207 protein-coding genes, 2 tRNA genes, 1 pseudogene and 1 riboswitch (1 of these 211 running past the window's edge) are annotated in these 226,502 nt (G+C 65.2%); of the genes and pseudogenes, 106 read left to right on the forward strand and 104 right to left on the reverse strand.

The window, feature by feature from the left end; genetic code table 11:
* Window positions 1-365 precede the first annotated feature (365 nt).
* The 10 genes from E2K76_RS02160 to E2K76_RS02205 all read right to left on the reverse strand — a co-directional run bounded on the left by E2K76_RS02160 (window position 366) and on the right by E2K76_RS02205 (window position 9,019).
* Entirely contained in the window at window positions 366-1,001 is a 636-nt protein-coding gene (locus E2K76_RS02160; protein WP_246032863.1) for a TerC family protein, read from the reverse strand.
* 237 nt (window positions 1,002-1,238) lie between these two features.
* Complete coding sequence (locus E2K76_RS02165) at window positions 1,239-2,396, reverse strand: patatin-like phospholipase family protein (protein ID WP_220432161.1); 1,158 nt, start codon at window positions 2,394-2,396, stop codon at window positions 1,239-1,241.
* Window positions 2,393-3,136: an acetoacetate decarboxylase gene (locus E2K76_RS02170; protein ID WP_136682633.1), complete on the reverse strand. Its 744-nt coding sequence runs from the start codon at window positions 3,134-3,136 to the stop codon at window positions 2,393-2,395. Before E2K76_RS02170 ends, E2K76_RS02165 begins: the two co-directional genes overlap by 4 nt.
* Before the next feature lie 10 nt (window positions 3,137-3,146).
* Window positions 3,147-3,932, reverse strand: a complete 786-nt coding sequence (locus E2K76_RS02175; RefSeq protein WP_136682634.1) for a 3-hydroxybutyrate dehydrogenase — start codon at window positions 3,930-3,932, stop codon at window positions 3,147-3,149.
* Window positions 3,933-3,999: 67 nt separating this feature from the next.
* Window positions 4,000-4,725, reverse strand: coding sequence for a precorrin-6A synthase (deacetylating) (gene cobF / locus E2K76_RS02180; protein WP_136682635.1), 726 nt, complete (start codon window positions 4,723-4,725; stop codon window positions 4,000-4,002).
* Window positions 4,722-5,432: a uroporphyrinogen-III C-methyltransferase gene (gene cobA, locus E2K76_RS02185; RefSeq protein ID WP_136682636.1), complete on the reverse strand. Its 711-nt coding sequence runs from the start codon at window positions 5,430-5,432 to the stop codon at window positions 4,722-4,724. The genes cobF and cobA overlap by 4 nt, the downstream gene beginning before the upstream one ends.
* Entirely contained in the window at window positions 5,429-6,733 is a 1,305-nt protein-coding gene (locus tag E2K76_RS02190) for a cobyrinate a,c-diamide synthase (RefSeq protein WP_136682637.1), read from the reverse strand. The genes cobA and E2K76_RS02190 overlap by 4 nt, the downstream gene beginning before the upstream one ends.
* The gene (cobM, locus tag E2K76_RS02195) at window positions 6,730-7,512 is read right to left on the reverse strand and encodes a precorrin-4 C(11)-methyltransferase (protein WP_136682638.1); all 783 of its coding nucleotides are present in this window, start codon (window positions 7,510-7,512) and stop codon (window positions 6,730-6,732) included. Before cobM ends, E2K76_RS02190 begins: the two co-directional genes overlap by 4 nt.
* A complete protein-coding gene (locus E2K76_RS02200; RefSeq protein ID WP_169053184.1) occupies window positions 7,509-7,856 on the reverse strand; it encodes a cobalamin biosynthesis protein in 348 nt (115 codons plus the stop codon). The genes cobM and E2K76_RS02200 overlap by 4 nt, the downstream gene beginning before the upstream one ends.
* Window positions 7,853-9,019 carry a bifunctional cobalt-precorrin-7 (C(5))-methyltransferase/cobalt-precorrin-6B (C(15))-methyltransferase gene (locus E2K76_RS02205; RefSeq protein WP_136682640.1) on the reverse strand — a complete coding sequence of 389 codons (1,167 nt, stop codon included), beginning with the start codon at window positions 9,017-9,019 and terminating at the stop codon, window positions 7,853-7,855. The genes E2K76_RS02200 and E2K76_RS02205 overlap by 4 nt, the downstream gene beginning before the upstream one ends.
* Between E2K76_RS02205 and E2K76_RS02210 the strand changes: the two genes are divergently transcribed.
* Window positions 9,018-9,734: a cobalt-precorrin-6A reductase gene (locus tag E2K76_RS02210; protein ID WP_136682641.1), complete on the forward strand. Its 717-nt coding sequence runs from the start codon at window positions 9,018-9,020 to the stop codon at window positions 9,732-9,734. The genes E2K76_RS02205 and E2K76_RS02210 overlap by 2 nt on opposite strands.
* Here E2K76_RS02210 and cobJ read toward each other — a convergent pair.
* From cobJ to E2K76_RS02240, 7 genes and pseudogenes are all read right to left on the reverse strand, one after another.
* Entirely contained in the window at window positions 9,710-10,441 is a 732-nt protein-coding gene (gene cobJ / locus E2K76_RS02215; protein ID WP_136682642.1) for a precorrin-3B C(17)-methyltransferase, read from the reverse strand. The genes E2K76_RS02210 and cobJ overlap by 25 nt on opposite strands.
* Window positions 10,438-11,151 carry a precorrin-2 C(20)-methyltransferase gene (locus E2K76_RS02220; protein WP_136682643.1) on the reverse strand — a complete coding sequence of 238 codons (714 nt, stop codon included), beginning with the start codon at window positions 11,149-11,151 and terminating at the stop codon, window positions 10,438-10,440. The genes cobJ and E2K76_RS02220 overlap by 4 nt, the downstream gene beginning before the upstream one ends.
* A gap of 1 nt (window position 11,152) precedes the next feature.
* On the reverse strand, window positions 11,153-11,782 hold the full coding sequence (locus E2K76_RS20730) for a precorrin-8X methylmutase (protein ID WP_246032879.1): 630 nt from the start codon (window positions 11,780-11,782) through the stop codon (window positions 11,153-11,155).
* Between the two features lie 831 nt (window positions 11,783-12,613).
* Window positions 12,614-12,811, reverse strand: a pseudogene (locus E2K76_RS20735) (precorrin-3B synthase); the annotation flags it as partial.
* The gene (cobN, locus tag E2K76_RS02230) at window positions 12,808-15,882 is read right to left on the reverse strand and encodes a cobaltochelatase subunit CobN (protein WP_136682645.1); all 3,075 of its coding nucleotides are present in this window, start codon (window positions 15,880-15,882) and stop codon (window positions 12,808-12,810) included. The gene cobN and the pseudogene E2K76_RS20735, both read right to left, overlap by 4 nt.
* Window positions 15,882-16,874 (reverse strand): cobalamin biosynthesis protein CobW, encoded by a 993-nt coding sequence (gene cobW / locus E2K76_RS02235; protein WP_136682646.1) that lies wholly within the window; start codon window positions 16,872-16,874, stop codon window positions 15,882-15,884. The genes cobN and cobW overlap by 1 nt, the downstream gene beginning before the upstream one ends.
* Window positions 16,871-17,218, reverse strand: coding sequence for a DUF1636 family protein (locus E2K76_RS02240; RefSeq protein ID WP_220432162.1), 348 nt, complete (start codon window positions 17,216-17,218; stop codon window positions 16,871-16,873). Before E2K76_RS02240 ends, cobW begins: the two co-directional genes overlap by 4 nt.
* An 85-nt stretch (window positions 17,219-17,303) precedes the next feature.
* Window positions 17,304-17,488, reverse strand: a riboswitch (cobalamin riboswitch).
* On the opposite strand from E2K76_RS02240, the gene cobO reads away from it, so the two are divergent.
* The gene (gene cobO, locus E2K76_RS02245; protein WP_136682648.1) at window positions 17,487-18,122 is read left to right on the forward strand and encodes a cob(I)yrinic acid a,c-diamide adenosyltransferase; all 636 of its coding nucleotides are present in this window, start codon (window positions 17,487-17,489) and stop codon (window positions 18,120-18,122) included. (Overlaps the previous riboswitch by 2 nt.)
* A gap of 1 nt (window position 18,123) precedes the next feature.
* Window positions 18,124-19,563: a cobyric acid synthase gene (locus tag E2K76_RS02250; RefSeq protein ID WP_136682649.1), complete on the forward strand. Its 1,440-nt coding sequence runs from the start codon at window positions 18,124-18,126 to the stop codon at window positions 19,561-19,563.
* Here the strand turns inward: E2K76_RS02250 and cobD are convergent.
* From cobD to E2K76_RS02270, 4 genes are read right to left on the reverse strand one after another with little or no spacing between them, the layout of a single operon-like run.
* Window positions 19,543-20,499: a threonine-phosphate decarboxylase CobD gene (gene cobD / locus E2K76_RS02255; protein WP_136682650.1), complete on the reverse strand. Its 957-nt coding sequence runs from the start codon at window positions 20,497-20,499 to the stop codon at window positions 19,543-19,545. The two genes, E2K76_RS02250 and cobD, sit on opposite strands and share 21 nt — an antisense overlap.
* Window positions 20,496-21,422, reverse strand: a complete 927-nt coding sequence (gene cbiB / locus E2K76_RS02260; protein WP_220432163.1) for an adenosylcobinamide-phosphate synthase CbiB — start codon at window positions 21,420-21,422, stop codon at window positions 20,496-20,498. Before cbiB ends, cobD begins: the two co-directional genes overlap by 4 nt.
* Window positions 21,413-22,207 carry a propanediol utilization protein gene (locus tag E2K76_RS02265; RefSeq protein WP_136682651.1) on the reverse strand — a complete coding sequence of 265 codons (795 nt, stop codon included), beginning with the start codon at window positions 22,205-22,207 and terminating at the stop codon, window positions 21,413-21,415. The genes cbiB and E2K76_RS02265 overlap by 10 nt, the downstream gene beginning before the upstream one ends.
* A complete protein-coding gene (locus E2K76_RS02270) occupies window positions 22,183-22,746 on the reverse strand; it encodes a histidine phosphatase family protein (RefSeq protein WP_136682652.1) in 564 nt (187 codons plus the stop codon). Before E2K76_RS02270 ends, E2K76_RS02265 begins: the two co-directional genes overlap by 25 nt.
* Before the next feature lie 79 nt (window positions 22,747-22,825).
* Here E2K76_RS02270 and cobU point away from each other — a divergent pair, with 79 nt between their 5' ends.
* The 4 genes from cobU to E2K76_RS02290 are packed head-to-tail and all read left to right on the forward strand — an operon-like array spanning window position 22,826 to window position 27,356.
* Window positions 22,826-23,329 carry a bifunctional adenosylcobinamide kinase/adenosylcobinamide-phosphate guanylyltransferase gene (gene cobU / locus E2K76_RS02275; protein WP_136682653.1) on the forward strand — a complete coding sequence of 168 codons (504 nt, stop codon included), beginning with the start codon at window positions 22,826-22,828 and terminating at the stop codon, window positions 23,327-23,329.
* Window positions 23,326-24,282, forward strand: coding sequence for a nicotinate-nucleotide--dimethylbenzimidazole phosphoribosyltransferase (gene cobT, locus E2K76_RS02280; protein ID WP_136682654.1), 957 nt, complete (start codon window positions 23,326-23,328; stop codon window positions 24,280-24,282). The genes cobU and cobT overlap by 4 nt, the downstream gene beginning before the upstream one ends.
* Window positions 24,279-25,013 carry an adenosylcobinamide-GDP ribazoletransferase gene (locus E2K76_RS02285; protein ID WP_136682655.1) on the forward strand — a complete coding sequence of 245 codons (735 nt, stop codon included), beginning with the start codon at window positions 24,279-24,281 and terminating at the stop codon, window positions 25,011-25,013. The genes cobT and E2K76_RS02285 overlap by 4 nt, the downstream gene beginning before the upstream one ends.
* A 60-nt stretch (window positions 25,014-25,073) precedes the next feature.
* Window positions 25,074-27,356, forward strand: a complete 2,283-nt coding sequence (locus E2K76_RS02290; protein WP_136682656.1) for a Tex family protein — start codon at window positions 25,074-25,076, stop codon at window positions 27,354-27,356.
* A gap of 29 nt (window positions 27,357-27,385) precedes the next feature.
* Here E2K76_RS02290 and ssb read toward each other — a convergent pair whose 3' ends face one another.
* Window positions 27,386-27,907, reverse strand: a complete 522-nt coding sequence (gene ssb, locus E2K76_RS02295; protein WP_136682657.1) for a single-stranded DNA-binding protein — start codon at window positions 27,905-27,907, stop codon at window positions 27,386-27,388.
* Between the two features lie 129 nt (window positions 27,908-28,036).
* On the opposite strand from ssb, the gene E2K76_RS02300 reads away from it, so the two are divergent.
* Window positions 28,037-28,627: a lytic transglycosylase domain-containing protein gene (locus E2K76_RS02300; RefSeq protein WP_136682658.1), complete on the forward strand. Its 591-nt coding sequence runs from the start codon at window positions 28,037-28,039 to the stop codon at window positions 28,625-28,627.
* Window positions 28,628-28,631: 4 nt separating this feature from the next.
* On the opposite strand, the gene serS is transcribed toward E2K76_RS02300, so the two are convergent.
* Window positions 28,632-29,921, reverse strand: coding sequence for a serine--tRNA ligase (gene serS, locus E2K76_RS02305; protein WP_136682659.1), 1,290 nt, complete (start codon window positions 29,919-29,921; stop codon window positions 28,632-28,634).
* Window positions 29,922-30,126: 205 nt separating this feature from the next.
* On the opposite strand from serS, the gene yajC reads away from it, so the two are divergent.
* From yajC to E2K76_RS02340, 7 genes are all read left to right on the forward strand, one after another.
* On the forward strand, window positions 30,127-30,450 hold the full coding sequence (gene yajC, locus E2K76_RS02310; RefSeq protein ID WP_136682660.1) for a preprotein translocase subunit YajC: 324 nt from the start codon (window positions 30,127-30,129) through the stop codon (window positions 30,448-30,450).
* A 22-nt stretch (window positions 30,451-30,472) separates the two neighbouring features.
* Window positions 30,473-32,140: a protein translocase subunit SecD gene (gene secD, locus E2K76_RS02315; protein WP_136682661.1), complete on the forward strand. Its 1,668-nt coding sequence runs from the start codon at window positions 30,473-30,475 to the stop codon at window positions 32,138-32,140.
* Window positions 32,141-32,149: 9 nt separating this feature from the next.
* Window positions 32,150-33,121: a protein translocase subunit SecF gene (gene secF, locus E2K76_RS02320; RefSeq protein ID WP_136682662.1), complete on the forward strand. Its 972-nt coding sequence runs from the start codon at window positions 32,150-32,152 to the stop codon at window positions 33,119-33,121.
* A complete protein-coding gene (locus E2K76_RS02325; protein WP_136682663.1) occupies window positions 33,121-33,480 on the forward strand; it encodes an Mth938-like domain-containing protein in 360 nt (119 codons plus the stop codon). Before secF ends, E2K76_RS02325 begins: the two co-directional genes overlap by 1 nt.
* A gap of 1 nt (window position 33,481) precedes the next feature.
* The gene (gene prfA / locus E2K76_RS02330; protein WP_136682664.1) at window positions 33,482-34,537 is read left to right on the forward strand and encodes a peptide chain release factor 1; all 1,056 of its coding nucleotides are present in this window, start codon (window positions 33,482-33,484) and stop codon (window positions 34,535-34,537) included.
* Window positions 34,534-35,343, forward strand: a complete 810-nt coding sequence (prmC, locus tag E2K76_RS02335) for a peptide chain release factor N(5)-glutamine methyltransferase (protein WP_136682665.1) — start codon at window positions 34,534-34,536, stop codon at window positions 35,341-35,343. The genes prfA and prmC overlap by 4 nt, the downstream gene beginning before the upstream one ends.
* A gap of 225 nt (window positions 35,344-35,568) precedes the next feature.
* Window positions 35,569-36,222: a DUF4167 domain-containing protein gene (locus tag E2K76_RS02340; RefSeq protein WP_136682666.1), complete on the forward strand. Its 654-nt coding sequence runs from the start codon at window positions 35,569-35,571 to the stop codon at window positions 36,220-36,222.
* Between the two features lie 28 nt (window positions 36,223-36,250).
* On the opposite strand, the gene rsmA is transcribed toward E2K76_RS02340, so the two are convergent.
* Genes rsmA through lptF form a run of 6 tightly spaced genes read right to left on the reverse strand, consistent with a single transcriptional unit; the run spans window position 36,251 to window position 43,554 of the window.
* Window positions 36,251-37,090: a 16S rRNA (adenine(1518)-N(6)/adenine(1519)-N(6))-dimethyltransferase RsmA gene (gene rsmA, locus E2K76_RS02345; RefSeq protein ID WP_136682667.1), complete on the reverse strand. Its 840-nt coding sequence runs from the start codon at window positions 37,088-37,090 to the stop codon at window positions 36,251-36,253.
* Window positions 37,077-38,036, reverse strand: coding sequence for a 4-hydroxythreonine-4-phosphate dehydrogenase PdxA (gene pdxA / locus E2K76_RS02350; RefSeq protein ID WP_136682668.1), 960 nt, complete (start codon window positions 38,034-38,036; stop codon window positions 37,077-37,079). The genes rsmA and pdxA overlap by 14 nt, the downstream gene beginning before the upstream one ends.
* Window positions 38,033-39,211, reverse strand: coding sequence for a peptidylprolyl isomerase (locus tag E2K76_RS02355; protein ID WP_136682669.1), 1,179 nt, complete (start codon window positions 39,209-39,211; stop codon window positions 38,033-38,035). Before E2K76_RS02355 ends, pdxA begins: the two co-directional genes overlap by 4 nt.
* A gap of 28 nt (window positions 39,212-39,239) precedes the next feature.
* A complete protein-coding gene (locus E2K76_RS02360; RefSeq protein WP_136682670.1) occupies window positions 39,240-41,369 on the reverse strand; it encodes an LPS-assembly protein LptD in 2,130 nt (709 codons plus the stop codon).
* A complete protein-coding gene (gene lptG / locus E2K76_RS02365) occupies window positions 41,369-42,460 on the reverse strand; it encodes an LPS export ABC transporter permease LptG (RefSeq protein ID WP_136682671.1) in 1,092 nt (363 codons plus the stop codon). Before lptG ends, E2K76_RS02360 begins: the two co-directional genes overlap by 1 nt.
* The gene (lptF, locus tag E2K76_RS02370; protein ID WP_136682672.1) at window positions 42,457-43,554 is read right to left on the reverse strand and encodes an LPS export ABC transporter permease LptF; all 1,098 of its coding nucleotides are present in this window, start codon (window positions 43,552-43,554) and stop codon (window positions 42,457-42,459) included. Before lptF ends, lptG begins: the two co-directional genes overlap by 4 nt.
* Before the next feature lie 131 nt (window positions 43,555-43,685).
* On the opposite strand from lptF, the gene E2K76_RS02375 reads away from it, so the two are divergent.
* From E2K76_RS02375 to E2K76_RS02385, 3 genes are read left to right on the forward strand one after another with little or no spacing between them, the layout of a single operon-like run.
* Complete coding sequence (locus E2K76_RS02375) at window positions 43,686-45,152, forward strand: leucyl aminopeptidase (RefSeq protein WP_136682673.1); 1,467 nt, start codon at window positions 43,686-43,688, stop codon at window positions 45,150-45,152.
* 13 nt (window positions 45,153-45,165) lie between these two features.
* Window positions 45,166-45,600 (forward strand): DNA polymerase III subunit chi, encoded by a 435-nt coding sequence (locus tag E2K76_RS02380; protein ID WP_136682987.1) that lies wholly within the window; start codon window positions 45,166-45,168, stop codon window positions 45,598-45,600.
* The gene (locus E2K76_RS02385; RefSeq protein WP_220432164.1) at window positions 45,582-46,055 is read left to right on the forward strand and encodes a GNAT family N-acetyltransferase; all 474 of its coding nucleotides are present in this window, start codon (window positions 45,582-45,584) and stop codon (window positions 46,053-46,055) included. The genes E2K76_RS02380 and E2K76_RS02385 overlap by 19 nt, the downstream gene beginning before the upstream one ends.
* Here E2K76_RS02385 and E2K76_RS02390 read toward each other — a convergent pair.
* Genes E2K76_RS02390 through E2K76_RS02400 form a run of 3 tightly spaced genes read right to left on the reverse strand, consistent with a single transcriptional unit; the run spans window position 46,044 to window position 49,501 of the window.
* A complete protein-coding gene (locus E2K76_RS02390) occupies window positions 46,044-46,619 on the reverse strand; it encodes a retropepsin-like aspartic protease family protein (RefSeq protein WP_136682674.1) in 576 nt (191 codons plus the stop codon). The two genes, E2K76_RS02385 and E2K76_RS02390, sit on opposite strands and share 12 nt — an antisense overlap.
* A 19-nt stretch (window positions 46,620-46,638) precedes the next feature.
* Complete coding sequence (locus E2K76_RS02395; RefSeq protein ID WP_136682675.1) at window positions 46,639-48,477, reverse strand: ABC-F family ATP-binding cassette domain-containing protein; 1,839 nt, start codon at window positions 48,475-48,477, stop codon at window positions 46,639-46,641.
* A 31-nt stretch (window positions 48,478-48,508) separates the two neighbouring features.
* A complete protein-coding gene (locus tag E2K76_RS02400; RefSeq protein WP_136682676.1) occupies window positions 48,509-49,501 on the reverse strand; it encodes a GlxA family transcriptional regulator in 993 nt (330 codons plus the stop codon).
* A 147-nt stretch (window positions 49,502-49,648) separates the two neighbouring features.
* Between E2K76_RS02400 and E2K76_RS02405 the strand changes: the two genes are divergently transcribed.
* Entirely contained in the window at window positions 49,649-51,019 is a 1,371-nt protein-coding gene (locus tag E2K76_RS02405; RefSeq protein ID WP_136682677.1) for a class II 3-deoxy-7-phosphoheptulonate synthase, read from the forward strand.
* 55 nt (window positions 51,020-51,074) lie between these two features.
* Window positions 51,075-51,380 (forward strand): DUF4177 domain-containing protein, encoded by a 306-nt coding sequence (locus E2K76_RS02410; protein WP_246032864.1) that lies wholly within the window; start codon window positions 51,075-51,077, stop codon window positions 51,378-51,380.
* Here the strand turns inward: E2K76_RS02410 and E2K76_RS02415 are convergent.
* Window positions 51,377-52,465 (reverse strand): pyridoxal phosphate-dependent aminotransferase, encoded by a 1,089-nt coding sequence (locus E2K76_RS02415; protein ID WP_136682679.1) that lies wholly within the window; start codon window positions 52,463-52,465, stop codon window positions 51,377-51,379. The two genes, E2K76_RS02410 and E2K76_RS02415, sit on opposite strands and share 4 nt — an antisense overlap.
* Window positions 52,465-55,422, reverse strand: coding sequence for a valine--tRNA ligase (locus tag E2K76_RS02420; RefSeq protein WP_136682680.1), 2,958 nt, complete (start codon window positions 55,420-55,422; stop codon window positions 52,465-52,467). The genes E2K76_RS02415 and E2K76_RS02420 overlap by 1 nt, the downstream gene beginning before the upstream one ends.
* 199 nt (window positions 55,423-55,621) lie before the next feature.
* On the opposite strand from E2K76_RS02420, the gene E2K76_RS02425 reads away from it, so the two are divergent.
* The 7 genes from E2K76_RS02425 to E2K76_RS02455 all read left to right on the forward strand — a co-directional run bounded on the left by E2K76_RS02425 (window position 55,622) and on the right by E2K76_RS02455 (window position 62,151).
* Window positions 55,622-56,767, forward strand: coding sequence for a type III PLP-dependent enzyme (locus E2K76_RS02425; RefSeq protein ID WP_136682681.1), 1,146 nt, complete (start codon window positions 55,622-55,624; stop codon window positions 56,765-56,767).
* A gap of 61 nt (window positions 56,768-56,828) precedes the next feature.
* Window positions 56,829-58,562 carry an arginine--tRNA ligase gene (gene argS / locus E2K76_RS02430; protein WP_136682682.1) on the forward strand — a complete coding sequence of 578 codons (1,734 nt, stop codon included), beginning with the start codon at window positions 56,829-56,831 and terminating at the stop codon, window positions 58,560-58,562.
* A 63-nt stretch (window positions 58,563-58,625) separates the two neighbouring features.
* Entirely contained in the window at window positions 58,626-59,588 is a 963-nt protein-coding gene (locus E2K76_RS02435; protein WP_136682683.1) for an SPOR domain-containing protein, read from the forward strand.
* A complete protein-coding gene (nagZ, locus tag E2K76_RS02440; RefSeq protein ID WP_136682684.1) occupies window positions 59,585-60,568 on the forward strand; it encodes a beta-N-acetylhexosaminidase in 984 nt (327 codons plus the stop codon). Before E2K76_RS02435 ends, nagZ begins: the two co-directional genes overlap by 4 nt.
* 3 nt (window positions 60,569-60,571) lie before the next feature.
* Window positions 60,572-61,336 carry a segregation and condensation protein A gene (locus E2K76_RS02445; protein WP_136682685.1) on the forward strand — a complete coding sequence of 255 codons (765 nt, stop codon included), beginning with the start codon at window positions 60,572-60,574 and terminating at the stop codon, window positions 61,334-61,336.
* Entirely contained in the window at window positions 61,333-61,953 is a 621-nt protein-coding gene (gene scpB, locus E2K76_RS02450; protein ID WP_136682686.1) for an SMC-Scp complex subunit ScpB, read from the forward strand. Before E2K76_RS02445 ends, scpB begins: the two co-directional genes overlap by 4 nt.
* A gap of 3 nt (window positions 61,954-61,956) precedes the next feature.
* Complete coding sequence (locus E2K76_RS02455) at window positions 61,957-62,151, forward strand: hypothetical protein (protein WP_136682687.1); 195 nt, start codon at window positions 61,957-61,959, stop codon at window positions 62,149-62,151.
* Here E2K76_RS02455 and E2K76_RS02460 read toward each other — a convergent pair.
* The 8 genes from E2K76_RS02460 to E2K76_RS02495 all read right to left on the reverse strand — a co-directional run bounded on the left by E2K76_RS02460 (window position 62,148) and on the right by E2K76_RS02495 (window position 67,375).
* On the reverse strand, window positions 62,148-63,203 hold the full coding sequence (locus E2K76_RS02460; RefSeq protein WP_136682688.1) for a 2'-deoxycytidine 5'-triphosphate deaminase: 1,056 nt from the start codon (window positions 63,201-63,203) through the stop codon (window positions 62,148-62,150). The two genes, E2K76_RS02455 and E2K76_RS02460, sit on opposite strands and share 4 nt — an antisense overlap.
* Window positions 63,204-63,257: 54 nt before the next feature.
* Window positions 63,258-63,335, reverse strand: a tRNA-Pro gene (locus E2K76_RS02465).
* A gap of 63 nt (window positions 63,336-63,398) precedes the next feature.
* Window positions 63,399-64,010 carry a MerR family transcriptional regulator gene (locus E2K76_RS20740; protein ID WP_246032865.1) on the reverse strand — a complete coding sequence of 204 codons (612 nt, stop codon included), beginning with the start codon at window positions 64,008-64,010 and terminating at the stop codon, window positions 63,399-63,401.
* Window positions 64,011-64,022: 12 nt separating this feature from the next.
* Window positions 64,023-64,325, reverse strand: a complete 303-nt coding sequence (gene ihfA / locus E2K76_RS02475) for an integration host factor subunit alpha (RefSeq protein ID WP_136682689.1) — start codon at window positions 64,323-64,325, stop codon at window positions 64,023-64,025.
* Between the two features lie 80 nt (window positions 64,326-64,405).
* A complete protein-coding gene (locus E2K76_RS02480; protein ID WP_136682690.1) occupies window positions 64,406-65,362 on the reverse strand; it encodes a beta-ketoacyl-ACP synthase III in 957 nt (318 codons plus the stop codon).
* Entirely contained in the window at window positions 65,359-66,459 is a 1,101-nt protein-coding gene (gene plsX, locus E2K76_RS02485; RefSeq protein WP_136682988.1) for a phosphate acyltransferase PlsX, read from the reverse strand. The genes E2K76_RS02480 and plsX overlap by 4 nt, the downstream gene beginning before the upstream one ends.
* Before the next feature lie 25 nt (window positions 66,460-66,484).
* Entirely contained in the window at window positions 66,485-66,691 is a 207-nt protein-coding gene (rpmF, locus tag E2K76_RS02490; RefSeq protein ID WP_136682691.1) for a 50S ribosomal protein L32, read from the reverse strand.
* A gap of 141 nt (window positions 66,692-66,832) precedes the next feature.
* Complete coding sequence (locus E2K76_RS02495; RefSeq protein WP_136682692.1) at window positions 66,833-67,375, reverse strand: YceD family protein; 543 nt, start codon at window positions 67,373-67,375, stop codon at window positions 66,833-66,835.
* 117 nt (window positions 67,376-67,492) lie between these two features.
* On the opposite strand from E2K76_RS02495, the gene E2K76_RS02500 reads away from it, so the two are divergent.
* Entirely contained in the window at window positions 67,493-67,960 is a 468-nt protein-coding gene (locus E2K76_RS02500) for an outer membrane protein assembly factor BamE (protein ID WP_394343924.1), read from the forward strand.
* On the opposite strand, the gene msrB is transcribed toward E2K76_RS02500, so the two are convergent.
* On the reverse strand, window positions 67,957-68,349 hold the full coding sequence (msrB, locus tag E2K76_RS02505; protein ID WP_136682693.1) for a peptide-methionine (R)-S-oxide reductase MsrB: 393 nt from the start codon (window positions 68,347-68,349) through the stop codon (window positions 67,957-67,959). The genes E2K76_RS02500 and msrB overlap by 4 nt on opposite strands.
* An 83-nt stretch (window positions 68,350-68,432) precedes the next feature.
* On the opposite strand from msrB, the gene E2K76_RS02510 reads away from it, so the two are divergent.
* Window positions 68,433-69,149 (forward strand): GNAT family N-acetyltransferase, encoded by a 717-nt coding sequence (locus E2K76_RS02510; RefSeq protein ID WP_136682694.1) that lies wholly within the window; start codon window positions 68,433-68,435, stop codon window positions 69,147-69,149.
* Here the strand turns inward: E2K76_RS02510 and gluQRS are convergent.
* From gluQRS to gyrA, 3 genes are read right to left on the reverse strand one after another with little or no spacing between them, the layout of a single operon-like run.
* Window positions 69,141-69,956, reverse strand: a complete 816-nt coding sequence (gluQRS, locus tag E2K76_RS02515; protein ID WP_136682695.1) for a tRNA glutamyl-Q(34) synthetase GluQRS — start codon at window positions 69,954-69,956, stop codon at window positions 69,141-69,143. The two genes, E2K76_RS02510 and gluQRS, sit on opposite strands and share 9 nt — an antisense overlap.
* On the reverse strand, window positions 69,941-71,275 hold the full coding sequence (gene trmFO, locus E2K76_RS02520; RefSeq protein ID WP_136682696.1) for a methylenetetrahydrofolate--tRNA-(uracil(54)-C(5))-methyltransferase (FADH(2)-oxidizing) TrmFO: 1,335 nt from the start codon (window positions 71,273-71,275) through the stop codon (window positions 69,941-69,943). Before trmFO ends, gluQRS begins: the two co-directional genes overlap by 16 nt.
* 39 nt (window positions 71,276-71,314) lie before the next feature.
* Window positions 71,315-74,029 carry a DNA gyrase subunit A gene (gene gyrA / locus E2K76_RS02525; protein WP_136682697.1) on the reverse strand — a complete coding sequence of 905 codons (2,715 nt, stop codon included), beginning with the start codon at window positions 74,027-74,029 and terminating at the stop codon, window positions 71,315-71,317.
* 149 nt (window positions 74,030-74,178) lie between these two features.
* On the opposite strand from gyrA, the gene E2K76_RS02530 reads away from it, so the two are divergent.
* On the forward strand, window positions 74,179-74,442 hold the full coding sequence (locus E2K76_RS02530; protein WP_136682698.1) for an usg protein: 264 nt from the start codon (window positions 74,179-74,181) through the stop codon (window positions 74,440-74,442).
* On the opposite strand, the gene E2K76_RS02535 is transcribed toward E2K76_RS02530, so the two are convergent.
* Both E2K76_RS02535 and rocF read right to left on the reverse strand, forming a co-directional pair.
* Window positions 74,439-74,987, reverse strand: a complete 549-nt coding sequence (locus tag E2K76_RS02535) for a L,D-transpeptidase (RefSeq protein ID WP_136682699.1) — start codon at window positions 74,985-74,987, stop codon at window positions 74,439-74,441. The two genes, E2K76_RS02530 and E2K76_RS02535, sit on opposite strands and share 4 nt — an antisense overlap.
* Window positions 74,988-75,062: 75 nt before the next feature.
* Window positions 75,063-75,986, reverse strand: a complete 924-nt coding sequence (gene rocF / locus E2K76_RS02540) for an arginase (RefSeq protein WP_136682700.1) — start codon at window positions 75,984-75,986, stop codon at window positions 75,063-75,065.
* 110 nt (window positions 75,987-76,096) lie between these two features.
* On the opposite strand from rocF, the gene E2K76_RS02545 reads away from it, so the two are divergent.
* Both E2K76_RS02545 and E2K76_RS02550 read left to right on the forward strand, forming a co-directional pair.
* Complete coding sequence (locus tag E2K76_RS02545) at window positions 76,097-78,064, forward strand: heme lyase CcmF/NrfE family subunit (RefSeq protein WP_136682701.1); 1,968 nt, start codon at window positions 76,097-76,099, stop codon at window positions 78,062-78,064.
* A complete protein-coding gene (locus tag E2K76_RS02550; protein ID WP_136682702.1) occupies window positions 78,061-78,504 on the forward strand; it encodes a cytochrome c-type biogenesis protein in 444 nt (147 codons plus the stop codon). The genes E2K76_RS02545 and E2K76_RS02550 overlap by 4 nt, the downstream gene beginning before the upstream one ends.
* Here E2K76_RS02550 and nhaA read toward each other — a convergent pair.
* The 4 genes from nhaA to E2K76_RS02570 form a co-directional block, all read right to left on the reverse strand.
* Window positions 78,501-79,682: a Na+/H+ antiporter NhaA gene (gene nhaA, locus E2K76_RS02555; protein ID WP_136682703.1), complete on the reverse strand. Its 1,182-nt coding sequence runs from the start codon at window positions 79,680-79,682 to the stop codon at window positions 78,501-78,503. The genes E2K76_RS02550 and nhaA overlap by 4 nt on opposite strands.
* 61 nt (window positions 79,683-79,743) lie before the next feature.
* Window positions 79,744-80,298, reverse strand: a complete 555-nt coding sequence (gene ilvN / locus E2K76_RS02560; protein WP_136682704.1) for an acetolactate synthase small subunit — start codon at window positions 80,296-80,298, stop codon at window positions 79,744-79,746.
* Window positions 80,299-80,308: 10 nt separating this feature from the next.
* Window positions 80,309-82,060, reverse strand: a complete 1,752-nt coding sequence (locus tag E2K76_RS02565; protein WP_136682705.1) for an acetolactate synthase 3 large subunit — start codon at window positions 82,058-82,060, stop codon at window positions 80,309-80,311.
* Between the two features lie 260 nt (window positions 82,061-82,320).
* Window positions 82,321-82,902 (reverse strand): PAS domain-containing protein, encoded by a 582-nt coding sequence (locus E2K76_RS02570; RefSeq protein ID WP_246032867.1) that lies wholly within the window; start codon window positions 82,900-82,902, stop codon window positions 82,321-82,323.
* Window positions 82,903-83,145: 243 nt separating this feature from the next.
* On the opposite strand from E2K76_RS02570, the gene gmk reads away from it, so the two are divergent.
* Together gmk and E2K76_RS02580 are read left to right on the forward strand one after the other, a co-directional pair.
* Window positions 83,146-83,778, forward strand: a complete 633-nt coding sequence (gene gmk, locus E2K76_RS02575) for a guanylate kinase (protein ID WP_136682990.1) — start codon at window positions 83,146-83,148, stop codon at window positions 83,776-83,778.
* On the forward strand, window positions 83,775-84,329 hold the full coding sequence (locus E2K76_RS02580; protein ID WP_136682707.1) for a gamma carbonic anhydrase family protein: 555 nt from the start codon (window positions 83,775-83,777) through the stop codon (window positions 84,327-84,329). The genes gmk and E2K76_RS02580 overlap by 4 nt, the downstream gene beginning before the upstream one ends.
* Here E2K76_RS02580 and E2K76_RS02585 read toward each other — a convergent pair.
* Window positions 84,304-84,732, reverse strand: a complete 429-nt coding sequence (locus tag E2K76_RS02585) for a hypothetical protein (protein WP_136682708.1) — start codon at window positions 84,730-84,732, stop codon at window positions 84,304-84,306. The two genes, E2K76_RS02580 and E2K76_RS02585, sit on opposite strands and share 26 nt — an antisense overlap.
* A gap of 209 nt (window positions 84,733-84,941) precedes the next feature.
* Between E2K76_RS02585 and E2K76_RS02590 the strand changes: the two genes are divergently transcribed.
* Window positions 84,942-85,967: a sensor histidine kinase gene (locus E2K76_RS02590; RefSeq protein ID WP_136682709.1), complete on the forward strand. Its 1,026-nt coding sequence runs from the start codon at window positions 84,942-84,944 to the stop codon at window positions 85,965-85,967.
* On the opposite strand, the gene E2K76_RS02595 is transcribed toward E2K76_RS02590, so the two are convergent.
* Entirely contained in the window at window positions 85,964-86,908 is a 945-nt protein-coding gene (locus tag E2K76_RS02595; protein ID WP_136682710.1) for a nucleoside hydrolase, read from the reverse strand. The two genes, E2K76_RS02590 and E2K76_RS02595, sit on opposite strands and share 4 nt — an antisense overlap.
* 29 nt (window positions 86,909-86,937) lie before the next feature.
* The gene (gene mazG, locus E2K76_RS02600) at window positions 86,938-87,756 is read right to left on the reverse strand and encodes a nucleoside triphosphate pyrophosphohydrolase (protein WP_136682711.1); all 819 of its coding nucleotides are present in this window, start codon (window positions 87,754-87,756) and stop codon (window positions 86,938-86,940) included.
* A gap of 60 nt (window positions 87,757-87,816) precedes the next feature.
* Between mazG and E2K76_RS02605 the strand changes: the two genes are divergently transcribed.
* From E2K76_RS02605 to E2K76_RS02620, 4 genes are all read left to right on the forward strand, one after another.
* Window positions 87,817-88,971, forward strand: coding sequence for a M20 aminoacylase family protein (locus E2K76_RS02605; protein WP_136682712.1), 1,155 nt, complete (start codon window positions 87,817-87,819; stop codon window positions 88,969-88,971).
* 118 nt (window positions 88,972-89,089) lie between these two features.
* Window positions 89,090-90,307 carry an NAD-dependent epimerase/dehydratase family protein gene (locus E2K76_RS02610; RefSeq protein WP_136682713.1) on the forward strand — a complete coding sequence of 406 codons (1,218 nt, stop codon included), beginning with the start codon at window positions 89,090-89,092 and terminating at the stop codon, window positions 90,305-90,307.
* Between the two features lies 1 nt (window position 90,308).
* A complete protein-coding gene (locus E2K76_RS02615) occupies window positions 90,309-91,091 on the forward strand; it encodes a glycosyltransferase (protein ID WP_136682714.1) in 783 nt (260 codons plus the stop codon).
* Window positions 91,088-91,840 (forward strand): NAD-dependent epimerase/dehydratase family protein, encoded by a 753-nt coding sequence (locus E2K76_RS02620; protein ID WP_136682715.1) that lies wholly within the window; start codon window positions 91,088-91,090, stop codon window positions 91,838-91,840. Before E2K76_RS02615 ends, E2K76_RS02620 begins: the two co-directional genes overlap by 4 nt.
* Here the strand turns inward: E2K76_RS02620 and E2K76_RS02625 are convergent.
* The 9 genes from E2K76_RS02625 to E2K76_RS20245 form a co-directional block, all read right to left on the reverse strand.
* Window positions 91,819-93,288: a mannitol dehydrogenase family protein gene (locus E2K76_RS02625; RefSeq protein WP_169053185.1), complete on the reverse strand. Its 1,470-nt coding sequence runs from the start codon at window positions 93,286-93,288 to the stop codon at window positions 91,819-91,821. The two genes, E2K76_RS02620 and E2K76_RS02625, sit on opposite strands and share 22 nt — an antisense overlap.
* Before the next feature lies 1 nt (window position 93,289).
* Window positions 93,290-94,051 carry an L-iditol 2-dehydrogenase gene (locus tag E2K76_RS02630; RefSeq protein ID WP_136682716.1) on the reverse strand — a complete coding sequence of 254 codons (762 nt, stop codon included), beginning with the start codon at window positions 94,049-94,051 and terminating at the stop codon, window positions 93,290-93,292.
* On the reverse strand, window positions 94,048-95,040 hold the full coding sequence (locus E2K76_RS02635; RefSeq protein ID WP_136682717.1) for an ABC transporter ATP-binding protein: 993 nt from the start codon (window positions 95,038-95,040) through the stop codon (window positions 94,048-94,050). Before E2K76_RS02635 ends, E2K76_RS02630 begins: the two co-directional genes overlap by 4 nt.
* 12 nt (window positions 95,041-95,052) lie before the next feature.
* Window positions 95,053-95,883 carry a carbohydrate ABC transporter permease gene (locus E2K76_RS02640; RefSeq protein ID WP_136682718.1) on the reverse strand — a complete coding sequence of 277 codons (831 nt, stop codon included), beginning with the start codon at window positions 95,881-95,883 and terminating at the stop codon, window positions 95,053-95,055.
* A 1-nt stretch (window position 95,884) separates the two neighbouring features.
* Window positions 95,885-96,757, reverse strand: a complete 873-nt coding sequence (locus E2K76_RS02645) for a carbohydrate ABC transporter permease (RefSeq protein WP_136682719.1) — start codon at window positions 96,755-96,757, stop codon at window positions 95,885-95,887.
* A 120-nt stretch (window positions 96,758-96,877) separates the two neighbouring features.
* Complete coding sequence (locus tag E2K76_RS02650; RefSeq protein ID WP_136682720.1) at window positions 96,878-98,194, reverse strand: ABC transporter substrate-binding protein; 1,317 nt, start codon at window positions 98,192-98,194, stop codon at window positions 96,878-96,880.
* Between the two features lie 155 nt (window positions 98,195-98,349).
* Entirely contained in the window at window positions 98,350-99,285 is a 936-nt protein-coding gene (locus E2K76_RS02655; protein WP_136682721.1) for a sugar-binding transcriptional regulator, read from the reverse strand.
* The gene (locus E2K76_RS02660) at window positions 99,282-99,938 is read right to left on the reverse strand and encodes an HAD family hydrolase (RefSeq protein ID WP_136682722.1); all 657 of its coding nucleotides are present in this window, start codon (window positions 99,936-99,938) and stop codon (window positions 99,282-99,284) included. Before E2K76_RS02660 ends, E2K76_RS02655 begins: the two co-directional genes overlap by 4 nt.
* An 82-nt stretch (window positions 99,939-100,020) precedes the next feature.
* On the reverse strand, window positions 100,021-100,164 hold the full coding sequence (locus E2K76_RS20245; RefSeq protein ID WP_169053186.1) for a hypothetical protein: 144 nt from the start codon (window positions 100,162-100,164) through the stop codon (window positions 100,021-100,023).
* Window positions 100,165-100,393: 229 nt separating this feature from the next.
* Here E2K76_RS20245 and E2K76_RS02665 point away from each other — a divergent pair, with 229 nt between their 5' ends.
* The 7 genes from E2K76_RS02665 to E2K76_RS02695 all read left to right on the forward strand — a co-directional run bounded on the left by E2K76_RS02665 (window position 100,394) and on the right by E2K76_RS02695 (window position 112,408).
* On the forward strand, window positions 100,394-101,461 hold the full coding sequence (locus E2K76_RS02665; protein WP_136682723.1) for a dipeptidase: 1,068 nt from the start codon (window positions 100,394-100,396) through the stop codon (window positions 101,459-101,461).
* Window positions 101,462-101,514: 53 nt separating this feature from the next.
* Window positions 101,515-103,893: a glycogen/starch/alpha-glucan phosphorylase gene (locus tag E2K76_RS02670; RefSeq protein ID WP_169053198.1), complete on the forward strand. Its 2,379-nt coding sequence runs from the start codon at window positions 101,515-101,517 to the stop codon at window positions 103,891-103,893.
* Between the two features lie 27 nt (window positions 103,894-103,920).
* The gene (gene glgB, locus E2K76_RS02675; protein ID WP_136682725.1) at window positions 103,921-106,080 is read left to right on the forward strand and encodes a 1,4-alpha-glucan branching protein GlgB; all 2,160 of its coding nucleotides are present in this window, start codon (window positions 103,921-103,923) and stop codon (window positions 106,078-106,080) included.
* A 21-nt stretch (window positions 106,081-106,101) separates the two neighbouring features.
* Entirely contained in the window at window positions 106,102-107,373 is a 1,272-nt protein-coding gene (gene glgC / locus E2K76_RS02680) for a glucose-1-phosphate adenylyltransferase (RefSeq protein WP_136682726.1), read from the forward strand.
* A gap of 111 nt (window positions 107,374-107,484) precedes the next feature.
* Entirely contained in the window at window positions 107,485-108,918 is a 1,434-nt protein-coding gene (gene glgA / locus E2K76_RS02685) for a glycogen synthase GlgA (protein ID WP_136682727.1), read from the forward strand.
* Window positions 108,918-110,792, forward strand: coding sequence for a glycogen debranching protein GlgX (gene glgX, locus E2K76_RS02690; RefSeq protein WP_136682728.1), 1,875 nt, complete (start codon window positions 108,918-108,920; stop codon window positions 110,790-110,792). Before glgA ends, glgX begins: the two co-directional genes overlap by 1 nt.
* Entirely contained in the window at window positions 110,789-112,408 is a 1,620-nt protein-coding gene (locus E2K76_RS02695; protein ID WP_136682729.1) for an alpha-D-glucose phosphate-specific phosphoglucomutase, read from the forward strand. The genes glgX and E2K76_RS02695 overlap by 4 nt, the downstream gene beginning before the upstream one ends.
* Here E2K76_RS02695 and E2K76_RS02700 read toward each other — a convergent pair.
* Genes E2K76_RS02700 through hpt form a run of 4 tightly spaced genes read right to left on the reverse strand, consistent with a single transcriptional unit; the run spans window position 112,401 to window position 114,969 of the window.
* Window positions 112,401-113,306, reverse strand: a complete 906-nt coding sequence (locus E2K76_RS02700; protein WP_246032868.1) for a glucokinase — start codon at window positions 113,304-113,306, stop codon at window positions 112,401-112,403. The two genes, E2K76_RS02695 and E2K76_RS02700, sit on opposite strands and share 8 nt — an antisense overlap.
* Window positions 113,307-113,364: 58 nt before the next feature.
* Entirely contained in the window at window positions 113,365-114,204 is an 840-nt protein-coding gene (locus E2K76_RS02705) for a c-type cytochrome (protein WP_136682731.1), read from the reverse strand.
* A gap of 43 nt (window positions 114,205-114,247) precedes the next feature.
* Window positions 114,248-114,433, reverse strand: a complete 186-nt coding sequence (locus E2K76_RS02710) for a hypothetical protein (protein WP_136682732.1) — start codon at window positions 114,431-114,433, stop codon at window positions 114,248-114,250.
* Entirely contained in the window at window positions 114,430-114,969 is a 540-nt protein-coding gene (gene hpt / locus E2K76_RS02715) for a hypoxanthine phosphoribosyltransferase (RefSeq protein WP_136682733.1), read from the reverse strand. Before hpt ends, E2K76_RS02710 begins: the two co-directional genes overlap by 4 nt.
* 66 nt (window positions 114,970-115,035) lie before the next feature.
* Between hpt and E2K76_RS02720 the strand changes: the two genes are divergently transcribed.
* Window positions 115,036-115,491 (forward strand): type II toxin-antitoxin system RatA family toxin, encoded by a 456-nt coding sequence (locus E2K76_RS02720; protein ID WP_136682734.1) that lies wholly within the window; start codon window positions 115,036-115,038, stop codon window positions 115,489-115,491.
* Here E2K76_RS02720 and E2K76_RS02725 read toward each other — a convergent pair.
* Genes E2K76_RS02725 through E2K76_RS02735 form a run of 3 tightly spaced genes read right to left on the reverse strand, consistent with a single transcriptional unit; the run spans window position 115,473 to window position 117,528 of the window.
* On the reverse strand, window positions 115,473-115,940 hold the full coding sequence (locus E2K76_RS02725; protein ID WP_136682735.1) for a CinA family protein: 468 nt from the start codon (window positions 115,938-115,940) through the stop codon (window positions 115,473-115,475). The two genes, E2K76_RS02720 and E2K76_RS02725, sit on opposite strands and share 19 nt — an antisense overlap.
* Window positions 115,937-116,422: a phosphatidylglycerophosphatase A family protein gene (locus E2K76_RS02730; RefSeq protein ID WP_136682736.1), complete on the reverse strand. Its 486-nt coding sequence runs from the start codon at window positions 116,420-116,422 to the stop codon at window positions 115,937-115,939. The genes E2K76_RS02725 and E2K76_RS02730 overlap by 4 nt, the downstream gene beginning before the upstream one ends.
* Window positions 116,413-117,528: a bifunctional 2-C-methyl-D-erythritol 4-phosphate cytidylyltransferase/2-C-methyl-D-erythritol 2,4-cyclodiphosphate synthase gene (locus E2K76_RS02735; RefSeq protein ID WP_136682737.1), complete on the reverse strand. Its 1,116-nt coding sequence runs from the start codon at window positions 117,526-117,528 to the stop codon at window positions 116,413-116,415. The genes E2K76_RS02730 and E2K76_RS02735 overlap by 10 nt, the downstream gene beginning before the upstream one ends.
* Before the next feature lie 176 nt (window positions 117,529-117,704).
* Here E2K76_RS02735 and dusB point away from each other — a divergent pair, with 176 nt between their 5' ends.
* From dusB to hflX, 9 genes are all read left to right on the forward strand, one after another.
* Window positions 117,705-118,691, forward strand: a complete 987-nt coding sequence (gene dusB / locus E2K76_RS02740; protein WP_136682738.1) for a tRNA dihydrouridine synthase DusB — start codon at window positions 117,705-117,707, stop codon at window positions 118,689-118,691.
* Entirely contained in the window at window positions 118,688-119,806 is a 1,119-nt protein-coding gene (locus E2K76_RS02745; protein ID WP_136682739.1) for a two-component system sensor histidine kinase NtrB, read from the forward strand. The genes dusB and E2K76_RS02745 overlap by 4 nt, the downstream gene beginning before the upstream one ends.
* Window positions 119,807-121,171, forward strand: a complete 1,365-nt coding sequence (locus tag E2K76_RS02750; protein WP_136682740.1) for a response regulator — start codon at window positions 119,807-119,809, stop codon at window positions 121,169-121,171.
* Between the two features lie 72 nt (window positions 121,172-121,243).
* Window positions 121,244-123,460 (forward strand): sensor histidine kinase NtrY-like, encoded by a 2,217-nt coding sequence (locus tag E2K76_RS02755; protein WP_136682741.1) that lies wholly within the window; start codon window positions 121,244-121,246, stop codon window positions 123,458-123,460.
* On the forward strand, window positions 123,457-124,842 hold the full coding sequence (ntrX, locus tag E2K76_RS02760) for a nitrogen assimilation response regulator NtrX (protein ID WP_136682742.1): 1,386 nt from the start codon (window positions 123,457-123,459) through the stop codon (window positions 124,840-124,842). The genes E2K76_RS02755 and ntrX overlap by 4 nt, the downstream gene beginning before the upstream one ends.
* On the forward strand, window positions 124,839-126,215 hold the full coding sequence (trkA, locus tag E2K76_RS02765) for a Trk system potassium transporter TrkA (RefSeq protein WP_136682743.1): 1,377 nt from the start codon (window positions 124,839-124,841) through the stop codon (window positions 126,213-126,215). The genes ntrX and trkA overlap by 4 nt, the downstream gene beginning before the upstream one ends.
* Window positions 126,215-127,714 carry a potassium transporter TrkG gene (locus E2K76_RS02770; protein ID WP_136682744.1) on the forward strand — a complete coding sequence of 500 codons (1,500 nt, stop codon included), beginning with the start codon at window positions 126,215-126,217 and terminating at the stop codon, window positions 127,712-127,714. The genes trkA and E2K76_RS02770 overlap by 1 nt, the downstream gene beginning before the upstream one ends.
* A gap of 119 nt (window positions 127,715-127,833) precedes the next feature.
* Window positions 127,834-128,067: an RNA chaperone Hfq gene (hfq, locus tag E2K76_RS02775; protein ID WP_054303569.1), complete on the forward strand. Its 234-nt coding sequence runs from the start codon at window positions 127,834-127,836 to the stop codon at window positions 128,065-128,067.
* An 8-nt stretch (window positions 128,068-128,075) separates the two neighbouring features.
* The gene (gene hflX, locus E2K76_RS02780) at window positions 128,076-129,365 is read left to right on the forward strand and encodes a GTPase HflX (RefSeq protein ID WP_246032869.1); all 1,290 of its coding nucleotides are present in this window, start codon (window positions 128,076-128,078) and stop codon (window positions 129,363-129,365) included.
* Window positions 129,366-129,417: 52 nt separating this feature from the next.
* On the opposite strand, the gene E2K76_RS02785 is transcribed toward hflX, so the two are convergent.
* The gene (locus tag E2K76_RS02785) at window positions 129,418-131,877 is read right to left on the reverse strand and encodes a penicillin acylase family protein (RefSeq protein ID WP_136682745.1); all 2,460 of its coding nucleotides are present in this window, start codon (window positions 131,875-131,877) and stop codon (window positions 129,418-129,420) included.
* A gap of 77 nt (window positions 131,878-131,954) precedes the next feature.
* Here E2K76_RS02785 and E2K76_RS02790 point away from each other — a divergent pair, with 77 nt between their 5' ends.
* Window positions 131,955-132,818 carry an NAD(P)-dependent oxidoreductase gene (locus E2K76_RS02790; RefSeq protein WP_136682746.1) on the forward strand — a complete coding sequence of 288 codons (864 nt, stop codon included), beginning with the start codon at window positions 131,955-131,957 and terminating at the stop codon, window positions 132,816-132,818.
* Here the strand turns inward: E2K76_RS02790 and E2K76_RS02795 are convergent.
* Complete coding sequence (locus tag E2K76_RS02795; RefSeq protein ID WP_394343923.1) at window positions 132,808-133,356, reverse strand: lipid-binding SYLF domain-containing protein; 549 nt, start codon at window positions 133,354-133,356, stop codon at window positions 132,808-132,810. The two genes, E2K76_RS02790 and E2K76_RS02795, sit on opposite strands and share 11 nt — an antisense overlap.
* A gap of 108 nt (window positions 133,357-133,464) precedes the next feature.
* Window positions 133,465-134,457 carry a porphobilinogen synthase gene (gene hemB / locus E2K76_RS02800; protein ID WP_136682748.1) on the reverse strand — a complete coding sequence of 331 codons (993 nt, stop codon included), beginning with the start codon at window positions 134,455-134,457 and terminating at the stop codon, window positions 133,465-133,467.
* A gap of 184 nt (window positions 134,458-134,641) precedes the next feature.
* Here hemB and E2K76_RS02805 point away from each other — a divergent pair, with 184 nt between their 5' ends.
* Together E2K76_RS02805 and mfd are read left to right on the forward strand one after the other, a co-directional pair.
* Window positions 134,642-135,067, forward strand: a complete 426-nt coding sequence (locus E2K76_RS02805; protein ID WP_136682749.1) for a component of SufBCD complex — start codon at window positions 134,642-134,644, stop codon at window positions 135,065-135,067.
* 12 nt (window positions 135,068-135,079) lie between these two features.
* Entirely contained in the window at window positions 135,080-138,532 is a 3,453-nt protein-coding gene (gene mfd, locus E2K76_RS02810; RefSeq protein ID WP_136682750.1) for a transcription-repair coupling factor, read from the forward strand.
* Here the strand turns inward: mfd and E2K76_RS02815 are convergent.
* From E2K76_RS02815 to E2K76_RS02830, 4 genes are all read right to left on the reverse strand, one after another.
* Window positions 138,529-139,737, reverse strand: coding sequence for a multidrug effflux MFS transporter (locus E2K76_RS02815; protein ID WP_136682751.1), 1,209 nt, complete (start codon window positions 139,735-139,737; stop codon window positions 138,529-138,531). The genes mfd and E2K76_RS02815 overlap by 4 nt on opposite strands.
* A complete protein-coding gene (locus tag E2K76_RS02820; protein WP_136682752.1) occupies window positions 139,734-140,381 on the reverse strand; it encodes a DsbA family oxidoreductase in 648 nt (215 codons plus the stop codon). Before E2K76_RS02820 ends, E2K76_RS02815 begins: the two co-directional genes overlap by 4 nt.
* A gap of 142 nt (window positions 140,382-140,523) precedes the next feature.
* Window positions 140,524-140,865, reverse strand: coding sequence for a hypothetical protein (locus E2K76_RS02825; protein WP_136682753.1), 342 nt, complete (start codon window positions 140,863-140,865; stop codon window positions 140,524-140,526).
* A 39-nt stretch (window positions 140,866-140,904) separates the two neighbouring features.
* Window positions 140,905-142,614 carry an extracellular solute-binding protein gene (locus tag E2K76_RS02830; RefSeq protein WP_136682993.1) on the reverse strand — a complete coding sequence of 570 codons (1,710 nt, stop codon included), beginning with the start codon at window positions 142,612-142,614 and terminating at the stop codon, window positions 140,905-140,907.
* Window positions 142,615-142,963: 349 nt separating this feature from the next.
* Here E2K76_RS02830 and E2K76_RS02835 point away from each other — a divergent pair, with 349 nt between their 5' ends.
* The gene (locus tag E2K76_RS02835; protein WP_136682754.1) at window positions 142,964-143,734 is read left to right on the forward strand and encodes a 3-hydroxybutyrate dehydrogenase; all 771 of its coding nucleotides are present in this window, start codon (window positions 142,964-142,966) and stop codon (window positions 143,732-143,734) included.
* Here E2K76_RS02835 and E2K76_RS02840 read toward each other — a convergent pair.
* Complete coding sequence (locus E2K76_RS02840) at window positions 143,729-144,643, reverse strand: pseudouridine-5'-phosphate glycosidase (protein WP_136682755.1); 915 nt, start codon at window positions 144,641-144,643, stop codon at window positions 143,729-143,731. The genes E2K76_RS02835 and E2K76_RS02840 overlap by 6 nt on opposite strands.
* Window positions 144,640-145,506: a PfkB family carbohydrate kinase gene (locus E2K76_RS02845; RefSeq protein WP_181952882.1), complete on the reverse strand. Its 867-nt coding sequence runs from the start codon at window positions 145,504-145,506 to the stop codon at window positions 144,640-144,642. Before E2K76_RS02845 ends, E2K76_RS02840 begins: the two co-directional genes overlap by 4 nt.
* Before the next feature lie 185 nt (window positions 145,507-145,691).
* On the opposite strand from E2K76_RS02845, the gene rpsB reads away from it, so the two are divergent.
* The 4 genes from rpsB (at window position 145,692) to E2K76_RS02865 (ending at window position 148,731) form a co-directional block, all read left to right on the forward strand.
* Window positions 145,692-146,447 (forward strand): 30S ribosomal protein S2, encoded by a 756-nt coding sequence (gene rpsB, locus E2K76_RS02850; RefSeq protein WP_169053187.1) that lies wholly within the window; start codon window positions 145,692-145,694, stop codon window positions 146,445-146,447.
* Between the two features lie 73 nt (window positions 146,448-146,520).
* Complete coding sequence (gene tsf, locus E2K76_RS02855; protein ID WP_136682758.1) at window positions 146,521-147,396, forward strand: translation elongation factor Ts; 876 nt, start codon at window positions 146,521-146,523, stop codon at window positions 147,394-147,396.
* A 186-nt stretch (window positions 147,397-147,582) separates the two neighbouring features.
* The gene (locus E2K76_RS02860) at window positions 147,583-148,182 is read left to right on the forward strand and encodes a superoxide dismutase (protein ID WP_136682759.1); all 600 of its coding nucleotides are present in this window, start codon (window positions 147,583-147,585) and stop codon (window positions 148,180-148,182) included.
* A 99-nt stretch (window positions 148,183-148,281) separates the two neighbouring features.
* Complete coding sequence (locus E2K76_RS02865) at window positions 148,282-148,731, forward strand: host attachment family protein (RefSeq protein ID WP_136682760.1); 450 nt, start codon at window positions 148,282-148,284, stop codon at window positions 148,729-148,731.
* Here the strand turns inward: E2K76_RS02865 and E2K76_RS02870 are convergent.
* Window positions 148,728-149,264 (reverse strand): LOG family protein, encoded by a 537-nt coding sequence (locus E2K76_RS02870; RefSeq protein WP_136682761.1) that lies wholly within the window; start codon window positions 149,262-149,264, stop codon window positions 148,728-148,730. The two genes, E2K76_RS02865 and E2K76_RS02870, sit on opposite strands and share 4 nt — an antisense overlap.
* A 118-nt stretch (window positions 149,265-149,382) precedes the next feature.
* Here E2K76_RS02870 and E2K76_RS02875 point away from each other — a divergent pair, with 118 nt between their 5' ends.
* The 4 genes from E2K76_RS02875 (at window position 149,383) to der (ending at window position 154,740) form a co-directional block, all read left to right on the forward strand.
* The gene (locus E2K76_RS02875; protein WP_136682762.1) at window positions 149,383-151,173 is read left to right on the forward strand and encodes an ABCB family ABC transporter ATP-binding protein/permease; all 1,791 of its coding nucleotides are present in this window, start codon (window positions 149,383-149,385) and stop codon (window positions 151,171-151,173) included.
* A gap of 61 nt (window positions 151,174-151,234) precedes the next feature.
* Window positions 151,235-151,882, forward strand: a complete 648-nt coding sequence (locus tag E2K76_RS02880) for a hypothetical protein (RefSeq protein ID WP_136682763.1) — start codon at window positions 151,235-151,237, stop codon at window positions 151,880-151,882.
* 8 nt (window positions 151,883-151,890) lie between these two features.
* Window positions 151,891-153,234, forward strand: a complete 1,344-nt coding sequence (locus tag E2K76_RS02885) for an outer membrane protein assembly factor BamB family protein (protein WP_136682764.1) — start codon at window positions 151,891-151,893, stop codon at window positions 153,232-153,234.
* 42 nt (window positions 153,235-153,276) lie between these two features.
* The gene (der, locus tag E2K76_RS02890; protein ID WP_136682765.1) at window positions 153,277-154,740 is read left to right on the forward strand and encodes a ribosome biogenesis GTPase Der; all 1,464 of its coding nucleotides are present in this window, start codon (window positions 153,277-153,279) and stop codon (window positions 154,738-154,740) included.
* Here the strand turns inward: der and E2K76_RS02895 are convergent.
* The 3 genes from E2K76_RS02895 to miaA all read right to left on the reverse strand — a co-directional run bounded on the left by E2K76_RS02895 (window position 154,737) and on the right by miaA (window position 158,193).
* Window positions 154,737-156,392 carry an ABC transporter substrate-binding protein gene (locus E2K76_RS02895; protein WP_136682766.1) on the reverse strand — a complete coding sequence of 552 codons (1,656 nt, stop codon included), beginning with the start codon at window positions 156,390-156,392 and terminating at the stop codon, window positions 154,737-154,739. The genes der and E2K76_RS02895 overlap by 4 nt on opposite strands.
* Window positions 156,393-156,451: 59 nt before the next feature.
* Window positions 156,452-157,243 (reverse strand): AraC family transcriptional regulator, encoded by a 792-nt coding sequence (locus tag E2K76_RS02900; protein ID WP_136682767.1) that lies wholly within the window; start codon window positions 157,241-157,243, stop codon window positions 156,452-156,454.
* Between the two features lie 92 nt (window positions 157,244-157,335).
* Window positions 157,336-158,193 carry a tRNA (adenosine(37)-N6)-dimethylallyltransferase MiaA gene (gene miaA, locus E2K76_RS02905; protein ID WP_136682768.1) on the reverse strand — a complete coding sequence of 286 codons (858 nt, stop codon included), beginning with the start codon at window positions 158,191-158,193 and terminating at the stop codon, window positions 157,336-157,338.
* A gap of 91 nt (window positions 158,194-158,284) precedes the next feature.
* On the opposite strand from miaA, the gene pyrH reads away from it, so the two are divergent.
* From pyrH to lpxB, 12 genes are all read left to right on the forward strand, one after another.
* Window positions 158,285-159,016, forward strand: coding sequence for a UMP kinase (gene pyrH / locus E2K76_RS02910; RefSeq protein WP_136682769.1), 732 nt, complete (start codon window positions 158,285-158,287; stop codon window positions 159,014-159,016).
* A gap of 67 nt (window positions 159,017-159,083) precedes the next feature.
* Window positions 159,084-159,647, forward strand: a complete 564-nt coding sequence (gene frr / locus E2K76_RS02915; RefSeq protein WP_136682770.1) for a ribosome recycling factor — start codon at window positions 159,084-159,086, stop codon at window positions 159,645-159,647.
* Window positions 159,648-159,671: 24 nt separating this feature from the next.
* On the forward strand, window positions 159,672-160,397 hold the full coding sequence (uppS, locus tag E2K76_RS02920; RefSeq protein ID WP_281280681.1) for a polyprenyl diphosphate synthase: 726 nt from the start codon (window positions 159,672-159,674) through the stop codon (window positions 160,395-160,397).
* Window positions 160,394-161,197: a phosphatidate cytidylyltransferase gene (locus E2K76_RS02925; RefSeq protein ID WP_136682771.1), complete on the forward strand. Its 804-nt coding sequence runs from the start codon at window positions 160,394-160,396 to the stop codon at window positions 161,195-161,197. The genes uppS and E2K76_RS02925 overlap by 4 nt, the downstream gene beginning before the upstream one ends.
* A 1-nt stretch (window position 161,198) precedes the next feature.
* The gene (gene dxr / locus E2K76_RS02930; RefSeq protein WP_136682772.1) at window positions 161,199-162,356 is read left to right on the forward strand and encodes a 1-deoxy-D-xylulose-5-phosphate reductoisomerase; all 1,158 of its coding nucleotides are present in this window, start codon (window positions 161,199-161,201) and stop codon (window positions 162,354-162,356) included.
* Complete coding sequence (gene rseP, locus E2K76_RS02935) at window positions 162,357-163,694, forward strand: RIP metalloprotease RseP (protein WP_136682773.1); 1,338 nt, start codon at window positions 162,357-162,359, stop codon at window positions 163,692-163,694.
* Between the two features lie 69 nt (window positions 163,695-163,763).
* On the forward strand, window positions 163,764-166,136 hold the full coding sequence (gene bamA, locus E2K76_RS02940) for an outer membrane protein assembly factor BamA (RefSeq protein WP_136682774.1): 2,373 nt from the start codon (window positions 163,764-163,766) through the stop codon (window positions 166,134-166,136).
* Window positions 166,136-166,699 (forward strand): OmpH family outer membrane protein, encoded by a 564-nt coding sequence (locus E2K76_RS02945; protein ID WP_136682775.1) that lies wholly within the window; start codon window positions 166,136-166,138, stop codon window positions 166,697-166,699. The genes bamA and E2K76_RS02945 overlap by 1 nt, the downstream gene beginning before the upstream one ends.
* 64 nt (window positions 166,700-166,763) lie before the next feature.
* Window positions 166,764-167,228, forward strand: coding sequence for a 3-hydroxyacyl-ACP dehydratase FabZ (gene fabZ / locus E2K76_RS02950; RefSeq protein WP_136682776.1), 465 nt, complete (start codon window positions 166,764-166,766; stop codon window positions 167,226-167,228).
* A 4-nt stretch (window positions 167,229-167,232) separates the two neighbouring features.
* Window positions 167,233-168,012: an acyl-ACP--UDP-N-acetylglucosamine O-acyltransferase gene (gene lpxA / locus E2K76_RS02955; protein ID WP_136682777.1), complete on the forward strand. Its 780-nt coding sequence runs from the start codon at window positions 167,233-167,235 to the stop codon at window positions 168,010-168,012.
* On the forward strand, window positions 168,009-168,791 hold the full coding sequence (locus tag E2K76_RS02960; protein ID WP_136682778.1) for an LpxI family protein: 783 nt from the start codon (window positions 168,009-168,011) through the stop codon (window positions 168,789-168,791). Before lpxA ends, E2K76_RS02960 begins: the two co-directional genes overlap by 4 nt.
* Entirely contained in the window at window positions 168,788-169,915 is a 1,128-nt protein-coding gene (gene lpxB / locus E2K76_RS02965) for a lipid-A-disaccharide synthase (RefSeq protein WP_136682995.1), read from the forward strand. Before E2K76_RS02960 ends, lpxB begins: the two co-directional genes overlap by 4 nt.
* Here lpxB and mnmA read toward each other — a convergent pair.
* The gene (gene mnmA, locus E2K76_RS02970; protein ID WP_136682779.1) at window positions 169,912-171,048 is read right to left on the reverse strand and encodes a tRNA 2-thiouridine(34) synthase MnmA; all 1,137 of its coding nucleotides are present in this window, start codon (window positions 171,046-171,048) and stop codon (window positions 169,912-169,914) included. The genes lpxB and mnmA overlap by 4 nt on opposite strands.
* A 123-nt stretch (window positions 171,049-171,171) precedes the next feature.
* Between mnmA and sciP the strand changes: the two genes are divergently transcribed.
* The 4 genes from sciP (at window position 171,172) to recG (ending at window position 176,503) form a co-directional block, all read left to right on the forward strand.
* On the forward strand, window positions 171,172-171,450 hold the full coding sequence (gene sciP, locus E2K76_RS02975) for a CtrA inhibitor SciP (RefSeq protein ID WP_136682780.1): 279 nt from the start codon (window positions 171,172-171,174) through the stop codon (window positions 171,448-171,450).
* A gap of 93 nt (window positions 171,451-171,543) precedes the next feature.
* On the forward strand, window positions 171,544-172,251 hold the full coding sequence (gene ctrA / locus E2K76_RS02980) for a response regulator transcription factor CtrA (RefSeq protein ID WP_136682781.1): 708 nt from the start codon (window positions 171,544-171,546) through the stop codon (window positions 172,249-172,251).
* A 65-nt stretch (window positions 172,252-172,316) separates the two neighbouring features.
* The gene (ligA, locus tag E2K76_RS02985; RefSeq protein WP_246032870.1) at window positions 172,317-174,422 is read left to right on the forward strand and encodes an NAD-dependent DNA ligase LigA; all 2,106 of its coding nucleotides are present in this window, start codon (window positions 172,317-172,319) and stop codon (window positions 174,420-174,422) included.
* A complete protein-coding gene (recG, locus tag E2K76_RS02990) occupies window positions 174,419-176,503 on the forward strand; it encodes an ATP-dependent DNA helicase RecG (protein ID WP_136682782.1) in 2,085 nt (694 codons plus the stop codon). Before ligA ends, recG begins: the two co-directional genes overlap by 4 nt.
* 261 nt (window positions 176,504-176,764) lie before the next feature.
* Here recG and E2K76_RS02995 read toward each other — a convergent pair whose 3' ends face one another.
* Complete coding sequence (locus E2K76_RS02995) at window positions 176,765-177,181, reverse strand: iron-sulfur cluster assembly scaffold protein (RefSeq protein WP_136682783.1); 417 nt, start codon at window positions 177,179-177,181, stop codon at window positions 176,765-176,767.
* Between the two features lie 56 nt (window positions 177,182-177,237).
* On the opposite strand from E2K76_RS02995, the gene hisI reads away from it, so the two are divergent.
* The 8 genes from hisI to E2K76_RS03035 all read left to right on the forward strand — a co-directional run bounded on the left by hisI (window position 177,238) and on the right by E2K76_RS03035 (window position 184,437).
* A complete protein-coding gene (hisI, locus tag E2K76_RS03000; RefSeq protein WP_136682784.1) occupies window positions 177,238-177,597 on the forward strand; it encodes a phosphoribosyl-AMP cyclohydrolase in 360 nt (119 codons plus the stop codon).
* Window positions 177,597-179,408, forward strand: a complete 1,812-nt coding sequence (locus E2K76_RS03005; RefSeq protein WP_136682785.1) for an ABC-F family ATP-binding cassette domain-containing protein — start codon at window positions 177,597-177,599, stop codon at window positions 179,406-179,408. The genes hisI and E2K76_RS03005 overlap by 1 nt, the downstream gene beginning before the upstream one ends.
* A gap of 111 nt (window positions 179,409-179,519) precedes the next feature.
* Window positions 179,520-180,110, forward strand: coding sequence for an outer membrane protein (locus E2K76_RS03010; protein ID WP_136682786.1), 591 nt, complete (start codon window positions 179,520-179,522; stop codon window positions 180,108-180,110).
* A gap of 100 nt (window positions 180,111-180,210) precedes the next feature.
* Window positions 180,211-181,584, forward strand: coding sequence for a cysteine--tRNA ligase (gene cysS, locus E2K76_RS03015; protein WP_136682787.1), 1,374 nt, complete (start codon window positions 180,211-180,213; stop codon window positions 181,582-181,584).
* The gene (locus E2K76_RS03020) at window positions 181,581-182,333 is read left to right on the forward strand and encodes a phytoene/squalene synthase family protein (protein ID WP_136682788.1); all 753 of its coding nucleotides are present in this window, start codon (window positions 181,581-181,583) and stop codon (window positions 182,331-182,333) included. The genes cysS and E2K76_RS03020 overlap by 4 nt, the downstream gene beginning before the upstream one ends.
* A gap of 84 nt (window positions 182,334-182,417) precedes the next feature.
* The gene (locus E2K76_RS03025) at window positions 182,418-183,035 is read left to right on the forward strand and encodes a DNA-3-methyladenine glycosylase family protein (RefSeq protein WP_136682789.1); all 618 of its coding nucleotides are present in this window, start codon (window positions 182,418-182,420) and stop codon (window positions 183,033-183,035) included.
* Window positions 183,032-183,691 carry an alpha/beta hydrolase gene (locus E2K76_RS03030; RefSeq protein WP_136682790.1) on the forward strand — a complete coding sequence of 220 codons (660 nt, stop codon included), beginning with the start codon at window positions 183,032-183,034 and terminating at the stop codon, window positions 183,689-183,691. Before E2K76_RS03025 ends, E2K76_RS03030 begins: the two co-directional genes overlap by 4 nt.
* A 161-nt stretch (window positions 183,692-183,852) precedes the next feature.
* The gene (locus E2K76_RS03035; RefSeq protein WP_136682791.1) at window positions 183,853-184,437 is read left to right on the forward strand and encodes an HNH endonuclease; all 585 of its coding nucleotides are present in this window, start codon (window positions 183,853-183,855) and stop codon (window positions 184,435-184,437) included.
* Window positions 184,438-184,468: 31 nt separating this feature from the next.
* On the opposite strand, the gene ruvX is transcribed toward E2K76_RS03035, so the two are convergent.
* Both ruvX and ccmI read right to left on the reverse strand, forming a co-directional pair.
* Entirely contained in the window at window positions 184,469-184,924 is a 456-nt protein-coding gene (ruvX, locus tag E2K76_RS03040; protein WP_136682792.1) for a Holliday junction resolvase RuvX, read from the reverse strand.
* Entirely contained in the window at window positions 184,921-186,102 is a 1,182-nt protein-coding gene (gene ccmI / locus E2K76_RS03045) for a c-type cytochrome biogenesis protein CcmI (protein WP_136682793.1), read from the reverse strand. Before ccmI ends, ruvX begins: the two co-directional genes overlap by 4 nt.
* A gap of 161 nt (window positions 186,103-186,263) precedes the next feature.
* Between ccmI and E2K76_RS03050 the strand changes: the two genes are divergently transcribed.
* The 4 genes from E2K76_RS03050 to E2K76_RS03065 are packed head-to-tail and all read left to right on the forward strand — an operon-like array spanning window position 186,264 to window position 191,313.
* Window positions 186,264-187,511, forward strand: a complete 1,248-nt coding sequence (locus E2K76_RS03050) for a sarcosine oxidase subunit beta family protein (protein ID WP_136682794.1) — start codon at window positions 186,264-186,266, stop codon at window positions 187,509-187,511.
* Between the two features lie 13 nt (window positions 187,512-187,524).
* Window positions 187,525-187,848, forward strand: coding sequence for a sarcosine oxidase subunit delta (locus E2K76_RS03055; protein ID WP_136682795.1), 324 nt, complete (start codon window positions 187,525-187,527; stop codon window positions 187,846-187,848).
* Window positions 187,845-190,823: a sarcosine oxidase subunit alpha family protein gene (locus tag E2K76_RS03060; protein ID WP_136682796.1), complete on the forward strand. Its 2,979-nt coding sequence runs from the start codon at window positions 187,845-187,847 to the stop codon at window positions 190,821-190,823. Before E2K76_RS03055 ends, E2K76_RS03060 begins: the two co-directional genes overlap by 4 nt.
* Complete coding sequence (locus tag E2K76_RS03065; protein ID WP_136682797.1) at window positions 190,816-191,313, forward strand: sarcosine oxidase subunit gamma; 498 nt, start codon at window positions 190,816-190,818, stop codon at window positions 191,311-191,313. The genes E2K76_RS03060 and E2K76_RS03065 overlap by 8 nt, the downstream gene beginning before the upstream one ends.
* On the opposite strand, the gene rpe is transcribed toward E2K76_RS03065, so the two are convergent.
* Window positions 191,310-191,987: a ribulose-phosphate 3-epimerase gene (gene rpe, locus E2K76_RS03070; protein ID WP_136682798.1), complete on the reverse strand. Its 678-nt coding sequence runs from the start codon at window positions 191,985-191,987 to the stop codon at window positions 191,310-191,312. The two genes, E2K76_RS03065 and rpe, sit on opposite strands and share 4 nt — an antisense overlap.
* 264 nt (window positions 191,988-192,251) lie before the next feature.
* Between rpe and E2K76_RS03075 the strand changes: the two genes are divergently transcribed.
* Genes E2K76_RS03075 through E2K76_RS03095 form a run of 5 tightly spaced genes read left to right on the forward strand, consistent with a single transcriptional unit; the run spans window position 192,252 to window position 198,837 of the window.
* The gene (locus E2K76_RS03075) at window positions 192,252-193,877 is read left to right on the forward strand and encodes an ABC transporter substrate-binding protein (protein ID WP_136682799.1); all 1,626 of its coding nucleotides are present in this window, start codon (window positions 192,252-192,254) and stop codon (window positions 193,875-193,877) included.
* Window positions 193,874-194,803, forward strand: coding sequence for an ABC transporter permease (locus E2K76_RS03080; RefSeq protein ID WP_136682800.1), 930 nt, complete (start codon window positions 193,874-193,876; stop codon window positions 194,801-194,803). Before E2K76_RS03075 ends, E2K76_RS03080 begins: the two co-directional genes overlap by 4 nt.
* Window positions 194,804-195,676, forward strand: a complete 873-nt coding sequence (locus tag E2K76_RS03085; protein ID WP_136682801.1) for an ABC transporter permease — start codon at window positions 194,804-194,806, stop codon at window positions 195,674-195,676.
* Window positions 195,673-197,223 (forward strand): dipeptide ABC transporter ATP-binding protein, encoded by a 1,551-nt coding sequence (locus E2K76_RS03090; protein WP_136682802.1) that lies wholly within the window; start codon window positions 195,673-195,675, stop codon window positions 197,221-197,223. Before E2K76_RS03085 ends, E2K76_RS03090 begins: the two co-directional genes overlap by 4 nt.
* 9 nt (window positions 197,224-197,232) lie before the next feature.
* Window positions 197,233-198,837, forward strand: a complete 1,605-nt coding sequence (locus tag E2K76_RS03095) for an ABC transporter substrate-binding protein (RefSeq protein WP_136682803.1) — start codon at window positions 197,233-197,235, stop codon at window positions 198,835-198,837.
* Here the strand turns inward: E2K76_RS03095 and E2K76_RS03100 are convergent.
* The 11 genes from E2K76_RS03100 to E2K76_RS03150 form a co-directional block, all read right to left on the reverse strand.
* The gene (locus tag E2K76_RS03100) at window positions 198,834-200,111 is read right to left on the reverse strand and encodes an LLM class flavin-dependent oxidoreductase (protein WP_136682804.1); all 1,278 of its coding nucleotides are present in this window, start codon (window positions 200,109-200,111) and stop codon (window positions 198,834-198,836) included. The two genes, E2K76_RS03095 and E2K76_RS03100, sit on opposite strands and share 4 nt — an antisense overlap.
* A 7-nt stretch (window positions 200,112-200,118) precedes the next feature.
* Complete coding sequence (locus tag E2K76_RS03105; protein WP_136682805.1) at window positions 200,119-200,913, reverse strand: LLM class flavin-dependent oxidoreductase; 795 nt, start codon at window positions 200,911-200,913, stop codon at window positions 200,119-200,121.
* 3 nt (window positions 200,914-200,916) lie between these two features.
* The gene (locus tag E2K76_RS03110) at window positions 200,917-202,215 is read right to left on the reverse strand and encodes an LLM class flavin-dependent oxidoreductase (RefSeq protein ID WP_169053188.1); all 1,299 of its coding nucleotides are present in this window, start codon (window positions 202,213-202,215) and stop codon (window positions 200,917-200,919) included.
* Window positions 202,208-203,503: an NtaA/DmoA family FMN-dependent monooxygenase gene (locus E2K76_RS03115; RefSeq protein ID WP_220432165.1), complete on the reverse strand. Its 1,296-nt coding sequence runs from the start codon at window positions 203,501-203,503 to the stop codon at window positions 202,208-202,210. The genes E2K76_RS03110 and E2K76_RS03115 overlap by 8 nt, the downstream gene beginning before the upstream one ends.
* Entirely contained in the window at window positions 203,478-204,446 is a 969-nt protein-coding gene (locus E2K76_RS03120) for an MsnO8 family LLM class oxidoreductase (protein WP_136682807.1), read from the reverse strand. The genes E2K76_RS03115 and E2K76_RS03120 overlap by 26 nt, the downstream gene beginning before the upstream one ends.
* Window positions 204,443-204,745 (reverse strand): rhodanese-like domain-containing protein, encoded by a 303-nt coding sequence (locus E2K76_RS03125; protein WP_136682808.1) that lies wholly within the window; start codon window positions 204,743-204,745, stop codon window positions 204,443-204,445. Before E2K76_RS03125 ends, E2K76_RS03120 begins: the two co-directional genes overlap by 4 nt.
* A gap of 1 nt (window position 204,746) precedes the next feature.
* The gene (locus tag E2K76_RS03130) at window positions 204,747-205,748 is read right to left on the reverse strand and encodes an LLM class flavin-dependent oxidoreductase (RefSeq protein WP_136682809.1); all 1,002 of its coding nucleotides are present in this window, start codon (window positions 205,746-205,748) and stop codon (window positions 204,747-204,749) included.
* A complete protein-coding gene (locus tag E2K76_RS03135) occupies window positions 205,745-206,368 on the reverse strand; it encodes a GNAT family N-acetyltransferase (protein WP_136682810.1) in 624 nt (207 codons plus the stop codon). Before E2K76_RS03135 ends, E2K76_RS03130 begins: the two co-directional genes overlap by 4 nt.
* Window positions 206,365-207,978: an ABC transporter substrate-binding protein gene (locus tag E2K76_RS03140; RefSeq protein ID WP_136682811.1), complete on the reverse strand. Its 1,614-nt coding sequence runs from the start codon at window positions 207,976-207,978 to the stop codon at window positions 206,365-206,367. The genes E2K76_RS03135 and E2K76_RS03140 overlap by 4 nt, the downstream gene beginning before the upstream one ends.
* Window positions 207,979-208,150: 172 nt before the next feature.
* The gene (locus tag E2K76_RS03145; protein ID WP_136682812.1) at window positions 208,151-209,293 is read right to left on the reverse strand and encodes an amidohydrolase; all 1,143 of its coding nucleotides are present in this window, start codon (window positions 209,291-209,293) and stop codon (window positions 208,151-208,153) included.
* 3 nt (window positions 209,294-209,296) lie between these two features.
* The gene (locus E2K76_RS03150; RefSeq protein ID WP_136682813.1) at window positions 209,297-210,628 is read right to left on the reverse strand and encodes an LLM class flavin-dependent oxidoreductase; all 1,332 of its coding nucleotides are present in this window, start codon (window positions 210,626-210,628) and stop codon (window positions 209,297-209,299) included.
* 349 nt (window positions 210,629-210,977) lie between these two features.
* Between E2K76_RS03150 and E2K76_RS03155 the strand changes: the two genes are divergently transcribed.
* Window positions 210,978-211,613 (forward strand): TorF family putative porin, encoded by a 636-nt coding sequence (locus tag E2K76_RS03155; protein WP_136682814.1) that lies wholly within the window; start codon window positions 210,978-210,980, stop codon window positions 211,611-211,613.
* Complete coding sequence (locus E2K76_RS03160; RefSeq protein WP_136682815.1) at window positions 211,582-212,175, forward strand: 4'-phosphopantetheinyl transferase family protein; 594 nt, start codon at window positions 211,582-211,584, stop codon at window positions 212,173-212,175. The genes E2K76_RS03155 and E2K76_RS03160 overlap by 32 nt, the downstream gene beginning before the upstream one ends.
* On the opposite strand, the gene E2K76_RS03165 is transcribed toward E2K76_RS03160, so the two are convergent.
* A complete protein-coding gene (locus E2K76_RS03165; protein WP_136682816.1) occupies window positions 212,083-216,153 on the reverse strand; it encodes a Pls/PosA family non-ribosomal peptide synthetase in 4,071 nt (1,356 codons plus the stop codon). The two genes, E2K76_RS03160 and E2K76_RS03165, sit on opposite strands and share 93 nt — an antisense overlap.
* A 15-nt stretch (window positions 216,154-216,168) precedes the next feature.
* Window positions 216,169-217,425, reverse strand: coding sequence for a diaminobutyrate--2-oxoglutarate transaminase (gene ectB, locus E2K76_RS03170; RefSeq protein ID WP_136682998.1), 1,257 nt, complete (start codon window positions 217,423-217,425; stop codon window positions 216,169-216,171).
* Between the two features lie 772 nt (window positions 217,426-218,197).
* On the opposite strand from ectB, the gene E2K76_RS03175 reads away from it, so the two are divergent.
* Together E2K76_RS03175 and E2K76_RS03180 are read left to right on the forward strand one after the other, a co-directional pair.
* A complete protein-coding gene (locus E2K76_RS03175; RefSeq protein ID WP_136682817.1) occupies window positions 218,198-223,936 on the forward strand; it encodes a CBM35 domain-containing protein in 5,739 nt (1,912 codons plus the stop codon).
* A 257-nt stretch (window positions 223,937-224,193) separates the two neighbouring features.
* Window positions 224,194-225,033 carry a hypothetical protein gene (locus tag E2K76_RS03180; RefSeq protein WP_136682818.1) on the forward strand — a complete coding sequence of 280 codons (840 nt, stop codon included), beginning with the start codon at window positions 224,194-224,196 and terminating at the stop codon, window positions 225,031-225,033.
* Window positions 225,034-225,132: 99 nt separating this feature from the next.
* Here the strand turns inward: E2K76_RS03180 and E2K76_RS03185 are convergent.
* Together E2K76_RS03185 and E2K76_RS03190 are read right to left on the reverse strand one after the other, a co-directional pair.
* A tRNA-Gly gene (locus E2K76_RS03185) sits at window positions 225,133-225,206 on the reverse strand.
* A gap of 34 nt (window positions 225,207-225,240) precedes the next feature.
* Window positions 225,241-225,711 (reverse strand): fasciclin domain-containing protein, encoded by a 471-nt coding sequence (locus E2K76_RS03190; RefSeq protein ID WP_136682819.1) that lies wholly within the window; start codon window positions 225,709-225,711, stop codon window positions 225,241-225,243.
* 118 nt (window positions 225,712-225,829) lie between these two features.
* Between E2K76_RS03190 and E2K76_RS03195 the strand changes: the two genes are divergently transcribed.
* Window positions 225,830-226,502 carry the 5' portion of a Ppx/GppA phosphatase family protein gene (locus E2K76_RS03195; RefSeq protein ID WP_136682820.1) on the forward strand. The gene runs 440 nt beyond the window's last position, so 673 of the gene's 1,113 nt are visible here — the first part of the coding sequence; it begins with the start codon at window positions 225,830-225,832; its stop codon lies beyond the right edge, outside the window.

Below are 226,502 nucleotides of genomic sequence, written 5' to 3' on the forward strand. Positions count from 1 at the left end.
AGAGGCCTGAAATCAATGGGTCTGGAGCCTAGCCTGCTGACGGCAGTCGCCAGTTACTCATATACGAAGCACTGAACCTTAGCTTCCTCGCCACGATGTTCCCGCCGATCATCGGAACCCTCGCGTCGGCCTCTGCGAATGGCGTCGCATTCCGCATTCGCAGAGGGCAGTTATCCAAATGCTTGACGACGATGCGACTCCCGCTGGCCCCGGCCGCTCGTCGGAACGCGAGACCTGTCTTGCGCTATTCGCAGCAATGGTGCCATTGGTCTGGGTTCTCGCTTCCGAGGTCGTCGGGGATGTCAGACCGGTGGGGCCAGCGATCAGCAATCACAGTCGAGATAGTTAGATTGTCTATGCCGGCATCAGTCGCCAAGGCAAAGCACGGGAAGGATACCGGCGCAGGCGACTTCTTCGGTGCCCTCATAAATCATCCGAAACGCGACGAACAGGATCACGGCAAGACCGATCCACGCGATGAAGCGATACTTGTGAAGCAGCCGCGCGATCAGCGTCGCCGCCGCGCCCATCAGCACGACCGAGATGATCAGCCCGATGACCAGCACTTCGGCATGCTCGCGGGCGGCCCCGGCAACCGCCAGCACGTTGTCCACAGACATGGACAGGTCAGCGATGATGATCTGGATCATCGCCTGCCGGAAGCCCTTCTTCGGCCCCTGCGCGGCGGCGTCCATGGTCTCCGAATCGTCGCCGCCCTCGCGAATCTCGCGATACATCTTCCAGCAGACCCAAAGCAGCAGGATACCACCCGCAAGGGTCAGGCCGACGATGGCCAGAAGCTGAACGGCGACAAGCGCAAGAAGAATGCGCAGGACCACAGCCCCGCCGATGCCCCAGAAGATGACACGGCGCCGAATGGATGGATCGACCCCCGCCGCCGCCATCCCAACGACGACCGCGTTGTCGCCAGCAAGGACCACGTCGATGAAAAGCACCTGCAAAAGCGCATAGAATTCCGTTGTCAGAAAGTCTTGGGTCAAATCGGGCACCCGCGGTGGTTCTTGGTGAATGTCGTCTCACTCTGACCCGATGTCGCAGGCATTGTCGAGCGAATACTGCGACAGTCTGACGCAGCAAGGTACTGGGGACTGGAGTATTATCATTATGAATCAGCTGGATGGGCATATACTTGCTGCATGCCCGAGGCTCTGGCCGAAGAAAAGTTCCACTGAAGATCGTCGCTGCCCGGATCGCGGTGCGGTCCGGGCAGGTGCAGGTCAGGTCGGGTCGTCGCGGTGAATGTCGTGCACCGTCATGCCCACGCATTCGGGCGGCTTTTCCAGCCAAGGGCGATGCTGCAATGTGCGGACCGTGTCGCGGTAGCCCGAGGCCCAATGCTCGCGCATCGACATCCCCGAGAACTCGTAGTCTTTGGCATCGCTTTCATAGATGCGCGGCTGATAGATCAGATGGACGATGTTGATCTGCGGCACATCTTCCATCTGGTGCAGAAACGCCTTCTCCTCGACGCTGCGATCCGCCTCGGGGACCTTTAGAAGCGCGTCGTGCAGGCGGAGGTTCAGGTTGTGCAGACGGCGGAACGTGTCGGTGTTGTTCCGCGTGCGACTGGAATACATGATGTCCTTGTGGCGTGTCATCACCGCGCCCATGTCGCGCGGCAGGGCGCCCCGCGCGCTGAACAGGTCGATCTGGAATGCCAGCGTGTCGCGCAACGTGTCCTGTTCCAGCAGATATTGCAGCGGCGTGTTCGACACGATGCCGCCATCCCAATAAAAGTCGTTGTCGATCTCCACCGGGGGGAAGGCGGGCGGTAGCGCGCCCGAGGCCATGACGTGCCGGGCGTCCAATTCCTCCAGCGCGCTGTCGAAATAGCGGAAGTTGCCGGTCGCCACGTTCACCGCCCCGACGCTGAGCCTGCGTTCGCCATTGTTAACGATGCGCCAGTCCACAAGACGGTTCAGCGTGATCTCAAGCTCGGCCGTGTCATAGAAGCTGGTCGCGCCCGCCGCGCCTGCCATTGCGAACCACGGATTTGTCTGGCGGGGGGCGAAGAAGCCGGGCAGGCCAGCCGTCATGGTCATCAAGGCGCTGTGCTGGTTGCGCCAGCGGCGGAAAATGTCGCCTTCGGGGGTGAAGGCCCAGACCTTGCGTTTCGATACGGTTTCCCAGAAATCGCGCAGGCGGTCCACCTGATCGCCCGGCTTGTTGCCCGCGATGATGGCGGCGTTGATGGCGCCGATGGACACGCCGGACAGCCAGCTTGCGCTGATCCCGGCCTCGTGCAGCGCCTCGAACACGCCGGCCTGATAGGCGCCCAGCGCGCCGCCACCCTGAAGCACCAGCGCGATGGTGTGATAGGGTTTCAGGATCTCCGCGATATGCTGCGACCGTCCTGCCTCGGGGATATCCTTCACTTCGCATCCTCCAGGTAATCATGGACGACCTCGCCCATCGCGAGGGTCAGGTCGGCGGTGAAATGCAGGGCCGAGACGACCTCCAGCACCGGAAGGCGCGCGACGTCCGCGATGACATGGCGGAACAGTTGCAGATCGGCAGGCCCGCTCCAAGCCTCTTTCACCGTGATGTCGGTCAGGTGATAGCGGACAAGTTCGCAGATGCGGGGGGTCGCATCGACATGCGGGATGATCTTCACAAGGAAGTTCGGCTTCTCCATCGCGTGGCGAACCTCGTCCGTGCTGACGGCGACGTGCTTGTAACCCATCGTCGCAGTTGCACAAAGGACCGAGCCGTAATGCAGCGTGCCCAGCAGCACCTCGCCTTCATGCGACAGCTTGGGCGAGGCGAGCTTCTTCGGGAAGCCCCAGATCTCGCGCCCGCCGGCGATCGGGGCGTCGTCGTCCAGATACATGGCGTGGACATAGACGCCGTCCTGCCCATCGTGGCGCACCGGGATCACCTGACCGGATTCGGTGTAATCGCCGAACCCCGTCGAATCCGGCATGCGGATGAACTCGTATTTCACCAGCGGTTCTGTCACCTCCAACGGTTCGGGAACCACGGCGCGCAGGGCGTCCATATCGGTGCGATAGGTGATGATGACGTATTCGCGGTTGAAGAACCGATACGGCCCCTTGGGATAGGCCGGATTGGTCAGCGACATCGCATAGGCGTCGCGGATGGCTTGCGGTTTCATCTCCGGCTCCTCAATGCGCGGTCCAGCCGCCTTCGATCGGAAGCACGGCCCCGGTGATCGAGGCTGCGCCGTCCGAACACAAAAAGCCCGCAAAGGCCGCGACCTCGTCGATCTGCACGAATTTCTTGGTCGGCTGGGCGGCCAGCAGCACATCGCCGATGACCTGTTCGCGCGTCAGCCCACGTGCCGCCATCGTGTCCGGGATCTGGCTTTCGACCAGCGGCGTCCAGACATAGCCGGGGCAGATCGCGTTGACGGTGATGCCCTGCGCTGCCACCTCCAGCGCCACGGATTTCGTCAGGCCCGCGACGCCATGCTTGCTGGCGACATAGGCGGATTTGAAGGGCGAGGCGACCAGCGCATGGGCCGAGGCGATGTTGATGATCCGCCCCCATCCCGCCGCCTTCATGTGCGGCAGGGCGGCCTTGATCGCGTGGAAGGGCGCGACGAGGTTGATTGCGATGATCGCGTTGAACCGATCCTCCGGAAATTCATCCACCGGAGAGACGAACTGGATACCCGCGTTGTTGACGAGGATGTCGCAGCCGCCCGCGGTTTCGATCATGCCCCGGATCTCTTGAGGGTTCAGCATGTTCGCGGGCGAGTAGTGGCAGCGCGTGCCGAAATCGGTTTCGATCTGCGCGCGGATCGTCTCGATCTCGGTTGCGTCGCCAAGGCCGTTGATGACCACAGCCGCGCCGCGCTCTGCCAGCATGCGCGCAACTCCCAGTCCGATGCCGCTGGTCGATCCCGTCACCACGGCGACTTTTCCAGCAAGAGTTTTCGAGGAGATCATGACGGTCCCTATGCCCATGAACGATGTTCACCGGGACCTGACCACCACGTTGTAACAGGCGCGCAAACTAGGGCGCTCGGCGCATCAGATAGATGTCCATGATCCAGCCATGCACCGCCCGCGCCTGTTCCCGCGCCACCACGATCCGTGGGGCAACATCCGCCAGCGCGCCCGACAGCGAAACCTGCTGCGGCATCCCGGCATAGGCCGACCACCAGATGTCGATCGCCGCGGGATCAAGCGTTCGAAAGCTGCATTCCCCGTCCAGCATGACGACGACGCTGTCCGCCCCCGCGGGCCAGCCGAAATCGCGCAGTCGCCGCCCCGTGGTCAGAAGCACCGGACCCGCCACGTCGTTCAGCGGAATCGCATGGGCCGCGCACAGCGCCTGCACCGAAGTGATCCCCGGCACCACCCGCACCGTCACCGCAAGCCGCGCCGCGATCCGCAGCGTGGAATCGTAAAGCGACGGATCGCCCCAGATCATCATCGCCGCCCGACCGCCATTGGGAAGAACCCCCGCCCAGACCTGCGCGATGGCGTCGTGCCATGCCGCCACCCGCGCGGCATAGTCCGCAATCGCCGGATCGCGCTTCGGCAGATCGAACTCGACCAGGGGAACGGGACGCTCCAGCACCTCGGCCAGCATCGCGCGACGCAGGGTGGCAAGGTCCGTCGCGTCTTCCTTGCGGGGGATGAGGATGACATCCGCGCCGTTCAGCGCGCGGATCGCCTCTCGGGTCAGATGGTCGGGATTGCCGGTGCCGATGCCGACAAGGATAAGCTCCGTCATGCCAGCGGCCCATAGAGGATCAGCGCGGGAAGATCGCTGGACCGCGCCGCGATATCGTCCGCAAGACCCGCTACCGTGCCGCGATGGATATGCTGCCCCGGCTGGCCGACTCCTTCGGCCAAGATCGCGGGGGTGTCCGGCGGCAGCCCCTCGGCGATCAGCCGCGCCGCCATGCGGGCGAAGGTGCGCTTGCCCATGAACACCACCGTCGTCGCGGCGGGATCAGCCAGCGCAGGCCAGTTGAGGTCTGGCATGTCGCCCGTCACATCCGCGCCGGTGACGAATTGCACCCGCCGCGCCGTCAGCCGCCGCGTCAGGGGAATGGCCGCCGCCGCAGCAGCAGCGCAGGCCGAAGGCACGCCGGGGATGATCTCGAACCCGATGCCCGCGGCGCGCAGGGCATCCATCTCCTCCTCCAGCCGCCCGAAGATGCCGCAATCACCGGATTTCAACCGCACGACCCGCTGGCCCGTCAGGGCGTGCTCCACCAGAAGGCGGCTCACGTGATCCTGTTTGGGGCTGACACGCCCCGCACGCTTGCCGACGCCGATCAGGTCGGCTCCGCTTCGTGCATGGGACAGGACTGGCCCGGCGGCCAGATCGTCGAACAGCACCGCATCGGCCGCCTGAAGCCGCGCCACCGCCTTCAGCGTCAAAAGCTCGGGGTCGCCCGGACCCGCCGAGACGAAGGAGACGAAGCCGTTCATGACGCACCTTCGATCAGGTGAAAGAACGTCCCCGTCGCATGGCCCCGGCGCGAGCCCGTCTCGGCCACCGAAGCGCCGGCAGCATCGCATACCGTCGCAAGCGGCGCATCCGGCTGGTGCAGAATGGAGGCATAGTGGAACTCGTGCCCCGCAAGCACCGCGCCCGCCTCATGCCCCGGAATGCCTGCGCCCAGCACGGCGCGGCGATACCCCAGATGCATGCGGCGCTTGGCAAAGGACGTCTCCAGCCCCAGAAGCCCCACCATCGCATGACGCGAGCCATCGGCAGCCTCCAGCCCCGCGCCCATGACCATATAGCCGCCGCATTCGCCATGGACGGGCCGTGTCGCGGCAAACCTCCGCAACGCCTCCGCGAACCCACCCGCCGCCGCGATCCGTCCGGCATGAAGCTCGGGGTATCCCCCCGGCAGCCAGCACACATCCGCCGTGCTGTCCGGCCCCTGATCGGCAAGGGGCGAAAAGGGAAGGATCTCCGCCCCCGCCGCCCGCCAACCATCCAGAAGATGCGGATAGGTGAAGGTGAAGGCCGCATCCTGCGCCAATGCGATCCGCTGCCCCGGGGGGGTGATCGGCTCGCCCTCGCCTCGCAGGGGCGTCGAGCCTGCCGCTGCCACCATGCCGGCGACATCCAGATGCGCCGTGATCAAATTCGCCGCCCGGTCCAGAAAACGGGGCAGCTCCGAATGCTCGCCCGCCTGCACGAGACCGAGGTGCCGTTCGGGCAGGCCGATCCCGGCGTCGCGGGGCAGGGCACCAAAGACCGCGATCCCCGCCGGCTCCATCCCCGCGCGCAGAAGCGCCTCGTGCCGGGGGGAGGCGACCTTGTTCAGAACCACGCCCGCAACCCGGATACCGGGGCGATAGGCCGCCATGCCCATCGCAACCGCCCCCGCCGTCTGGGCCTGCCCCGAGGCGTCGATCACCAGAACCACCGGCCAGCCCGCCAGAAGCGCGACATCGGCACTGGCCCCGGTCCCCAGGGCGCCCGGCACCGCCACCCCGTCATGCAGCCCCATCGACCCTTCGGCGAGCGCAATATCCGCATCCGCCCCCTTGGCCAGCAATTCGCCGATACGCCCTGCGCCCATGGCCCAGCTGTCCAGATTGAACGAGGCACGACCCGTGGCTGCCCGGTGAAACGCCGGGTCGATGTAATCCGGTCCGGATTTGAAACATTGCACCCGTTGCCCGCTGCGGCACAGTGCCCGTGCAAGCCCCAGCATCACCGTCGTCTTCCCGCTGCCCGAAGCCGGGGCTGCGATCATCAGCCCCTGCGTCATTCGCTGCACTCCGGAAACCGAGGCTCCGTGCCCACCGGGCGAAAGCGTCGGTCATAGTCGCCCGCATAAAGACGGCTTTCGGCAAAGCTTTCATGATCCAGCGTTCGCCCCACCAGGATCAGCGCCGTCCTGTCCACCCCGTCGCAAAGCCTTGCAATGGTCCCAAGCGTTCCACGGATCACCCGCTCGTCCGGCCAGCTTGCCCGCCAGACGACCGCAACCGGGCAGTCCGTGCTGTAGTGGGGCAGCAGATCGGTCACGACACGCTCCAGCACATGGATCGACAGGTGGATCGCCAGAACGGCGCCCGTCCGTGCAAAGGCCTCCAGCGTCTCGCCGTTCGGCATGGCCGTGGCGCGCCCCGATGTGCGGGTCAACACCACCGACTGCGCAACGCCGGGCAAGGTCAACTCCGCGCCCAGCGCCGCCGAAGCCGCGGCAAAGGACGGCACCCCCGGCGTCACGTCGTAGGGGATGCCAAGGGCGCGCAGGCGGCGAAGCTGCTCTCCCATCGCGGACCAGACGGACAGATCGCCGGAATGCAGCCGCGCGACGTCGTGACCCTCGGCATGGGCGGCTGCTATCTCCGCCACGATCGCATCGAGGCTGAGCGGCGCTGTGTTCACGATCCGGCAGCCGGGGGGGCAATGGGCAAGGACACCCTCTGGCACGAGCGATCCTGCATAGAGGCAGACGGGCGATGCCGCGATCAGATCGCGCCCACGCAGAGTCAGAAGATCCGGCGCTCCGGGTCCGGCACCGATGAAATGGATGGTCATAAAGGGGCCTTTCGGGCCGCAGCCCATGTGGTGCCGCCAAGGGCAAGACGGGGTTGAACGATGACCGATCCGGGCCCGGCCGCTACGAGGGCGCAAGCCTCGGCCACCGATCCGCAGCGATAGAGCGCCATGATCCGGTCCGACGCGCTGGGGGTGGGAACGTTCGCCAGATCGCCCGGTGCGATAACCACGAGCGGCAGGCCAAGACGCATCGCCAGCGGCCCCAGCACCTCTGCACGCGGTTTGATCGTCGCAAGGGCAGCGACGGGCTGGCCGCGCAGGGCATCCTCCAGCAAAGAGAGATCCGCGCCCGTGCGCATGCCTATGCCGATCACGACGCTCATGTCGCACGCACCCATTGCACCAGCGGGCGCTGGGGTGCCCATGCCTGCGACCGGCCCAGCGGCTCCGCCCGCGCGATGTCGATGCGCATCAGCGTGCCGCCATGCGCCGCATGAAGTCGCTCCAGCAGCGCGCTCGTCTCCAGCGTCACAGCGTTGACGACCAGCCGCGCCGGGGGAAGCCGCGCGAACAGGTCCGCCGAAAAGCCGCCGCCGACGAAGATGGCATCTGGCCGCGGAAGCGAGGATAGCGCGTCGAGGCTTGCCGCCACCGTCACCGCCAGCCGGTCGTCCACGCCGAACTGAAGGGCATTGGCGCGGATGTTCGCCGCGCGGTCCTCGCACAGTTCGACCGCTGCTGCACGACCGCCCGCCAGTGCCCATTCCACCGAGACGGAGCCGGACCCAGCGCCAAGATCCCAGAGCATCTGGCCCGCATGGGGCGCAAGTGCGGCAAGCGTCATGGCACGGATGAGGGATTTGGTGATCTGGCCGTCATGGTGAAACAGGTTTTCGTCACGCCCCGGAACGGCGGCAAGCGCATCGCCCCCCAGTGCCACCAGCGAAACGGCGACGGGGGCGGCGATACCCTCCAGCGTGAAGCCATGCGCCTGCGCGTTCCGGAGGCGTTCCAGCGGGCCGCCCAGCCGCTCCATCACTGTCATGGTGCTTCGGCCCCAATCGGCGCCGTCCAGCCACGCGGCCAGATCGCGCACCGCCGCCGCGTCGCGCAGCAGCAGGATTGCCTGCAACCCTTGGCGCAGATGCGGGCGCAGCCGTGTGAAGGGCGCGGCGTGCAGGCCGAGGCAAAGCGTCGCCTCGATCCGCCAGCCCATCCGCGCGGCGGCAAGCGAAAAAGTCCCCGGCACCGGATAGGCTGCCCATTCGCCGGGGCGCAGCGCCTCGGCAATGGGGCTGCCCGCGCCGTGCCAGAACGGATCGCCCGAGACCAGCGCCGCCACGGGGCGTCCGCGCATCGCCAGCAGCGGGGCCAGATCGAACGGCACCGGCCAGGTCCGGCCACGATCCCCGACACCTGCCAGCTCAAGGTGGCGGGGCGCGCCGAAGACCAACTCGGCCCGCGCCAGTGCTTGCAGGCTTGCACCCGGCAGGCCGGACAGGCCATCTTCGCCCAAACCGATCACCGAAAGCCACGGATCAGCCATGACGCGCATCCTTCTTCTGGGCGGCACGACCGAGGCGAGCCGCATGGCGACCGCGTTGGCGGGTGCTGGCATCCCCGCGATCTTCTCTTATGCCGGACGGACGGCGGCCCCGGTGGCCCAGCCCCTGCCGATGCGGATCGGCGGCTTCGGCGGCGCGGCGGGGCTGGCGGCGTTCCTGCGGGCCGAGGGGATCACGGGCGTCATCGACGCGACCCATCCCTTCGCCGCGCAGATCAGCCGCAACGCCATCGACGCCTGCCACGATGCAGACATCCCGCTGGTCGCGCTGGAGCGTCCGGCTTGGCTTGGCGACTGGCAGCGTGTGCCAGATATCGCCAGCGCCGCCCTTGCACTGCCAAAAGCTCCGTCGCGCGTCTTTCTTGCGATCGGGCGGCAAAACCTTGGCGCGTTCGCGGGGCTGCCCCACGCCTATCTTCTGCGGCTGGTCGATCCACCCAAGGACCTGCCGCTGCGGGCCGATCATGTGGTCGCGCGCGGACCGTTCACGGTCGATGGCGATCGTGCGCTGCTGCAAGACTGGCGCACGCAGATCGTCGTCGCCAAGAATTCCGGCGGGGCGGGTGCCGAGGCGAAGATCATCGCCGCCGGGCAGCTTGGCCTGCGCGTCATCATGATCGACCGGCCCGTGCTGCCCCCGCGCCGCGTCGTGCGCACGGTCGAGGAAGCCCTTCATGCCATCCCCCTTGGGGTATAGACCCACCGTCCGACCGTCCGCGTGGCGGAATTTCCGACGATCACCACCGTCCGCATGTCGGCCATCTTCGGCTCCGCCTGTCCCAGCGTCGTCGTGACGATCCGCTGATCGGGGGTCGATACCGCGCGGGCGAAGATGATCGGGCGATCCGGCCCGCAGCATTCCAGAAGGATCGACAGCACCCGCGCAAAGCCGTCGGGCCGGGCGTTGGAGCGGGGGTTGTAGAAGGCCATCGCCAGATCCGCCTCTGCCGCCAGCCGCAACCGCTTTTCGATCAGCGCGAAGGGCTTGAGGTTGTCCGAGAGGTTGATCGCGCAGAAATCATGGCCCAGCGGTGCGCCCGCCGCCGCCGCCGCCGCCAGCATCGCGGTGATGCCGGGCAGGATGCGGATGTCCGGTGGCGGCCCGTCCCAGGCCTCCAGCGCCTCGAACAGTGCCGAAGCCATGGCGAAGACGCCCGGATCGCCGGATGACACGATGACCACGCGCCGTCCCGACGCGGCCATGTCCAGCGCATGACGGGCACGCTGAAGTTCCTCGCGGTTGTCGGTCGGGTGCAGGGTCAGGCCGGGGCGCGGGGCAATGCGGGCGACATAGGGGGTGTAGCCGACGATGTCGGTCGCCTCGTCCAGCGCCGCCGTGACGTCGGGCGTCACCATCCCTTCGGCACCGGGGCCGAGGCCCGCGACGATGACCCAGCCGCTCATGGTCTGCGCCCCTGTCCCGGAACCAGAACGATGGCGAAATAGGGGCAGTCCTCTGCCTTTGCATCGGCCAGACGGATGACGCGCTGGCCGGGCATGGTGCCGCGTTCCACCAGCCATGCGGCCTCCAGCCGTCCGGCCGCCGCCAGCGCGCGCCGCACCTTGGGCAGATTGCGCCCCGTCTTCATCACCACCAGCGCATCGGCATCCGCCGCGCGGCGGGCCAGATCGGATTCGGGCAAGGTGCCGGGCAGCACGGTCATCACGTCGTCGCCCCAGGTGATCGGCACGCCCGAGACGTTCCAGCACCCCGCCATGCCGGGGATGCCGGGGATCACCTCCACCTCCGCCCGGCCCTGAAGGCGGGAATGCAGATGCATGAACGAGCCATAGAAGAACGGATCGCCCTCGCACAGCACGACGACCTCGCCCTCCATCGCGGCAAGGCGGTCGGTCCAGTCGTCATAGAACCGCGCCATCATCGCGCCATACCGCGGATCGGAAACCGGGATTTCGGTCGTGACCGGGTATTCCATCGCCAGTTCCTCGGCATCCGGGCGCAGCATGCCTTCGACGATGCGGCGGGCCTGTCCGGGGCGACCCTTCTTGCGGAAATAGGCGATGCGGGCCGCCCCGCGAATGATGCGGTCGGCCTTCACGCTCAGAAGCTCGGGATCGCCGGGGCCGAGACCGGCGCAGATCACCTTTGCCATGTCATTCGCTCCGACTGGCAAGGGCGTTGACGGCGGCGACGGTGATGGCCGACCCGCCCAGCCGCCCGCGCACGATCAGCGAAGGTGCCGGGGGTGCCTGGATCAGCGCATCCTTCGATTCCGCCGCGCCGACGAAGCCGACCGGGCAGCCGATGATCGCGGCGGGGCGGGGACAGGCGGGGTCCATCAGCATGTTCAGAAGGTGGAACAGCGCGGTCGGCGCATTGCCGATGGCGACGACGGCACCGGCCAGATGCGGGCGCCACAGCTCCAGTGCGGCGGCGGAACGGGTGGTGCCCATACGCGCGGCAAGATCCGGCACGCCTGGGGCGCGCAGGGTGCAGATTACCTCGTTCCCAGCGGGCAGGCGCGGGCGGGTGATCCCCTCGCTGACCATATGCGCGTCGCACAGGATCGGCGCGCCTGCTGCCAAGGCTGCGCGCGCGGCGGTCGCCATGCCCGGGGTGAAGGCCACGTCCCGCTCCAGCCCCACCAGCCCCGCCGCGTGGATCATGCGGACGACGACGGGTTCCTCGTCGGGGGTGAAGCGGGAAAGGTCGGCCTCGGCGCGGATGGTGGCGAAGGATTGGCGATAGATCGCGGCCCCGTCGGTTTCGAAGATATGCGGCATGGAACCTCGGGGGTGAAGGATGTGTGCGGGATCGCGGGCCGTGCCGTCATGTCTGAGGGCAAGACCCGAAGCGTGGGCGGTCAGCGTAAGCCAGGCAGGGGCAGGATGCGCGCAGCCCTTGGGGCAGCCGGAAACGTGCAGCAGCCGCCCCGGCGGCACTTTGGGGGCAAGCGTGCGCGCGATCGTTTGCGTCGGTGCCATGGCTTGCGCGCAACCCGGCGCGCCCCGGCAGGCGACGACGCGCAGGCGCGGGTCCAGCGCATCGGTGACGAGCCCGGGAACCTCCGGCACCGCGCGCGCCCCTTCGATCAGCAGCATACGCCACGGGGTCAGGCGAAGGGGGCCAAGACCTGCGAGCGTCTCTGCCTCGATCTGCCCGAATTCCGGCGCGACCAGAACGCCCTCGGGGCGGATGCCGGGGGGTGGCGCATCGGCCTCTGGTCCGGGCGGCTCGGTGCCTCGCAACGTGTCGGGCAAAGGCACGCGCGCCAGATGCGCCGCCATCCGCCCTGTGCCGCCCGCGGCAAGGAACCATCGCACCATCGCCTCGATCATGCCGTCTTGCAGCGGAATGCCCAGCGGTGCGCCATCCGCGCGCAGGATCGGACCCGAGGGCCCAAGTTCCACACGGATGTCGGCGGAACTGCGTGACAGCCAACGCTGCGGCCCGAAATCCAGCGCGAAGCCGAACTTGGCGGGCAGGGGTGGCAACGCGGGCATCTGCATCGAAGGACCGAAGGGCGAGGCGATGACGTTCGGGCGCGCCTCCTCGTCTTCGGTCACGAGGTGCAGGTCCCGCAGCGCGCCGATCAGTGCCGCATGATCCGTGACGCCCCGGACCTGCAGGTTCGCCCGCGCCGTCAGGTCGATCCGTCCGTTCCCGAACCGCCGCGCCGCCGATGCCAGCCCCGCGACCTGTGCGGCGTCCAGCCGACCGGATGGCGGACGCACGCGCACCAGCCAGCCATCGCCGGATTCCATCGGGCGCAGCGCAGTCGGGCACCAGCCCCTGACCGCAAAACCGCTCATAGCGCCGCCGCGATGGAGTTGCGGCGGGTTTGCCAAAGCCCCTCAAGCGCCATCTGTCGGAACAGATCGCGCAGGGCGGCCAATGCGCCCGGGTTGTGCTGGCCCATGAAATCCACGACGGCATCCGTGCCGAGGGTCGCATCGTGGCACAGATCGAACAGATGCGGCGGTACGTTGCGGGTCAGGCGGGCGAAGGCGGCAAGGTGTTCGACCGTCGCCGCGATCTCTGCCGCGCCGCGAAAGCCGTGGCGCATCATGCCCGCGGCCCATGCGGGGTTCGCGGCACGGGCCCGGACGATGCGGGCGATCTCCTCGGTCAGGATGCGGGCGCGCGGAGTGCTGCCGGTCGCGTCCAGATGGTAAAGCGTGGGCGCGGCCCCAAGCGCGGCGGCGGCGGCGGCAAACCCGCCTTGATGCGCGGCATAGTCGGCGGCCAGCAGCAGATCGCTTTCGGCAAGGTCCTGCGAATGGACGAAGGCATCCGCCCCGCGCACCCGATCCGCGATCGCACCCGGATCGTGGCGGATCTCTCCATCCGCGCCGATGGCCCATGACGAAGCGGCGAGCCATGCGCGCGCCGCAGCCGCGCGGTCGGTTTCGTCCAGCCCCAGCCCGTATTGTCCCGGCTGCGGGCCGAAAACGCGGGGGCCGCGCGCGGCATAGGGGTTACCGGCCTCGTCCCGCGCCGACAGTGCGGCAGCGCCCATTTCGAACATCTGCGCCAGACCGGGAAAGATGTCGCGGAACAGGCCCGACACGCGCAACGTCACGTCGATGCGGGGGCGGTCCAGCAGCGCGGGCAGGATGATCGCAACCCCGGTCACGCGGCCCGTCGCCTCGTCCCAGACCGGCTCCAGCCCTGCAAGATGCAGGGCCATCGAAAAATCCTCGCCCGCCGTGCGCATCGTCGCGCTGGCCCAAAGATCGACCACCAACCCGCGCGGCCAATCGCCGTGATCCTGAAGGTGACGGCGCAGAAGCTCCTCCGCCAGACGGATGCCCTGTGCGTGGGCGGCCCCGTTGGGGACGGCGCGCGGGTCGACCGAGAACATGTTGCGCCCCGTCGGGAGCACGTCGCTGCGCCCCCGCGCGGGCGATCCGGCTGGCCCCGCCGCGACCCGCAGGCCGGACAGCGCGGCCATCAGCCCCTCGCGCTCTCCATCCGCCTGGCCATAGACATGCAGCCCGTCGCCGAAACGGCTCTCCTTCAGATCGCAGACGAAACGGTCGATGCGTGGGATCGCATCCAAGGCGTCCGGCGGCAGGGCAAGGTCGTCCTCGATCCCGCGCGCCCGCGCTTCGTCGCGGATCGCGTCCACCAGCCGGTCGCGGCGCGCGGGGTCGAGCCCGTCTGCAGTCGAATACTCGTCCAGCAGCCGCTCCAACCGCGCGAGGGCTTCGGGCAGTGCAGCGGGTGCAAGAGGTGGTGGCAGGTGGCCCAGCGTGACCGCGCCGATGCGGCGTTTGGCCTGCGCCGCCTCGCCCGGATCGTTGACGATGAAAGGATAGATGACGGGCATCGCGCCGACCAACACCTCGGGCCAGCATTCCTCCGACAGCGCGACGGATTTGCCCGGCAGCCATTCCAACGTTCCATGCGCGCCCATATGGACCATCGCATCCATCCCCTGCGCCCGCAGCCAAAGATAAAAAGCGACATAGCGATGACGCGGCATGCGGGACAGATCGTGATACCCGTCGGCGGCACCGCCGCGTTCGGGCTGCAAGGCCACCAGCACATCGCCGCAGCGGATCGCCACGAAACGGAACGCGCCGCCCGCGCAATCCTCGGCGGGATCGCCGTCCAGCCGATCGCGCAAGGCGGGAGGCAGCGCCGCAAGATACTCCGCCAGCGGCCATGAAATTTCGCCCAAGGTGTCGAAGGAGGGCGCGCCCAGATCGGACAGCAGCGCCCGCGCCGACGCCAGCGCATCCAGCCCGATGGCATGGGCCATCTGGTGCGGACGTCCGGGATAAGTCGAAAGCACCACCGCGATCCGGCGCTTGGAAGTCTCGCGCAGCTTGATCCACGCGATGACCCGTGCGACCGCCGCGTCGATCCGGGATGGGTCGGGGCGATGGACGAAGCGCGAATACTGCAGGTCGGGATCGCGGGGCGAGGGGGCCTTGAAGCTGATCACCCCCGCGAAGATGCGCCCGTCCACCTCTGGCAGCACGACGTTCATGGCAAGATCCGGCGGCGACATGCCGCGGTCCGATGCCGCCCAATCCTTGCGCCGGGCCGAGGACAACGCCACCTGAAACACCGGGCCGTCCATCCCGTCGAAAGGCGTCCTGCCAGTGGCGTCCTGTGCCGAAAAGGCGGTTGCGTTGACCACGGCCTTCACCGCAAACCCCGCCAGCCAATCCGCCACCCCTTCGGCCTTCAGCGATGGAACGAATGCGCCAACCGCCGCGATGCCTTGTTCCCGGAACGCCTCTATCAGCGCGTCGATGGGCGCGGTGTCGGCCGCGACGAGCCAGCTGCGATAGAAGACCACCAGCAGGTCCGGCGTCTCGATGCCTTTGGCCCGCCACAGGCCCATCGGCGGCACCGTCTTGGTCCCCGCAACCGGCCCGGCATAGAAACCCGCCGCCAGCGCAAGCTGCGCCAGCGCGGCATGGGCCGCAATCTCGCCCCCCGCCTCGCACAGCGACGACAGCCGCCGCAGGGTCGATACCGGCAGCGTCGAGAGCGCGTCGAGCCGCGCATCCTCGCGCCCGTCGCCCGGGATGACCGCCAGCGCGATCCCCCGGCGGCGCGCGACGTCCTGCACCACCGCCAGCCCGTGTGGCCAATAGGGTTCGCCACCGATCACCCGGATAAGGATCGCCCGCGCATGGGTCAGAACCGTCTCGGCATAGGCATCGACCGATACCGGATGCCGCAGCGCCGACAGGTTGCACAGCCGCAATGACGGCAGATCCCCCGCCCGGTGCCAGCCCGCCGCGAAAGCGCCAAGGTCGCTGTCGGAAAAGGACAGCACCACCAGATCGCCCGGCGTCTGCCCGGGATCATAGGGGGTGGCCGTTTCCTCCAGCCCATGGCTTTCGCGGAAGACGACGTGCATCAGAGGGCAGCCAGAAGGTCCGCGCGGATGGCATCGGCGTCGATGTGATCATGTTCGGCGATGACCACCAGCCGCGACTGGCGCGCGCCCTGCCACGGGCGGTCGAACTGGTGGCGCACACGCTCGCCCACCGCCTGCACCAGAAGGCGCATCGGCTTGCCCGCCACGGCGACATGGCCCTTCACACGCAGGATGTGACGGTCGCGGGCCAGGGTGCGGATCGCCTCGGCCAGCCGTTCGGGGTCGGCGATCTCGGGCAACTCGATCACGGCGCTGTCGAAATCCTCGTGCTCGTGATCGTCCGCGCCGTCATGGTGGCTGGGGCGGGCGGCAAGGTCATCTTCGGCGGCGGCGTTCAGGCCGAGGATCACGCGCGGGTCGATCACGCCGTCGGTCATCGGCAGCACGGGACGGGCCGTGTCGATGGCAGCGCGGGCGGCGGCGATCCCGGCATCGCCGGCAAGGTCGGCCTTGGACAGAAGCACGATGTCGGCGCAGGCGATCTGATCCTCGAACACCTCTGCCAGCGGGGTGTCGTGTTCCGCCTCGGTCTCGGGGACGAAACGGCCAGCGGCGACGGCCTCGGCATCGGCCAATGCGATGACGCCGTCCACCGTGATGCGCGAACGGATCGCGGGCCAGTCGAACGCCTTCAGAAGCGGCTTCGGCAGCGCCAGTCCCGAGGTCTCGATCAGGATGTGGTCGGGCCGGACGGGCAGGGCCATCAGCGCCTCGATCGTGGGGATGAAATCGTCGGCGACGGTGCAGCAGATGCAGCCATTGGCCAGTTCCACGATGTTCTCGGCCGGGCAGTTTTCATCGGCGCAGGATTTCAGGATGTCGCCATCCACACCCACCGTGCCGAATTCGTTCACCAGCACCGCAAGCCGCTTGCCCTGCGGGTTCTGGATCAGATGGCGGATCAGCGTCGTCTTGCCCGCGCCCAGAAAGCCGGTGATCACGGTGACGGGGATCTTGGTCAGGTCGGTCATTCGGCAGGCTCCATTGGGGGAATGCGGGCAAGCGTCTGCTTGCGGAAGATCGTGGGACGCTCGCGCCACGGCACGATCCCGTCGGCGCTGCCCGCATAAAGCGCGGCACCTTCAAGGATCGCGGGCACGTCGTCTTCGGTCAGGCGGCCATAGACATAGGTCCATTTGCCGGGGCCGGTCAGCGCGATGGCGCAGCCGGAACTGCAGGCCGAGAGGCATTCGACGGGAACGACGCGCAGACCTTCGGCCCCTGCCAGCAGGGCATGAAGCCGCGCGCCCGCACAGGGGCCGTCATCCAGCGGTTTGCCAGCGCGGCAGGTGGTGCAGACATGCAGCGTCGCCATGGCCGTTCCTTTCATCAGGAGGGGCATGGCCGGACGCGAGGCGGAACCGCCCCGTTCTGGACCTGCACGGCACACCCCGTCCGCTTGTCAACTTTCCACGCAGGCAGGTCTCCCGGCTCACGGATTCGAGGGGGTCCTCGCGGTCCTCCCTCCTTCCCGGCGGATGCCAGTGGATCGGGCGAACCTTTCCGTTCACGGTCGCGGGGGCGGCTGCTTTCGCATTCCCTTTTCACCTGCCATAAGGCAGGCACCGGCGCGGCGCCAAGTGATGCCGAACGCCCCCCAATGTCAAGGAGGCCCCTTGGAAGACGCCGCACGCCACGCCGCCAAGATGGCGAAGATCAAGGCTGCCCGCGACCGCATGATGGAAACGAAGGAGGGCGAGAAGGGCCTGATCATCGTCCATACCGGGGCGGGCAAGGGCAAAAGCTCGTCCGGGTTCGGGATGATCCTGCGCTGCATCGCCCACGGGATGCCCTGCGCGGTGGTCCAGTTCATCAAGGGCGCGTGGGACACTGGCGAGCGGCGCTTGCTGACCACGCATTTCGCCGAACTGTGCCAGTTTCACGCCATGGGCGAGGGTTTTACATGGGAGACGCAGGACAAAGACCGCGACATCGCCGCCGCCCGCGCAGGGTGGGAAAAGGCGAAGGAGCTGATCCTTGATCCCGAAGTGCGGATGGTCCTGCTGGACGAAATCAACATCGCGCTGCGCTATGACTATCTGGACGTGGCCGAGGTGGTGGCGGTGCTGCGGGACAAGCCGCCGATGACGCATGTGGTGCTGACCGGCCGCAATGCGAAGCCGGAACTGATCGAGATGGCCGATCTGGTGACCGAGATGACGCTGGTGAAGCACCCGTTCCGCGGCGGCATCAAGGCGCAGCCGGGGGTGGAGTTCTGACATGCCGGCGCTGATGATCCAGGGCGCCGGATCGAATGTGGGCAAGTCGATGCTGGTGGCGGGTCTGTGCCGCGCGGCCAGACTGCGCGGGTTGCGCGTGCTGCCGTTCAAGCCGCAGAACATGTCCAACAACGCGGCCGTGACGGTGGATGGTGGCGAGATCGGGCGCGCGCAGGCACTTCAGGCGCTGGCTTGCGGCGTGGACCCGGTCGTCGACATGAACCCGGTGCTGCTGAAGCCCGAGACGGATACCGGATCGCAGGTGATCGTTCAGGGGCGGCGGGTGGCGACGGTGCGTGCCCGCGACTATGCCGCGATGAAGCCATCCTTGATGACCCCGGTGCTGGAAAGCTTTCGACGGCTGGAGGCGCAGGCGGATATCGTCATCGTCGAAGGCGCGGGCAGCCCGGCCGAGGTGAACCTGCGCGCGAACGACATTGCCAATATGGGTTTCGCCAATGCTGCGGGCGTTCCGGTCGTGCTGGTGGGCGATATCGACCGGGGCGGCGTCATCGCGCAGATGGTGGGGACCAAGGCCGTCCTGCCGTCCGGTGATCGTGTTTCCGGGTTCATCGTCAACAAGTTCCGCGGTGATCTTCGCCTGTTCGATGAAGGCTATGCCCTGATCGCGGATAGCACGGGCTGGCGGGGATACGGCACGCTGCCATGGTTCCCCGAGGCGCATCGTCTGCCCGCCGAGGATGCGCTGGACCTGACGCGCCCCTCCGGCACGGGCGTGAAGATCGCGTGGCTCTGCCTGTCGCGTGTCGCCAATTTCGACGATCTGGACCCGCTGGCGTCGGAACCGGGTGTGCAGCTGATCATGGTCCGTCCGGGCGAGGCGGTTCCGGGCGATGCGGCCATGGTGATCGTGCCGGGAACGAAATCGACGCGCGGCGATCTGGACTTCCTGCGCGCGCAAGGCTGGGATATCGACCTTGCCGCGCATCGCCGCCGGGGCGGCCGGGTGCTGGGCATCTGCGGCGGGTATCAGATGCTTGGGCGGACGGTGAATGATCCGCAGGGGATCGAGGGGCATTCCGGTGCCGCTCCGGGCCTTGGATTGCTGGACGTGCGAACGGTGATGTCACCCGACAAGCATCTGGCGCGGGTGACGGCGCGGCACGCGGCGACGGGGCTGACGATGCAGGGGTATGAGATCCACATCGGGCGCACGGATGGCCCAGATTGCGCGCGCCCGTTCGCCTTTGTCGATGGACGGGGCGAAGGCGCGGTCTCTGCCGATGGGCTGGTCATGGGCAGCTATCTTCACGGCATGTTCGCGGATGACGATTTCCGCGCGGCCTTCCTTGCCGATCTGGGCGTGCGGTCGGACCTGCGCTATGCCGCCGGGGTCGAGGATGTGCTGGACCGCCTTGCCGCGCATGTCGAGGCGCATCTGGACGTGACGGGTCTTCTGTCACTTGCCAAGGGCGGCTGAGAGGCGCGCCCATTCCTCCTCGGTTCCCGGAAGGCCCAGCCGCAGCCAGCGGTCGTGCCAGGGGAAGATGCGGCTCCAGATCCGGTGGCGGGCAAGGCGTTCCTGCGCGGCGACGGCATCGCCGGCATCGTAAAGGCGGAACAGATGCGCCCCGCCGACCAGCCGCCAGCCGGCGCCGGATGCCAGCGCATCGGCCCGCCGCGCATCCTCTGCCAGCCGCCGGGCCGTCTGCCCCGCCCAGTCCGCATCGGCCAGTGCCACGCGCCCGATCTCCAGCGCGGCGCCGGACACGGGCCACGGCCCTGCCATCGCACCCAGCGCGGCAATATCGGCCTCGTGCCCCGCAACGAACCCAAGCCTGACCCCGGCAAGGCCATAGAACTTCCCGAAACTCCGCAGCACCAGCAGCCCCGGACGCCCCGCCTGCGCCAGCAGCGACAGGTCGGGAACCGGGTCGGCAAAGCTTTCGTCCACCACCAGCAGCCCGACATCCAGCGCCGCAAGCGCCTCGGGCGCATGGCTTTGCCCGTCGGGATTGTTGGGATTGACGAGGACGGCCAGATCCGCCCCGGACAGTGCGGCAAGATCGGCGCAGGGTTCCACCCGCCAACCAGCGGCGGCAAGCGTGGCGGCGTGTTCGTTATAGGTGGGCGAGAGCACCCGTGCGAGGCCCGACGGGCGCAGGCGAGGGATCATCTGGATCGCCGCTTGTGCCCCGGCGGTGGCCAGCATCGGCGCGGTGCAGCCCCAGGCTTTGCGGGCGGCAGCGATCAGCGCAGCTTTGGCACAAGCGGTGGGCAGGGCCGTCCACGCTTCTGGCGGAAGCGGCGGGATGGGATAGGGGCAGCGGTTGATCCCGGTGGACAGGTCGATCCAGCCCGTCCCGCCGAACCGTTCCATCGCAGCGTCGATATTGCCGCCGTGATCGCGCGTCATGCCAGACCTCCAAGCAAAAGCACCAAACCGGCCAGCAGCACGCCCCGGCGGAATATCCGCAGCGCACCGGCCAGATCGTCGGCAGCCGGATCGCGTGCGCCCTCGTTCAGCCACGGCTCGGGCGTTACATGTCCGGCATAGGCGCGAGGCCCCGAAAGGCGGATGCCCAGCACATGGGCCATCGCCGCCTCGGGCCATCCGGCATTGGGCGATCGGTGGCGCGGCGCATCGGCGACCGTGCCCCGCGCCACGTTCCGCCCTGCTGCCAGCGCCAGAACCAGCGCGGTCAGCCGAGCGGGAACAAGGTTCGCCGCATCGTCCAGCCGTGCCGCCACGCGCCCGAAGTGAAGGTATCGGTCGCTGCGATGACCGATCATGGAATCGAGCGTATTCACCGCCTTGTATCCCGCGATCCCCGGCAGGCCGAACAGCGCCCCCCAGAATAGCGGCGCGATAACCCCGTCCGAGGCGTTTTCGGACAGGCTCTCGATGGCGGCGCGGGCGATTCCCGCCTCGTCCAGCTGCGCCGGATCGCGCCCGACGATCATCGCGACCGCGCTGCGCGCCCCGTCCATATCCCCCGCCGCCAAGGGCCGGGCCACGGCCGCAACGTGATCGTGCAGCGACCGCGCGGCCACCAGCGGCCAGCACAGCACCCCGGTCAGGATCGTGCCCGCCCAGCCACCGGGGACCATGCGCTGGATCAGCATCGCAATCCCGACCGTCAGGATCACGACGCCCAGCGCGGCGACTGCCCCATTCCGCAGGCGGGCCGTGTCCGATCCCTTGTTCAGCCGCGCCTCGGCTGCTGCGATTGCGGCGCCGATCCATGTCACCGGATGGCCGATCCGGGCGTAGAAGCGGGCGGGCCAGCCAAACGCCGCCTCGATGCAAAGGGCGAGGGCCATGGCGGTCAGGAACATGGGCGATCTCCCACGCGGAACTGGCGAATGTGGCGGAAACCGGCAGCGCGCAGGTCCGCACCAGCAAGCGGCGGCACGGCTCCGGGGCGGAACAGCAGCGCCCGTGCCGATCCGGTATGTGCGATGGACCAGCCAAGCGCGCCATGCCGTGCCGCCAGTGCGGCGGTCGGATCGCCCGCTGGCCCGCGCAGCGCCAGCGTCCGCATGGCCGAAAGGGTGGCAAGTTCGGCAAGCCGCGCGGCATCGCTGCAAGCGCCGGACCAGCGCGCGACAAGATCGGCGATGTCGGGAAAATGCCGGTCCGCCGCGCGGGTGCGGATGGGTGGTCCGACAAAGCCGCCAAGAACCTCCAGCCCGGCGATCGGCGGCAAGCGCTCCAGCACTGCCGCACGGCGCGACGCCCAAAGCAGCCGTTCCGGCGCGGGCCACATCAGCGGATCGCTTGCGCCTTCGACATCCAGACAGGCGGCGGCAATGCGCAGAGGGTCGGTCTCTCCCATCAGCCGTGCTGCGGCGACCAGAGCGGCGGTCGAAGCGCCAGCCCCGCCGCCCGGCGGCATCGTGGCGCGCAGAATGAACCGCCCGGACGCGCCGCGCAGCAGCCGGCGCAGTTGCACCTTGGCCGGGCCATGCACCGAAAAAGCACCGGGCAGACGCCGCCCCTCCACCCAGAGGGCATCGCAGGGCAGGGTGATCAGCGCGATATCTTCCCCGATCCGGCCCTGTAAAAGTTCCCCGAAATGCCCGGCGACGCGCAGGATCATGTCAGGAGAAGGTTGACGCATCGCACCGCCCAGCCCGCATCGCCCACGCGCGCAAGGCGGGTGACCGACAGCGGGGCGACGTCGAACGCGAGCGCGGCCCCGATGTCGTCCAGGGCGAGCGCCAGCGCGGCGCGGATGGTCCCGGCGTGGCACAGCACGGCGCTGCGCCCCTCGGCTGCGGCGATCCGGTCCAATGCGGGCCATGTGCGCACGCAAAGATCGGCAAAGCTTTCGCCGCCGGGTGGGGACATCTCTGCCAGCGCCTCGCGCGGCTGCGGGCCAAGGTCGGGCATCACCGATGGCGGCTGCCCCTCCCAAGCGCCGAAATCCTGTTCCCAAAGGATGGCGTCCGTGACCGGAATGCGCGCGGGCCAAAGGGCATGGGCGGTCTGAACGCATCGCTGCGCCGGGCTGGAGATGACCCGCGCGACCGGACCGATGCGAAGGGCAGCCTCGGCCATCGCGGCGGCTGGCGGAAGATCCGCGGCCACGTCCCGGCGGCCCGTGACAAGTCCTCCCGTCAGGGCGGGCGCGTGGCGGATCAGCACAAGCTCGTTCATCGGCAGCGGTTCAGCCCCTTGTTTCGCCGTTGGTTTAGTGCTTTGTGCGCCCCCATCACAAGCATCAAAAGGGGGCGGGATGATCCTGCTTGTCACCGGGGGTGCAAGGTCGGGCAAGAGCCGTCACGCGGAAGATCGCGTCCGGGCGCTTGGCGGCCAGCCCGTCTATATCGCCACCGCAACCGCCGGCGACGACGAGATGCGCGCCCGCATCGAGGCTCACCGCGCCCAGCGCGGCGATGGCTGGCACGAGGTCGAGGCCCCGACCGACCTGTGCGCGGCGCTGCTGGCGACCGACGGAATCGGGCCGCGGCTGGTGGACTGCCTGACGCTTTGGCTGTCCAACCTGATGCTGGCGGGCCGCGACTGGCGGATCGAGGGCGAGGCGCTGGCCCGTGCGCTGGCGGTGCAGACATCGCCGGTGGTGCTGGTCTCGAACGAGGTCGGCATGGGTCTGGTGCCGGAGACTCCTCTTGGACGCGCATTCCGCGATGCGCAGGGCATCCTGAACCAGATGGTGGCCACGGTGGCGGCCGAGGTCGAATTCACCGTCGCGGGCCTGCCGCTGAGGGTGAAGGGATGAGCGCACCATCGCTGCCTGAAGCCGACATCGCGGCCCGAGCCGAGGCGCTTGCCCGTCAGGCACAGTTGACGAAGCCCTCCGGGAGCCTCGGGCGGCTGGAGGAACTGGCCGTATTCCTCGCGGGGTGGCGGGGAACGCGCCTCGATGCGGCACAGGCGCTGGTCTTTGCGGGCAATCATGGCATCTGCGCGCGCGGCGTGAATCCGTTCCCGCAAGAGGTGACGGCCCAGATGGTCGCCAACTTCCGCGCCGGAGGGGCTGCGATCAATCAGCTTTGCCGCGTGGCGGGGGCACAGCTTTCGGCGGTTGCGCTGGACCTTGACCGGCCGACGCAGGATTTCACCGCCGCCCCGGCGATGGATGAGGCCGAGGTTCGCGCAGCGATGGATGCGGGCGCGGCGGCGGTCGATCCAGACGCGGACATCCTGATCCTGGGCGAAATGGGGATCGGCAATTCGACGGTCGCGGCAGGGCTTGCCGCGGCAATGTTCGGCGGGACCGGCGCCGATTGGGTGGGGCCGGGGACGGGGTCCGATGCGCAGGGCATCTCGCTCAAGGCGCGGGTGGTGGACGAGGGGCTGGCGCTTCACGCGGGCCTGCTGCGCGAGCCTCTGGGTGCGCTTCGGGCCTTCGGCGGGCGGGAGCAGGCGGCGATCTGCGGCGCGGTTCTGGCGGCGCGGAAGGCGCGGATTCCGGTCATCCTTGACGGGTTCGTCTGCACCGCCGCTGCGGCGACCCTTGGGCCCAAGGCGCTGGAACATTGCCTGATCGGCCATGGCAGCGCCGAGCCGGGGCATGCGCGGCTTTGTGCTTTGATGGGCAAGGAGCCGATCCTCGATCTGGGGATGCGGCTGGGCGAAGGGTCTGGGGCCGCGGTTGCGCTGATGGTTGTGCGGGCGGCGGCGGCGATGCATGACGGCATGGCGACCTTTGCCGAGGCCGGGATCGGATGATCCGCGCCCGGCTGGACGAGGCGCGACTAGCGGTGATGACGCTCAGCCGCCTGCCCGTGGGGCGGATCGTGCGGGTGGTTCCGATGGGCGCGGCGGTCTGGGCCTATCCTCTGGCCGGGCTGATCGTCGGCGCTGTCGGCGCGGCGGCGCTTTGGGCGGGCGATGCGCTGGGCCTGCCGCCATTGGCCTCGGCTTTGCTGGCAATCGCGGCGGGGGCGCTGGTCACGGGCGGGCTGCACGAGGATGGGCTCGCGGATCTGGCCGATGGCTACGGCGGGGGCACCACGCCCGAACGGCGGCTGGAGATCATGCGCGACAGCCGCATTGGCGCGCATGGGGCACTGGCGCTGATGTTGGCGGTGGGACTGCTCGCCTCGCTGATCGCGGCCGCTCCGCTTTGGCAGGGAATGATCGCCATCGGCGCGATCAGCCGTGCAGGGCTGGCGCTGCCGATGATCCTGATGCCGCAGGCGCGGGAAGGCGGATTCGGGGCCGCCGCCGCGCAAGGGCTGGACTGGGGACGCGTCGCCAGCGCCCTTTTGATCGGGCTCGCGGTCGCGCTGTTGCTGGTGCCGGGGGCGCTTGCGCTTTTCGCGGCGGTGATTGCGGTGCAGATGGCGGTCGCCGCCACCGCACAACGCAGGCTTGGCGGTCTGACGGGGGATGTTCTTGGCGCGGCGCAGGTGCTCGGCTCGGTCGCCGGGTGGATTGCCTTCGCGGCGATGCGCTAGCATCCCTTTTGCCGGGCGCGGGCTTTGGGTAAGGTGGCCCTCCCTGAACGGAGCCACGACATGATCATCGACCCCATCCGCCGCATTCCCGCCCTGATCGCCGCCGAAATCTCGGCCGAGGCCCGGCAGGTGGCGGCCGCGATCGAGCTTCTGGACGGCGGCGCGACGGTCCCATTCGTCGCCCGTTACCGCAAGGAAGTGACAGGGGGGCTGGACGACACGCAGCTTCGCACGCTGGCCGAACGGCTCGCCTATCTGCGGGAGCTGGAAGCGCGGCGGGCGGCGATTCTGTCCTCGATCCGCGATCAGGGCAAGCTGACGGATGCGCTGGAAGGTCAGATCGGCAAGGTGATGACCAAGGCCGAGCTTGAGGACATCTATCTGCCCTACAAGCCGAAACGCCGGACCAAGGCGATGATCGCACGGGAAAACGGCCTCGCGCCGCTGGTCGATGCGATCCTTGCCGACCGGACGCAGGATCCGGCGGCGCTGGCGGGCCGGTTCGTCACCGAGAATGTGCCGGATACCAAGGCCGCGCTGGAAGGCGCACGCGACATCGTGGCCGAGGCGCTGGCCGAGAATGCCGACCTGCTCGGCCGTCTGCGCACGCATATGAAATCGGTGGGGCGGATCGCCGCGAAAGTTGTCGCGGGGAAGGAGGCCGAGGGGGCGAAATTCTCGGACTATTTCGCGCATACCGAGGATTGGTCCAAGGCAGCGGGTCACCGCGTTCTGGCCATGCTGCGCGGGCGGAACGAAGGCTTCCTGATGCTGGATCTGGAGATCGACGCCGACGCCCCGCGCGGGCAAAGCCCGGCCGAACGGATGGCCGGCGCGGCGTTGGGCGCGGCGGGGCAGGGAAAGGGCGATCTGTGGCTGCGCGAGGCGGCGGCCTGGGCGTGGCGGATCAAGCTTCGGACCTCGCTGACGCTGGACCTGATGGCCGAGATGCGCGAGCGGGCCGAGGCGGAGGCGATCAATGTGTTCGCGCGGAACCTGAAGGATCTGCTGCTGGCCGCGCCCGCGGGGGGCAAGGTCACGCTGGGCGTCGATCCGGGCGTCCGCACGGGCTGCAAGCTGGCGGTGATCGACGCGACGGGCAAGGTGCTGGAGACGGGGACGATCTATCCCTTCCAACCCAAGAACGACCTGCGCGGGGCCTCTGCCGATCTGGCGCGGATGATCCGCGCGCTTGGGGTGAAGCTGGTCGCCATCGGCAACGGCACCGCCAGCCGCGAGACGGAGAAATTGGTCGCCGACGTGATCTCGGCCCTGCCGGATAAGCCGGTGAAGGTGATCGTGTCCGAAGCAGGGGCGTCCGTCTATTCCGCGTCCGAACTGGCTGCGAAGGAATTTCCGGGGCTGGACGTGTCCTTGCGCGGCGCGGTGTCCATCGCGCGGCGTTTGCAGGACCCGCTGGCCGAACTGGTGAAGATCGAGCCGAAAAGCATCGGCGTCGGTCAGTATCAGCATGACGTGGACCAGCACCGCCTGTCGAAACAGTTGGAAGCCGTGGTCGAGGATGCGGTGAACGCGGTCGGGGTGGACCTGAACACCGCCTCGGCCCCGCTTCTGGCGCGGGTGTCGGGGCTGGGCGCATCGCTGGCCGAAAGCATCGTGGCGCATCGCGACTCCGTGGGTCGGTTCAACACCCGGCGCGAATTGCTGAAAGTGGCACGTCTTGGGCCGAAGGCGTTCGAGCAGGCGGCGGGCTTCCTGCGCATTCCAGATGGCAAGGAACCGCTGGATGCCTCATCGGTCCACCCCGAGGCTTATGATGTTGCGCGGCGCATCGTTGCCGCCTGTGGGCGCGACCTGCGTGCGCTGATGGGTGACAGCGCCGCGCTGAAATCGGTGAACGCGCGCGATTTCATCGACGAACGCTTCGGACTGCCCACTGTGCGCGACATTCTGGCGGAACTGGAGAAACCGGGCCGCGACCCGCGCCCCAGCTTCAAGACCGCGACCTTTGCCGAAGGCGTGGACGACATCAAGGACCTGAAACCGGGGATGCTGCTGGAAGGCACGGTCACCAACGTCGCGGCCTTTGGTGCCTTCGTCGATATCGGTGTGCATCAGGACGGGCTGGTCCATGTCAGCCAGCTTGCCGATCGTTTCGTCAAGGACCCGCACGAGGTGGTGAAGGCGGGCGACGTGGTGAAGGTGCGCGTGACCGAGGTGGATGTGCCGCGCAAACGCATTGGCCTGACGATGCGCAAGGATGGCGGCGCGGCCCCCGCGCCGCAGGAAAAACGCGAGCGTGCGCGCGGCCCGATGCAGTCGGCACCGCAATCTTCGGGTGGCGGGGCGTTCGCGGATGCGCTGAAGGGGCTGCGGAAATAGGAAGGGCGGCCAATCGGCCGCCCTTTTCATCAAAACGGGATTTCGTCGTCGAAATCGGTGCTGCGACCGCCGCCACCCGAACCGCCGCTGCGCGGTTGCGATCCGCCGCTGCGCCCGCCCGAGGACGAGCCACCTTCGTAGTCGTAGCCGCCGCCGCGCTCCTCATACCCGCCGCCCGAGGACGAACCGCCGCCATCGCCGCGCCCGCCCAGCATCGTCATCGTGCTGCGGAAGGGACGCAGGACGACTTCGGTCGTGTATTTGTCCTGACCCGACTGGTCCTGCCACTTGCGGGTTTCAAGCTGGCCTTCCAGATAGACGGTCGAGCCCTTGCGCAGGTATTGCTCGGCCACCTTCACGAGGTTTTCGTCCATGATCGCAACGGAATGCCACTCGGTGCGCTCTTTACGTTCGCCCGAGTTGCGGTCGCGCCATGTCTCGGACGTGGCGACGCGCAGGTTGCAGACCTTGCCGCCGTTCTGAAAGCTGCGAACCTCGGGGTCGCGGCCAAGATTGCCGACGATGATGACCTTGTTGACCGAACCTGCCATGTGTTCCTCTCGTGTTCTTTGCCGAATGGATTACACCCCGGCGGCTTTCCCCGCAACCGCTGCGAAACGCTGGCGCGGAGGCAAAATCCGGGTATAGTCGCTGCCGACAACGGATGGGGAAGCGGACGGATGCGGGGGATGTTCCTGATCGCTGCGCTTGGCGCGGCTGTGGCGGGGCCTGTGATGGCGCAGGGGCTGAGCCTTTCCACCTCGGGGCGCAGCAAGATGTCGGCGTTCGAGGCGCGGACCTCGGTTCTGGATCGCCGTGCGTCGCAGCAATACGAAGGCTCGACCCGCCTGCAACCCCCGCGCCCCAAGGCCGAGGAAATCCCGCTGCCGCGCTTTACCGGCAATTATCGCGGCGAATATCTGGCCGATGCCCGCGCGTCGGCGACCAAGCATGGCATCCCTCCCGATCTGTTCCTGCGGCTGGTGCAGCAGGAGTCGGGCTGGAACGCGGCGGCACTGTCGATCAAGGGCGCACGGGGGCTGGCGCAGCTTATGCCCGACACGGCGCGGCTGGTGGGGGCGGATATCGACGATCCGCGCTCCAACCTCGATGGCGGGGCGCGGTATCTGAAGATGATGTATGACCGCTTCGGCAACTGGCGGCACGCGCTGGCCGCCTATAACGCAGGGCCGATGGCGGTCGAAAAACACGGCGGCATCCCGCCCTATGCCGAAACCGAGAATTACGTGAAGGTAATCCTCGGCGGCTAGTGCTTCAGGCCAGCTGGCCGTCCGGCGTGATCCGGGTCTTGCCGCGCAGATAGGGGTGCAGCACCTCCGGCAGCTCGACCGATCCGTCTTCCTGCTGACCATTCTCCAGCACCGCGATCAGGCAGCGCCCGACGGCCAGCCCCGAGCCGTTCAGCGTGTGGACGAATTCCGGCTTGCCGCCCACGGGACGGAACCGGGCGTTCATGCGCCGTGCCTGAAAATCGCCGCAGACGGACACCGAAGAAATCTCGCGGTAGGTGTCCTGACCGGGCAGCCACACCTCCAGATCATGGGTCTTGGTCGCGCCGAAGCCCATGTCGCCGGTGCACAGCACCAGCACGCGATAGGGCAGGCCCAGCTTTTGCAGGATCGCCTCGGCGCAGCCGGTCATGCGCTCGTGTTCCGCAGCCGACTGGTCGGGGGTGGTGATCGACACCATTTCGACCTTTTCGAATTGGTGCTGGCGCAGCATCCCGGACGTGTCCTTGCCCGCCGACCCCGCCTCGGACCGGAAGCATTGCGTATGCGCGGTCATGCGGATCGGAAGCTGCGCCGCATCGAGGATGTCGCCCGCGACGGTGTTCGTCAGCGTCACCTCGGATGTCGGGATCAGCCACCAGCCGTTGGTGGTCTGGTAGCTGTCCTCGGCGAATTTCGGAAGCTGCCCGGTGCCCAGCATCGCCTCGTCGCGGACCAGAACCGGGGTCCATGTCTCGGTCAGGCCGTGGTCTTCGACATGGGTGTCCAGCATGAACTGCGCCAGCGCGCGGTGAACGCGCATCGCAGCGCCGCGCAGAACGACGAAGCGGCTGCCCGACAGCTTGGCCGCAGTTGCGAAATCGAGGCCTGCCGCCGCGCCCGGAATCTCGAAATGCTCTTTCGGGGCGAAGTTGAATTGGCGCGGGGTGCCCCACGTGCGAATCTCGACGTTGCCATCCTCGTCCGCGCCCTCGGGCACGTCGGCCAGCGGCAGGTTCGGGATGGTCAGCAGCAGCTCGCGCAGGCGGGCATCCTCGGCGGTGGCTTCCTCGTTCAGGCGGGCGATCTCGGCCTTCTTCTCGGCCACAAGCGCGCGCAGACGCTCGAACTCGGCTTCGTTCCCGGCGGCCTTGGCGGCGCCGACCTCCTTGGAGGCGCGGTTCTGTTCGGCCTGTGCGGTTTCGGCGGACAGGATACGGGCGCGGCGGGCCTCGTCGATGGCCAGCACGCGCGACGACAGACCGGCCAAGCCGCGGCGAGACAGCGCCGCATCGAAGGCGGCGGGGTTTTCACGGATGGCGCGGATGTCGTGCATGGGTCTGTCCTCGTGTATGACGCGCACGGTATGCCCGATCCCTGCGCCCGCGTGAACCCTTCACTTCGGCGTCATGGGGCTTTCGCAAGCCCTGCGGGTGCGCGTAAATGCCCCGAAGTCACGCGCTTGCCATCGGATACCCTGCCGGATACGGTGCGCCACCGCAATTTCCGGGGGTTTTCCCCGACGTAGGACGAGGACCGACATGTTCGCCACCCCCGCATTCGCCCAAGCCGCCTCTGGCGGCGCTGCCAGCGCCCTGACCAGCTTCGTGCCGCTGATCCTGATCTTCGGGATCATGTATTTCCTGCTGATCCGCCCGCAGCAGAAGAAACTGAAGGATCACCGCAAGATGGTCGAGGCGCTGCGCCGTGGCGACCAGATCGTCACGCAGGGCGGCATCCTTGGCAAAGTCACCCATGTCGGTGAAGGCAACGAGGTCGAGGTCGAAATCGCGACCGGCGTGAAGGTGAAGGTCCTGCGCCACACCATCGCGCAGGTCGTGTCGAAAACCGAACCCGCCGCCTGACCCAGAACGATCCGGACATAAGATGCTGCAAATACCTCTGTGGAAGCGGGTGCTGATCTGGGGCGTCTGCGCCCTTGCGATCCTCATCGCGCTGCCGAACGCCTTTTATGGCCGGGTCGAAAGCCATAATGACGCAAAGGCCGAGATCGCCGATGCCGGGGGCAATTCCACCCCCGAGCAGGAGGCGGCGCTGGCCCTGTGGCCGAACTGGCTGCCCTCGGGGCTGATGAGCCTTGGCCTCGACCTTCGGGGCGGGGCGCATCTGCTGGCCGAGGTGCATGTCTCGGACGTCTATGCCGACCGGATCGACAACATGTGGCCCGAGGTGCGCGACGCACTGCGCGGCGCCCGCGATCAGGTGGGCAGCGTCCGCCGTGTCACATCCGAGCCGGGCGTGCTGAAGGTCCAGATCTCCAACCCCGAGGGGATCGCCCGCGCGGTCGAACTGGTGCGCGCGCTGGCGCAGCCGGTCACTTCGGTGACGGGCATGGGCCAAAGCGACATCGACGTTCGTGCGGAAGGCGACACGATCAGCGTGCAGCTGACCGAGGCCGAACGCGCCGCGACCGACACGCGCACCATGCTCCAGAGCCTTGAGATCATCCGCCGCCGCGTGGACGAGGTTGGCACGCGCGAGCCGACGATCCAGCGGCAGGGCGACGACCGCATCCTGATTCAGGTGCCCGGCATCGGATCGGCGGCGGAGCTCAAATCGCTGATCGGAACGACCGCGCAGCTGACCTTCAACAGCGTCGTCAACGTGACGCAGGACGCGAATGCTCAGCCGGGCCCGCGTCAGGCCGTCCTGCCGTCGCTGAACGAGCAGGGCATCTATTACATCGTCGAGACGACGCCGGTCGTCACGGGCGAGCAGCTTGTCGATGCGCAGCCCGCGTTCGACCAGAACAACCGCCCCGCCGTGAACTTCCGCTTCAACGCCTCGGGCGGGCGTAGCTTCGGCGACTATACCGCGAACAACATCGGCCGTCCCTTCGCCATCGTTCTGGATGACGAGGTGATCTCGGCCCCCACGATCCAATCCCACATCTCGGGCGGGTCGGGCATCATCACCGGCAATTTCACCGTCGAGGAATCGACCGAGCTTGCGGTCCTTCTGCGCGCGGGCGCGCTGCCCGCGGGGATGAGCTTCCTTGAGGAACGCACCATCGGGCCGGAGCTTGGCGCGGACAGCATCGCGGCGGGGCAGATGGCCTCCATAGTGGCGATGCTGGCGATCGCGGTCTTCATGATCGCCTGCTATGGCTGGTTCGGCTTTCTTGCGACCGTCGCGCTGGGCATCAACATCATCATGCTGCTCGCGATCCTGACGCTGCTGGGCGCCACGCTGACCCTGCCGGGGATCGCAGGCATCGCATTGACCATGGGTATGGCGGTGGATGCGAACGTGCTGATCTTCGAGAGGATACGCGAGGAGTTGCGAGAGGGCAAATCCCCCGTCCGCGCCATGGATATCGGGTTCGAGAAGGCGCTGTCCGCCATCACCGATTCGAACGTGACGGGACTTGTGACGGCCGTCATCATGTTCGTCATCGGCTCGGGTGCCGTGCGCGGGTTCGCCGTCACCATGGGCATCGGCATCATCACATCGCTGTTCACCGCCGTCTACATGACCCGCACGCTGATCGCGACGTGGTATGCTTGGCGTCGCCCCAAGAAAATCGTGGTCTGAGGTTACATCATGGCATTCCGTCTGAAACTCGTCCCCGACAATACGAAGATCGACTTCTTCAAGAACCAGGCGCTGACCTTCGGTTTCGCGATCCTGTCGATGGTGGCCTCGGTCATCATCGTCGCGATCATGGGGCTGAACTTCGGCATCGACTTCCGCGGCGGCACCACCATCCGTGCCGAGACGACGACCGAGATCGACCTTGGCGAATACCGCAGCGCGCTGGAGGCGCTGGACCTTGGCGATGTCGTCATAACCGAGGTCTACGATCCTTCCTTCCGCGCCGACCAGCATGTGGCGCAGATCCGCATCCAAGCACAGGATGACAGCGAATCCGTCACGCCCGAGATGATTGCGCAGGTCGAGGCGGAGCTGGAAAAGGTCGATCCGGCGGTGAATTTCACTTCGGTCGAATCCGTCGGGCCGAAAGTGTCGGGCGAGCTGATCCAATCCGCAGTGCTGTCGGTTCTGGCGGCGGCGGCGGGCATCGGCATCTATATCTGGATGCGGTTCGAATGGCAGTTCTCGCTGGGGACGGTGCTTGCGTCCTTGCATGACGTGATCGTCACGGTGGGCCTGTTCTCTCTGTTCCAGATCAAGTTCGACCTGACCACGGTGGCGGCGCTTCTGACCATCATGGGCTATTCGGTGAACGATACCGTCGTGGTTTTCGACCGCCTGCGCGAGAACTTGCAGAAATACAAGACGACCCCGCTGCGCGATCTGATGAACCTGTCGCTGAACGAAACGCTGGGCCGGACGGTCATGGTGGTCGCGACGATGCTGCTGTCGCTGATCGCGCTGCTGATCTTCGGCGGCGACGTGCTGCGCGGATTCGTGGCGGCAATCACCTTTGGCGTGGTCCTCGGCACCTACAGTTCCATCTATATGGCCAAGAACTTCGTGCTCTGGCTCGGCGTGAACCGCGAGCCGAAGGAGAAGAAGAAGGCCGGAACCACCTTCGCGGATATCGACGCCTGATGCATCTGGAAGAAATCTCCTACCCCGAGGCGCAGCCGATCGACGGGTATGGTCCGGGCTTCTTCCGGATCGCGGGCAAGGTTTTGCGCGGCCCGCTGCTGGTCTCGCCCTGGGCGGCGACGCCGTGGGGCGGGCTGGAGGATACCGCGACGCCGATGGCGCTGGCGGGGCGGATCGACGTGTTGTTCCTCGGCATGGGGTCCGAGATCGCCCACGCGCCCGTCGCCTTTCGCCAGGCACTGGAGGAAGCAGGGATCGGGGTCGAGATCATGTCCACCCCCGCCGCCTGCCGCACCTATAACGTGATCCTGTCCGAAGGGCGCCGCATCGCCGTTGCGATCCTTCCGGTCGAGGGCTGACATGGTTCCGATGGACAGGCTGGCGCAGATTGCGCGGCGTTTCGAATTCATCGAAGCGAAGCTGTCGGCAGGTGCAGCCCCGGCCGAGATAGCCGCGCTTTCCCGCGAATATTCGGAACTGAAGCCGGTGGTCGCCCAGATCGACGCCTATCGCCAGTCGCTGGACGATCTGGCCGAGGCGGAGGCGATGCTGGCCGACCCCGAGATGCGCGCGTTGGCCGAGGATGAGATCCCGGCCCTGAAGGCGCGCATTCCGGAAATGGAGCAAGCGCTGCGCATCGTGCTGCTGCCCAAGGACGCCGCCGATGCGCGCCCTGCCATCCTTGAAATCCGTCCCGGCACGGGCGGCGAGGAGGCGGCGCTGTTTGCGGGCGATCTGCTGCGCATGTATCAGAAATACGCCGAATCGCAGGGTTGGCAGTTCCAGATCATCGACCTGACCGAAAGCGATCTGGGCGGCATCCGCGAGCTGACGGCGCTGATCCAGGGCGAGGGGGTCTTCGCCAAGATGAAATACGAATCCGGCGTCCACCGCGTCCAGCGTGTGCCGGAGACCGAGGCGGGGGGGCGCATACACACCTCGGCCGCGACCGTCGCCGTGTTGCCCGAGGCCGAGGAGGTGGAGATCGACGTTCCCGCCACCGACATCCGCATCGACACGATGCGCGCGTCGGGCGCCGGCGGACAGCACGTCAACACGACGGATTCGGCGGTGCGGATCACGCACCTTCCGACCGGGATCATCGTCACCAGTTCGGAAAAGTCGCAGCACCAGAACCGCGCCATCGCCATGCAGGTCCTGCGCGCCCGTCTTTACGAGCTGGAGCGCGAGAAAGCCGACAGCGCCCGCGCCGCCGATCGCAAGGCGCAGGTCGGATCGGGCGACCGGAGCGAGCGCATCCGCACCTACAACTTCCCGCAGGGACGCATGACCGACCACAGGATCAACCTGACGCTCTATGCGCTGACACAGATCATGCAGGGCGACTTGTCGGAAACCATCGCCGCGCTGACCGCCCATGATCAGGCCGCCAAACTGGCCGAGATGGAAGCATGACCGTCGCCGAGGCGCTGCGGGCCGCCACCGCGCGGCTTGCTGCCGCAGGCATCGACGGCGCGGCGCGTGATGCGCGTATGCTACTGGCCCACGGCCTGGGCATAGAGGCGGGGCGGCTGATGCTGCACATGTCCGATCCCGCGCCGGAGATCGAGGCGCTGGTTGCCGCCCGCGTTGCGCATCAGCCTGTCGCGCAGATCATCGGCCACCGCCTGTTCTGGGGCCGCCATTTTCACGTCACTCGCGACACGCTGGACCCGCGCCCCGAAACCGAAACGCTGGTGGCGATTGCGCTTTCTCAGCCGTTCGGATCGGTGCTGGATCTGGGGACGGGGACGGGTGCGATCCTTCTGACCCTGATGGCCGAGACGGGGGCGCGAGGGGTGGCGACCGACATTTCGCCCGCCGCCTTGGAGGTTGCGCGCGGCAATGCGGCAAGCCTTGGTCTGACGCCGGAGCTGTTGATCTCGGACTGGTTCGCCGCGGTTCAGGGACGGTTCGATCTGATCGTCTCCAACCCTCCTTATATCGCGGAATCCGAAATGTCGGGCCTGTCGCGCGACGTGTTGGAGTGGGAGCCCCATCTGGCGCTGACCCCCGGCGGCGACGGGCTGAGCCCCTACCGCGCCATCGCGGCGGGCGCGGGGCGGCATCTGAACCCCAAGGGCCGCCTGATGGTCGAGATCGGGCCGACCCAAGGCAGCGCCGTCGCCGCAATGTTCCGAGCCGCGGGGCTTGACGCGGTCGCCGTCCATCCCGATATGGATGGCAGGGACCGTGTGGTTTCGGCGCAGCTTCCCAGCTGAAAACCTGCGAAATCACGCGCAAACGCCAATAAACCCCTTGTCAGCATCGCATTACAGTGGTTACTGGACGATGTGAGGGGGACTGATCCTGTAAGGTGATCGTTCCTTCTTTCCGTCAAGTCGATGCCGCACGGTCAGCACGTCTGACCCGCCCACAATGGGCGCAGCGCTGATAGGCGCATGAATGTGGTCAGGCAAGGCCAGATCATTCGGATTAAGGACAGTATGAGATCCTCCAAGTCCCGCTCGCGTTCGAAGTCGAACCGTCCGCGCCCTCTGGGCAATATCGTGAACCGCGTCTTCGACAGCTCCGGCCCGGAAGGCAAGGTTCGCGGCACGCCGCAGCAGATCATTGAAAAGTATCTGCATCTGGCGCGTGATGCACAGCTTTCCAACGACCGTGTCGCCGCAGAGGCGTTCCTTCAGCATGCCGAACACTATACCCGGATGCTGAGCGAGGCGCAGCGCGAGATGGCTGCCGAGCAGGAGGCGCGTCAGGCGCAGCAGGCCGCGCAGGGCCATCACCACCAGCACCAGAACCAGCAGCGCCGCGACGACAACCGCGATCAGCGCCACGAACGGCGCGAGCAGCCCCGGGTCGAGGAGGAGCCGCGCGTCGCAGAGGAGCCCGCACCGGCGCCTGCGCCTGTGGAGCCGGCACAGCCCGTGCTGGACCTGTCGCCCGAAGTTGAAAGCAACCTCGTCGATACGCCCGAAGAACGCGCTGTGGATGCACAGCCCGCCCGCCGCCCGCGTGCGCCCCGTGCGCCGAAGCCGGCCGCAGAGGGCGAAGCGCCGCGCCGCGCCAATACCCGCCGTCCGCGCAAGAAACCCGAAGGCGACGGGTCCGACGGCGGCCCGCGCGAGGCAGCAGAGTAACAAAAGGCCGCCCAACCGGGCGGCCTTTTCATTTGGCGATTTCGCGGGCGAGGGCGCAGAACCCCTCAAGCGGGATTTCCTCGGCCCGCGCCGTCGGCGCGATCCCCGCCGCGCGCAGCCTGTCCTCGATATCCGGGGCAAGGCCCTTCAGGCTCGACCGCAGCATCTTGCGCCGCTGATTGAACCCCATCGCCGTGATCCGCGACAGGATCGCCGCGTCGGCGGGAAAGCGCGGCTGATCCAGCCGGGTCAGGTGAACCACGGCGGAATGGATCTTTGGCGGGGGTGTAAAGGCTTCGGGCGGCAGGGTCAGCACGATCTTGGCATCCGCGCGCCACTGCGCCAGCAGCGCAAGGCGGCCATAGGCTTTCGATCCCGGCTTCGCCACGATCCGCTCGGCCACTTCCTTCTGGAACATCAGCGTCAGGCTTTCCCAGAACGGGGGCCATTGCTTCGGCGTCAGCCAGCGAACCAGAAGCTCCGTCCCGACATTGTAGGGCAGGTTGGCGACCACCCGGATCGGCGCGTTCAACATCGCGGGGGCGTCCACCTCCAGCGCGTCGCCGTTGATGACCTCCAGCCGTCCGGGATAGGCGTCCGCGACCTCGGCCAATGCGGGCAGGCAGCGCGCGTCCTTTTCCACCGCCAGCACCCGGCGTGCGCCCTCGGCCAGCAGCCCGCGGGTCAAGCCGCCGGGGCCGGGGCCAACCTCCAGGACGTCGCAGGCCGTCAGATCACCCGCCTGCCGCGCGATCTTGGCGGTCAGGTTCAGATCCAGCAGGAAGTTCTGGCCAAGCTGTTTCTTGGCGACCAGTTCGTGGTCGCGGATCACGTCGCGCAGGGGCGGAAGCCCGTCAATCGTTGCCACGGGCGGCTCCCATTTCCGCCGCCATTCTCAGGGCGGCAATCAGGCTGGACGGGTTCGCGATGCCGCGACCCGCAATGTCGAACGCCGTCCCGTGATCGGGCGATGTGCGGATGAAAGGCAGGCCCAGCGTCACGTTGACCCCATCGTCGAAAGCGATGGTCTTGATCGGGATCAGCGCCTGATCGTGATACATGCAGATCGCCGCGTCATAGCGGGTGCGGGCGGCGGCGTGGAACATCGTGTCGGCGGGCAACGGGCCGGACAGGGTCATGCCGCAGGCGCGCAGGGCATCCAGAACGGGGATGATCTTCTCCTCATCCCGGCCCATGGTCCCGCCTTCGCCTGCATGGGGGTTCATCCCGGCAACGGCAATGCGCGGCGAAACGATACCGAAATCCCGGATCAGCGCGGCGTGGGTGATGCGGATCGTCGCCTCCAGCAGATCTGGTGTCAGGGCGGATGGCACTTCGGACAGCGCGATATGGATCGTCGCCGGCACCACCCGCAACTCGGGCGAGGCGAGCATCATCACGACCCGGTCCACCCCCGCCAGCGCGGCAAGGTATTCCGTATGGCCGGGATAGGCAAAGCCCGCGCCATCCTTCAGCACCTTCTTGTTGATCGGGGCGGTGCAGATGCCCGACACCTGATCCGCCATCGCCACTGCGCGCGCGATGACCTCGATCACCCCGGCCGCATTGGCCGGATCGGGCTGGCCGGGCACGGCATCACCCGCAAAGGCATGGGGGAGCACCGGCAGCGTGTCGGCAGCGATGCCAAGCGCATCCGCCGGCGTGGTGATCTCCGCAATCCGCGCACCCGCCAGATGACGCGGATCGGCGATCAAAAAGAACGGCAGCGTGGTCCCAAGCGCGGCGCGGGCCTTGACGGCAAGTTCAAGGCCGATGCCCACAGGTTCCCCGCAGGTGAGTGCGACGGGCTTCACGGCTGACGAATGATCGCGTTGTCGCGAAGCTCGTCCAGATAGACCTCAGCCAACTGGCCCAGACGCTGGTTCTGAAGCTGGTCGCGCACGGCATTACGGTTCACCGGTTCTTCGGAGACCGGACGGCGGGCGCAAAGCATCACGAAAGTCGGCGTGCCGCCACGGTTCATCACCGCGCTTTCGCCCAAGTCCATCTGCGAGACGGCCAGCGCCAGATCCTCGGGCAGCCCTGCCGTGGGCAGCGTCTGGAATTGCAGCGCCTGTTCGGATTTTCCACGCGCGACCGTGTAAAGGTCGGCGCAGGTATCGACCCGTGCCTTCACGCTCCCCGCGCTTTCATCGGGACCAAGGGCGTATTGCGCGATTTCGACCTCGGTCGCGCTTTGGGTCGGCGCGCCTTCCTGAATCTGGCGAAGCTGGAACAGCGCGACGCCGTTCGGGATCGGCAGCGGGCTAGTGACCTGACCGGGGCGCAGCGCAAGGAAGGTCGGACGCAGGGCCGGGGGCAGATCGTTCAGCGACAGCCATTCGATCCGGCCGCCATTCTGCGCCGATGGGGCGGCGGAATACTGGGCGGCCGCGGCGGAGAACTCTGCTTCGGACGAAATCCCGGCGGCCAGATCCTCGGCGAAGTCCAGCGCCTGACCCTCTTGCCCCGGAGGCGCGGCAAGGATCAGCTCGGACAGCAGCACGCGGATGTTGGCGCTGGTGGTCGTATTCTCGATCGCGCGGTCCACCTCGGCATTGGTGATCGTCACCCGCGAAAGATACCGCTGGCGGACGACTTCGCGCCAGACGATCCCGGCCTTGACGAAATCGCGGAACGTTTCTTCCTCGACCCCGGCAGTGGCGATCTGGCGGATGAATTCTTCGGCCGGAAGGTTCGCGCGCTGGGCGAACTCCTCCATCCCGCCGCGGACCTGCTCTTCCGTCGCTTCGATCCCCAGACGGCTGGCTGCGTCCAGACGCAGGCGGTCGTCGATCAGCCCGTCATAGGCGGTCTTCTGGATGTCGCCGGGAGCGCGCAGCAGTTCAAGGAAGCGGACGCGCTGCTCCATCTCCCATCCGGTGACGGCATGGTCGTTCACGATCACGCGCGGTGCGAACAGGTTCTGCGCGGCTGCGGGCATCGCGACGGTTGCGGCAAGGACGAATGCAAGGGTCAGGCGGGTCATCTTCTGTCTTCTCTCGTGCATGGTCGGATCAGCCGCGGCAAGTTCCGGCGGGGCCGGGTTTCTTGCCGCTGCCAAATCCCAGAAGATCGACCGAAAGGCCGATATCGGTGCTGGGCTTCACACTAGTCGAGGTGGCGAACCGACGCGAGAGGGAAAGATCCACGCTCATGCACTCGTTCCGGAACTCCACCCCCACGCCTGCGCGTGCGGCGCGTTCCTCCTCGAAGTCGTAGCGGGCGGAGGTGCGGCCCGCCCAGGCGTCGGTGAATTGATACCGCGTGTCGAAAGTCAACTCCGACAGCGGATCGTCGCGATTCTCGGTCTCGTCCGCCAGAACGCGGATATAGCTGGCCGAAAGACCGAAGCGGTCGAAATCGGCGTCCACCCGCAATTCGGCCTTGCTGGTGGACAGGTCGTCGTCGAACAGCATCCGGTTGGTCAAGATCAGCCCTTCGTCCAGCGTCAGTTGCAGCGCGGCCAGCCAGTCGCTGTCCTTGCCGTTCAGGCCCGATGCTTCGGAAAACTGCCCGAGGTCTTTTTCACGGATCACCCGGCCCACCGTCGCGCCCAGCGTCCAGCCGGCCGGATCGATGCGGGTATAACCGACCCCGAGGTTCAACCGCGCGCCCTGTTCCCGCGCATCGGACCCCGAAAAACGGTTGAGCGAAAACAGGTTCGATTCGTCGAACTCCACCAGCGCGGAATCCTCGTTCGGCAGGTCGGCGGCATCGTCCGGCGCCCAGACCACCTGCACGATCGGCTCGATCAGATGTGATGCGTTCGCCCCCGCCTTGATCCACGGCCAGCGCAGTTCCACTGCCAGCCCGCCGTGAACCCGCGTGGTGGAGCCGCCATACACGTTGTCCTGTTCGATCGAATAGAAGTCGGTCGAAAGCTCTCCCAGCGTGGTGCCGAGGATACCCGCGGGCAGAACCCAGTTCCGCCGCCAGTCCAGCCGAAGCGAGACGCGGGACGTGTCGCGCCCATGGTCCAGCTCGCCCACATCCTCGTCGAAGGGGATGGAAGATGTGCGGCGGTGGCTGTGGGTCTGGAACCGCAAGCCCGCTTCTCCGCCCAGAATCCCGCCGGTGAAACGGCGGTGGAAGGTTACGTCGCCCACCAGCGACGGGATGGTGGAATTCGGCTCCTCGTCCCGGATGGAGTGAAAATGGATCAGCCGGGCCGAGATATATTCGTTGCGCCGCGTGCGCGTCAGTTCGGCGCGGCTTTCAAGACGGTCGCGCTCCTCCATCCCGTAATCGTAGAAATAGGCGGGGTCGGTGACGGTATCGACGCGCAGGTTCAGCGTGAAATCCTGCGGCATGGAAAACTGCGCCACGGCGAAGGCATAGCCGCGCGTGTCGCCGGGGCGCAACTCGTCGCGCGACAGGGCGCCGTTCAGTTCGATCCAGCCGGTGTCGAACGCCTGACGATAGCGCAGGTCCAGCGACCGGGTGTTCTTGGTGCTGTAATAGGGCGTCAGCGTCAGGTCCTTGTCATCGCCGATCGGGATGAAATAGGGAACCTTGATCCCGGTCCCGAAGGCTGAGGTGGTGCGCGCCGAAGGGGTCAGCACCCCGCGCGCACGGTCCAGAGTCGGGTCCGGCATCCGCAGGCGCGGGACATAGAAGACCGGAACGCCTCCCATCCGCAGCGTCGCGTTCTGGAAATAGATCTGGCGTTCGACCTCGTCATGGACCACCTGATCGGCGCGGATTTCCCACAGCGGGGTCGGGTTTCCGGCGCAGACCTGACAGGAGGAGGCGACCGACCGCCCCAGCCGAGTGTAGCGCCCGCCCACCCGGTCGATCTGCTGGGCCGCCAGTTGAAGCTGCTGGTTCATCACGATCCGCGCGCTGCGCAGCACGCCTTCGGTCAGATCGCCCGAAAGCTGCGCCTGATCGGCAAGGATCAGGCTGCCCATGCCGTCTTCCAGCGTGATCGGGCCGTCGATGGCCAGACTGTCCGCCGTTCTGTCATACCGCAGCGATCCGGCGCGCAGACGCTGACCCTGATAGAATATCTCGACATTGCCCGACGCGGTCAGCACCGAGTCATTGGTGATCTGCATCTGGTCCGCGACCAGCGTGGCCTGATCCTGCGCAACGGCGGGCAGGGACGACAGGGCGAGAGCGAAAAGGGCGGCGCGAAGGCGCATCAGCCATCCTCCAGATGCAAGAGCAGACCAAGCGAGCCGAGCGCCGCCGCCAGAGGCGGGGTCCATGCGGCAAGGAGGACAGGGATCTGCCCATTCTCGCCCAGGACCTGCGCGAAGTTCCGCAGGAAGAATACGCCGAAACCGGCCAGCAGCGCCAGAAGCACCATGCTGCCGGTCTTGCCGCCGCGCGCGTGGCGCATCGTGAAGCCGGCGGCGATCAGCACCATCGCAGCCAGAAGCAGGGGCAGGGACAGTTCGCTCTGGAACCAGACGCGGTGCTCGCGGGCCTGAAAGCCCGCCGTCTCGAGCCCGCGGACATAGGCGGGCAGATCCCAGATCGAGATGCCCGAAGGCGGCCGGAAGCCCTCGCGGATGGTTTCGGGTGTCAGATCGGAAGGAATGGTCAGGCTGTCGGTCACTGTCGCCGCCGCCTCGGGGTTCTCGACTGCCAGCGGCCAGCGCTTGACCTTGGCAAGTTGCCATTCGCCGTTCCCCAGCGTCGCCGTTTCCGCCCAGATACGCTCGGCAAGCTGGCCTTGCGCGTCATAGGTCATGAAGGTCACGCCCGTCAGACGGGTGCCGTTGGCATTCGCCTGCCGCGCCTGGATCACGCTTTGCCCTTGGGCATCGCCCTGCCGCAGCCACAGGCCAGAGCCGGAGACGGACAGCACCTGTTCCGTCCCATGCCGCAGCCGCGAGGACAGCGATTCATAACGGCCGGATGTCGCGGCAACCAGCGGGTTCAGCACCGTCACGGTGACGATCCCAAGGATCAGCGCAGTTACCACTGGCGCTGCCAGAAACCGCAGTGCCGACCGCCCCGCCGCCCGCACGACCACCAGTTCCGACGACCGTGAAAGCCCAAGGAACAGCGCGATGGCCGCAAGGATGAAGATCAGCGGCAGGATGGTATAGATGTTCGACGGCACGTTCAGCAGCGCAAGCTGGGCCGCCTGCGCGATCCCGATCTCGCCCGAGAAACGCCGAAGCTGATCCAGCATGTCGATCAGCATCATGATGCCGAAGAAGATCGCAAAGACCCGCAGCACCATGCGCAGGAACCGCCGGGCGATATAAAGGCTGAGGATCATGCTTTCCTCCGGCGTGGGCGTTGCGACCACCACAGAAGGAACATGGCGACGCCGCAGCCGAATGCGGGCGCGGCATAGGCCAGCGCCCAGCCGCCGGCCATCCCCGGCCCCGACGATCCAGCGACGGTATTGATAAGCTGCACGAGGATCAGCAGCACCACCCCGCCAAGGATCTGCCGCCACAGGCCGAACCGGCTGAACGCGCCCAGAAGCAGCGCGGCAAAGCCGATCAACGTCGCCGCCAGCCCCAGAAGCGGCTGGCCGATGCGGTCATGCCCTTCGAACAGCAGCGTGTTGCGGTCGCGGTTCACCTCGGTCATCACCGCCTCGGTCGGGGCAAGAAGTTCGGGCGTGGTGAGCTCGTTCATGCGGCGCGGCCCGCGCGTTCCAGGCTCCAGCATCGCACCGAGGTCATAGGTGAAATCGGCAAAGCGCGTGACCGAAAGCCGCCCCTGTTCCAGCGTCTGCGCCATCCCGTTCACCATCACCAGCTTCGGCCCCGTGTCGGTACGGACCAGAAAGGCACGGCTGGCGGTATAGGTGACTTCGGCAGGGCTCCTCGCATCGGTCAGGAAAAGCTCGCGCAATTCGCCATTCGCCGCGATTTCGCGAATATAGAGAGTGACGCCATCTGCGGGGTGCAGGAACTGCCCGTCGCGCAGGAATTGCGCGGCAAGGCTGTCGGTGATCTCCGCCTGCCGCTCGGCCAGGATGCTGCGCGACAGCGGGACCAGCACATTCATCAGGATCAGCATGGCCAGCGCCACGATCAGCCCGAAGAACATCACAGGACGCGCCAGCCTGAACGCGGAAAACCCCGTCGCCTGCATCACCACAAGTTCGGATTCCTGCGTCAGCCGGTTCACGACATAGACCGTCGCCACGAAGGCCGAGATCGGCAGCACCAGACGGATCACGTTCGGCAGCGTCAGAAGCGAAAATTCAAGGAAGACCAACGCCGACTGCCCGTCGCCGATAAGCTGATCGAACAGCCCCACCGCGCTGTTGACCCAATAGACGGCCACGAGCACCAGCGAAAAGAAGCCGAAAAGCGCAAGAAGCTGCGACAGCATGTATCTGTCGAATCTCGCCACCGCTGCCCTCTCGTTTTCTTGTCGTGTTTTGCCGCAACCTAATCCAAAGCCGTGGCGGGGAAAACTGCTATCTGGTCATCCGGGGGGCTGCGGGCTACGGTTCGCGGCGAAACATCGCCGGAGACATGCCCATGACGACGCCCGTATCCATCCGCTTCGCCGAACCCGAGCTTGACGGCATTGCAGCGGCGACAGGCCGCGTCGTCGTTTTCGTCGGGGCCGAAGGCAAGATGGGGCCGGCGGCGCGGCGCGTGGACAAGCTGACGCGCGGCGCGCTCAAGCGGCTGGCCGAGGCGGATGCCTTCGCCGCGATGAAACCGGGCGACAGCGTCGATCTGGCATGGCCCTCGGGGGTTGCGGCAGAATCGGTGCAGGTGATCCGGCTGGATCGGCGCGACGACGTGGCCGCCGCGCGCAAGGCCGGGGCTGCGATTGGTCGCGCGCTGTCGCCGCTGGGCACGCTGGTGCTGGCGGATACCGTGGCCCGCGCGGCTGAAGTGTCCTTCGGGCTGGCGATGCGCGCCTATGACTTCAACGCCCACAAGACTGCCGAGCCGAAGGTTCCGGGCGAGGTCGTGCTGATGGTGAACGGCCCCGAAGCCGTCGCCGCCGAAGCCGCCCCTCTGGCCGCGCTGGCCGAGGGCGTGTTCTTCACCCGCGATCTGGTGAACGAGCCGGCCAACATCCTGACCACCGACGATTTCGCCGCCCGCCTTGCCGCCATGCACGAGCTGGGACTGGAGGTGGAGATACTGGAAGAAGCCGATCTGGCCGAACTTGGCATGGGTGCGCTTCTGGGTGTCGGGCAGGGATCGGAAAGCCCGTCCAAGGTCGTCGTCATGCAATGGAACGGCGGGGGCGAGGAGCCGCCGCTGGCGCTGGTCGGCAAGGGCGTGGTGTTCGACACCGGCGGCATCTCGATCAAGCCTGCCGCCGGGATGGAGCAGATGACGATGGACATGGGCGGCGCGGGCACCGTCGCGGGCGTCATGCGCACGCTGGCACTGCGGGGCGCGAAGGCCAATGTGGTCGGTCTGGTCGGTCTGGTCGAAAACATGCCGGACGGGCGGGCGCAACGTCCGGGCGACGTGGTGCGGTCGATGAAAGGTGACACGATCGAGGTCATCAACACCGATGCCGAGGGGCGTCTGGTTCTGGCCGATGTGATCTGGTATGCGCAGGAACGGTTCCAGCCTTCGGGCCTGATCGACCTTGCAACGCTGACCGGGGCGATCATCGTCGCGCTGGGCCACGAGCATACGGGCGTGTTTTCCAACGATGATGGCTTCTGCAACGCCTTCCTGTCGGCGGCCAAGGCCGAGGATGAGGGCGCGTGGCGCATGCCGATGGCCGACGCCCATGACGCCAAGCTGAAATCGCGCATCGCCGATATGATGAACGTCGGCGGGCGCGAAGGCGGCTCGATCACCGCCGCGCATTTCATCAAGCGGTTCGTCAAGGACGAGACGCCGTGGATTCACCTCGACATCGCCGGGACCGCGTTGCTCAAGACCGACAGCACCTTGGCGCCGAAGGGTGCGACGGGCTGGGGCGTGCTGGCGCTGAACCGTCTGATCCGCGACAATTACGAGGTGTAAGCCCTTGGCGGTGATGTTCTATCACCTGACACGCTCGACCGCCGAGGAGACGGCGTTCAATCTGCTGACCCGGGCCGTGCAGGCAGGATGGCGGGTGATGCTGCGCGCGCCCGCCGCGCGGCTGGCACAGTTGGACGAGGCGCTGTGGACGGCCAGCGACGACAGCTTCCTGCCGCACGGGGTCGAGGGCGGCAGTCACGACGCCGCGCAGCCGGTGCTGTTGGGCACCGGTGCCATCGGCAATGGTGCCAACTGCCTGATGATCATGGACGGCGCGGATTTCAGCCCGGACGAGGCGGCGCCGCTGGACCGTCTTTGGGTGTTGTTCGACGGGATGGACGATAGCGCGCTGGCCCGCGCCCGTGCGCAGTGGCGGGACGTGACCGGCGCCGGGGTGGACGCGCAATACTGGTCCGAGGAGAGCGGTCGGTGGGAACAGAAACGCTGATCCGCGACGCGCGATCCGCCGATCACACCGCCATAGCCGGGCTGCTGCGCCGTGCCTTCGATGGCGATGGCGAGGCGGCGTTGGTGACGGCCCTGCGCCCTGCCGCGATCGAATTGGTGGCTGAACGGGACGGGGAACTTCTGGGGCATATCCTGCTTTCGGCGCTGGAGGCTCCGTTCCGCGCGCTGGCCCTTGCGCCGGTGGCGGTGGAGCCGGTCTGGCAGGGGCAGGGTGTGGGCGCCGCCCTGATCCGCGCGGCCATTTCGCGCGCGTCCGGGTGGGACGCGATCGTCGTGCTGGGCGATCCGGCCTATTACACCCGCTTCGGGTTCAGCGTGGAGGCGGCTGCGGGATTCGCCTGCGTCTATGCTGGGCCTTATCTGATGCTGCTGCCGCTCGGCGAGGTCCCTGCAACGGGTCGGATCGTCTATCCGCAGGCGTTCTCAACGCTTTAGGATCATCTTGTCGCCACCGATCTCGACCCGGAACTGGCCAAGATAGCTCATCCCCAGAAGCGATCCGTCCATCTCGCCATCGTTCACGAAAGCCTCCAGCACCGGATCGGTCAGGGGCCCCAGCGTCACATCCCGAAGCTGCACCCGCGCCGTCTTGACCGGGCCGTTCGCGGTATAGGCGGTGCCGAGGTAATTCAGCGTTCCGGTGTCGATGCCAAGCCGCTGCGCGTCTGCCTGCGACAACACGACCGAGGTTGCCCCGGTGTCGGCAAGGAAGGTGATCGGCGTGCCCTCCACCTCCAGCGTGACATAGTAATGGCCATCGGGGCTGCGCGGGATGCTGACCTCGCCGCTTTGCAGAACGGCTTGGCGCGGGGCGATGGACAGGCCCATGTCCTGCCACAGCCCATACCCTGCCGCGACGCCAAGGAAGATCAGCCCCCACGCCATCCCGGTGCGAAGGGCAACACCCAGACGCCCGCGATATTCAACGATGATCCAGCCGCCCACGGCGACCAGAAGCAGAGCGAGATAACCAAGGCGGCCGATATCGAAGGATTCCATACCCTTCGATATAGGGGTTTCAGGCCGCCGCCTCCAGCTTCTCCTGCGCTTTCATCCACAGCGCTTCGGCGCGGTCCAGCCCTTCCATCACCTCGGCATATTTCTTCTGCCAGGTTTCAGCCTCGCCGGGGCGGGCATAGAGTTCAGGATCGGCAAGTTTCTTGGCCAGCCGGTCGCGCATGTCGTTCAGCTTCTCCAGCCGGTCCTCGCATTTGCGGACCTCGGCCTTCAGGGCCAGAACCTCGTCGCGGCTGACCTTCTTTTTCTCGGGCGCGGGCTTGGCGGGCTTTTCAACCTCGTCCCCGGCCAGAAGTTGGCGGCGATAGGCTTCCAGATCTTCGGTATAGGGCGCGACCTCGCCACCCTTGACCAGCCAGAGCCGGTCCGCGACCAGCCCAAGCAGGTGCATGTCGTGGCTGACGAGCACGACTGCGCCGGAATAGGTGGTCAGCGCCTCGACCAGCGCCTCCCGCGACTCCATATCAAGGTGGTTGGTCGGCTCGTCCAGGATCAAGAGATGCGGCGCGTCGATTGTCGCCAGCAGCAGCGAAAGCCGCGCCTTCTGCCCGCCCGACAGACGACCCACGGCGGTATCGGCCTGATCCGCGCCAAGGCCGAAGCCCGCCAGTCGCGCCCGGTTGCGCGGCTGCCCTTCGGCGGGACGGACGCGCTGGACGTGCTGCAATGGCGTTTCGTCAATATGCAGCTCGTCCACCTGATGCTGCGCGAAATAGCCGATGCGCAGCTTCGATGACCGGGTGATCTGCCCACCCAAAGTCTCAAGTTTTCCGGCCAACAATTTGGAAAGAGTTGACTTTCCTTCGCCGTTGCGCCCCAGAAGGGCGATCCGGTCATCCTGATCTATCCGCAGGCTCAGCTTGCGCAGCACCGCCTTGCCGTCATAACCGACGGCGGCGTTGTCGATGTTGATGATCGGGGGTGACAACTCCTCCGGCTCGGGGAAGGTGAAGACCTGCTGGCGGGCTTCCTCGGGCGGGGTGATCGTCTCCATCTTTTCAAGCTGCTTCACGCGGGACTGGGCCTGCGCGGCTTTGGATGCCTTGGCTTTGAAACGGTCCACGAAGGCCTGCAGATGGGCGCGGCGGGCGTCCTGCTTCTTTGCCTCGGCGGTCAGCACGGCGCGGCGTTCGGCCATCTGGCGCGCGAACTGGTCGTAGGGGCCGGTCCAGTAGGTCAGCTTCTTGCTGTCCAGATGCAGGATGCCCTGCACCGCGCGGTTCAGCAGGCCGCGGTCGTGCGAGATGATGAGCACGGTATGCGGATATTTCTGAAGGTAGCTTTCCAGCCAAAGCGCGCCTTCCAGATCCAGATAGTTGGTCGGCTCGTCCAGCAGCAGAAGGTCGGGCTGGGCGAACAGAACGCCCGCCAGCGCGACCCGCATCCGCCAGCCGCCCGAAAAATCAGAACAGGGGCGCAGCTGCGCCTCGGCATCGAAGCCCAGACCCTTGAGGATCGCCGAGGCGCGGCCTTCGGCAGACCAGGCGTCGATGTCCGTCAGGCGCGTCTGGATTTCCGCGATGCGATGCGGATCGGTCGCGGTTTCTGATTCCGCCAGCAGTTCCGCGCGTTCGGTGTCCGCCGCCAGCACCGTGTCCAGAAGCGAGGTGGACGAGGATGGCACCTCCTGCGCGACGCCGCCGATGCGGGACCGGGCGGGCAGGCTGATGTCGCCCCCTTCGAGCGCGAGTTCGCGCTTGATCAGCCGGAACAGCGTCGTCTTGCCCGCGCCGTTGCGCCCGACAAGGCCGACCTTGTGGCCGGTGGGAATGGTGGCCGAGGCCCCCTCGAACAGGGGGCGGCCTTCGACGGAATAGGTGATGTCCGAGATACGCAGCATGCGTGGGGCTTGCCCGAAGCCCCGCACAAGGTCAATGGGGCGCTTGGGTTCCGCGTTCGCGATAAGGCGTCGTGTCGTAATGCGCGCGATAGCATTTGGAGAAATGCGACGGGCTGGCGAAGCCGCAGGCAAGGGCGACGTTGATGACGCTCATGTCGGTCTGCATCAGAAGGTTGCGGGCCTTGGACAGCCGCAATTCCATGTAATACCGCTTTGGGCTGCGGGCGAGGTAACGGCGGAAAAGGCGTTCCAACTGGCGGGTGGACATGCCCACTTCCTCGGCCAGATCGGCGGGGCTGATCGGGTCTTCGATGGCGGCTTCCATCTTCTTGATGACCTCGGACAGCTTGGGATGCCGAACGCCGATGCGGGTCGGGATGGACAGGCGCTGCGTGTCGCGATCGGTGCGGATGGCGGAATAGATCAACTGGTCCGCGACGGTATTGGCCAGCGCATCCCCTTGATCCTGCGCGATGATCCGCAGCATCAGATCGATCGAGGACGTGCCGCCCGCCGTGGAAATCCGGTTGCCGTCGATCACGAACACGGACTTCGTAAGCTGGACCTCCTCGAACTCCTCCAGAAAGCCGTCATGGTTTTCCCAGTGGATCGTGGCCTTGCGCCCATCCAGAAGGCCCGCCTTGGCGACCGAATAGGCGCCGGTGCAAAGCCCGCCGACGGCCGCGCCCCGCCGCGCCTCGCGCCGCAGCCAGCTTGTGATCGGGCGCGTGGTCGCCTTCTGCACGTCGATCCCGCCACAGACGAGCAGCGTGTCCTCGCGCTCCAATTCCTCCAGCCCCATGTCCAGCTTGAACGCGGCACCGTTGGAGCAGGTCGCGAATCCACCTTCGCCGGCCAGTTTCCAAGTGTAAAGCTCTTGGCCCGCGACGCGGTTGGCGATGCGCAGCGGCTCGATCGCGCAGGCGAAGGAAAGCATGGTGAAGCGATCCAGAAGCAGAAAGACGAAGCGGCGCGGCGCCGTCATCTTCGCGACCTGGGTGGCTTTGCGAGTCTCGGTGGACATCTGGCGACCTGTCGGTGTCGGTTTTGCGCAACAGCAACAGAAATGCGACATGTCCGCAAGGGGCCGTTGGCGCTAACTGACCTCTTGGCTTTTGCCACGGTTTTGCCCTATACGCGCAAGATTGCCTGACTGATGGCGGAGGATGACATGACCAAGGGCTGGACGAAATCCGACTGGCGCGCAAAGCCGCGCGTGCAGATGCCGGATTATCCCGATCAGACCGCGCTGAACGCGGTCGAGAAGCAACTTGCGAAATATCCCCCGCTGGTCTTTGCAGGCGAGGCGCGCAAGCTGAAGGCGCAGCTGGCCGAGGTTGCGGCAGGCCGCGCGTTCCTTCTGCAAGGCGGTGACTGCGCCGAAAGCTTTGCCGAATTCGGTGCGGACAACATCCGCGACACGTTCCGCGTGATGCTGCAGATGGCGGTCGTGCTGACCTATGGTGCGAAGGTGCCGGTCGTCAAAGTGGGTCGCATGGCGGGGCAATTCGCCAAGCCGCGTTCGGCGGCGATGGAAACCGTGGGCGGGGTCGAGCTTCCCAGCTATCGCGGCGATATCATCAACGGCTTCGACTTCACGCCCGAGGCGCGGATTCCCGATCCGTCGCGGATGCTTCAGGCCTATACGCAGGCTGCGGCCTCGCTGAACCTGCTGCGCGCATTCTCGACCGGCGGCTTTGCCGATATCCACCGCGTCCACGCATGGACGCTGGGTTTTGCCGAACATGACAAGGCCGAGCGTTACCGCGAATTGTCGAACCGCATTTCCGACGCGCTGGACTTCATGACGGCGGCAGGGATCAACCCGGACACGGCGCATACGCTGCAGACGGTCGATTTCTGGACGAGCCACGAAGCTTTGCTGCTGGAATACGAGGAGGCGCTGTGCCGCATCGACAGCATCACCGGCAAGCCGGTGGCGGGGTCGGGCCACATGATCTGGATCGGCGACCGCACGCGGCAGCCGGACGGCGCGCATGTCGAATTCTGTCAGGGCGTGCTGAACCCGATCGGCCTGAAATGCGGCCCGTCCACCACGGTGGACGAGTTCAAGGTGCTGCTGGAAAAGCTGAACCCGGAAAACGAGGCGGGGCGTCTGACCCTGATCGCGCGTTTCGGTGCGGGCAAGGTGGGCGATCACCTGCCGCGTCTGGTCAAGGCTGTGCAGGAGGAAGGTGCGAACGTCGTCTGGTCCTGCGATCCGATGCACGGGAACATCATGAAATCCTCGACCGGATACAAGACGCGCCAGTTCGACGCGATCCTGTCTGAGGTGCGCGATTTCTTTGCGATCCACAAGGCCGAGGGCACCATCCCCGGCGGCGTGCATTTCGAGATGACCGGCAAGGACGTGACCGAATGCACGGGCGGTCTGCGCGCCGTGACGGACGAGGATCTGTCGGACCGTTACCACACCGCCTGTGACCCGCGCCTGAACGCCAGCCAGTCGCTGGAACTCGCGTTCCTGGTGGCCGAGGAATTGTCCTCGCGCCGCGACGAAGGGCGCCGTATCGCGCTTTGATTGGCAATCCGGGCCGGGGGCGTTAGTTTCCGGCCTGAATCGCAGGGAGCCCGTGATGCGTTACGAATACCAGGTTGTTGCCGCCCCGAAGAAGGGCGAGAAGCTGCGCGGGGCGAAGACACCGTCCGACCGTTATGCAGCGGCACTGGCGACGATCATGAACCAGATGGGACGCGACGGCTGGGAATATGTGCGCTCCGATGCGCTGCCCTCTGAGGAGCGGAGCGGTTGGACCAAGCGCACGATGGTCTATCACCACGTTCTGGTCTTTCGCCGTGCAGTGGCTGAAACCGCACCGGCGCCCATCGCGACGATGCCGGAAGGCGTGACGCCGGTCGTCGGCCCGGCCCGCGTGGTCTAAGCCAAAGCTTTCGGCAGCGCCTCGGCCAAGGCGGCAAGGTCCGCTTCGGTCCCGGCGCTGATTCGGATGCAGCGGTCATGCGGGGCCACGAAGGGCATCCGTACGAAGATGCCCAGATCGGCCAGCCTTGCCACGACGCTGCGCGCATAATCGCCGTCCCGACCGCAATCGAGGGTCACGAAATTGGTGGCCGAGGGCAGGGGCGTCAGTCCGTTGTCACGCGCGATGCGGGCGATCTCGTCCCGCGCTGCGGCAACGCGCTTGCGCGTCGTCGCCAGCCATTCTGCGTCGCGAAACGCCGCGAGTGCCCCCGCTTGCGCGATGCGGCCCACTCCGAAATGGTTGCGCACCTTGTCGAAGCTGCGGATCAGGTCGCTTGCGCCCAGCGCGTAGCCTACGCGCAGACCGGCCATGCCATAAGCCTTGGAAAAGGTTCGCATCCGGATCACACGCGGGTCTTCGGGGTCCACCCGTGCGGCAGTGCCTTCGGGCGCAAGCTCGACATAGGCTTCGTCAAGAACCAGCAGCGTGTCTTCGGGCATCGCGGCGATCATCGCCTCGATCCGTTCGCGCCCGTGATGGCTGCCCATCGGATTGTCCGGGTTGGCGATGTAAAGCAGCTTCGCGCCGACCTCTGCCGCCTTGGCCAGCAACGCATCCGGGTCTTCGTGATCGCCCCGGTAAGGCACCTTGTGCAGCACGCCGCCAAAACCCGCGACGTGGAAATTGAAGGTCGGATAGGCACCGTTCGATGTGACCACCGCATCGCCTTCCGCCACCATCAGCCGAACAAGATAGCCCAGCAGCCCGTCGATCCCTTCGCCCACCACGATATTCGACATGGCGACGCCGTGATGCGCAGCCAGCGCCTCGCGCAGATCATGGCTGGCGGAATCGCCATACATCCACACATCGCGCGCCGCCTCTGCCATCGCCGCCACAGCGCGGGGCGAGGGGCCGAACACGTTTTCGTTCGCGCCCAGCCGGGCAGCGAAGCCGCGCCCCCGCTGGCGTTCCTGAACCTCCGGCCCGATGAAGGGCACAGTGGCGGGCAGGCTTTCGACCAGCGGAGTATAGCGCGGCATCAGGCGATTTCCGACAGCGCGCGGCGCAGCTTGGCGGCCTCGGCCTCTTGCAGGGCGATGTTCTCGCGCGCCTCCTCGACGACGTCTTCGGGGGCGGAGGCGATGAACTTGGGATTGTTCAGCCGCCCGCGCAGCCCGTTCATGTCCTTCTCCAGCTTTTCCAGCGTCTTTTGCAGGCGCGTCTGTTCGGCGGCGATGTCGATGATGCCTTCCAGCGGGATGGCGAAGGTCGCCCCTTCGACAGCCACGGTGACTCCCTTCGGCGCGGACGCGGCGTCGGTCAGCGTCTCGATCCGGGCAAGACGCTTGATCAGGGCTTCGTTCCGGCTCCACGCCTCGCGGGCCGTCCCGTCCATGTCGAGCGACAGCACGTCCAGCTTCAACCCGACCGGAACGCGCACCTGCGCGCGGGCCGAGCGCACGTCGTCGATGACGCGGATCACCCAGGTCATCTCGCGCAGCGCGGCATCGTCGGAATGCGCGTGCTCGGGCCAGTCGGTGTGGATCAGCGGCTTGCTGCGCGTGCCGGTGGTCTGCCAAAGCTCCTCGGTGACGAAGGGCATGATCGGGTGCAGCAGGATCATGCACTGGTCCAGCACCCATGCCATCGTGCTGCGGGTCTCGTCGGCATGTTCGCCGTCGAACAGGGGCTTGGCAAACTCGACATACCAGTCGCAGACCTTGCCCCAGACGAAAGCGTACAGCGCGTTGGCCGCCACGTCGAAGCGGTAGTTTTCCAGCGCCGCATTCACCTCGGCCAGCACGGCAGAGGTTTCGGCGATGATCCAGCGGTTCACCGTAGCGTCGGCCTGCGGCGCGTCGCCCGTGGTGTGGCCTTCCCAGACGCCGTTCATCTCGGCAAAGCGGCAGGCGTTCCACAGTTTCGTGCCGAAGTTGCGATAACCCGCGATCCGCGCGGTGGACAGCTTCAGATCGCGGCCCATCGCCGCCATGGCGGTCAGGGTGAAGCGCACGGCATCTGCGCCGTATTCGTCGATCAGCTCCAGCGGGTCGAGGACGTTGCCCAAGGATTTGGACATCTTCTTGCCCTTCTCGTCCCGCACCAGCGCGTGAACATAGACGGTCTTGAACGGCACCTGATCCACGACGGCCAGCTGCATCATCATCATCCGGGCGACCCAGAAGAAGATGATGTCGAAGCCGGTGACCAGCACGTTGGTCGGGAAATATTTCTGCAGTTCCGGCGTCGGTTCGGGCCAGCCCAGCGTGCCGATCGGCCAGAGGCCGGACGAGAACCAGGTGTCCAGCACGTCCGGGTCGCGCCAATAGCTGACGGCGTTGATGTCGGGTGCCTGTTCGGCGGAATCACCGATGGCTTCCTCGCGGCTGGCGGCGGGCACCAGCGCGTATTCGCCGTAATAGTCGCGCATCTGGGCGCGGGCCTCATCCTCGGTCGCGGCGCAGAAGGGAACCACTTCGGACCAGTCGAAGGGGGCCGCGCCTTCTTCCGATTGCGGCACCTTGCGCGGGCCATACCAGACCGGGATCTGGTGGCCCCACCAAAGCTGGCGCGAGATGCACCACGGCTCGATATTCTCCAGCCAGTGGAAATAGACCTTGGCGTCGCGCTCGGGCAGGATCTGCGTCTCGCCCGAGCGGACGGCGTCCAGCGCGGGGCCGACGATCCTGTCCGTATCCACGAACCACTGGTCGGTCAGCATCGGCTCGATGACCACTTTGGAACGGTCGCCGAAGGGCTGCATGATCGGTTTGCTCTCGACCACCGGGCGGCGTTCCAGATGCTCGGACCCGGTTTCGGGGTCGATCGTCTTGACCAGTTCGGTCACGGCAAGGCCGACGGCATTGATGTCGGCCACCACGGCGGCGCGCGCCTCGAACCGGTCCATCCCGCGGTATTTCTCGGGGACGAGGTTGAGGGTGTCGACCTCGGCCTCGTTTGTCGGCGATCCGGCTGCGATCTCGCGCGCGCGGATCACCGTTTCGGCATAGGACAGCCCATCGTCACGCATCGCGCCCTTGGTGTCCATCAGGCGGTACATCGGAAGGTTTGCGCGTTTGGCGACCTGATAGTCGTTGAAGTCATGCGCGCCCGTGATCTTCACCGCGCCCGAGCCGAAGGTCTTGTCCGGGTATTCGTCGGTGATGATCGGGATCAGACGGTCGCACAGCGGCAGATGGACCATCTTGCCAACGATGGGGGCATAGCGTTCGTCGCTGGGATGCACCGCGACCGCGCCGTCGCCCAGCATCGTCTCGGGGCGCGTGGTCGCGATGGAGATATAGTCGCGCGTCTCGCGCAGGGTGACGGTGCCGTCCTCGTCCCGCTCGACATATTCATAGGTTTCACCGCCCGCCAGACGGTATTTGAAATGCCACATATGGCCGGGGGTCTCGTTGTTCTCGACCTCCAGATCCGAGATGGCAGTCTCGAAATGCGGGTCCCAGTTCACGAGGCGCTTACCGCGATAGATCAGGCCCTTGCGATACATCTCGACGAAGACCTTGACCACGGCCTCGGGGAAGTTGCCGGACATGGTGAAGGCTTCGCGGTCCCAGTCGCAGGTCGCGCCAAGGCGTTTCAGCTGGCCGACGATGGTGCCGCCCGACTTTTCCTTCCAGTTCCAGACCTTTTCCAGAAACGCCTCGCGGCCCAGTTCGCGTCGCCCGGGCTGCTGCGACAGCGCCAGTTCGCGTTCCACCACCATCTGCGTCGCGATGCCCGCATGGTCGGTGCCCGGCTGCCACAGCGTGTCGAACCCGCGCATCCGGTGCCAGCGCACCAGGATGTCCTGAAGCGTGTTGTTGAACGCGTGGCCCATATGCAGGCTGCCCGTCACGTTCGGCGGGGGGATCATGATGCAGAAGGTTTCGCTGCGCGAGGCGTTGGCCCCTGCGCGGAACGCGCCCATCTCCTCCCACATGGCGTAAACGCGGGCTTCGGCCTCGGCGGCGTTGAAGGTCTTTTCCATCGGCATCTGTCGCATTCCCCAGTGTTGGTGCAGGGAATACAGGCTGGCGCGGCCGAGGCCAAGCCCATGGCGTCATGATACCGAAACCTTCGTGCGAATAGGGTCTTTTCACGGGCCGCGATGTGTCGCATACGCGCCCCCTCGATTCTCCGCGCGGGGAACCTGTCCGGGTCCCCGGCGTCTTGTTGGCAGAAAGGAAACGCCGATGGGACTTTCCAAGACGATCTGGACCAGACCAGCCGAATACCTGCGCACGATGCAGCCCGAAGCGCCGGTGCTGTTCTTTTCGCCATCCTTGCTGCAATCGGTGGCGCGGCGGTTCATCGACGGGTTTCCGGGCATGGTCACCTATGCCGTGAAGGCCAACCCCGAGGAGGTGGTGATCGAGAACCTCGCCGCCGCAGGTGTTCGGGGTTACGACGTGTCCTCGCCGGCCGAGATGCGTCTGGTCCGCCGTGTCGATCCGGACGCGGCGATGCATTACAACAACCCCGTCCGGTCGCGCGCCGAAATCCGCGCGGCGGTCGAACTCGGGGTCAAAAGCTATTCCGTCGATTCGGCGAGCGAGTTGGCCAAGCTGATGGAGCTTGTCTCGCCCGAGGGTTGCGAGATTTCGGTGCGCTTCAAGCTGCCGGTCATGGGTGCGGCCTATAACGCCGGTGCCAAGTTCGGCGCGACGGTGGAGCTTGCGACCGACCTGCTGGCCGATGTTGCGCGGGCGGGGTTCATCCCGTCGCTGGCCTTCCATCCCGGCACGCAATGCACCGAACCGGGCGCGTGGGACCCCTATATCCGCACGGCGGCCAGTATCGCGAAGAATGCGGGCGTGACGATTTCGCGGCTGAATGTGGGCGGGGGCTTTCCGAACCACCGTCTGAACGGTGTGACCCCGGAATTGGAGGCGATCTTCGACCGCATCGCCGACGTGACCGAGGAAGCCTTTGGCAGCAGCGACCCCGATCTGGTCTGCGAGCCGGGGCGGGGCGTCTGCGGCGATGCCTTCACGCTGGCCTCGCGCGTGAAGGCGGTGCGCGATGGGCAGCATGTGTTCCTGAACGACGGCATCTATGGCTCGCTGACGGAACTGCCGCTGATCGGGGTGATCGACCGGGTGGAGGTGCTGACCCCCGAAGGAAAGCTGCGGACGGGCGAGAAGTCGGAACGCATCCTGTTTGGCCCGACCTGCGATTCCGTCGACCGTATCCCGGGCGAGATGAAGTTGGTGGACGGCGTCGAGGAGGGTGATTTCGTCGTCTTTCAGGGCATGGGCGCCTATTCATCGGTCACAAATACCCGCTTCAACGGATTCGGAGAGCTGTCGCTGGCCACGGTGCTGAGCCTGAAACTCTAGGCTTCCATTGACCCTGCGCGCCGCCTCTGGCATCCCGGGGGCGACAGACAGGACGTGTATGATGAACCTCTTCTCCGAACTCCGCACCCTTGTGACCGAGGCGATCGCCGCGATGCAGGCGGCGGGCGAACTGCCCGAGGGGCTCGACCTGACCGCCGTCGCGGTGGAGCCGCCGCGTGATGCGGCCCATGGTGACATGGCGACCAACGCCGCGATGGTGCTGGCCAAGCCCGCCGGGAAGCAGCCGCGCCAGATCGCCGAGGGGCTGGCCGCGCGCCTGTCCGCCGATCCGCGCATCACGGCGGTCGAGGTGGCGGGGCCGGGGTTCCTGAACCTGCGGCTGGACAAGGCGCTGTGGCAGCGGCTGGTGGCGGCGGTCCTGTCGCAAGGCGATGAATACGGGCGCAGCGCCATCGGTGCGGGCACCAAGGTGAACATCGAATTTGTCTCGGCCAACCCGACGGGTCCGATGCATGTCGGCCATACGCGCGGCGCGGTGGTGGGCGATGCGCTGGCGCGGCTTCTGGCCTTTGCCGGCTGGGACGTGACGCGCGAATACTACATCAACGATGGCGGCGCGCAGGTCGATGTGCTGGCGCGTTCGGCATACGAGCGTTACCGCGAGGCGAACGGACTGGAGCCGGAGATCCGCGAAGGGCTTTACCCCGGCGATTATCTGATCCCGGTGGGCGAGGCGCTGAAGGAAGCCTATGGCACCGCTCTGTTGGACAAGCCCGAAAGCGAATGGCTGATCACGATCCGCGATTTCGCCGTGCGGCGGATGATGGCGATGATCCGCGAGGATCTGGCCGCGCTGAACGTCAAGATGGACGTCTATTCGTCGGAAAAGGCGCTCTATGGCACCGGCAAGATCGAGGCGGCGCTGGACCGTCTGCGGGCGCTGGACCTGATCTATGAAGGCGTGCTGGAGCCGCCGAAGGGCAAGACCCCCGAGGATTGGGAGCCGCGCGAACAGACGCTGTTCCGCTCCACCGCGCATGGCGACGACGTGGACCGTCCGGTGATGAAGTCCGATGGGTCCTGGACCTATTTCGCGCCCGACATCGCCTACCATTATGACAAGGTCGAACGCGGCTTCGATCAGTTGATCGACATTTTCGGCGCGGATCATGGCGGTTACGTAAAACGGATGAAGGCGGCCGTCGCGGCGCTGTCGAACGGTCGCGTGCCGCTGGACATCAAGCTGATCCAGCTGGTGAAGCTGTGGAAGAACGGCGAGCCCTTCAAGATGTCCAAGCGGGCCGGGACCTTCGTGACCCTGCGCGACGTGGTCGAACAGGTGGGCGCGGACGTGACGCGGTTCGTGATGCTGACCCGCAAGAACGATGCGGCGCTGGATTTCGATTTCGACAAGGTGCTGGAACAGTCCAAGGACAACCCGGTCTTCTACGTCCAGTATGCCAGCGCCCGGATCAACTCTGTCATCCGCAAGGCTACGGTCGAGGTGGATGATCTGACGCTGGCCGGGGCGGATATGACGCTGCTGGACCACGATGCCGAGATCGGGCTGGCGAAGAAGCTGGCCGAATGGCCGCGTCTGGTCGAGATCGCCGCCCGCAGCAACGAGCCGCATCGCATCGCTTTCTATCTTTACGAACTGGCGTCGGACTTCCACGCGCTGTGGAACCGCGGCAATGACGATACGTCGTTGCGGTTCGTGCAGGAGGATGCGGGCATCACCCAAGCAAAAATCGGCCTCGCACGGGCCACGGGCGTTGTGATTTCCAACGGTTTGGGTATCTTGGGTGTCACACCGGCCCGGGAAATGCGCTGATAAAAGCCACCCACCGGTTCAGAGCAGGCAGGGCGGATCAACCGCCGCATTGGGGCAGTGGGCATGGCCGAGATTGACTATGACGATTTCGATGGCGCGGAATACGCGCCCGCGAGACCGCTGCGCGTCCAGCGCATCATCAACATCGCCGGGGCCGTATCCTCGGTCGCGATGGTGGTGGGGCTTGGCATCTGGGGCTATCAGGTCGCCGTTCGCGACGTGACCGGCATTCCCGTGGTTCGTGCGCTGGAAGGTCCGATGCGGATCGCCCCCGAGGACCCGGGCGGCGAGATCGCCGCGCATCAGGGCCTTGCCGTGAACGCGATCGCCGCCGTGGGCAGCGCGCTTCCGGGCGGCGAGGAGATCACCCTTGCCCCGCGCGCCGCGCAACTGGACATGGCCGACGGGCCGGGGTTGGAGGGGATAGAGCCTGACGCCGCCATCATGCAGGCCGTGGCCGAGGCGAACGGGACCGGCAGCGTGGCGATGCCCGCACGCCTTCCCGCCCCGCCGACCGAACCTGCGCGCGAGGATGTGGAACAGACCGGTGCCGCTTCGGTCGATGGCGAGCCGATCGACGGCTTGGTGATCGCCGCCCCGGTGATTGACCCGACGCTGATCCCGCCGGAACTGAAGGAAGAAGACATCCCGCCCGCGCCCGCAGGGGCCGTGACCCGCTCGCCCCGCCCGCCATCGCGGCCGGGCGGCGTGCAGGTGGCAGCAGCGAGCCCGGCGGCGGCGCCCGCGCGCGAGGTTGCCTCGACCACGCTGAAATCCGGCGAGCGGCTGGTGCAGCTTGGTGCCTTCGACAACGAAGAACAGGCGCGGCGCGAATGGGACCGCCTGACCAGCCAATTCGGCAACTTGCTGAGCGAGAAAGGCCGTGTCGTCCAGCAGGCGCAAAGCGGGGGGCGGACCTTCTATCGCCTGCGCGCCAACGGCTTCGCGGACGAGGCCGATGCGCGGCGCTTCTGTTCGGCGCTGCTGGCCGAGAACGCCGCCTGTATTCCCGTCGCGAACCGATGACCCACGGGGCGGCGATCTTCGGCTGCGACGGGCTCACGCTCGGCGCGGATGAAAGGGCATTCTTCCGCGACGCGGACCCGTTCGGCTTCATCCTGTTCGGTCGGAATGTCGAGACCCCGGATCAGGTGCGCGCGCTTTGTGCCGCGCTGCGCGAGGCCGTGGGGCGCGATGCGCCGATCCTCGTTGATCAGGAGGGTGGACGCGTGCAGCGTCTGCGCGGCCCGCACTGGCGCGAATGGCAGCCGCCGCTGGAGGTGGGTTCGCGCGATCCGGTCGCGGCGATGCGGCTGCGGTCCCGGATCATCGCTGCCGAACTGCGCGGGGTCGGGATCGACGCGAACTGTGCCCCGGTGGCCGATATTGCCGGCGATGCGACGCATCCGTTTCTGCGCAACCGCTGCTATGGCACCGACGTTGCAACGGTAACCGCATTGGCGCGGGCCGCGGCAGAGGGGCATTTGGAGCAGGGCGTTCTGCCCATCATCAAACATATGCCGGGCCATGGCCGCGCGACGGCGGATTCGCACAAGGACCTGCCCACCGTAACTGCCGATCCTGAGGATCTGCGACAAACCGATTTCGCGCCCTTCCGCGCCTTGAACCATCTGCCGATGGCGATGACCGCGCATATCGTCTTCCGCGCTTTCGATGACCGACCCGCCACCTGTTCGCCCACGATGATCCGCCTGATCCGCGAGGAGATCGGATTTGACGGGTTGCTGATGACCGACGACATCTCGATGGAAGCGTTGGCCGGCACGATCCCGGAGCGGACGGCAGCGGCGCTTTCAGCCGGCTGCGATGTGGTGCTGCATTGCAATGGCGATCTGGCCGAACGCGTCGCCGTGGCGGATGTCGCCGGTCGCATGAGCGCCGATGCCGCGCGCCGGGGCGATGCCGCGCTGGCAATGCGCCGCGCGCCCGAAAGCGTTGACATGGCGGCACTGGATGCCGAACTATCGGACCTTCTGATCGGATAGACGATGGTGGATGCTGCTGACGTAGCCGAGCGGCTTGAGGCCGAGGCGCTGATCGTGGACGTCCGGGGCTTCGAGGGGCCGCTGGACCTGCTTCTGTCGCTGTCGCGCACCCAGAAGGTCGATCTGCGGCAGATTTCCGTTCTGGAACTGGCCGAGCAATATCTGCGCTTCGTCGACGAGGCGAAGGCGCTGCGGATCGAACTTGCGGCGGACTATCTGGTGATGGCGGCTTGGCTCGCCTATCTCAAATCCCGCCTGCTTCTGCCGCCCGATCCGACCGAGGAAGGCCCGAGCGCCGAGGATCTGGCCGCGCATCTGGCCTTTCAGCTTGAACGGCTGTCGGCCATGCGCGAGGCAGCGGCGATGCTGATGGCGCGCGACCAGCGCGGCCGTGACTTTTTCGCGCGCGGGCTTCCAGAAGAAGTCACACGCAACCGCCGCATCACCTATTCCGCCAGCCTGCTGGACCTCATGCGTGCCTATGCCCGCCTGCGCACGAAGGACGAGTTTCGGCCATTCGTCATGGACCGGGACCACGTGTTCACGATGGAACAGGCGCTGGACCGGATGCGCGGGTTTCTTGGCACGTTGGTCGATTGGTCGGACCTGACCGAATGGCTGCCCGAGGGCTGGGACGGGCATCCGATGCGCCGCCGTTCCTCCACCGCTGCCCATTTCGCGGCGATGCTTGAAATGGCCAAACGCGGGCAGATCGAACTCCGGCAGGGCGACACCTTTGCCCCCATCCAGATCCGGAGGCGCGCATGAGCCTTTTCGCGCCCCCCGCCATGGATGCCCAGGAGCGCATGGTCGAGGCGATCCTGTTCGCCGCTGCCGAACCGGTGACGATCGCCGAGCTTGCTTCGCGGATGCCGCATGGTTGCGATCCCGCCGAGGCGCTGACCCATCTGCGCCGCAGATACGAGGGGCGGGGCGTCGCGCTGCTGCGGATCGGCGACAGCTATGCCTTCCGGACCGCGCCGGACCTGTCGCACCTGATGCAGCGCGACGTGGTCGAGACGCGCAAGCTGTCCCGCGCTGCGATCGAAACACTGGCCATCGTCGCTTATCACCAGCCCGTCACCCGCGCCGAGATCGAGGAGATCCGCGGCGTTGCGGTCAGCCGTGGCACCGTCGATCAGCTGTTGGAGCTGGAATGGATCAGGCTCGGACGCCGCCGGATGACGCCGGGCCGCCCGGTGACTTTCGTCGTGACCGAACAGTTCCTGGACCATTTCGGGCTGGAATCCGCGCGCGATCTGCCCGGGCTGAAGGAACTTCGCGAAGCGGGGCTGCTTGACAACAGGCCCCCGCCGGGGGGCAATGCAGCAGAGCCTGACGAGGATGAGAGCCCGTCCGGGCAAAGCGAACTTTTCGAGGATTGAGCGATGAAGATGAATGGCATTCTGCGCAAGTTGATCGTGATGGCGCTGCCGTTTCTGATCAAGAAGGGCACCGACTACGTCGCGAAGCGCGGCACGACCACCACCAGCACGGCGGGAAGCAAGCAACTTCAGACCTCCGCCCGCTCCACCGCGAAACGTGCGCGGCAGGCGGCGAAGGTCACTCGCAAGATGCGTTAGCGAAAGTGCTTGGACAGCTTCAAACCCTGTCCTTGATAATTCGATGCGATACCGGCGCCGTAGAGTATATCCGGCGGCGCCGACATGCGCTCGTAAACCAGCCGCCCGACGACCTGACCGTGTTCCAGCACGAAGGGCGCCTCGTGGCAGCGCACCTCCAGCACGCCGCGCGACCCTGCGCCGGTGCCGTGGCCGAAGCCGGGATCGAAGAAACCGGCGTAATGCACCCGAAACTCGCCCACCATCGCCAGATAGGGGGCCATTTCGGCGGCGTGGTCGGGCGGAATCGTCACCGCCTCGCGGCTGACGAGGATATAGAACGCACCGGGATCGAGGATGATATGGCCGTCAGTCGCGCGCACCTCCTCCCAGAAGTCGAAGGCGGGATAGTGGCCGATCCGGCCAAGGTCGATCACGCCGGTGTGTGGCTTGGCCCGCCAGCCCACGAGGCCGCGTTCCAGATCGACCGAAAAACCAAGCCCGCCCGAGATCACGGGCGTGTCCGGCACAAGCGGTGTCTGCGCGTGAAGGCACGCAAGCTCGGCATCCGACAGCACGGCCTGACCCTGGCGCAGCCGCAACTGGTTCAGGCGCATCCCGGGGCGGACCAGCACCGAAAAGCTGCGCGGGCAAACTTCGGCCCAGAGGGGGCCATGATAACCGTCCGCGATCCGGTCGAACTCCACCCCGCCATCCGTGATGGTGCGCGTCAGCAGATCGAGGCGACCCGTGGAACTTTTGGCGTTCGCAACGGCGCTGATACCCGGCGGCAGCGCCAGCCGCTCCATCAGGGGGATGACATAGACGCAGCCCTTCTCCAGCACCGCGCCATCGGTCAGATCGATCCGGTGCATCTCGAATTCCGCGATTCGCTCTTGCACGGAACGTCCGCGTCCCGCGAGGAAGCTGGCCCGCACCCGATAGGCATGGGTGCCCAGCCGTAGATCGACACTGGCGGGCTGCACCTGTTCGTCCAGAACGTCCGGCGTGGCGGCGATGATGCCGCGGGCGATCAGGTTGCGCAGCGTCTGCGCAGGAAGAACACCGGTCATAAATACCCCCAGAAACAGCGAAAGCCGCCCGTTTGAACGGACGGCTTTCGGTGATGGTCGGGCCGGCGAGATTCGAACTCGCGGCCTTCCGCCCCCCAGACGGACGCGCTAACCAGGCTGCGCCACGGCCCGACACGGGGCGATACATAACGATATTCCGGGCAGGGGCAAGCCGGAAATCGCATTTGTTTCGCGCTATCTTGCGGTTGATGCGATACGTTCGCGAAGCGCGGAAAATGCGGCGCGGATTTGCCGTGCAGCCGCGTCGTTCAAGCTGCCCGAGGGCAGGTCGCGAAGCCGTGCAATGGCCGTCGAGGCGGTGATGGGCGCCCCCTGCACACGCAGCCGCTCGGCCCGGTGAAGGGCCGCCGCAGCATCACCTGCGCCAAGCGGCGGCGTCTCTGCATCATCGGGGGCGACGGTGTCGGTCGCAAAGGCCCAGTCCGATTCGCCGCTTGCGGCGGCGCGGACAGGGAAGTGATGCACTTCGGCAGTGTGGATTTCTTCCTCGACCTCTACGAAGGCGGCTTCTTCAGCCGCGCTTCCAAGCGAGGCGACATGGCGCACGCCCTGTTCGCGCAGGATTTTCTGCACGCCGCGGATGGTCATGCCATCATCATGCAAAAGCCGCCGGATGCCCGACAAAAGCGCAATGTCGGACGGGCGGTAATAACGCCGTCCGCCCGCCCGCTTCACGGGTTTGATCTGTAGAAACCGGCTTTCCCAGAATCGCAGCACATGGGCCGGTGTCTGGAGGATATCGGCCACCTCGCTGATCGTGCGGAAGGCCTCTGCCGATTTCTCCATGATATCCTCGTGTTACTTCTTGGTCCCTGCGACCACGCGGTCCTTCATAAGGTGCGACGGGCGGAAGGTCAGCACGCGGCGCGGGCTGATCGGCACTTCGTCGCCGGTCTTGGGATTGCGCCCGACCCGCGCAGATTTGTCGCGCACCGAAAACGTGCCGAAGCTGGAAATCTTGACCGTGTCGCCCGATGCCAAAGCGTCGGAGACATGTTGAAGCACGCTTTCGACCAGCTGTGCGGATTCGTTTCGTGACAACCCGACCTCGCGGAATACCGCTTCGCTCAGGTCCATGCGTGTAAGAGTCTTGTCGCTCATTCCCATTCCCCCCGAATGTGTTCCGAAAGGATGAGGCTGATGGTTTCCGCTGTCAATATCAACAACTTGCAGTTGCCGCTTTACCAGCGGATGACGACGGAGCCCCAGGCAAGGCCGCCGCCGATCGCCTCGGTCACGACGACGTCGCCTTGCTTGATCTGGCCGCGCTGCTTGCCCACCGACAGTGCCAGCGGGATCGACGCCGCCGATGTGTTGCCATGGTCCTGCACGGTCACGACGACCTTGTCCATCGGCAGTCCCATCCGCTGTGCGGTGGCCGAGATGATGCGCAGGTTGGCCTGATGCGGCACGATCCAGTCAACGTCCTCGGCCGTCAGCCCGGCCTTGTCCAGCGCGGCATGGGCGGTCGCCGCCAGCTTTTCGACAGCGTGGCGGAAGACTTCCTTGCCCTGCATCTTCAGAACGCCCGTCTTGCCGGTCGAAGTGCCGCCGTCGACGTAAAGCAGGTCGCGGTAACGCCCATCGCTGTGCAGATCGCCCGCTAGGATGCCGCGTTCGCCTTCCTCGGCCTCCAGCACCAGCGCGCCCGCGCCGTCACCGAACAGGACTGAGGTGGTCCGATCTTCCCAATCCATCAGCCGAGAGAATGTCTCGGCCCCGATGACCAGCACGCGCTTCGCCTGACCCGAACGGATCAGACCGTCGGCATTGGTCAGCGCAAAGATGAAGCCGGCACAGACTGCTTGCACGTCGAATGCGAAGCCCTGGGTCATACCCAGTTCCGCCTGAACCATCGTCGCGGCCGAGGGGAAGGTGAAATCGGGGGTCGAGGTCGCCACGATCACCGCGTCGATGTCGGCGACATCCATCCCGGCATCGGCCAGTGCGGCGCGGGCGGCGCGGGCGGCAATGTCGGCGGTCGTCTGACCTTCGGCCACGAAATGCCGCCGCTCGATTCCGGTGCGGCTGCGAATCCACTCGTCGGACGTCTCGATCCGGGCTTCGAATTCTGCGTTGGGGACCACACGGTCGGGCAGGTAGTGCCCGACGCCCCTGACCACGGCGCGCAATGTCATCCGGCGGATCCGTCCATTGTTTTCATTGTCGTTTCCCCCGAGGGCATCGCCGATGCGACCCGCGCCGCAAGCCGGTCGTTGAACCCGGATTTCGCAAGCTGGAATGCAAGCTTGATCGCGGCGGAAACGCCGGTCGCATCGGACGAACCGTGGGATTTCACGACGGTTCCATTAAGACCAAGAAACACGCCGCCATTCACGCGGCGCGGATCGATCCGCTTTTGCAGACGCTTCAGTGAGGTCAGTGCAAGAACGGCGGCCATTTTCGACAGGAAGGTCGCGCGAAACGCGTCCTTCAGGAAATCGGAGACCAGCTTTGCCGTGCCTTCGCCCGTCTTCAGCGCGATATTGCCGGTAAAGCCGTCAGTGACGATCACATCGCAGCGGTTGCCGGGGATATCCCCGCCCTCGACGAAGCCGACATATTCATAGCTGCCACGCTCGGAATGAGCGGCGATCAGGTCATGCGCCTGCTTCAGCTCGGCCCGGCCCTTATGTTCCTCGGTGCCGACATTCAGCAGGCCGACGCGGGGGCGGGCAAGCTCCATGCCGTTGCGGGCATAGGATGTGCCCATCAGCGCATATTGCAGCAGGTCTTCGGGTTCGGCCTTGATGTCGGCGCCCACGTCCAGCATCACGTTGAAGCCGCCGGGGTTGCGCGAAGGCCAGAGGCAGGCGATGGCAGGGCGGTTCACACCCGGCATCTTGCGAAGGCGCACCATCGAAATGGCCATCAGCGCGCCGGTATTGCCGCAGGAGACAGCAACGCTCGCCTCTCCGTTCTTCACGCTGTCGATGGCCGACCACATGGACGTGCCGCTGCCGTGACGCATCACCTGGCTGGGCTTGTCATGCATGGTGACGACGCGCGGCGCATGGCGCAGGTCGTAACGGCCCGCCACAATCTTGTGCTTTGCCAGCAGACGCGAAAGCTCCCCTTCGTCCCCGTGCAGGATGAAGTGGATGTCGGGGTTCTTGCTGGCGGAGTCGACAAGCCCGGCCACTACGGCAGCCGGGCCCCTGTCGCCGCCCATGGCGTCGACGGAAATGACGACCTTGCCTACGCCGGCGGCCGGAATGTTCGCATCATTGGACATCTCGGGCAGGCGCGGCGACACGGCCTCAGGCCGCGTCTTCGTCCAGATCGACTTCGGTCGCGGTCGAAACGACTTCACGTGCGTCGTAATGGCCGCATGCGCCGCAAACGTGGTGCGGACGCTTCAGTTCGCCGCAGTTCGGGCAATCGGACGGGTTGGACGCGACCAGTGCGTCGTGCGAGCGGCGCATGTTGCGGCGCGATTTGGTGACTCGGTTCTGCGGGACAGCCATTGTCTCGACCTCAGATTTATGAGGGGACGTGCCCCTGTTTGCCTCTTGGATCAGACATTTGGCCCATCCGGGCAACGCAAGATCCATACGTTCGATGAGGCGCGGAACATAGCGAAATCCCGCGCCGTTGCAAGCCCCTTTTCAGCCGTCCTTGCCAAGCTTGTCCTTCAGCGCCTGAAGCCCGGCAAAGGGCTTGAGGTCGGCATCGGTAAGCGGCACTTCGCCCGGTGCGGCATGGACGGCCTCGCCCAGTTCCGCCCCATTGGCACGGGGATAGGGGGGCAGGGCAAGCGAAAGTTCTTCGACCGCGACCTCGCCCATGTCGATCACCTCGGGCAAAGGCTCGATGTCTTCTTCGGGAATCTCCACCTCGGCGGCGTCCGGCACGGTGAAATCGGCGCTATAGCGGCGGCTGACGCGGGTTTCGATCTTCGTGACCACCGGCTCTAGCGTGACGATGCAGGGCTGTTCCACCGTGGCGGTCAACGTGGCTTCCAGAAGGAAGTCGTTCTTCCGGTCGGCGCGAATCTCTCCCTCGAACCGCAGGGCGCGGACGGCGGTGATTTCCAGATCCTTCGCGATCGCGGCGCGGGTGGCGGCATCGGGCGATAGGGCAAAGCGTTGCGGTTTGCGCGTCGGAAGGCTGGCCACGCGGAAGGGTTGGCTCAGCGGCAGATCGGTCATGCTGGCGCATCCTTTCTTGAACAAGTGCGCTGCCTTCTGGTAAGCCATCGGCAAATCCGGCAACGTCCGGTTGGAATTATGGGGCCGCGGCCCGCAAGGCAAGGGGTGGGCATGGGTCTGGCAGGACGGATGACGGCGGCAGGGGCAACGGCCCGCCGCGGCCTTCTTGGCGGTGTGCTTCTGGTGACGGTGGCGTGTTCCCCCGTCTATCGCAACCACGGATATGTCCCGACCGAGGTCGACCTGCGCGAAGTGCAGATCGGCGACACGCGGGACGATGTCGCAGCCGCCATCGGTCGTCCGGCAACGGCGGCACTGCTGAATGACAGCGGCTGGTATTACATACAAAGCCGCTTCCGTCATTTCGGGCTGCGCCAACCGCAAGAGGTCGAGCGTGAGGTTCTGGCCGTCTCCTTCACCCCCGATGGCCGCGTGCAGAATATCGAACGTTTCGGGCTGGATCAGGGCGTGATCGTTCCGCTGTCGCGCCGTGTGACCACGACCAGCATTCAGGGCAGCAGCTTCCTTCGGCAGCTGTTCGGATCGGTCGGCCGTCTGCGGGCCGACCAGATCCTTGAAGATTAATCGGGTTTGAAGTCCAGCGACACGCCGTTGATGCAGTAACGCAGCCCCGTGGGCTGTGGCCCGTCGGGAAAGACATGACCCAGATGGGCCTCGCATTTGGCGCAATGGACCTCGATCCGCTGCATCCCGTGCGAATCGTCCCGCATCATGGCGACGGCGTCACCATCGCGCGGGGCGAAGAAACTGGGCCAGCCGCAATGGCTTTCGTATTTGGTGTCCTGCTCGAACAACGGCTCGCCGCAGCAGACGCAGGTGAAGGTTCCGGCCTCTTTCGGAAAGCCCGGATGGCTTCCGGCGCGTTCCGTTCCGTGTTGGCGGGTCACGCGATACTGTTCGGGGGTCAGTTGTTCGCGCCACTCGGCATCGGTCTTTTCGATCTTGTCGGTCATGCGGTTCTCCTCTCGGCTTGCGCGGCGGCCGGTTTCGCCAATATCTAGGGAGGGCAGGCGGTTTCGCCAAGATGAGGGCATCCATGCCGCCGCTGATCCGGGGCCGATACACCATCCGCACGGGCGAGGGCGCGAGCGATCTGCGTCGCGCGCAGACGCTTCGCACGCTGGCCTTCGGCACCAAGCAGCTGGACAGCGATGCGCATGACGCGCTCTGCACCCATCTTCTGGTCGAGGATGGGCAGGATCTTGTCGCCTGCCTGCGTCTGATGACTCTGGAGCCGCAGGAGATCGAAGCCAGCTATTCCGCCCAGTTCTACGACCTGTCGGGGCTGAAGGGCTTTCCCGGCCCGCTGGTCGAGATGGGACGCTTCTGCATCGCGCCCGACCGCCATGACCCCGACATCCTGCGCGCGGCCTGGGCAGCGGTCACAGGGCTGGTGGACGGGGTTTCGGCGCAACTTCTGTTCGGCTGTTCATCCTTTCACGGCACGGACCCCGCGCCTTATGGGCATGCCTTCGCGGCGCTTGCCCGTTCGCATATCGTGCCTGAGGCATGGCGTCCCGGCATCCGCGCGCCGGAGGTCCATGATTTCGTCACCGGCGCGGGCGAGCCGGACATGCGTCAGGCGACACAGACCTTGCCGCCCTTGCTGCGGACCTACCTCGCGATGGGGGGGTGGGTGTCCGACCACGCCGTCATCGACCGCGCGATGAACACGCTGCATGTCTTCACCGGGCTGGAGATCGCGCGCATCCCGCCCGCGCGGGCGCGGTTGTTGCGCGCGGTTTCAGGCTAGGCCAACCATGCGCCGGACATCCTCCGGCGTGGCACCTTCGGCGCGATAGGCGGCGATGGCCCGGGCATCGTCGCGCTTTGCCAGCCGTTTGCCAGTCTCGTCGCGGATCAGACGGTGGTGGTGGAAACGGATGGCGGGCAGGTCCAGCAGTTTGCCCAGCAGCACATGGATCGGCGTCGCGGCGAACAGGTCCGCGCCGCGTACGGCTTCGCTGACGTTCTGGAACGCATCGTCCACCACCACGGCAAGGTGATAGGCCGCGCCCATCGTGCGGCGCGACAGGACAACGTCGCCGATGTCTTCGACCATGCGGGTGGGGCGATGCTCGCCCGCGAAAATCCCCGTCTCGGTAAAGGAAAGCGGGCCGGTCAGGTTCAGGGCCGCCGCCATGTCCAAACGCACGGCATCGTCGGGGCCGGGGCGGCGGTGCAGGGCGCGGCAGGTGCCGGGGTAGATCAGCCCGTCCGGCCCTTCCTGCGGTGCGGTCTGCGCCGCTCTTATGTCCGCCCGGCTACAGGTGCAGGCATAGGTCACGCCCATCTCCCCCAGCCGTGCCAGCGCCGTGTCATAGGCGTCAAGGCGGGTGGACTGGAACAGCGGCTCGGGCCAATCCAGCCCAAGCCAGCGGAGGTCGTCATAGATGCCCCGCACCCATTCAGGGCGCGAGCGACCTTGGTCCAGATCTTCGATCCGAAGCAGGAATGTGCCTTCCGTCGCCCGGTCCCACGCGGTCAGCGCGGAAAAGGCGTGGCCCAGATGCAATGGCCCCGTCGGCGACGGGGCAAAGCGGTTCACATAGCCAGCCATTCGGTGAAGGCTTCCTTGGCTCGGTCGGTATAGGCCTTGTAACGGTCCTTGCGGCCCCGGCGTCCGCCCTTCGCCTCGATCGGCGGGAACAGGCCAAAGTTCACGTTCATCGGCTGGAAGGTCTTCGCCTCGGCCCCGCCGGTGATGTGGGTGATCAGCGCGCCCGTCGCGGTGTCGGGCGGTGGCGGCGGCAGGTCACGGCCAAGGATCTCTGCCGCAGCCATCCGGCCCGCCAGAAGCCCCATCGCGGCGCTTTCAACGTAACCCTCGACGCCCGTGACCTGACCCGCGAATCGGATATTCGGGCGCGAGCGAAGGCGCATCCGGTCGTCCAGCAATGTGGGCGAGTTCAGGAAGGTGTTGCGGTGGATGCCGCCAAGACGGGCAAAGCTTGCGTTTTCAAGCCCGGGAATCATCCTGAAAACATCGGTTTGCGCGCCATACTTCATCTTCGTCTGGAACCCGACGATGTTGTAGAGCGTGCCCAGCTTGTTGTCGCGGCGCAGCTGCACCACGGCATAGGGCTTCACGTCGGGGTTATGCGGATTGGTCAATCCGATGGGCTTCATCGGCCCGAAGCGCGGCGTCTCGCGCCCGCGTTCGGCCATCACCTCGATCGGCAGGCAGCCGTCGAAATAACCCGCCGTCTCGCCCTCGCGGAACTCGGCCTTGTCGGCAGCCAGCATGGCGTCGATGAAAGCTTCGTATTGTGCCTTGTCCATGGGGCAGTTGACGTAAGCCGTCCGCTCCTCCTCCGTCTCGCCCTTGTCATAGCGGGACTGGAGCCACGCGACGTTCATGTCCACGCTATCGGCATAGACGATAGGCGCGATCGCGTCGAAGAAAGCGAGGCTGTCCGCGCCCGTTTCGGCCCTGATCGACTCGGCCAGCGTGCCGGAGGTAAGCGGTCCCGTCGCGATGATCCACGCACCGTCCGAGGGAAGGCTCGTCACCTCCTCGTCCACGATGGAGACCAAAGGATGTTCGCGCAGCTTGGCCGTTACGCTTTCGGCAAAGGGATCGCGGTCCACGGCCAAGGCCCCTCCCGCGGGGATGCGATGCGCCTCGGCCATCGCCATGATCAGCCCGTTCGCCGCGCGCATCTCCCAATGCAGCAGGCCCACCGCGTTCCGTTCGTCATCATCCGAACGGAAGGAGTTGGAGCAGACCATCTCGGCCAGCGAGCCGGTGCGATGGGCGAAGGTGCCGACGGTGGGCCGCATCTCGTGCAGCACCACCTTCACGCCCATCTGCGCGGCCTGCCATGCAGCCTCGGACCCGGCCATGCCGCCGCCCACGATATGAAGTTCCTGTGTCATGGCGCATCTCATACCCCTGCGGGTGCAAGATGCGCAAGATCAGGCCTCGTCCTCGGCTTGTTCGGCAATACGCGCGACCGACACGACATGCTCGCCCGCCGCCGTGTTGAACACCCGAACGCCCCCAGCCGACCGCGAGCGGAAGCTGATCTGGTCCACTGGAACCCGGATCGACTGCCCGGTCGATGTGGCAAGCATGATCTGGTCCGCCGCATCCACCGGGAAGGAAGCGACCAGCGCACCGCCCCGCATCGCGCCGTCCATCGCCTTGACCCCCATGCCGCCGCGCCCGCGCACCGGGTAATCGTGGCTGGAGGACAGCTTGCCCGAGCCTTGGGCGGTGATCGTCAGGATCAGATCCTCGGCCGCCGACATTTCGGCATAGCGTTCCTGCGAAAGCTGGCCCGCCTCGATGCCTTCGTCATCCTCGCCCTCATCCTCGGTCACGCCAGCCATCAGGCGGCGCTGCTTCAGATAGGCGGCGCGTTCGGCCGGATCGGCCTCGAAATGGCGGATGACGGACATGGAGACGACATGGTCCCCCTCGCCAAGGCGGATGCCGCGCACACCGGTGGAATCGCGGCCCTTGAAGATACGCACATCCGTTGTAGGGAAGCGGATCGCACGGCCCGCATCGGTCACCAGCATCACGTCGTCATTCTCGTCCGCGATACGCACGTTCACGAGGCTGACGTTTTCCGGCAGTTTCATCGCGATCTTGCCGTTGCGCATGACGTTGGTGAAATCGGACAGCGCGTTGCGCCGCACATCGCCTTCGCTGGTCGCGAAGACCAGTTGCAGGTTGTCCCATTCCGCCTCCGGCTCGTCGATGGCCAGAAGGGCTGCGATGGAGACGCCTGGCGTGATCGGCAAGATGTTGACCATCGCCTTGCCGCGCGCCTGACGGCCCGCCAAAGGCAAGCGCCACGTCTTCAGCTTGTAGACCATGCCGTCGGTCGTGAAGAACAGAAGCTGCGTGTGGGTATTCGCCACGAACAGCGTCGTCACCACGTCGTCTTCCTTGGTGGACATGGACCCGATGCCCTTGCCGCCACGGTTCTGGCTGCGGAACTCGGCCAGCGGGGTGCGTTTGATGTAACCGCCCGAGGTGATGGTCACGACCATGTCCTCGCGCTCGATCAGGTCCTCGTCCTCCATGTCGCCGGCCCAATCGACGATTTCGGTGCGACGCGGGACGGCGAACAGGTCGCGCACTTCGCGCAACTCGTTCGAGATGATCGCCATGATGCGATCGCGCGATCCAAGGATTTCCAAGTAATCCCGGATCTTTGCGGCAAGTTCCTGAAGCTCGTCCGTAACTTCCTTCACGCCCATTGCAGTCAGGCGTTGCAGGCGCAGTTCCAGAATGGCGCGGGCTTGCGCTTCGGACAGGTTGTAGGTCCCGTCCTCGTTCACCGTATGGGTCGGATCGTCGATCAGGCGGATGTAGTCGGCGATGTCATGCGCGGGCCAACGACGGGTCATCAGCTTTTCGCGCGCCTCGGCCGGGTCGGCAGAGGAGCGGATGGTCGCCACGATCTCGTCCACGTTCGACACGGCAACGGCCAGACCGCACAGGATATGGCTGCGTTCGCGCGCCTTGCGCAGTTCGAACGCGGTGCGGCGGGCGACCACATCCTCGCGGAACATGATGAAATAGGACAGGAAGTCCCGCAGCATCAGCTGTTCGGGGCGCCCGCCGTTCAGCGCCAGCATGTTGCAGCCGAACGAGGTCTGCATCGGGGTGAAACGCCAAAGCTGGTTCAGCACCACATCCGGCGTCGCGTCGCGTTTCAGTTCGATCACCACGCGCACGCCGATCCGGTCGGATTCGTCGGCCACGCCCGAGATGCCCTCGATCTTCTTCTCGCGCACCATCTCGGCGATCTTCTCGATCATCGAGGATTTGTTCACCTGATATGGGATCTCGTCGATGACGATGGCGTAGCGGTCCTTGCGGATTTCCTCGACACGCGTCTTGCAGCGGATGATGACGCTGCCGCGACCTTCCAGATATGCCTTCCGCGCGCCCGAACGGCCAAGGATGATGCCGCCGGTGGGGAAGTCCGGGGCGGGGATGATCTCCATCAGCGCCTCGGTCGACATGTCGGGATTTTCGATCAGCGCGAGCGTCCCGTCGATGACCTCGCCAAGGTTATGCGGCGGGATGTTGGTCGCCATGCCGACGGCGATGCCGCCCGCGCCGTTGACCAGCATGTTCGGAAAACGGGCGGGCAGGACCGTCGGCTCGCGGTCCTTGCCATCGTAGTTGTCCTGGAAGTCGACGGTTTCCTTGTCGATATCTGCCAGAAGGAAGGCGGCGGGCCTGTCCATCCGCACTTCGGTGTAACGCATGGCCGCGGCGCTGTCGCCGTCCATGGACCCGAAGTTGCCCTGACCGTCCAGCAGCTTCAGCGACATCGAGAACGGCTGCGCCATCCGCACCAGCGCGTCATAGATCGCGCTATCGCCGTGGGGGTGGTATTTCCCCATCGTATCGCCCACCGGACGCGCCGATTTGCGATAAGGCTTGTCGTGGCTGTTCCCGGATTCGTTCATCGCATGAAGGATGCGGCGGTGGACGGGTTTCAACCCATCGCGCAGGTCCGGAATGGCGCGAGAGACGATTACGCTCATCGCATAGTCCAGATAGGCCGTCTTCATCTCCTCGGCGATGGAGATCTGCGGGTGCGAAGAACCAGGGCGTTCCGGGTTTTCGCTGGCGTTATCAGGGACTTCTGGGATGTCGGTCACGTCTGCGCGCTCTCTCGTCTTAAGGTGGCGCGACTATAGCGGCAGGCTGTGCGCGTGACAATGGCAGCCGGACCGGCTGGCTGCCAACAGATTGTTTTCCTTGTAATTTACCTGCGTTGTCACATCATCTTCAAAAATGGAGGTGCGCGATGCGCGAGACGGAGATGATGCTGAACGGCTATGGTCTGACGCTGGCGGAGTTCACCTATCGAATGCCGGACCATCGCCATGTGCTGAACACCTATGTCTGGCAGGATTATGACCTTGCGCCGGACTATCCCGTCCTGTTCCGCTTCATCGAGTTCTGGCAGGAAAAGATCGACGGTCCGCTCCACTCCGTCCGCTTCACCCACCGCAAATTGATCGGACCGGGCGAATGGCGGAACGTCGTGGGCGAATTCCGCATCCACTAGATCAGGCGGACCTGCGTGCCGACGGGGGCAAGGGCGAACAACTCCTCGACATGCTCGTTGTAAAGCCCGACGCAGCCCGAGGAGGAGGGCCGCCCGATCTTGCGGGTGTCATGTGTGCCGTGGATGATATAGGCGGGCCAGCTCAGATACATTGCGTGGGTTCCAAGCGGGTTCGACGGCCCCGGTTCGACATAATCGGGCAGGGTGGGATCGCGGCGTTTCATGTCCGCCGTGGGCCGCCAGTCCGGGCCGACGCGCTTGCGTGTGATGGAGGTATAGCCGCGTTTCGTCAGTTCCTCGGACATCGGGATGGAACTGGGATACAGGCGATAGTCGCCGTTCGGGCCCCACCAATGCAGCGCGCGCGAGGTGAAGTCCGCCACGATCGCGCCTTTGCCGATGCTGCCGAAATGGTCCTGCCAGTCCTGCGTGCGGAAGCTGGAGGTGTTGCTCTGCACCGTCTGCGCCCGCAGGATGGCCGGGGTTGCAAGAACGGCCAGTCCAGCCAAAAGAACGGTGCGTCGCTGCGTCATCTCTGTCTCCATCGTTGTGGATGAAGAAAATCGTTGCCTCGGTGGGGTTTTGCCAATCACGCCCGCGCGAGTGGACGTTTTGCCGCATCAGAAACTGCGGGTGGGCCTGTCGAACACCTTGCGACCCATCAGCGAGGCGACAAGGTCCACCATGACCTTCGCCGTCTTGCCGCGTTCATCCAGGAACGGGTTCAATTCAACCAGATCCAGCGAGGTGACGAGGCTGCTTTCGTGAAGCAGTTCCATGACCAGATGCGCCTCGCGGAAGGTGGTGCCGCCGGGGACGGTGGTCCCGACCGCCGGTGCGATGGATGGGTCGAGGAAATCCACGTCCAGCGACACATGCAGCATCCCATTCGCGGCCCGAACCCGGTCAAGAAAGGCGCGCAGGGGTGCCACGATGCCCTGTTCGTCCAGCACGCGCATGTCGTTGATCTCGATCTCGTGCGTGAGCAGGGCAGCATGTTCGCCGGGGTCGACCGACCGGATGCCGAACAGGCAGATGTTCTGTGCCGCGATCGGCTCGGGGAAGGGCGGGAACAGATCGAAGCCCGCGCGCCCCGCGATATAGGCGACAGGTGTGCCATGCAGATTGCCGGACGTGGTGGTGTCCGGCGTGTGGAAATCGGAATGCGCGTCCAGCCACAGAAGGAACAGCGGCCGCCCGACCGCCTTGGCATGCGCCGCCGCCCCGGCGACCGAGCCGAGGGCCAGCGAATGATCGCCCCCCATGACGATCGGAAAGCCTTCGGCCATCGCGTTCTGGACGGCGGCGGACAGCGCCTCGGTCCAGGCGATGGTTTCGGGCAGGCAATGCAGCGCCGCGTTGGGGTGGGTCACCTCGCGCAGCGGTGCGTGGACCACATCCCCGCGGTCGGTCGCCTTGTGTCCAAGGGTCGTCAGCATCTGCGCGATACCCGCCACGCGATAGGCGGCGGGACCCATCAGGCAGCCGGGCCGACGTTGGCCGCTGTCGATGGGCGCGCCGATAAGGATGCAGGATTTCAGCATGGCGGTTCTCCTCTATGCGCACCTTCCCGTGACTTTGGCGCGATTGTCCATTCAATCCAGTGACGATTTTGCATAATTGGTCGCAAAGCCAAGCGAAGGAGCCCGGCAAGATGATCGTCGAACTTGGACATTTCGCGCTGATCCTCGCGCTTTGCGTGGCGGTGGTCCAGTCGGTGATCCCGCTGATCGGGGCGCAAAGGGGCTGGTCCGGCTGGATGGCGGTGGGCGATCTGGCGGCGAATATCCAGTTCCTGCTGGTCGCGGCATCCTTCGCGGCGCTGACTGTGGCGTTCGTGACGTCGGATTTCTCGCTGAAGTTGGTGGTTGAAAATTCGCATACGCTGAAGCCGCTCATCTACAAGATTTCGGGCGTTTGGGGGAACCACGAGGGGTCGCTCCTGCTCTGGGTGCTGATCCTTGCGCTGTTCGGGGCATCGGCGGTGTGGTTCGGAGGCAACCTGCCACCACGGCTGCGTGCAAGGGTGCTGGCGGTGCAGGGGATGATCGGCGTGGCGTTCATGCTGTTCATGCTGCTGACCTCGAACCCGTTCCTGCGGCTGGCCGTGCCGCCCTTCGATGGGCAGGATCTGAACCCGCTGCTTCAGGACCCGGGTTTGGCCTTCCATCCGCCGTTCCTCTATCTTGGCTATGTCGGGCTGAGCATGTCGTTCAGCTTTGCCGTCGCCGCGCTGATCGAAGGCCGCGTCGATGCCGCATGGGGCCGCTGGGTGCGCCCGTGGACGCTGGCGGCATGGGTGTTTCTGACCATCGGCATCGCGCTTGGATCGTGGTGGGCCTATTACGAGCTTGGCTGGGGCGGTTTCTGGTTCTGGGACCCGGTGGAAAATGCCAGCTTCATGCCGTGGCTGATCGCAGCGGCGCTGCTGCATTCCGCCATCGTGGTCGAGAAGCGGGAGTCGTTGAAGGCGTGGACGATCCTGCTGGCGATCCTCGCCTTCGGATTCTCGCTGATCGGCACGTTCATCGTGCGGTCGGGAGTCATCACCTCGGTCCACGCCTTTGCCAACGACCCCGAGCGTGGGGTGTTCATCTTGCTGATCCTAGGTGTCTTCATGGGCGGCGCGCTGACGCTGTTCGCGGCGCGGGCGGGGTCGATGGAGGCGAAGGGCGTCTTTTCCACCGTCAGCCGGGAATCCGGACTGGTGCTGAACAACCTGCTGCTGACGGTTGCATCCTTCGTGGTGTTCATCGGCACGATCTGGCCGTTGTTGGCCGAAATCCTGTGGGGCCGCACCCTGTCGGTCGGTGCGCCGTTCTTCAACGCGGCCTTCACGCCCTTTGCCATCGCCATCGCCATCGCGCTTCCCGTGGGCGGGCTGATCCCTTGGAAGCGGGCCGAAATCCGCCGCGCCTTGTGGTTGCTGCGCGGGGTGCTGGTGCTTGCGGTTGCCCTTGGCGCCCTGGCCTGGGCGATGCAGACGGGCCGGTCGGCGCTGGCCCCTCTGGGGCTTGGGCTTGGGGCATGGGTCGTTTTCGGCGCGGTGGTGGATATCTGGCAGCGCACCGGACGCGGCGCTTTGCAAGAGCGCCTGCGCCGCCTGCGCCGTTTGCCGCGCGCGGATTGGGGCAAGGCGATCTCTCATGCCGGGTTTGGCGTGACGACTTTTGCCGTTGCCGCGATCACCGCCTGGCAGGTCGAGGATATCCGCGTCGTGCAGGAAGGCGGCAGCTTCGATCTTGGCCGCTATACCGTCACGCTGGACGATGTCGAGGAGACGCAGGGTCCGAACTACCTGACCACGATGGCGACAATGACGCTGTCGCAGGGTGGGGACGTGATCGCCGTGCTGCAGCCGGAAAAGCGGTTCTATCCCGTCGCCCGCATGCCGACGACCGAGGCGGCCATCGACTACGGCTTCTTGCGCGATGTCTATCTGGTGATCGGTGACGAGCAGGACGCGGGTGGCTGGGCCGTTCGCAGCTATATCAAACCGTTCGCGAACTGGATTTGGGGCGGGTCGTTCCTGATGGCGCTTGGCGGCTGTTTCAGCCTGTCGGATCGTCGGTATCGCGTCGCAGCAGGGGCGCGCCGTCCGCAAGGGGTGCCCGCCGAATGATCCGCGTGCTGGTTCTTTCGCTGCTGCTGGCCGGGCCCGCCTTTGCGGTCCAACCGGGGGAAATGCTGTCCGATCCGGAGCTGGAGGCGCGGGCGCGCGAGATTTCCAAGGGGCTGCGCTGTCCGGTCTGCCGGAACGAGAATATCGACGACAGCAACGCAACCATCGCCTCGGACCTGCGCCTTCTGGTGCGCGAGCGGTTGGTGGCGGGCGACGACGATCAGCAGGTCGTCGATTTCGTTGTGGATCGCTATGGCGAATATGTGCTTCTGAATCCCGTCGCGCGTGGCGCGGGGATGCTTTTGTGGATCGCCGGACCGCTGATGCTGCTGGGCGGTGGCGCGGTTGCACTGACCTATCTGCGCCGCCGCCGTCCGGTTCAGGACACCCCGTTGAGCGAGGAAGAGCGCGCTCGGCTGGACGCGCTTCTGAAGGACTAACGAGAGGGCGTCGGCACCGCTTCGCGCGGGGCGCCCTTCAGCAGCAACGCGCCCGCGATGGCCGACAGGAACGATCCCGCAAGCACGCCCATCTTGAGCTCGTTCTGAAGCAGCGCGTCGCCGGGGAAAGACAGAAGGCCGATGAACAGGCTCATGGTGAATCCGATGCCGCAAAGCACCGACACGCCATAGACCTGCCGCCACGTCGCGTTCTTTGGCACATCGGCCCAGCCCGCCTTGACCACCAGCCAGACGGTCGAAAAAACGCCGATCTGCTTGCCAAGGAACAGGCCGGCCGCGATGCCTAGCGGAACCGGGTCCAGCAGGTTCGCAAAGCTCATCCCCGCAAAGGACACGCCTGCATTGGCGAAGCCGAAGATCGGCACGATGATGAACGTGACCCAAGGCGCGATCGCATGTTCCAGCCGGTGCAGCGGGGAGGTTGCGTCGTCGGGTGTCGAGCGCGAGGTCTTGAGCGGAATCGTCAGCGCCAGAACCACGCCTGCGATGGTGGCATGGACGCCCGATTGGAGGGTCAGGAACCAGAGCGCGGCGCCAAGCACCAGATATGGCAGGAGGCGTGTCACCCCGCCGCGGTTCATCAATATCAGGACCGCCGTCACCGTGCCTGCACCGGCCAGCGCCGCCAGGTCGATCTGCGCGGTATAGAACAGCGCGATGATGACCACTGCCCCCAGATCGTCAATGATGGCCAGCGCCGCCAGAAACACCCGCAGGGAGATCGGCACCGATGGCCCAAGCAGGGACAGAACGCCCAGCGCGAAGGCGATATCGGTCGCCGACGGGATCGCCCAGCCGTTCGGATGTCCGCCATCGACATTCGCGGCCAGATAGAATAGCGCAGGCACGGCCATGCCACCCAGTGCCGCCGCGCCGGGCAGGATGCGGCGGGGCCAGCTGGATAGCTGCCCGTCCAGCATCTCGCGCTTGATCTCCAATCCGACCATCAGGAAAAAGACCGCCATCAGCGCATCGTTCACCCAGTGCAGAACCGAGAGCCCGCCGACATAGACGTGCAGCAGGTGTTCGTATTGATGCCCAAGCGGCGAATTCGCCACGATCAGCGCCAAAGCCGCCGCCGCCATCAGAACGATCCCCCCGGCCGAGGCGGAGGAGATGAAACGTCGCAGGACGGAGGCAGGTTTGGCGGTGGTCATGGAAACTCCCTTTTCCCGCCCGGATCATAAGGGGCGGGAAAGGGCGGTCCAGCGAAATCGCTCAGGCGCCGCGTGCCAGCGCAGCGACCCCCGTGCGCGCGATTTCCCGCAGTCCAAGCGGGCGCATCAGCTCGGCAAAGGCGTCGATTTTTTCCGGCGTGCCGGTGATTTCGAACACGAAGCTTTCAAGCGTCGAATCGACGACATTGGCGCGGAAGATCTCGGCCAGACGCAGCGCCTCGATCCGCTGATCGCCCTTTCCCGCCACCTTGAACAGCGCCAGTTCGCGCTGGACGGCGGGGCCTTCGACGGTCAGGTCGTGAACCTCGTGCACGGGGACCAGACGGCCAAGCTGGGCCTTGATCTGTTCGATCACCGGGGCGGTTCCCGTGGTTACGACGGTAATGCGCGACCGGTGGCCCTGATGGTCCACCTCGGCCACCGTCAGGCTTTCGATGTTGTAGCCGCGCCCCGAGAACAGGCCGATCACGCGAGCCAGAACACCGCTTTCGTTATCGACCAGCACGGCCAGCGTATGGCTTTCGATGATCTCGCCATTGGGATCGCGCAGGTCGTAGGCGGAATGGCTGGACGCGCCCTTCTTGATGTTCAGCATGGTCTTTTCCTTACACCAGCGCCGCGCCCTTGGCGCCGATGACGCCCTGCGTCTCGGCCTCGCCCAGCAGCATTTCGTTATGCGGCTTGCCCGATGGGATCATCGGGAAGCAGTTCTCGTGTTTCTCGACAAGGCAGTCGAAGATCACCGGGCCGTCATAGGCCAGCATCTCCATGATCGCGTCGTCCAGATCGGCCGGGTTGTCGCAGCGGATCCCCTTGCAGCCGAACGCCTCGGCCAGCTTCACGAAATCGGGCAGGCTTTCGGACCAGCTGTGCGAATAGCGCTGGCCGTGCAGCAGGTCCTGCCACTGGCGCACCATGCCCAGACGTTCGTTGTTCAGGATGAACTGCTTGACCGGGGCGCGGAACTGCATCGCAGTGCCCATTTCCTGCATGTTCATCAGCCACGATGCCTCGCCCGCGACGTTGATGACCAGCGCCTCGGGGTGGGCGACCTGAACGCCGATGGAGGCGGGCAGGCCGTAGCCCATGGTGCCCAGCCCGCCCGAGGTCATCCAGCGGTTCGGCTGGTCGAAATGCAGGTATTGCGCCGCCCACATCTGGTGCTGGCCCACCTCGGTCGTGATGTAGCGGTCGCGGCCACGGGTCAGCGCCTCCAGCCGTTCCAGCGCGTATTGCGGCTTGATGGTCTTTTGCGACGGTTTGTAGTCGAGGCAGCGGATCGCCTGCCAATCGCGGATCTGTCCCCACCATTTCGCGACCGCCTTGCGGTTGACACGGCTGCCGCGCTGTTTCCACAGGGCCAGCACGTCCTCCAGCACATTGGCGACGTCGCCAAGGATCGGCACGTCCACGCGGATGATCTTGTTGATCGACGAGGCCTCGATGTCGATATGGACCTTCTTCGATCCGGGCGAGAAATCCGCGACACGCCCGGTGATGCGGTCGTCGAAGCGCGCGCCGATGTTGAACATCGCATCGCACCCATGCATCACGAGGTTCGCCTCGTAGGTGCCGTGCATCCCCAGCATCCCCAGCCACAGCTTGCCGCTGGCGGGATAGGCACCCAGCCCCATGAGCGTGGACGTCACGGGAAAGCCCGTCGCCTCGGACAGCTCGCGCAGCAGTTCCGACGCGCGGGGGCCGGAGTTGATGACGCCGCCGCCGGTATAGAAGACCGGGCGTTCGGCGGTCTCGATCATTTCGACCATGCGTTCGATCATCGCCGGGTCGCCCTTGACGGTCGGAGCATAGTGACGCGGTTTCGAAGCGGTCGGCTCGACATAGTCCGCGGTCGCGAACTGCACGTCCTTCGGAATGTCGATCAGAACCGGACCGGGGCGGCCCGATGTCGCGACGTGGAAGCCGTTGTGGATCGTCTCGGCCAGTTTGGCCGTGTCCTTGACCAGCCAGTTGTGCTTGGTGCAGGCGCGGGTGATGCCGACGGTATCGGCCTCCTGGAACCCGTCGGTGCCGATCAGGAAGGTCGGCACCTGACCAGACAGCACGACCAGCGGGATGGAATCGAGCAACGCATCCGTCAGGCCCGTCACGGCGTTCGTCGCACCGGGGCCAGAGGTCACCAGAACCACGCCGGGTTTGCCGGTCGAACGGGCATAGCCTTCGGCCATGTGGACCGCGCCCTGTTCGTGGCGCACGAGGATATGCTTGATTTCGTTCTGCTGAAAGATCTCGTCATAGATCGGAAGGACGGCGCCACCGGGGTAGCCGAAGACCACCTCGACCCCCTGATCCCTCAGGGCCTGAACCACCATCTTCGCGCCGCTCATCTGCGTCATATGTCCGTCCTTCCTCGCCTCTTTCGCAGCAAAAAGCCCCCGAGTTCATCGGGGGCGCATGGGAACCGTTATGGTCAACCGTTACCGGCCCATGCGCGCATCCCCTACAAGATCTACGATGGAAGGCATTTGCCCGCCCCTCTGCTGCGATAGGGGCAACTTAGACGGGCGGTTTGGCAAGGTCAATGGCATAAAATGTCAACCAAGGCGTCTTGGGTGATGTTTTATTGCGCGATGGATCGGCGTCTGTGATCAAAATTTCATTCGTCGTCCCTGACCAGCCGCAGATGCGGCCTGCCGCGCGGGACGAACGGGGCCGGTTCCTCAGCAAAGCCGGGGGTGGGGGTGCCGGTCAGGATACGCTCCTCCAGCGCGCGGCCGCAGGAAAGACGGCGCGGGCTGCGACCGATGATGCCTTCGGTGGCCAGACAGCCCAGCGCAAGGTCCGCACCGCCTTCGCCCTTCACCGGCAGCAGGATCATGCGCCCGGAAAAGGCGGGCCGCCCGACGCCCCGGCCGGCATCGACGCACAGATCGAGGATGCAGGGTGTGGCGAAGACCCGCTCGACCCGCGGGGCGACCGCGTCGCGATCCGCCGGCTCGAACAGCGACGAAAACGGCATCCCGCGCACATCCATCCCCATGATGTCGGTCAGGTGCATGCCGGCAAGACGGAACCGCGCGATGCCCGGTGCGATGCGCTCGATCAGGAACGAATTCGCCAATGCCCCCTCGATCCCGCGCGGATCGATGCGGGCACGCTGCGGCAGAGCACCGCCTTCGCGCAGAGCCTCCCAATAGGCACGAACCTGGGCGATCATCGCGAATCGAACAGCTGCCATTCCGCTCTCCGTCACGGCCCGCCGGGCCGGGAAATCAATCAACATACTATACACTCCACACAAGGGTCGCACTACGGGGGCCGAACCGGAAAACATCGGCGGGCTGCACGAGACCCTTGTCGCCAGATAGCAGCTTTTCGGCCCAAGGCGCGCGAAAGATGAATGAATGGTAAACGGCTGATCGTGCTTGACCTCGCGGGCTGCATCGCCCAGATGCGGGCAAAGCGGAACACGGGGGCGAACATGCGGCGCGGACTTCTTCTGATCCTCTCCTCGCCTTCGGGCGCGGGCAAATCCACGCTTTCGCGTCGGATCATGGACTGGGACCCGACGATCCGCTTCTCGGTTTCAGCCACGACTCGGGCGCCAAGACAGGGCGAGCAGGACGGGCGCGAATATTACTTCCGCACGCGCGAGGAGTTCCAGGATCTGGTCGCGAATGGCCAGATGCTGGAACATGCCGAGGTGTTCGGCAATTTCTATGGCAGCCCGCGCGGCCCGGTCGAACAGGCGATGATCGAGGGGCGCGACACGCTGTTCGACATCGACTGGCAGGGTGGGCAGCAGATCCGCAACTCGGCGCTTGGGCGCGATGTCGTGTCCGTGTTCGTGCTGCCGCCCTCGATCGCGGAACTGGAGCGCCGTCTGCGGGGCCGCGCGCAGGACAGCGAGGAGGTCATCGCCGGCCGGATGTCAAAAAGCCGCGACGAGATCAGCCATTGGGCCGAATATGATTACGTCCTCGTCAACAACGACATAGATACTGCCGAACAGGAGCTTCGGACCATCCTGATGGCCGAACGCCTGCGCCGCGATCGCCAGCCGATGCTGAACGATTTCGTCCGCGGCCTGAACGGGGAGTTCGAGAGACGATGATCTATGCACTTGACGACATAGCGCCGAGCGTTCCCGCCTCCGGGGATTACTGGATCGCTCCGGGCGCCCATGTGATCGGGCGCGTCGTGCTGGGCGAGGGGGTCGGCATCTGGTTCGGCGCCGTCCTGCGTGGCGACAACGAGGAAATTCGCGTCGGCGAGGGAACGAACATCCAGGAAAACTCGGTCCTGCATACCGACTGGGGATTTCCGCTGTCGATCGGCGCGAACTGCACCATCGGGCACAAGGCCATGCTGCACGGCTGCACCATCGGGGACGGGACGTTGATCGGGATGGGCGCGATGGTGATGAACGGCGCAAGGATCGGCAAGGGTTGCCTGATCGGCGCAAACGCGCTGGTTACCGAAGGGAAGGAAATCCCCGACGGATCGCTCGTCATGGGTGCGCCCGGGCGCGTCGTGCGCGAACTGGATGCCGAAGCGCGCGAACGTCTGCTTGCCTCGGCAAACAGCTATCGCAACAACATGCTGCGGTTCCGCAGCGGCCTCGTGGCACTTCGGCGCGTCAGCGACGGTCCTGAAGCAGGCTGACCTCGCGACCCGGAAGCGCGGCACGCAGCTCGTCCTCGATCATCCCGGCATGGCGCAGGCCCGATCCGATCACCTCGACCGGGCCCATCCATCGCAGGCTGCGAAGGCGGGCCATCACCTCGACCGCGTCGAAATCTTCGGCGATCAGGGGGCAGATGACGCGGCTGGGCAAGACGCGGCGCAGAAGCGCACGGTCCAGCCCGTTGAAACGGGCCACGACGACCGAAGGCCGCCGAGGCAGGCGGTCGATCAAAGGCAGGGCTTGGGGAACCTCGATCAGCAGAAGCGTTTCAGCCGGATCGCGCAATGCAACTGGCGCCTTTGGCGCCATCGAACGCATCGCATCCAGCCGAACAACAGAAACCGAGCTCCAGCCCCAGCCAGTGGGATCCATTCTTTTCATAGCGTCTCCTTCCGCCTCTTTCTAAAGGCGGACATTTGCGGGAAAAGCAGAGTGTCACTGTATGTTCAAGTGAAATTGGCACAACATCCTACGGCAAAACAAACTGTCGCATTTCTGCAAGATGGTGCTCTTGCGACCAAGGGCAACATCGAAAGACGACGGGCCGGCGCAATGAATTGGAATGGGTGAGACTGTTGTCGGACAAGGAAATGAAACTTCTGGAAACCCTTCTTGAAGGGGTTCCCCTTCCCATGGTCCTGATCGACAGCGAGGAACGGATCGCCGCGGCCAATGCCCCGGCGCTGGCCCTGTTCGGCAGCGGCATTGTCGGGCGGCATTACGTCATTGCAATGCGCCAGCCCGGATTGCTGGACGCGATCGAGGGAACGCTGCGCCATCGCCAGATGGTTCGCGCGCGCCATATCATCACCGGCCCCTCGCGCGAGGCGAGCTATCGCGTGACGGTATCCCCGGTCGAAGGGGGGCGCGTGCTGTGCGCCTTCGAGGATATCACCGAACAGGAACAGGCGGGCGCGATCCGGCGCGATTTCGTGGCCAATGTCAGCCACGAGCTTCGCACGCCGCTGACCTCGCTTCTGGGCTTCATCGAAACCCTGCAGGGCGCGGCCAAGGACGATCCCGGCGCGCGCGCCCGTTTCCTTGCCATCATGGCGCGCGAGGCCGAGCGGATGAACCGGCTGGTGCGCGATCTGCTCTCGCTCAGCCGGGTGGAGAGCGAGGAACGGGTGCGCCCGACGACGCTGGTGGATGTGGCGGCGCTGGTCGCACTGGCCGTCACCGCCTTGCGTCCGACGGCTGCGTCCGCGGGGGCCACGATCGAGATCACGGGCGACCCCGGCCCGCTTCTGGTTCCCGCGGATTCGGACCAGATGGTGCAGGTGTTCCAGAACCTGATCGAGAATGCTTTGAAATACGGCGCGGGCGGTGGGCTTGTCACCATCGCGCTTCGGCGCGACGAGAACGACATCCTCCGGCTCGGGCCATCGGTGGTGGTGGATGTGATCGACCGGGGCGAGGGGATCGACCCGATCCACATCCCCCGTCTGACCGAACGCTTCTATCGCGTGGACAACCACCGCTCGCGCGAGCAGGGCGGCACCGGACTGGGGCTGGCCATCGTCAAGCACATCGTCAACCGGCATCGCGGGCGCTTCCGCATCGAAAGCGCCAAGGGCAAGGGCAGCACCTTCACCATCATCCTGCCCGAAGGTTAAAGCCGGGCGATCCGTTCGGTCAGCAGTGCAAAGAACCCGTCCGCATCCAGATGGCCCATGAACAGGGCGTTGGGAGTGCGGTCGGTCACGCCCCACCAGTCGGCGACGGTCATGCCCAGCGTCAACTCGCTGCGCGTCTCGATCTCGACGTTGATATGGCGTCCGGTGAACAGGTCGGGGCGGATCAGCCACGCGATGACGCAAGGGTCATGCAATGGCGCGCCGTTCCCGCCATATTTCGCGATGTCGAACCGTTCGAAGAAATCGGCCCATTCCGCCACCATCTGTCCGGCGGTCGTGCCCATGTTGCGGAAGGCGCGGATGCGGGACGGGCTGGTCAGCGCCTTGTGTGTCACATCCAGCGGCATGACCACCAGCGGAGCGCCGCAGCGGAACACGATGTCGGCGGCTTCGGGATCGACATAGATGTTGAATTCCGCCGCCGGGGTGATGTTGCCCACCTCGAAATACGCGCCGCCCATCAGCACGATTTCCTGAATGCGCGGTGCGATGTCGGGGGCGCGGCGCAGGGCGGTGGCGATGTTCGTCAGGGGCCCAAGCGGGCACAACGTGACGGTTCCCGAAGGTTCGCGCCGCAAAGTCTCGATGATGAAATCGACCGCGTGGGTGGTTTCCAGCGGCTGCTGCGGTTCGGGCAGGGGCGGCCCGTCAAGGCCGGTGGCCCCGTGCACATGCTCTGCCGTCACCAGCTTGCGCTGAAGCGGGGCATCGCAACCGGCGAACACCGGGATGGGGCCGGTGCCGGCCAATTCGCAGACGGCGCGTGCGTTGCGTTCGGTCAGGTGCAGGGGCACGTTTCCGGCAACGACGGTCACGCCAAGCACGCTGATATCTTCGGGGCTGGCAAGTGCCAGAAGAAGGGCGATCGCGTCATCCTGTCCGGGGTCGCAATCGATGATGATCTTTCTTGGGTGGCTCATCTGTTCGTCTTGGTTAACGGGCTGCGCCACTATCTAACCCCCGCGGTGGCGGACTGCCCGGAAAATTCCGCGCGTCGGCGTTTTTCCTCGTCCTTGGCACGGTCCCAGAGCGCGTCCATCTCCTGCAGGTTGCTGTCCTTCGGCGACCGCCCATCCTGGGCGAGCATTTCCTCGATCCGCATGAACCGGCGGGTGAATTTGGCATTGGCACCGCGAAGCGCGCCTTCGGCATCGACATTCATATGGCGGGCCAGATTCGCCATCACGAACAGCAGATCGCCGAACTCCTCCTCGACCTCGGTCTGGGTCAGGGTCTCGCGCGCCTCGACCAATTCGGCCATCTCCTCGCGCAGTTTGTCCAGCACCTGATCTGTCGATGGCCAGTCGAAGCCGACCCGCGCCGCGCGGTTCTGAAGCTTCACCGCGCGGGTCAGGGCGGGAAGGCCCAGCGCCACGCCGTCCAGCACGCCGCCCGTTCGCTCGGCGGCCTTGATCGTCTCCCAATCCGCGGTCTGCTGCTCGGGGGTCTTGTCGCGGCTTTCATCCCCGAAGACATGGGGGTGGCGCGCGATCATCTTGTCCGAAATGGCGTTCGCCACGTCGTCGAAGGTGAACATGCCCGCTTCTTCGGCCATGCGGGAATGGAAGACGGTTTGCAGCAGCAGGTCGCCCAACTCTCCCGGCAACTCGTCCCACGCCTCGCGCTGGATCGCGTCGGCGACCTCGTGCGCTTCCTCGATGGTATAGGGGGCGATGGTGGCGAAGGTCTGATCGATGTCCCAAGGGCAGCCGGTTTGGGGGTCGCGCAGCGCGCGCATGATCTCCAGCAGGCGGTCGATTCCGGTCATTGCAGCCCCTCGGGTTTTCGGGTTCAACCGAAGGACTACAATTCTTTGCAGGAGTTCGCCATGCCCGTCCTGAACCGCATCGCCGGTTACGCCGACCAGATGAAGGGCTGGCGCCGCCACCTGCACTCGCATCCCGAGCTGATGTTCGACTGCCACCAGACGGCGGCCTTCATTGTCGAACGCCTGCGCGAATTCGGGGTGGACGAGGTGCATGAGGGTATCGCCTCCACCGGCATCGTCGCCATCATCAACGGTCAGGGCGAGGGGGCGACAATCGGCTTGCGCGCAGACATGGACGCGCTGCCGATCACCGAGACGACGGGCGCGGACCATGCCTCGACCATTCCGGGCAAGGCGCATAGCTGCGGGCATGACGGGCATGTCACCATGCTGCTGGGCGCGGCGAAGTATCTGGCCGAGACGCGGCGCTTCTCGGGCCGTGTGGCGCTGATCTTCCAGCCTGCGGAGGAGGATGGTGGCGGCGGCGAGGTCATGGTGCGGGAGGGCGTGATGGACCGCTTCGGCGTGAAGGAAGTCTATGGCATCCACAACGCGCCAAACGTCCCCTTCGGCAAGTTCCTGACCACGCCGGGGCCGATCCTTGCGGCGGTGGACACTGCGACGGTGACGCTGCGCGGCAAGGGCGGTCACGGCGCGACGCCGCATGTCACGATCGACCCGATCCCGGCGATGGTGTCGCTGGTCGGTGCGCTGCAAACCATCGTGTCGCGCAACGCGCCCGCGCAGGATGTGCTGGTCGTGTCGGTCACGCAGATCCATTCCGGCAGCGCATCCAACATCATCCCCGAGGATGCGTGGATGACCGCCACCATCCGCAGCTTCACCCCCGAGATGCGCGACCTGGCCGAACGCCGCTTCCGCGAGATCGTGGCCGGGCAGGCGGCATCCTTCGGGGTGGAGGCGGTGCTGGACTACGAACGCGGCTACCCGCCGACGGTCAACCATCCCAAACAGGCCGAATTCGCGGCGCAGGTCGCGCTGGAGGTCAGCGGCAACGTCGATCCCGACAGCCCGCGCGAAATGGCGGCCGAGGATTTCGCTTATATGCTTCAGGCGCGACCGGGCGCCTATCTGTTCCTTGGAACCGGGCCGGGGGCGGGGTTGCATCAGGCCGCGTTCGACTTCAACGACGAAGCAGCCCCCATCGGGGCCAGCTTCTTCGCGCGATTGGTGGAACGGGCCCTTCCCGCATAGGCGGAATCCGGCGCTGCGCGCGATGTCGTTATTTCTTCATTCGACTTGGGTAGGATGACGTCCTATCTATTGCCGATGGCGCAGAACGATTTGCTGCGCGACGTGAAGGAGACGACATTTGCGTATTGCAGTTCTTGGCGGCGATGGTTTCGTGGGCTGGCCCACCTCGCTGCACCTGTCCAACCTTGGGCACGAGGTGCATATCGTCGACAACCTGTCCCGCCGCTGGATCGATACCGAACTGGGCGTGCAATCGCTGACCCCGATGGATTCGATTCAGGAACGCTGCCGCATCTGGCATCAGGAAACGGGTCATCGCATCCATTTCCACCTTCTGAACCTTGCCACCGAATACGACCGCTTCAAAAGCTGGCTGATCGACGTCAAGCCGGATGCGGTGATCCATTTTGCGGAACAGCGCGCCGCGCCGTATTCGATGAAATCGGATCGCCACAAGGTCTATACCGTCAACAACAACGTCAACGCGACGCATAACGTGCTTGCCGCGTTGGTGGAGACGGGGATCGATGCGCATCTGGTGCACCTTGGGACGATGGGCGTATATGGTTATTCCAGCGTCGGGGCGCCGATCCCGGAAGGTTATCTGGATGTGGAAGTCGATACGCCGACGGGCAAGAAGGGTCAGCAGATCCTTTATCCGACGAAGCCCGGTTCGGTCTATCACATGACCAAAAGCCTCGATCAGATTCTGTTCCAGTTCTACGCCCAGAATGACGGGCTGCGGATCACCGACCTGCATCAGGGTATCGTCTGGGGCACCCATACCGACCAGACCCGCCGGCACGAACAGCTGATCAACCGCTTCGACTATGACGGCGATTATGGCACGGTGCTGAACCGTTTCCTGATCCAGGCCGCCATCGACTATCCGCTGACGGTGCATGGCACGGGCGGACAGACGCGCGCCTTCATCCACGTTCAGGATTCGGTCCGCTGCGTGGAACTGGCGCTGGGCGACGCGCCGAAAGCGGGCGATCGCGTGAAGATCTTCAACCAGATGACCGAAACGCACCGCGTTCGCGATCTGGCCGCGCTGGTTGCCAAGCTGACCGGGGCGAAGATCGCCAATCTTCCAAATCCGCGCAAGGAAGCCGCCGAGAATGACCTGATCGTCAACAACGACCAGTTCATCGGTCTCGGGTTGAAGCCGATCACGCTGGCCGAAGGTCTGCTGTCCGAAGTTGTGGATGTGGCGAAGAAATACGCCCACCGCATCGACCGTTCGCGCGTTCCGGCCGTTTCGGCATGGACCAAGGACATCGCCCAACTGGTCGAGCATGACCCCGAGGGCAAGCGTCTGCGTTCCGTTTCCTGATATGGACGGATTGCTTCCGAACCGGCCCGCGTCATCGACGCGGGCCTTCGTCACTCTGGTGACCAATGACGACTACGTCCGCGGGGCGCGGGCGCTGATCAATTCGCTTCGCGCGACCGGAACGACGGCGGACATCGTCGTGATGCACACCGACGCGCGGGTCGAGGGGCTGGACGCGCGATTGGTGCGCTGCGATCTGCTGCCGACTTCGGATGCTTTCAACGCGGCCCATGCCCGCGACGCGCTGCACGCGCGGGCGGCCTTCACCAAGGGCGGCAAGCCACCGTTCCACACCCCGCTGGACAACTTCGCCAAGCTGCGGCTGTGGCAGTTGGAATACGAACGGGTGGTGTTTCTGGACGCCGATACGCTGGTGCTGAAGGACATCGACAAGCTTTTCGACTATCCCGAATTCTGCGCCGCGCCGAATGTCTATGAAGGTGTGGGCGATTTCCACCGCATGAATTCGGGCGTGTTCACCGCGCGGCCTTCGCAGGCCACTTTCGATGCGATGATGGCGCGGCTGGATGTGCCGGATGCGTTCTGGCGGCGGACGGACCAGACCTTTCTGCAAGAGTTCTTCCCCGACTGGCATGGCCTGCCGGTCTTCTACAACATGCTGCAATATGTCTGGTTCGCCATGCCCGAACTTTGGTCATGGGACGAGATCAAGGTGCTGCATTTTCAGTATGAGAAACCGTGGCAAGACCATGACAAGGTCGAAAAACTCCGCCCGCTGATCGATCTGTGGCACGCCTATGAACGCGGGGAAATCCCGCAGTGAGGGTCGCGATCACCGGCGGCACCGGACTTGTCGGGCGGTTCATGGTGGATGCCGCGCGGGCGGCGGGGTATGAGGTCATCCTGCCACGCTTTCGCCTTGGCGACGCGGTGGCGATCGACGCCGATGCATTGATCCACTGCGCCTTCGCCCATGCGCCCGGCAAATATCGCGGCGGCGAGGGGGATGATCCCGAGGGATTCCGCCGCGCCAATGTCGACGGCACCCTGCGTCTGTTCGACGGGTTTCGCGGACGGACCGTGTTTCTGTCCACCCGCGCCGTCTATGGCGATTATCCGGCGGGAACGGTGCTGCGCGAGGATATGCCGCCGCGGCCCGATACGCTTTACGGTCAGGTGAAGGCCGAGGTCGAGCTGCATGCCACCGTCAGCTTGCGCGCAACGGGCGTCTATGGTCCGGGGCCGGGTCACAAATGGGAAAGCCTGTTCGCCGATCATCTGGCGGGCCGCCCCATCGCACCGCGCGTTGCGACCGAGGTGCATGGCGATGATCTGGCGCAAGCCGCGCTGATCGCATTGGACCGGGGCGAGGGGGCGTATAACGTCTCGGATCTGCTGCTGGACCGCCATGACCTGTTGGCCGAACTTGGCGGCACGCCGCCCGCGCGAAGCGACGCGAAGGTCAGCGAGATGGACTGCACCCGTCTGCGCGATATCGGATGGCGGCCCGGCGGGTGGGAGAGGCTGCGTGCCAGCCTCCCCGCGATGCTTCAGAGCGTTCCGTCCAGATAACGCTGGATCACCGGCTGGCTGCCCTCTGCCCAGACGGCGCGCAACAGTTCTGCAAAGCGCGACGCAACGGCGGGGTTTCCGCCCAGATCGCCATAGATCTCGCGCATTTCCAGCCACGCAGCGGGGTCGTCCTTTGCCTTGGCCGCGACGATCGTCAGCTTTTCCCAGTTCGGATCGTTCGGTTCGATCTGCGAGCCGTTTTCCGACGTGCCGAAGCAGTAACGGCACCACAGCGCCGACAGCAGGATCAGCCCGGTCGCGTCGCCGCCTTTCGCCACCACGTCGCGGATCGACGGGATGATGAATTTCGGCTGGCGGTTCGATCCGTCCAGACACAGGCGGCGCACGGTATCGGCCACCTCCGGGTTCGAGCAACGGTCGAGGATCAGCTGCTTGTAGTCCCCAAGGTCGGTGTTCGGGACCGGAGGGACGATGGGCAGGATCTCGTCATCCTCGACCTTCGACAGGAAGGCGCGGATCTGCGGGTCCTCCATCGCCTCGTGGACATAGTGGATGTCGCGCAGGCCGCCCGGATAGGCGATGATCGCGTGACCACCGTTCAGGATGCGGATCTTCATCGTCTCATAGGCATCGACGGCATCGGTGAAGGTGACGCCCACCTTTTCCAGCGCCGGACGTCCCGCGGGGAAGTTGTCCTCGATCACCCATTGGCGAAACGTCTCGCAGGTGACGGGGGCCTTGTCCTCTATCCCGAGGTCCAGCGCCATCTTCAACTCGCGCGGGCCGGTGGCGGGGGTGATGCGGTCCACCATCGAATTGGGGAAGGCGACGTTGGCTGCAATCCAGTCGGCCAGTTCGGGGTCGGACAGTTTCGCCAGCCCCACCACCGCATCGCGCGTGACGTGGCCATTATGCGGAACGTTGTCGCAGCACATGACGGTGAACGGCTCCAGCCCGCCGGCGCGCCGAGCTTTCAGCGCGGCGATGATCGCGCCGAAGGCCGTGTCGGGCGCGGCGGGATTGGCTGCGTCATGTCGGATGTCGGGGTGATCGGGGCTGAAGGTGCCGGTCTTGGGGTCGATGTAATACCCACCCTCGGTCACGGTCAGGGAAACGATGCGGATGCGGCTGTCCGACATCGCCGCGATCAGATCCTTGTTGCCCGCCGCGACGGGAACGAATCCGGTCATGGCGCCGACGACGCGGGTGCTGCCACCCTCGGGCGCAAGCTCGATGACCGAAGACAGGTAATCCTGCTGCTCCAATATCTTGCGCATCCGTTCGTCGCCCTCGCGCACGCCCGCGCCAAGGATGGCCCAGTCGTGATCGCCAAGCGCGAACAGATCGTCCAGATAAACCGCCATATGCGCGCGGTGAAAGTTCCCGCAGCCGATATGGACGATGCCGGGGGTCAGGGCGCTGCGGTCATAGGCGGGGGCGCTTATGCCCTCGGGCAGCTGGTTCAGGGTCGCGTTCGAGATTTTCATGTCAGCTCATCCAGTTGCCGCCATCGACGTTATACGTCTGGGCCACGATGTATTCCGCGTCGGGCGAGGCGAGGAAGACCGCCATCCCCGTCAGATCTTCGGCAGTGCCCATGCGCCCGAAGGGCACGGCATCGCCGACAAGGCGCTTCTTCTCGCCCAGCGGGCGATTCTCGTATTTGGCGAAATAGGCGTCCACGCCGTCCCAGTGTTCGCCATCCACCACGCCGGGGGCGATGGCGTTCACGTTGATGCCGTGTTCGATCAGGTTCAGGCCCGCGCTTTGGGTCAGGCTGATGATCGCCGCCTTGGTCGCGCAATAGACGCCGACCAGCGCCTCGCCTCTGCGTCCCGCCTGCGAGGCCATGTTGATGATCCTGCCGCCCCGACCCTGCTGGATCATGACCTTGGCCACCGCCTGCATCATGAACAAGGACCCGGTCACGTTGATCGCAAAGGTGCGGTCATAGTCGGCGCGCGTGATCTCGGTGATCGGAGCCATCGTGAAGATGGCGGCGTTGTTGATCAGGATGTCGATCCCGCGCGCCGCCGCTACCTCGGCCACGCAGGCGTCGATGCTGACCTGATCGGTCACGTCCAGATGCACGGCGTGTGCGCCGATCTCCGCCGCCGCAGCCTGCGCGGCGGGAAGGTTGATGTCGGCGATCGTGACCTCTGCACCTTCGGCGACATAGCGGGCGGCGAAGGCCTTGCCGATCCCGCGCGCCGCGCCGGTGATGAGGGCGGATTTACCCTTCAGCCTCATACTGCCGACCCGTTCGCGTCGAACTTGTGGATGTTCGCCGTCTCGGGTGTCAGCCAGACGGTGTCGCCGTGATGAACGTCCACGTTTCCGGCCGACCGCACGTTGATGATCCCGTGATCCGTCTGCACATGAAGATAGGTGTCCGAGCCGAGATGTTCCGACACCGTCACGCGGCCCTGCCAGTCGCCACTCGTTCCGACCGTGATGTGTTCGGGGCGGATGCCGATCTCATGCGCTCCATGCTTCTGCGCCTCGGTCCCGCCGATGAAGTTCATCTTGGGGCTGCCGATGAAACCTGCGACGAAACGGTTCTTCGGGGTGCGGTAAAGCTCCAGCGGGGTGCCGACCTGTTCGATCCGGCCCGCCTGAAGCACGACGATCTTGTCGGCCATGGTCATCGCCTCGACCTGGTCATGGGTGACATAGATCATCGTCGTCTTCAGGCTGTTGTGCAGCTCCGAAATCTCGAGCCGCATGTTCACGCGCAGGGCGGCGTCAAGGTTCGACAGCGGTTCGTCGAACAGGAACGCCGCAGGTTCGCGCACGATGGCGCGGCCGATGGCGACCCGCTGGCGCTGCCCGCCCGAAAGCTGCCCCGGACGACGGTCCAGATAGGAGGACAGGTTCAGCACCTTCGCCGCGCCTTCGACCTTCTTGTCGATCTCGGCCTGGCTCAGCTTGGCCATCTTCAGCGGAAACGCGATGTTCTTGCGCACCGACATATGCGGATAAAGCGCATAGCTTTGGAACACCATCGCCAGACGCCGCTGCGCCGGGCGCAGGTCGGTGGCGTCCTTGCCGTCGATCTCGATTCGGCCGCCCGTCGTATCCTCCAGCCCCGCGATCAGACGCAGAAGGGTGGACTTGCCGCAGCCCGAAGGACCGACGAAGACGACGAATTCGCCCTCGTTGATCTGCAGGTCCAGCGGCGGGATCACCTCCACATCGCCGAACCGTTTCGTCACGCCTTTGAGTTCGATCTGACCCATGGTTTATACCCCTTATTTCACGGCGCCGAAGGTCAGGCCACGCACCAGTTGCTTCTGGCTGAACCAGCCAAGAACAATGATCGGTGCAATCGCCATCATCGATGCGGCGGAGAGTTTTGCGTAGAAAAGCCCTTCGGGCGAGGAATAGCTGGCGATGAACTGCGTCAGCGGTGCCGATTTCGACGCGGTCAGGTTCAGCGTCCAGAACGCCTCGTTCCACGCCAGAATGATGTTCAGAAGCAGCGTCGATGCGATGCCGGGAACCGCCATCGGCGTCAGGACATAGATGATCTCGCGCGTCAGGTTCGCGCCGTCCATACGGGCGGCCTCAAGGATCTCGCCGGGGATTTCCTTGAAATAGGTGTAGAGCATCCACACCACGATCGGCAGGTTCATCAGCGTCAGCACGATCACGAGGCCCGTGCGCGTGTCCAGCAGTCCGGTATCGCGGAACAGAAGGTAGATCGGGACAAGAACGCCCACGGCCGGCATCATCTTGGTGGACAGCATCCACATCAGGATGTCCTTGGTGCGCTTGCCCGGCACGAAGGCCATCGACCAAGCGGCTGGGATCGCGATGATCAGCGCCGCAACGGTCGATCCGACCGAAATGATGACCGAGTTCCAGAAATGCAGGAAGTAGTTCGAGCGTCCCTGCACGGTGGTGTAATTCTCGGTCGTCCAGTTGAAGAACAGGAATTTCGGCGGGGTCGCGATGGCGTCCGCTTCGGTCTTGAAGCTGGTAAGGAAGGTCCACAGGATCGGGAAGAAGATGGCGATGGCGATGGTCCAAGCGATGGCCGTCACGATCACCTTGCGTTGGGTGGTTACGGTGCGTGCCATCTTACGTCTCCAGGTTCTTGCCGATCATCCGCATCAGGAAGATCGCGACGATGTTGGCAAGGATGACGGCGACGATGCCGCCCGCGGACCCAAGGCCCACGTCGTATTGCAGCAAGCTTTGCGAATAGACGAGGTAGGTCAGGTTCGTCGACGCATTGCCCGGACCGCCGTTGGTGGTCACGAGGATCTCGGCAAAGACCGACAGCAGGAAGATGGTCTGGATCAGGATGACCACCGTCGCCGCGCGGGCAAGGTGGGGCAACATGATGTAGAAGAAACGCGACACCGGGCCGGCGCCGTCCATTTCCGCCGCCTCAAGCTGTTCGCTGTCCAGTGATTGCAGCGCGGTCAGCAGGATCAGGGTTGCGAAGGGCAGCCACTGCCATGCCACGATCAGGATGATCGAGAACAGCGGCGCGGCGGACAGGAAATCGAAGGGCGCAAAGCCCAGCGTGCGGGCGATCCATGCGAACAGCCCGTTCACCGGGTTCATGAACATGTTCTTCCACACCAGCGCCGAAACGGTCGGCATGACGAAGAACGGCGCGATGACCAGCACCCGCACGATCCCTTGGCCGAACATCGGCTGATCCAGCAGCAGTGCCAGAAGGATACCGCCGACCGTGGTGATCAGCAGCACGCCCAGCACCAGCGTCAGCGTGTTCCACAGCGCGGGCCAGAAGTTCGGGTCGGTAAAGAAGTAGTGGTAATTCTCGAACCCCGCGAAGGTCTCGCCCCCGGGGATCAGCAGGTTGTAGCGCAGGAACGAAAACCAGATCGTCATGCCCAGCGGTACGATCATCCACAAGAAAAGCAGGATGACGGCGGGCGAGATCATCAGACGTCCGGCGGCGCGGGAAGCTTGCGTGGCCATGCGGGCGGTCCTTCGGATATGCGGGGTGGACGGCGATACGCCGTTCAAACGATCACTTGTTGGAAACATGGTGCGGGGCGCGCGTTTTTCACGCGCACCCCGACTTAAGGCGGGGAGGCCTTATTTCGGATAGCCGGCGCGGCTCATCTCGCGCGTGGTCAGGGCCTGTGCGGCGGCCAGCGCCTGATCGGCGTCCGACGTGCCAGCCAGCGCGGCCGAGAAGACCTGTCCGACTGCGGTGCCGATCGCCTGGAATTCCGGGATCGATACGAACTGACCGCCGGTATAGGGCACTTCCTGATCGGACGGGCTTTGGGTGTCGGCAGCCTCGATCGCGGCAAGGGTCTGTGCGGCGAAGGGGGCAGCGGTCAGGTATTCCTGATTTTCATACAGCGAGGTGCGCGTTCCCGGAGGCACGTTGGCAATGCCCTCATGTTCGGCCACCAGCGCGGTATATTCCTGCGAGGTCGCCCATGCGACGAAGGCCTTGGCCGCGTCCTGCTTCTGCGACGATGCCGGGATGGCAAGGTTCCACGACCACAGCCAGTTGCCGTGGTTGTCGCCGCCAGCGCGAACGGGCGAGGGGGCGTAGCCGACATGTTCGGCGACCGTGCTTTCGTTCGGGTTCGACACGAAGGACGCGGCAACCGTCGCGTCGATCCACATGCCGCATTTGCCGGTCTGGAACAGCGCGAGGTTTTCGTTGAACCCGTTCGACGACGCACCGGGCGGACCGTAATTCGTCATCAGGTTCAGGTAGGTATCAAGCGTCGTCTTCCATTCCGGGCTGTCGAACTGCGGCTTCCAGTCCGCATCGAACCAGCGTGCGCCTTCGGAGTTCGCCATCGAGGTCAGGAACGCCATGTTCTCGCCCCAGCCCGCCTTGCCGCGCAGGCAGATGCCATAGATCTCGGCACCCTTGTCGGTCATCTTCTCGGCGGCTTCGGTGATGAAATCCCAATCGGGGTTTTCCGGCATCGTCAGGCCCGCCTTTTCCAGCAGGTCCGTGCGATACATCAGCATCGAGCTTTCGGCATAGAACGGCGCGGCATAAAGCTTGCCATCGACCGTCAGGCCCGCCGCGACGGGAGCGAGGAAATCCTCGGGCTTGTAGTCAGCGCCCATGTCTTCCAGCGGCAGAAGCCAGTTCTGCGCGGCCCAGATCGGCACTTCATAGTTGCCGATGGTCAGCACGTCATACTGCCCGCCATTGGTGGCGATGTCGGTCGTCACGCGCTGGCGCAGGACGTTCTCCTCCAGCGTGACCCATTCGACCTGAATGTCCGGATGCTTTTCGTTGAAGTCGGCCATCAGGCCCTGCATGCGGATCATGTCGCCGTTGTTGACGGTTGCGACGGTGATGGTTTCGGCATGCGCGGCCGCGCCAAGTGCAACAAGGCTGCAGGCTCCGAGAAGCCCGCGAAGTTTCGAAGACATAGGTATCCTCCCCAATTTGAGCATATGCCCAAAGTCATGACAAATATTCACAATAGCCGGGTCCAACGTCAAGGCAATTGTGCGCCCGACCAGGCTTTCGACAAAGCCCGGTTTTTCAGCAAGATGGATTGAAAATAAGGCGCGACCAAAAAAGGTCAGGAAAGAAGCGCGCCCGCCGTTTCTTCGTCAGTGACGATGGCGTTCAGGATGCGACCCCGCAACGCGGCGCGAATCGGCACCACCTTGCTGCGCCCCGCCGCAATCCCCACCGCCAACCGAGGCAGTCCCGGAACCACGGGAACAGATGTCATCCGGTCGTGGATATGCGAGCGGAGGTAGGTGCCATCCTCGTCGAACATGCGGCCGGCAACCTCGCCCACCGCGCCCTGCGCCTGGACCTCGGCCAATTCGCTGCGCGAGATGAAGCCGTCCATATAGAGCGGGGCATCGTCGCTCATCTGTCCAACGCCAAGAAAGATCGCCGTCGCCTGTTCGCCCAGCGTGCGAACGGACCGAACCGGGGCAAGCGCGAGGAAGGCGTCCCGCTCCTCGACCGAATCGCTGATGACGGGGGTGGTCATGGGATAGTGCGGCGCGCCCAGTTTTGCCGCCAGACGCAGGATCACGTCGAAGCGGCTGGCCGAGCCATCTTCCGCGATATTGCCGATCAACGAGACCAGCCGATGCCGGTCGCATGGAACGGCCTGAAGCTCTGCCGCCATCGCGGTCAGCGCGCGCCCGGTTCCGACACCGATCACTTGCGGCTCGGGGCGGGCGAGGACGGATTCGAACAGTGTCGCGGCGGCAGGCGCGATGGCGCGCGTGGGGGTGTCGCCGATGGTCGGCGCGACGCGGCATTCCACCAGACCGAAGCGTTCCTTCAGCCGCGCCTCCAATGCGAGACAGGACCCGAGCGGATGCTCCAGACGAACACGGATCAGCCCCTCGGCCATGGCTCGGCTGACGAGCCGCTGCGCGCGTTGGCGCGAAATGCCCATCGCCTGCGCGATCTGATCCTGCGTCATCCCGGCGGCGTAATAGAGCCAGCCTGCGCGGGCGGCGGCGTCCAGCGGGTCGGTCTCGATCTTCATGCGGCGGACTCCCAGAACTCGGCGAAGGAGGCGAAGTGCCGGTCGGCGCGCGCATCGTCGGGTGCGGTCAGGTCGCGCCCAAGCAGATGCGTGCCGCCGGTAAACCGCCAGACATGCATTCCCGCCGCACGGGCGGCGCGAATGCCGTTCAAACTGTCTTCGATCACGAGGCAACGGTCCGGCGCAACACCCATCGTGCGCGCGGCCAGCAGGAAAAGATCGGGCGCAGGCTTGCCGTTCGCGACCATTCCGGCAGTGAACAGCCGATCCCCGACCAGCACATCCAGCCCCGCGATGCGCAACGACCGCTCCGCCCGCGTCTGGCTGGACGATGTCGCGACGCACCAGGGCAGGTGCAACCTGCCAAGCAGGTCGGCAACGCCCGGCACGACTTTCAGATCGGCCTCGAATGCGGCAAGAAGGCGCGTGCGATACTGCGCCTCGAACTCGACCGGCAGGTCGATGGCGAAATCGCGGCGGATCGTGGCAAGAACGGTGGGATAGCTGCGGCCAAGGAAATGCCGCACGACGTAATCTGCATCGATGGCGACGCCGTGATCCGCCAGTTCGCGGATAAGCATCGCGGCGCTGATGACTTCGCTGTCGATCAGCACGCCGTCACAGTCGAAAATCACAAGCCCGATATCGTTCATCGCATCCTCCTGACGCGGAGTTATGGACGAAGCGCGGGGAAGGGGGAAGATGCGAAGGGGGGCACAAGGCCCCCCGATTGCCTCAGATCGAGGCCCAGTCCCGGAACAGGGCCGCGCCCTGCTGCGTCGTGACTGCGGAATTCTGTCCCTGCTGCTGTTGCGCGGGGGTGGGGGCGGCGCCCTGCTGCGGCGAATTGCCGGCTTGCTGGGGCTGATGGGTGGCCATTTTACTACTCCGGTTTCTTGGCACGTTCCGGGCGGATCATCCGCTTCGGTTCTATCCAGATATGCCTTGCACAAAAATGTCGCAAGCCTTTCCGCGTTCACCATTGTTTCAACATGTTACCGCACCCCTCGGGGGTTGAATCCGCGCGTATCCATACAAACGCGCGGGGGTCTGGCCTTCGGCGGCGGTGCATGGCAGGGTTTTCCAGGAAAGCCGGAGCTGCGATTCAATGAACAAGGCGAATGCCATCCCTGTCCTTGACGGCCACAACGACTTCCTTCTGCGCCTCTACTATGCGCCCGACCGGCGCGAGAGGCTGTGGCTGACGGGCGAGGGGCGGGGCCATCTGGATCTACCGCGCATGCGGGCGGGCGGATTCGCGGGCGGGTTCTTCGCCATCTACGTCCCTTCGCCGCCCACGCCCGAGGTTCTGGATTTCGAGCGGATGATGGACAATCCGCCCTATGACCTGCCGCTGCCGGCCCCGGTGCCGACCGCGCAGGCACAGGCAGTGGCGCTGACGATGGCCGGGCACCTGCTTTGGATGCAGCGTTCCAGCAAGGGCGCCTTCCGCATCGTGCATGACGTGGCCGGGATCGAGGCTGCAATGCGCCAGGGCATCGTCTTTGGCATCATGCATATGGAGGGGGCGGAAGCCATCGCCCCGGACCTTGACGCGCTGCACAGCTTTCACGCGATGGGCCTGCGTTCGCTCGGCCCGGTATGGAGCCGTCCGACCGCCTTTGGGCACGGTGTTCCGTTCAGCTTTCCGTCCAGCCCCGATACCGGGCCGGGGCTGACCGACAGCGGCAAGCGGCTGATCCGCGAATGCAATGCGCTGAAGATCCTCGTGGACCTGTCGCATTTGAACGAAAAAGGCTTCGACGACGTGGCCGCGATCTCGGACGCGCCACTGGTCGCCACCCATTCCAACGCCCATGCGGTCACGCCATCGTCGCGCAACCTGACCGACCGGCAGTTGCGGATGATCGCCGAAACGGACGGAATGGTCGGGCTGAACTTCGCCACCGTCTTTCTGCGCGAAGACGGTCGCCGCGCCCCGGAAATCGGCTGGGAGCCGGTTCTGCGCCATCTGGACCACCTGATCGCCATACTGGGCGAGGATCGGGTCGGCTTCGGATCGGACTTCGACGGGGCCACCGTGCCCGAGGGAATCAAGGATGTGGCGGGCCTTCCGGCGATGCTTCAGGCGCTGCGCCAGCATGGCTATGATGACGGGCTGCTGGAAAAGCTGGCGTGGCGGAACTGGCTCTCGGTGCTGCGCAGAACCTGGTAGCTTGACCGGCCATCGAAGGCAGGTCATGGCTTGAATAAATGCTCAGCCATCGGATGAATGCCGTGTCCAATCTTCGCGACGAAATCCTGCGCCACCTGACCTTCACCCTGGGCAAGGATCGCCCGAACGCCACGGTCTATGACTGGCGCATGGCGCTGTCCTATGCCGTGCGCGACCGGATCATGGTGCCGTGGTTCGATGCCACCCGCCGCACATGGGCCGAGGATCGCAAGCGCGTCTATTACCTGTCGATGGAATTCCTCATCGGGCGGCTGCTGGAGGATGCGATAATCAACCTCGGCATCCATCATGAGGCGGAGGAGGCGATGGCCGCGCTTGGTCAGGATTTCCGCGCCGTGGTCGAGGATGAGCCGGACGCGGCGCTAGGCAATGGCGGGCTGGGCCGTCTGGCGGCCTGTTTCATGGAATCCATGGCGACCTTGGGCTGTCCCGCCTATGGCTATGGCATCCGCTATGAGAACGGCCTGTTCCGCCAGCGTTTCCAGACCGGCCAGCAGGTCGAAGCGCCCGAGGATTGGCTGGCCCAGACCCACCCGTGGGAATTCCCGAGGCCGGAGGCGAAATACGTCATCCCCTTTGGCGGCCATGTCGAAACAAAGGGCGGGCAGAGCATCTGGGTTCCCGGCGCGTCGGTGCATGCGATGGCCCATGACACGCTGGTGATCGGCTGGCAGGGCAAATGGGCCAACACCCTGCGCTTCTGGTCGGCGGAACCCACGAACCTGTTTGATCTGGAGCGGTTCAACCGCGGCGACTACACCGCCGCTGCCGAGCCGGAGGTTCTGGCCCGCACCCTGTCGCGCGTCCTCTACCCGGATGACACGACCTATCAGGGCAAGGAGCTGCGGCTGAAGCAGGAGTTCTTCCTGACATCGGCCGCGCTTCAGGACATCCTGCGCCGGTTCCTGCAAAACCATGCCGACCTGCGCGCGCTGCCGAACCATGTCGCCATCCAGATGAACGACACCCATCCCGCCATCGCAGGGCCGGAGTTGATCCGCCTGCTGGTGGACGAACATCACATGGACTTCCGCGATGCCGTGAATGTCGCGCAGAAGTGCCTTGGCTACACCAACCACACCCTGTTGCCCGAGGCGTTGGAGCGTTGGGCGACCTTCACCTTCGGCAACGTCCTGCCTCGCCACATGCAGATCGTGGAACAGATCGACCACTGGCACCTGGACGAGAACCATTCCCGCCCGCATTACGTCGGCATCGTGAAACATCACGAGGTGCGGATGGGCGAGTTGGCCTTCATCATGTCGCACAAGGTCAACGGGGTGTCGGCCCTTCATTCGGACCTTGTGAAGCAGAACCTGTTCCCCGAACTGGACAAGCTGCATCCGGGCCGGATCATCAACCAGACCAATGGCGTGACGCCCCGCCGCTGGTTGAAGATGTGCAACCCGGCGCTGTCGGGCCTGATCACGGAAACCATCGGCGAGGGGTGGGAGTCGCATCTGGACCGCCTGCGCGAATTGGAGCCGGCGATCGACACGAAACCCTTCCTTGCCGATTTCGGCGCGGCCAAACGGCAGAACAAGGTCGCATTGTCGAACTGGATCGGCGGGCAGGGCGTCTCGGTCAGCCCCGATGCGCTGTTCGATGTGCAGATCAAGCGCATCCACGAATACAAACGCCAGCTTCTGAACATTCTGGAGACCATTGCCCGCTGGTCCGCGATCCGCGACAAGCCGAACGGCGATTGGGTGCCGCGCGTCAAGATCTTCGGCGGCAAATCCGCCCCCGGCTATGCCGTCGCGAAAGAGATCATCCATCTGATCAACGATGTCGCCCGCACGATCAACGCCGACCCGGTCACGGGCGATCTGCTGAAGGTGGTGTTCCCGCCCAACTACAACGTGTCGATGGCGCAGCGGCTGGTTCCGGCGGCGGACCTGTCCGAACAGATTTCGACCGCGGGGAAAGAGGCGTCCGGCACCGGCAACATGAAGTTCATGATGAACGGCGCGCCCACGATCGGCACACTGGACGGCGCGAACGTGGAAATCCTGAAGGAAGTCGGGGCCGAGAACTTCTTCCTGTTTGGCCTCACTGCCGAGGAGGTGCCGAAGCGGCGCGAGAATCCGGAACATTCCGCCAACGCCATCGAAGCGTCCAAGCCCCTTCAGGATGTGTTGCAGATGATTGCCGAAGGCCGTTTCAGCCCCGAGCAGAAGGACCGCTATCACGGTCTGGTCCATCGTATCTGGCACCACGATTATTTTCTGGTCGCGTCCGATTTCGACTCCTACATCAAGGCGCAGGAGTGCGCCGATGCGGCCTTTGCCGACCGGGATCGCTGGCTGCGGATGGCGGCGCTGAACACGGCCCGGTCGGGCTTCTTCAGCTCCGACCGGACGATCCGCGGCTATATGCAGGACATCTGGTCGGTCGAGCCAGCGATATGAGGTGACGACGGATTGAAAGGGAAAGACATGGCGACCGCCGAGACGATCATCGATGCCGGGGTCGCATCCGCGATTGCCTCGGGCACCCATGCAAATCCCTTTTCCGTTCTGGGTCCCCACCCCGAAGGCGACAGCTGGCGCGTGACGGTCTGGCAGCCCGGTGCCGACCGGCTCTGGATCGGCGGGACCGAGGCGCGGCAGGATCATCCGGGCCTGTTCACCGCACAGACCAGCAAAAGAGACTACCGCGTCCGCGCAGCGAATGCCGACGGTGAGTGGGAGTTCGACGACCCCTATCGCTTTGGCCCCGTGCTGGGAGAGATCGACGAATATCTTCTGGGCGAGGGCACGCATCGCCGTCTGTGGGACGCCCTCGGGGCGCATCCGATCCGGCACGAGGGCGTGGACGGCACCCATTTCGCCGTATGGGCGCCGAATGCCCAGCGCGTTTCGGTGGTCGGCGATTTCAACCATTGGGATGGGCGGCGCCACCCGATGCGGGCGCGCGGATCGACCGGCGTGTGGGAGATATTCCTGCCCGGTGTGGAACCCGGCACCGCCTATAAATACGAGATCCGGGCGAATGGCACGATCCTGCCGCTGAAGGCAGATCCGGTGGGCTTCGGGTCGGAACACGCGCCGCGCACTGCCTCGGTCGTGCGCCACCTTGGCTATGCGGATTGGCATGATGGTGAATGGATGGCGGGGCGGGCTGCGCGCAATGGCGTCGATGCGCCCATCTCGATCTATGAAGTCCATCTTGGAAGCTGGAAACGTGCGCCGGGCGACCGGATGCTGTCCTATCGGGAATTGGCCGAACAGCTGGTGGATTATGCCGACTGGATGGGCTTCACGCATCTGGAGCTGATGCCGATTTCCGAGTTTCCCTTCGACGGAAGCTGGGGCTACCAGCCCATCGGCATGTTCGCCCCCACGATCCGCCACGGGACCCCAGACGAGTTCCGCGCGCTGGTCGATGCCGCGCATCGCAAGGGGCTGGGCGTCATCCTCGACTGGGTGCCGGGGCATTTCCCGACCGACCAGCACGGGCTTGGCCAGTTCGACGGCACCGCGCTGTATGAACATGCCGACCCGCGCGAGGGGTTCCATCAGGACTGGAACACCCTGATCTACAACTACGGCCGCCGCGAGGTTCGCAATTATCTGACGGCCAACGCGCTTTACTGGTTGGACGAGTTCCATATCGACGGGCTGCGCGTGGATGCCGTCGCCTCGATGCTCTACCGCGACTATTCCCGCAAGGAGGGCGAGTGGATTCCCAACGTCCATGGCGGGCGCGAGAATTACGAGGCCGTGTCCCTGCTGCAGGAAATGAACGTCAGCGCCTATGGCGAACATCCCGGCATCATGACCGTGGCCGAGGAGTCGACCTCTTATCCCGGCGTGTCGCGCCCGGTGAACCATGGGGGCCTGGGCTTCGGGTTCAAATGGAACATGGGCTGGATGAACGACACACTGGCCTATATGCACCGCGATCCGATCTATCGCCGGCATCATCACCACCAGATGACCTTCGGGCTGCATTACGCCTGGTCCGAAAACTTCATCCTGCCGATCAGCCATGACGAGGTCGTCCACGGCAAGGGCAGCATGATCGCAAAGATGCCGGGCAACGGGGCCGAGAAATTCGCGAACCTGCGCGCCTACTACGCCTTCATGTGGACGCATCCGGGCAAGAAGCTGCTGTTCATGGGCTGCGAATTTGCCCAGGGGCGCGAATGGTCGCATCAGCAAAGCCTCGACTGGCATCAGGCCGAACTGCCCGAACATCGCGGCGTGCAGACGCTGGTGCGCGATCTGAACCTGCTCTACCGCTCGACCCCCGCGCTGCATGTGAACGACACCCGGCCCGAAGGTTTCATGTGGCTGGAGCCGAATGACGCCGACCAGTCGGTCTTCGCCTTTGCGCGCAAGGGCGGCGCGGGCGATCCGATGATCGTCGTCGCGCTGAACATGACCCCGGTCGAGCGCAGCTACATGCTGGGATTCCCGGCAGCGGGCGAATGGGAAGAGGTGCTGAATACCGACGCATGGCATTACGGCGGGATGAGCCGTGGCAACCTGGGAGGGGTGACCACGGAGCGCAAGGGCTGGCACGGGCAGGAACAATCCGCGCTCGTCACGCTTCCGCCCCTGTCTGCGGTTGTGTTCCGTCAGGCGAATTGACGAGTTGGGCAGGGGGGAGAAATGCTGCCGAAACCGAACCAGAGACTGTCATCACAGGCCATGGCCTTCGTGCTTGCGGGGGGGCGAGGAAGCCGCCTGAAAGAGTTGACCGACCGGCGGGCGAAACCCGCCGTGCACTTCGGCGGCAAGACGCGGATCATCGACTTCGCGCTGTCTAACGCGCTGAACTCGGGCATCCGCAAGATGGCGGTGGCGACGCAATACAAAGCCCACAGCCTGATCCGGCACATGCAGCGGGGCTGGGGCTTCTTTCGGGCCGAACGGAACGAATACCTCGACATCCTGCCCGCCAGCCAGCGGGTTGCCGAGAACAAATGGTATCTGGGAACGGCCGATGCCGTGACGCAGAACATCGACATCGTGGACAGCTATGACATCAAGTATGTCGTGATCCTTGCCGGGGATCACATCTACAAGATGGATTACGAGATCATGCTGGCCGAACATGTCGCGACCGGCGCAGACGTGACCATCGGCTGCCTGACCGTGCCACGAATGGAAGCGACGGCCTTCGGCGTCATGCATGTTGATCCGACGATGCGCATTACCGAGTTTCTTGAAAAGCCCAAGGACCCGCCGGGCATTCCGGGCGATCCCGAACATGCGCTGGCCTCGATGGGGATCTACGTTTTCGATTGGGCCTTCCTGCGCGATCTGCTGATCCGCGATGCCGAGGATGAGAATTCCAGCCACGATTTCGGAAACGACATCATCCCCCAGATCGTCAAGAACGGAAAGGCGCAGGCCCACCGTTTCGCCGACAGCTGCGTCACCTCGGGGTTGGAGACGGAGCCTTACTGGCGCGACGTGGGCACCATCGACGCCTTCTGGCAGGCCAATGTGGACCTGACCGATTTCATCCCCAAGCTTGACCTCTATGACAACGAATGGCCGATCTGGACCTATTCCGAGATCGCGCCACCTGCCAAGTTCATCCATGACGAGGACAACCGGCGCGGCTTTGCCATATCGTCGCTGGTGGCGGGGGACTGCATCATCTCGGGGACCGAGGTGCGTAATTCGCTGCTGTTCACGGGCTGCCGCACGCACAGCTTCTCGTCCCTGGAATATGTCGTTGCGCTGCCCAAGGTCGATATCGGGCGAAAGGCTGAACTTACACGATGTGTTATCGATTCAGGTGTCACTATCCCGGAAGGGCTTGTCGTGGGGCAGGACCCGGACGAAGATGAAAAATGGTTCCGCCGCAGCGAGGGGGGCATCGTGCTGATAACGCAGGCGATGCTGGATGCGCGGGCCAGGGTGATCGGCTGAGGCAGGATCGCCACGGGGGGGAGGAACGCGGCGCGCGTTTTCGCGCGCCGGTGGAACTTCACGGGCTTTCCGGCATTCCCTGTCGGGCGGGTTCAGCATAGGGACGGATGGATGGCGGGTGAAACGCGGGTGCTTTCGGTTGCGTCGGAATGCGTTCCGCTGCTGAAGACGGGTGGGTTGGCCGATGTGGTCGGCGCGCTGCCTGCCGCCATCGCTGCCGAGGGCGTGGACATGCGGGTGCTGATCCCGGCCTATCGCAGTCTGCGCTGGCGGCTGGAAACCATGGAGCAGGTGTTCGACGAGGCCGACCTGTTCGGTGGCCCGGCCCGCGTCTTCCTTGGCGACGTGTCGGGGATTCGCGTGCTGCTGCTGGATGCGCCGCATCTGTATGATCGCGAGGGCGGGCCGTATTCGGGTCCGGGCGGCGATTGGCCCGACAACCCGATCCGCTTTGCCGCGCTGTCGTGGATGGGCGCCCGCATCGCGCGCGAGGGCACGTCCGACGGATGGCGTCCGCATATCCTGCACGCGCATGACTGGCAGGCGGGGTTCGCGCCCGCCTATATGGCGTTCAGCGGCGCACGCGATGTGGCGACGGTCATTACCGTGCACAACATGGCCTTCCAAGGCTGGGCCAAGGCGGACCTGCTGGGATATCTGCGGCTTCCCGCGTGGGAGTTTCATCCCGGATCGCTGGAATATTACGGCGGGCTGTCCAGCCTGAAGGCGGGGCTTGTGACCGCCGACTGGATCACCACGGTTTCCCCGAACTACGCCGCCGAACTTATGCGCCCCGAGGCGGGCATGGGCCTGCAAGGGATCATGTCATCCCGGGCGAGCCATGTGACGGGCATCCTGAACGGCGTCGACACCGCCGTCTGGTCCCCCGAAGCGGAGGAGAGGCCCTATACGATCCGCACCCTGCGGCGCAAGGCCGACAGCCGGATCGCGCTGTCCGCCGCCTTCGGTCTGGATGTTCCGGGGCCGCTGGCGATCGTCGTCAGCCGCCTGACCCATCAGAAAGGGATCGACCTGATCCCCGACGTCCTGCCCGGTTTCATCGAGGCGGGGGGCGGCCTTGCCGTGCTCGGCTCGGGCGATCCGGCAATGGAATCGGCGATGCGGGCGCTGGAGTTGCGCTATCCGGGCCGTGTCGGCGTCCGCATCGGCTATGACGAGGGGCTGAGCCACCTGATGTTCGCGGGCGGCGATGCGGTCATCGTGCCATCGAGGTTCGAGCCCTGTGGCCTGACGCAGATGTATGGGCTGCGCTATGGCACGCTTCCGGTGGTGGCGCAGGTGGGCGGGCTGGCGGACAGTGTGATCTCGGCCAATCCGGCGGCGGTATCGGCGGGCGTCGCGACCGGCATCGTCTTTGCCCCCACGACCGGGGATGCGCTGGCGGCGGCGCTGCGGCGGCTGATGGAGCTTTGGTCGGATCAATCGCTGTGGCAGCACATCCAGCGCAACGCGATGCGCCATCCCGTCGGGTGGGAGGCATCGGCACGCGAATATGCCGCGCTTTACGATCGGATTCGGCGGTGATGCTGGGGGCGGTGCCCGGACGGTCGGGCACGCGGTTTTCCGTGTTTTCGGCGGCGGCCACGCAGATGGAGCTTTGCATCTTCACCCCGGACGAGGTCCGGACCCGGATGCGGCGCGAGGGCGATATCTGGCTGGCCGAAGCAGAGGCCCCGCCCGGCACCGAATATGGTTTTCGCGCGCATGGGGAGGGCCCGTGGTTCGATCCGCAAAAGCTGCTGATCGACCCTTACGCACGCGCCCTTTCCGCGCCGCTGCGTGACGGGGATGCCTCGGCCAGATCGGTCGTCTGCGCCCATGTGTCAACAGAGTGGCAGCGCCCGAACACGCCGTGGCGTGATACCGTCCTTTATGAAGCGCATGTGAAAGGCCTGACACGAGAGGCGCCCGGCGTCCGCAGGCGGTTGCGCGGCACGTTCCGCGGGATGTCCTCGCCTGCCATGCTGGAACATCTGCGACGACTGGGCGTGACGGCGGTCGAACTCCTGCCGGTACAGGCTTTTCTGGACGACCGGTTTTCGGCGGCGCGGGGGCTGACGAATTACTGGGGATACCAGACGATCGGCTTTTTCGCACCCGATCCGCGCTATGGCACGGCGGATGATTTCCGCCAGATGGTTCGTCGATTTCACGGCGCCGGGATCGAGGTGATCCTCGACGTCGTCTACAACCACACCGGGGAGGGGGATGAGACGGGGCCGACCATCGCCTTCCGCGGTCTGGACAATGACAGCTATTACCGCATGGACGGCGCGCGGTATCAGAACGACGCAGGGACCGGCAACACGCTGGACCTCACGCATCCGATGGTGCTGCGGATGGTGATGGACAGCCTGCGTTTCTGGGTGACGGAAATGGGCGTTGACGGGTTCCGCTTTGACCTCGCCACCGTTCTGGGCCGCACAAAGCGCGGGTTCGAACCGGATGCGGGCTTCTTCGCTGCGCTGATGCAGGACCCTGTGTTGCGCGGAGCGAAGCTGATTGCCGAGCCTTGGGATATCGGGCCGGGGGGATACCGGCTTGGGCAATTTCCCGCGCCCTTCGCTGAATGGAACGACCGTTTTCGCGACGATCTGCGCCGGGTTTGGCGCGGGGATGCCGGGATGATGCCGTCCTTGGCGAAACGCTTGCTGGGATCGGCGGAACGGTTCGATCACGACCGGCGCGGCGCATGGAGTTCGGTGAACTTCCCGACCTCGCATGACGGGTTCACGCTGGCCGATCTGGTGTCCTATTCGCGCCGCCACAACGACGCCAATGGCGAGGATGGCCGCGACGGGCATGGCGAAAACTTCAGCGACAACATGGGCACCGAAGGCCCCGATCCAACGCTGGCGGATGCGCGCGCCCTGCGCCGCCGCAACCTGATCGCCTGCCTGATGCTGTCACAGGGAACCCCGATGCTTCTGGCGGGGGACGAGATGGGAAATTCGCAGGGCGGCAACAACAACGCCTATGCGCAGGACAACCCGGTCGGCTGGGTGCAGTGGCGGGACGATCCGATGGTGGATTTCGTGGCGCGGCTGACGGCATTGCGCGGCGCGCATCCGCTGCTGCGGCAGGAGTGTTTCCTGCACGGCGAATGCGCGGGGCTTCATCCCAACGTCATATGGCGTCGCCACGATGGCAGCGTTCCCGCGCCCGGGGACTGGCCGCAGCTTGCCTCGCTGGGGATGGAACTGCATGGCGGGGGGGAGCGGTCGATCTACGTTTTCATCAATCCGGGCGGCACGGTGCCGCTGGTCTTGCCGGACAGTTGCGGGTGGGAGCTGCTGCTCGACACTACGCGGCCCGGCGCCGATATGCCCCTGATGGGGCTTGAAGCCCCGGCCCATTCCGTGCTGGTCTTCGGGGCAAATTTGGGGAACGAGTTATGACGACTATTCAGACGGTTGCATTCAAGGATCAGAAGCCCGGAACATCGGGCCTGCGCAAGAAGACCCGCGTCTTCATGCAGCCGCATTACCTTGAAAATTTTGTGCAGGCGATCTTCGCCTCGATCGGCGGGGCCAAGGGTAAGACCTTCGTCGTTGGCGGCGATGGGCGCTTTTTCAACGACCGTGCAGTTCAGGTGATCCTGCGGATGGCGGCGGCGAATGGCGCGGCACGCGTCATCGTCGGGCAGGGCGGTGTTTTGTCCACGCCCGCCGCGTCGAACCTGATCCGCCAGCGGGGAACGGATGGCGGCATCATCCTGTCGGCCAGCCACAACCCGGGCGGCGAGGATGAGGATTTCGGCATCAAGTTCAACATGGCCAATGGCGGCCCCGCGCCGGAATCCGTGACCGAGGCGATGTATGAGGCCGCGTCGAACCTGACCCATTACGAGATTGCCGAGACGCAGGACATCGACCTGAACACCATCGGCCAATCGGACATCGGCGGCATGGCGGTCGAGGTTGTGGACAGCGTCGCCGATTATGCGGCGCTGATGGAGACCCTGTTCGACTTCGACGCGATCCGCGCGATGTTCACCGGCGGCTTCACCATGCGCTTCGACGCGATGTGTGCCGTGACCGGCCCCTATGCGACCGAGATACTGGAGAACCGTCTGGGTGCCGCCCCCGGCACCGTGACCCATGGTACGCCGCTTCCCGATTTCGGCGGCATGCATCCCGACCCGAACCCGACCTGGGCGCATGAGCTGATGGCCGAGATGATGGGCGATGACGCGCCCGATTTCGGCGCCGCCTCGGACGGCGATGGCGACAGGAACATGGTCGTCGGGCGCGGCATCTACATCTCGCCTTCAGACAGTCTGGCGGTGCTGGCGGCAAACGCGCATCTGGCGCCGGGCTATGCCAAGGGGATCGCGGGCGTTGCACGGTCGATGCCGACGTCGGCTGCGGTGGACCGGGTGGCGGCGGCGATGGGCCTGCAATCCTACGAGACGCCGACGGGCTGGAAATTCTTCGGCAACCTGCTGGATGCGGGCAAGGTCACCCTGTGCGGCGAGGAGAGCTTCGGCACCGGATCGGACCATGTGCGCGAAAAGGACGGGCTTTGGGCCGTGCTGCTGTGGCTGAACATCCTTGCGGTGCGCCGCCAGTCGGTTGCCGCGATCATGGCCGAACATTTCGCGAAATACGGTCGCAACTACTATTCGCGCCACGACTTCGAGACGATCGAGAGCGATAAGGCCGATTCGATGATGACGGCGCTTCGGGACAGCCTCGCCTCGCTTCCGGGGCAGGAGGTGGAGGGGATGACGATCTCTGCCGCCGACGATTTCGCCTATACCGATCCGGTCGATGCGTCGGTGTCGAAGAAGCAGGGTGTGCGGATCCTGTTCGCGGATGGCAGCCGGATCGTGCTGCGCCTGTCGGGCACCGGCACGCAGGGCGCGACGCTGCGGCTCTATCTGGAACGTTATGCCGAAACCGGCCTCGACAGCGATCCGCAAGAGGCGCTGGCCCCGGTGATCCGCGCCGCCCACAAGCTGGCGCGCATCACCGAGTTCACGGGCCGGACCGAGCCGGATGTCGTTACCTGAGGTAAGCTGCGCAGCCCGTGAGGGCTGCGTAATCATCCTCGATGACGTGAATCGGGAAAGCCTCCATGAACGGGCCGAAGCGCCCCTTGTCGCGGAAGGCCGCCGCAAATCCCATCGCATCCATGTGCGGGACCAGCGCGCGGGCCATTCCGCCGCAAAGATAGATGCCACCGAAGGGCAGGTGGGTCAGCGCAAGGTTGCCTACCGCAGCACCCAGCAGCCGGATGAACAGCGCCGCGGTGCGCGTCGCCGCATCGTCGGTGCCGATGGCGGGGATGATCTGGGCCGAGGGGCGGCGTGTGCGGGTCAGGAATTCGTACAGGTTCTCGATCCCGCGGCCCGACAGGGCTTCCTCGACGCTGGGGAAGCCGTGGATCTGGGACAGGAAGTCGGCCAGTTCCATATCTGCGCTTTGAACGGGCAGGTTCACATGGCCCGATTCCGACGCGGGCACCACGCGCACGCCGCGTTCGTCATGGACGGGGGCCGCGTTGAAGCCGGTTCCGACCCCCACCACCAGCATCGGGCCGGGTTGCGTGACGCCGGGCGTGATGGTGCGCACCGCGTCGATGAAACCCAGCGAATGCCCCTGCGCCTGAAGGTCGTTCAGCACCGCAACCGATCCCGCGCCAGTCGCCCGCCGCAGTGCATCGCCGTCGATGGTCCAGTCGAGGTTCGTCAGTCGCGCCACCCCATCCTTGACCGGGCCAGCGACGGCAAGGCAAGCGCCGCCGACCTTGGCCCCGGCATCGGCCAGAAACGTGGCCAGCACAGGCTCCAGCCCCGGATGGTCGGCATTGCGGAAACGGCGCACGGTGTCGGGCAGGATGCGGATACCCTCGGCCAGCGCGACGCGGGTGTTGGTTCCGCCGATATCGGCAACGAGGCTCAGTTCCATCTGCATACTCCCTAACCTGCCAAGGGTTTATGCTGCGAGCGCTAACGCCGCAAGGCTTTCACGGCACCCGTTTGACATAGGCGGCGATGGCGGCGCGATCCTGCTCGGGCAGGCGCGAGATGTTCTGGATCACCAGCGCCATATGCCCGCCCGCCGAATCGTAATCCGGGGTGAAGCCGGAGGTGAGGTATTCCGCGATCTCGTCCGCCGACCAGTCCAGTTCCGCAGCGTTGATCGCGGGGATGCGCCCTTCGCCTTGCAGCCAGCGCCCGGTGTCCAGCCCGCCCGCGACCCCACGCGCCGTGTGGCATTCGCCGCAATGGCCCAGCGCCTCGGCCAGATAGCGGCCGCGTTGTTCCTCGGGCGTCAGCTCGCCTTCGACCACCCAGCCATCCCGCAGATAGGCCAGCTTCCACAGCCCAAGACCCCGGCGGATGTTGAAGGGAAACCCGACCCGATGCGGCTGGCTGGGCACCGCCGATGGGGGCAGCATATCCATATATGCTTTCAGGTCGGCGATATCCTGCGGCTCGGCTTTGGAATAGGAGGTGTAGGGGAAGGCGGGATAGTAATGCTCTCTATCAGGAGAAATCCCGCGCTGGACGGCGTTCACGAACTGCTCGGGCGTCCAGCCGCCGATACCATGTTCCGGGTCGGGCGAGATGTTGGGCGCAATGAAGGTGCCGAACTCCGTCTCGAACTCCATCCCGCCGGACAGGACCAGCCGATCGTCTTTCGCGCCGTGGCACGAGGCGCAGCCCGCCGCATCGAAAACCTGCTCGCCCCGCTCGGGATCGCCGGAAAGCAGCGCGGGCGAAATGGGGCGCGGCGAGGTCAGAACCCAGAAGCCGGCAAAGCCAATGGTGGCAAGGCCAAGCAGGACGGGAAGAATACGCATCTGGCTGTCCCCTCGGATGGCGGCGTCGTGCCACCATAGCCGATCAGGGCGCGATGCGCACCGGCCTTGCGCCGCCGCCCGTCGTCAACCAATCCGGCCAGCCGACGGTGCGTTCGACAAGGAACAGCGAGAGGCAGGCGGCCACCACGCAGATCACCAGGATCACCTTCCACATCGGCGGTGGATGGCGCAGCCAGCGCTGCATCCGCAGAAGCCACATCAGGTTCATTCGACGAACCTGACCTTGCCGATGAAGGGCAGGTTGCGGTTGAACTGGGCATAGTCGATGCCATAGCCGACCACGAATTCGTCCGGGATGGTGAAGCCGGTCCAGCGTTTGTCCACCTCCACCTCTCGGCGGGCGGGTTTGTCCAGAAGCGCGCAGACCTCCAGCCGGGCCGGTTCGCGCGATTTCAGAAGGCGGATCACATGCGACAGGGTGAAGCCGGTATCGACGATGTCTTCCACCACCAGCACGTCCCGGCCCGCGATCTCGCCCCGCAGGTCCTTCAGGATGCGGACCTCGCGGCTGGATTCCATCGCGTTGCCATAAGACGACGCCTCGAGGAAATCGACCTCGACGGGCAGGTCCAGCTCGCGCACCAGGTCAGCGATGAAAATGAACGATCCGCGCAGAAGACCGACGACGACCAGCTTCTGGGTGCCCGCGTAATGGGCGGTGATCTCTTTCGCCAGCTCCTCGACCCTTGCCGCGATGGATTTGGCAGAGATCATCTGGTCTATGACATATTGTCCGCTTGGCATGGCACCCTCTTGCACTTCGCAGGTTAGGTAGCGAAAACCAGCGCGGAAGTCACGACCGAGGATGCCATGCCCAGCCATCACGAGACGCGCGTTCTGCCCTATACCGCGCAACAGATGTATGACCTGGTCGCCGATGTGGCGTCATATCCGAAATTCCTGCCGTGGAACTCCGCCGCCCGCATCCGCTCGCGCACGCCCATCGACGGTGGGGGTGAGTTGATGGAGGCGGATCTGGTCATCTCGTTCAAGGTGTTCCGCGAGCGGTTCGGCAGCCGCGTGACGCTGTGGCCGGATCAGAAGAAGATCGACACCGAATATCTGGACGGCCCGTTCAAATACATGAAATCGACATGGGAGTTCCGCGACGCCCCGGGCGGCTGCGAGGTCGAGTTCTTCGTCGATTTCGAATTCAAGAACGCAATCCTGCAGGGGATCATCGGCATCGTCTTCAACGAGGCGATGCAGCGCATCGTCCGCGCGTTCGAACGCCGCGCGGCCGAGCTTTACGGCGCCAGCGCCTGAGACAGCAGCCATAGGGCGTGGGCGACAGTCGCCGCGCGAACCTTGGCGCGACCGATGGCGCCGAATTCCACCGTTTCCGTGTGGCAGCCGTCACGATTGGCGATGGCAAAGCACACGCGGCCCTCGGGCTTGTGGTCGGAGCCGCCGGGGCCCGCGATGCCCGTGACGGCTACGGCAAGGTTGGCCTTGGACCGGGCGATGGCCCCCATCGCCATCGCGCGCGCGATTTCTTCGGACACCGCGCCGTGGGCGTCCAGCGTTTCGGGCAGGATGCCAAGCATGTCGATCTTGGCGGCGTTCGAATAGGTGACGAAGCCCCGGTCGAACACGGCAGAGCTGCCCGCGATGTCGGTGATCGCGGCGGCGATCATCCCGCCCGTGCAGCTTTCGGCAGTGGCGAGCACCGCGCGGCGTGCCGCTGCCAGTTCCAGAAGCGCCGCCCAGCTCACATCAGCACCCCATGCGCTATGCCGGCCGCGACGATGGTCGCAACCCCGGCGAATACCCCAGCCCAAAGATCGTCGGCCATGACACCCCAGGCATCGCCCCGACGGTCGGCACGGCCCACCAGCCACGGCTTCCAGATGTCGAACAAACGGAAGAAAACAAAGGCGGCGACCCAGCCGGGCCAGACCATGTCCATCCCGCGCCACCAGAAGGCGGCGGCGGGAAACAGAAGCGCCAGCCATTGGCCAGCAACCTCGTCGATGACGAATTCGGACGGGTCGTCATGGGTATCGCCAAGTTCGGCCCGCAGCGCCCACCAACCGATCAGCGTGACCGCCAGCGTCGCTGCGACCAGCGCCGGAAAACCCAGCCAGCGGTCGATGGCGATGCCGGCTGCCAGCGCCACGGCCGATCCCCATGTGCCGGGGCCGGGGCGCAGCAGCCCCACGCCGAACAGAAGGCAGATCGCGCGGGTCATGCCGATACCAGCGTCGCGGTGGCGATGGCGGCGATCCCCTCGCCGCGCCCGGTGAAGCCGAGCTTTTCAGACGTGGTTGCCTTGACGGAGATGCGGTCCACTTCCACGCCCATGATCGCCGCCAGCGCCGCGCGCATCGCGACCGCATGGGGGCCGACCTTGGGATATTCGCAGATCAGCGTCACGTCGCAGTTCGACAGCTTGAATCCCCGCGCCGCCACTCGGCCCATCGCATGTTCAAGAAAGATGCGGCTGTCCGCGCCCTTCCACTTCATGTCCGAGGGTGGGAAATGCTGGCCGATATCCCCTTCGGCCAGCGCGCCATAGATCGCATCGGTCAGCGCGTGCATTCCCACATCTGCGTCCGAATGGCCCTGAAGCCCGCGCGAATGCGGAACCGACACGCCACACAACCAGACTTGATCGCCGGGGCCGAAGCGGTGCACGTCGAAACCGTTGCCAAGGCGAATGTCCATGCTCCGTCCCTTCAGGATGCGCTCGGCCCGGTCGAAATCGCCGGGCCATGTGAGTTTCAGGTTGTCTTCGTCCCCTTCGACGATGGCGACGTCAAGACCTGCGGCGCGCGCGACCTCCACATCATCCGCCGCACCGCCGGGATGGGCAAGATGGGCGGCGAGGATCGCATCGAAACGGAACGCCTGCGGGGTCTGCGCCCGCCACAGCCCGCTGCGATCCTGCGTGCCTTGGACCGTGCCCTCGCCGCGCCACAGCGCGTCGGTCACCGGCAGCGCGGGGGCGGCACCGACTGCATCGTCCAGCGCCGCGATCATCCTCGCGATAAGCGCCGGGGAGACCAGAGGACGCGCGCCGTCATGGATCAGCACCCGCGTCACGCCCGTCCCCTCAAGCGCCCGCAGCGCCGCCAGAACCGAGGCGCTGCGCGTTGCGCCGCCATGCACCAGATCGACGCCCAGCCCGCCCGCCATCACATGATCGTCGGGATGGATCACGAGGATGCGGCGCAGCCCCTTAAAGGCGTCCAGCGCATGTGCTATGGCAGGGCGACCCGCAAGGGGGCGCCATTGCTTCGGCACACCGCCTCCGGCACGGGTGCCGCGTCCGGCGGCGACGATGATGGCTGCGACTGTCATGCTGCCGGATATGACACGTAGCGGCGGGGCAGAAAAGTCTCGGCAGTGTCGCGACTTTCGGCATGTTGGATTAAAAATTGTGCAAAGCACGTTTTCGCGCCATCTTGCCCGACGCAATGATTTGTAAATCGCCACGGACCGGCATAGGTCAGGGCTAACGCTTAAGGAATAGGCAGTTGTCCATTCGCCTCGCATCCGTTTCCATCGAACCGCCGGTCCTGCTGGCCCCGCTTGCGGGGATCACGGACCTGCCGTTCCGCCAGCTGGTCGCCTCTTTCGGGGCGGGGCTGGTCGTGTCGGAAATGGTCGCAACGCAAGAACTGGTGCAGGCCAAGCCCGCCGCCCGCGCCAAGGCGGAATTGGGGTTCGATCAGCAGGCGACCTCGGTGCAGCTTGCAGGTCGCGACGCCTATTGGCTGGCCGAGGCGGCACGGTATGTCGAAGGGCAGGGCGCGCGGGTCATCGACTTCAACATGGGCTGCCCCGCGAAACGGGTGACCTCCTCCAGCGGGAACGGCGCCTGCGGTTCGGCCTTGATGCGCGAGCCGGATCACGCGCTGTCGCTGGTCGAGGCTGTGGTGAGGGCCGTGTCGGTCCCGGTCACCCTGAAGATGCGGCTGGGCTGGGACGATGACAGCCTGAACGCCCCCCAGATCGCCCGCCGGGCCGAGGAAGCGGGTGTGCGGATGGTCACGATCCACGGGCGCACGCGCTGCCAGTTCTACAAGGGCAGTGCCGATTGGGCAGCGATCCGCGCGGTCAAGGATGCCGTGTCGATCCCGGTGATCGCCAATGGCGACATCACCGGCCCGGACACCGCGGCCGATGCGATGCGCCTGTCAGGCGCCGATGGCATCATGATCGGGCGCGGCGCGCAGGGCCGCCCATGGCTGCTGGCGCAGATTGCGGCATCGCTGTTCGGCACTCCCGCGCCGACCGTCCCGCAAGGGGCCGCGCTGGGCGATCTGATCATCGGGCATTACGAGGCGATGCTGTCCTTCTATGGCACCGCGCTGGGCGTGAAGATCGCCCGTAAGCATCTCGGCTGGTATCTGGAGGCTGCGGATATCCCGCGTGGCCCGGTGCTGACCATGGACGACCCGGCGCAAGTGATCCAAGCCATCCGCGCCGCCCTTACCGATCAGGAAAGCCTTGCCGCATGACCGAAGCCCAGCCCTATCGCGCCCCATACCCTGTTCCCGGCGTGATCTGGGCCAGCTTGCCCATTCCGGCCCTGCTGATCGATGCGGGCGGCCTGATCATCGAGAGCAACCCGGCGGCGGAGACGTTCCTGAACGCCTCGCAGCGCAGCCTTCGCGGCCAGCCCGCGCTGGACCGCATCTCCATCGACGCCCCGATGGAGGAGGCGTTCGAGCGCGCCCGAACCAACCAGTCGGCGCTGTTCATCAACGACGTGGACGTGACCACGGGCGAGCGGCCCCCGGTGCAATGCACGGTCCAGCTTGCGCCGATGCATGACAATCCGGGCGTTCTGATGCTGCTGATCTCGTCGCGCGACATTGCGGATCGGTTGGGACGGGTTGCCGCCTCGCGGTCCGCCGCGCGGTCGGCCATCGGCATGGCCGAGATGCTGGCCCACGAGATCAAGAACCCGCTGGCGGGGATTTCAGGCGCGGCGCAGTTGATCGCGATGAACCTGCCCCCCGAGGATCGCGAACTGGCCGATCTGATCGTCGAGGAAACCCGCCGCATCGTGAAGCTGCTGGAGCAGGTCGAGCAATTCGGGAACCTGCGCCCGCCCGAGCGTCGCGCGGTGAACATCCACGACGCGCTGGACCGTGCGCGGCGGTCCGCGATGGTCGGTTTCGCCGCCAAGATGACCATCGTCGAGGATTACGATCCCTCGCTGCCGTCCACCTTCGCCGACCCGGACCAGTTGATGCAGGTCTTTCTGAACCTGATCAAGAACGCTGCGGAAGCGGCTGGCCCGGAGGGCGGCACGATCCGCCTGCGCAGCTTCTATGATCTGTCGCTGCGCCTGCGCCGCAAGGATGGGCCGGGCAACTCCCTGCCGCTGCAAGTCGAGATCGTGGACGATGGCCCCGGCATCAAGACCGAGATCGCCGCGTCGATCTTCGACCCCTTCGTGTCGGGCCGCGAGAATGGGACGGGGCTTGGCTTGGCCCTCGTTTCAAAAATCATTTCTGATCACGGTGGTATCATCGCGGTCGATTCGGTTCCGGGGAAGACGGTATTCCGTGTGTCCCTGCCGGTTGCGCCCCGGGATGCGGCGTTGAACGAGATGGAGAGCAAGTAGATGGACGGCACAATTCTCGTCGCAGATGACGACCGCACCATCCGCACGGTGCTGACGCAGGCGCTGACACGGGCGGGATGCAAGGTTCACGCCACCTCGTCGCTGACCACGCTGATGCGGTGGGTCGAGGAGGGGAAGGGCGATCTCGTCATCTCGGACGTGATGATGCCCGACGGCAACGGTCTGGAGGCGCTGCCGAAGATCGGCAAGATGCGTCCCGGCCTTCCGGTCATCGTCATCTCGGCCCAGAACACCATCATGACCGCGATTCAGGCCGCGGAGGCCGAGGCCTACGATTACCTGCCGAAGCCCTTCGATCTGCCCGACCTGATGAAACGATCGGCCCGCGCGCTGGACATGAAACGCCGCGCACCGACGCGCGTTGCCACCCCGCGCGAAGGCGGCGACGATCTGCCGCTGGTGGGGCGGACGGCGGCGATGCAGGCGTTGTATCGGCTGGTCGCCCGCGTGATGAACACCGATCTTGCCGTGCTGATCACCGGAGAGTCCGGCACCGGCAAATCGCTGATCGCCCGCGCCATCCACGATTTTTCGGATCGGCGCACCTTGCCCTTCGTGGTCGCGCAGGCCAGCGATCTGCAAGGCGCGGACGGTCCTTCGACGCTGATGACCCGCGCCAAGGGCGGCAGCCTCGTGTTCGACGAAGTGGCCGATTATGACGACGACACGCAGGCCCGGATCGTTCGGCTCCTGGATCAGATGGGCGAACATTCCCCCCGCATCATGGCAACCTCGCAAAGCGATCTGCAGTCGAAGATGGAAGCGGGGGAGTTCCGGCAGGACCTGTTCTATCGCCTTGGCGGCGTCACGCTGCACGTCCCGGCGCTGCGCGAACGGGTGGATGACATCCCGCTGCTTGCGGACCATTTCCTTGCCCGCGGCGAGCGGGACTTCGGCGCGGTGCGCCGCCTGTCGAACGAAGCGCGCGATCTGGTCCGTGCCTACAGTTGGCCGGGCAACGTGCGGCAGTTGGAAAACACGCTGCGCCGTCTGATGGTGACGTCCGCCGAAGCCGAGATCGCGAAGCCCGAGGTTGAGGCCGTCCTTGGCAGCCAGCCCGCGATGGAGCCGCTCAAGGGCGGCGGCGAGGGGGAGAAGCTGTCCGCCTCGGTCGCGCGGCATCTGAAGCGATATTTCGATCTGCATGGCGGCGCGCTGCCATCCCCCGGCGTCTATCAGCGCATCCTGCGCGAAGTGGAGGCACCGCTGATCGAAATCGCGCTGGATGCGACCGCGGGCAACCAGGCGAAATGCGCCGATCTGTTGGGAATCAACCGCAATACGCTGCGCAAGAAGATCACCGATCTGGATATTCGCGTGACACGCCGCCGCAAACTGATGTAAAACCGCAACAGAACGGTGCCATAAAGGCACGGGGACTGTGCGGGCTGCGGCCCGGTTGAAGGACGGGGTTTCGTGCGATCTGCGGCACGCAGTAATTCTTGGGTAAGGTGGTCGCGCCTGCGCCGGCAAAGACGGTTCCAGACCGCGGCGACCTTCGGGCTCGTGGCGCTCGGCCCGGTCCTTACGGCGCTGACGCTCCTGTTTCTCGGGCCGCTGAACCAAAGCGGCTCGAACACGCTGCGGCTGATCCTGCTGGCGGATTTCGTGTATGTGCTGGTCGTTGCTGCGCTGATCCTTGCGCGGGTGGCGCAGCTTTTGTCGGACCGGCGAAGCAAATCGGCAGGCTCGCGGCTGCACCTGCGGCTGTCGGGCGTGTTTGCGCTGGTTGCGCTGATCCCGACAGTGCTGGTCGCGATCTTTGCGGTCGTCACGCTGAACATCGGGCTGGAGGGGTGGTTTTCGGACCGCGTTCAGCGCGTCGTCGGCAGCTCGCTCGCCGCCGCCCAAGCCTATGAGGCCGAGCACCGCGAGGATTTGACCGAGGATGCCATCGCGCTCGCCTCCTATTTGAACACCGCCAAACGCTCGACGGCCTTTCTGCGCGATGACCAGCTTCGCCCGATCCTGAGCCAAGGGCAGGGGTTGGTTCAACGGGGGCTAAGCGAGGCTTTTCTGGTCGATGGCGTCGGCTCGATGCTGACGCGGGGCGAAAAGAGCTATCTTTTCAACTTCGAGCAACCCGCACCCGAAGATATCCAGCGCGCGCGCGATGAAGGCGTGGCGATCATTCAGGACTGGGCGAACAACGAATTCCGGGCGCTGGTCTATCTGGACGCCTTCGTGGACCGCTTTCTTTATGTCTCGCGTCAGGTGGACGGCAGCATTCTGAGCCTGCTGGACGATACGAAGGAAACAGTCGCGCTTTACCATCAGTTGGAAAGCGACCGGGGCCGGATGCTGTTCGAATTTGCTCTCCTCTATCTGGGATTTGCGCTGATCCTCGTGCTGGCTTCGGTCTGGCTGGGGCTGTGGTTCGCAGAGCGGCTTTCCGGCCCGGTCGGTCGGCTGGCGGGTGCGGCGCAGCGGGTCGGCGCGGGCGATCTGGACGTGCAGGTGTCCGAGGAGGAGGGCGATGACGAGATCGCCATGCTGGGCCGTCTGTTCAACCAGATGACCCGTCAGCTGAAGGGCCAGCGTGAGGCGCTGGAGACAAGCCACGCCCAGACCGAGGCACGCCGCCGCCTGTTCGACTCGGTGCTCTATTCGATCACGGCTGGGGTCATCGGGCTGGATGCGCAGGGGCGGGTGGATTTCATCAACCGCGCCGGGCGGCGGCTGCTGGATCTGGAAACGACCGAACTGCCGCTGGCCATCGCGGTCCCGGAATTCGAGGCGTTGTTCCAGAAGCTGCGAGAGCTTGGCGGCACCGTGCAGGAGGAGATCCGCCTGACCCGCAAGGGCAAGCAGGAAAGCTTGCTGGTGCGCATGGCGGCGCGCGAGACAGAGGACGGGCTTGAAGGCTATGTCGTCGCCTTCGACGATGTGACCGAACTGGTCAGTGCCCAGCGCCATGCCGCATGGGGCGACGTCGCCCGCCGCATCGCGCATGAGATCAAGAACCCGCTGACCCCGATCCAGCTTTCGGCGGAGCGCATCAAACGCAGGTTCCGCCCCGTCGCGGGCGATATGGTGGCCGATCTGGAGCAGTATACCGATGTGATCGTGCGCCAGACGAACGACCTGCGCCGGATTATCGACGAATTCTCCAAATTCGCGCGGATGCCAGAGCCGGACCGGCGCGAGCACGACCTTGCCCGTATCCTGCGCGATGCGGTGACGCTTCAGGCGGGGCTGCGGATCGAGGCGGACCTGCCCGACGCGCCCCTGCCGATGGAACTGGACGCCACGATGATGTCACAGGCCTTCACCAATCTTCTGAAGAATGCCGGCGAAGCGATTGAAAACAAATCGAAAACGACGGCAATTGAGCCGATGATCCGCGTTTCGCTCTGCACCGAGGCGGAAACGGTGGTGATCCGCATCGCCGACAATGGCGCGGGCCTGCCCGCAGATCGCTCGCGCCTGTTCGAACCCTATGTCACGACGCGCGAAAAGGGCACGGGCCTTGGACTTCCCATCGTCAAGAAGATCGTCGAGGAACATGGCGGCACGCTCGTGCTTGTCGATGCGCCGATCTTCGAGGGCAACGCCCATGCCGGTGCAATGGCCGAGATCCGGCTGCCGCGCACCCCACGGACCCGAACCAAAAGAAACGGAGAGGCGAAATGAGCAGCATCCTGATCGTCGATGACGAACGCGACATCCGGGAACTGATCGGAGATATCCTGAAAGACGAAGGCTTTCAGGTGCGCCTTGCAGGCAATTCCGACGATTGCATGGCCGAGATCGGTGCCGAGGCGCCCTCGCTCATGATCCTTGATATCTGGCTGAAGGACAGCCGGATGGATGGGATCGACATTCTGAAACAGGTCAAGCGCAACAATCCCGATGTGCCGGTGGTGATCATTTCCGGCCATGGCAACATCGAGATCGCGGTGGCCGCGATCAAGCAGGGCGCATACGACTTCATCGAAAAGCCGTTCAACATCGACCAGTTGATGGTCGTCGTCGGCCGCGCAATGGAGGCGTCCCGCCTTCGCCGCGAAAACTCGGAACTTCGGCGCAAGGATGTCACCGGGGCCGAGATGTTGGGCAATTCGCCAGCGTTCAAGACGCTGAAGGCCCAACTGGACAAGGTGACGAAATCCAATGGCCGCGTGATGCTGACCGGGCCTGCCGGTTCGGGCAAGGAATTGGCAGCGCGGTTTATCCACGCGCAATCCGGTCGGGCAAAGGCGGGGTTCATCTCCGTCTCCTCGGCCGGGATCGAGCCGGAACGGATGGAGGAGGTTCTGTTCGGGCGCGAAACGACCGAGCGCGGATTGGAAAAGGGCCTTCTGGAACAAGCGCATGGCGGCGTCGTCTATTTCGACGAGGTGGCCGAGATGCCGCCCGGCACCCAGTCGAAACTTCTGCGCGTGCTGACGGAACAGCAGTTCACGCGCGTCGGCGGTGTGGAAAAGGTGCGTGTGGATCTGCGCGTCATCTCCTCCACCAGCCGCGATCTGCGGGTGGAGATCGCGCAGGGCCGCTTTCGGCAGGAACTTTACGATCGGCTGAACGTCGTGCCGATCGCCGTCCCATCGTTGGAAGAACGGCGCGAGGATATTCCCGAACTGACGCGCCATTTCATCGCCAGTTTCCACAAGACCCAAGGCCTGCCGCTGCGCAAGCTGTCCCCGGATGCCGAAGCGTTGCTTCAGACGATGCATTGGCCCGGCAACGTGCGGCAGCTTCGCAACGTCATCGAACGGGCGCTGATCCTTGGCGAAGGCTCCGGCCCCATCGAGCCGAGGGAGCTTCCGGGACAGGACGTGGGCGGCGGTGACGGGCGCATGGTGCTGGGCGGGGCGCTCGTGACCCTGCCGCTGCGCGAGGCGCGGGAGCTGTTCGAGCGGGAATACCTGCTGACCCAGATCAACCGTTTCGGCGGCAATATCAGCCGCACGGCGCATTTCGTCGGGATGGAACGCTCGGCCCTGCACCGCAAGCTGAAATCGCTGGGCGTGGTTACCAAGGCCCGCAACGGCGAAGACGAGCCTGAGGAATGAAAGTCATCATCTGCGGCGCGGGGCAGGTCGGCTGGCAGATTGCCCGCCACCTGTCTGGCGAGCGCAACGACGTGACGGTCGTGGACATGAATGCCGACCTCGTCCGCCGCGCGACCGAGACGCTGGACGTGCAGGGGGTCGTGGGCTTTGCCTCCTATCCCGACGTGCTGGAACGGGCGGGCGCGCGCGATGCCGACATGATCATCGCCGCCACCCATTCGGACGAGGTGAACATGGTCACCTGTCAGGTGGCCCATTCAGTCTTCTCGATCACGCGCAAGATCGCGCGGCTGCGGGCGCAAAGCTATCTCGACGCGATCTATGCCGACCTTTACCAGTCGGGGCACATGCCGATCGACGTGGTGATCTCGCCCGAGAAGGAGGTGGCGGAGGCCGCGCTGCAACGGCTCGCCTCGCCCTCGGCCTTCGATACCGAAAGCTTCATGGATGGCGGCGCGCAGCTTCTGGGTGTGGCACTCGATCCTGATTGCCCGGTGCTGAACACCCCGCTGCGGCAGTTGAACGAGCTGTTCTCGACCCTGCGCGCCATTGTGGTGGGTGTGCGCCGCGAGGGGCGGCTGTTCGTGCCCGAACCCGAGGACCAGCTTTTCGCCGCCGACGAAATCTATGTCTTCACGCATTCCGACGATGTGAATCGCGCGCTGGACATCTTCGGCAAATCGACCAGACGGCAGGAGCGGGTGGTGATCATCGGCGGCGGTGCGGTCGGCCTTGCCGTCGCGCAGGCGCTGGAGAACCAGACCCACCGCGTCCGCGCCAAGATGATCGAACGCGACCTTCCCCGCGCCGAAGCCGCCGCCGACACGTTGGAGCGGACGATCGTGCTGAACGGCGACGGCATGGATCTTGACCTGCTGGAGGAGGCGGACATCGCCAATGCCGACGCGGTTCTGGCCGTCACCGATGACGACAAGACGAACCTTCTGGCCGCCGTCCGCGCCAAGCAGGCGGGCTGCGGCATGGCCATCGCGCTGGTCAACGATCCGACGCTGGTGCCGCTGATGGGCGCGCTGGACATCGACGCGCATATCAACCCGCGCGCGACGACCGTATCCTCGATTCTGCGCCACATCCGCCACGGCCGCGTGCGCCAGATCTATTCCATCGGCGATGCCGAGGCCGAGATGATCGAGGCGCAGGTGCTGTCCACATCGCCGCTGGCTGGCCGGTTGATCCGCGACATCGACTTCCCCGAAGGCGTTCTGGTCGGCGCGGTGATGAAGGATCGGCGCATCCTGAAACCCACCGGCGATCTGCGGGTCGAGGAGGGCGACGTGATCGCCCTTTTCGCCATGACCAAGGACGTGCCCGAGGTGGAACGGCTGCTGCAAGTCTCCATCGATTTCTTCTGATGCGCGCGGGGAACGTTCCCTTTCTGGTGATCCTGATGGCGGTGGCGGGGCTGGCGATGTTCCTGCCCGCCTCGCATGCGCTGGTCCTTGGCGATCATGCCGAGGCGCGGGCGTTCCTCTATTCCGGGGTGCTGCTGCTGATGGTGACCGCGCTGATCGCGATTGCGACGGCGAATCATCGGCCGCCGAACCTTGCACGCAGCCAGCTTGCCGGGCTTCTGGGCGCGTATGCGCTGCTGCCGCTACTGTTTGCGGTGCCGTTCTATCTTGCGCTGCCCGATACGACATTCGGCAATGCGTGGTTCGAGATGCTGTCGGCCTTCACCACCACGGGGGCCTCGCTTTACGATCGCCCCGGACGGCTGGGGCAGACGCTGCACCTTTGGCGCGCATTGGTCGGCTGGCTGGGCGGGTTCTTCGTGCTGCTGAACGCGGTGGCGGTGCTGGCGCCCCTGAACCTTGGCGGGACCGAGGTGGTCTCGGGTCGCCCGCCCGGTCGCCTCGTCGGCGGCTGGATCGAAGCGGCCGAGCCGTCCGAACGTCTGCCTCGCCACGCGACTGCGCTGTTTCCGGCCTATGGCGGGCTGACCCTGCTGCTGTGGGGCGCGCTTCTGACCAGCGGCGAGCCGGGGCTGGTTGCGCTGTCCTATGCGATGGGAACGCTTTCGACATCGGGCATCGCGCCCGGATGGGATTTCGCCGATGCGCCGATGATCCGGTCGGGAGAGGCGCTGGTCTTCGTCTTCTTCGTCGTGGCGATCACGCGGCGGATGATTCCCGGTGCGGTGCTGGTGGACCGTTCGCGCCCGCTGCGCGAGGACCCGGAAATCGTGCTGGCAGTGATGCTGATGCTGTCGGCCCCTGCGATGCTGATCCTGCGGCACTGGCTTGGCAGCGTCGATTACGTGGGCGGTGTGCCGCAATTCCTTCAGGCGCTGTGGGGCAGCATCTTCACCACGCTCAGCTTCATGACGACGACGGGGTATGTCTCGGGCGGGTGGGACGTGGCGCGGGGCTGGTCGGGGCTGGGGTCTTCGGGTCTGATCCTGATGGGGCTGGCGATCATCGGCGGCGGCGTCGGGACGGCGGCGGGCGGCGTCACGCTTTTGCGCGTGCACGCGCTGTTCAGCCATTCGCGCCGAGAGTTGGAGCGGATCGTGCACCCTTCCTCGGTAGGCGGCGGCGGCGCGGCAGGGCGGCGGATTCGCGGCGAAGGGGCTTATGTGGCATGGATTTTCTTCATGCTCTTCGCCATATCTATCGCGGTGACGATGCTGGCATTGGCCCTGACGGGGCTGGATTTCGAACAGGCGGTGATCTTTTCCGTCGCGGCGCTGACCACCACCGGCCCGCTTGCCGCCGTCGCGGGCGAGGCGCCGGTCTTCTGGTCCGATCTGGGTGGGGTGCAGAAGGTGATCCTCGGCTTTGCAATGATCCTTGGTCGGATCGAAACGCTGGCGATCCTCGCGCTTTTCACCCCGGCCGCATGGTGGCGATAACGCGCTGCTTTTTGGGCTGGAATCTTCCGTGGCCGCGTTTCATACTTCACAGCGCGCCGTCGGGTCCCAGGGTCCGGGGGACGAGGGAACGACGCAATATATAACAACAAGGCATCAAAATGGCTGCCGACAAGCAAAATCTCCAGGACGCTTTCCTGAACCATGTTCGCAAGGCGAAGGTCCCGGTCACGATCTTCCTGATCAACGGTGTGAAACTTCAGGGTGTCATCACCTGGTTCGACAATTTCTGCGTGCTTCTGCGCCGCGATGGCCAGTCGCAGCTTGTCTACAAGCACGCGATCTCTACCATCATGCCAGGTGCTCCGATCAACCTGTATGAAGGCGAAGACTGATTAGCGAATTGCCCGAGGATGACCGCGCCGGCGCGCCGCATGACACTGCGGCAAAGCCCACGCGCGCATATGTGCTCCACCCGGATCTGAAGGCGGCGCAGTCTCGTCGCTTGCCCGAACATGGGCTGGCCGAGGCGGTGTCGCTGGCGACGGCTCTTCCGGGTCTGGAAGTGGTGGGGGCCGAGGTCGTGCGTCTGCCCAAGGCCCAGCCCGGCACGCTGTTCGGCTCCGGCAAGGTTGCCGAGCTTGCCCAGCGGCTGGAGGATATCGACCTCGTTCTGGTCGACGGTCCCGTAACGCCGGTGCAGCAGCGCAATCTGGAAAAGGAATGGGGCGTCAAGCTTCTGGACCGGACCGGGCTGATCCTTGAAATCTTCGCCGACCGCGCTCGCACGCGCGAGGGTGTGCTGCAGGTCGAACTCGCCGCGCTGTCCTATCAGCGCACGCGGCTGGTTCGCGCCTGGACGCACCTTGAACGTCAGCGGGGCGGTTTTGGCTTCGTCGGCGGCCCGGGCGAGACGCAGATCGAATCCGACCGCCGCGCCATCGACGAGCAGGTCATCCGTATCCGCCGTCAGTTGGAGAAGGTCGTCCGCACGCGCGAGTTGCACCGCGCCGCCCGTCGCAAGGTGCCTTTCCCAGTCGTCGCGCTGGTCGGCTATACCAACGCCGGAAAATCCACACTCTTCAACCGCATGACCGGGGCCGAAGTTCTGGCCAAGGACATGTTGTTCGCAACGCTGGACCCGACCATGCGCGGGGTCGAACTGCCCACGGGCATGAAGGTGATCCTGTCTGACACGGTGGGCTTCATCTCGGACCTGCCGACGCAGCTCGTCGCCGCCTTCCGCGCGACGCTGGAGGAGGTGCTGGAGGCCGACCTGATCCTGCACGTCCGCGATATCGCCCATCCCGAAAGCGCCGAACAGGCGGCGGATGTGGGCGACATCCTGACCAGCCTTGGCGTCGATCCCAAGGTGCCGATGTTCGAGGTGTGGAACAAGCTGGACCTCGTCAGCGCGACCATCCGCGAGCAGTTGGTCGAACAGGACCGGCACGGCATCTTCCCCGTCTCGGCCCTGACGGGCGAGGGGATCGAGCCCTTGCTGCGCGCAGTCACCGACGCGCTGGATGCCGAACGCCTGACCGAGACGATCCCGGTTGCCTTTGCCGATGGCCGCGGCCGCGCATGGCTGCACGAAGAAGGTGTGGTCACCGCCGAGGAGCAGACCGCGGACGGCTATGACGTGACCGTCAACTGGACGACGCGGCAAAAGGCCCGTTACCTCGCATTGTAGGCCGGACCGTCAGGTCCGGCCGCCCGCAGACAGGCACGTCTAGGCGGGAGTGCTACCGGGGCGTCAGATGCGTGATCCCCACCGCCGCCGCCCGCGCCAGATCGGCATCCAGCGACATCGGGATATACTCGCCCCGCCGCCACAACCCGCCCAGATCGTCATAGAACCGCGACAGCGGATGCCCCGACTGCCCGGTCGAGGTGATGAAGACCGAACTGTCCGGGTCCGCGAAGTCATAGACGCCGCGATAGCCCGCGCCATGCACGTTCTGGAACGGGTCCTGCCCGTAGCCCTTGGTCACCCCGCGAAGAAGCGTATCGTCCCCGCCCGAGGTCGATTGCCGGATGTTGACCAGATAACGCAGCAGCGGAACGTTCCCCAGCACCGGATGGTCATGCGTCGCCTGATGCGCGTCGCCCCAACGCCAGCTTTCGATGTTCTTGCCATAGCGGTCCGACAGCCAGACCAGCGCATCGTCCAGCGCCATTCGCGCGATGTCGGTGCAGGTCTCGACCGGAGAAGACTGGATGATGTCGCACCACACGCCCGCACCGCCTTCGTTGCGGAACACGCGGGTGAGGAAGACGTTGTCGATATGGCCGAACTCGTCCGCCATCGGGCCAAGCTCGTCGCGGATCAGGCGGTCCTGCAACGCCGCCAGCCATGCCTGCGAGATCAGCGGCTCGGGCATGTGCTCGTTCATCTCTCCGTTCCACTGGGCCAGCATTTCCAGCGCACGCTGGCGCTGGCGTTCCGGGGTGCCTTCGGGGGCCGCCTCACCGGTGAACCAGAGATCGGCGCCGATCAGCGGCAAGACCTGCCGCGCACCGATCGACACCGTGTCCAGCTGCGCCTCGATGAAGCTCTCGCGGGTATGCACCTCGCGTGCGCGCATCAGGGCCAGCCAACGCTGGATGCGCTGCGTGTCGCCCCATTCGAAGCTGACATGGTTCGGGAAGGGCCGATCCACCGTCTTGTTGTTGGTATTACCGAGAATGCCCGTATCGGGATTCACGACACGCGGATTGTCCTCATAAGGGCGGACGCCGTCCCAACGATTGCGCGGGTCCCAGCCCGGCGTCGGAAGACGGCCCTGCGCCTGCATCTGCGGGTCACGATTCGGAATGGCGCCAACCGTCTGCATCGCGATCCCGGCCCGGTCCGCCAGCATCACGTTCTGCGCCGGGGCTACGACCAGCCGTCCGGCCTCGATCGCGTCGTCCACCGTCTTCGACTGCATCAACCGCATCGCAGCCGTCATCGAGGTATCGCCCTCGGCCAGCGCGGTCCAGGACAGCGACATGACATGCCCGCGCGGCGTGACGGTGCCGACATCGTAATGCGATCCTGCCAGAACCGGCCCGTTTTCCGTCCACCGCAGGGTGAGCGTGACCGGAGCACTGCCCGCCACGTTGATGATCGAGCGGCGCGTTTCGAACTTCTTCCAGCCATCGGGGGTGCGGTATTCCTCGGGGTTGTCCGGGTTCACCTCCTCGATATGCAGATCCTGATCATCGACATAGGCGGTGGTCAGGCCCCAGCCCAGCGCGTCGGACCGGCCCGTCATGATGACCGGGGTTCCCGGAATGGTCGCGCCGATCACGCCGCCCGATTGCAGTTGCAAACGCGCCAGATACCAGATCGACGGCGCCGTGAAGCTCAGATGCGGATCGTTGGCCAGCAGCGTGCCGCCCGCAGCCGAACGCGCGGGCGCTGCGGCCCATGCGTTGGATGCGCCCGCGAAAGCGCGGCGATGGAATGGCGAAAGCGGGTCCTCGGCCATTCGGATCGGTTCGTAGTCCGGCGTCACACCCGGCGCGAGTTCGGAATAGCGCGGCAGCGCCGTCACCGCCTGTCCCGGATCGTCGGGCAGGATGTCGTGCAGCCGGTCATCCGGCAGGAGCAGCGACATCCGCGCCCGCAGCACCTCGGATTCCAGATGCGAGGACAGTTGCAGCGCCATCAGCTTCAGGATCGCGATGCTGTCGGCGGGCTGCCACGCCGCGATCTCGTTCGAAAAGAAGAAGAATTCAGGCGCGCCACGCCCCCGCGCCTCGGCATTCACCTGATCGATCCAGTCGTTCACCCCTCGGGCATAGGCATCCAGCGCGCGCCGCGTCGGCTCGTCCTGCGCGGGCACCGCCCGGCTGGCCAGACCATAAAGGTCATAGCGGCGGATCATCGCGTCGGTTTGAAGGGTCCGTTCGCCAAAAATCTCGGACAGGCGTCCTTGGGCGGTCCGGCGCAGCAGCGTCATCTGCCACAACCGATCCTGCGCATGGGCAAAGCCAAGGGCGCGGAACACATCCTCGTCGCTGCCGCCGAAGATATGCGGCACGTTGGCGTTGTTGCGCACGATCTCGACCGGGGCGGACAGGCCGGGCAGCGCGAAATCCTCGGAATAGTCGGGCAGGGATCGCGACAGGAAGAAATAGGCGACCGCCAGCGCGGCAAGCCCCAGCAGGATCAACCCTGAAAGGATGCGCAAGAGCCAACGGAAAACGGTGAACATGGGGAGGGCATCCTTGACGTCGGGGACCGCTTGCTTCCTAGTCCATTGCGACTGAAGGAGCAATTAAGGAGCGGCGCATGGCTAAGGTGGCATTTCTGGGTCTGGGCGTCATGGGCGCGCCGATGGCAGGGCATCTGGTGGCGAAGGGTCACGAGGTCGCGGTCTATAATCGCACATTCGCAAAGGCCGAGGATTGGGTCGCGAAGCATGGCGGCCGCGCCGCCCGCACCCCGCGCGAGGCTGCGGAGGGTGCCGAATTCGTGATGGCCTGTGTCGGCAACGACGACGATCTGCGCAGCATCTGTCTGGGCGAGGATGGCGCATTCGCGGGTATGAAGAATGCGATCTTCGTCGATCACACCACCGTTTCCGCCCAAGTCACGCGCGAGATGGCCGATGCGGCGCGCGAAGCGGGAATCGGCTTCATCGACGCGCCGGTCTCTGGTGGTCAGGCCGGGGCTGAAAATGGCGTTCTGTCGGTGATGTGCGGCGGGGCCGAGGCCGATTATACCGAGGCGGAGCCGGTGATCGCCGCCTATTCCAGAATCTGCCGCCGTCTGGGCGATACCGGCGCAGGCCAGATCGCCAAGATGATGAACCAGATCTGCATCGCCGGAATCGTCCAAGGTCTGTCCGAAGCCGTCGCCTTTGGTGAAAAGGCCGGGATGGATGTGAAAGCGGTGGTCGAGGTCATTCAGGGCGGAGCTGCCGGAAGTTGGCAGATGGTGAACCGCCACGCCACGATGGTCGATGACAAGTTCGACTATGGCTTTGCCGTCGACTGGATGCGCAAGGACCTTGGCATCTGCCTGCGCACGGCGGACGAGATCGGCGCAAGCCTGCCGCTGACCGCGCTGGTCGATCAGTTCTACAAGGACGTGCAGCGGATGGGCGGAGGACGCTGGGACACGTCCTCGCTGGTCAAGCGTCTTAAGGAATGATGCGCGTGTATTTGGTCCCGGCCACAGTCGCCCCAGCGATCAGGCCGGACTGACCGAAGACAAGGGCGATGACCGGGTCGATCTCGGTCGTTTCCTTGCCGATGCTGCCGCCTTGGTCGGGGGTGGCATAGCGAAGGTCGGCCCCGGCGGCCCAGCCGCTGGCACCGCGGAAATCGGCCAGCGCCTGCGGCGTCATGAAGAACAGCGCATGGGCATATTGCTGCGCGCCGATCTGGAAGCCGATCGAAGCTTTGGCGGAGGAGTAGTAATCCACCGTCACGTCCTGAATCCGCAGCGCGCCGCGACCATATGCACCGCCGATGCCCAGCCCGGCCTCGGTCACGAGCGGCATGTAGAGAACCCCTGCCGAACGCGCAGCAAGGTCCTGCGTACCGGGATATGTCTGGAACAAATAGTTGCGCGTGGCATCCACCCGCGCGTCGATCATCGCCGCGCCATTGCTGCCGACGCCGTTGTTGCAAGCCGCCAGCGCAAGCGCCGCGCCCGTGCTGCCCAGGAAAACACGCCTGCTGATCATCCGCACCCTCACAAATATGACCCAAGGCTCTGATGGCCCTTGGGAAAACTGTAACAGGCGCAAGCGGGCGTGTCACCTGCGGACATGCCCGCAGGCGCCGTTCCGCCGTTACAGAAGCGGCGCGATGCGCGGTGCGTAATACGTCAGGATGCCATCGCAACCGGCGCGTTTGAACGCCATCAGGCTTTCAACCATCGCGCGATCCCCATCGAGCCAGCCGTTCTGTGCCGCCGCCTCGATCATCGCATATTCGCCCGAGACCTGATAAGCATAGGTCGGCACGCGGAATTCGTCCTTCACGCGGCGGCAGATGTCCAGATACGGCATTCCGGGCTTCACCATCACCATGTCCGCGCCCTCGGCCAGATCGCGGGCGACGAGGCGCAGCGCCTCGTCCCCATTGGCGGGGTTCATCTGATAGGTCTTCTTGTCGCCCTTCAGGTTCGCGCTGGCCCCCACGGCATCGCGGAACGGGCCATAGAAGGCCGAAGCGTATTTTGCCGAATAGGACATGATCGCCATGTCCTTGTGGCCCGCGCCTTCCAGTGCCGAACGCATCGCGCCGATCCGCCCGTCCATCATGTCGGACGGGCCGATGATGTCCGCGCCCGCATCGGCCTGCGCCAAGGTCATCTTGACCAGCGCCTCCAGCGTCTCGTCGTTCAGGACGGTGCCGTCCCGCATCAGGCCGTCTTGCCCATGCGTGCTGTAGGGGTCCAGCGCCACATCGGTCATGATCGCGATTCCCGGTGCGGCCTTCTTGATCGCGCGAATTGCGCGGTTCGACAGGTTGTCCGGGTTCCACGCCTCGGCGCAATCCTCGGACCGGAGGGACTGATCGGTATAGGGGAAGACGCAGATGGCAGGGATGCCCATTGCCTCTGCCTCGACCGCCGCCTTGGCGATCAGATCGACCGACCGGCGGAACACGCCGGGCATGGAGGCCACCGGCTCCTCGATACCCTCGCCCGCGCGGACGAAGACCGGCCAGATCAGATCGTTCACGGAAAGGGTGTTTTCCTGCGTCAACCGGCGCAGCGCATCGGTGCGGCGGTTGCGGCGGAATCGGGTCGCGGGGAAGGCGGCCTGGATCGGGCGCATGGGCGGTCCTTTTCTCGGCTTGTCGTTTCGTGTTGTCCTTGGCATGGAAACCCGCCGCCCTCAAGGGTAGGAGTGGGTGCGAACAAGGGAACGTGCAGTGCAGGCATACGAGGCGATCTTCCAAACCATCAGCATGCGATCCTTTTCCAGCATTTGGTATTGGCTTGTGGTGATAGGGCTGTGGATGTGGACCGCGCAGCGGGTGCTGGGCGTCCCGCTGGATCTGATCATGCATGTGCACCGCCACCCCGAGGATGACCGCGCCGCGCGCGACCTGAACGACCTATTGCGCGTGAACGCCCGCCGGATGGGTAAGACGCCGGGCGTTCTGAATGTAGGGGTCGCGGCTTTCCTTCTGTCGGCCATCGTCGCGCTTGCCGTTGCTGGGCTGGAGACGGCGCAGGCGGTGGCCTGCATCGCCGTGCCGATGGCGGCGGTCGTGCTGCTGCGGATGCGGCTTGCGCGGCGGGTCTTGGGCATGGGAACCATTGCTGCCACCAAGGCCTTGATCTGGCACAGGATGTTCGTGCAGATGATCGCGATGGTCTCGATTTTCTCTACGGCTGTCTGGGGTATGTTCCGCAACCTCGGCCTTGCGGTCCTGAACTGAAGGGGTTTGCCGATGAGCAACCGGATCATCCTTGGCGGTGCGCCCGAGGGGTATGACGCGAAGCTGCTGGCGAAAGAGCTGGCAAAGGGTGCGCCCGTCATCCACGTCGCCCGCGACGACAAGCGGCTGGAGGCGATGCGGACCGCGCTTTCGGTGATGGCGCCTGACGTTCCGGTGCTGGAATTTCCGGCCTGGGACTGTCTGCCCTATGACCGCATCTCGCCCAATCCCGCGATTTCGGCACGGCGGATGGCGACGCTTGCGGCGCTGGCCCAAGGGATGCCGGGGGCGTTCGTCCTGCTGACCACGATGAACGCGGCAACCCAGAAGGTGCCGACGCGCGACCTGATCGCTGCGTCCAGCTTCTCTGCCCGCCTTGGCGATCGCGTGGACGAGACGCGGCTGCGCGACTACCTCGGCCGCATGGGATATTCGCCGGTGACGACCGTGGCCGAGCCCGGTGATTTTGCCATTCGCGGCGGCATCATCGACATCTATCCGCCCGAGGGTGCGCCGATCCGGCTGGACCTGTTCGGCGACACGCTGGACGGTCTGCGCCATTTCGACCCCGAAACCCAGCGATCCACCGACAAGCTGACGATGATCGACCTTGCGCCGGTGTCCGAGGTGATGCTGGACGACGCCTCGATCACGCGGTTCCGCCAGAATTACCGCATCGAGTTCGGCGCGGCGGGCACGAACGATCCGCTGTATGAGGCGATCAGCGCGGGCCGCAAGCATCAGGGGATGGAGCATTGGCTGCCCTTCTTCCACGAGGGGCTGGAGACGCTGTTCGATTATCTGCCGAACGCCGCGGTGATGCTGGACGATCAGATCACCCCCATGCGCCTGTCGCGGTGGGAGGGGATCGCCGATCAATACGACGCGCGGCGCGAGGCGATGGGCGCCAAGGGGCGGATGGACAGCGTTTACAAACCCTCGGCACCGGACCTTTTGTATCTGGACGATGCGGCGTGGGAGGCTGCCGTCACGGAGCATCGGGTCATCCAATTCTCGCCGAACCCGCAATCGCCGGGGCCGGGTGTGCTGGATGCGGGCGGGCGGCTGGGCCGCAGTTTCGCGCCAGAACGACAACAGGAAAACATCAGCCTTTTCGCTGCGTTCGCCGATCATATTCGTGCGCTGCGCGAGGATCGGCAGGTCGTCATCGCAAGTTGGTCCGAGGGCGCGCGGGAGCGTCTTTCGGGTCTCTTGGACGATCAGCAGGTCACCGGGCGCACCATTAATGACATGCGCGATGTGCCGGATGCACGCGGCGGGCTGTTTCTGACCGTCTGGTCGTTGGAGGCGGGGTTCACTGCGCCGGGGCTGGCGGTCATTTCGGAACAGGACGTGCTGGGCGACCGGCTGGTGGGCAAGCCCCGCCGCAAGCGCAAGGCCGAGAATTTCCTGCGCGAAGTGGATACCCTGTCGCCCGGCGATCTGGTCGTGCATGTCGAACATGGCGTCGGCCGTTACATGGGGCTGGAGACGCTGCGCGTGCCGCAACCCCCGCGCAACAAGCCGGGACCGCCGCACGATTACCTGCATCTCGTCTATGCCGAGGATGCCAAGCTTTACCTGCCGGTCGAGAATATCGAGCTTCTGACCCGCTATGGCCATGAGGAAGGGCTGCTGGACCGTCTGGGCGGCGGCGCGTGGCAGGCCAAGAAGGCCAAGCTGAAGCAGCGCATCCGCGAGATTGCGGATCGCCTGATGCGCATCGCCGCCGAACGCCATCTGCGCCACGCCCCCATTCTGGAGGCGCCGCACCAGATGTGGGAGGCGTTCTCGGCCCGCTTTCCGTATCAGGAAACCGACGATCAGCTTTCGGCCATTGCCGACGTCGTCTCGGACCTCGAGGCGGGGCGACCGATGGACCGTCTGGTCGTGGGCGACGTGGGCTTCGGCAAGACCGAAGTCGCGATGCGCGCCGCCTTCGTTGCCGCTATGGCGGGGATGCAGGTGGCGGTCATCTGCCCGACGACGCTTCTGGCCCGCCAGCATTTCCGCAGCTTTTCCGAACGCTTCCGCGGCTTTCCTTTCAAGGTGCGTCAACTGTCGCGCTTCATCACTGCCAAGGAAGCGTCGGAGACGCGGGCCGGGCTGGCCGACGGCACGGTGGACATCTGCATCGGCACCCATGCGCTTTTGGCCAAGACGGTGAAGATCAAGAACCTCGGCCTTCTGATCATCGACGAGGAGCAGCATTTCGGCGTCACCCACAAGGAACGCCTGAAGGAGATGCGGTCCGAGGTCCACGTCCTGACCCTGACCGCGACGCCGATTCCGCGCACGCTGCAACTGTCGCTGACGGGGGTGCGGGACCTGTCGATCATCGCGACGCCGCCGGTGGACCGTCTGGCGATCCGCACCTATGTGTCGGAATTCGACAGCGTGACCCTGCGCGAGGCACTGCTGCGAGAACGCTATCGCGGGGGGCAGAGCTTTTTCGTCGTTCCGCGCATTTCGGACCTGCCGGAGATTGAAGCGTTTCTGCGCGAGCAGGTGCCGGAAGTCACGTTCCTCGTCGCCCACGGCCAGCTTGCCGCCGGCGATCTGGACGAGCGGATGAACGAGTTCTACGACGGAAAATATGACGTGTTGCTGGCGACGACGATCGTGGAATCGGGGCTGGATATTCCGACCGCCAATACGATGATCGTCCATCGCGCCGACATGTTCGGCCTTTCGCAGCTTTACCAGATCCGGGGGCGCGTCGGGCGGTCCAAGACCCGCGCCTATTGCTATCTGACCACCAAGCCGCGCAGCCCGCTGACGCCGCAGGCGCAGAAGCGGCTGAAGCTTCTGGCCAGCCTCGACAGCCTTGGGGCAGGGTTCAACCTTGCCTCGCACGATCTGGACCTGCGCGGCGCCGGCAACCTTCTGGGCGAGGAGCAGTCCGGCCATGTGAAGGAAGTCGGCTACGAACTTTACCAGTCGATGCTGGAAGAAACGATCGCCAAGATCAAATCGGGCGAGATTTCGGGCCTGACCGAAGCGGATGATCAATGGGCGCCGCAGATCAACCTTGGCGTCCCGGTGCTGATCCCTGAAGAATATGTGCCCGATCTGGACATCCGGCTTGGGCTTTACCGCCGCCTGTCGGGCCTGACGACCAAAGTGGAGATGGAGGGGTTTGCGGCCGAGCTGATCGACCGCTTCGGCCCGCTGCCGAAGGAGGTGAACACGCTGATGCTGGTCGTGCGGATCAAGGCGATGTGCAAACGTGCCGGGATCTCGCGTCTGGATGCGGGGCCGAAGGGGGCGACGATCCAGTTCCACAACGACAAATTTGCCGATCCCGCAGGGTTGGTCGATTTCGTCAAGGCGCAGGCCGGGGCGAAGATCGTGGGCAACAAGATCTCCATCCCCGGCGACTGGGCGACCGAAGGCGACCGCATCCGCGGGTCCTTCGGCATCGCCCGCGATCTGGCGGAAAAGCTGATGAAAAAGAAGGCCTAGCGCGCGGGGAGCGCGCGCATGGCCAGAAGCGCAAGGCCGGTGAAGCAGGCAACGCCGATGGCCAGCGGCTCTACCGTGCCGTTGAACGACAGCCCGACGGGCGAGGCGAGCATGACGCCCAGAACCGTCGCGACCCCGCCGATCACCGAGGCGGCAAGGCCCGCCAGATGGCCCATTGGCTCCAGCGCCATGGCGTTCAGGTTGCCCATCGTCATTCCCATCATGAAGAAGATGCTGGTGAACCAGAAGAACACCGCCGGGAACAACGCCGCCTCGGGGATCAGGCCAAATCCGCTGGACAGCGCCATGATGGTCGAGATGACGAACTGCACCGACACCATCGTCGTGATCAGGTAACGCATCCCAAGCCGCACCACGAGCCGCGCGTTCAAGAAGCTAGACGCGCCCGATAGCAATGCCCCGATGGCGAACCAATAGGGAAACTCGTCCCCACGTCCCAAGGTTACGTCGAAGATCTGCTGCACCGAGGTGATGGTCGCGAACATGCAGCCGAAGATCAGCGCCTGCACCGCAATGGACAGAAGGACGCTTCGGTTGGTCAGAACCTCTCGTGTGCCGGACAGCAGGATCGGCAGGCGCAAGGGCCGTCGCGCCTCGACCGGCAGCGTTTCGGGCTGGCGCGCCATCATCCATGCCGAAGACAGCAGCGAGAAGATCACGAAGGCGACGAACACCCCGCGCCAGCCGAAGCCCGCGATGATGAAGCTGCCGGCCATCGGCGCGACTGCGGGGACAAGCGTGAACACCATCATGATGAAGCTGACGACGCGCGCCATCTCGCGCCCCTTGTAAAGGTCGCGCACCATCGCCAGCGCCACGATGCGCGGGCCGGCGCCCCCGAGGCCCTGTATCAGCCGGCCGATCAGCACGGCCTCCAGCGTGGTGCCGGCCAATGCGATCAGCGCGCCCGCGCAGTAAAGCACGGCGCCGCACAGCATCACCGTCTTGCGCCCGAAGGCGTCGGACAGCGGCCCGACGAAGAACGTGCCCACGCCCATTCCCAGCATGAAGAAGGTCACGATCAGCTGTGCATGGTTCGGCGCGTCCGGCGTCAACTCTGCCGCGATGGAGGGCAAAGACGGCAGCATTGAATCGATGGAGAACGCCACGGTTGCGATCATCGTCGCGATCAGCGCGATGAACTCGCCTTGCGAGACGGCTGGACGGGCGGTGCCTGTGGTCATTGAATCTGCTCGGCGATTTCGTCGATGATCTGTTGCCACGTTTCGACCGACTGCGCGCCGGGGACCACGAATTGGCGATCGATCAGAAAGGTCGGAACGGCGGTCACGCCCTTTTCGCGGGCATCGGCGTCGCGGGCGGCCAAATCGTCGCGATCCGCGTCGGATGCCAGAAGGCGGGCCGTCACCTCTGCGTCCATCCCGCATTCTGCTGCGATCGCCGACAGAACCGCGGCATCGCCGATATCGCGCCCGTCGCGGAAGAAGGCGGCAAACAACGCCTCGACAACGGCGTGCTGCCGGCCTTCCAGCCCCGCCCAATGAATCAGGCGATGGGCGTCCAGCGTGTTCGGCATCCGCGCGGCGCGTTCGGGGTGCATCTCCAGCCCGGCGTCGGTTGCCGCACGTTGGACATTCGCCAAGGCGGCGACCGCTTTTTCACGGCTGCCGAAGCGTTTTTCGAGGAAGTCCGCACGGTCCACGCCGTCGCGGGGCAGGTCGGGGTTCAGTTGGAACGGGTGCCATTCGATCTGGAACGCATGATCCGGGCGGCTTTCCAGCGCCCGGTTCAGGTTCGCGCGCCCGATATGGCACCAAGGGCAGACGGGGTCGGAAAATATGTCGAGACGGATCGTTGTCCGGGGCATGGCGCAGTCCTGAAGTTTGACCTGATGACCGCCGGACGGATCACGGACGCGGCCCGCGAATGGTTATGCCCAAGCTGCGAAAAAAAGACCAGACATCTTTGCGCGGATCGGCCCGTCTTCACGTGTTTCTGTGCGTGGACGATCAGCTTCCCTTCGGATCTTCCGCCAGATTGTCGTCGCCATATTTGCGGTCGTCATCCGACGCATCCTCGCCCGGCGACATATAAAGCACGCTTTCGGCGATGGAGGCGTTGTCATGTGCCTCGTCCATGTGCACGTCGGCAGGGACGGCACCTTCCAGCCATTCGGCGACCTGCTGTCCGACCTCGTCGCGATCGCCCGCGCCGATCTCGGTCAAGCGGGCTTCAAAGGCGGCGCGGTCGCCCTCGACGTCGGACAAATCGTCCTCGGTCAGTTCCGGCCAGGTTTCCAGCATCGAATCCCGAAACGCTTCCCAATTCTTCGCCACGATCTGCCAGCGCATCGCCATCTCCTTCTTTGACGGCTCAACGCAGCGGGCTTGTCACGGTTCCTGCCACCACGTCTCGGGCATGAAGCCGGGCCAGTCGCCATAAAGCGGCACATGCCCCGGATGGCGCAGATCGCCGCGATAGGCGATGCGGGACACCTTGGAATACCAGAAGGGCACCACGAAACGCCCGGTCATCAGGATGCGGTCCAATGCCTCGGTCGCGTTCCGGAACTCGTCCGGTTCCTTGGCGCGCAGCATCGCGGCGATCATCGCATCCGCGGCGGGCGACATCATCCCCATCAGGTTGCGCGACCCCGGCTGGTTCGCCCCGGCCGAGCCCCAGTAAAGCACCTGCTCGGTTCCCGGCGAAAGCGACAGGGCGCGCAGGATGTGGGTCATGTCATAGTCGAAATTCGTCGTCCGTTCCTTGTATTGCGCCGAATCGACCGAGGTGATCCGCGCTTCGATACCCAGACGTTTCAACGCCTCGACATAGATCTGCGTCACCGTCGCGACCTGATCATTCCCCTGTGGCAGCAGGATCTCGAACCTGAAGGGTTTGCCGTCGCGGGTCAGAACGCCTTGTTCGACGTGCCAGCCCGCTTCCACCAGCAGCCGCATCGCGCGCCGCAGGTTTTCGCGCTGGGCGCCCGCGCTGTCCTGTCGGGGCAAGGCATAGCCATCCAGAGCGCCGGGCGCGAGGCTGTCCTTGTAGGGGGCCAGCAGATCGGCCACCGCCTGCGATGCAGCCGCGCCGGGGGTCATCCCCAGATCGGAATTTGCGAAGTAGGAATCGATCCGCGGCTCCACCCCGCCGGTGAGGGTCTGGTTGATCAGCGTGAAGTCGAAGGCGAGGATCAACGCCTCGCGCACACGCCAGTCGTCGAACATCGGGCGGCGGGTGTTCATCACCAGCCCCTCCATCCCCGAGGGGCGGCGGTGCGCGACCTCCTCCAACTTCACGCCGCCGTCGCGGACGGCGGGGAAGTCGAAGTTGATAGCCCATCTGGCGGGGTTCAACTCTCGCCACAGGGACAGGTTGCCCGATTTGAACGCCTCGAACATGACCGAGGTATCGGCATAGAATTCGGTGCGGATCGTGTCGAAGTTATACAGGCCGCGATTGATCGGCAGATCGTGCCCCCACCAATCCGGATTGCGGCGATACGTGACCGAGCGACCGGGATCGACGCCATCCACGACATAGGGACCAGAGCCGATCGGCGGCTCCAGGGTCGACTCGGTGAAATCCTTCCCCTCCCACTGCGCCTTCTTGAGCACCGGGCGCAGGCCCAGAACCAGCGGCAACTCGCGGTCTGGCTCGGTGAAGGTGAACCGGACGGAGCGGGGGCCGGTGCGGATCGTCTCGGCCACCTTCGACCAGGACCCGGCATAGCGAGGCTGCCCGTCGGCCGCCAGGGTCTCGAACGACCAGATGACATCATCCACCGTGACCGGCGATCCGTCCGAGAACCGGGCACCTTCCCGCAGGGTGAATTCGACGAAGGTTCGCGCCTCATCCGTCTCGACCGATTCGGCCAGAAGTCCGTACAGCGTGAACGGCTCGTCCAGCGACCGCGCCATGAGCGTCTCGACCGTCCATGGGCCGAGGTTCCAAGGCGCGCGCCCGCGGATGATATACGGGTTGAGCGAATCAAATCCGCCCGCCTCTCCGATAGAGATGGTGCCGCCCTTCGGCGCGGCAGGATCGGCATAGGGAAGGTGGTCGAAGCCTGCGGGCAGGGCGGGCTCGCCATACATGGCAATGCCGTGGACAGGCTCTGCAAAGGCGGGCCATACGGCGGTCAAAAGGCCCGCTGCCGCAACGATGGCCTTCAAACGCCCCTGTATTTCCACCCTGATCAATGCCCGACGCCCCCGATCCTGTCCCTGGCGGCGCGAAACTAGACGCTACGCCAGCCATTTCAAACTTTTAACTTGGCCCCGGGCATGTGGAGAGGTATAAAGACCTCACTGCTCGATAGGTTTCTTGCCTGTATGAAACCTGCCTCAACTACTTAACGCTGGCCTAGTGCCAGCGTTTTTTTATTCCCGCACCAGCCTGCGCCGGGGTTACCTTGGACGGCGAGTCAAACGCAAGGGGTAGGGCATGTTGCAAGGCAAACGAGCAATCGTGACGGGATCGAATTCCGGCATCGGGCTGGGCGTCGCGGTCGAACTGGCCAAGGCAGGGGCGGATGTCGTTCTGAACTCCTTTACCGACCGGGACGAGGATCACGCGCTGGCTGCGAATCTGGCGGCGAGCCATGGGATCAAGGCGCGTTACATCGCGGCGGACATGTCCAACGGGGCGGATTGCCGCGCGCTGGTGGAAAAAGCGGGTGGCTGCGACATCCTCGTGAACAACGCCGGCATCCAGCACGTCGCCGGGATCGAGGAATTTCCGGTCGAAAAATGGGATGCGATCCTTGCGATCAATTTGTCGTCAGCCTTCCACACCATCGCCGCCGCCCTGCCGGGAATGCGCGAACGTGGCTGGGGGCGGATCGTCAACATCGCCTCGGCCCATGGATTGACCGCCAGCCCCTACAAGTCCGCCTATGTCGCGGCGAAACATGGGATCGTCGGGCTGACCAAGACGGCCGCGCTGGAATGTGCCGGGCAGGGCATCACCGCCAACGCCATCTGCCCCGGTTATGTGCTGACCCCGCTGGTCGAGGCGCAGATCCCGGACCAGATGAAGAAGACCGGCAAGGACCGCGAAACCACCATCCGCGAAGTGATGCTGGACCGCCAGCCGTCGAAGCAGTTCGCGACGGTCGAGCAGGTGGGCGGCACGACGGTGTTCCTGTGCTCGCCCGCCGCCGACCAGATCACCGGCACGACGATCAGCGTGGATGGCGGTTGGACCGCACTATGACCGCACGCTGATTTCCTTTGCGATATCAGCGGCAAGGCGGGCGTTGTTCAGAACAAGCTGGATGTTCGAGTCCAGCGAGCGGCCCTCGGTCATCTTGAAGATGCGGTCGAGCAGGAAGGGCGTCACCTCCTTGGCGGCGATGCCCTGCTGCTCGGCTTCCTTCACCGCGGCTTCGATCACGGGGTCGATCTCGGACCGGGGGATTTCATGGTCCTGCGGGATCGGGTTGGCGACCAGCTGACCGCCCGGCAGACCCAGCCGGGTGCGCATCAGATGCGCTTCGGCGATCTGTGCCGCGGTATCCATCCGAAGCGGCGCCTTGATGCCGCTGTCGCGCGACCAAAAGGCGGGGATTTCGTCCTGACCGAAGGCGATGACCGGAACGCCGTTCGTCTCCAGCACCTCCAGCGTCTTGGGGATGTCGAGGATCGCTTTCGCCCCCGCAGCCACGACAGTCACCGCCGTCGCCCCCAGTTCCGGCAGGTCGGCCGAGATGTCGAAGGTCGTTTCGGCCCCGCGATGCACGCCGCCGATGCCACCCGTGGCAAAGACCGCGATCCCCGCAAGTTTCGCGCAGATCATCGTGGCCGCCACCGTCGTCGCCCCCACGCGCCCCGAGGTCAGCCCCACCGCCAGATCGGCGCGCGAAAGCTTCATCGCATCGGGCGACTGGCCCAGCCGGTCAAGCTCTGCCGCCGTCAGCCCGACATGGATGCGCCCATCCAGAATGGCGATGGTGGCGGGAATCGCGCCGCGTTCGCGGATCGCATCCTCGACCGAGCGGGCCATTTCGACGTTCTGAGGAAAGGGCATCCCGTGCGTGATGATCGTGCTTTCCAGCGCGACGACGGGCCGGTTCGCCGCCAGTGTTTCGGCCACTTCGGGATGGATGGTCAGCGGTGCGGTCATTGGACATCTCCTGAAACATGATCGGCGGCGGCGCGAAGGGCTGCTTTCAGCGCGGCCTCGCGGTCTGCACCGCGAAGTTCGGCAACGATATGCCCCGCCATGAAGTTGTCACCCGCGCCCGTGACGCGCGTGACGAGAACCGGCGGAGGAAGGTCGGTGATGACGCCGCCATCGCTTCGCCCTTCGGCGCAGGCGCGGCCCCCGTCGGTCACCAGCACGCGCGATGCACCCCGGTCCAGCAGCGCCTGCGCGGCATCGGCGGCAGTCGTCGCCTGCACGCGTGACAGGATCACCGCTTCTTCGAGGTTCACATAGATGGTTGCTCGCGGATGGTTCAGCAGCGGCAGCAGCCGCTCCGCCTTGCCGGGGCTGGCCGGGGCTACGCGCAGGTCCGCATTCGCGAACAGGGGCGAGGCTGCGATCTCGGCCAGCAGCAATTCCGTCAGGTTTCCGTCCAGTGCGATCGGCCCCGTCCAGCCCAGATCGCGCATCGGGCGCAGGATCTTGTCGCCCGCCGCCTCCAGCGAATGAGCATCGGCGATGGCGGCGATCAGCCCGTTCGCGCCCTCGACCGCCATATAGCGGTCGGTCGGCAGATCGTCCGAGCGATAGATATGGTCCGTCACCATGCCCAGCCGGGCGCAGTCGGCCACCAGCTCGTCCCCTTCGGCATCGCGCCCGATGGCGGTCAGAAGGGCCGGGGTCAGGCCGAAGCGGCGCAGGGTGATGGCGATGTTCATCGCGACCCCGCCGGGGATGCGCGTGATGCGGCCCGGCACGTCCGATCCCACGCGCATCGCGGCGGGGGATCGTCCGATGATGTCCCAAAGGACCGAACCTATGCAAAGGATGTCTGGCGTCATTCCGTCTTGTCCTTTACGCCGGGGATGCGCGCAAGGGGTTGCAATGCGCGCCATGTCGATGTAGACGCGCCCCACTTCACAGGCGAGGCTTGGGCTGTTCGGGGGAGAAATCCCCGGGTGGTCCGCCGGTTGGGGGCAACCCCTGAGGGCTTCGCCGAGGCGCAAACCGGAAAAGGATATTGGACATGGCGCTCCCCGATTTCTCCATGCGTCAGCTGCTTGAAGCTGGCGTTCACTACGGCCACCAGACCGCACGCTGGAACCCCAAGATGGCAGAGTTCATCTATGGCGACCGCAACGGCATCCACATCATCGACCTGACGCAGACCGTCCCCATGCTGGACAAGGCGCTGCAAGTCGTGCGCGACACCGTTGCAAAAGGCGGCCGCATCCTGTTCGTCGGCACCAAGCGCCAGGCCCAGAAGCCGATCGCCGAAGCGGCCGAGCGTTGCGCACAGCACTACATGAACCACCGCTGGCTGGGCGGCACGCTGACCAACTGGAAAACCGTGTCGAACTCGATCCAGCGTCTGAAGCAGCTGGACGAGCTGATGTCGTCGGGCGCCGAAGGCCTGACCAAGAAAGAGCGCCTGAACATGGAGCGCGAGCAGTCCAAGCTGCAAGCCTCGCTGGGCGGCATCCGTGACATGGGCGGCGTTCCGGACCTGCTGTTCATCATCGACGTGGGCAAGGAAGACCTGGCCATCCTCGAAGCGCAGAAGCTGGGCATCCCGGTCGTCGCGGTCGTGGACACCAACACCTCGCCCAAGGGCGTCGACTACATCATCCCGGGCAACGACGACGCGGCCCGCGCGATCTCGCTGTATTGCGATCTGGTGTCCCGTGCGGCGCTGGACGGCATGACCGCGCAGATGGGCGCAGCCGGCATCGACCTGGGCGAGCTGGAAGCGGCCCCCGAGGAAGAAGCCGTCGAAGGCTGATCCTGTCGTCTGACCGTTACCCGGCGGAATTAAACCCGCCGGGATTTCCATTCGAATATCGAGGAGAGCCGAGATGGCAATCACCGCACAGATGGTGAAGGAACTGCGCGAATCGACCGGCGCAGGCATGATGGACGCCAAGAAGGCGCTGACCGAGACGAACGGCGACATGGAAGCCGCCGTCGACTGGCTGCGCACCAAGGGTCTGGCCAAGGCTGCCAAGAAATCGGGCCGCGTCGCTGCCGAAGGTCTGGTTGGCGTTGCCGTCTCGGGCGGTAAAGGTGTCGCGGTCGAGGTCAACTCGGAAACCGACTTCGTCGCCAAGAACGCCGATTTCCAGAAGCTGGTTTCGGGCATCACCGCAGCTGCGCTGAACGTGTCGGACGTGGACGCGCTCAAGGCAGCCGATCTGGACGGCAAATCGGTCGAAACGACGCTGACCGAAGCCATCGCCGTGATCGGCGAAAACATGACGCTGCGCCGCATGGCTGTCGTCGAAGGTGACTCGGTCGCTTCCTACGTCCACACCGCTGCTGCCGACGGCCTCGGCCGCATCGGTGTGCTGGTTGCCGTCAAAGGCACCGACAACGGCATCGCGAAACAGATCGCCATGCACGTCGCCGCGACCAACCCGGCCTCGCTCGGCGAAGCCGACCTCGATCCCGCTCTGGTCGAGCGTGAGAAGTCGGTCCTGACCGAACAGGCACGCGAATCCGGCAAGCCGGACGCGGTGATCGAGAAGATGATCGTCGGCCGCATGGCGAAATTCTTCGAGGAAGTGACCCTCCTCGGCCAGAAGTTCGTCCTGAACCCCGACATCACCGTCGCTCAGGCCGCCAAGGACGCTGGTGTCGAAGTCGTCGGCTTCGTGCGCATGGCTGTCGGCGAAGGCATCGAGAAAGAAAAAGAGGATTTCGCTGCCGAAGTGGCGAAAACCCTCGCAGGCTGATCCAGCCGACATCAAAGAAGAACGCCGTCCCTCGTGGGCGGCGTTTTGCGTTTCTGGTGACGCTGCCGCAGGGCAGCCCGCGCGAAGGATTGGCTCCCGCGAGGGGGCCTGACGCCGCGCGCTCCCCCTTGACCTTCCTGCCCGGCGGCCTCTTATTGACCTCGAACCGAAAAGAGGAGCCGCACCATGGCCTTTACGCTTCCCGATCTTCCCTATTCCCACGATGCACTCGCCGACCTCGGCATGTCGCGGGAAACGCTGGAATTTCACCACGACATCCACCACAAGGCCTATGTCGACAACGGCAGCAAGCTGATCGCCGGCACCGAGTGGGAGAACAAGTCGCTTGAGGAAATCGTCAAGGGCACCTACCAGCCCGGCGCGGTCGCCCAGAACGGCATCTTCAACAACGCTTCGCAGCACTGGAACCACAACCTGTTCTGGGAAGTGATGGGCCCGGGCGAGAAGAAGATCCCCGGTGCATTGGAAAAGGCGCTCACTGAATCCTTCGGCTCGGTGGACAAGTTCAAGGAAGAATTCGCCGCCGCCGGTGCTGGCCAGTTCGGCTCGGGTTGGGCATGGCTGGTCAAGGACGCATCGGGCGCGCTGAAGGTCACCAAGACCGAGAACGGCGTAAACCCCCTCGTGTTCGACCAGACCGCGCTTCTGGGTGTCGATGTGTGGGAGCATTCCTATTACATCGATTTCCGCAACAAGCGTCCGGCCTACCTGTCGAACTTCCTCGACAAACTGGTGAACTGGGAAGCCGTCGCGGCCAAGCTCTGATCCGGTCCGAAGTCCGCCGAAACCGGCGGGCTTCCTCCTTTACGGGAACAGGCGGCGTCCACTCGCGTTTTCACAGACCAAAGTGAAAAGGAGATGCCGATGAACCGCCTCTTGAACGGAACCTGGGTCGTTGTCGCCGATGGCGAAAAGGCCCTGTTCTTCGAAAACGAAGGCGACGGTCAATATCCGGTCCTGCGCGTTCGGCGTGAAGAAACCAACGACAATCCTCCCGACCGCGAACAGGGCACCGATAAGCCGGGCCGGATGGGCGACGGCCGCGCCGGTATCGGTTCGGCGGCCGAGGAGACCGACTTCCATCGGCTGGAAAAAGAGCGGTTCGCCCAAGGTCTTGCAGATCTGCTGTTCAAGCTGGCCCACAAGGGCAAGTTCAACCGTTTGGTCATCGTCGCACCGCCACAGACGCTTGGCGCCATGCGCCCGCACCTGCACAAGGAGGTTCAGGCCAAGATCATCCTCGAAATCCCCAAGACGCTGACCGGGATGCCGGTGGACCAGATCGAAAAGAACCTGCTGGCCGAACTGACCTAACCCAGCGCCGCTTCCAATGCCGCCACATCCGGCACGGCGGTGACGAATTCGCGAAGGCTCGGCTCGGCAAAGCCTTCGCGGATCGAATGATCCAGCAATGCCAGCAACGGTTGCCAATATCCTTCGGTATCCAGCAGGAAGATCGGCTTTTCATGCAGGCCGATTTGCCGCCACGTCAGCACCTCGAAGAACTCGTCCAGGCTGCCCGCGCCACCCGGCAGCACCACCACCGCGTCCGAGTTCATGAACATCACCTTCTTGCGCTCGTGCATGTCTTCGGTGATGACGAACTGGTTCAGATCGCGCCGCCCCTTTTCCCGCGCCATCAGATGCAGCGGGATCACCCCCAGCGATTTGCCCGCCGACGCGCCGCGCGCCACCTCGCCCATCAGCCCCACATCCCCCGCGCCATAGACCAGCCGCCAGCCGCGCCGTGCGATCATCTCGCCCGTGGCCTTTGCCGCTTCGGCATAGGTGGGGCGCAGGCCGGGGCGCGATCCGCAGAAGACGCAGACGGAGATTGGATTGCTCATGGGTTCACCTCTTTTTCTTCCCTCCTACATGCGGCGGGGGCGTGACGGCAAGGTGACGCCTCTGGTCTTTCGCGCCTTCAGACCTTAGGTGAGGGGCCACTTCCAAAGGATCGTGACGATGACCGACACCCCGACGAGCGGCTGGCAGACCATGGCCCGCGTGCTGCCTTACCTTTGGCCGAAGGACGAACCTTGGGTGAAGCGGCGCGTCGTGGGCGCGATGATCGCGCTGGTCATCGGCAAGGTGGTCTCGGTCACGACGCCGATGGTCTATAAACTCGTCGTGGATGCCTTCGATGCGCAGGACCCGGCGACGCTGCTGGCGCTCGGCGCGGTCGGGTTGACGGTCGCCTATGGCGTGGCGCGGTTCAGTGCGGTGGCATTCGGCGAACTGCGCGATTTGATCTTCGTCCGCGTGGGGCAGCGTGCCTTGCGCAAACTGGCGCTGGAGACGTTCACCCATATTCACCGCCTCTCGATGCGCTATCACATCACCCGCCGCACGGGGGGCCTCAGCCGGATCATGGAGCGCGGCGTGAAGGGCGTCGATTTCCTTCTGCGCTTCCTTCTGTTCTCCATCGGGCCGCTGATCCTCGAACTGCTTCTGGTGGCGGGCATCTTCTGGGCGCTGTTCGGCTGGATCTATATGGTGGTAGTGCTTGCGACCATCGCGCTCTACGTCGCCTTCACCTTCAAGATCACCGAGATCCGCGTGAAGATCCGCAAGGAGATGAACGATCAGGACAACGATGCCAACCAGAAGGCCATCGACAGCCTGCTGAATTTCGAGACCGTCAAGTATTTCGGGGCTGAGACGCGCGAGGCACTGCGCTATGACGTCGCCATGTCGAAATACGAGGGCGCCGCGGTGCGGACAGGGCAGAGCCTTGCGTTCCTCAACATGGGCCAGTCGCTGATCATCACGGCGGGTCTCGTGATCGTCATGGTGATGGCGGCGCGGGGTGTGCAGGCGGGGGCGCTGACGGTCGGCGATTTCGTCATGGTCAACGCCTATATGATCCAGATCACCATGCCGCTGGGATTCCTCGGCACCGTCTATCGCGAGATCCGGCAGGCGCTGGTCGACATGGGCCAGATGTTCGGCCTTCTGGCCCAGCCGACCGAGATTGCCGACAAACCCGGCGCGCGCGACCTGCATGTAACGGGCGGGGCGCTGGAATTCGACCACGTTGCCTTTGGCTACGACGCCGGACGCCCGATCCTGAAAGATCTGAACCTGCGCGTCGCGCCGGGGCAGACGGTGGCTCTGGTCGGCCCTTCGGGGTCGGGAAAATCCACGATCGGACGGCTGCTGTTCCGCTTCTATGACGTGACCGCGGGCGCGGTGCGGATCGACGGTCAGGACCTGCGCGACATCACGCAGGACAGTCTGCACGCGCAGATCGGTGTCGTCCCGCAGGATACGGTGCTGTTCAACGACACGATCTTCTACAACATCGCCTATGGTCGCCCCGATGCATCCGAGGCCGAAATTCATGCCGCCGCCCGCGCCGCGAAGATTCACGATTTCATCAGCTCTCTGCCCGAAGGGTATGAGACGGCAGTGGGCGAGCGAGGGCTGAAGCTGTCGGGCGGCGAGAAGCAGCGGGTCGGGATCGCCCGCACCCTGCTGAAGAACCCGCCGATCCTTCTGCTGGACGAAGCGACCTCGGCGCTGGACACGCAGACCGAGCGCGATATCCAGGAATCCTTGCGCGATATGGGGCAGGGGCGCACGGTCATCACCATCGCGCACCGCCTGTCCACCATCGCAGATGCCGACCGCATTCTGGTGCTGGAGGCGGGCCGCGTCATCGAGGATGGGCGGCACGAGGATCTGCTGGCGCGCGGCGGCAAATACGCCCAGCTTTGGGCGCGCCAATCCGCCGAGGAGGCCGAGGCCGCATGACGGCCTTGGCAACCCCCGCCGAACCCGTGTAAGACGAACGCCAAAGGCAGGGAGCGTTTTCGTGAGCAACTCCGACAACTTCATCAACGAGGTGGCCGACGAACTGCGCCGCGAAAAACTGTTCGGCGCTTTGAAGCGTTACGGCTGGATCGGCGTGCTTCTGGTGCTGGTCGTGGTCGGCGGCGCGGCATGGACCGAATGGCAGCGCAGCGGCGACCGCACCTCCGACCGCCAATTCGGCGATGCGCTCGTGGCGGCCCTGTCCGCCCCGACGCCCGAAGCCCGGCGCGAGGCGCTGGCTGCCGCTCCGGTTGGTGGCGCACGCGAGGCGGTGGTGGACCTGCTACTGGCCTCGGACCCGGCACAGGACAAGCCCGCAACGCTTGCCGCGCTGGACGAGGTTCTGGCGGACCAGTCCTTGCCGCCGATCTATCGCGATCTTGCCGTGCTGCGGAAAGTGGTCGTTGCGGGGACGGATATTTCCGCATCAGAACGCCGCGCGCTGCTGGACCCCATCGCGGCACCGGGGCGGCCATATCGTCCGCTGGCTCTGGAGCAGCTTGCGTATCTGAACGTCGAGGCGGGTGAGACGGATGCGGCCATCGCCGCGTTCACCGCTCTGACGACGGATCAGCAGGCAACGCCTGCGCTGCGCCAGCGCGCCGCGCAGATGGTGACGGCACTTGGTGGCGAAATCGCAGCGGGCTGAGGAAAATGATGAAGACCACGACCGGCCTTGCGGCGCTTGCCACCCTGACCCTGCTTGCCGCCTGCGAAAAGGAACCGATCCTGCCCGGAGAGCGGTTCGACGTGCGCGCGCCGCTTTCCGCCAGTGTTCCGACCACGGAAAACCCGACACCGCGTGACGGCACGGGGCAGGTTGCGAACCGCGCCGTCGCCATTTCGCTTCCCGCGACCAGCACCGGGTCATGGACCCATCGTGGCGGCAACGCGCAGCATCTTGCACCCCATGGTGCATTGTCGGCGCAGCCCGCGCGGGTCTGGAGTGTCGATTTCGGCGCCGGAAATTCTCGCCGCCAGCGCATCGCAGCCGCTCCGGTCGTAGCCGATGGGCGCATCTTTGCGATGGACGCGGACAGCCGCCTTGCTGCCGTCTCCACCGGCGGGCAGCTTTTGTGGACCGCGCCGCTGAAGCCTTCGGATGAGGGCGCACGGACGAAGGTTTCCGGCGGCGGCATCGCCTATGGTGGCGGACGGGTCTTCGCTTCTACCGGCTATGGCGAGGTGATCGCGCTCGATCCTGCGACGGGCGCGGTGGCCTGGCGCCAATCGGTCGGCGCGCCGGTGACCGGAGCGCCGACTTTCGCGGATGGCATGGTCTATGCCGTGGGCCGGGACGGCACCGCATGGGCCATCGACGCCTCCAATGGGCGCGTGCGCTGGACTTTGGCCGGGACCGCATCGGTCGCCGGGATGATCGGCACCGGATCGCCGGCCATCGCAGGCGGCAACGTGATCTTCCCCTTCTCCAGCGGCGAGTTGACGGGCGTCCTGCGGCAGTCGGGCCTTCGCCAATGGTCGAGCGCGGTCGCCGGGCAGCGTCGCGGCAGCAGCTATAACATCATTCAGGACATCACCGGCGATCCGGTGGTCGATGGCGGCGTCACCTATGTCGGCAACCAGGCGGGCCGGACGGTCGCGATATCGACCGCGAACGGCGATCGGATCTGGATGGCGAACGAAGGTGCCTATGGCCCCGTCATCCCGGTCGGCGGCTCGGTCTTCCTGATCTCGGACGAAGCGCATCTGGTTCGGCTGGATGCCTCGAGCGGCGAGACGATCTGGTCCGTCCCGATGCCCTATTTCGAAACTGAGGCAACCAAGAAACGCCGCGCCATCACCGCCCATTACGGGCCGGTTCTGGTTGGTGGGCGCATCGCGGTCGCGTCATCCGACGGCGAATTGCGCTTCTTCTCGCCCACCAACGGCGCGCTTGTCGGCACGGCCGAGATTCCGGGCGGGGCCGGTGCACAACCGGCGGTCGCTGGCGGCGCGCTTTACGTGGTTTCCACGAACGGGCAAATTCACGCTTTCCGCTGACGCGCGAAGGGTGTAAGTCACCGGGCTTCAAAGGAGAGCGGCATGAGCTTCACCCTCGCCATCGTCGGGCGTCCCAACGTCGGCAAATCGACCCTGTTCAACCGGCTTGTTGGCCGGAAGCTTGCGCTGGTGGACGACCAGCCGGGGGTGACCCGCGATCTGCGCGAAGGCGACGCCAAGCTGATCGACCTGCGCTTCACTGTCATCGACACGGCAGGGCTGGAGGAGGTCACCGACGACAGCCTTCAGGGCCGGATGCGCCGCCTGACCGAACGCGCGGTGGATATGGCCGATGTGTGCCTGTTCCTGATTGACGGGCGCGTGGGCGTGACCCCGACGGACGAGGTGTTTGCCGATATCCTGCGCCGCAAGAACGCGCATGTCATCCTTGGCGTGAACAAGGCCGAAGGTAAGGCGGGCGATTCCGGCGCGATCGAAGCGTGGAGCCTTGGTCTGGGCGAGCCGATCCGGCTGTCCGCCGAACATGGCGAGGGGATGGACGACCTCTATACCATACTGCGTCCGATTGCCGACGGTTTTGCCGAGCGGGCCGAACAGGACGCCCCGATCGTGGACGTCGACGTCCCCGAGGACAGCGAAGACGAGGATGATCCCGAAGCGCACAAGCCGACCGAAAAACATCCGCTGCAAATCGCGGTGATCGGTCGTCCGAATGCCGGGAAATCGACGCTGATCAACAAGATCCTCGGCTATGACCGTCTGCTGACGGGGCCGGAGGCGGGAATCACGCGCGACGCGATCTCGATCCGCACGCAGTGGCAGGGCGTGCCGACGCGGATCTTCGATACCGCCGGGATGCGCAAGAAGGCGCGGATCAACGACAAGCTGGAAAAGCTGTCGGTATCGGACGGCCTGCGCGCGGTGCGCTTCGCCGAAGTCGTGGTCGTGCTGCTGGACGTGGAAATCCCGTTCGAACAGCAAGATTTGCGGATCGCCGACTTTGCCGAGACCGAGGGCCGTGCGGTCGTCGTCGCGGTGAACAAATGGGATCTGGAGGACGAGAAGCAGGAGAAGATGGCCGAGCTGAAGGAGATGTTCGATCGCCTTCTGCCGCAGCTTCGCGGAGCACCGCTGGTCACGGTTTCGGCCAAGACGGGGCGCGGGCTCGACCGGCTTCACGCTGCCATCCTGAAGGCGCATGACGTCTGGAACCGGCGCGTGCCGACTGCACGGCTCAACTCGTGGCTGGGCGCGATGACCGAGGCGCACCCGCCGCCCGCGCCGGGTGGGCGCCGCATCAAGATGCGGTATATGACGCAGGTGAAGACCCGTCCGCCGGGATTCATCGTCATGTGCAGCCATCAGGACATGGTGCCTGACAGCTATAAACGGTATCTTGTCAACGGCTTGCGCGACCATTTCGACATGCCGGGCACGCCGATCCGCCTGACGTTGCGCGGGCAGGGGGACAAGAACCCCTACAAGGACAAGAAGAACTTCGGCACGCCGTCGCGTCTGCGCAAGCATCTGGAGAAGAAGGGTTAATCCTCGGTCGGTTGCGGCGGGGGATCGACCCACCAGCGATAATGCTGGTGCAGGAACGCCGGGTGCATTTCCATCCCATGCGCCCGGGCGGCGGCATGACGGAAGATCGTGCGCCAATAGGGCTGGATCAGCACCGCCTCGTCGCGCAGGATACCCTGAAGTTCGGCCATGACCTTGCTGCGGCTTGCCGCATCGTCGATGGCCAGCGCCCGGTCCAGTGCTGCATCGAAGGCGTCATTGGCGAATCCGGTCTCGTTCCACGCCGCTCCGGTGCGGTATCCCGCATTTAGAACCTGAACCCCAAGCGGGCGCATGTTCCATTCGGTCGCAGAGAATGGATAGGTCTTCCAATTTTCCCAATACGTGCTGCCGGGCAAGTTGGTGCGCTTCACCTTCATCCCCGCATCGCGCATTTGTGCTGCAACCACGTCGCAGCTGACCGCCTGCCACGTATCGTCCAGCGCGATCAACTCGAACTCATGCTCTGCCATGCCCGCCTCGGTTAGAAGGGCGAGTGCGGCGTCGGGATCGACGGTCGGAGGCGGAAGCTCGGCGTAGTCGGGTTGGATCGGGCAGACGTGGTGGTTCTCGCCCACCATCCCGAGGCCCGAATACCCGATCTCCAGCACGACCGCGTTGTCGACGGCCATCTGGATCGCGCGGCGCACACGGACATCAGCAAATTCGGGCGCGTTCTGGTTGAAGCGGATCGCCAGCGTCGCGGCTGTGGGCGTCTCGTATCGTGTCCAGCCCAAGGCGTCCAAGGCGGGCAGAAACTCGCCAAAGGATTGATAGGTGGCGTCGATCTCGGCCGCCTTGGCGGCGGCGATGGTGGCCGAAGGATCGGTGCCGTAATCCAGATACTCGATCCGGTCCAGCCAGGGGCCGCCCAGCACCTCGGTCCCCCACCATTCATGCGCTTCGTTTCGCACCAGAATCTGACGGGTCTTCTCGGACGGCTCGGGCAGGAATGGGCCAGTGCCGATCGGTGTCGCCGCCGGATCGCCATTGTCATAGGATGGGTGGACGAGACAGGCGGGATAGTCGGAAAAGCTCGCGATGATCGAGATGTCGGGAAAGGCAAGCGACAGCCGAACCGTGTGGGGGTCGTCCGCCATCGCCGCACCGTCGCGCAGCCCTTGCCGCGCATCATCCTGAAGCGCGGCCATGCGGCCCGCCATGGAATTGCCCGGGATCGTGGCATCTGCCCATCGCGCGATATTGTGGATCACATTGGCGGCGGTGAATGGATCGCCATTGTTCCATCGCACGCCCCGGCGCACATGCAGGACATATTCGGTGGCGTCGGCATTCGCCTCCCAGCTTTCCAGAAGCATCCCGCGAAAGGTGCCGTCCGCCTCGTATTCGACGAGGTATTCCAGCCAGCCACGCAGGAAATTCGCCGTCTGCGGCCATGCCGCCCTTCGCGGATCGCCGGAGGGGCGGAGCTCCATCTGCATCCGCAGCGTGCCGCCCTTGAAGGGTTGCACGTCCTGCGCTTGCGGCGCGCTCAGCCCCAGAAGCGCATAGGCGGTGGGTGTCGCCACGCCCAATGCCGAAACGCGGGTCAGGAACTCGCGCCGCCCGATCGCCCCGCACCGGACCTCGCGCGCAAGGGATTGCGCGGCGGGGTGGATCGGGTGGCGGGGCATGGCGTCCTCCGTAAAGGGGTTCAGGGAACGAACGCGGGCAGGGCGCGCGGCGTTCCGGATCAGTTGGCGCGGCGAAAGGCGGTGGGCGACGCGCCCGCCAGATTGCTGAAGGCGCGTGTGAAGTAGGCAGGCGATGCGAAGCCGAGGCTCTTTGCAATCTGTGCCACGGGCATGTCGGTCTCTGCAAGCAGGTGCCGCGCCTCGAACAGGATGCGGTCGTGCAGCAGCGCCGAAGCGGGCCGTCCGCAGGTCGCCTTGCAGCAGCGCGTCAGATGCGTCGGCGTGACCCCAAGCGCGGCGGCAAGATCGGCGACGTTCATCCCCGTGCGAAACTCCCGCTCCAGCAGATCGGCATAGCGCGCGACGAGGCGGCGGGTTGCGTCGTCCGGGGCCGCATCCGCGTTGCCGCGTTCCACCTGCCGGTCCAGCCATACCGAAAGCAGCCCGCACCAGTGCCGCGCGGCGCGGTCGGCGCCTGTGGTGGTGGCCGCGCTCTCGCGCTGGATATTGTCCAGCAGCACGTTCAACTCCTGCTGAACCAGCACTTCGCGGATTCGCAGATGGCGCGGGGCGTCTGAAAGTGGCAGCCCATGATCGCGCCCGAAGAACAGCGCCTGCCCGAAGACCTGCTGGCCGACCTCGAACCCGTGCATGACGCCTGCGGGGATAAAGATGGCGTTATGGGCGGTATAGCCGCGCGTCTGCCCCGCGACGGTGATCCGCCCCTGACCCTTGGTGAACCAAAGCAGCAAAGGCTCGGAGATCGAGCGCATCGCTTCGACCCGCCAGCGACCGCCCGCCGCCAGACGGGGAATCGGCACGAGCCGCATGGGCGAGATCTGGTCCTGCATGACGGCCCCTTTCTGATGAGCCAGAGGTTAAGCGGCGCGCCGCATCAAACCCAAGCGCAAAGACGCAGGAAAACGCGGCGGCAACAGGAATGTCACGGCAGAGCCACAGGTTGCCACGCCTTCATCCGATTGCGGAACCATGTCCTTTGGCGCTTGGCATACTGGCGCGAAGCAAGCTTGGCGGCGGCGGTGGCCTCTGTCAGCGTCATCTCGCCCCTCAGATGCGCGATCAGTTCAGGTGCCCCGATGGCGCGCGAGGAGGGGCGGGTCGGCTGCCAATGGGGAAGCTCCATCCGCGCCTCCTCCAAGGCACCGCCCGCAAGCATCTGATCGAAACGCAGGTCGATCCGATGCCCCAGCCAGTCCGGGTCGGGGCGCAATACCAGCGCCTCGGCATCCTCCAACGGCAAGAGCGGCGGCGCGGTATCGGCCTGCCAGTCGGCAATGCCGCGCCCGGTCGCGCGCAGCACTTCCCACGCACGCTGCACCCGGGCGCGGTTCGCAAGGTCGATCCGCTCGGCGCTGGCGGCATCCAGCCCCGCAATCAGCGCCGCAAGCTCCATCGCATCGCCTTCGGCCCGAACCTGCGGCGGGGTCGCCGGGATCTCGGCAAGCCCCTCGGTCAGCGCGGTGAAGTATAGCCCCGTCCCGCCGACGATCACCGGGCGCGGCCCGTCAAGAAGCGGGGCAAGATCGCGCAGCCAATGCCCGACTGAATAGTCCTGATCCCGCGCGACATGCCCGTAAAGCGCATGGGGCAGCGCCGCTTCCTCGGCCTCCGAGGGGCGGGCGGTCAGCACGCGCCAGTTGGCATAGACCTGCAGCGCGTCGGCGTTCACGATCACACCGCCGCCCTCGCGCACGATCCGCACGGCCAGCGCCGACTTGCCGCTGGCCGTCGGCCCTGCGATCAGGACGGGCCGCGCCGGAGGAATATTGCCAAGGTCCATCACGCTCCTGCTTCCGCCCGGTTGATCCCGGCGGCGTTTTCCGACATTTTCGCGCCAAGTCAAACCGGAACACGAAGGCGGGAGCCACAGAATGAACGAGATCAGCCCAACTCCCGTCACATACAAGCGCGTGATGCTGAAGATTTCGGGCGAGGCGCTGATGGGCGATCAGGGGTTCGGTCTGAACCCGCCCACCGTCCAGCGCATCGCGAACGAGGTGAAGTCGGTCCACGATCTTGGGGTCGAGATCTGCATGGTCATCGGCGGGGGCAACATCTTCCGCGGCCTGCAAGGGTCCGCTCAGGGGATGGAACGGACGACGGCGGATTACATGGGTATGCTGGCGACGGTGATGAACGCGCTGGCCATGCAGGCGGCGCTGGAATCGCTGAACATCCATACGCGGGTGATCTCGGCCATTCCGATGGATCAGGTGTGCGAACCCTATATCCGCCGCCGCGCCGTGCGCCATCTTGAAAAGAAGCGCGTCTGCATCTTCGCGGCCGGAACCGGAAACCCCTATTTCACCACCGACACCGCCGCGACCCTGCGCGCGAACGAGATGGCCTGTCAGGCGATCTTCAAGGGGACCAAGGTGGACGGGGTCTATGACAAAGACCCGAAGAAGCATGCAGATGCGAAACGCTATGACAACGTCACCTATGACGAAGTGCTGCAGAAGCATCTGGGCGTGATGGACGCATCCGCCATCGCGCTGGCCCGCGACAACGATCTGCCGATCATCGTCTTTTCGCTGGACGAGCCGGGCGGCTTCCGCGGCATTCTGCGCGGCGAAGGCACCTATACGCGTGTGCGCGGCTAAGGCTATACCGCCGCGACCGGGACTGCTATGAAGCCGGAACGCGCGCGGCACGAAGAAGGAATTTGCTATGTCTGACGATCTGGAGATCGACCTCGATGCCATCGAGCGCCGCATGGACGGCGCCATCGCGTCCCTGCGCCAGGAATTCGGATCGCTGCGGACGGGGCGCGCCTCGGGTGCGATCCTGGACCCGATTCAGGTGGAGGCCTATGGCACCATGACGCCGATCAACCAGCTTGGCACCGTGAACGTGCCCGAGCCGCGGATGGTCGTGATCAACGTCTGGGACAAGGGGATGATTTCCAAAGTGGAAAAGGCGATCCGCGAATCCGGCATCGGGATCAATCCGGTGGTGGATGGCCCGCTGATCCGCCTGCCGATCCCCGAGTTGAACGAAGAACGCCGCCGGGAGTTGACGAAGGTCGCCGCCGGCTATGCCGAACAGGCCCGCGTCGCGATCCGCAATGTGCGCCGCGACGGCATGGACCAGATCAAGAAGGCGAAAACCGCCGGCATGGCTGAGGACGACCAGAAGATGTGGTCGGACGAGGTTCAGGCCCTGACCGACAAGGCCATCGGCAATGTCGACAAGGCGCTTGAATCAAAGCAGCAGGAAATCATGCAGGTTTGACCTGCGGTTGAAAAGGGGCTGATCTTGGCCATCAAGGAGGAGACCGGCCGGGCGCGCCACGTTGCCATCATCATGGATGGCAACGGACGGTGGGCCACGGAACGGGGGTGGCCGCGTCTTGTCGGGCATCGCAAAGGGGCCGAGAGGGTCAAGGAAATCGTGCGTGCCGCCCCCGATCTGGGGATCGAGTGGCTGACGATCTATGCCTTCTCGACGGAAAACTGGAAACGCTCGACCGAGGAAGTGCTGGGCCTGATGGCGATCTTCGCCCGCTATATCGAGCGGGAAGCGGATCGTCTGGCGACCGAAGGGGTGCGGATGCGCTTCATCGGCGACCGCTCGCGTCTGGACGCCAAGCTGCAGAAGCTGATGGCCGGGATCGAGGCGCGCACGGCGCAGTTTTCCCGCCTGAACCTGACCGTGGCGATCAACTATGGCGGGCGGGACGAGATGGTGCGCGCGATGCGCCGTCTGTGCGCCGATGCGGCGGCGGGTCGGCTCGATCCGGCGGCGCTGTCGGAGGCGACGATCTCGGGCGCGCTGGATACCGTGGGCCTGCCCGACCCGGACCTGATCATCCGCACCTCGGGCGAGACGCGGACATCGAACTTCCTGCCGTGGCAATCGGCCTATGCCGAGTATGAATTCACCCCGACGCTCTGGCCCGATTTTCGCCCGGACGAGCTGGCGACGATCCTGTCGCGCTTCGGCAATCGCGACCGCCGGTTCGGCGGCGTCCGGAAGGCATGAGACGGGCGCCCAAACAAGGTCGTTGGGGCGATCTGCCCAAGCGGATGCTTTCGGCGGTGATCATGCTGGGGGTCGGGGCCATCGACGTCTGGATGGGGGGGCTCAGCTTTGCCATCCTCGTGCTGGTGCTGACCGGCGTGATGGTCTGGGAACTGGTACGGATGCAGCAGCCCAACGGACCTTGGGTCGCGATTGCGATGGGGGTTCTGGCGACCGTCATGCTCTATGCCGTGCTGGTGCTGCCGATCGGGCCGCTTTGGCCGCTGGCGCTGATCGTCCCGGCGCTGGTCTGCGCGGCGCTGGTGCAGCACCGCAAAGTCGCGGCCGTCTATGCCTTTGCGATCATGATCGCGGGCTTTGCGCTGATCGTCCTGCGGGACGAGGCTGGCCGGCCGGTGATCCTGTGGCTGGTGGCGCTGGTGGTGGCATCGGACGTGATGGGATATTTCGTCGGGCGCAGCCTTGGCGGGCCGAAATTCTGGCCGCGCATCAGTCCAAACAAGACATGGTCGGGCACGATTGCCGGGTGGTTCGGTGCGGCACTGGTGGGGCTTGCATTCGTTCTGTTGCAGGGCGCGCCTTGGGGGCTGGTGGTGCTGTCGCCCGTCATTGCGCTGGCCGGGCAGCTCGGCGACATCGCCGAAAGCTGGATCAAGCGGCGCGCGCAGGTCAAGGACAGCTCTCGTCTGATCCCGGGCCATGGCGGCGTTCTGGACCGTTTCGATGCGCTGATCGGGGCCGTCGTGGCCGTGACGCTTCTAAGCCTTCTTTTCCCATTGCCTTTGCCCGAAGGGGCCTGACATGCGCAGCATATCCATCTTCGGTGCCACCGGTTCGATCGGGGAAAGCACCTTCGATCTTGTCATGCGCGCGCCGGAGACTTATCGCACCGTCGCGCTGACCGGGGGGCGCAACATCGCCCGCTTGGCCGAGATGGCGATTGCGCTGCGGGCGGAACTGGCCGTCACCGCCTATGACGACTGCCTTCCCGCACTGCGCGAGGCGCTGGCAGGGACGAAGATCGAAGTCGCTGGCGGAGAGGCAGCAATCGCCGAAGCCGCAGACCGGCCCGCAGATTGGGTCATGTCGGGCATCGTGGGCGCCGCGGGTCTGGTGCCGGGGATGCGCGCGCTGCGTCATGGCGGCACGCTGGCGCTTGCGAACAAGGAAAGCCTCGTGACTGCGGGGCCGCTGCTGATGGAAACCGCACGTGCGCATGGCGCGACGATCCTGCCGGTGGACAGCGAACATTCGGCGGTGTTTCAGGCGTTGACCGGCGAAGATGCGGCTTGCGTCGAACGTGTCATCATCACCGCATCCGGTGGCCCCTTTCGCAACTGGAGCGCCGAGCGTATCGCGAATGCGACGCTGGCCGAGGCTGTCGCCCATCCAAGCTGGTCGATGGGACAGCGCATCTCCATCGACAGCGCGTCCATGTTCAACAAGGCGCTCGAACTTATCGAGACGCGTGAATATTTCGGCATAAGCCCCGACAAGATCGAGGTTCTTGTCCATCCCCAATCCATCGTGCACGCGCTCGTGGGGTTCTGCGATGGTGGCATCATGGCGCATCTCGGGCCGGCTGACATGCGCCACGCCATCGGCTTTGCGCTGCACTGGCCGGGTCGCGGTGATGTCCCGGTGGAACGTCTGAACCTCGCGCAGATTGGCAAGCTGGAGTTCCAGGACCCTGATATTGCGAAATTCCCGGCACTGCGGATCGCACGCGATGTGATGGAGGCTCGGGGGCTGCATGGCGCCGCGTTCAACGCCGCCAAGGAGATCGCGCTGGATCACTTCATCGCGGGCTCTCTGGCATTTCCGCGCATGGCGGCGATAGTCGAGGAGACGCTGTCGCGGATGAACGGGCTTGGCCGCACCGCTGCAAATCTTGATGACGTGCTGGAGGTCGATGCGTCGGCCCGGCGCGTGGCGACATCGATCGCCGGAGGACGATAGTTGGATCTGACGACGCTTTTGCCCGGTTTCGGCGGGCTGGTCTGGACGGTGGCGGCTTTCGTCGTCGCGCTGTCGATCATCGTGGCGATCCACGAATACGGCCATTACATCGTGGGGCGCTGGTCCGGCATCCACGCCGAGGTATTCTCGCTCGGGTTCGGTCCGATCCTGTTTTCGCGTGTGGATCGCCGGGGGACGCGCTGGCAGGTCGCCGCGCTGCCCCTTGGTGGTTATGTGAAGTTTCTTGGCGATTCCGATGCGGCATCGGGGCGTGACGACAACCAGATGCGCCAACTGACGCCGGAAGACCGCCGCCATACGATGCACGGCGCGCCGCTTTGGGCGCGGGCGGCGACGGTCGCGGCGGGTCCGGCGTTCAACTTCGTGTCGGCCATCCTGATCTTTGCGGGTTTTGCACTGTTCGGTGGCGTGGCGACCGACTCTCCGCTGGTCGGCAGCGTGAAGCCGCTTCCGCAACAGGCCGAGGCCTTGGTGCCGGGCGATCTGATCCTGTCGCTGGATGGAAAGCCGACGCCCGACCTTGCCGCATTCTATGATGCGGCGCAGGACCTGCCGCCGGCGCCGACGGCCAGCTATGTCGTCAAGCGTGGCGAGGCAGAGCGGACCATTGCTGGTCCCTATCCCTTCCCGCCGGTCGCGGACGGGGTCGCGCCGCAATCCGCCGCCATCGCTGCGGGAATGCGTGCGGGAGATGTTGTCACGGCGGTGAACGGAACCCCGGTCCATTCCTTCAACGAACTGCGCGAAACCGTCGGTGCCTCGGACGGGGCACCGGTCACGCTGGAGATCTGGCGAGGCGGCGAGACGCTTTCGCTGACCCTGACGCCAAAGCGGCAGGACGTGCCGCTGCCCGCGGGCGGCTTCGAGACACGCTGGCTGATCGGGTTGACCGGCGGGCTGGTGTTCCAGCCGGAAACCCGCACGCCGGGGGTGTTGGAGGCGGTCGGCCTTGGCGCTTCGCAGACATGGGCCATCGGCGCGACCAGCCTTTCGGGACTGTGGCACATGATCACGGGCGCGATCAGCACCTGCAACCTGCAAGGGCCGATCGGGATCGCGGAAACCTCGGGGGCGGCTGCGTCGGCGGGGGCGGGCAATTTCATCTGGTTCATCGCGGTGCTGTCGACCGCCGTGGGGCTGATGAACCTGTTCCCGGTGCCGGTTCTGGACGGGGGGCATCTGGTCTTCCACGCGGTCGAGGCGGTGACGGGCAAGCCCCCGGGCGATCGCACGCTTCAGGCGCTCATGGCCACCGGATTTGCGTTGATCCTGACGCTGATGATGTTCGCACTGACAAACGACATCTTCTGCCCCTGACGGCTTTTGACAAGCCGCTGCAATGCGGCTAGTCAGAACGACAACAAGGCTTAAAAACGGGGCAGAGGGATGAAACGCACGAAGGGTGGCGTCGGCACGCGCAAGATCGGGCTGCGCCCGGTTGCCGTTTCGGTTTTCCTTGGCATATCGACGGTGGGCGGCGCGGTGCCGCTGCTGGCGCAAGGCTACAGCTTCTCGAACGTGGTGGTCGAGGGGAACCAGAGGGTCGATGCCTCCACCATCCTGTCCTTTGCCGGTATCCAGAGCGGGCAGGCGGTCAGCGGCGGGCAGTTGAACGACGCCTATCAGCGCATCGTGGATTCGGGCCTGTTCGAAACGGTCGAGATTCAGCCTCAGGGCGGAACGCTGCGCATCGTCGTGGCCGAATATCCGATGGTCAACGTCGTCGCGTTCGAAGGCAACTCGATCCTGTCGGACGAGCGTCTGGCGGAACTCGTCTCCTCGCAGTCGCGCCGTGCCTATTCGCCCTCGCAGGCCGAAGCGGATGCCGCCGCGATCACGACGGCCTATGCGCAATCGGGCCGGACGGCGGCAACCGTGACGCCGCAGATCATCCGTCGTTCGCAGAACCGCGTGGACCTTGTCTTCACCGTCGCCGAAGGTCGCCCGACCGAGGTCGAGCGCATTTCCTTCACCGGCAACCGCAGCTTCTCGGACCGCCGCTTGCGTCAGGTGCTGGAGACGCGGCAAGCGGGCTGGCTGCGCCGTCTGATCTCTGCCGACACGTTCATCGCCGAACGGGTGGAGCTGGACAAGCAACTGCTGCGCGATTTCTACCTTTCGCGCGGGTTCGCCGATGTGCAGATCAACGACGCCTCGGCCGAGATCACGCGCGAACGCGATGCGTTCTTCATCACCTTCGCGGTGCAGGAAGGCCAGCGGTTCCGCATCGGAAACGTGTCCGTCGCGTCCGAGGTGGAAGGCGTCGATCCTGCCCAGTTCCAAGAAGAACTGCGGCTGAAATCGGGCACCTATTATTCGCCCTCTGCGATCGAGACGAACACGACGCGGCTTGAAAACGTCGGCGTGCGTCAAGGGCTGAACTTTGTTCGGATCGAGCCGCGGATCACCCGCGACGAGCGCGCCGGGCTTTTGAACGTCCAATTCACGCTGACCCGCGGGCCGCGCGTCTTCGTCGAGCGGATCGACATCGAAGGCAACACGACCACGCAGGATCAGGTGATCCGCCGCCAGTTCCGCACGGTCGAAGGCGACCCCTTCAACCCGCGCGAGATCCGTCAATCGGCGGAACGCATCCGTGCGCTCGGCTTCTTCTCGGACGCGCAGGTGGAAAGCCAGCAGGGTTCGGCAGATGATCAGGTCGTCGTCAACGTCGATGTCGAAGAACAACCGACCGGCTCGCTGTCCTTCGGTATCGCCTATGGCGCGGTTTCGGGCGTCGGGTTCAACATCGGTTTCTCGGAATCGAACTTCCTTGGGCGCGGTCAGTATCTGGGGCTGGACATCGGTACCGGCAGCGACAGCGTGAATTCGACGATTAGCTTTGCCGAGCCGGCCTTCCTTGGCCGCGATCTGCGCTTCGGCCTTTCGGCGAACTATACCGAGACGGACCGCGAGAATTCGGACTACAACACCCGGATCATCGGCTTTGGCCCGTCCATCGCCTTCCCGGTTTCGGAATACGGCCGTCTGGAGCTGCGTTACCGCATTCAGAACGACAAGATCACCGGCGTACGCACCCGTCAGGGCAATCCGGGCGAAGAGAACTACGTCGCGGGGTCTTCCGACATTCTGGTGAAGGAAGAAGACAAGGGCGCGCTGACGACCAGCTCGGTCGGCTATACCTGGAGCTATGATACGCGGACGGGTGGTATCAACCCGCTGGGCGGCGTGCTGCTGCGCTTTGGTCAGGACTTCGCTGGACTGGGCGGGGATGTGGAATCGATCACGACCAGCTTCCTCGCGCTGGCCGAACGCCGCGTCTGGAACGAAGAGCTGACGCTTCGCGCCGTGTTCGAAGGTGGCGCCATCGCCATGCTGAACGATCAGGAAAGCCGGGTGACCAACCGTTACTTCGGCAACGGGCGCATTCGCGGCTTCGATCCCAATGGTCTTGGTCCGCGCGATCTGAATGCGGACAACGAAGATACTCTGGGCGGCAACTATTTCGCCGTCGCACGTCTTGAATCCGAATTTCCGCTGGGGCTTCCGGCAGAATACGGCGTGACGGGGGGGCTGTTCCTTGACGTCGGTTCGGTCTGGGGTCTGGACAACACCTCGGGTGGCAACTTCGGCGGGCAAGAGGTGGACGACAAGGCCTATCTGCGATCCACCGTCGGTTTCGCCGTGTTCTGGACGACGCCGATCGGCCCGCTACGGTTCAACTTCACCAAGGCACTGGTGAAAGAGGATTACGACGAGGAGCGCAACTTCGACCTGACGCTTTCGACGCAGTTCTGATGCTTCGGGCCGCCTGTCTTGCGGTCGCGTTCGCGGGCACGGCGGCGGCGCAGGAGCCGCCCCGTCCCAGTATGGAAAGCGCGATCCTGACCGTGGTTCCGGACCGGCTGCTGGCAGATACGCAGGCCGGTCGCGCGATTGCCGAAAGGTTCGATAGCGCGACCCGCGCTCTTGTCGCCGAAAACCGCTCTATCGAGGCGGCGCTGGAGGCAGAGGAGCGCGACCTGACTGCCCGCCGTGCCGTGACGCCGCCCGAGGAGTTTGCCCGCATCGCGCAGGAATTCGACCAGCGCGTGGATGGTATCCGCGATCGGCAGGATGCGAAGTCGCGCGACCTGACGCGGCGGCGCGATTCCGAAAGGCAGGCGTTCCTGCAGGCGACCGTTCCAATTCTGGCCGCGATGATGGAAGAGTCGGGGGCCGTCGCGATCCTCGACCGCGGCAGTGTCTTTCTGTCCTTCGATCTGATTGACGTGACGGATCAAGCCGTACGCCGGATGGATGCCGAACTGGGCGACGGGTCCAGGATATTGGACGCCGCCCCCCCAACCGAATCCCCCTGACGGCTTGCCTGCCCGCGAGCCAGTTGCTAGTCAGACAGCGGGGAGACGCCCTTTAGGAGAGACGATGACCGATCCTGCCATCCCGACCGAGGCCGATATCCAGCTGATCCAGCGGATCATTCCCCACAGGTATCCGTTCCTGTTGGTGGACAAGGTGCGCGATATCGTTCCGATGAAATCGGCGGTGGGCATCAAGAACGTCACCTTCAACGAGCCGCAGTTTCAGGGTCACTTCCCCGGAATGCCGGTGTTCCCCGGCGTCCAGATCGTAGAGGCGATGGCGCAGACCGCAGCAGTGATGGTCGGCGTTTCGATGGACCTGGCCGACAAGAACATGCTGGTTTATTTCATGGGCATCGATTCCTGCAAATTCCGCAGGAAGGTCGGCCCCGGCGACGTCATGGAAATGACCGTGACCACCAAGCGCGGGGGTGGCAAGGTCTGGAAATTCGCCGCCTCGGCCACGGTCGAAGGGGAACTGGCCGCCGAGGCGGAGTTCACCGCGATGATGGAATTCCCGAAAGGATAAGCCCGTGGCAATTCATCCTTCCGCCATCGTCGATCCCGCTGCCAAGATCGGCGAGGGCTGCGAGATCGGCCCCTTTGCAATCATCGGCCCCGAAGTGACGCTGGGCGCTGGTGTCATCGTCAAAAGCCATGCCGTCGTGACCGGCTGGACCGAGATCGGCGACGAAACGGTGATCTTTCCCTTCGCCGTCGTGGGCGAGGTTCCGCAGGACCTGAAATACAAGGGCGAACGCACGCGGCTGGTGGTCGGCAAGCGTTGCCGTATCCGCGAAGGTGCGACGCTGAACCTCGGGACCGAGGGGGGCGGCGGCGTGACGAAGGTCGGCGACGACTGCCTGATGATGACCGGCAGCCATGTCGGGCATGACGCCATCGTGGGCGACCGGGTGATCCTTGCCAATCAGGCGGCGGTCGCCGGACATTGTATCCTTGGCGACGACGTGATCGTCGGCGGGCTGTCGGGCATTCATCAGTGGGTTCGCGTCGGGCGCGGCGCAATCATCGGCGCGGTCACGATGGTGACGAACGACGTGCTGCCGCATGGTCTGGTGCAGGGCCCGAGGGGAGAGCTTGACGGGCTGAACCTCGTGGGGTTGAAGCGCCGGGGGGTCAGCCGGCCCGAGATCACCGCCCTTCGCGCCGGATACCAGATGCTTGCGCAGGGCGAGGGGACCTTCCTTGACCGCGCGCGCCGCCTGCACGACGAAACCGACAGCGACCACGTGCGCGAGATGACCGATTTCATCCTTGCCGCCACGGACAGATCCTTCCTGACGCCGAAATGAGCCGGACTGCGATAATCGCCGGGCATGGCGGCCTTCCCGCCGCCCTTGCCAAGGTGCTGGACGAGCCCATCGTCGCGGCGCTGGACGGGTTCATGCCGACCGGGATCGTGCCCGACATCGTGTTCCGTTTGGAACGCTTGGCGCTTTTTCTGCAAGAGTTGCACCAGCGCGGCGTCGAGCGTGTGATCTTTGCCGGGGCCGTGCGTCGTCCCCGGCTTGATCCGTCGCTGTTCGATCCCGCCACAGCAAGGCTGGTGCCCCGACTTCTGTCTGCAATGCAAGGCGGCGATGATGCCACGCTGCGCGCCGTGATCGGGCTTTTCGAAGAAGAAGGGCTTGTCGTCGAGGGGGTCGAGGCGCTGGCACCGGAATTGGTGCCTTCGGGCGGGATTCTGGTCGGCACAGTGGATGACGCGCTGACCCGGGATGCGGATCGCGCGACGGCCATCGTCGCGGCCTTGGGCAGCGTCGATGTGGGGCAGGGCGCGGTCGTGGCGCAGGGGCTCTGCCTTGCGGTCGAGGCCTTGCCGGGAACCGACGCGATGCTGGAATGGGTCGCTGCGACGCGCGAAGGGGCCGGGGGCGTCTTCTACAAGGCGCCGAAACCGGGGCAGGATCGGCGCGTGGACCTTCCGACCCTGGGTGTCGATACCGTCGCCAAGGCAGCTGCGGCGCGGCTGGCCTGTATCGCGTGGGAAGCGGGCGGGGTGATCCTGCTGGACCGCGACAAGGTAATCGAGGCTGCCGGATCGCAGGGAATCGCGCTGTGGGCGCGATGAGATTCTTCCTGATCGCCGGAGAGCCTTCGGGCGACCGGCTGGGTGCCGCCCTGATGGCCGGGCTGCGCCAATTGCTGCCCGAGGTTGCCTTCGAGGGCGTCGGCGGGCCGCTGATGCAAGCCGAAGGGTTGGAGAGCCTTTTCCCGATGGAGGAGCTTTCGGTGATGGGCATCGCCGAGGTGCTTCCGAAATACTTCCATCTGAAACGGCGCATCTCGGAGGCTGCAAAGGCTGCGCTGGAAGCAAACCCCGCCGCGCTCATCACCATTGATTCGCCAGACTTCAACCTGCGCGTCGCGGGGCTGGTGAAGGCGGAACGCCCGGGGATGAAGGTGATCCACTATGTCGCCCCGTCGGTCTGGGCATGGCGTCCGAAACGCGCCGAGAAGATGGCGAAGTCGGTCGATCACGTCCTTGCGCTGCTGCCGTTCGAGCCGCCCTATATGACCGCGGCGGGGATGAGCTGTGATTTCGTCGGCCATCCCGTCGTGGCCGAGGAGCGTGCGACGGCATCGGAAGCGGCGGCATTTCGCGCGAATCTTGGCTCCGACCCGCTCATCCTCGCCCTGCCGGGTTCGCGTCGGGGCGAGGTGTCGCGCCTTGCACCGATCATCGGCGACGCGTTGGCCGAAGTTAAGAAACTGCATCCGAATGTCGGCGTGCTGCTGCCGACCGTGCGTGGGGTCGCGGACCTTGTGCGCCAGTTGACCGCCGACTGGCCCGTGCAGCCGCGCATCATCGAGGATGCCGCGGGCAAACGCGTCGCGTTCCGGGCCGCGGATGTGGCGATCGCCGCCTCTGGAACCGTCTCGCTGGAACTGGCCGCGAATCGGGTGCCGATGGTCGTGGCCTATCGTCTGAACCCCGTCTCGATGTGGCTGATGCGGAAGATGGCACTGATCGACACGGTGACGCTGGTGAACCTCGTGTCCGAGACGCGCACGGTGCCGGAATTTCTGGGCGATGACTGCCGCGCCGACCGGATCGCGCCGGCGCTGCTGTCGCTTCTGGATGGCGCACCCGCGCAGGTCGCCGCGATGGAGGAGACGATGCGCCGCCTTGGCGAAGGGGACACGCCCCCCGGCCTTCGCGCGGCACAATCGGTGATCCGCTTTTTGGGTTAACGCCCGCGCCAGATCCAGCCGCCGCCGAAGATCCGGCTGCCTTCGGGCGCATAGAAAACGCAGGCCTGCCCAGCCGAAACGCCATCTTCGGGCGAGAGCAGTTCCACCTCCGCCTCGGTGGCCGAGATCGGACGCAGGATCGCCGGGCGGGGCGCGCGGGTGGAGCGGACCTTCACATTCACATGCCATTCGGGGCGCGAATCGAACGCCTCGTCGCCAAGCCAGTTGACCTCGCGCACCGGGATGATCCGGGTGGAAAGCGCTTCCTTCGGACCAACGATGACGTGGCGACGGTCGGGGTCGAGCCGAACGACGTATAGCGGATCGCCCAGACCACCGATCCCAAGCCCGCGCCGCTGGCCCACGGTATAATGGATCACGCCGCGATGCTGGCCCAGCACGTTGCCAGCCTTGTCCACGATATCACCGGGGTCGGCGGCACCGGGACGCAGTTTTTCGATCACCGCGGCATAATCGCCATTGGGCACGAAGCAGATGTCCTGGCTGTCGGGCTTGTCCGCAACCGCCAGACCATAGCGCGCGGCAAGGGCGCGCGTTTCCGCCTTGGACGCCAAGTGGCCAAGCGGGAACCGCAGATAGGAAAGCTGCTCGGGTGTGGTCGAGAACAGGAAATAGCTCTGGTCGCGATTCGCGTCGGTCGCGCAATGCAGCTCCGGCCCGGCACCGCCCATCTTGCGCTGGATGTAGTGGCCGGTCGCCATGCAATCCGCATCCAGATCCTTGGCGGTCTGCAGCAGGTCCTTGAACTTCACGCGTTCATTGCAGCGGATGCAGGGAACGGGGGTCGCGCCGGCCAGATAGGCGTCGGCGAATTCGTCGATCACCGCCTCGCGGAAGGTATTCTCGTAGTCGAGGACGTAATGGGGAAAGCCCATCTCCTCGGCCACGCGGCGGGCATCGTGAATGTCGCGGCCCGCACAGCAGGCACCTTTCTTGGCCAGCGCCGCACCGTGATCGTAAAGCTGAAGCGTCACGCCGACGACGTCATAGCCTTCCTCCTTCAGCTGGGCGGCAACAACCGAGCTGTCGACGCCGCCCGACATCGCAACGACGACGCGGGTTTGGGCCGGGGGCTTGGCAAAGCCCAGCGAGTTGAGGGGGTGGTCCAGCATGGCAAAGATTCCGGGTGTCGGGAAACCTGACGAATATAGGAAAATGCCACCTATCCTCAACCCCCCGGCTTCACGCTTGCTTAAGTGTGACAGTCCCATGATGCCTTCCAGAGAGGAAGTGCCATGTATCTGAAACGCGTCTCCGGCCCTCGTCATGTGTCGCTGCCCGATGGCACGCTGCTGACCCGCGCCGATCTTCCGCCGCCTGAAACCCGTCGCTGGGTCGCAAGCCGCAAGGCAATCGTGGTCAAGGCGGTCGTCCACGGGCTGATCACCGAACAGGAGGCGCTGGAAAAATATGCGCTGTCGGCCGAAGAATTCGCGCTTTGGCGCGGGGCTATCGAAACGCACGGCGAAAAGGCGTTGAAAGTGACCGCGATCCAGAAGTATCGACAACTTTAGATTGTTTTTGTTTTTGCCATGTAGACAGTAACGCGTGATTAACCATTGGCTGCAAATGTGCGTTAACGGTTAATGGATCAAGCGGAGCTGGGAATGCGGATACTTCTGGTCGAGGATGACCCCACGACGTCGCGCAGCATCGAACTGATGCTGACACATGCCAACCTCAACGTCTATTGCACCGACATGGGCGAGGATGGCATCGACCTGGCGAAGCTCTACGATTACGACCTGATCCTTCTGGACCTGAACCTGCCGGACATGAGCGGGCATGAGGTGCTGCGCCAGCTTCGCCTCGCGCGTGTGGATACGCCGATCCTGATCCTGTCGGGGTCGGACGATACGGACAGCAAGATCAAGGGCTTCGGCTTCGGTGCCGACGACTACCTCACCAAGCCCTTCCACCGCGAGGAGTTGGTCGCTCGTATCCATGCGATCATCCGCCGATCGAAGGGACATTCGCAATCCGTGATCCGCACCGGCGCGGTTTCGGTCAACCTCGATGCCAAGACGGTCGATGTCGAAGGCAAGACCGTGCATCTGACCGGCAAGGAATACCAGATGCTGGAACTGCTGAGCCTGCGCAAAGGCACGACCCTGACGAAGGAGATGTTCCTGAACCATCTTTACGGCGGTATGGATGAGCCGGAGCTGAAGATCATCGACGTGTTCATCTGCAAGCTCCGCAAGAAGCTGGTCGAGGCGACGGGCGGGGCGAACTATATCGAAACCGTCTGGGGACGCGGATATGTGCTGCGCGATCCGGTGCCCGATGCGCCGCGTCTGGCGGCAAGCGCCTGAGGGGGCTGGACTGTCCCGGCATCGCTTTCTAATTACCAAGGGGAAGGCAGCCGGGGAGTTTTGCGGTGAAAGCGGTGCAGGATCTTTCCGAAACGGAAGCGCGGGCCGAGCTTGAACGGCTCGCGAAGGATATCGCATCCGCCAACCTTGCCTATCACCGCGACGATGCGCCCGAGATTTCGGACGCCGACTATGACGCGCTGCGCCAGAGGAATCTTGCCATCGAGGCTCGGTTTCCTGCGATGAAGCTCGAAGACAGCCCGACCGATGCGGTCGGGGCCGCCCCGGGCGACGCCTTTACCAAGACACGCCATGCCGTGCGGATGCTCAGCCTCGAAAACGCATTCGAGGAGGAGGAGATCGAGGATTTCGCCGGCCGTATCCGAAAATTCCTCGGCCATTCGGGCGAACTTCTGTTTACGGCGGAACCGAAGATCGACGGGCTTTCCCTGTCGCTCCGCTATGAGGATGGGCAGCTGGTCCAAGCCGCCACGCGCGGCGATGGCAAGACGGGGGAGAACGTCACCGCCAACGCCCGCACGATCACCGACATTCCCGAACGCATCGAAGGCGCCCCCGCCGTGCTGGAGGTTCGGGGCGAGGTCTATATGACCCACGCGGCGTTCGAGGCGCTGAACGAGCGCCAGGCACAGACGGGCGGCAAGACATTCGCCAACCCGCGCAACGCGGCGGCTGGCAGCTTGCGGCAACTCGATCCCGCGATCACTGCGTCGCGCCCGCTGCGCTTCTTCGCTTATGCGTGGGGCGAACAGAGCGCACCGCTGGCGCCAACCCAGATGGGGTCCATCGAAGCGCTGGCCGCGATGGGATTTTCGACCAACCCGCTGACGGTGCTTTGCGATGGGGTCAGCGCGATGGTTGCCCATTATCGCCAGATCGAACAGGGCCGCGCGACGCTCGGCTACGACATCGACGGCGTCGTCTACAAGGTCAACGATCTGGCGCTTCAGCGCAGGCTGGGGTTCCGGGCCGCAACTCCGCGCTGGGCCATCGCGCATAAGTTTCCTGCGCAGTTGGCATGGACGCGGCTTCTGGGCATCGATGTTCAGGTCGGGCGGACCGGAGCATTGTCGCCGGTCGCACGGCTGCAACCCGTGACGGTCGGCGGCGTGGTCGTTCGCAACGCGACGCTCCACAATGAAGATTACATCACAGGACGCGACTCGCGTGGCGAGCAGATCCGGGGCGGCAAGGATATCCGCATCGGCGACTGGGTTCAGGTCTATCGCGCCGGGGACGTGATCCCAAAGGTCGCGGATGTGGATCTTGCCCAGCGGCCCGCGGATGCCGAACCCTATCGCTTTCCCGACCGCTGCCCCGAATGCGGCTCGGAAGCGTTGCGGATCGAAGGTGATGCCGTCCGGCGCTGCACGGGTGGTCTGATCTGCCCGGCGCAGGCGGTGGAGCGGCTGAAACACTTCGTCTCGCGCAATGCCTTCGACATCGAGGGGCTGGGCGCAAAACAGGTCGAGGCGTTCTACAAGGACGGTTGGATCGCGCAACCGTCGGACATTTTCGAACTGAAGGCGCGTTACGGCGAGGGCATGAAGCAGGTCAAGAACCGCGAAGGTTGGGGCGAAAAATCGGCCGACAAGCTGTTCGCAGCCATTGATGCGAAGCGTAGGATCGAACTGAACCGCCTGATCTTCGCGCTGGGCATCCGCCATGTGGGAGAGACTTCGGCGCAGCTTCTTGCGGTCCACTACCAAGGCTGGGCGCAGTTCGAGGCGGCAATGACCGCATCGAGACTGGGCGAGGGCGCGGAATGGCAGGAGTTGACCGCCATTGATGGCGTGGGCGCAGTGCTGGCGGCCTCGCTGGTCTCGACCTTCGACAACCCGGCGGAGCGGGCGGCGATTGACACGCTTGTCGCCCATCTTGACGTGCAGGACGTGGTGCGCCGTGCCCCGGTCGAAAGTCCGGTGGCGGGCAAGATCGTCGTCTTCACCGGCACGCTGGAAAAGATGAGCCGGGCCGAGGCCAAGAACCGGGCCGAGGCGCTGGGCGCCAAGGTTTCGGGCTCGGTTTCCGCCAAGACCGACCTTGTCGTGGCCGGGCCGGGCGCGGGAACCAAGGCGAAACAGGCCGAGGCATTGGGCGTCAGGATGATCGACGAGGACGCTTGGATCGCGCTGATCGGCGACGCATGAGCCGGCCCGAGGCGCTGTTCCCGCTTTTCGCCGATCTGCGGACGCTGGACGGCGTCGGCCCGAAGACGGAAAAGGCGTTCGAGGCGGCGGGCATCCGCAAGCCCAAGGACCTGCTGTTCCTGCTGCCGCATTCCGCCATCGACCGCACCCGGCGCCGCACGATCCGCGATGTTGTGTTGCCCGCGACGGTGACGGTCGAGGTGACGGTGGGCGCTCATCAGCCACCCCGCAACCGGGGCGGACGGTATCGCGTGAACCTGTTCGACGGGGTCGTGGATTTTCAGGCGGTTTATTTCCATGCCCGCGGCGATTATCTGGAGACGCTCTTGCCGCCCGGCGAGACGCGGTTGATTTCCGGCAGGGTCGAGCTTTTCGACGGCATGGCGCAGATGGTGCATCCAGATCACGTGCTGCGCCCCGAAGATGAGGCAAGCCTGCCACTATGTGAGCCGGTCTATCCGCTGGCAGCGGGTCTGACGCAAAAACTGGTAACGAAAGCCGCCCGCGGGGCATTGTCCCTAATCCCCGAGATTCCCGAATGGATCGACGCGTCGCAAATCGCCCAGGAACGGTGGCCGACATGGGCCGAGGCGCTGCGGGTCCTGCACATGCCCGAGATGCCGACTGATCTTGCGCTGGTGACGCCGGAACGTCAGCGTCTGGCCTATGACGAACTGTTCGCGCATCAGCTGACCCTTGCACTGGCACGGATGAATCGACGGGCGCAGCGGGGAATTTCCTCGCATGGGGATGGAAGTCTGGCCCGCAAGGTATTGGCAACGCTACCTTATGGCATGACCGGTGCGCAAAAGCGCGCGCTGGCCGAGATCGCTGCGGACATGCGCGCGGAAGAACGGATGAACCGTCTGCTCCAAGGCGACGTCGGCGCAGGAAAGACGCTGGTGGCCTTTCTTGCCATGCTGATCGCGGTGGAGGCTGGCGGTCAGGGGGTGATGATGGCCCCGACCGAGATCCTTGCGCGGCAGCATCTGGAAAGCCTTTCACCGCTTGCCGAAGCTGCCGGTCTTCGGCTGGAAGTGCTGACGGGTCGCGACAAGGGCGGCGAACGGGCGGCGAAACTGGCGGCGCTTGCGGCTGGCGATATTCATATCCTTGTCGGCACCCACGCGGTGTTTCAGCAGGATGTGGTTTTCGCCGATTTGCGCCTTGCGGTCGTGGACGAACAGCACCGTTTCGGGGTCGCCCAGCGGATGGAACTGGGTGCCAAGGGCGTGGCGGCGGATATCCTCGTGATGACCGCGACGCCGATCCCGCGCAGCCTCGCGCTGGCAAGCTATGGCGACATGGACGTGTCGGTGCTGGACGAAAAGCCCGCCGGACGCCAGCCGATCACCACGGCGCTGGTCCCGACCGCGCGGTTGGACGAGGTGGTCGCGAACCTCGCCACGCGGGTCGCCGAGGGGCGGCAAGCCTATTGGGTCTGCCCGCTGGTCGAGGATAGCGAGGTCGTCGACTATGCTTCCGCCGAGGCGCGGTTCGCCCATCTGCGTGCGGCATTGGGCGATGTCGTCGGACTGGTCCATGCCCGGATGCCGGTGGCCGAAAAGGATGCGGCGATGGCCCGTTTCGCCGCGGGCGAGACGAAGGTGCTGGTCGCAACCACGGTGATCGAGGTCGGCGTGAACGTGCCCAACGCCTCGATCATGGTGATCGAGCGGGCCGAGACGTTCGGGCTGGCACAGCTTCACCAGCTTCGCGGGCGTGTCGGGCGCGGCACGGCGAAATCCACCTGCCTGCTGATGTATCAGGCGCCGCTATCCGAGACTGCTCAGCGCCGCCTGAAGATCCTGCGGGAAAGCGAGGACGGTTTCCGCATCGCCGAAGAAGACATGGCCATCCGCGGCGCGGGCGATCTGATCGGCACTGCGCAGTCGGGCCTGCCGAAGTTCCGCATCGCGGATCTGGAACGGCAGGCCGGACTTATGGCGATCGCGCAAAGCGATGCGCGCAAATTGCTGGCGGACGATCCGAAGCTGACGAGTCCGCGCGGTCAGGCGGCGCGGATGCTGCTTTGGCTTCTGGACCGTGACGAAGCCATTCGGCTGATAAGGGTTGGTTAAAGGTTCCTAATAAGTTCTTTACTTGTTCTCCGAATCATGAGAACAATCAGGCAACAGAAACGGAGATGCCTGATGCTGGATCAGATCAAGATGACCCTTTCGAATTCCCGCCGCGCCTTTGTCGAAGACGTTCTGGGCACCGTCGCGGTGTTCACGCTCCTGTTCGGCGCGCTCCATCTGCCATTGCTTTGAGCTTCCTGCCCGCGTGTTCCCCCTGCTGTGACACGCCTGACTGCCGCTGCCCGCAAGGGTGGCGGCTTTTTACTGCGCGGCCTCGGCTGCGGCACTGATTGCCAGCAGGATCGACGCATGGCGGTTGGGATAGGGCTGGGCTGCCCGAAGCGCCTCGAACCCGTCGAAGGGGGCGGGCGGGACCGGGCCGCCCTTCAGCATCGCTGCCAGCGCATCGCGGCCCGCCGCAAGCTCTGCCGCCGTGCGTCCCACAACCACAGCCCCCAGTACCGAAGCCGCCGCCTGACCAAGCGCGCAAGCCTTCACATCCTGCGCGAAATCCGCAACCCGCCCATCCTTCATCACCACATCGACGGTGATCGTCGATCCGCAGGTGGGCGAGCGGCGCGTGGCCGTTCCACTGGGCGCCGGAAGCCGCCCGGTCAGCGGAATATCAGCCGCCAGCGCCAGAAGCCGCGCCGAATAGAGGTCGATCAGGTCGTTCATCTTTCCCCGCACGCCGTTTGCCCCTAGATAGGCGCCGACGCAGCCAAGGAAAACCCATGCCTTTCGACCCAGACAGCCTGAAATACGACCCGAACGGACTGATCCCGGTGATCGCGCAGGACCACGCCTCGGGGCAGGTGCTGATGATGGCATGGATGAACGCGGATGCCGTGGCAAAAACGTTGGAGACGGGGCGCATGACCTATTGGTCCCGCTCGCGGCAGTCCTTCTGGGCAAAGGGCGAGACATCGGGTCACGTCCAGACGTTGGTCGAGTTGCGCGTGGATTGCGACCGCGACTGCATCCTTGCGCTGGTGGAACAGGTCGGCCCTGCGTGCCACACCAACCGCCGCTCCTGCTTCTTCACGGCCATCCGCGACGGGGCCGAGGTCGAGATCATCAAGGTGGACGAATAATGGCCCGCGCACCGCTTTTGCAGCTTTCCGAAATTTCGCTGACGTTCGGGGGCGATCCGATCTTCGACGGGTTGTCGCTGAACGTGCAGCCGGGGGACCGGGTCGCGCTGGTCGGGCGCAACGGGTCGGGCAAGTCCACGTTGATGAAGATCATGGCCGGTCTGATCGAATCCGATCGCGGCGACCGCACGCTCGCGCCCGGTGTCACAACCGGATACATGGAGCAGGACCCAGACCTGTCCGGCTTCGAGACCTTGGGCGATTTCGCCGCACATGGGCTGCCGGATGGCGAGGAATACAAGATCGCGATGGTGGCCGAGGGGTTGAAGTTCCGGCCCGAAACGCCGGTCGCGTCTGCCTCTGGCGGGGAACGCCGCCGTGCCGCCCTGGCCAAGCTGCTGGCGCTGGAGCCGGAGTTGATGCTGCTGGACGAGCCGACCAACCATCTGGACATCGAGGCGATCCAGTGGCTGGAGGCGCGGCTGAAAGAGACGCGGGCCGGCTATGTGCTCATCAGCCACGACCGCGCCTTCCTGAAGGCGCTGACACGTGCCACGCTTTGGGTGGATCGGGGCGAGGTGCGGCGGCGCGAGATGGGTTTCGATGGCTTCGAGGAGTGGCGCGAAACCGTCTGGGCCGAGGAAGACGAGGCGCGCCACAAGCTGGACCGCAAGATCAAGGCCGAGGCGAAATGGGCTGTCGAGGGCATCAGTGCCCGCCGCAAGCGCAACCAAGGCCGCGTCCGTGCGCTCGCTGCGCTGCGCGAGGAACGGAGCAGCCAGATCCGACGTCAGGGCACAGCCGCGATGGAACTGGAAAGCGGCCCCGTCAGCGGCAAGCGGGTGATCGAGGCGCAGGGGATCACAAAATCCTTCAACTCTGTCGCGATCATCAAAGATTTCGGTCTTCGGGTGCAGCGCGGTGACCGGATCGCCTTCGTCGGACCGAACGGCGCGGGGAAGACGACGCTGCTGAAAATGCTGACCGGAGAACTCGCGCCCGACACAGGCACGGTGACGCTTGGCACCAACCTGTCGGTCGCGGTTTTCGACCAGACGCGGGCGCAACTCGACAGCGGAGCGAGCCTTTGGGAGAACCTGACGGGCGATCCGCTTTTGGGCGTCTCGGGCCGTGCGGATCAGGTGATGGTGCGGGGCGTCCCGCGCCACGTCGTCGGCTACCTCAAGGACTTCCTGTTCGACGAGGGGCAGATCCGTGCGCCGGTCCGCTCGCTGTCGGGCGGCGAGAAGGCGCGGCTTCTGCTGGCGCGGATCATGGCGCGGGAATCGAATTTGTTGATCCTGGACGAGCCGACAAACGATCTGGACGTTGAAACGCTTGATCTGCTTCAGGAAATCCTTGGCGACTACGACGGCACCGTGCTTCTGGTCAGCCACGACCGGGACTTCATCGACCGCGTTGCGACGACCACCGTCGCGCTGGAAGGTCAGGGCCGCGCAACCGTCTATGCCGGCGGCTGGACCGACTATCAGGCGCAGCGCCAGCAGGTCGAGGAAACGGTGCAGCGGGTCGCGACATCGGCACCCAAAACCAAGGTCGAAGCACGTCGCGATACCGGCCTCAGCTTCACCGAACGCAAACGGCTGGAGCAGCTGCCGGGACAGATCGAAAAGCTGGAACTGGAAATCGCGAAACTCGGGGAACTTCTCGGCTCTGACGAACTCTTTACCAAAGAGCCGGTGAAGTTCCGCAAGGCGACCGAGATGCTGGCCGAACGCCAGAAAACATTGTCGGATGCCGAGGAGGAGTGGCTGGCGTTGGAGGAGAAATCATCGGCCATATCCGGCTGATGAAATTTTCGTGACAACCCTCCCTCTGGCGTTTTCCAAAATCGACGCCATTTTCCCCGTTGTGCCGGACAGCCTAGGCAACCCGGACGAACGAAATTGGAGAATATAAAAATGAAACGCTTTGCAGTGCTCGCACTTGGGACAATGATCGCCGCACCCGCTTTCGCAGGTGGCCCGGTTGTCGTGGCGGAAGAGCCGATTGTCGCAGCACCCGCCCCGGTGGCGGTGGTCGAGCCCGTGACGGGCGACTGGGCCGGCGCTTACGTCGGTGCGCAACTCGGTTATGGCAGCGGCGGTGACACCGATGGCGACGGCGCCATCGGCGGTGTGCACGCTGGTTACCGCTGGGATCTGGGCCGCACGGTCCTCGGCGTTCAGGGCGACTACAACGCTGCCGACCTGAAAGGTTCGGAAGACGCGATCGAAGTCGACAAGATGTACAGCCTGAAAGGTCAGGCCGGTTACGATCTGGGCCGCACGCTGGTCTATGCGACCGCAGGTGTGGTCAAGGCCGACCTCGACTTCGCTGGCCAAAGCTACAGCGACCACGGCTGGACCGCTGGTGTTGGCGTCGACTATGCCGTCAACGACAACTGGACCGTCGGTGGCGAAGTTCTGACCAACAGCTTCGGCGACTTCGACGACTCGGGCATCAAATACGACCCGACCACCGTTCAGGTCAAAGCCGCCTACAACTTCTGATCTTTCACAAGCATCGGACATCGGGCGCGGGGGGAAACCCTCGCGCCCTTTGCTTTGCGCGCCGGGGTTTGCTATCCCCCGCGGGCAATCGGAGGCACCCATGACAGGCATCAGGCTTTTCAACACGAGGACGCGCACGAAAGAGGATTTCGTGCCGATCGACCCCGCGAATGTCCGGATGTATGTCTGTGGACCCACGGTGTATGACCGCGCCCATCTTGGCAACGCGCGGCCGGTCGTGGTCTTCGACACGCTGTTCCGACTGCTGCGCCATGTTTTCGGCGCGGACCATGTCACCTATGTCCGCAATTTCACCGACGTGGATGACAAGATCAACGACAAGGCGGCGCAGACCGGCCGTCCGATCCGTGACATCACGGACGAGACGATCGGCTGGTATCACGCCGACATGGACGCGCTTGGCGCACTTCGCCCGACGCATGAGCCGCGCGCGACCGACTACATCGCGCAGATGATCGCGATGAACGAGACGCTGATCCAGCGCGGCCATGCCTATGCTGCCGAAGGGCACGTGCTGTTCGACGTTCGCAGTTTTCCCGACTACGGGCGGCTGTCCGGTCGGTCGGTCGATGACATGATCGCCGGCGCGCGGGTCGAGGTTGCGCCCTTCAAGCGCGACCCGATGGATTTCGTGCTGTGGAAGCCTTCGAGTGACGATCATCCGGGCTGGGACAGCCCGTGGGGCAAGGGGCGACCGGGCTGGCATATCGAATGCTCGGCCATGTCGTTCGATCTGCTGGGCCCGGCGTTCGACATCCATGCGGGCGGCATCGACCTGCAGTTCCCGCACCACGAAAACGAGATCGCGCAAAGCTGCTGCGCCCATCCGGGCAGCGGTTTCGCGCGTTACTGGCTGCATAACGAGATGCTGCAGGTCGAAGGCAAGAAGATGTCGAAATCTTTGGGCAACTTTTTCACCGTGCGCGATCTTCTGGAACAGGGCTATCCGGGCGAGGTGATCCGCTTCGTGCAGCTTTCGACCCACTATTCGCGCCCGATGGATTGGACGGCGGCCAAGGCCGAACAGGCCGAAGCGACGCTGCGGAAATGGCGGGACCTGATCGCGGGGGTGGAGCCTTCGGTGCCGTCGGCCTCGGTGGTTGCGGCATTGGCCGATGATCTGAACACTGCGGGGGCGATTGCCGAGCTGCACCGTCTGGCATCGGAGGGCGACCGCGCCGGGCTTGCCGGATCGGCGGCGCTGCTCGGGCTGCTGGAACCGAGCCTTGGTGCCTGGGCCGAGATTGCGGGGCCCGATGCGGCTGTATCTGACCTGATCGCGCAGCTTTTGGCGGCACGGGCCGAGGCGCGGGTGGCGAAGGATTTCGCCCGCGCCGACAAGTTGCGCGACGGGTTCGCTGCGGCGGGCGTCGTCGTGAAGGACACCGCAGCGGGGGCGGAATGGACGCTTGCGCCGGGATTCGACGCGGACAAGTTGAAGGGGCTGCTGTGAGCCTTGATGCTTGTGCCGGGCTGGTGCAGCGCGGCGATCCTGATCGTTTCGCGACGGTGATGGCGGCGCCGGTGGAAGCGCGCGCGCTGCTGCTGCCGCTCTATGCGTTCAACCTGGAGGTCGCGCGCGCGCCTTGGGTCACCAAAGAGGCGATGATTGCCGAGATGCGGCTGCAATGGTGGCGCGACGCGTTGGAGGAGATCGATGCGGGCCATGTACGCGCGCACGAGGTCGCGGGGCCATTGGCCGAGGTCGTTACGGACCGCATTCCGACCGCCATTCTGGACCGCATCGTCGAGGCGCGCCGCTGGGACATCTATAGTGATCCGTTCGAGAGTGAAGACGCGCTGATCGCCTATGTCGACCATACGGCGGGCGGGCTGATGTGGGCGGCGGCGTTGGCGCTGGGCGCGGAGGCCGCGGATGAGGGCAAGGTGCGCGACGTTGCGGTGGCTGGCGGGATTGCGTCCTATCTGCGCGCGGTCCCGGAATTGAGAGCGCGGGGTCGCCAGCCGCTTCCGCTTGCCTTCGATGTGCAGCGGCTCGCGGCAGGGGGCTTGGGGCGGCTTGGTGCGCGGCGGGGGATCGGGCGGCGGATAGCCCCGGCTCTCTGGCCCGCCTGGCAGGCGCGCGGTATCCTTGCGCTTGCACGGGCCGAACCGGCACGGGTGGAGGAGGGCACGCTTGCCGTGCCGGAGTTCCGCAAACGTGGTGGGCTGCTTTGGCGCGCGATCACCGGGCGGGCATGAGGGGGGCGCGCCTTCCTCAAGCCCCCTCCGGGGACCATCGAAAGGCGCGGCTGCCGCGCACGGAAACGCGAACGGGGGGCGAGCTTGGCAGGGCGGATCATCAGAAGCGATGAGTGCATCGCGGAGGGAGCGACCGTTCTGATCGCCGTAGAGCCACGCTTTGCCGTGATCCGCGACATTCCGCTGCGACTGCGCCCGGACGGGTTCGGCGCGCTGCTGGATGCGATCCTGAGCCAGCAGGTGTCGGTTGCATCGGCCACGGCGATAAGGAGCCGTCTTGCGGCGGCTGGAATTGCGACCGAGGCGGATGTCGTCGCAGCGGGCGAGGAGGGCCTTCGTGCCTGCGGCTTCTCGCGGCCCAAGATCCGTTATGCGTTGGCGCTCGCATCCGCCGGGATCGACTTCGACGCTTTGCGCGATCTGGACGATGATGCGCTGGTGGCGGCGCTTGCCGCACAACCAGGGATCGGGCGTTGGACGGCGGAAATCTATGCGATCTTCGCGCTTGGGCGGGCGGACATGTTTCCTGCGGGCGATCTTGCCTTGCAGGAGGCGGCCAGATGCCTGTTCGCGCTGGAGCGCCGGCCAACCGAGCGGGAGCTGCGCGCGATGTCGCTGGCGTGGTCCCCCTGGCGGGCGGTTGCCGCGCGGATGCTGTTTGCCTATTACCGCAGCATGAAATCACGCGAGGGCATCTCATGACGCGCAGGCTGGAGTTCGGACGCAAGGAAGCGCGGTCGGAAACCGCGACCGGAATGGTCATCTTCGTGCATGGCTATGGCGCGGACGGGGCCGACCTTCTGGGGCTGGCCGATCCGTTGGCGCCGCATCTGCCCAATACGGTATTCATCGCGCCCGACGCGCCGGAGCCTTGCAACGGCAATCCCTTCGGCCGCCAATGGTTTCCGATCCCGTGGCTGGACGGATCAAGCGAGGCCGCAGCCGAAGCTGGGCTGCTCGCCGCCGCCGCCGACCTCGACGCTTTCATCGACGAGCGGCTGGCGGAGGAGGGGCTGACCCCTGACCGGCTGGTTCTGGTCGGATTCTCGCAAGGGTCGATGATAAGCCTTCATGTCGCGCCGCGCCGGACGGTGCCCATCGGCGGTGTCGTAGCATTCTCGGGACGTCTGCTGGCCCCCGAACGTCTGGCGGACGAGGTGCGCTCGCGCCCGCCGGTCGTGTTGATCCACGGAGATCAGGACCCGGTCGTCGATTTCGCATCCATGGCGGTGGCCGGCGAGGCGCTGACCGGGCAGGGGTTCGAGACCTTCGGCCACGTCATGAAGGGCGCGGGTCATGGCATCGCGCCGGACGGATTGCAGGTCGCGCTGTCCTTCATTGCACGACATCTGGGCTGATCGTCACGTTATCGTCACCTCCTGCCACTATCCCTAGTGTGGCGGCCCAATGATCGAAGGGCTTGCCAGATGCGGAACGCCATATATAGTCCGTGTCAGGTGACGGGGCGGGGCTCCCCGCCTCGGGACCGGAGCGGTGACGGGGCGAAGGAGAGTTGCAGATGGACGGCGATTTCAGGACCCATTTCGTGCGCGAACCCTCCGCGCTCAAGCAATTCCCGGCACTTGTGCTGAATGCCGACTACCGCCCGCTGTCATATTATCCGCTGTCGCTCTGGCCTTGGCAGGAGGCGGTGAAGGCGGCCTTCCTCGACCGGGTCAGCATCGTGGCCGAATACGACCAGACCGTGCGAAGCCAGCGGGCCGAGATACGGATACCCTCGGTCGTCGTGTTGAAAGATTTCATCAAACCCCAGAAGCGCGTGGCATTCACGCGCTTCAATCTTTTTCTGCGGGACGAGTTCTGCTGCCAATATTGTGGCGGCAGGGGCGATCTGACCTTCGACCACGTGTTGCCGCGCGCGAAAGGGGGGATAACGAGTTGGGAAAACGTGGTGGCAGCCTGTTCGCCCTGCAATCTGCGCAAAGGGTCCAAGACGCTGCGCCAATCAGGGCTGCGCCTTGGCCGCGCGCCCCGGCGCCCCACGCCCGAGGAGATGCAGAACCACGGACGACGGTTCCCACCCAACCACCTGCACGAAAGCTGGGTGGACTATCTTTACTGGGATACGGAGCTCGACGCCTGAGGGCGCCGCGAACGTGACCGACGGGCCTTGGCTATCGGAGATGGCGCATCCGATCCAGCGCACCCTGCAGGATGTAACCGGCGGCGACATGGTCGATCACCTCGGCCCGACGACGGCGTGAAGTGTCGGCCTCCAGCAGCGCGCGTTCGGCGGCGACGGTGGACAGACGTTCGTCCCAGAACCCGATCGGCAGCGGCGTCAGGCGTGACAGGTTGCGAGCAAAGGCACGGGTCTTCTGCACGCGCGGCCCTTCGGTTCCATCCATGTTCAAAGGCAGGCCGAGCACCAGCCCCACGATGCCCCGTTTGGCGACCAGCGCCAGCAACTCCTCGGCATCGGTGGTGAATTTGACGCGGCGGATCGTCAGCAGCGGACTCGCAACTTGCCGGAACGTGTCCGACACCGCGACGCCGATGGTCTTGTCCCCGAAATCCAGTCCCGCGACGGCCCCGTGCGACGGCAGGCTGGCGGCGAATTCCTCGATCATTCGGCAACTCCGGCTTGGACTGCGGCGGCGCGGACGATCGCCAACTCGCCGTCGTTGGTGAAGATCTGTCGCGCCTCGTTCCAGATGGTCGCGGCGCGGTCGGTCTGGCCAAGCACGCCATAGGACGAGATCAGGCGCGCCCATTCATCCGCCGTTCCGCCGCGAGTCGCCAAACGGTCCGACAGGCGCTGCACCATCGCCCCTATCGCCGCCTGACGCGCCTCGGGGTCGAGGCCGGACATCGCTTCGATCTGTTCGGGCGAGGGGCCAACGGGTGCGTCTTCCTCCCACCGCGCGCCCGCGCGGGCGGCAAGGTCGGGCATCGCCGCGCGGATGATGGGGGCAAACCCTGCATCCGGCGCAACGCGCAGGGCCGTGCGCCATAGCCGGAACGCAAGGTCCTCGCGCCCGCCCTGGGCCATCGTCAGCCCGGAATAGTAAAGCGCCAGCGGCTGCTGCGCATCGCGTGCCAGCGCGTCGGACAACACCCGCTCCGCCTCGGGCGAGACATAGCCGCCGGCGGCAAGGATCATCGCCTCGGCCAAGGCCGCGCGGTCGGATGCGCCGCCTTCGCCCAGATCCACCACGCGCGCCTGCGCATCGGCTGCTGCGGCGTAATTGCCCGAGGCGCCCTCGTTCCGCGCCAGAAGCTGCCAGCCGCGCAGATCGTCCGGGTTGGCGGCGACAGCCTCGCGCAGACGCTGCATCAGTGCCGCGAACTCGTCATCCACCTGCACCTGCTGCGGGGTGAACGCCGCCTGCGCCTCTTGCTGCGAGGGGCGGCTCGCGCGCAGCGCCTCGGTCGCTTCAATCCGCCCGGCCAGTGGCAGGTCGGCATAGCCGGGCGCGCCCAGCCGCAGATACCCCAGCACCGCCGCACCCACGGCAACCGCCACCAGAACGCCCCCCAGAACCGGGCCGCGCCCCCGGTTCGGCACCGCAGCCGCCCGGTCCGCATCCAGCAGCCTGCGCGAGATTTCCAGCCGCAGTCTTTCGCCCTCGGCCTTGGCCAGCGTGCCGCGGTCCAGATCGCGATCCACGTCCCGAAGCTGCTGGCGATAGATGTGCAGGTCCGTGCGGTCCGCCGCTTCGGTATCGCGCCAGAACCCGCGCATCAGAACGCCCGCCACGGCCAAGCCGAGCGCGCCTGCCACGAGCCAGAAGATCCAGACGGTCATCGCGTCCCCCTTTTGCCAGCCATCTATCCCGCCGGGCCGGGGGGCCGCAATGCCGTCTTGCGGCGATGTCGCATTTGGAGCGATTGTGCCGCAACCGGAAGCGGCTTTCGATGCGCCGGGATCCAGAACAGACTGACAAGAATAGAAGCGACAGGGGCCCCATGAGACGCTATTCCGTTTTCGCTATCGCCCGCGAGGCGATGCGCCATCATACCGGATGGGAAAGGGCGTGGGCCTCGCCCGAGCCGCGGGCCTCCTATGACGTGGTGATCGTGGGTGCGGGCGGGCATGGCCTTGCAACCGCTTATTATCTTGGGAAGAATTTCGGCATCACCAATATTGCGGTGATCGAGAAGGGTTGGCTTGGCGGCGGCAATACGGGCCGGAATACGACCATCATCCGCTCGAACTATCTGCAAGACCCGTCGGCCGCGATCTACGACAAGGCGCTGTCGCTTTATGAGAACCTGAGCCAGGACCTGAACTACAACGTCATGTTCAGCCCTCGCGGTTTGTTGATGCTGGCACAGACCCATCACGAGGTTCGCGGCTATCTGCGGACGGTCCATGCCAACAATCTTCAGGGTGTGAAGACGGAATGGATCGGGCCGGAGAAGGTCAAGGAGCTGGTGCCGATCATCAACATCCATGGCCCGCGCTATCCCATACTTGGGGCGCTGTATCAGGAACGCGGCGGCACGGCGCGGCATGACGCCGTGGCATGGGGCTATGCCCGCGCCTGTTCGGCGATGGGGATGCACATCATCCAGCAATGCGAGGTGACGGGGGTCCGATCCGAAGGCGGGCAGGTCACGGGGGTCGAGACGACCAAGGGCCATATCGGCTGCAAGAAGCTGGGCATCGTCGTCGCGGGCCATTCGGGTCAGGTCGCGGCGATGGCGGGTTTCCGTCTGCCGGTGGAATCCATGGCGCTTCAGGCGCTGGTGTCCGAACCGATCAAGCCCTGCATGGACGTGGTGGTGATGGCCAACACCGTCCACGGCTACATGTCCCAGTCCGACAAGGGCGAGATGGTGATCGGGGGCGGCACGGACGGGTTCAACAACTATACCCAGCGCGGGTCTTTCCATCATATCGAGGAAACCTTGCGCGCGCTGATCGAGACGTTCCCGATGATCAGCCGCCTGAAGATGCTGCGGCAATGGGGCGGGATCGTGGACATGACTGGCGACCGCTCGCCACTGATTTCCAAGACGCCGCTGGCGGGCTGCTTCATCAACTGCGGTTGGGGCACCGGCGGATTCAAGGCGATCCCCGGATCGGGCTGGGCGATGGCCGAACTGGTGGCCAAGGGCGAGCCGGGGCCGCTGGCGGCGGAATTCAGCATCGACCGCTTCAAGGAAGGTCGGTTCATCGACGAAAGCGTAGCTGCGGGGGTGGCACATTGAAACGGGGTGACCAATGCTGATCCTTGAATGCCCGCATTGCGGCATCCGCGCCGAGGAAACCGAACTGTCGCCCGGCGGCGAGGCGCATCTGAAACGCTTCGGCCCCGGTTCGTCGGACCAAGAGTTCGAGGATTACATGTTCGCGCGCAAAAACCCCAAGGGCGTGCATTTCGAACGCTGGCGCCATGCCTATGGCTGCGGGAAATGGTTCATCGCCGCCCGCTGCACCGCCACGCTGGAGGTGTTCGGGACATACCCCGCGCAGACGGCGGAACCGCCGCAGCACATCATCGACGCCGTAAAGACCCGCCGTCCGGGCTGGGAGGGATATAAATGAGCACCCGTCTTGCCTGTGGCGGTCGTCTGATCGACCGCCGCGCCCCGCGCACATTTTCGTTCAACGGCAAGAAGATGCGCGGCTTTCTTGGCGACACGCTTGCATCGGCGCTGCTGGCGAACGATCAGATGCTGGTGGGCCGCAGCTTCAAATACCACCGCCCGCGCGGCATCGTCGCGGCCGGCCCCGAGGAGCCGAACGCCCTGGTCGGCCTCGGCACCGGGTCGCGGTTCGAGCCGAACCAGCGCGTCACCACGACCGAGCTGTTCGACGGGTTGACCGCGACCAGCCAGAACCATTGGCCGAGCCTCGAATTCGACGTGGGGGTCGTGAACAACTATGCCGCGCGATTCCTGCCGGGCGGCTTCTATTACAAGACCTTCATCCACCCGCGTTTCGCGTGGAAACATGTGTTCGAGCCGATCATCCGGCGTTCCGCAGGGCTTGGCAAAGCACCGATCGACCGCGACGCGGACCGCTATGAACAGGCCTATGACTTCGCCGACATACTGGTGATCGGCGGCGGGATCGCGGGGCTTCAGGCGGCGCTGGTGGCGGGACGTTCGGGCGCGCGCGTGCTGGTGCTGGAGCAGACAGCCCATTGGGGCGGGCGTGCCCCGGTGGACGAGGTCGAGATCGACGGACTGACCGCCGGCGAATGGATCGACAACGCCGTCCAAGAGCTTGAAGGGATGGAAAACGTCACGCTCCGCCTTCGGACCATGGGCGCGGGCGTCTATGACCACGGCTATGTGCTGGCGGAGGAGAAGATCGCCGACCACTCCCCGGCCGATGGGCGTCCGCGAAAACGGCTGTGGCGCATTCGGGCGGCCAAGGTCATCGCGGCCCAAGGGGCCATCGAACGCCCGCTCAGCTTTGCTGGAAATGACGTTCCGGGCGTGATGCTGGCGGGTTCGGTGCGCGATTTCGTCGTGAACCACGCGGTCGCGCCGGGGGATCGCACCGTTGTCGTGACCAATAACGACGACGCCTATCGCACCGCGATCCTGCTGGTCGAGGCGGGGCTGTCGGTGCCCGCGGTTCTGGATGCGCGTCCGGTTGCCGATGGCGAATTGCCGCGCCGCGCCCGCGCCATGGGTATCCGGGTGGAAACCGGCCGCGCCATCGCTGCGGTCAAGGGAGGCAAGCGCGTCACCGGCGTCGCCACCTGCGCGCAGGCGGGTCAGGGCGCGGTTCTGGAAACCGTGGCCTGCGATTCCGTCGCCATGTCGGGCGGCTGGTCGCCTGTGGTCCATCTTTGGAGCCATTGCGGCGGCAAGCTGATCTGGGATGAGGCGAATGCCCATTTCCGCCCCGACCCGGACCGCCCGCCGACCGGGCAGGACGGGCAAGGGATGGTCGTGACCGCGGGCTCCGCTTCTGGTGCGCTGACGGCGGATGCGGTGCTCGCGGACGCGACGCAGGCGGCAGGCGGCGGCAATGTGCCCCAAGCCACCGTTCCCCAAGAAGCGCCGGTTGCCGCGATCTGGGTGATGCCGCAAGGCGCGGGGCCGGATCTGCGCGCCAAGATGTGGCTGGATTACCAGAACGACGTGAAGGTGTCCGACGTCCAGCTTGCCGCGCGCGAGGGGTATACCTCGGTCGAACATACCAAGCGCTACACCACGCTGGGCATGGCGACGGATCAAGGGAAGCTGAGCAACATCAACGGTCTGGCGGTCCTTTCGCAAGCGTTGTCCATCGACATCCCGCAGGTCGGCACCACCACCTTCCGTCCGCCATACACGCCCGTCACCATCGGCGCGCTGGCGGGCGAGGCGCGGGACGAAATCTTCCAGCCCCTTCGCCGCACGCCGATCCACGAATGGCACGAAACCCATGACGTCGAATGGGAGCCGGTTGGCCTCTGGCGTCGCCCCTATTGCTATCGCCATCCGGGCGAGACGAGCCATCAGGCCGTCATGCGCGAGGTGTCCAACACCCGCAAGAATGTGGGCCTTCTGGATGCCTCGACCCTTGGCAAGATCATCGTGAAGGGGCCGGATGCGGGGCGGTTCCTCGACATGCTTTACACCAACATGATGTCCACGCTGCCAGTCGGAAAATGCCGCTATGGCCTGATGTGCAACGAACAGGGCTTTTTGTCGGACGACGGCGTGGTGGCGCGCATCGACGATGAGACGTGGCTCTGCCACACCACCTCGGGCGGGGCGGACCGCATCCATGCGTGGATGGAGGACTGGCTGCAATGCGAATGGTGGGACTGGCAGGTCTTCACCGCCAACGTGACCGAGCAATTTGCACAGGTCGCGGTGGTCGGGCCGAACGCGCGCAAGCTGCTGGAAAAACTTGGCGGGATGGATGTTTCCAAGGAAACGCTGCCTTTCATGCAATGGCAGGACGGCACGCTTGGCGGCTTCCGCGCGCGTGTCTATCGCATCAGCTTCTCGGGTGAATTGTCCTACGAGATCGCGGTTCCTGCGAACGAAGGCCGCGCGTTCTGGGATGCCTGCGTGGCAGCGGGGGCCGAGCTTGGTGCGATGCCCTATGGCACCGAATGCCTGCATGTGATGCGCGCCGAAAAGGGCTTCATCATGATCGGGGACGAGACCGACGGCACGGTAATCCCGCAGGACCTGAACCTCGCTTGGGCGATTTCCAAGAAGAAGGCCGACTACCTTGGCAAGCGCGGTCAGGAGCGGGCCTTCCTGGCCTCCCCCGACCGCTGGAAACTGGTCGGGCTGGAGACGCTGGACGGCTCTGTGCTGGAAGATGGCGCCTATGCCCCCGGCGAAGGGCGGAACGCCAACGGGCAGCGCAATACGCAGGGGCGCGTGACCTCGACCTATCACTCGCCCACGCTGGGGCGCGGGATCGCGATGGGTCTGGTGCTGCGCGGGCCCGAGCGGATGGGCGAGGTGATCGAATTCACCAAGCTGGACGGCACGCTGACCAAGGCGAAGATCGTCGATCAGGTCTTCTATGACAAGGAAGGGGCGAAGCAGGATGTCTGAGATGCTGTTCGAAGGTTTCGCCAAGGTCGCGGATGCAGGTCCGGTCGGGATGATCACGCTGCGCGCGAAACCCGGAGCGGCGCTGGACGCCGCGCTTGGCACCGTGCCGGGCCAGCGGCAGATCGCGGGCAACGTCGCGTGGATGTCCCCCGACGAATACCTGATCTTCGTGCCCTATGCCGATGCTGCGGCGAAAATCACCGAACTGGACGCGGCGCTGGTCGGCATCCATCACCTTGCGGTCGATGTGTCGGATTCCCGCGCGGTGTTCGACATCACCGGCCCGAAGGCCGCCGATGTGCTGTCGAAGCTGATGCCGGTTGACTTCCGCACCCTGCCAGTGGGCGAGATCCGCCGCAGCCGCGCAGGGCAGGTGGCGGCGGCCGTCTGGCGGCACGAGGACGGGTTCCGCCTTTTCTGCTTCCGCTCCGTCGCGCGGTATGTGTTCGGGCTGCTGTCCCATTCGGCGCAGCCCGGATCAGAGATCTAGACCGAAGCGCGGATCGCCCGGATGTTCTGCCCATAGACTTCCGGACGATCCACCGATCCGCCTTTGAATACGGCCGATCCCGCAACAAGCACATCCGCCCCCGCTGCCACCACCAAGGGCGCGGTTTCGGGCGTCACGCCGCCGTCGATCTCGATATGGATCGGACGGTCGCCGATCATCGCGCGCAGCTTGCGGACCTTTTCAACTTGGCTATGGATGAAGCTTTGCCCGCCGAAGCCGGGGTTCACTGTCATCACGCAGATCAGGTCGGTCAGGTCCAGAAGATACTCCACCGCCTCGATCCCCGTGCCGGGGTTCAGGGCCAGACCGGCCTTTGCACCGGTGGCCCGGATCGCCTGAAGCGTGCGGTGGATATGCGGCCCAGCCTCCAGATGCGCGGTGATGACGTCCGCACCCGCATCGGCATAGGCCTGGATATAGGTTTCGACGGGCGCGATCATCAGGTGGACGTCCATCACGCCCTTGATGTGCGGGCGGATCGCCTTGCAGGTGGCGGGGCCGAAGGTCAGGTTCGGCACGAAGTGCCCGTCCATCACGTCCACATGCACCCAGTCGGCGCCCTGCGCCTCGATGGCGCGACACTCGGCGCCGAAATTGGCGAAATCCGCCGAAAGGATGGAGGGCGCGATCTTCAGGCTGCGGTCGAATGTCATCTCTAAACCTCCATCGGCGTGACGTGCGGTTGAATAGCCCCCTTCGCCTGCAAGGGGAAGGCAAGATTGCGCGATGGAGAATCGGGCAGGGCGAACAGGGCCGGGGCAAAATATCGGCGCGGACGGGTGCGCGCGAAAGCCGCCGACTGCAAAGACGACCCTGCGGAGAACCAGCTTCTGTAATTGGAACGCCGCCAGTTCGCGCGTTGATCTTGGCCGAACGGCCTCAAATACTCGGCGGAAATCGGCATCGGAGGAGTGGGAATGCCCCGCAGGCGCGACCTTTTGAAATTGTTTCCCGCAGCGGCTTTGTTGGCGGTCGGCGGCAGGGCGTTCGCCGCCCCGGCCAAGGGCGGCACGATCACCTTCGGCATCGAAAGCGAACCGACGACGCTGAACCCGCACCTGAACGGACAGGCGAAGGCGCGCGTCATCCTGCGCAACCTCTACGACACTCTGCTGGCGCGCGATGCGCAGGGGGGCTTCGTTCCGTGGTTGGCCGAAGGGTATGAGGTTTCGTCGGACGGGCTGGTCTATGACTTCACTCTCCGGCCCGGCATTCGGTTTCACGACGGCGTGCCACTGGACGCCGCCGCGCTGGCTGCGACGTTCGAGGCGGTGCGCGACGTCGCCTATGCGCCCTCGTTGGCCGAGGGTCCGGCGGCGGCGATCGCGGCAGTTGAGGCGACCGGCCCGCTCGTCCTGCGCATCACGCTTTCCCGGCCCTATGCACCTTTCCTCGGTTTCGCAGCGGGGCTGGAGATACTGTCGCCCGCGGCATATGCGTCAGATCAGCTGAAGGCGGGGGGACCGGCGGTTGCGGGAACGGGGCCCTTCATCCTCGACGCCTATGCCAAGGGGCAGGAAATCCGTCTTCGCCGCAATCCCGACTACCAGTGGGCCCCGGCGGATGCCGCGCATCAGGGCCCGGCCTTGCTGGAGGGCGCGACCTTCCGGTTCCTTGGCGAATCCGCCGTCAGGATCGGTGCGCTGTCCTCGGGACAGGTCGATGTGATCGAGGGGATTTCCGGCAACGATGTCAGCCTGTTCCGCGATGTGCCGGGCTTCAGCTATGCCCGCGCGCTGAATACGGGGACGCCCTATACGTTGTTCCTGAACGCCCAGCACGGGCCGACCGCCGATCTTGCCGTGCGAAAGGCGCTGTTCGCGGCGCTCGATATCGACGGGGTGCTCGCCTCGGTCTATCGCGGGGAACGGCAGCGGGCATGGGGGATCAGCGGCCCGACCGAGGCGGATTTCTATGACGCCTCCATCGAGCGCTCCTTCGCCTTCGACCCTGCCGAGGCGAACCGCCTGCTGGACGGGGCGGGCTGGACCGCGCGCGATGCGGACGGGTTCCGCACCAAGGACGGCAAACGCCTGTCGATCGAGGTGGTGCAATCGCAGGCGACCGTGCGCGACCAGCGCGACGTGTTGTTGCTGGCGCTTCAGGCGCAGGCGCGGCAGAACGCGGGCATCCTGCTGGACCTGCAATATGTGGACCTCGGGACCTATTCGGCGCGGCGCAAGGGGGGGGATTACGGGTCGATCCCGAACTCCCGCACCCCGGCCAATGACGGGTTGGATATCGAATACCATTACCTGCCGATCGACCGGGGCGGGTCCATCAACTATGCCCGCATTAACGATCCCGAAGTGGTCGAGTGGCTGGCTGCCGCCGCCGCAACGCAGGACACCGCCACCCGCAAGGCGCTTTACGCGCAGGTTCAGGACTTGGCGATCCGGCAGAAGGCCTATGCCCTGCCGCTTTACGTCCCCGAGGACCAGATCGCGGCGGGCGCGCATGTCCAAGGGCTCGGCTTTCGCCCCTATCTTGCGCAGCCGGACAGCCTGCATTCCGTCTGGCTGGACGAGGGGGCGCGGATATGACCCTTGGCCGCCGTATAGCCGGACGTGTGCTGTCCGGCGCTCTGGTGCTTCTGGCGGCGATCACGCTGGCCTTCCTGTCGGTGCATGTCGCGCCCGGCGACATCGTGGACATCATCGTCGGCGATCAGATCCCCGCGCCCGAGGTGGAGGCCGCGATCCGCGCCGAATGGGGGTTGGACCGACCGCTGATCGTTCAATACCTGTCCTATCTGGGGCGCGTCCTGCAGGGGGATTTCGGTCGTTCCTACATGCTCCAGACCGACGTGTTCCCGCTGTTGACCGGACAGCTTCTGCCGACGTTGAAGCTGACGGCGGCCGCCTTCGTGGTCGCGGTGGTCTTTGCGGTGGTGACGGCGCTTCTGACCGCGCATCGCCCCATCGGCGGGCGCATCATGGGCGGTCTGGAGCTGTTTCTGGTCTCCACCCCCAGTTTCTGGCTGGGGATCGTGCTGCTTTACGTCTTCAGCTTCACGCTGAAGATATTCCCCGTCGCGGGCGATCGCAGTTTCTCCGCACTGGTGCTGCCGGCACTGGCATTGGGCCTGTCGCTGGGCGCGGTCGTCGCGCAGGTGCTGCGCCAAAGTCTGGAGCGCGCGCTGGAGGAGCCATTCGCGCTGACCGTGCGAAGCTGGGGCGCGGGCGAGGGCACGTTGCGGCTGCGCCACGCGCTGCGCCACGCGGCCATCCCCTCGGTCACGCTGGCGGGCTGGCTGATCGGCGGGCTGCTGGGCGGTGCGGTCATCACGGAGCAGGTTTTTGGGCGTCCCGGTCTTGGGCGCGTGACGGTGGATGCGGTGCTGTCCAAGGACATCCCAGTAGTGCTGGCGGTCGCGATCTTTTCCTCGGCCATCTATGTCACGCTCAGCACGGCGGTCGATCTGCTGTGCCTTGCGCTGGACCCGCGCATCAGGACGGGGGGAAGGTAGATGACCTTGCAGAACGCCTTCGATATTCCGCGCGGGCCGGGCCCGCTGCGCCGTGCCCTGCGGCTGGCACGCCGCGAATGGGGTGCCGCGCTTGCGTGCCTGTTCCTGCTGGCGGTGGCGCTTGGCGCGGCATGGCCTCAGCTTTTGACCGGCTATGATCCGGTGGCAGCCGATCCGCTTGCGGCTCAGCTTGCACCGGGGGCCGCGCATTGGTTCGGCACCGACCATCTGGGGCGCGACATCTTTGCCCGCGTCGTCCATGGCGCGCGGTATTCGTTGTTGATCGGTGCCTCGGCCACGGTGTTGGCGATGGTGTTCGGCACGTTGCTTGGCCTGATCGCGGGTCTTGCGCGAGGGCTGCTGGACGAAGCGATCTCGCGCTTTCTGGATGTGGTGTCCGCCTTTCCCGACCTTTTGCTCGCGCTGGTGCTGATCGGGTTCACAGGACCGGGGACGGTGAACCTGATCTTCGCGCTGGGCGTCGCGTCCATCCCGCGTTTCGCGCGCGTGGTCCGCAGCCAGACATTCGTGATCGCGCAGTCGGGCTATGTCGAACAGGCACGCACCTTCGGCCTGCCGCGCTGGAAACTGGTCACGCGCCACGTCCTGCCCCATGCCATCGCGCATGTGCCGATCATGGCGACCATCGGCCTTGGGACCACCATCATTGGCTCGGCAGGGCTGTCGTTCCTTGGGATGGGACCGCAGCCGCCTGCGCCCGAATGGGGCGCGATGCTGTCCGAGGGGCGCAACTATCTTCGCAACGCGTGGTGGATCGGCGCATGGCCGGGCATCGCGATCACGCTGACGGTCATCGCGACCGGGGTCATCGGTCGCCGCTGGCAGGCCGCATTCGAGGGGAGGCGCGGATGAGCCTGATCGACATCAAGGGTCTGCACATCGCCTTTCCCGGCGTGGGCGAGGTGGTGCACGGGATCGACCTGACCATCGCACCGGGGGAATCCGTGGCGCTGGTGGGCGAATCCGGGTCCGGGAAATCGGTGACCGCGCGCAGCCTTCTGGGCCTTGGCGGCATCGTCCGGGCCGAACGCTTCACCATCGATGGCGAGGATGTCCGCACCCATGCCGAGCGCGACTGGCGGCGCATTCGTGGGCGGCGCATCGGCTATGTCCTTCAGGACGCGCTGACCTCGCTTGATCCGCTGCGGCGGATAGGACAGCAGGTGGCCGATGCGGGCGCGCCTGACCGCGCAGGGGCGCTGCGGATATTGTCCTCGGTCGGCATTCCCGCGCCCGAGACGCGCCTGCCGCAATATCCGCACCAGCTGTCGGGCGGGCTGCGCCAGCGCGCGCTGATCGGCACCGCCATCGCGCGGGAGCCGGCGCTGGTCATCGCGGACGAGCCGACGACCGCGCTGGATGTGACGGTGCAAAAGCAGATCCTCGATCTGCTGGAGGCGCGCAAGGCGGCGGGCAATGCGCTGCTGCTGATCAGCCACGACCTTGCGGTGGTGGCGCGTCTGGCCAGCCGTGTGCTGGTCATGCGAAACGGCCGCGTGGTCGAAGAAGGGCCGACGTCGGAGGTTCTGCGCCATCCGCGCCACCCCTATACCCGCCAGCTTCTGGATGCGATCCCGACCGCCGCATCACGGGGCAAACGGCTTGCCCCGCGCGGGGCCGATCCGCTGCCGCCGAAACACATCGACGCCTCGCGCACGGTGCTGGAGGTGCAGGATCTGCACAAACGCTTTTCCGGCACCCCGGCGGTGAACGGCGTTTCGTTCCGGCTTGCTGCGGGCGAGGCGTTGGGCATCGTCGGCGAATCCGGGTCGGGCAAGACGACGGTCGCGCGGATGGTCATGGGGCTGACCGAGCCTGACAGCGGGCGCATCCTTCTGGATGGGCAGCAATTTTCGCGGATACCCGAGGTGCAGCGGCGCCCCCTGCGCGCAGGCGTGCAGTTGATCGCGCAGGACCCGCTTGGATCCTTCGATCCGCGTTACACGGTCGAACGGATCGTGGGCGAAAGCCTCGACACGCTGGGCGTCTTTGGGGCCGAACGCCGCGCCCGCGTGCGCGAGGTGCTGGAGGCCGTGCATCTGCCCGAGCGGTTCCTGCAAAGCCGCCCGCGCGATCTGTCGGGCGGGCAGCGCCAGCGCGTCGCCATCGCCCGCGCCTTTGCCCCGCGCCCCCGGTTGATCGTCGCGGACGAACCCGTATCCGCGCTGGATGTGTCGATCCAGGCGCAGGTGCTGGACCTTCTGGCCGAACTTCAGGCCGAATTCGGCACGGCGCTATTGTTCATCTCGCACGATCTGGGCGTGGTGCATCACCTGACCGACCGCATGATCGTCATGCGTGGCGGCGAGGTGGTCGAGGAGGGCGACGTCACCCGCGTCTTCACCGCGCCCAAAGCCCCCTATACCCGCGAGCTGATCGCGGCCATCCCCACGCTCTAGGAGACGACAATGCCCTTTTCGCTGACCCGCCGGGCCTTTGGCGCCGGTGTCCTTGCCGGTGCCGCAACGCTGGCGCTGCCGCTGCGCGCGCAGACGGGCGGGACGCTGACCTTCGGGATCGAGAACGCGCCGCTGACGCTGAACCCGCATATCCACAACCTTGCCAAGACCAAGATGCTGGTGCGCAACCTGTATGAACCGCTTTTGTCGCGCGACGCGGCGGGCGGTTATGTGCCGTGGCTCGCAACGGGGTATGACGTCAGCGAGGACGGGCTGATCTACCGCTTCACCCTGCGTCCGGGCGTGACCTTCAGCGATGGCAGTCCGCTGGATGCGGAAACGGTGGCGTTGAACTTCACCCGGTTCGCCGATGTCGAATATACCGGCGCGCTGTCCACCGGCCCGGTGCAATACCTGAAGGAAGCGCGGGCGAAGGGCAACGTGATGGAGTTGGAGCTGTCCGAACCCTATGCCGCCTTCCTGTCCTTTGCCGCGGCGCTGGAGCTGATCTCGACCCCGTCCTTCGATGCGCCGGGGCTGAAGGCGGGCGAGGGCGTCGCCGGGACGGGGCCCTTCACGTTGGATCGGTATGTGCAGGGGCAGGACATCAGCTTCCTGCGCCGCGAGGATTACGACTGGGCCGCCGCCAATGCCGGCCATCAGGGTCCGCCGCATCTGGAACGTGTGGTGTATCGCTTCCTGCCGGAATCCTCGGTGCGGGTCGGGGCGCTGCTGTCCGGGCAGGTGGACGCGATCGAGGGCATCTCGGGCAACGATGCCGAGCTTTTCGATGGGGTCGAAGGTTTCACCTATGCCTCGGCGCTGAACGGCGGCACGCCCTACACGTTGTTCTTCAACGTGTTGAACGAGCCGACGTCGGACCTTGCCGTGCGGCGGGCCATCAGCGCGGCGGTGGATCTGGAGGGCGTGCTGCAATCGGTCTATCGCGGCCGTCGTCAGCGCGCTTGGGGCATCGCCAGCCCGGTGGACACGTTGGTCTATGACGCCAGTATCGAAGGCGCGCGGCCCTTCGATCCGGCGCTCGCGAACCGCCTGCTGGACGAGGCTGGCTGGGATGCACGCGACGCCGACGGATTCCGCACCAAGAACGGCAGGCGGTTGGCGCTGGACGTGATTCAGAACCAATCCACCTTGCGCGACCAGCGCGAAGTGCTGACGCTGGCCATTCAGGCGCAGCTTCGCCAGAACGCGGGTATCCAGATGCTGATCCACTCGGTGGACACCGGCAGCTTCAACGACCTTCGCAAGGCGGGCGACTATCACGGCTACGCCAACTCCAACGTCTCGGCCGAGGGGTATGGGTTCGACATCCACTACCTGCCGTTCGATGAGGGCGGGCGCAACAATGGCAGCATGTCGAACGATCCGCGCCAGCAGGAGCTTCTGGCCGCCGCGCGGGGCGAGCAGGATGCGGGCAAGCGGTTCGACATCTATGCCGAATTGCAGCGAGAGGTGCTGGTGAATCAGGCGCAGACGTTGCCGCTCTACGTCTCCGAAGATCAGATCGCGGCGGGGGCTCATGTGAAGGGGCTGGGGTTCCGCCCCTATCACCAGCTTGTCGAAAGCGCCTATGACGTCTGGCTGGAGGATTAGGCCGCGCGCGCCGGCGCAGGGGTCAGACCAAGATTCCCGCGCAAGGTGCCCTCGGTGTAGTCCCGGCGGAACACGCCCTTTTCCTGAAGGATCGGGATGACCTGATCGACGAAGCTGTCGAAACCGCCCGGAACGTAATGCGGGGCGAAGACGAAGCCATCGCAGGCGTCGCTCTGGACATATTCGTCGATCTCGGCGGCGACCTGCGCCGGGGTTCCAACGAAATGCTTGCGGGCGGTGACGCGGATGACCAATTCGCGGATCGACAGCTTCTCGGCCTCGGCCAGTGCGCGCCATTTGCGGACGGTTTCCGTGACATCGTCGTGCAGACGGGTGCGACCCAGCGAAAGCTTCGTCTCCAGATCCGGTTCCACTTCCGGCAGCGGCCCGTCCGGGTCATAGGCGGACAGATCGCGGTTCCACGTCTGCTCCAGCGCGGCGATGGCTGCGCGGGGGCTGACCTGCGCCAGCCGGACCTCGCGCAGATTGTGCTGCGCTTCCTCTTCGGTGTCGCCAAGGATGGCATGGGCGCCGGGCAGGATCTTGAGGCTGCCGGGTGCGCGTCCGTTCCGGCCCAGCCGGGTCTGGATGTCGCGATAGAAGGCCTGCCCCTCGGCCAGCGAGCCGTGGCGGGAATATATGACGTCGGCGTGGCTGGCCGCGAAATCGCGACCGCCGGAACTGTCGCCCGCCTGCGCGATGACGGGGCGGTAGTCGCCATGCGGAAAGCCGAAATGCCCCTTCAGCTTGGCATGCGGCAGATCGATGTCGAAATCCCGTCCCGGCGCGGCCCAAAGGGTGCGCGCCGCATCGACGAAATCGCGGGCACGGTCATAGCGTTGATCGTGCGGAAGGTAATCGCCGCGCCGGAAATTCGCTCCGGTGAACGGCCCCGGCGAGGTGACCACATTCCAACCCGCGCGCCCGTTCGACAGGTGATCGAAGCTGGCAAGCTGGCGGGCCAGAACATAGGGATCGTTGAAGGTGCTGGACAGGGTGGCGATGAAGCCCAGCCCTTCGGTCACGCCCGCCAGCGCCGCCATGATCGCCAGCGTGTTCGGGCGGCCCGCCACGTCCATCTCGTATATGCGGCCTTTTTGTTCGCGCAGGCGCAGCCCTTCGGCCAGGAACATGAAGTCGAACTTGCCACGCTCCAGCGTCTTTGCCAGATGGCGGAAGCTGTCGAAGCCGATCTGGCTTCCCGCATCCGGGTGGGACCAGATGGTGAAGTTGTTCACGCCGGGAAACTGCGCGCCAAGGATGATCTCTTTCATGGGAACCTCAGGCTGCGAAACGGTTGGGGGCAGGGGAAAGGCCAAGACGGCTGCGAAGCGACCCTCCGCGCGGGGGCGAGATGACGCCACGGCGGCGAAGCTGCGGCAACAGGCGCAGCAGATGCGGAAGGTCTGACGCGGCGCGCGGGATCAGGTGCCAGCCGGTCAGCCCGTCATGGTGCAGGGCCACGATCTCGTCTGCCGTGATGCCGCCATCCACGGTCAGGTTCGCAAGGCTTGCCAGCGCAAGATCCGCGCCCGCCACCGGGCCGATCACCACAGGCTGTCCCTGCGGCGGGCGCGGCGTGATCGACGGGCCGGAGATCGAGAAATCCTGCCCGCGGAAGTTCACATGATGCAACCGATCGGCGTCCAGAAACCGATGCGCGGCGACGTCGCGGATGATCGCATCGTCCTGCCAGCTGTCCCAAAGCTGGCGGATCGCCTCGACCGCGTCCTCCAGATCGGCGGTCAAATCGGCGGGGGCACGACCGATGGCGGCTTCTTCGCGTCCCGTCGCGGTTTGCACCAGCAGACCCGCCCGCCCATCCGTCACATGATCCAGCGTCGCGATTGCGGTCGACACGTGAAACGGTTCGGCGAAGTTCAGCGCGACCCCGGCGACGATGCCCAGCTTCTGCGTCTGCCCCGCCAGCCAGTTCGCAAGGATCAGCGCGTCCTGCCCACTGTCGAACTGGTCGGTCAGGGTGACGAACTCCGCCGCATCCTCCAGCGCCGGGATCAGCGCGCGCCAGTCGAGGGAAAGATCGGTGGCAAGGCCGATGGAAAGCGGAACGGGCATGGGTCAGGCTCCTTCAAGGGCGAGGTGGTCGCGCAGGGTGCGCCCCTCGTATCGGTCGCGGAACAGGCCGCGGCGGCGCAGTTCGGGGACGACCAGCGCGGTGAAATCGTCAAGGCCCTGCGGCATCAGCGGGGGCATGATGTTGAACCCGTCGGCCCCGCCGGATTCGAAGCGTTCCTGCATGGCGTCCGCGATGTCCTGGGGCGTGCCGATCACCTGCTGATGCCCGCGCGCGCCTGCGACGCGCAGGTAAAGCTTGCGCAGGGTCAGCCCTTCGCGGCGGGCCATGTCGAACAGCAACTCTTGTCGACTCTGGCTGCCATTGGTGGGGGGCAGTTCGGGCGGCGGCGCGTCCAGATCGCATTTCGCCAGCACGTCGCGCAGCCAGCCCCCGGTGATGAGGTCGAGGCCCGTATCGGGGTGGATGAGGTCCTGAAGCGTGGCGAACTTGTCCTCTGCTTCGGCGCGGGTGGGGGCGACGACGGGGAAAAGGCCGGGCAGAACGCGGATGGGACGGCCCGCGCGGGTCAGAAGGTCGGTGCGGAAGGCACGCGCCTCCTCCAGCGTCTGCTGCGCGGTGAAGACGACATCGGCGGTGCGGGCGGCCAGATCGCGGCCCGCCTCGGACGCGCCGGCCTGCACGGTCACGGGACGGCCCTGCGGCGGGCGGGGCACGTTCAGCGGACCCTTCACCTTGAAGAAGCGGCCCTGATGGTTCAGCACATGCCGTCCGGCGGGATCGAAGAACCGCCCCGCCTGTTTGTCGCGCACGAAGGCATCCGCGTCCCAACTGTTCCACAGCGCATGGACGACATCGGCGAATTCGCCCGCACGTTCGTATCGTTCGGCATGGGCCAGATGCGCGTCCAGCCCGAAGTTCCGCGCTTCGGAATCCGATGCCGAGGTCACGAGGTTCCACCCCGCGCGCCCGCCGCTGATATGATCCAGCGACGCGATCTTGCGCGCCGCGTGGAACGGCTCGTTGAAGCTGGACGATATGGTGCAGACCAGCCCGATCCGGTCGGTCGAAGCGGCGAGCGCCGACAGCAATGTGATCGGTTCGAACTGCGCGACATAGGCATGGGCGCTGCGCGACAGAACCTCGGGGTCTTCGCTGCGCGCGCCCGCGCCGTCGGCAAGGAAGATCAGATCGAAGCACGCCGCTTCGGCCTTCCTTGCCAGATCGCGATACCATGCGAAATCCACGCCCGCCGCTGCATTGGCGTCGGGGTGCCGCCACGCGGCGACGTGATGGCCTGCGGGGAACAGGAACAGGCCCAGATGCATCTTGCGATCAGCCAAGGGCGGGCAACCCGAGGTTCGCGCGGAAGCCGCCCTCGACGTAATCGTCGTCCAGCAGGTTGCGCTTGCGCAATTCGGGGATCAGCCCGTTCACCAGCAGGTCCTCCTGATCCGGGTTGCCAAGACCGTGCAGCGTCATCACGTTCAGCACCCCGGCGTCGAAGCGTTCCTTGACCGCATCCGCGATCTGTTCGGGCGTCCCGGCGACGTTCCAATGCCCGGTTTCCTGCGCCTGCTGGATCAGCTCGCGCAGGGTCAGACCCTGGCGGGCGAAGCGGACGAAGATGTCGACGCGGCCCCGGCGGCGGTTCACCGCATTCACGTCCGGCAGCAGGTTTTCGGGCAGGGGCCTGTCCAGCGGCAGGTCCGACAGGTCCAGATCGCCGCCAAGCATGTCGGCCAGCTTCAGCCGCCCGCCGTCATAGTCGATCTTCTCGTGCTTTTCGCGCTGGCGGCGGGCAACGTCGGCCTCGTCCTCGCCGATCAGGGAGTGGAGCGAGTTCATGATGAAGGGCAGCCCCTGACGCCCGGCATCGCGCGCCAGAGCGCGCAGGCGGGTCGCGAACTCGATCGCCTGTGGCAATGTCGGCTGCGAGGTATAGACCACCTCGGCCAGTTCCGCGCCCAGCCGGACGCCGGGTTCGGATTGTCCGGCCTGCCATTGCACCGGGCGGCGCTGCGGCAGGGGTGCGATGTTCAGCGGCCCCGCGATGCGGAAGTGGCGGCCGGTGTGGCTGATGCGTTTCAGGCGCCGCTGATCCACGTTCACGCCGCGTGGACCGCGTTTGGACGCATCGGCGGGAAGGCCGTCGTAAAGCGCGTTGATGACCTCGATAAACTCGCGCGCGCGGTCATAGCGTTCCTCGGGGGTGGGAAGGTCGCCGCCGAAATTCTCCTCGCCGACCGAGGATGTGACCGCATTCCAAGCCGCGCGCCCGCCCGAGACGTGGTCCAGCGTGCCCACCAGCCGCGCGATGTTGTAGGGGTCCGCAAATGTGGTCGAAAGCGTGGCGACCAGCCCGATATGGGATGTGTGCTGCGACAGGGCGGCAAGGGTGATCAGGGGTTCCTGCGTGCCGGTGTTTCCGGTCACTCCGGCAAGGTCGGCGTGAAGGACATCGGCGGTGAAGAAACCGGTGACCTTCAGCGCCTCGGCCTGTTTCGCGATGCGGGTGGCGCGGTCGATGGCGGTGCCGGGCGTGTCCCCCGGCGCGTGGGTAAAGGTCGGCGCGCCGACGAGCGTTTTCAGGCGGGCGGGGCGTTCAAGCGTCATGGGTTTCTCGGACATGGGCGGCGATCTGGGTGATCGATGCGATGCGGGCGCCGGATTGGGATACGGGGCAGTCGATGATGAACTCGTCGATCCCGTGGCGTCGGTGAAGGTCTTGCAGATGGGCGTGGATGTCGTGCGCGGTGCCCAGAAGGACGCGCGGCGTCTTGCGTTCGATCCGGTATTCGGCCGCGCCGATTTCGGCGGCATAGCGTTCCGCCGCGGCTTCCGAGCCGAGGTTCACGCTTTGCCGTCCCGGAATGTGCAGCCGCCAGCGGGTCAGATCGCCCGCCAGCGCGCGGGCAGCCTCGGCGCTTTCGGCTGCGATGGCGGCAAGGGCCAGCACGGGCTTGCGATCGGAGGCGGCGATGACGGCCTCCAGTTGCGCCTCGTCGCCGTCGATATGGCCGGCATGAACCAGCGTCCAGCCGTAACGGTTCGCAAGCTCTGCGCTTTCCACGCTGGCCCCCAGCATGAAGCGTTGCGGCGCGGTTGCGGGGATGGGAAAGGCGCGCAGCGATGCCGTGCCCGACAGATAGGCGGAAAGGTCGGCCAGCTTTCTCTCGAACGGGGCAAGCAGCGCATCGTCCACCTGCCGGAGCGCGCGGGCCGCTTCGGGCAGGCCGCCGGGGGCCTTGCCGACGCCCAGATCGACACGGCCCGGCGCAAGTGTTGCCAGAAGCCGCGCCACCTCGGCCACCTTGTAGGGGCTGTAATGGTTCAGCATGATGCCGCCCGACCCGATGCGGATGGTCGAGGTCCTCGCCAGAAGATGCCCGATCAGCACCTCGGGGGCAGAACCCGCGACGCCGGGGTTGTTGTGATGCTCGGCCACCCAGAAGCGGCTGTAGCCCAGCTTTTCCGCCGTCTGCGCCAGATGCACGGTCCGGTCCAGCGCCTGTTCCGCAGGCTCGTTCCCATCCAGCGGCGATTTGTCCAGAAGGCCGATGCGATAACTCACGCGAGGCCAGCCTCTTTCAGCGCGCCGAAGCCGCCTTCGACATCGACGGCGTTGGTGAACCCAAGACCGCGCAACGTTTCGACCGCCGGACCCGATCCCGCGACCGAGCCGCAGAAGACGACGATGCGGCTGTCCTTGGGCAGATGACCGAGCGCACCGCCGAACAGGGGAGCGATCTGGTCCTTGGCGACGATCACGGCGCCCGCCGCCTCGCCATTTTCGGCGCGCCCTTTGGCCGATCGCACGTCGATCAGGAGGTCGGCACCCCGGGCGCCATTGGCTTCGATACGGCTGGTCATGTCAGGTCTTCTCCATAGTCGGCATATCCGCCAGGAGCGGACGCAATGCGCAGGCGTCGGTCAGGATCTGGCGGTAATCCTGCGCGGTGAATTCATAGGGCAGTTCCAGCCGCAGATCGGTCGCCTCGGGCAGCACGGGATCGCGGCGCAGATGCTCGGCGATTTCGGCCACGGTGCCGACCAGATCGGGCAGGTAGAGCGTGCCGCGCGGCCCGTTCGGGCGCAGCGTGCGATCGTTTCGGCTGGCGGCGAAGGCGCGGTATCGCGCGACGGTTTCGGGGGCCGCGCCGTCGGTCGGCAGGATCACGCGGCCCAGCGCGATGCGCGGCGGCTGCGGCGATTGCCAAGCGGCCCGAAACAAGCGGATCAGGCGAAGCTGCGCCTCGTGGAAATCCGCCGTCGTCTCGCCCGCGACGATGTTGCCCGTCAGCAGGTTGAAACCGTTGGCACCCGCCCATGTCGCCGACCCCGTCGATCCGCCGCCATACCAGAGCCGCGCGTCCAGCCCTTGGGCACGGGGATGCAGGCGCGGCACCTGCTTGCCCGCCGCATTGCCGGACACCGCGCCCTCGGCCAGCGGCAGCCCCTGGATCGCGCGCTTCAGCCGTTCGGCCTGAACATAGCGCCCGCCGGGTTCGGGCCGTGCGAGCAGATCGCCAAGCAGCGGCGCATAAGGCGCGCTTCCAGTGCTGACGCCCACATTCAGCCGCCCGCCCGACAGCGTGTCGGCCAGCGACAGATCCTCGGCCAGACGGAAGGGGTTTTCGTAATCCAGCTGGATCACCGCGCTGCCAAGGCCGATGCGCCTGGTGCGCTGGCTGGCCGCAGAAAGGAACACCGCCGCCGATGACACGCCCGTTTCCAGATGCCGCTGGCGCACCCATGCGCTGTCATAGCCCAGCGTTTCGGCCAGCGCGAAGATGTCCAGCGTCTCGTCCAGCCCTGTCCGTGGATCGTCCGCGTGGAACGATCCGGGGATCAGGAAGGCTAGGTGGCCGATCATGCCGGAACCTTGGTGCGGTGGGCGGCGATGCGGGCAAGCACGCGTTCCGCCTGCTGTGCCTTGATCGCGGCGACCGTCACGGCGGCCTCCTCGGCATTTGCATCGGGCAGGCGGATCGGCGTTTCGGGCAGCGCCGCGCCGCCGATCGCCTTTTCGAACGGCAACGAGCGATAGCGTTCCGGATCGACCGACCTGTCGAACAACGGACGATAGCCCAGCGACAGATAAAGCCCGACCGCTTCGGGCTGAAGATGTCCGGTCGTCAGATAGGCGCGGGTGTATCCCAGTTGGGCCGCCCGCTCCTCCAGCGCCAGCATGATGCGGCGGGCAAGGCCGCTGCGGCGGTGATCCGCATGCGACCAGACGCGCTTTATCTCCACCGTTTGGTCGTCATGGCTCATGAAGGCGCCTGCGGCAATCGTCTGGCCACCGCGTTGCAGCACGAGAAAGGTGCCCAGCGGCGGCGCGAAAGCATCGGGGGGATAGCGCAGCATTTCGTCCTGCGCGCCCGAGTTGCGGCCATAGGCGGAATAGCGGCGAGTGTATTCCGCCGCCAGATCCTCGAACACCACGCGGGTATTGTCGGCGGTGGGCGAGGTTTGGACGATGATGTCGCTCATTCTTCGATCCAGATGCCTTGCGCGTTTTCGGGTAGCTGCTTGAACGGGCGGAAGGAGATGCCGTGGACGGTCGCCTCGGCTGCGATCTGGTCCTCGGGAACGTAGATCGGCAAAGCCAGCGCCCGGTCGCGGATCGCGAAATCCTGAAGCCGGGAATACAGATCGAAGCGCGCCTTGCGGTCATGGGTCGCCGCAGCCTCGTGCAGCCATTGCTTCAGCTCGGGGTTCGAGGCGCGGGAGTAGTTGATCGAGCCACCCTCCTTGACCGGCAGGTAGTGATACTCGATATCCACAGCATCCGTAGGCGTGTTGGAGTTCGCGATGGCGCCGAACAGCCCCGTGTTGCGCCGTTCGGTATAGGTGCCCGCATCGACATAGACGATGGCAAGGTCGATCCCCGCATTCTGCCGCGCCTGCGCCTGAAGCGCCTGAAGCAGCACGTCGCGCTGGTCGCGGACGGTGGCCTGCGCCTGGATCACTTCGATGGTCAGACGGTTGCCGTCCTTAGTACGGAAGCCGTCGGCGTCGCGGGCTGTCCACCCGGCATTGTCCAGAAGCGTATTGGCCTGTTCGGCGTCGAAGCCGTAGCTGCCCTCGATCCGCTTGTCATAGAAGTGGGTATCGACGGGGGTGGTGATCCCCCAGGCCCGCGTGCGCTCCCCGCGATAGACCGACGCGATGACGGCATCCACGTCGATGGCCGCGATCAGCGCGCGGCGGACCTCGACATCCTGCGTCGGGCCGTGTTCGACGTTGAGGAACAGCGAATAGGGCGTGCCGGTGTTGAACGCGCTTTGATAGGTGAAGGCGTCGTCATCGCGAAAGATCGCCGCGTCATTCCCCGAGACCCCTTCGATCACGTTCACCTGACCCGAGGAAAGCGCCCCCGTCCGCACCGAGGATTCCGGCAGGATGCGATAGATCACCTCGTCCAGATAGGCCGGTCCCTGGTTCGCGGCGGTGGCCGGGGGCCAGTGGTAATCCTCGTTGCGGGTATAGCGCAGCTGCTGGCCTTTGACGTATTCGGCCAGAATGAATGGCCCTGTGCCCGCGATATCCGTGCCGCCAGATTGCAGCTGGTCCGAGGCGAAGGCTGCCGGAGAGATGATGTCCAGACCCGCCGCGAAATCAAGGAAGGGCGCATAGACCTGCGAGAGCTTCAGCTCGACCGTATGGTCGTCGATCGCGCGGGCTTCGGTCAGGTTCTTGGCCGGACCGTTCGCCGCGCTGCGAGCATAAGCGGCGTCCTTCTGCGCGATAAAGTTCTGCACGACCGCCTCGGCCGTCAGGGGTTGGCCGTCGGTGAAGGTCACGTCGTCGCGCAGGGTGAAGGTATAGGTCAGCCCGTCATCGCTGACGGTATGGGCCTTTGCCAGCCACGGGATGTAATCGCCATCCGCCGTGCGATAGAGCAGCGATTCATAGGTGTTGCGCAGGTAGAGCTTGGTCTTGTCCTGCCCATTGATATGAGGGTTCAGCGTTGCCGCCTCGGTCTCGATCCCCCATGTCAGGGTTCCGCCGCGCACTGGCTCCTGCGCGGCAAGGCTGGCCGTTCCCAACAGCAGGGCAAGGGCCGCGTTTCGTGCGATCTTCCGGATGGGGAGTGTCATTATGCGAGCGTCCGCTGCTTGATATAGACGAAATGTCTATCAACTTGGTCGAGGTTATTTGCGAGCTTCGCAGTGTGTCAACGATCCGCAAAAGGCGACGGAAACTTTGGAGGATTCCTGCTTTTCAGCGCCGCCGCGGGGAAGAAATTTCCTTTGCATGCGGGCATCGAAGCTATCTGTTTTGCGCTTGTGCCTCGGGGTCTGTGAAGCGATGGGCAAGCGCGACCCAAAGCTGCGCGGCCGGGCCGATGGCGCCGTCGTCGAACCGGTATTCCGGGCTGTGGAGCGGGGCGCTGTCGCCGTTGCCGACGAAGATGAAGCTGCCGGGCCGGTGGTCGAGGTAATGGGCGAAATCCTCGGATGCCGTGCGTGGGCGGAAGCCTTCGATCACCGCGTCAGCGCCCAGCGTGTCCACGGCCACCTGCCGCACCAGCCGCGTCTCTGCCACCGAGTTCACAACGCTGGGGATGCCACGGCGATAGTCCACCTCGGCCACGGCACCGAAGGCATGGGCCACCGAATGCAGGATGGCCGGGACCCGTTCGGCCAGCACCTCGCGCACGCCGGGCGAATAGCTTCGCAGGCTGAGCGACAGGTCCACCGCGCCAGGGATGACGTTGTGAACCTCGCCGCCATGGATGGAGCCGACGGTCACGACTGCCATCTCCAACGGATCGACATTGCGCGAGACTATGGATTGCAGGGCCGAGATCGCTTGCGCCGCCGCGACGACGGGATCGTTGGCCAGATGCGGCTCGGCCCCATGGCCGCCCCGACCGACGATGCGGGCGGCAACCTTGTCCACTGCCGCCATCGCCGGGCCCTCGACGAAGCCGAATTGCCCGGCGGGCATGCCCGGCCAGTTGTGCAGCCCGAAAACGGCATCGACAGGGAAGCGGTCGAACAGCCCCTCTTGGATCAGCTTGAGAGAGCCTGCGCCGATCTCCTCGGCAGGTTGAAAGATCAGGACGACCCGGCCCGGCGGCGGGCGGCGCGACAGATCATAGGCCGCCGCAAGGAGGATGGCGCTGTGCCCGTCATGGCCGCAGGCATGCATGACGCCCGGGACGCGGCTGGCAAAGGACAGGCCCGTCGCTTCGGTGATCGGCAGGGCGTCGATGTCGGCGCGGATCGCGATGGCGCGCGGCCCGTTTCCCAGCGAGGCGACCACCCCGGTGCCGCCCATCCGCGTGACGGAAAAGCCCCAGCCTTCCAGCAGCGCGGCGATCCGGTTGCCTGTCTCGGTTTCGCTGAAGGCAAGTTCCGGGTTCTGGTGAAACTCGCGCCGGAGGGCTATGAAATCCTGAATGCCCAAGGGTCAGCCCGCCTTGGCATGACGCGGCGCGGCGTATCGGCTTTCGCGGCGTGGCAGGCCAAGGTGATCGCGCAACGTCGCGCCGGGCAGGGTGCGGTCGTAGCGGCCGAGCCGTTCAAGCTCTGGAATGACGAGCCGCGCGAAATCTTCGAGCCCCTGGGCCGACACGGCGAAGCCGAGGATGAAGCCGTCGCAGGCACCCTGATCGATCCAGTGGACGATCTTTTCGGCAACCTCGGCCCCCGTGCCGATGAAATTCGGGCGAGGGGTCGCGGCGGCCAGCGCAGCCTCGCGCAGCGTCTGGCCCTTGGCGCGGGCATCGGCCTTGATCCGGTCCGTGGTGGATCGGAAGCTGTTCTTGCCCAGATCGCCCAGATCGGGGAAGGGTGCATCCAGATCGTATTGCCGGAAGTCATGGTGATCGAAGAAACGGCCAAGATAGGCCAGCGCGTCGTCGATGGTCAGAAGGTTCTGGATCTCGCGGTATTTCCGTTCGGCCTCCTCGTGGGTTTCGGCGACGATCGGCGCGATGCCGGGGAAGATCTTCACGTCATTGCGCGACCGCCCGTGGGCCAGCGCGGCTGCCTTGACGCTTTCTGTGAAGGCGCGCGTTTCTTCGATATTCGGGGAGTGGGTGAAGACGGCATCGGCATATTTGCCCGCAAGCTGGATACCCGCATCGGACGCGCCGGCCTGAAAGATCACGGGCTGGCCCTGGGGCGAGCGGGGCGAGTTCAGCGGGCCGGCAACCTCGAAGAAGCGACCCTTGTGGTTCAAGGGGTGCAGGCCCGACGGGTCGAAGAAGCGGCCCGTCTGCCGGTCGCGGATGACAGCGTCGTCGTCCCAACTGTCCCAGAGCCCCTGCGTGACTGCAAGATATTCGTCCGCAATCTCGTATCGCAGAGCATGGTCGGGGTGGTTGCGGGAATAGTTCAGCGCCGTCCCCTCCAGCGGGGTCGTGACCACGTTCCAACCCGCCCGGCCACCCGAGATAAGGTCGAGCGAGGCGAATTGCCGGGCAACGGTGAACGGGTCGGAATAGGAGGTGGAGACGGTCCCCGCGAGACCGATCTTCGTCGTCGTGACGGCAAGGGCGGACAGGATCGTCAGCGGCTCGAACCTGTTCAGGAAATGGGGGATGGACTTTTCGTTGATGTAGAGCCCGTCAGCAACGAAGGCGAAGGCGATGCCCGCCTCCTCCGCCTTGCGCGCCTGCGTGATATAGAAATCGAGGTTGACGCTTGCATCCGCGGGGCCGGACGGGTGCTTCCACGCATTCATATGCCCGCCGGGACCGTGCAGCATGATGCCGAAGGGAACGGAGTTTGCAGTCATGTCGCGCCTCGTAAGGGAAATGTCGGAGGTCAGGGTAGAAAGCGCGACAGCGGGTGTAAATGAATGGTGCTGTGCGTTTTTCTGGCAGTGACGGAATAAAACACTTCGCATAGACGCCGAGGCAGCAAGAAGTCTCCACATGGCGGTCGTTGATTCGTCGGAGCTTAGGTCGCGGAATATCTGAATTTATTCGCACCAATGTCTTTTACATTCTCGGAATTGGATTTAAAGGTTCGTCAATATCGACTTTATTCCTAATTGCATTCTGCGAATGCTGCCAATTTTCCGCACGCTTCGTTATGTCCCTTTTGTTATCCTGCCTTAAGTATGAGTGAAATAGGTTTTCGCGATGAGAACACTGTTACCAGTAATCTTCGCCTGCGGCATTCTTCCTTCGGTTACACTCGCGCAGGAAGTTGAATTCAGTTTCGGCGCGCTCATCGCCTCCGATTACATATCGGACGGGGAATCCCTTTCCGGAGACAAGCCGGTCCTGCAAGGATATGTCGAATTGCAATACGGTCGGGTCTACGTTGGGGTGTGGGCCTCGACGTTGGATGACGGGACCGATACGGCCGAGGCGGATGTCACGATCGGGTATCGGCAAAGCATCGGGGATGTCGATATCGACATCAACTATGCCCGCACGATATATGACAAATCAGGCGACTGTTGCGGCGAATTCGCGATCTATGCCGAATACCCGCTGACTGACGATGCCACCCTTGGCGGGGGCATATCCTTCGATACGATTTCAGACGAAACCTCGGTCGATCTTGCGGCTGCCGTCGACTTTGCGGAAGCATGGACGATCAGCGGCGGCGTCGGCGCGGATTTCGACGCGACGGAGGAGGATGAGGACTCGGTTTCCTGGGATATCGGTCTGATCCGATCTTTCGGGGAAAACAGTTGGGGCGATATTCGTTTCTTCGATTCATCGATCGAATCCTCCCATGTCATCGTCTCGGTCGGATTCGACTTTTAGCCAGCAGCTCGACCTGCTGATTGCGGCGCTGGATCAGCTGGACACGGCCTTTGCGATCGTTCCGCGTGGCACGGATCGGAGGTCGGATGCGGATTGGGCGGCGAAAGTCCTGCTGACCCGGCGCAGCGCGAAGGGGGGTTGGGTGATAACTCGCGATCTGTCCGGCGCGCCCAATGTGCCGGGCTGGGGCATCTCGATCTCCTATGCCCGGGATTGGCTGGCTGTTGCCGTGTCAGCGCATCGGGCCGTCGGGATAGATATCGAGGCTGATCGCCTCATTCCTTGCAGTGACTGGCCGACGCATTTGATGACGCGCGCCGAAATTGCGCTGTTGCGCCGCGAACCCGCGCTGTTCCTGACGGTCTGGACGCTGAAAGAGGCGCTGTCCAAGGAAGCAGGGACCGGATTGATGGTGGATGGGGCGATGTTCGACACCGCCCCCTTTGCCGCCGCGCCACCTTTCGCGCTGTCACAGCGCAGACATGGCGGCCTTGCCTGTCATTGGCGCCTCCGGCTGAAGGATCAGCTCCACCACCTCGCGATCTCCCTCGGTCCGGGATGAGCTTGCGCGCAGCGGTCGCGCCGGATTGCCGCCCCACCGGCTGGCGGGCGCGGGCGCTTCGCCTTTCATCACGAAGCTCGCCGGCCCGACCGAGACCCCATCCCCAATGGCGGTTCCGTAGTGCACGAAGGCCCGCAGACCCAATGTCACGCCGTCCCCGATCTCGATCCGGTCCGATTTGAAGGTGCCATCCTCCAGCGAATGTGCCTGAACCGTGGTCATCATGTTCAGCGTGCAGTCGTTGCCGATCGCGGTCAGCGTGCGCTCCACGATCGCGCAGCCGTCGTCGTAAAGGTTGCGACCGACGCGAACCCCCAGGGCACGAAGGGCCAGCGCCTTGAACGGCGTGCCGTTCAGCACCGTAAGCACCTCGCCGGCCGAGAGTTTCCAGAACCGCTCATGCGCCCAGAAGGCCGCGTCATAGATCGAACAGAATTGCGGGCTATGGTGCCCGAACCCGTAGGATGCACGCTCGAACAGGATGGCGAGGGCGATCACAAGAAGATCGAGGGCGACGATCTGCACCGAAATCCAGAAGGGCCCGGTCATGTCCAGCCCATGCCAGACAAGATGCGATGCGGTGATGACAGCCGCCAAAAGCGCAAGGCGGGCCGCGATGAACAGAAGGGCGGTCGAAAGGTTGCTGCGGTTCTTCAAGCGGAGCCGGGCGGCCAGAACCTCCGGGGTCTTGTAGCTGTCGAAACGACGGTCGCGCGAGACGCTGCGCGGGATCGCAAAGGCGGGCGCACCCAGAAGCCCAGTGTCGCGGGGGGCCGCGCCCTCGACCGGGATCATGACCCGCGTGCCCAGCAGCACATTATCGCCGGTCGCGGCCTGAGCGGGATAGATGATGTCGTTGCCCAGGAAGTTGTCGCGCCCGAAGCGGATCGTGCCCAGCCGGAAGGCGGCGTTGGAGAAATCCGCATTCGCCATCGAAAGATCGTCCGACACCATCGTTCCCGATCCGAACTCGCACAGGAAAGGCACGTCATGGCGCTGCTGCACGCCGAAGTTCGATCCTGTCTGCTTCAGGTCGGGAAAGCGATAGCCCACCGCGCGGAGGTAGTGGACGATGGCCGAACTGTCGCCGAACAGCAGGTTGAAGAAGCGCGAGTTGGAATTGGCGGTGATCGTTCGCAACATGTAATGGCGCAGACCATAGAGCCTATAGATCCGCCCCTCCTGCAAAAAGCGCCACGCGATACGGGGCAGCACCAGAACGCGGGCCAGATCCAGCGCCATCACAGCGAAGAACAAAAGCGTGGCATAGACCAGAAGGGCGGGAAGCGTGGCCAGCGACTGACCGAAAAGATCGCTGTTCGGTGCCGCCGTCGCATAGGCCCCCATCCCCAGCAGAAGCAGCAGAACCGCGGCAGGACCGCCGGCCATCAGCCACCATCCCAGTTGCAGCACGGTAAATCCCAACCGCCGTGACAGAGGGACGGTTCCGGGGGGAAGCGTGCGGAACCGCGTGCGGCAGGGGATGGCGGGCACGCCGCCATGGCTCTCGCCCGCCGGTATGGTCTGCCCCTCCATCAGCGCCGAGACGTGGCCAAGCTCGGTATCGTCCTCCATCACGGTATTGATATCGAAGACCGATCCATCCCCGACGAAGGCGCGCGCGCCAATGGCGGTCGGTCCGGTCTGAATGCGCCCCCCCTCGGCGCGGTAACCGGGCAGCATCACATCGCGGCCGACGACGGCCCCTTTGCCGATGCTTACGAGGTCGGTGCACACCGGGGGCGGGCAGAGGACCATCGCATCCCATGCGACATTCGCGCCAAGCGCCCGCAGGAAGGCATTGTAGACCGGGGTGCCCGGCACCTGCGCCAAGGGCGAAAAGCGGATCAGTGTGCTGACGGTCCAGAACCTTGCATATGACAGGCTCCAGATCGGAAAACTCGCGGGGCGCCAGCGCCCGATCAGCACCCATTTTGCGATCACAGGCAGCGCCAAAAGCGCGAGGAATGCGAAGATGGAAAGCACTGCCGCCCGGGCATAGAGCCGTATCGGACCCACCGCCTCGGCCACCCATGCCAAGCCGATCTGCGCCAGCGAGACGGCGGCCCAGATTCCGGTGAATGTCGCCAGAAACTGAAAGCCTCCCGTCGCCCAATAGGCCGCACCAGAGGCGATATGCGCCGGCGCGGCGGGGGCCGTGTCATCGCCCACCTCCCTCGTCGCGTCGATCAGGGCGGCAAGCGCGTGCAGGGTCGGCGCGCCGTAGATTTCGCGCATGGACAGCCACGGGGCGTCGAAGGCCCGCCGCACACGGGTGCTGAACCGCGCGAGGATCAGCGAATTCGCCCCAAGATCGGCGAAGAAATCATCCATCACCGAAATCCGCTCGATCCTCAGAATATCCGCAAGCATGGCGGCCAGACGGGATTCAGTTGCGGTGACGGGCGCGACAAAGGCTGCGCTGCGCCGGATCAACCTTTGGCCGCTTGGCGGCGGCAATGCCTTTCGATCCGCCTTGTCGCTGGGCAGCATCGCGATGGCATCGAGCCGTTCATAGAAAGCGGGCACCATATACGAGGGCAGGGCCTTTTCCAGCGCATCCGCCAGCACCTCGGGCGGGACGTGATCGGTGGCGGTATAATAGGCGACCAGCTCGACCAGCCCCGGCTCGCTTTCGAACGGGGCGACGACGGCTTGCGCGATGCCCGGCTGCTGGAGGATCAGGGACTCGATCTCCGAAAGTTCCACCCGGTAGCCGCGGATCTTGACCTGCGTGTCGATCCGGCCAAGGTATTCCAGCAGCCCCTCGGCATTGACGCGCCCCAGATCGCCCGTCCGATAGATGCGCCGGGACGGGTTGTCCGGCAGGTCGAGGAAGTCGGCAACGAACGCCTTGGCCGTCAGATCGTCCCGCCCGACATAGCCCGAGGAGAGGCCGATCCCCGCGATCCCGATCTCTCCGCTCTCGCCCATCGCAAGGCAGTGGGGCGCATCGGGATCGAGGATGACCACGGTATAGGTGGCAAGCGGCAGGCCAAGCGTGACCGGCCCCGTGGCCGACAGGTGCGATATGGTCGCGGTCACCGTGATCTCGGTCGGGCCATAGGCATTCAGGATCGTGCGCCCTTCGCCATGCCAACGGCGGACGATCTCCTCCGGGCAAGCCTCGCCCGAAACGATCAGCAGGCGCAGATCCGGCAGCGGCTCGTCCAGGGTCGCAAGCAGGGTCGGCACGCAGCAAAGCGCGGTGATGCGCTGGCTGGCGAGGAAGGCGTGCAGGTCGGCCCCGACAAGACTGCCTTTCGCGCAGCTTGGCACCAGCGCGGCCCCGGCGATCAGCGGCACCCAGATCTCCTCGACCGAGAAGTCGAAGGCCAGCGTCAGGCCCTGATAGACGCGGTCGCCGGGACGGTAGCCATAGGTTTCCGCCGCGACGCGCACGAAATTGACGATGGAGGGGTGTTCGATCCTCACACCTTTGGGCCGCCCCGTGGAGCCGGACGTATAGATGACATAGGCCAGATCGTCCGGCGCGCGGGGCCGCCCCTGCCGCGCCGGTTCGATCACCACGGGCAGATCGAGCGCGATGGCAGGAAGTTCCGCCGCCTGCGCCAGTGCCAGATGTTCCGACATCGTCATGACAGCGGCGACCCCGGCATCGGCCGCGATGTAGCGCACACGGTCGGGCGGAAAGACCGGGTCGAGCGGGACGTAGGCCGCCCCAATCCTCAGCACCGCCAGCATCGCGACATAGGCTTCGGCGCAGCGGCCGAACAGCAGCGCCACCACGTCGCCCGGACCGTATCCCGCCGCCTCCAGCCGGGTGGCCAGTCGCGCCGCCTGATCGTCGAGCGCGGCGAAAGTGACCGTGCCCGACGGGGTCTCCACCGCGATTGCGTCCGGGTGCCGGGCAAGTGCCGCTGCGAAAAGATGTTCAAGCCGCTCGCCAGGCTGCCAGCGCGCGGCATTGTTCGTCGGGCGCCGCAGGATGCACGGCGCCGCTGAAACGTCCTTCATCCCATGCCCCCGTCGCTAATGCGCCGTGGCTGCGACCCGAGCCGCGCCTTCGAGGATGTCGAGCCCGCGATCCAGAAGGTCATCCGGCACCGTCAGCGCGGCAAGCACCTTCACCACCTCGCCATGCGGGCCGGAGGTTTCGATGATCAACCCCGCAGCGTGGCAGCGCGCGATGATGTCGGCGGCAAGGCTGCCGGACCTGCAATCGAGGCCACGGATCATCCCGCGCCCCTTCACCCGGCTGCCGCGCACCGATCGCGCGATCGCCGACAGACGTTGCCCGAGCCGTTCGGCCTTGACCGCGACCTGCATGGCGAATCTTGGGTCCGACCAGAACTTCTCTACCGCGACACGTGCGGTTACGAACGCGTGGGTGTTGCCGCGGAACGTGCCGTTATGCTCTCCGGGCGACCAGACATCGTGGCGGGGATGGATCAGCAGGATGGCCATCGGCAGCCCGAAGCCCGACAGGGATTTGGACATCGTCACGAGGTCCGGTTCGATCCCTGAATGTTCGAAGCCGAAGAAGTCGCCGGACCTGCCGCAACCGGCCTGAATCTCGTCCAGGATCAGGAGGGCGCCGTGGCGGCGTGCGATCTCGGCGACCCGGCGCAGCCAGGCGGGGCGGGCGACGTTCAGGCCGCCTTCGCCCTGCACCGCCTCGACGATGATGGCGGCGGGGGCGTCGATCCCGCCCGAAGGATCGTCAAGCATCTTTTCCAGCACATCAGACGTGTCGATGGCGGGGCCGAGATAGCCGTCGAACGGGAACCGCGACACGCCCCCAAGCCCAAGCGCGGGCCCGATCCGGTTGCCCCGGTTGCCCGTCGCCGCCAGAGCGCCCATCGTGACGCCATGATAGCCGTTGGTGAAGGCGATCACATTCGTGCGCCCGGTGATCTTGCGAGCCAGCTTCAGCGCCGCCTCGACCGCGTTCGCGCCTGTCGGACCAGTGAACTGCACGCGATACTCAAGCCCGCGCGCGTCGATGATGTGGCGGCTGAAAGCCTCCAGAAACGCGGCCTTGGTGGTCGTGAAGAGATCCAGCCCATGCGCGATCCCGTTCGCATCGATATGGTCGATCAGTGCCCGCTTCATGTCCGGGTCGTTGTGACCGTAATTGAGTGACGCGCAACCCGACAGGAAGTCGATATATTCCCTGCCTGAGACGTCGTGGATCAGACTGCCTTCGGCGTGGCTGAACACGGCGGGGTAGGATCTGCAGTAACTTCGAACCTGCGACTCCCGGGTTTCGAATACGGAAGAGGTCATCTCGGATTGCGCGGAATCACGCATTTCACACCCTCACTTGTCAAAATGAAATCGCTAATCGGTAGGTGTCGTTGGTAGGTGATTCCAAATGATGATAGCGCCGATTTGGATTCCGTTTACTCGAACTTTCGTCTCATGAAGTTGCAAATTATTTTCATGGTGGGAGCAATAGTCGCGAGCATTTCATATCAATGCCTTGGGCCGTTCTTCTTATCGAGCGAATAAGCATTCTGCATTGCAAACCGAGCAAATAATGTGCGCTTGGCGAAAGATTCCCAATTCGCAAAACGTCGATGTTGGCTTGTGATATCATGAGCCACCAAGCCTTAAGGTAAAATACTTCATCATTAACAATGCATTATCGAAAGCGAGTATTGAAGACCTAGGCGAAGCATTGCTGCCCATCCCATCGCGCCCAAAGATTTCGGCTCGAATTACGCCCTAATTGCGCAAGTGTATAATAATTCGCAAAATTCAATCACTGGTTGTTTGCCAAAAATATTGCCAATTCAAAACGTGATGCAGGATTTAAGAATCATCCAATCATGATGTAACCTTGTTGAAAGTGTTTTGGTGCGTATTTGGTAAATGTTGGAGGCTATAGGGAACGGTGTGACACGCAATGAAGTTGCGATCCGCTGTTTCCCATCGAGCCAAGATATTGGCAAAACTTCCAATTTTCAGGATGAAGGTCGGTTCGAGCAAGTCTGCTTGGCCGAAGTTCGGCCGCTGGAGACAGGCCGCATAGAGTTACGAGGGGAAGGGAATCAGAATGAAAATCGAAGCCGAGACTTTTTCCATCACCGATACCGATGGTGACTCCGCCATCCGGACCCCCGCCAATCCCGAACCGGGGGCGACGGCGGCGAATTCCGGGCCGGGGCTTGAATACGACGCGAACAGGCTCCGCCCGGGATATGAGGGAACCGGCTATTTGGACCTTGGCAATGATGTCGGGGATCGGGCCTCCTTCACCTATACTGCGGCGACGGCGGGCACTTATGAGCTTGCCTTCCGCTATGCCAACGGCGGATCGGGGGACAGGCCGATGGCCGTGACGGTGGGGGGCGTGACGCAGAACGTCTCGTTCCCATCGACGGGCGCACCTGCCGCAACTGGCTGGAAAACCTGGGCGGAGGCGACGGTGGACGTGACGCTTGCCGCAGGGACGAATACGATCACTTGGGCGAACACGACGACCAATGCGCCGAACCTTGATCATGTGGACGTCAATCCCGCAGATGCCGGGCCGGTCGATCCGCGCGATCAGATATTCTTCGACCCGGTTGCCAAGATAAACTTCCAGCCACCCGCCGGGCAGACCGCGCAAGGGCTTCCTTCGGGATATCAGACGCCGTCGGGCTTCATTGCCGACACCGGGGCCGCCTATGGCGCGCGGGGTGGCGGGCGCAGCTTCGGCTGGGTGACGGAGGCGTCGGTTGCCGATGGGACCGCGAACGGCACCCTCGCTTCGGCTCTGCCAACGGGGGCCGCGTGGTATAAAGGCACCGTGGCGGGGGCGTCGAACCTGCAGAAAACATATGCCCATTTCGAATATCCCTCGGCCGGAGCCGCAGGCGCGCGCGCGTGGGAAATGGCGGTCGAGAACGGCACCTATCTGGTCAAAGCCTCGATCGGCGATACGGCAGGGGCATTCGACAGCACCTATGCCCTGCGGATGGAGGGGCAGTCCGCGATGCCGAACTGGGTGCCCGCCAACCCGCCCAGCGGATCGCAGGCCGGAGGCGGCTTCCGTTCGGCGCTGGTCACCAAGGCGGTGACGGTGACGGATGGGCGGCTGACCATAGATTCCATCGGCGGCACCAACACCGAGATCCAGTGGCTGGAGGTGGAACGCATCCCCGATCTGACCCCGACCGACAACCGACCCGCCAATGCCGATTATTCCTTCTTCACCGCCCCGGTCGCGGATTCGCTCGCCGATGGTCAGGTGTCGATCGCCATCGGGGCCAACGGCAAGTTGCCGGTCGATATAGACCCCACCTCGACGCTGGTGGTCGGCGTGTCGCTGCAGGGGTCTGGCTATCGCGGCCCCAACATCGCCTATACCGACAATGTGAAGCTGATCGAAACGCAGACTGGCGCCGAGGTATCCGTTGCCGTTCAGGTGTCGGGCGGGGCCGACACGCTGAACATCCGGCCCATCGATACGCTGAAGGAAAATACGTCCTATACGCTGAAGATCGAGAATGTTCTGGACCTTGGAAACCTCGGCGATCCGAACGCTCCGCTGCGCCAGATGCAGGACCTGACCACCAGTTTCGTCACAGGCACCGCACCCGTCATCGCGCCGAAAGAGGTCGCCTTCGATACGGTGACCGTGCTGAACGGCTTTGCCGACGGGGCGGGCGGTTTCACTGCGATCGAGCTTGGCCGCGACGGCAAACTCTATGCCGCGACGATCACGGGCGAGATACACCGCTGGACGGTGAACGAGGATGGCACGCTGAACAAGGCCAGCAAGGAAAGCCTGTCGTTGGATTATTTCGACGCACCGAACGGGCAGCGCCGTGGCATCGTCGGCTTCACCTTCGACCCCGACGATCCGCGCACCATCTGGATCACGGACAACGCGCCGATCCCGCGCGAATCCACCGCCTTCAACACGCCTGAATTTTCGGGCCGCATCTCCAAGATCGTGCTGGGCGAGGGGCAATCCTTCACGGGCGCGACGGCAGAGACCTATGCGCGCAACCTGCCTCGGTCCGGGGGCGACCATCTGACCAACAGCCTCGAATTCCGCGACAACCCTTCCGCCACGGGCCCGGACCATCTGCTTTATCTGACGCAAGGGTCGAACTCTGCCGCAGGCTCGCCGGATTCGGCTTGGGGCGCGCGTCCCGAACGACTGCTGAGCGCATCGGTGCTGGAAATTGATCCGACCCGCACCCCACCCGCAGGCGGTTTCAACCTTCAGACCGAACCCAGCACCAGCAACCCAACTTATCGCGCGCCCTCGGGCTTCAACGCGAACGGCACCTATCCCGGTTTCTACAACCCATTCGCCTCGGATGCCGTGGTCAAAATTTATGCCACCGGGGTTCGCAATGCCTATGATCTGGTCTGGCATTCCAACGGCAATCTGTATGTGCCGACGAACGGGACGGCCGCGGGCGGGATGACGCCGGACGATCCCACCCAGACCGCATTCGACACCTCGCTCGTGAATGCGCCAAAGCAGTTCGACTACCTGTTCAAGGTGGACAAAGGCGGCTTTTACGGCCACCCGAACTCGCTGCGGAAGGAATACATCCTGAACGGCGGCAACCCCACCGCCGGCAAGGACCCGAACGAGGTCGTCAGCGGCAACGACGGCGATCCCCTGACCAACGGCTATGCCGTCGGGGTGAAGCCGGATGCCGATTACGACCTGCGCGACATCTACAGTCTTGGCTACAACCGCTCTCCCAACGGCGCGATCGAGTATCAGGGCAACGCCTTCGGCGCCACGCTGAAGGGCGCGCTGCTGGTCGCCCAATTCTCGGTGGGCGACAATGTGCGGATGCTTCAACTTGGCGAAGACGGCGCCGTGATCGGCGACGACGTGCTGCGCCGACCGAACGGGGCCGTCATCAACAATTTCATCGACCCGTTGGATATCATCGAAAACCCGCTGACAGGGCAGCTTTACCTGATGACGCTGAACCGCGCGACGGGGGCCAGCCAGATCGTTCTGATGAATCCCAAGCCCGGCGTGACCATCACCGACACCACCGCGGACGAGGGCGGCGATCTTGCACTGGTCGCCGTGAACCTGACCAATCCGGCTGCGGCGATCTTTCAGGTGAACGGGCTGGATGACGACATCACCGCACTGCGCGTGGCTTTCGGCAATCGGCCCGAGATCGTCGTCACGCTCGACGGCAACGACCGCTTCACCGCCAACCTTGCGGGCATCCCGGCAGGTCCGGTGACGGCGGCGCTGACCGTCGTGGACGATGCGCTGAACACGGCAACCAAGAACCTGAACTTCACGGTTCCCGCCGCGCCCACCTATCAACCGCTGGTCACCATTCAGGCCGAGGATCGCACCCCCGGCGACGGCACCTCGGTGTCGATCCCGACCACCGGCGGGCAGATCGTGATCCGCGATGCCCAGAACCGCGAAACGGGCAGCCAGCCCGGCATGACCAACGGGCTTTGGAACGGTGCCTTCGGCACCGACGGTAACACCAACGGCAATGACGGTATCCCCGGTGGCTATGCAGATTTCGGATCGACGAACAACGATTACCTGACCTTCAGCTTCAACTCGGCAACCGCTGGCGCGGGGCTGCTGCGGTTCAGATATTCCAACGCCTCGGGCAACCGTCCGCTGGCTGTGGAGGTGAACGGCACCCCCGTTGGAACGCAGGCGTTCAACCCCACGGGCAGCTTCGCAACATGGGCGACGGTTGAACTTGCAGCGACGCTGAAGGCCGGGGTGAACACCGTCACGCTGCGCTCGACCGCCAATACCGGGCCGAACATCGACCAGCTGGAGGTTCTGAAACAAGGTGGCGGTCAGCAGCCCACCGCTCCGAATGACGGCACCATGACCGTGGGCGGCGTCACCTATGTCAAATACGAAGCCGAAAAGGCGATCTTTACCGGCGATCCTGCGATCGCGGGCGGTCGGGGCCAATCAGGCACGGGGTTCGTCGATTTCCTTGGCCCCGACACGGAAACGCTGACATGGACGGTTTCGGTCGCGCAGGCCGGCAACTACGGCATGGACGTGGTCTATGCCCTGGGCGCGGGCAAGGCCGCGCGGCCCATGGGGCTTTCCGTCAACGGCACGGCGCAATCGCCCTTGCCTTTCCCCGCCAACTCCAACGCGGGCGAGACGACTTGGGGCCCGCAAGCTGGCACGGTCAACCTGCCGGCCGGCATCAGCAAGATCACCATCACCGCACCGGGGGGTGTTGCGCCCAATGTCGACTACCTTCGCATCACGCAGAACCCGCTTGCGGGCGGCGCGACCAACCCCGCCGAAATCGACGGCTCGGGGCGCATCCAGTTGGAGACAACCAATGGCAGCGCCAAGATCGTCTCGCCCAACACGGTCGATTTCTTCTTCACGGTCGAGGATGACGGTCTTTACAAATTCGACACCGCCGCGAATGCAGGCGCGCCAAATGGCGGAACCCTGCGCTGGTATCTGAACGGGACCGAGGTCGGCCAGACCGGATATCCCGGCGCGAACGAAGTATCTGTCTTTGCCGATCTGGATGCCGGGCAGCAGTATCAGCTTCGCGTGGTGTCCGCGTCTGCGGGTGCGAATGCGCTGGATTATCTGGACGTGGCGACGCAGCCGGTGAACAACGCCGCCGACATTGCCGTGCAAAGCCTCGATTCCGCCTATTACGACGACCGGCTGCATTTCTCGTGGCTGGAGAATGCCGTGATGCCGGGCAATGCCGACCGCGACATGAAGGAAAACGCCAGCGTCCGCATCACCAATACCGGAACAGCGCCGCTGTCCGTGCTGTCGTCGCTGTTGGAAGGGCCGTTCAAACTGGCCAACCCGGCGGCGCTTCAGGGGCTGACCTTGGCCGCTGGCGCCTTTGCCACGGTCGAGGTTCTGTTCGATCGCAGCAAATACACGCCGCCGACTTCGAACGTGGACGGAACATCGACCGTGTTCGAGGGCAAGCTGAAGCTGGTGACAAACGATGCCGACAGCCCAGTGGCCGAGGTCGATCTGGCCGGATTCTGGCAATCGAAATGGGAATCGGGGCAGGAGCCGAACGTCAACGAAATCTGGGGCATCTTTGGCTTCGGCAACCGGATCGAAGGGCTGAAGCTGACCGGCGGGGGCGAAAATTCGACGCTTTCGACCAAGGACGTCTATGCCAAGACTGACGATACCGAGATCCTCTCGCCCTATTGGAAGATCGCGGATGGGGTCACCAATGCCCGCATCACCCAGATCGCCGCCTTTCACGGGCCGGGAGGCGCGACGATGGGCATCCACAATCCCGACGCCAAGAACGGTACGATCAACTTCTGGAACCACCAGACCGCCGACAACCAGCGGCTTTTGCCGAACATGACCAACGAGACGACCTTTGCGACCAAGGTCTTCTCGCGCACCGATGTGCCGGATGGGTGGAAGGGGGACGACGTCTTCGGGATCAATGTCGCGGGCCTGTCCAGCGATCCGCGCCTGAACCCGCGCGGCGGGGTGGAGGTGCCGGGCACGCAACAGGGCCATACGGTCAAGATATTCCAGGCGGTGGATGAAAGCGGCGCGGCGATCCCCAATGTTTTCCTCGGGATCATGGATTATACGGGCATCAACTATGACTATAACGACAACCTGTTCGTGATCGAAGGGGTGGCCCCCGTCGGCACCGGCCCATCGACGCCGATCGGCGCGGCGGCTGCGATGATGGCGATGGACGAATTCCTGTTCCTGCCGTCAGCAGAGCTTGCGATCGCTCCGCTCGACACCCCGCCGGACGATCCGCTGCCCATTATCGCCGAAAGTCCCGACTACCTGCTCTGACATATCCGGGGCGGCATTTGCATGCCGCCCCATTCGGTTCCGCCGTCGATGACTTGCGTGAATCGCACACCCCGGGCAGCATTGCCCAGTGACGAGTGAGAGAGTTTCCCATGCCGGTGCCCTTTGCCGCGCCCGTTCACGCCCATTCAGCGGCGATGATGGCAACCCGTTGCTTCAAAGTCCTGCCGATGGCCGACGCCTTTCCTCATGCGGAAAGACTTTCGGCATTTGTGATCTTCCCAAGGAGTATGTGACCAATGCGCAGCATTACCGGGTGCCTTGCCCTGTCCCTGCTTTCCGTCATCCAGCCCGTTTGCGCATCGGCTGGAACCGTCAATTTCGTATATCTCAGCCCGTCCGACAAGGCGTATCGCGAGGATTACAATTCAGCCATAGAAACCGCAGTTTCCGATTTGACCGGATGGCTTGCCGCCAATCTGGACGGTCATAGGCTCAACACCAGCGAAGTCGTCTGGCGCCAGACCGAAAACCCGGCTGCATATTACCGTGGCGATGGTTCCGACCCGGCCGATCAGTATCAGTTCTGGAATTACGTCCTTCAGGATGCGTTCGAGACGACGGGCGGGCGGTTCTACGACCCCGAGAACGTGTGGATCTACTATATCGATGCCGATCCCAATCCGGGGCAGACCGTCGGTGGCGGGGCAGGGGTCGCATTGATGCCTGCCAACGAATTGCGCGGCCTTGCGGGAGAGCCGCTTGTTCCCATCGATCCCGGCGACAGCACGGACAACACCGGCTTTGATCGCGGGGTGGGCGTGCTGGGCCATGAACTTGGACATGCGCTAGGGTTGCCGCATCCGCCGGGAAGTCCGGGCGGCGTCTTCGATTATTCGCTCATGTACTATGGCTACCTCAATTTCCCCAACACCTACCTTCGGGATGTAGAGAAGGAACATCTGCTGGCGTCCGGTTTCTTCTCGGACCCGGCGCCGGTGCCGCTCCCGCTTTCGGGATGGATGCTTTCTGCGGGGCTCCTGTCGCTGTTCTGGCTCAGGCGTCCCGTAGGCCCGAGCGTAAGAAAACTCGCGCACGTATCGATGAAGCGGATTCACGTCTCGAATTCTGAATGTTAGCTTCTGGCATGCCGAAAGTGCCAGCCGGCCATGCCGCTGCAGCAAACGGTCGGGCTAGTCGCCAGCCTGATCGAGATGGCGGAATTGGACAGCTGAGAATGGAGCGGGTGAAGGGAATCGAACCCTCGTATTCAGCTTGGGAAGCTGCTGCTCTACCATTGAGCTACACCCGCGTCGGGGATGACCTAGCCGCTTGGAATGGCGACGTCAAGACTCGGGCAGGATCAACATGTCGATGACATGCACGACCCCATTCGACTGCCGAAGGTCCGCCGCCGCGATGCGTTGAGACTGCCCGCCCGAGCTTCGCAGCAGAACTTCGTCGCCCACACGTTGCATGGTCAAGGTGCAGCCACCCACGGTCCGCACGATGCGGGATTGTCCGGGCTGCAACGTTGCTGCAAGCGCCTGCGTCGGAGCCATGTGGCAGGTCAAAAGCTCCACCAACTCTTCGCGGTCCAACTGTCCCAGCCCCGAAAGCCGAGAGAAGGCTGCGTCGGTCGGGGCGAAGATCGTATAAGGGCCGCGATTGCCAAGGGCGCGGTCGATGCCCGTCGCGTGCATCGTTGCCGCAAAGGTCCGGTGCTGCGCCGAATGGGCTGCAAAATCATAGACATTCTCGGCCACGGCCGGGAAGGCGAACAGGATCATGGCAGCGGCGAGGCGGAAGGGACGCATCGGGAATCTCCGTCGGAACAACTTTGCCCAACGCGTGGCGGCGCTTCCGGTTCCACCCTTGCACAAGACAAGCGGCAGGTTTACGTTCGATTTTAACCGAGAATTGGAGGGCGATCACATGGCGCCCGAGCGTCCCAGGGGTGCGGACGCGATCCCGGCGCAGCTTTCTGCGCGGGTAGAACCTTCCGCAACCCCGCCGGGGTCTTCGCTTTATGCGGCGCTTGACCTTGGCACGAACAGTTGCCGCATGTTGATTGCCCGGCCAAGGGGCAGTCATTTTCAGGTCGTGGACAGTTTTTCCAAGACCGTTCAACTTGGCCTTGGGCTGGAGGCATCCGGCCGGCTTTCGCGCGCCTCGATGGGGCGTACGGTGCAGGCGCTGCGCATCTGCAAGGGAAAGCTGGACAAGCATGGCGTGCGCCGCATGCGTCTGGTCGCGACCGAGGCGTGCCGCCGCGCGCGCAACGCCCGCGATTTCATTCGCATGGTGCGCCGTGAAACCGGCCTCGCGCTGGAGATCATCGCACCGGAGGAGGAAGCACGCCTTGCCGTCATCTCCTGCGCGCCATTGGTCAGCCCGAAGACCGAACAGCTGCTGGTCGTCGATATCGGCGGCGGCTCGACCGAGCTTGTCTGGATCGACCTGTCCGACGTGTCGCCCGAAGATCGCCCACGGTCGATCATGGCGCTACGGACCGGGTTTTCAGGGCAGGATGGCGCGGCGCGGGTCGTGGACTGGATCTCGGTCCCACTCGGGGTTGCGACGCTCAAGGATCAGTTCGGTGATGTCG

This window comes from Falsirhodobacter xinxiangensis (assembly GCF_004959935.1).
Taxonomy (GTDB): Bacteria; Pseudomonadota; Alphaproteobacteria; order Rhodobacterales; family Rhodobacteraceae; genus Falsirhodobacter; species Falsirhodobacter xinxiangensis.

Excerpts from the sequence above, each read along its gene's own strand:
- E2K76_RS03140 (WP_136682811.1), bottom strand. The coding sequence starts at position 207,978 with ATGACACTCCCCATCCGGAAGATCGCACGAAACGCGGCCCTTGCCCTG.
- E2K76_RS02875 (WP_136682762.1), top strand. The coding sequence starts at position 149,383 with ATGACCGACACCCCGACGAGCGGCTGGCAGACCATGGCCCGCGTGCTG.
- E2K76_RS02175 (WP_136682634.1), bottom strand. The coding sequence starts at position 3,932 with ATGATCTCCTCGAAAACTCTTGCTGGAAAAGTCGCCGTGGTGACGGGA.
- E2K76_RS02705 (WP_136682731.1), bottom strand. The coding sequence starts at position 114,204 with ATGCGTATTCTTCCCGTCCTGCTTGGCCTTGCCACCATTGGCTTTGCC.
- E2K76_RS02585 (WP_136682708.1), bottom strand. The coding sequence starts at position 84,732 with ATGAAAAGAATGGATCCCACTGGCTGGGGCTGGAGCTCGGTTTCTGTT.
- ccmI (WP_136682793.1), bottom strand. The coding sequence starts at position 186,102 with ATGACCGTCTGGATCTTCTGGCTCGTGGCAGGCGCGCTCGGCTTGGCC.
- fabZ (WP_136682776.1), top strand. The coding sequence starts at position 166,764 with ATGACCGATCCTGCCATCCCGACCGAGGCCGATATCCAGCTGATCCAG.
- E2K76_RS02590 (WP_136682709.1), top strand. The coding sequence starts at position 84,942 with ATGAAACTTCTGGAAACCCTTCTTGAAGGGGTTCCCCTTCCCATGGTC.
- E2K76_RS02545 (WP_136682701.1), top strand. The coding sequence starts at position 76,097 with ATGATCGTCGAACTTGGACATTTCGCGCTGATCCTCGCGCTTTGCGTG.
- E2K76_RS02360 (WP_136682670.1), bottom strand. The coding sequence starts at position 41,369 with ATGCGCCTTCGCGCCGCCCTTTTCGCTCTCGCCCTGTCGTCCCTGCCC.
- E2K76_RS02340 (WP_136682666.1), top strand. The coding sequence starts at position 35,569 with ATGAGATCCTCCAAGTCCCGCTCGCGTTCGAAGTCGAACCGTCCGCGC.
- E2K76_RS03190 (WP_136682819.1), bottom strand. The coding sequence starts at position 225,711 with ATGCGTCCCTTCCGCCTCGCCGCTGCCATGATCCTGTTCGCCTTCCCG.
- E2K76_RS02355 (WP_136682669.1), bottom strand. The coding sequence starts at position 39,211 with ATGACCCGCCTGACCCTTGCATTCGTCCTTGCCGCAACCGTCGCGATG.
- E2K76_RS02395 (WP_136682675.1), bottom strand. The coding sequence starts at position 48,477 with ATGCTGCGTATCTCGGACATCACCTATTCCGTCGAAGGCCGCCCCCTG.
- cobA (WP_136682636.1), bottom strand. The coding sequence starts at position 5,432 with ATGAACGGCTTCGTCTCCTTCGTCTCGGCGGGTCCGGGCGACCCCGAG.
- E2K76_RS02735 (WP_136682737.1), bottom strand. The coding sequence starts at position 117,528 with ATGACAGTCGCAGCCATCATCGTCGCCGCCGGACGCGGCACCCGTGCC.
- E2K76_RS02815 (WP_136682751.1), bottom strand. The coding sequence starts at position 139,737 with ATGACCACAGGCACCGCCCGTCCAGCCGTCTCGCAAGGCGAGTTCATC.
- E2K76_RS03155 (WP_136682814.1), top strand. The coding sequence starts at position 210,978 with ATGAGAACACTGTTACCAGTAATCTTCGCCTGCGGCATTCTTCCTTCG.
- E2K76_RS02625 (WP_169053185.1), bottom strand. The coding sequence starts at position 93,288 with ATGAAAATCTCGAACGCGACCCTGAACCAGCTGCCCGAGGGCATAAGC.
- rocF (WP_136682700.1), bottom strand. The coding sequence starts at position 75,986 with ATGCTGAAATCCTGCATCCTTATCGGCGCGCCCATCGACAGCGGCCAA.
- E2K76_RS02925 (WP_136682771.1), top strand. The coding sequence starts at position 160,394 with ATGAGACGGGCGCCCAAACAAGGTCGTTGGGGCGATCTGCCCAAGCGG.
- E2K76_RS03175 (WP_136682817.1), top strand. The coding sequence starts at position 218,198 with ATGAAAATCGAAGCCGAGACTTTTTCCATCACCGATACCGATGGTGAC.
- rpsB (WP_169053187.1), top strand. The coding sequence starts at position 145,692 with ATGGCGCTCCCCGATTTCTCCATGCGTCAGCTGCTTGAAGCTGGCGTT.
- ihfA (WP_136682689.1), bottom strand. The coding sequence starts at position 64,325 with ATGAGCGACAAGACTCTTACACGCATGGACCTGAGCGAAGCGGTATTC.
- der (WP_136682765.1), top strand. The coding sequence starts at position 153,277 with ATGAGCTTCACCCTCGCCATCGTCGGGCGTCCCAACGTCGGCAAATCG.
- E2K76_RS20245 (WP_169053186.1), bottom strand. The coding sequence starts at position 100,164 with ATGGCCACCCATCAGCCCCAGCAAGCCGGCAATTCGCCGCAGCAGGGC.
- E2K76_RS02220 (WP_136682643.1), bottom strand. The coding sequence starts at position 11,151 with ATGGCAAAGGTGATCTGCGCCGGTCTCGGCCCCGGCGATCCCGAGCTT.
- argS (WP_136682682.1), top strand. The coding sequence starts at position 56,829 with ATGAACCTCTTCTCCGAACTCCGCACCCTTGTGACCGAGGCGATCGCC.
- E2K76_RS03035 (WP_136682791.1), top strand. The coding sequence starts at position 183,853 with ATGGACGGCGATTTCAGGACCCATTTCGTGCGCGAACCCTCCGCGCTC.
- E2K76_RS03180 (WP_136682818.1), top strand. The coding sequence starts at position 224,194 with ATGCGCAGCATTACCGGGTGCCTTGCCCTGTCCCTGCTTTCCGTCATC.
- rpmF (WP_136682691.1), bottom strand. The coding sequence starts at position 66,691 with ATGGCTGTCCCGCAGAACCGAGTCACCAAATCGCGCCGCAACATGCGC.
- E2K76_RS03125 (WP_136682808.1), bottom strand. The coding sequence starts at position 204,745 with ATGACCAGCCGTATCGAAGCCAATGGCGCCCGGGGTGCCGACCTCCTG.
- ssb (WP_136682657.1), bottom strand. The coding sequence starts at position 27,907 with ATGGCAGGTTCGGTCAACAAGGTCATCATCGTCGGCAATCTTGGCCGC.
- E2K76_RS03005 (WP_136682785.1), top strand. The coding sequence starts at position 177,597 with ATGGCCCGCGCACCGCTTTTGCAGCTTTCCGAAATTTCGCTGACGTTC.
- sciP (WP_136682780.1), top strand. The coding sequence starts at position 171,172 with ATGTATCTGAAACGCGTCTCCGGCCCTCGTCATGTGTCGCTGCCCGAT.
- E2K76_RS02400 (WP_136682676.1), bottom strand. The coding sequence starts at position 49,501 with ATGTCCACCGAGACTCGCAAAGCCACCCAGGTCGCGAAGATGACGGCG.
- E2K76_RS02375 (WP_136682673.1), top strand. The coding sequence starts at position 43,686 with ATGACGACGCCCGTATCCATCCGCTTCGCCGAACCCGAGCTTGACGGC.
- E2K76_RS02745 (WP_136682739.1), top strand. The coding sequence starts at position 118,688 with ATGACCGAAGCCCAGCCCTATCGCGCCCCATACCCTGTTCCCGGCGTG.
- E2K76_RS03010 (WP_136682786.1), top strand. The coding sequence starts at position 179,520 with ATGAAACGCTTTGCAGTGCTCGCACTTGGGACAATGATCGCCGCACCC.
- E2K76_RS02580 (WP_136682707.1), top strand. The coding sequence starts at position 83,775 with ATGATCTATGCACTTGACGACATAGCGCCGAGCGTTCCCGCCTCCGGG.
- E2K76_RS02655 (WP_136682721.1), bottom strand. The coding sequence starts at position 99,285 with ATGAAGATCGAGACCGACCCGCTGGACGCCGCCGCCCGCGCAGGCTGG.
- dxr (WP_136682772.1), top strand. The coding sequence starts at position 161,199 with ATGCGCAGCATATCCATCTTCGGTGCCACCGGTTCGATCGGGGAAAGC.
- E2K76_RS02790 (WP_136682746.1), top strand. The coding sequence starts at position 131,955 with ATGGCTAAGGTGGCATTTCTGGGTCTGGGCGTCATGGGCGCGCCGATG.
- E2K76_RS02640 (WP_136682718.1), bottom strand. The coding sequence starts at position 95,883 with ATGGCACGCACCGTAACCACCCAACGCAAGGTGATCGTGACGGCCATC.
- E2K76_RS02455 (WP_136682687.1), top strand. The coding sequence starts at position 61,957 with ATGAAGATGAATGGCATTCTGCGCAAGTTGATCGTGATGGCGCTGCCG.
- glgC (WP_136682726.1), top strand. The coding sequence starts at position 106,102 with ATGCTGCCGAAACCGAACCAGAGACTGTCATCACAGGCCATGGCCTTC.
- E2K76_RS02720 (WP_136682734.1), top strand. The coding sequence starts at position 115,036 with ATGCCCAGCCATCACGAGACGCGCGTTCTGCCCTATACCGCGCAACAG.
- E2K76_RS02210 (WP_136682641.1), top strand. The coding sequence starts at position 9,018 with ATGACGCGCATCCTTCTTCTGGGCGGCACGACCGAGGCGAGCCGCATG.
- ectB (WP_136682998.1), bottom strand. The coding sequence starts at position 217,425 with ATGACCTCTTCCGTATTCGAAACCCGGGAGTCGCAGGTTCGAAGTTAC.
- E2K76_RS03055 (WP_136682795.1), top strand. The coding sequence starts at position 187,525 with ATGCTGATCCTTGAATGCCCGCATTGCGGCATCCGCGCCGAGGAAACC.
- E2K76_RS02405 (WP_136682677.1), top strand. The coding sequence starts at position 49,649 with ATGACCAAGGGCTGGACGAAATCCGACTGGCGCGCAAAGCCGCGCGTG.
- rpe (WP_136682798.1), bottom strand. The coding sequence starts at position 191,987 with ATGACATTCGACCGCAGCCTGAAGATCGCGCCCTCCATCCTTTCGGCG.
- E2K76_RS02480 (WP_136682690.1), bottom strand. The coding sequence starts at position 65,362 with ATGACATTGCGCGCCGTGGTCAGGGGCGTCGGGCACTACCTGCCCGAC.
- E2K76_RS02665 (WP_136682723.1), top strand. The coding sequence starts at position 100,394 with ATGAACAAGGCGAATGCCATCCCTGTCCTTGACGGCCACAACGACTTC.
- E2K76_RS02805 (WP_136682749.1), top strand. The coding sequence starts at position 134,642 with ATGTGGACCGCGCAGCGGGTGCTGGGCGTCCCGCTGGATCTGATCATG.
- E2K76_RS03030 (WP_136682790.1), top strand. The coding sequence starts at position 183,032 with ATGACGCGCAGGCTGGAGTTCGGACGCAAGGAAGCGCGGTCGGAAACC.
- E2K76_RS02840 (WP_136682755.1), bottom strand. The coding sequence starts at position 144,643 with ATGACCGCACCGCTGACCATCCATCCCGAAGTGGCCGAAACACTGGCG.
- E2K76_RS03100 (WP_136682804.1), bottom strand. The coding sequence starts at position 200,111 with ATGAAAGAGATCATCCTTGGCGCGCAGTTTCCCGGCGTGAACAACTTC.
- plsX (WP_136682988.1), bottom strand. The coding sequence starts at position 66,459 with ATGTCCAATGATGCGAACATTCCGGCCGCCGGCGTAGGCAAGGTCGTC.
- E2K76_RS02900 (WP_136682767.1), bottom strand. The coding sequence starts at position 157,243 with ATGCAGGACCAGATCTCGCCCATGCGGCTCGTGCCGATTCCCCGTCTG.
- ilvN (WP_136682704.1), bottom strand. The coding sequence starts at position 80,298 with ATGCTGAACATCAAGAAGGGCGCGTCCAGCCATTCCGCCTACGACCTG.
- E2K76_RS02820 (WP_136682752.1), bottom strand. The coding sequence starts at position 140,381 with ATGCCCCGGACAACGATCCGTCTCGACATATTTTCCGACCCCGTCTGC.
- E2K76_RS02265 (WP_136682651.1), bottom strand. The coding sequence starts at position 22,207 with ATGCGTCAACCTTCTCCTGACATGATCCTGCGCGTCGCCGGGCATTTC.
- E2K76_RS02250 (WP_136682649.1), top strand. The coding sequence starts at position 18,124 with ATGCCGGCGCTGATGATCCAGGGCGCCGGATCGAATGTGGGCAAGTCG.
- E2K76_RS02660 (WP_136682722.1), bottom strand. The coding sequence starts at position 99,938 with ATGAACGATATCGGGCTTGTGATTTTCGACTGTGACGGCGTGCTGATC.
- cobJ (WP_136682642.1), bottom strand. The coding sequence starts at position 10,441 with ATGAGCGGCTGGGTCATCGTCGCGGGCCTCGGCCCCGGTGCCGAAGGG.
- E2K76_RS02240 (WP_220432162.1), bottom strand. The coding sequence starts at position 17,218 with ATGGCGACGCTGCATGTCTGCACCACCTGCCGCGCTGGCAAACCGCTG.
- E2K76_RS03095 (WP_136682803.1), top strand. The coding sequence starts at position 197,233 with ATGCCCTTTTCGCTGACCCGCCGGGCCTTTGGCGCCGGTGTCCTTGCC.
- E2K76_RS02785 (WP_136682745.1), bottom strand. The coding sequence starts at position 131,877 with ATGTTCACCGTTTTCCGTTGGCTCTTGCGCATCCTTTCAGGGTTGATC.
- E2K76_RS20740 (WP_246032865.1), bottom strand. The coding sequence starts at position 64,010 with ATGGAGAAATCGGCAGAGGCCTTCCGCACGATCAGCGAGGTGGCCGAT.
- E2K76_RS02650 (WP_136682720.1), bottom strand. The coding sequence starts at position 98,194 with ATGTCTTCGAAACTTCGCGGGCTTCTCGGAGCCTGCAGCCTTGTTGCA.
- E2K76_RS02415 (WP_136682679.1), bottom strand. The coding sequence starts at position 52,465 with ATGCCGCGCTATACTCCGCTGGTCGAAAGCCTGCCCGCCACTGTGCCC.
- E2K76_RS02770 (WP_136682744.1), top strand. The coding sequence starts at position 126,215 with ATGCGCGCGGGGAACGTTCCCTTTCTGGTGATCCTGATGGCGGTGGCG.
- cobO (WP_136682648.1), top strand. The coding sequence starts at position 17,487 with ATGCCGAACGCCCCCCAATGTCAAGGAGGCCCCTTGGAAGACGCCGCA.
- E2K76_RS02390 (WP_136682674.1), bottom strand. The coding sequence starts at position 46,619 with ATGGAATCCTTCGATATCGGCCGCCTTGGTTATCTCGCTCTGCTTCTG.
- miaA (WP_136682768.1), bottom strand. The coding sequence starts at position 158,193 with ATGGACCTTGGCAATATTCCTCCGGCGCGGCCCGTCCTGATCGCAGGG.
- cobD (WP_136682650.1), bottom strand. The coding sequence starts at position 20,499 with ATGACGCGCGATCACGGCGGCAATATCGACGCTGCGATGGAACGGTTC.
- secF (WP_136682662.1), top strand. The coding sequence starts at position 32,150 with ATGGCATTCCGTCTGAAACTCGTCCCCGACAATACGAAGATCGACTTC.
- serS (WP_136682659.1), bottom strand. The coding sequence starts at position 29,921 with ATGCACGACATCCGCGCCATCCGTGAAAACCCCGCCGCCTTCGATGCG.
- ctrA (WP_136682781.1), top strand. The coding sequence starts at position 171,544 with ATGCGGATACTTCTGGTCGAGGATGACCCCACGACGTCGCGCAGCATC.
- E2K76_RS03165 (WP_136682816.1), bottom strand. The coding sequence starts at position 216,153 with ATGAAGGACGTTTCAGCGGCGCCGTGCATCCTGCGGCGCCCGACGAAC.
- E2K76_RS02570 (WP_246032867.1), bottom strand. The coding sequence starts at position 82,902 with ATGGCAGCTGTTCGATTCGCGATGATCGCCCAGGTTCGTGCCTATTGG.
- secD (WP_136682661.1), top strand. The coding sequence starts at position 30,473 with ATGCTGCAAATACCTCTGTGGAAGCGGGTGCTGATCTGGGGCGTCTGC.
- E2K76_RS02300 (WP_136682658.1), top strand. The coding sequence starts at position 28,037 with ATGCGGGGGATGTTCCTGATCGCTGCGCTTGGCGCGGCTGTGGCGGGG.
- mnmA (WP_136682779.1), bottom strand. The coding sequence starts at position 171,048 with ATGCTGGACCACCCCCTCAACTCGCTGGGCTTTGCCAAGCCCCCGGCC.
- E2K76_RS02995 (WP_136682783.1), bottom strand. The coding sequence starts at position 177,181 with ATGAACGACCTGATCGACCTCTATTCGGCGCGGCTTCTGGCGCTGGCG.
- msrB (WP_136682693.1), bottom strand. The coding sequence starts at position 68,349 with ATGACCGACAAGATCGAAAAGACCGATGCCGAGTGGCGCGAACAACTG.
- pyrH (WP_136682769.1), top strand. The coding sequence starts at position 158,285 with ATGAACGAGATCAGCCCAACTCCCGTCACATACAAGCGCGTGATGCTG.
- E2K76_RS02410 (WP_246032864.1), top strand. The coding sequence starts at position 51,075 with ATGCGTTACGAATACCAGGTTGTTGCCGCCCCGAAGAAGGGCGAGAAG.
- E2K76_RS02885 (WP_136682764.1), top strand. The coding sequence starts at position 151,891 with ATGAAGACCACGACCGGCCTTGCGGCGCTTGCCACCCTGACCCTGCTT.
- glgB (WP_136682725.1), top strand. The coding sequence starts at position 103,921 with ATGGCGACCGCCGAGACGATCATCGATGCCGGGGTCGCATCCGCGATT.
- ntrX (WP_136682742.1), top strand. The coding sequence starts at position 123,457 with ATGAGCAGCATCCTGATCGTCGATGACGAACGCGACATCCGGGAACTG.
- trkA (WP_136682743.1), top strand. The coding sequence starts at position 124,839 with ATGAAAGTCATCATCTGCGGCGCGGGGCAGGTCGGCTGGCAGATTGCC.
- scpB (WP_136682686.1), top strand. The coding sequence starts at position 61,333 with ATGAGCCTTTTCGCGCCCCCCGCCATGGATGCCCAGGAGCGCATGGTC.
- mfd (WP_136682750.1), top strand. The coding sequence starts at position 135,080 with ATGAGCAACCGGATCATCCTTGGCGGTGCGCCCGAGGGGTATGACGCG.
- E2K76_RS02270 (WP_136682652.1), bottom strand. The coding sequence starts at position 22,746 with ATGAACGAGCTTGTGCTGATCCGCCACGCGCCCGCCCTGACGGGAGGA.
- E2K76_RS03075 (WP_136682799.1), top strand. The coding sequence starts at position 192,252 with ATGCCCCGCAGGCGCGACCTTTTGAAATTGTTTCCCGCAGCGGCTTTG.
- E2K76_RS02495 (WP_136682692.1), bottom strand. The coding sequence starts at position 67,375 with ATGACCGATCTGCCGCTGAGCCAACCCTTCCGCGTGGCCAGCCTTCCG.
- cysS (WP_136682787.1), top strand. The coding sequence starts at position 180,211 with ATGACAGGCATCAGGCTTTTCAACACGAGGACGCGCACGAAAGAGGAT.
- frr (WP_136682770.1), top strand. The coding sequence starts at position 159,084 with ATGTCTGACGATCTGGAGATCGACCTCGATGCCATCGAGCGCCGCATG.
- E2K76_RS02865 (WP_136682760.1), top strand. The coding sequence starts at position 148,282 with ATGAACCGCCTCTTGAACGGAACCTGGGTCGTTGTCGCCGATGGCGAA.
- E2K76_RS02170 (WP_136682633.1), bottom strand. The coding sequence starts at position 3,136 with ATGAAACCGCAAGCCATCCGCGACGCCTATGCGATGTCGCTGACCAAT.
- E2K76_RS02460 (WP_136682688.1), bottom strand. The coding sequence starts at position 63,203 with ATGACCGGTGTTCTTCCTGCGCAGACGCTGCGCAACCTGATCGCCCGC.
- E2K76_RS03080 (WP_136682800.1), top strand. The coding sequence starts at position 193,874 with ATGACCCTTGGCCGCCGTATAGCCGGACGTGTGCTGTCCGGCGCTCTG.
- E2K76_RS02710 (WP_136682732.1), bottom strand. The coding sequence starts at position 114,433 with ATGAACCTGATGTGGCTTCTGCGGATGCAGCGCTGGCTGCGCCATCCA.
- cobU (WP_136682653.1), top strand. The coding sequence starts at position 22,826 with ATGATCCTGCTTGTCACCGGGGGTGCAAGGTCGGGCAAGAGCCGTCAC.
- E2K76_RS02630 (WP_136682716.1), bottom strand. The coding sequence starts at position 94,051 with ATGAGGCTGAAGGGTAAATCCGCCCTCATCACCGGCGCGGCGCGCGGG.
- cobN (WP_136682645.1), bottom strand. The coding sequence starts at position 15,882 with ATGCACGTCGTCTTCCGCGAAAGCCATGGGCTGGAGGAAACGGCCACC.
- E2K76_RS02190 (WP_136682637.1), bottom strand. The coding sequence starts at position 6,733 with ATGACGCAGGGGCTGATGATCGCAGCCCCGGCTTCGGGCAGCGGGAAG.
- E2K76_RS02285 (WP_136682655.1), top strand. The coding sequence starts at position 24,279 with ATGATCCGCGCCCGGCTGGACGAGGCGCGACTAGCGGTGATGACGCTC.
- E2K76_RS02605 (WP_136682712.1), top strand. The coding sequence starts at position 87,817 with ATGCCCGTCCTGAACCGCATCGCCGGTTACGCCGACCAGATGAAGGGC.
- hpt (WP_136682733.1), bottom strand. The coding sequence starts at position 114,969 with ATGCCAAGCGGACAATATGTCATAGACCAGATGATCTCTGCCAAATCC.
- cobT (WP_136682654.1), top strand. The coding sequence starts at position 23,326 with ATGAGCGCACCATCGCTGCCTGAAGCCGACATCGCGGCCCGAGCCGAG.
- E2K76_RS03065 (WP_136682797.1), top strand. The coding sequence starts at position 190,816 with ATGTCTGAGATGCTGTTCGAAGGTTTCGCCAAGGTCGCGGATGCAGGT.
- glgA (WP_136682727.1), top strand. The coding sequence starts at position 107,485 with ATGGCGGGTGAAACGCGGGTGCTTTCGGTTGCGTCGGAATGCGTTCCG.
- E2K76_RS02645 (WP_136682719.1), bottom strand. The coding sequence starts at position 96,757 with ATGGCCACGCAAGCTTCCCGCGCCGCCGGACGTCTGATGATCTCGCCC.
- cobM (WP_136682638.1), bottom strand. The coding sequence starts at position 7,512 with ATGACCATCCATTTCATCGGTGCCGGACCCGGAGCGCCGGATCTTCTG.
- E2K76_RS03150 (WP_136682813.1), bottom strand. The coding sequence starts at position 210,628 with ATGACTGCAAACTCCGTTCCCTTCGGCATCATGCTGCACGGTCCCGGC.
- E2K76_RS02830 (WP_136682993.1), bottom strand. The coding sequence starts at position 142,614 with ATGTATGGCGAGCCCGCCCTGCCCGCAGGCTTCGACCACCTTCCCTAT.
- E2K76_RS03115 (WP_220432165.1), bottom strand. The coding sequence starts at position 203,503 with ATGTCCGAGAAACCCATGACGCTTGAACGCCCCGCCCGCCTGAAAACG.
- E2K76_RS02700 (WP_246032868.1), bottom strand. The coding sequence starts at position 113,306 with ATGGAACTGAGCCTCGTTGCCGATATCGGCGGAACCAACACCCGCGTC.
- mazG (WP_136682711.1), bottom strand. The coding sequence starts at position 87,756 with ATGACCGGAATCGACCGCCTGCTGGAGATCATGCGCGCGCTGCGCGAC.
- E2K76_RS02530 (WP_136682698.1), top strand. The coding sequence starts at position 74,179 with ATGCGCGAGACGGAGATGATGCTGAACGGCTATGGTCTGACGCTGGCG.
- E2K76_RS02445 (WP_136682685.1), top strand. The coding sequence starts at position 60,572 with ATGGTGGATGCTGCTGACGTAGCCGAGCGGCTTGAGGCCGAGGCGCTG.
- E2K76_RS03050 (WP_136682794.1), top strand. The coding sequence starts at position 186,264 with ATGAGACGCTATTCCGTTTTCGCTATCGCCCGCGAGGCGATGCGCCAT.
- E2K76_RS02510 (WP_136682694.1), top strand. The coding sequence starts at position 68,433 with ATGCCGCCGCTGATCCGGGGCCGATACACCATCCGCACGGGCGAGGGC.
- hfq (WP_054303569.1), top strand. The coding sequence starts at position 127,834 with ATGGCTGCCGACAAGCAAAATCTCCAGGACGCTTTCCTGAACCATGTT.
- hemB (WP_136682748.1), bottom strand. The coding sequence starts at position 134,457 with ATGCGCCCGATCCAGGCCGCCTTCCCCGCGACCCGATTCCGCCGCAAC.
- E2K76_RS20730 (WP_246032879.1), bottom strand. The coding sequence starts at position 11,782 with ATGCCGCATATCTTCGAAACCGACGGGGCCGCGATCTATCGCCAATCC.
- E2K76_RS02420 (WP_136682680.1), bottom strand. The coding sequence starts at position 55,422 with ATGCCGATGGAAAAGACCTTCAACGCCGCCGAGGCCGAAGCCCGCGTT.
- cobF (WP_136682635.1), bottom strand. The coding sequence starts at position 4,725 with ATGACGGAGCTTATCCTTGTCGGCATCGGCACCGGCAATCCCGACCAT.
- E2K76_RS03160 (WP_136682815.1), top strand. The coding sequence starts at position 211,582 with ATGTCATCGTCTCGGTCGGATTCGACTTTTAGCCAGCAGCTCGACCTG.
- E2K76_RS03060 (WP_136682796.1), top strand. The coding sequence starts at position 187,845 with ATGAGCACCCGTCTTGCCTGTGGCGGTCGTCTGATCGACCGCCGCGCC.
- E2K76_RS02565 (WP_136682705.1), bottom strand. The coding sequence starts at position 82,060 with ATGACGCAGATGAGCGGCGCGAAGATGGTGGTTCAGGCCCTGAGGGAT.
- E2K76_RS03135 (WP_136682810.1), bottom strand. The coding sequence starts at position 206,368 with ATGAGCGACATCATCGTCCAAACCTCGCCCACCGCCGACAATACCCGC.
- E2K76_RS02825 (WP_136682753.1), bottom strand. The coding sequence starts at position 140,865 with ATGCGCTGGCAGATCGTGGCGAAGAATTGGGAAGCGTTTCGGGATTCG.
- E2K76_RS02960 (WP_136682778.1), top strand. The coding sequence starts at position 168,009 with ATGAGCCGGACTGCGATAATCGCCGGGCATGGCGGCCTTCCCGCCGCC.
- lpxB (WP_136682995.1), top strand. The coding sequence starts at position 168,788 with ATGAGATTCTTCCTGATCGCCGGAGAGCCTTCGGGCGACCGGCTGGGT.
- E2K76_RS02595 (WP_136682710.1), bottom strand. The coding sequence starts at position 86,908 with ATGAGCCACCCAAGAAAGATCATCATCGATTGCGACCCCGGACAGGAT.
- E2K76_RS03105 (WP_136682805.1), bottom strand. The coding sequence starts at position 200,913 with ATGCCCGTTCCGCTTTCCATCGGCCTTGCCACCGATCTTTCCCTCGAC.
- E2K76_RS02870 (WP_136682761.1), bottom strand. The coding sequence starts at position 149,264 with ATGAGCAATCCAATCTCCGTCTGCGTCTTCTGCGGATCGCGCCCCGGC.
- gmk (WP_136682990.1), top strand. The coding sequence starts at position 83,146 with ATGCGGCGCGGACTTCTTCTGATCCTCTCCTCGCCTTCGGGCGCGGGC.
- trmFO (WP_136682696.1), bottom strand. The coding sequence starts at position 71,275 with ATGACACAGGAACTTCATATCGTGGGCGGCGGCATGGCCGGGTCCGAG.
- E2K76_RS02550 (WP_136682702.1), top strand. The coding sequence starts at position 78,061 with ATGATCCGCGTGCTGGTTCTTTCGCTGCTGCTGGCCGGGCCCGCCTTT.
- E2K76_RS02670 (WP_169053198.1), top strand. The coding sequence starts at position 101,515 with ATGAATGCCGTGTCCAATCTTCGCGACGAAATCCTGCGCCACCTGACC.
- E2K76_RS02845 (WP_181952882.1), bottom strand. The coding sequence starts at position 145,506 with ATGACGCCAGACATCCTTTGCATAGGTTCGGTCCTTTGGGACATCATC.
- E2K76_RS02325 (WP_136682663.1), top strand. The coding sequence starts at position 33,121 with ATGCATCTGGAAGAAATCTCCTACCCCGAGGCGCAGCCGATCGACGGG.
- E2K76_RS02795 (WP_394343923.1), bottom strand. The coding sequence starts at position 133,356 with ATGATCAGCAGGCGTGTTTTCCTGGGCAGCACGGGCGCGGCGCTTGCG.
- E2K76_RS02380 (WP_136682987.1), top strand. The coding sequence starts at position 45,166 with ATGTTCTATCACCTGACACGCTCGACCGCCGAGGAGACGGCGTTCAAT.
- E2K76_RS02615 (WP_136682714.1), top strand. The coding sequence starts at position 90,309 with ATGGACGGATTGCTTCCGAACCGGCCCGCGTCATCGACGCGGGCCTTC.
- yajC (WP_136682660.1), top strand. The coding sequence starts at position 30,127 with ATGTTCGCCACCCCCGCATTCGCCCAAGCCGCCTCTGGCGGCGCTGCC.
- prmC (WP_136682665.1), top strand. The coding sequence starts at position 34,534 with ATGACCGTCGCCGAGGCGCTGCGGGCCGCCACCGCGCGGCTTGCTGCC.
- E2K76_RS02835 (WP_136682754.1), top strand. The coding sequence starts at position 142,964 with ATGTTGCAAGGCAAACGAGCAATCGTGACGGGATCGAATTCCGGCATC.
- E2K76_RS02205 (WP_136682640.1), bottom strand. The coding sequence starts at position 9,019 with ATGGCTGATCCGTGGCTTTCGGTGATCGGTTTGGGCGAAGATGGCCTG.
- recG (WP_136682782.1), top strand. The coding sequence starts at position 174,419 with ATGAGCCGGCCCGAGGCGCTGTTCCCGCTTTTCGCCGATCTGCGGACG.
- E2K76_RS03130 (WP_136682809.1), bottom strand. The coding sequence starts at position 205,748 with ATGATCGGCCACCTAGCCTTCCTGATCCCCGGATCGTTCCACGCGGAC.
- E2K76_RS02290 (WP_136682656.1), top strand. The coding sequence starts at position 25,074 with ATGATCATCGACCCCATCCGCCGCATTCCCGCCCTGATCGCCGCCGAA.
- nhaA (WP_136682703.1), bottom strand. The coding sequence starts at position 79,682 with ATGACCACCGCCAAACCTGCCTCCGTCCTGCGACGTTTCATCTCCTCC.
- bamA (WP_136682774.1), top strand. The coding sequence starts at position 163,764 with ATGAAACGCACGAAGGGTGGCGTCGGCACGCGCAAGATCGGGCTGCGC.
- lptG (WP_136682671.1), bottom strand. The coding sequence starts at position 42,460 with ATGATCCTCAGCCTTTATATCGCCCGGCGGTTCCTGCGCATGGTGCTG.
- E2K76_RS02695 (WP_136682729.1), top strand. The coding sequence starts at position 110,789 with ATGACGACTATTCAGACGGTTGCATTCAAGGATCAGAAGCCCGGAACA.
- ruvX (WP_136682792.1), bottom strand. The coding sequence starts at position 184,924 with ATGATCGAGGAATTCGCCGCCAGCCTGCCGTCGCACGGGGCCGTCGCG.
- E2K76_RS03085 (WP_136682801.1), top strand. The coding sequence starts at position 194,804 with ATGACCTTGCAGAACGCCTTCGATATTCCGCGCGGGCCGGGCCCGCTG.
- hisI (WP_136682784.1), top strand. The coding sequence starts at position 177,238 with ATGCCTTTCGACCCAGACAGCCTGAAATACGACCCGAACGGACTGATC.
- E2K76_RS02945 (WP_136682775.1), top strand. The coding sequence starts at position 166,136 with ATGCTTCGGGCCGCCTGTCTTGCGGTCGCGTTCGCGGGCACGGCGGCG.
- E2K76_RS02535 (WP_136682699.1), bottom strand. The coding sequence starts at position 74,987 with ATGGAGACAGAGATGACGCAGCGACGCACCGTTCTTTTGGCTGGACTG.
- E2K76_RS02750 (WP_136682740.1), top strand. The coding sequence starts at position 119,807 with ATGGACGGCACAATTCTCGTCGCAGATGACGACCGCACCATCCGCACG.
- tsf (WP_136682758.1), top strand. The coding sequence starts at position 146,521 with ATGGCAATCACCGCACAGATGGTGAAGGAACTGCGCGAATCGACCGGC.
- E2K76_RS02200 (WP_169053184.1), bottom strand. The coding sequence starts at position 7,856 with ATGAGCGTCGTGATCGGCATAGGCATGCGCACGGGCGCGGATCTCTCT.
- E2K76_RS02860 (WP_136682759.1), top strand. The coding sequence starts at position 147,583 with ATGGCCTTTACGCTTCCCGATCTTCCCTATTCCCACGATGCACTCGCC.
- E2K76_RS02895 (WP_136682766.1), bottom strand. The coding sequence starts at position 156,392 with ATGCCCCGCCACCCGATCCACCCCGCCGCGCAATCCCTTGCGCGCGAG.
- nagZ (WP_136682684.1), top strand. The coding sequence starts at position 59,585 with ATGACCCACGGGGCGGCGATCTTCGGCTGCGACGGGCTCACGCTCGGC.
- cbiB (WP_220432163.1), bottom strand. The coding sequence starts at position 21,422 with ATGTTCCTGACCGCCATGGCCCTCGCCCTTTGCATCGAGGCGGCGTTT.
- cobW (WP_136682646.1), bottom strand. The coding sequence starts at position 16,874 with ATGACCGACCTGACCAAGATCCCCGTCACCGTGATCACCGGCTTTCTG.
- E2K76_RS02425 (WP_136682681.1), top strand. The coding sequence starts at position 55,622 with ATGGGACTTTCCAAGACGATCTGGACCAGACCAGCCGAATACCTGCGC.
- gluQRS (WP_136682695.1), bottom strand. The coding sequence starts at position 69,956 with ATGGCTGGCTATGTGAACCGCTTTGCCCCGTCGCCGACGGGGCCATTG.
- E2K76_RS02635 (WP_136682717.1), bottom strand. The coding sequence starts at position 95,040 with ATGGGTCAGATCGAACTCAAAGGCGTGACGAAACGGTTCGGCGATGTG.
- prfA (WP_136682664.1), top strand. The coding sequence starts at position 33,482 with ATGGTTCCGATGGACAGGCTGGCGCAGATTGCGCGGCGTTTCGAATTC.
- glgX (WP_136682728.1), top strand. The coding sequence starts at position 108,918 with ATGCTGGGGGCGGTGCCCGGACGGTCGGGCACGCGGTTTTCCGTGTTT.
- E2K76_RS02435 (WP_136682683.1), top strand. The coding sequence starts at position 58,626 with ATGGCCGAGATTGACTATGACGATTTCGATGGCGCGGAATACGCGCCC.
- E2K76_RS03090 (WP_136682802.1), top strand. The coding sequence starts at position 195,673 with ATGAGCCTGATCGACATCAAGGGTCTGCACATCGCCTTTCCCGGCGTG.